The sequence below is a fragment of the Enterobacter sp. A8 genome (genome assembly GCF_004296595.1).
Lineage (GTDB): Bacteria > Pseudomonadota > Gammaproteobacteria > Enterobacterales > Enterobacteriaceae > Enterobacter > Enterobacter cloacae.
The window spans coordinates 112,260-342,945 of record NZ_SCMF01000001.1 but is presented as its reverse complement, the minus strand read 5'-3'; the positions used below and the strand labels follow the sequence as shown (position 1 = coordinate 342,945).

The window sequence follows — 230,686 nt, the reverse complement described above, 5'->3', positions numbered from 1 at the left end:
CATGCAGGCTTCAAACCCCTGACGCTGGTGGAAGCTCTCTTCTTTACAGATTTTCACCATCGCGCGGGCGTATGGCCCGTAAGAGGTCCGGCACAGCGCCACCTGATTGACGATGGCGGCACCGTCCACCAGCCAGCCGATTACACCGATATCGGCCCAGCTCAGCGTCGGATAGTTAAAGATGGAGGAGTATTTCATCTTGCCGTCGAGCATTTTCTGGTAGATGTCTTCCCGCGCGCAGCCAAGCGTTTCAGCCGCGCTGTAGAGATAGAGCCCGTGCCCGGCTTCGTCCTGCACTTTCGCCAGCAGGATCGCTTTGCGGCGTAGCGTCGGGGCGCGGGTGATCCAGTTCCCTTCCGGCAGCATGCCGACAATTTCAGAGTGGGCGTGCTGACCAATCTGGCGGATCAACGTCTTGCGATAGGCTTCTGGCATCCAGTCCTGAGGCTCAATCGCCGTCTCCTGCGCTATGCGCTGCTCAAAGCGTTGTTCTTGCGTCACGTCATCACCTTTATGATTCGTTAATTTGCAACTTAAAGCGTAATTGTGAATCACTTTGTTTTTTAAAAGTTACACAAAGGTTAAATACACCCCCAAGAAATGTTTACTGATTTTGTGATGTCGCTCGCAGGGCTTTTGCGCAAAGGCCGCCACATCAGGGCTACAACCGCCACACATCTTCCCCTGAGATCACATTGTTAACAATTCATTAAAACTCAGCTTGATTTTTATGATTCATGATCAAACTATTGATAGTGAAATAACGAAACATGTGGAGATAAGAGATGCAGCAGTTAGCCAGTTTCTTGTCCGGTGTCTGGCAGTCTGGCCGGGGCCGCGAACGTACTATTCATCACGCCATCAGCGGTGAAGCGCTCTGGAGCGTGACCAGCGAAGGGCTGGACATGGCGGCGGCACGTCGCTATGCCATTACGCATGGCGGTGAAGCGCTCCACGCCATGACCTTTATCGAACGCGCGGCGATGCTGAAAGCGGTGGCGAAGCACCTGCTCAGCCTGAAAGAGACGTTTTATGCTCTTTCAGCCCAGACCGGCGCGACAAAGGCCGACAGCTGGGTAGATATTGAAGGTGGGATTGGCACGCTGTTCACCTATGCCAGTCTGGGGAGCCGTGAATTACCGGACGACACGCTGTGGCCCGAGGACGAACTGATCCCGCTGTCGAAAGAAGGCGGCTTTGCGGCGCGCCATGTGCTGACGTCAAAATCGGGCGTGGCGGTGCATATTAACGCCTTCAACTTCCCCTGCTGGGGAATGCTGGAAAAACTCGCCCCCACGTGGCTTGCCGGGATACCGGCGATCATCAAACCCGCTACCGCCACCGCGCAGGTGACGCAGGCGATGGTGAAAGCGATCGTGGAGAGCGGTCTGGTGCCGGACGGCGCCATCAGCCTGATCTGCGGCGGCGCGGGCGATCTGCTGGACCATCTCGACAGCCAGGATGTGGTGACGTTTACCGGCTCCGCCAGCACCGGCCAGACCCTGCGTGTTCACCCGAATATTGTGGCAAACGCGATCCCGTTCACCATGGAAGCCGACTCCCTGAACTGCTGCGTGCTGGGAGAAGACGTGACGCCGGAACAGCCCGAGTTCGCCCTGTTCATTCGCGAGGTTGTACGTGAGATGACCGCCAAGGCCGGACAGAAATGTACCGCCATCCGCCGCATTATCGTGCCGCAACACCAGATTGACGCGGTAAGTCAGGCGCTGATCGCCCGGCTGGAAAAGGTGGTGGTGGGCGACCCGGCGCAGGAAGGCGTAAAAATGGGTTCCCTGGTCAACAGCGAACAGCGTGCGGACGTGCAGGAGAAAGTGGATCAGCTTGTGGCCGCAGGCTGCCAGGTTCGCCTGGGCGGAAAAGCCGATCTGCAGGCCGCCGGAGCGTTTTACCCGCCAACCCTGCTCTTTTGCCCGCAGCCGGATGAGACCCCGGCGGTGCACGCCACCGAAGCGTTCGGCCCGGTGGCGACTCTCATGCCATATCGCCACGCAGACCATGCGATGCAGCTTGCCCGCGCGGGCGGCGGTAGCCTGGCCGGGACGCTGGTCACGGCGGATCCCGCGCTCGCCCGCCAGTTTATTTCTGGTGCAGCGCGGGCACACGGTCGCATTCAGATCCTTAATGAAGAGTCAGCAAAAGAGTCTACCGGCCACGGTTCTCCGCTTCCGCAGCTCGTGCATGGCGGTCCCGGAAGTGCAGGCGGCGGCGAGGAGCTGGGTGGCCTGCGTGCGGTCAAACACTATATGCAGCGCACCGCCATTCAGGGCAGCCCGACCATGCTGGCCGCCATCGGCAAACAGTGGGTACGCGGCGCGACGGTGCAGGAAGATCGCGTCCATCCGTTCCGCAAATACTTCGAGGAATTGCAGCCGGGCGACAGCCTGCTGACGCCGCGCCGAACCCTGACGGAAGCCGATATCGTTAACTTTGCCTGCCTGAGCGGAGATCATTTCTATGCTCACATGGACAAAATTGGCGCAGCGGAGTCGATCTTTGGCGAGCGGGTGGTACACGGTTACTTCCTGATTTCCGCTGCCGCCGGGCTGTTTGTTGATGCAGGTGTGGGGCCGGTAATTGCCAACTACGGCATGGAAAACCTGCGCTTTATCGAGCCGGTGAAACCGGGCGATACCATCCAGGTGCGCCTGACCTGCAAACGTAAAACCCTGAAGAAACAGCGTACGGCGGATGAAAAACCCACCGGCGTGGTCGAATGGGCGGTTGAGATTTTCAATCAGCACCAGCAGGCGGTAGCGCTGTACTCCATTCTGACGCTGGTGGCTCGCCAGCAGGGTGATTTCAGCTAACGTCCCCTCACCCTCTCGACAATGGCTGAGGGCTCCCCGGTAATTTGTAAGCAGAAGCAATAACGCTGCTTTCAGAAAGACTGAGGGCTCTCAGCGATACCCTGGTCCGGCTGTAAATCGCTGAGGCGTTTCCTGCAGGCCGGGGCGAGGCGCAGGGATGCGCCGAGAGGGCGGCTTTACAGGGACGTTACATCCGCCCGTCCCCGATAAGCCGGAAGGAATAAGCCGAGGGCACCGCGAAGCGGCGATTTACCGCCGGGAGCCCGGGTCGCCAGGGCGGCGGCGACTGAGCCACCCTGGCACGTTCACAAGTCATGCCGTTACAGAGTAGCAAGGAACATAAAGTGAACGGAATGACCTCCACAGCCGTATGTTCCCCCTCACCCCAACCCTCTCCCTCAAGGGAGAGGGGGTCCTCCGTGCAGGCATTATTTTATGGGGATCCCCCAACCCGATGGGAGAGGGAATTGTTCACTGCGCGTATCAATTTGTGGAGCCTCATCAGTGCGCCTGGATAGATGAAAAGGCTCGGCATGTGATTTATTCCCGGTCTTTTTTTAACCTGGCAAGACTGACAAATAACCTGGCAGATGCAGGCAAACGCTTTTTTCACGCTCCTGTCAGGATAAGACTCACAACACAATAAACACAACAAGATGAGGTCTACGATGAGAAGCAATTCTTCATTTTCTGCCCGTAGAACGGCACTGGCTCTGGCCGTTGCGCTCTGCTGTGCCTGGCAATCTCCCGTTTTCGCTCACGGCAGTGAGGCGCATATGGTCCCTATGGACAAAACGCTGGCAGATTTTGGCGCAGAGGTACAATGGGATGATTACGCACAGATGTTCACCATTGCGAAAGACGGTGCGTTCGTAAAGGTGAAGCCAGGCGCTAACACCGCCATCGTTAACGGCAAACCCCTTGCGCTGTCGGTGCCGGTAGTGATGAAAGACAACAAGGCCTTTATCTCGGACACATTTATCAATGACATCTTCCAGTCCGGCCTCGACCAGACGTTCCAGGTTGAGAAAAGCCCCCATCCGCTTAATGCATTAACGGCGGATGAGATTAAGCAAGCCGTGGCGATCGTCAAAGCCTCAAAGGATTTTAAACCGAACACCCGCTTCACCCAGATTGCCCTGGCCGAGCCCGAGAAAGCCAAAGTGTGGGACTTTGTGCTGAACGGAACGGCGGTGGATGCCCCGCGTCAGGCGAATATCACCATGCTGGACGGCAAACACGTCATCGAAAGTCGTGTGGATCTGAAGGATAAGAAAATCCTGCGCTGGGAGGCCGTAAAGGATGCGCACGGCATGGTGCTGCTGGATGATTTCGCCACCGTGCAGCAAATCATCAACGAGAGCCCGGAATTTGCTGAGGTGCTGAAAAAACGCGGCATCAGCGATACGAAGAACGTGATCACGACCCCGCTGACCGTCGGCTATTTTGACGGCAAAGACGGCCTGAAGCAGGAAGACCGTCTGCTGAAGGTGGTGAGCTATCTGGATGTGGGCGACGGTAACTATTGGGCACACCCGATTGAGAATCTGGTGGCGGTGGTTGATCTCGAACAGAAGAAGATCCAGAAAATTGAAGAAGGCGCGGTTGTTCCGGTGCCCATGACTCCGCGTCCGTATGATGGCCGTGACCGCATCGAAACGCCGAAAAAACCGCTTGAGATCATCGAACCGGAAGGCAAGAACTACACCATTACCGGCGACATGGTGCACTGGCAGAACTGGGATTTCCACCTGAGTCTGGACTCCCGCGTGGGGCCGATGATCTCGACCGTCACGTACAACGACAACGGTAAGAAACGCCAGGTCATGTATCAGGGCTCCCTGGGCGGGATGATCGTCCCTTACGGCGATCCGGATGTGGGCTGGTACTTTAAAGCCTATCTCGATTCGGGCGACTATGGCATGGGCACCCTGACCTCCCCGCTGGTGCGCGGCAAAGATGTGCCGTCCAACGCCGTGATGCTTAATGAAACCATCCCGGATTACACCGGTACGCCGATGGAGATCCCACGTGCCATCGCCATTTTCGAGCGCTACGCCGGGCCTGAATATAAGCATCAGGAGATGGGCAAGCCAAACGTCAGCACCGAACGCCGTGAACTGGTGGTGCGCTGGGTAAGCACCGTTGGCAACTACGATTACATCTTCGACTGGGTATTCCACGAAAACGGCACCATCGGCATTGATGCCGGAGCCACCGGGATTGAAGCCGTGAAAGGCGTGCAGGCCAAAACGATGCATGACGCCACTGCCAAAGACGACACCCGATACGGCACCTTAATCGATCACAACATCGTCGGTACCACCCACCAGCACATCTATAACTTCCGTCTCGATATGGATGTGGATGGCATCGACAATAAACTGGTGGCGATGGATCCGCAGGTGAAACCGAACACGGCTGGCGGCCCGCGTACCAGTACCATGCAGGTCAATCAGTACGATATCGATACCGAACAGCAGGCGGCGCAGAAATTCGATCCGGGTACCATTCGCCTGCTGAGCAACACCCGCAAAGAGAACCGTATGGGGAACCCGGTCTCGTACCAGATCATCCCTTATGCGGGCGGCACGCACCCGGTAGCCACGGGCGCGAAGTTTGCACCGGACGAGTGGATCTACCATCGCCTGAGCTTTATGGATAAACAGCTGTGGGTGACGCGTTACCATCCTGACGAAATGTACCCGGAAGGGAAATTCCCGAACCGCTCCACGCACGATACGGGGCTGGGTCAGTACAGCAAAGACAATGAGTCACTCACTAATCAGGACGATGTGGTCTGGATGACCACCGGAACCACGCACGTTGCCCGCGCGGAAGAGTGGCCCATCATGCCAACGGAATGGGTGCATACATTGCTTAAGCCGTGGAACTTCTTTGACGAAACGCCAACGCTTGGCAGAAAAAAAGACGAACAGAAATAATCACCGACCGGGCGTAATGCCCGGTTTTTTATTCATTTATTTGCCGAATCTCCCAGCCTGATTATAGTTATTTAACCACTCATTCTAATGACATCTTTTCAAACATTTTCAGCCAGGACACGACGTTTAATCACCGTAACGTAGTACTTTCTCTGAGAGGTTTTAGATGAAATTGAATTTGATTGTCAGAAGTCTTGCTCTGGCTGGGCTTCTCGTTTCCGTCAGTCCCTCTTATTCCGCCGAAGCCCCAAAGGACGCGACCGCGGCGACGCAACAGGCGAATAATGCCCTTTTCAACCAACTCCCTTTCTCCGATAACACCGACTTCACCAATGCACATAAAGGGTTTATTGCCCCACTGCCGCAGGAGATTATCAAAGGGGAGCAAGGGAATGTTATCTGGGATCCGCAACAGTACGCCTTTATTAAAGAGGGTGATAAAGCACCGGATTCCGTTAATCCCAGTTTATGGCGTCAATCTCAGCTGATTAATATCAGTGGTCTGTTCGAAGTGACCGACGGGGTATATCAGATCCGCAACCTCGATCTGTCGAATATGACGATTATCGAAGGTAAAGAAGGAATTACCGTGGTCGATCCGCTGGTATCAGCAGAAACCGCAAAAGTCGGCATGGATCTGTATTACAAAAACCGGGGTAAAAAGCCGGTGGTCGCCATCATTTATACCCACAGCCATGTGGATCATTACGGCGGCGTTCGCGGCGTGGTGGATGAAGCTGACGTGAAATCCGGGAAAGTGAAAGTCTATGCCCCGTCCGGGTTTATGGAAGCCGCGGTGGCTGAAAATATCATGGCGGGCAATGTCATGAGCCGTCGCGCCAGTTACATGTATGGCAACCTGCTGAAACCCGATGCCAAAGGACAGGTGGGTGCAGGGCTGGGTACCACGACCTCTGCCGGTACCGTTACCCTGATCGCACCGACCAACATCATTGAGAAAGATGGTCAGAAAGAGGTTATCGACGGGCTGACCTATGATTTTATGCTGGCACCGGGCTCAGAAGCACCTTCAGAGATGCTCTGGTATATCGAAGAGAAAAAGGTCATTGAATCTGCCGAGGATGTCACTCACACGCTGCATAATACCTATTCGCTGCGCGGCGCAAAAATCCGTGAGCCGCTGCCCTGGTCGAAGTATATCAACCAGGCAATTGTCCGCTGGGGTGACAAAGCAGAGATCATCATGGCACAGCACCACTGGCCAACCTGGGGCAACGATAATGTGGTCAAGCTGCTGAAGAGCCAGCGCGATCTTTACCGTTACATTAACGATCAGACGCTGCGCATGGCGAACGAAGGTCTGACGCGCGATGAAATCGCCGCGAATTTCACCCTTCCTGACTCGCTGGCCCATACCTGGGCTAACCGGGGCTATTATGGTTCAGTCAGTCACGACGTAAAAGCCACCTATGTCCTTTATCTGGGCTGGTTTGACGGCAACCCGGCAACGCTTGATGAGCTTCCTCCTGTTGATGCCGCGAAGAAATTCGTGGAGTACATGGGGGGCGCTGACGCCATTCTGAGCAAAGCTAAAACCGACTACGACCAGGGCAACTACCGCTGGGTGGCACAGGTGGTCAGTAAAGTGGTCTTTGCCGATCCGAACAACCAGGCCGCACGTAACCTGGAAGCGGATGCGCTGGAGCAGCTCGGCTATCAGGCTGAATCCGGGCCGTGGCGTAACTTCTACCTCACCGGTGCGCAGGAGCTGCGTAACGGCGTCGTGAAAGGCCCAACGCCAAACACGGCAAGCCCTGATACCGTTCGGGCGATGACGCCGGAAATGTTCTTCGACTATCTGGCCGTGCATATTAATGGTCAAAAAGCCGGGGACGCAAAATCGGTATTTAATATCGATCTTGGCAGCGATGGCGGTAAATATAAGCTTGAGCTGGAAAACGGCGTGTTGAATCACACGGCCAATGCCGAAGCGAAAGACGCCGATGCGACGCTCACGCTGAACCGGGACACGCTTAACAAAATCATCCTCAAAGAGATCACGCTGAAACAGGCGCAGGACAGTGGCGATGTCAAAATCAGCGGTGACAGTGCCAAACTTGATGCCATGCTTGGCTACATGGATAAGTTTGATTTCTGGTTTAATATTGTGACGCCGTAACATCACGGATTTACGGGCGGTTTACCCGCCCGCTTTTATTTCTCTTTCTCCCTGGACGGGGTAAACATCATCAATGGAAAAAAGAAAAAACCTCCCCCCCGAACGAGCCACCTGGCCTACACGTCAGGCCATGGTGCATCACGGGCTGGCGATGAACCTGCCCTGGCTGGCCTTTGTAAACGTCAGCTTTGCCCTGATGATCCTGCTGCGCCACATCCTGCTGGAAAACAGCGCGGTGCTGTACCCCGGTTCACAACACCTGACCCGGATTGTCGATGCCTCAATGCTGGGCATTATTATACTGTCCGCTGCATTAATCCTGATGGCCTGGCGCCGCATCGCCGGGATAAGCGTAGTGCTGTTTGTCTGCAGTGCCTTCTGGTCGATGTGCAGTTACTGGTTCATTACCGCCCTGCACCTTCCCCACGTCTGGCCGCTGTGCGTGATTTTATTGCTCTCCGGTTTGACGGCGCTCTATTTTTACCCGGAGGGATTACTCTCGTTTGTGCTCCCGCTCTGGCTCACCTTGCCGGTCGCCAGCTGGGTGCTGAATGATGGCCTTAATCTTCGCTTTGTCACCATCTGGAGCGTATTCACGCTGATTATGCTTTGCGGGCGGTTTATCCTGTTAAGCTGGTTTGACGAGGCCTGGCGGCGGAATCAGCAAAACCAGCTGTTAATCTCCAGGCTCGATGCGCTGGCGCACCAGGATCCCCTCACCAAAACCGCCAATCGCCGGATGATGGAAGTGGTGCTGGAGAATGCCGTTGAGCAGAATAAAGCCTTCTCGCTGATCATGCTGGATATCGATTATTTCAAGCGTTATAACGATACCTATGGACATCAGGCCGGTGACGACTGTCTGACACGCGTGGCGCAGGTGCTAAAGCAGGCCGTGCGCACCCCGGACGATGTGGTGTCACGCTACGGCGGAGAAGAATTTGTGGTGATCCTGTTTAATTGCCCGGAGAACGTTGCACAGCAGGTTGCCCGCCGCATTCAGGACGGCCTGCGCGCGGCGGCGATACCGCACGGTGCGTCCAAAGTCAGTGAGCATGTGACCGTCAGCATGGGGATTGCAGGAATTGCACCGGGCCTGGCGGGCCCGGAACTGATCGCCCGCGCCGATGCGGCGCTGTACCGCGCGAAAGAGGCCGGGCGGGATCGGTGGTCGCTGTAAATGTCGGGTGGCGGCTACGCCTTACCCGACCTACAAAACCGACCTGTTCCTCGATCCCGTAGGCCGGGTAAGCGCAGCGCCACCCGGCTTGTTTTTAATAGCGCACGCACACCGATTTGGTTTCACACCAGCCGTCCAGCCAGTCCGGGCCGAAGTCGCGTCCGGTGCCGGACTGCTTCATGCCGCCGAACGGCAGGTTGGCGTCAATCAGCGTATGGCTGTTCACCCAGACGGTACCCGCCTGCAATCTGTCGGTATACTCCAGCGCCTTACTGATATTCTGCGTCCAGACGCTGGCGGTCAGGCCATATTCGGTATCGTTGGCAAGGGTTAACGCCTCTTCGCCGTCGGCTACGCGTACCAGGTTGACCACCGGGCCGAACACCTCTTCGCGGGTCAGCCGGAGTCCCGGATCCGGGTTGACCACCAGCGTCGGCGAGATGTAATACCCTTTGCCGTCCGGGCCACGGTTACCGGTGATCAGCTCTGCATTGCGCGATTTTGCTTCATCCAGGAAGGTCTGCACCTTGTCGCAGTGAGCGCGGGACACCAGCGGGTTGATAAACGCCTCCGGCGACATGCCCGGCCCCACGCTCAGGGATTTCACCGCCTGCTCAAACCCGCTGACCAGCGTGTCAAAAAGCGGCGCTTCTATATAGATACGCGAGCTCGCGGCGCAGACCTGACCCTGATTAAGGAAGCTGCCGGTCATCAACCCCTCAATTACCCACGCCGGATCGGCGTCTTTCAGCACGATAGCCGGGTTTTTGCCGCCAAGCTCCAGCGTCACGCCGGTTAGCGTGTCCGCCGCCGCGCGGGCAATCTGTTTCCCCGTCGCCGTGGAGCCGGTGAAGCTCACTTTGGCAATATGCGGATGCGAGGTCAGCGCGGCACCGCACACCGCGCCGCTTCCGGTCACCACGTTAAACACACCGTCAGGGATACCGGCTTCGCTCGCCAGTTCCGCCACCCGCAGCATGGTCAACGGCGTGGTTTCTGACGGCTTAATGACGATAGAGCAACCCGCTGCCAGCGCAGGCATCACTTTCCACATGCCGATCATCAGCGGGAAGTTCCACGGCACAATCCCGGCCACCACGCCCACCGGCTCTTTACGCGTCCACGCCTGATAGCGTGCACCTTGCGGCAAGGGAATGGAGAGATCGAGGGTTTTGCCGGTTATTTTGGTGGTCAGCCCGGCGGTATAGCGCATCCAGTTCAGGGTGCAACCCACTTCAAAGAGACGGGAAATATTGATGGATTTGCCCTGCTCCAGCGTTTCAAGCTGGGCCAGCTCCTCGCTGTGCTGCTCCACCAGGTCGGCAAAGCGCAGCAGGATGCGCTCGCGCTCTGCCGGTAATTTCCCGGCCCAGGTGCGGGCGACAAAGGCTCGCCAGCCGGACATCACCGCGCGGTCGACATCATCGACGCTGGCATCTGCCGTAGAGGCGATAACCTCCCCGGTGGCCGGGTTATAAATATTCAACCGTTTTTCACTCTCCGACGCGGCCTGCCGCCCCTCAATCCACAGCCCGTGATGTCGGTCCAGAAACTGCTGTACGCCTGGCTGGATGGCGACCTGTGATTCAGACATAGGGTACTCCTTCGTTATTATTCGCAGGGTGTTACTGCAGTCTAAGAGGCCTTTCGCATTCCCGCTTTTGTCTGTGTGACATTCGCTTTGCCACCTGTGACAGGTGCCGCAATTCGTGATAATTCCGCCTTATAACGCTGTTACCGGTGAGTGTTCTTTCCTATAGTCAGCCTCATGACTCTGACAAAACGCAACACAAATGCAACAATGCGAAAACATTGATGGCGCAGCGAGATAAACGATGGCATGTGTAAGCGAACAGGAACGGTATCAGCAGTGGCTGGCGCAAATTAACCATGTCTGCGGGCGCTTTAACGCGCGTCCTTTAGAGGGGGAATTCTTCGGCGAGCTGGAAACCAGCTACGCCCGAAGCCTGAAGTTAAGCACCGTCACCGCAGGCGGGGTTAACCTGTTCCGCTCCCGTCAGGAGATCGCTCAGAGCAATGATGCCTGGTTTTATACCGTGTTCCAGCTTGAAGGCAGCGCGCAGATTGAGCAGGACGATCGCCGCGCGGTGCTGAACACCGGCGACATTACGCTTCTTGATGCCGCTCGTCCCTGCTCCATCAACTGGCAGCAAAAATCCCGTCAGATTTCCCTGCTGGTTCCCCGTCAGATTATTGAGCAGCAGTGTCGTTTTCAGGAGGTAAGCTGCGCCCTCGCGCTCTCCCGCTCGTTGCCAACCGTACAGCTAAGCCATCGCCTGCTACTGGAGAGCATGGGAAATGCCAACCTGAGTGACCGGGAGAGCGAAGCCGCGCTGGAAGCGATGATCTGCCTGCTCCGCCCGGCGTTTCAGCAGCGTGACGCGGTGCAGCCGCGTAAGGAGCGCCAGTTCAGGAACGTTCTGTCACTGATTGATGACCATATTCAGTCGGAATCCCTGCGTCCGGAATGGATTGCCGCAGAGAGCGGCATGTCGGTGCGCAGCCTGTACCGCATGTTTGCCGATAAGGGGCTGGTGGTAGCGCAGTACATCAAAAATCGTCGGCTGGATCTGTGCGCGCAGGTGCTGCGCTCCGCCAGCGACGAGGAAAAGCTGGCGGGAATTGGCTACAGCTGGGGGTTTGCCGACCATAGCCATTTTTCAACGGCGTTTAAGCAGCGTTTTGGCGTCTCACCGGGCGAGTACCGCAAGCGCTTTCGCTGATTACTTCTTCAGCCATTTTCCGTTAATGCCCTTCACGTATTCTCCCGGCTGCGCGCGGGCCACCAGCTTTTGCCCGGCCATCTTCGCCACTTCATCAACCGGCAGGTTATTGCTGTCCGCCAGCTTCTGGTAGCTTTCCGTACGCGCCGCGTTGATGCGGCTCACCAGCGCCAGCGTTTCGGGGTCTTGTTTCACCGGGGCAAGATACCCGCTCAGGGTTTCCCCGACACGCCCCTGCGCCCGGGCCTCGTTTAAGGTCAGGGTTGCCGCCTGCACGTTCATGCCCAGCGCCAGTAACATCAGAGCTAATCGTTTCATGGCGTCCTCAGAACAGATCGCTGCGCGATTTCAGCAGGGTTTCAACGTCTTTATCGACTTTAATGTGGATCTCATGTTCGATTTTGACGTTCATATTGATGGTGATCGGCTCCTTCGGCGCAGCGACTTCAATGCGCGGCGTACAGCCGGTCAAGAGCGCGGCAACGGCGACGGTGAGTACACCAGCCCTCATTTTCATTGTTGTTCCTCACTTTCCTTGCCAGTCGAATTGCGGATACCAGGTAGCGCCGCGTGTTGCTCAAACCAGGTTTGTAGATTGTCTCCAAAGCGCAGGCTACGCCAGAGAGTAAAGACGTTCTCGTCATGGGTGTAGTTAAGATTTACGGAACTGCTTTTGCCATCAATCCGGCTGGTGCCTTTGAGGGTCGCCTGCATGGTTAATTCACCCAGATTATCTAAATTGAGTCTTGTCCACGACTGTGAAATTTCCATATAGCGGAGCCAGTTAATCGCTGCCCCTGCAACCATATTATCGTTAACGATGGCATCAGCGGTGTCTTTATCAATACGCAGCGTCATCGGCCCCGGGTTGGTTAGCCAGCCATCTTTAATGATCCATTTTTCATTGTCCAGCCAGAACGGTAGCGCCCCGCTTATCGGGCCAGACAGGGCAAACTGCTTAGGATTAATGGCGCTGATCAGCTCGCTGGAGGAGATATTGTCCACGCGCAGCAGCGCCGGGTCATGCTGCGGCATTCTGAGCTGCTGCATGGTGATTTTCCCGCCGAGGGTCTCCACCTTGACGTTGGTCAGCAGCAGCGGGTTTTCCTCGCTCCACGGGTAGTCACCCTGCAGGTCTGCGGTGATGTTGCGCGCGGTCACCAGGTTTTCCACTTCACCAATGCGCAGCGTAACGGGGCCGCGCGTGCCCAGCGACCATGTACCCTCGCTAAAACGGAACGGCAGCACAAAATCCACACCGTTGATCTGGTTGTCTGGCATCCAGGCGCTACCGGATTTCAGTACACCGTGGCCGCCAGCCTCAAAGCCCTGATCGGCAGCGGCAGAGAAGGCCACCTGCGCATAGAGCTCACCGTCGCGCAGCGTCATTTTCCAGTCTGGCGGGATCAGTGGCTGGAACACGGTAAGGGATTGTTTTGGCCACCAGGCCTGACCGCGAAGGCGTTCCCCGTCCCAGCGACCGTTGACCTGCACCGGGCCGATGGCCTCGGCATGCAGATCGCCTTTAAACTGGAATATCGTCGGGTCTGTTCCGTCAACGCTGAAGGTCAGCACCGACGGGGGCAACACGCTGCCGCCCGCAAAACGGGTCTCTCCGGCATTGAGCGACAGCTCACCGCTAAATGTCGGCGTGACAGGGTCACGAACCCAGCGTACCGGTTTATCCAGTACCAGACGCGGTTTACTGACTTCCATGGTGCCGTACTGCAGCTTGTCAAAGCCGGTTGAGAGCGCGGTCAGCTCGATGAGTTTGTCGCGCCATTCGCCTTTTCCGGCCACATCCCAGCGCGCGTTCATTGGCGTAAAGCCACCTTTGCCCCAGTAACGCCACTGCCAGAGGCCGTTATCGGGTAAAAAGTCGTTGGCCTGGCCGTCCAGGTGGAGTTCAAAATCCCCCATCTCGTTCTCATGGGCGCGCAGAATCGCCTGCAGACGACCATCCACGCCCTTTTGCGTGAGCTTCACGCCCGCCAGCGGCCAGCGAATTTCGTCGATATCCAGCGAATCAATAATGCGTCCGCGCGAACGCAGCAGCGCACCAGGCTCAAAGGCAAGCTGCGGATCGTTCAGGCTGCCGGTCAGTCTGGCCGGGAGTCTGGCGTAAAGCACCAGATCGTCCTGTTTGGCCTCGCCGCTCAGGTGAAGCGGCATGTCGCTGTTTTCCAGGCTGAGCCTACCCGGCCCGAGATTCAGCACGGCGTTACCCTTCCCGGCATCGCCCTGAGTCAGAACATTGAGGCGTCCGGTAAAGGTGGCTTTTTCCAGCCCCTGCTGCCAGTTATCCACCCGGAGACCCACGCGGCCGCTCATCGGCATGCCGGACAGGTTCCAGTTCCAGCGCCCGTCGCTGATATTCAGCTGTTGTGCCGTGATCTGCCACGGTAAATCGAGCAGCGGATCGGGGTTGTCCCGCGCCATCACCAGCAGTTGCCCCTGATTCTCCTCCCAGTCCAGATCGGCATCGACCAGCGAGGTGAGCTGTGGCACGTTAAAAGTCGCGACCGCATGGCCTTTCACCGGCACGCCATCCGGCACCAGCGGCAGGGTAAACTCACCCACCAGCTTTACGGGCGGCACCTGGCCGGGGAGTTGTACATCAAGCTGACTAACCGAGAGAGTCTGGCCGCGTAACTGCCCTTTGAAACTGACCTGCTCACCGTTGTAGGTCACCGCCTGTACCGCAGGCGTCAGTGAGGCATGCAGTTCCCCTTCCCACTGTTGCCAGGGAGACAGGGTAAGACGGCGGATAGTGAGCCAGGTATTAGGCAGCACCGACTGCCATTGTGCCAGGGTTTTTGGCGCAACGGTTGAGGGGGCAGACTGGGGAATTTTACTGAGGCACACCGTGTTAAGTTCAAGCGCACCAATATCCAGATTCCAGCGGCTGGGGTGCGACAGCGTGGCGTTTTCAACCCTGGCAATCTCGCAATCCTCAACCAGATAGCGCAGATTGGGGATCACCAGCGCGTGACGGGTCAGTTTGGGGCTTTCCTCAAAGGCGATACGTGTACCGACAGGCAACCAGATACCGGCGAGGGTCGGTACCCACTGGGCGAGCGTCATCAGCAGCGTCAGCGGCAATAAAATCAACAGCAATAAGAGCGCAATCGCGGCTTTGTATTTACCCTTCATGGGCAGTTAATATCCTGATTTAGCGAGAGAATTAAGCCGACAGTGCCGATCATTGTCGCATGTTTAGTCAATCAGTTGAAGTAAATGCCAGTTTTAAGAATAGATGCTCTAAAATAATTGATAGAACTTATTGATTTAAATAATATTTTAGAAATTGTAAGATTATTTTAATCATGCTAACGTGGATGTAAAATCACTGGAGAAAGTCTTATGAAACTCGCGGTATATAGCACAAAGCAGTACGACAAAAAGTATCTGCAACATGTTAACGAGGCTTACGGGTTCGATCTTGAATTTTTCGACTTTCTGCTGACCGAAAAAACCGCTAAAACGGCGCACGGCTGTGAAGGCGTCTGCATCTTCGTGAACGATGACGGTAGTCGTCCGGTACTGGAAGAGCTGAAAAAGCACGGCGTAAAGTATATCGCCCTGCGCTGCGCGGGCTTCAATAACGTCGATCTTGATGCGGCGAAAGAGCTGGGGCTGAAGGTGGTTCGCGTTCCGGCCTACTCCCCGGAAGCGGTCGCGGAACATGCTGTGGGTATGATGATGTCCCTGAACCGTCGTATTCACCGCGCTTATCAGCGTACCCGAGATGCGAACTTCTCTCTGGAAGGACTGACCGGCTTTACCATGTACGGTAAAACCGCAGGCGTGATCGGTACCGGTAAAATCGGCGTGGCCGCCCTGCGCATTCTGAAAGGCTTTGGTATGCGCCTGCTGGCGTTTGACCCGTACCCAAGCGCCGCCGCGCTGGAGCTGGGCGTGGAATATGTCGATCTCCCGACCCTGTTCTCCCAGTCTGACGTGATCTCCCTGCACTGCCCGCTCACACCGGAAAACTACCACCTGTTGAATCAGACCGCGTTTGAGCAGATGAAAGACGGCGTGATGATCATCAACACCAGCCGCGGCGGGTTAATTGACTCTCAGGCGGCAATTGAAGCACTGAAAACCCAGAAAATTGGCGCGCTGGGTATGGACGTGTATGAGAACGAACGCGATCTGTTCTTTGAAGACAAGTCTAACGACGTCATTCAGGACGACGTGTTCCGTCGCCTGTCAGCCTGCCATAACGTACTGTTTACCGGGCACCAGGCGTTCCTGACCGCTGAGGCGCTGATCAGCATTTCCGAAACCACGCTGGGGAATTTACAGCAACTGGAAAACGGCGAAGCGTGTCCTAACGAGATAGTCTAAGCCTGACATGCCGGGTGGCGGTTGCGCCCGGCACATACGCTACGCCCCGTCCGGGGCGTTATCGGTCTGCCAGGTCCGGTTCGGGAAACGCCACCAGAGCAGGACCGCCGCCAGGGCAATAGCGCTCAGCACACTGAAGGCCGTCGCAAAAGAGTAGTGTCCGGCGATCGTCCCGGTTAAGGCAGGGCTCATCGATGCGCCAACCCCCTGCATCAGCATGACCACGCTCTGCCCGGCATTAACGTGCCCGCTCCCACGCAAAAGCACTACGATAAATGACGGCACCACCACGCCCAGTATCCCGGCGGCAAGACCATCAAGAATTTGTACCGGGATCATCATAAACGGTGCATCGGTAGACGCAGCCAGCGCCGCGCGTACCGGCATGATTAACAGCGCCAGCATAATTAAACGCCAGTAACCATCGCGTTCGATTCTCCTGGAGGCCAGGATAGCCACCGGGATCATCACCGCCTGCGAAATAATCACCGTCGCCGCAGCAAACACGCCGGGATTAACGCTGGCCGGTGCGGCAGCGACCCGCATGCTGAGCATCGGCAACAGGGCCGCATTCGCCAGATGGAACAACAGCAGCGTCAGCCCGGTCACTAACAGGGCTCTGTTTTTCATCAGTACCGCAAAACCCGGCACCGGCTGATGTTCTGACGCGTTCAGGCCACGCGCCGCCTCGTTGTCGATATCCTTGTTGCGTATCGCCAGCAGCGAACAGAGCGTTAACAGCGTTGTACAGGTCATCAGCAGGAAGATGCCCCCAATGCCCCAGTACCACGCAATGCACCCGGCGATCAGTGCCGTGAGGAAATTCCCACCGTGATTGAACGCCTCATTTTTGCCCATCTGCGCGCTAAACCCGCTCTGCCCCGTCAGCCCCAGAGTGATCCCGGTGATAATTGGCCCCACGAACGCCGCGCAGATCCCGGTGACAATTTGCGAGAGCGCGACAACGCCACTCTGCTGGCTAAACCAGAGCAGCAGCGTACTCAGGGTGATCAGCAAACAGAGCAGCGCCAGAACGGAACGTTTGTTTTTGGTGGTGTCGGTGATGAACCCCGCCGGCAGCGTGGCCAGAAGTCCTGCCAGACCTCCGGCGGTCATCAGCAAACCGATGTCATCCGGCGTCCAGTGCCGCTGCGTCAGGAAGATACCGAGAAAAGGACCGAGACCGTCACGGACGTCAGCGATAAAAAAACTCGTCAGGCACAACGCCCGCAGTGAACGAAGAGACATACTTCCTGCCTTTTGTCGGGATGGCTGGCTCGGTTAGCGGCGGCCTGAATCTCAAGTTCGCCGGGAAATCAAAACGTTGAGCCGAGTTTATCAGCCAGACGTCAGAGCGAAAACTACGCGATTTGATTACAGGCACGCCGGGTAACGCTGCGCTTACCCGTCCTACCGGATCAGCAGGCCCAGGCAAGCAGCATGTACCCTTAATAGATTACGTGGTTGGTTTTTAGATTTAAATCTGCAATCGCCGCCGGTTTGCCGAGTAAATATCCCTGGACTTCGTCACACTTATTTTTCTTCAGGAACGACAATTGTTCTACGGTTTCGACACCTTCTGCGGTGACCTCCATGGAATAGGCTTTACCCAGATCGATGATCTTCTCGACCACCGACTGGTTCTGTGTCGAATCCCCTAAAGAAAAAATAAAGCTTTTATCGAGCTTTAAGCCATCAAACTGGAACTTCCGCAGATAGCTCAGAGAGGCATAGCCGGTACCGAAATCATCAATCAGAATACGCACCCCCATTTTTTTCAGGGCCATCATGGTCTGCAACGTTTTCTCTGGATTAGAGAGCGTGACATTTTCAGTCACCTCTATTTCCAGCCGGGTAGGCTCAAGCCCGGTTTCATCAAGAATAGCTTTTATTCTTTCGGCGAGATCGCTTGCCTGGAATTCAATGGCTGAAATATTGACTGAAACCGAAAGCCCCGGCAGTTTTTCATGCGTCTCTGTACAGGCCTTACGAATGACCCAGTTGCTGAGGTTGATGATGAGCCCCGTTTCTTCAGCGAGTGGAATAAACTGATCGGGCATCATGTTTCCGCGTTCAGGATGCTGCCAGCGAACCAGGGCTTCTACGGCGTCGATGCGTGAATGTCTGAGGTTATAACGCGGCTGATAAACCAGATAGAGCTGGTCTTCCCGAATTGCGGTCTTCAGCGCTAATTCCAGCTTTCTGCGCTCGGTGAGCTTTTCCGACATATCCTGACGATAATAGACCCATCGGTTTCGACCGGATTGTTTAGCCTGATAAAGCGCAATATCAGCATAGCGTAAAAGGTCGTTTGCACTGGTACTGTCCTGGGGAGCCAGAGCAATGCCCATGCTGACGCCGATGGTCACATCATTGCCATCAATGGTGAACGGACGGTTGAGTTCTTGCACGATGCGATGACACACTTCTTCTATGTGGTCCAGGTGCCGGGTGTTGTCGAGAAGCAGCATAAATTCGTCCCCGCCCTGTCGTGCGACAAAATCACCGCGACGAACACATTGTTTAAGCCGTAAGGCAACCTCGCCAAGCAGGGCATCGCCCGTTGAGTGGCCGAAAATATCATTCACGGGTTTAAACTTGTCCAAATCAAGGCAAATCATGGCAAAGGGAGAATTGTGGATATCCTCTTTAGCCAACTGTCCTGTGAGGAACTCCTTAATATGATACCGGTTGGGAAGGCCCGTTAATTCGTCATGGCGTGACAGGAATTCAACACGTTTGGTGGCTTCCACTTCCAGAGAAACATCCGATGCCGCACCCCGTAAAACCACCGTGCCATCAGGCTGTGCAGAGAATTTTGCCAGAAGTGTGCAGTACGAAGTTGACCGTTGAGCGTTAGTGTACGGGCAGTTCTTAAATTCAAAGCGCCCCGATAACTCACGCCGCCTGACGCACGTATTTAATAAACCGTTTGTCGAAGGAAAAAGCGCATCCAGCTTGCGTCCCAGCCACTGACTCTCGTCATAGCCCGTGACAGTCGTAAAACGCCCTGATAGCCAGGTGATCGTTAACGATAAATCCGTTTCCCAGAACCAGTCACTGGTTGTTTCACTGACATCCCTGAAGCGTTTTTCACTGGTAATCAGATTTAACCGAGCCTGCTCAAGGAGAAAGATATTTTCGTCATGAATTTTTGCCTTATGCAAAATATGACGCATCAGGATCACCGTCAGCACGAGGGTCAGAAGGACAGACAGAATGAGCAAGGGTAAAAAATAAATGATCAATGCCTGGCCAGGGTTTTCTGTGTCCCAGACAATGTGGACTGGGCCATTCTGGGTACGTAACGTTAATGCTGTCAGACTGTCTGTCTCAGCAAGGGCGTCAGAAGAGACCGCGCGGACGTTTTCGATCCCTGCATCGTGCCCAATCGCAAGCAGTTTCTTAGCCGTTAAGGTGTCGATAAACAACATGGTTGATGGCTTACCGGGCAACGGCTGCACGCTGGTATCATCTCCCGTCGTTATCCATGCCGCAGAAACTATGGCGGGGACGGAATGGATAAGCGTGAGCATGGAGACCGGCAGTCCATTTTTACTGCCCGTCTCACTGAGTAAATGGTCTATGGTGGATTGATCTAACCAGCGTTCCAGCTCTTCGTGCTTCAGTTTCCCGTCAAGCACGCTGTAACGGGTGGTTTCCTCCGGGGACAGCACAAACACGCCTTCGTAGCCAAAGTTATCATACAGAGACTTGCCCAGATTCTGCTTATCCCATGCCCAGTTCAGGTCAGTTTTTTGATGAAGATGTTTGTAAGCATCTCCCCACTCAGCATTGTCTTTCAAATGGCTGCGCATGTTTTCCTGGCGGGCGTCTAATGCTTGCCTTAACAAAAACTCGTCATGTTTATCGCTGATTTTATTAACATTGTTTTTAATGATCAGCAATGACACTATCGCTGCGATAAAAATACCTATCAACAAGGTAACAATATAGGTAAACGTTTTATTTATCAGTCCTTTAGAATGCTCGCTATCCGTAAAGCCAGGGGTCTTCTGAGGTATGGTCATTCTTCGCCTTCTTAACTGCTATTACGTCATTTTTGTGCTATCCACAGTTATCGGCAAAAAAACACAAATTTTTATAGCGAAGCCTCCTTAAGCAAAACATTGTTTATTTTTTTAACTCAGATCAAATTATTCCGCATTAACGCGCATAAAAAACCGGACTGTCCGCCCGGTTCTGTTTTCAGCTAATAATGAACAACAGGTCTAAACCCATTATATTCTGTTAAGCAAAATATTAAGCATGCGGCGTAATGGTTCCGCTGCCCCCCATAATAGTTGATCCCCCACGGTCAATACCGAATAAACAGGTTCATTATTTAGCGCCATTTTTTTATAACGCCCTACGCCAACCTTAAGCGTGCCGCTAATATGTGTGGGAGTAAGCTGGCTGACGCTGGCTTCTTTATTATTAGGGACGTATTTTACCCAAGGGTGAGCGTCGCTTACCCTTTTAGCAAATTCAGCTTCATCCACTTCGCGTTTGAGTTTCATTGTAATGGCCGCACTATGGCACCTGATTACACCAACACGAATGCACAGACCATTAACCGGGATGGTGCCTTTTTTCAGGCCAAGGATTTTATTTGTTTCTGCTTCTCCCTTCCACTCTTCGCGGCTATTGCCATCCCCCAGGTCGCTATCAATCCAGGGAATGATGCTCCCCATCAGCGGCGCGCCAAAATTCTCAACAGGCAAGTCACTGCTGTTAATCAGTTCGCTGACTTTATTGACCAGAGGAAGCACCGAGCCTGCGTTTTCCAGCTCATCGGGGGTTAAATTTCGGGTGACAAATGCACTTTGGGCGATCAACTCGCGGACATGCTTTGCACCCGCCCCCGAAGCTGACTGATAGGTCATCACGCTCATCCATTCAATGAGATCGGCCTTGATCAAACCGGCGAGCCCCATCAGGCTTAAGGTGATTGAACAGTTTCCGCCTACAAAAAGTTTACCGCCCTTTTTGATGGAATCATCGATATTTTCACGGTTCACAGGATCCAGGATGATACAGGCTCTTTCGTCCATTCGCAGCGCTGATGCGGCATCGATCCAGTAACCTTCCCAACCATGATCAATTAATGATTGATACATCGATTTTGTATATTCACCGCCCTGGCAGGTAATGATGATATCCATTTCCGCCAGCGCATCCAGGGAATACGCATCTTTAAGTACCGAACGGACACCATTAATGACAGGCCCAGGAGCCCCAACAGAAGACGTACTAAAAAAACTGGCTGCAATATCATTAAAATCATTTTCTTCGACCATGCGTTGCAGCAATACTGACCCAACCATACCGCGCCAACCAACAATGCCAACCTGCTTCACGGGTTTACCTCAATGACGTTACAAAAGTGTTAAGAGAGGTAAAGTTTATAACCCGTTAAATCCCGCGCGTCATTCTTTATTTTACTCGTTTTTGCAATAATAAGAATGTTTAATAAGGGGTTAGCGAAACTGATGAATATTGTGTTTGTGTTCAAGTCAAAAAAAATAGATATCTTTAATTAGGCTGTTTAAAACGATTTTATGCCCCTCGGAAACATAAAGTCATAGTTATCAGCGAAGCCGATGCCCACACCGATGCGCCGTTTGCAACGCCACCTTTCCTCAACGCATAAAAAACCCGCCGGTTGGCGGGTCGGTTAGTCTTTAAAGATCAGAGATTTTTCTCTTCAACTCTTCAAGCCTGCTGTTATCTTCCTCAGTGAAAATTGTTGCATCATACAACATCTGATTATCAGTACCGTCCACTCTTACGAGTGTCACAGTCAAAACAGCGTCTTTTGGGGCATAAAGTACACCCCATTCAGAATTCTTAGGGGGGGCAATAGCCCATGTGGCTTCTTCATTTGGCTTAAGCCCCTCAGGAATATCATAGAAAAAATTACTTACCAGCCATGGTACTGAGTATCCCTCGCTTGCCATCACTCCGTGCAGGTACGCTCTGGAGATAACGGTATCACTATTATTTTTAACAACCAGTCTAATTACGGGTTGTGGCTTACCGTCTTGCTCAGGCTCCATGGTAAATCTGGATGATAAAACCTGGATTTTCATCAACTCTTTTTTAGCCACGTCAGCGTCAGCTTTTTTCTCTTCCAGCGCTTTGATTTCCTGAGTCATCTTTTCTTTTAACTTCATCTCTCTCTCAGCAGTGACTTGCTGTGCGTAAGAGATTATTTCTTCACCCGTCTTACCAGACAGGCTTTCGCGCATCTTTTTGCTTATCTCTTCGTTATCATTATTTGAAGTGGAACGCATCAGGTCAGCCATATTGATGTTACTGAATGCCACAACCTTTAAGGCGTTATCGAATTCCTCCCGTTTATTTTCCGGAAGTGAATCTCTGACTTTGGCTATCGAGGATTTCATTGCAGCATCAGTTGAAGAATCAATTTTGGGTTTATCGCACCCGACGAGTAAGCAAGAAAGTAATAACACACCAACAATTTTCTTCATGTTCCTGTTCCATCAGTAAAAAATTAAGATTAATCCTACCAGAGTTTGACCATACGACAAAATCTACTTGTGCATGTTATTGGAAATTTGTTGCATACCAGACGAAACCCTTAGCTTTAACTGCTTCGCCAGTGCGGAGCAAAATTAGAGGCGTTTTAGAGAAGAGAAACTGGACAAAAAAACCGGGCTTCCGCCCGGTCCTGTTTAAGCCAAAATTGACGCTACTCGCTCAGCCCGCGATTCTCCAGCATCGGCTCAATCTTCGGAGCGTGCCCGCGCCAGGTTCGGTACAGTTCAGCTAAATCCGTGCTGTTCCCGCGCGACAGAATCGCCTCACGGAATTTTTGCCCATTCTCGCGGGTTAAACCGCCCTGCTCGACAAACCACTGATAGCCATCGTCCGCCAGCATCTGCGTCCACAGGTAGGCGTAATAACCTGCCGCATAGCCGCCGCCGAAGATATGCGCGAAGTAGCTGCTGCGATAACGTGGCGGTACGGCGGGCAGATCCAGCCCCTCTTTTTCCAACGCTGCTTTTTCAAATTCCTCTACGCTCGAAACGGCCTCACGAATGCCGTGCCAGTTCATGTCCAGCAGCGCGGCGCTGAGCGTTTCCGTCATGTCATAGCCTTTATTGAAATGCGTTGCGTTGAGCATGCTTTCGCGCAGCGCGTCCGGCATCGGTTCGCCGGTCTCGAAATGGCGGGCATAGTGGGTAAATACCTGCGGGTGGCTGGCCCAGTGCTCATTGATTTGCGACGGGAACTCAACAAAATCACGCGGGGTATTGGTCCCGGACATCGTGGCGTAGCGCTGACTGGCAAACAGGCCGTGCAGCGTATGACCAAATTCGTGGAACAGGGTTATTACATCATCCCAGGAGAGCAGCGCGGCGCCTCCGTGGCTGGGTTTTTGATAGTTACACACGTTGTAGATAACTGGACGGGAGGCAAATTCATATGATTGCTCGACGAAATTCCCCATCCACGCTCCGCCCTGTTTCGAATCGCGGGCGAAGAAATCGCCGTAGAACAGCGCCATGCCTTCTCCGGTGTGGTCGAAAATTTCCCACACGCGGACGTCCGGGTGATACACCGGAATATCGAAGCGCTCGACGAAGCGGATGCCAAACAGCTGGCTGGCCGTCCAGAATACGCCATCATGCAGTACGTTATTGAGCGCAAAATACGGCTTAATTTGCGACTCATCCAGGGCATATTTCGCCTGACGCACACGTTCGGCATAAAAGGCCCAGTCCCAGGCCTGCACGGTGAAGCCGCCCTGCTCATCATCAATGACTTTCTGGATATCGGCCTGCTCCTGCACCGCACGGGCGCGCGCCGCAGGGACAATTCCACGCATAAAGGTCAGTGCGGCAACCGGCGTTTTTGCCATCTGGTCGGCGATGCTCCAGCTCGCAAAGTCGTCAAAGCCCAAAAGCTGCGCCTGGCGCGCACGCAATGCCGTGAGACGAAGGATCAGCTCGCGGGTATCATTTTCATCGCCTTTTTGCGTACGCAGCCAGCCTGCGTTGAACAGGTTTTCACGGGTCTGTCGATTGCGAAGCAGTGAAAGCGCAGGTTGTTGGGTGGTGTTCAGGAGGGGGATTAGCCAGCGATCCTTCAGCCCTTTATCGGCGGCGGCCTGAGCAGCCGTGGCGATCTCCTCTGCGCTTAACCCCTCAAGCTGGTGAACATAATCCACCACCAGCCCGCCCGCCTTATCTGCGGCCAGCAGTCGCTGGTTGAACTGGCTGATCAGTGAGGCGACTTGTGTGTTCAGGTCTTTCAGTTCAGCTTTTTCAGCGTCGTTCAGTCGCGCCCCGGCCAGCACGAAGCGCTGGTGCGTCACCTCGACCAGTCGGCGGGACTCAGCATCCAGCGCCTCACGATCCTGCCAGACGCTCTCCACGCGGGAAAACAACGTGTCGTTGAGCCAGATATCATTGGCCAGCGCGGCCAGCTCGGTTGAGAGCTGTTCTTCCAGCTCCTGTAAGCGGGCATTGGTGTGCGCCGACGTCATGGCAAAGAAAATACTGCTGACGCGCGCGAGCATGGCACCGCTTTTCTCCAGCGCCAGTACCGTATTATCGAAATCGGGTGCTGCCGTTTGCGCGACGATGGCGTCAATATCTGCCCGCTTCTGGCGTATGGCCTCATCAAATGCCGGGCGATAGTGGCTGTCGTTGATTTCATCAAAACGCGGGGCCTGATAAGGCAGCAGGCTAATGTCAAAAAAAGGGTTACGGGTTGACATCTTTTACTCCTGATAACGGTTAACTTTCCCAGAGTAGGCCAGGCCGCCATTGACCGCAATGCGGTCATACAAATGATGCCTTAACGCACCCTCTCAGGGCGTGCTATGTTAGTACAACACAAAAAGCGTTGAGGAACAGTGAGATGATTATTTTAGTTACCGGGGCAACGGCAGGTTTTGGTGAATGCATCACGCGTCGCTTCGTCGCCAACGGCCATAAGGTGATTGCCACCGGCCGCCGTCAGGAGCGTCTGCAGGAGCTGAAAGAAGAGTTGGGTGACAATATCCTGACCGCGCAGCTTGATGTGCGCAACCGCGCCGCCATTGAAGAGATGATTGCCAACCTCCCCGCGCAGTGGCGTGCCATTGACGTGCTGGTCAACAACGCCGGTCTGGCGCTGGGTATGGAGCCCGCGCACAAAGCCAGCGTGGAAGACTGGGAAAACATGATCGACACCAACAACAAAGGGCTGGTGTATATGACCCGCGCCGTGCTGCCAGGCATGGTGGAGCGCAATCGCGGCCACATTATCAATATCGGCTCGACCGCCGGAAGCTGGCCGTATGCGGGCGGCAACGTCTATGGTGCGACAAAAGCGTTCGTGCGTCAGTTCAGCCTGAACCTGCGTACCGATCTGCACGGCACCGCCATTCGCGTCACGGATATCGAGCCGGGCCTGGTGGGCGGTACCGAGTTCTCCAACGTGCGTTTCAAAGGCGATGACGCGAAAGCAGATAAAACCTACGAAAATGCCAACGCGCTGACGCCGGAAGATGTCACCGAAGCAGTCTGGTGGGTCGCGACGTTGCCAAACCACGTCAATATCAACACCGTAGAGATGATGCCTGTCAGCCAGAGCTTTGCCGGACTTAACGTCCATCGAGGCTAACTCTGCCCTTCCCGGCCTGCGGGCCGGGTCTGTATCAGGGTATAAAAGAATGGTAGTATGTTCAGGCTAACTCTCTGAGAAATGACAACTCATGGCCGCTGAATCGCAACTCAATCCCACCCAGCCCGTTAACCAGCAAATCTATCGCATATTACGACGTGATATTGTGCATTGCCTGATCCCGCCTGGTACCCCGCTTTCAGAAAAAGAGGTATCCGTGCGTTTTGACGTTTCCCGTCAGCCCGTACGTGAGGCGTTTATCAAGCTTGCTGAAAACGGCCTGATTCAGATCCGCCCGCAGCGCGGCAGCTATGTGAATAAAATATCGCTTTCTCAGGTCCGTAACGGCTGTTTTGTCCGTCAGGCCATTGAGTGCGCGGTGGCCCGGCGTGCGGCCACGCTGATGAATGACAACCAGTGTTACTGGCTGGAGCAAAACCTGCATCAGCAGCGTATTGCCATCGACCGCAAACAGCTTAACGACTTCTTTCAGCTCGATGATGAGTTTCACCAGAAGCTGGCGCAAATTGCCGATTGTCAGCTGGCCTGGGATACCATTGAAAACATTAAAGCCACGATTGACCGTGTGCGGTATATGAGCCTCGACCACGTCTCGCCACCGGAAATGTTGCTTCGACAGCATTATGATATTTTCAGCGCGCTGGAAAAACGCGACCCTGACGGTGTGGAAAAAGCGATGACCGTCCATCTGCAGGAGATCAGCGAATCCGTGCAGCTTATTCGGCAGGAAAACAGCGAGTGGTTTAGCGAAGATTAAATTCGCCGCCCCCTTTCGGCGCGGCGGAGAGATTAGCGTACAACCAGGACCGGAATAGTGGCGTAGCGCAGGATAGATTCCGCATTTGAACCCAGCAGATGCGTGGTGATAGTCGGGTTTTTTGAACCGATAACAATCACGTCATATTCCCCTTCTTTGCTCATCCTGATAATTTCATCGCGCACGTTGCCGAAACGCACCTCACAATGAATGTCCTCCGGGGAGAGATCGAAGAGACGCGTTAACTCCTTCATCTTTTTGCTGGATTCCGCGGTCATATACTCTTCAAACTTCCTGATATCTGCATTGAATCCGCGCAGTAACGAGCGGCTGCTGTTGGGCAGAATGTTGACCAGGGTTATCGATGCACCTTCAGCCTTCGCCAGGTTAGCCGCGTGCCGCACCGCTTTATCGCTTAAATTCATTTCAAACACATCAACAGGCATCAAGATTTTCTTATACATAAGCCTGACTCCTTATTTCCAGGAAACGTTATTTACTGCATCCAGAGTGCCATCAGGAATATAAACCAGACTTAAACGCTCACCCGTTGAAATTATCAATTAAAGAAAATAACTGTCCGCTTTGTAAATTACCGTCGTGAACCGTCATCGCCCTGCCGAAATGAAGAAAAAAGTGTGAGTTTGATCAAAAACAAAAAAATGATGTCCAGAGAGGTGTATTTATAGTGCCCCGTGAACGGCACAACCTGAAATAGCGCCGTAACGGATGTGTTAGCGAGGAGAAAATACCATGATGACTTACGACCGTAACCGTAATGCAATTACCACCGGCAGCCGCGTAATGATTAACGGCACCGGGCATACCGGGGTAATTAAAGCGATCCACAGCGAGGGACTGGATGCCGCGCAGGTACGTCGCAGCAAAACGGTGGAAGTGGAAGGATGCGAAGGTAAGTTCGAACCGATTGAACTGATTCGCCTGGGTATGCACTAACCGGTGCGACATCATGCCGCCGCGAACGGCGGCATGACTGAATTACAGCTGTGCCGCGTACTGCGCAACTGTGGCTTTCGCGCCCTTTTGCAGAAGGGTCTGATACGCCGTCATGACCGCCTCCACAAAGCACGTGTCGTGCGGCAGTTCCTTACCGAAGATGGCTTCAATGCCCAGCAGGGCTTTCACCCGACTTTCCCCTTCCGCGCTCCCGTTGACCGCTGCCTGAATCACCGCCAGTTGAGGATCGCTCACGTCGATGGCGTTCCCCTGTTCATCCACCCCGCCGACATAGCGCATCCAGCCCGCCACACCCAGCGCCAGCAGTGGGAAAGGTTTCTGATGCACCAGGTGCCAGCGCACGGAATCGAGCATACGCTGCGGAAGTTTCTGGCTGCCGTCCATCGCGATTTGCCAGGTCCGGTGGCGCAGGGCCGGGTTGCTGTAGCGCGCTATCAGCAGATCGGCATAGTGGCCTAAATCAACCTCTTTTACTTTCAGCGTCGGCGCCTGCTCTTTCAGCATCAGCGCGTGGGCGGCACGACGGTAGTGTTCATCTTCCATACAGTCGTTAATGTGCTGATAACCCGCCAGATAGCCAAGGTACGCCAGGAAAGAATGGCTGCCGTTGAGCATCCGCAGCTTCATCTCTTCAAACGGAATAACGTCGGCCACCAGCTCCGCCCCCGCCTTTTCCCACTGCGGACGTCCGGCGACAAAGTTATCTTCAATCACCCACTGACGGAACGGCTCGCAGGCCACGCCCGCCGGATCGCGTACACCGGTCAGCTGTTCGATTTTATCCAGCGTTTCCGGCGTCACCGCAGGCACAATACGATCCACCATGGTTGACGGGAAGGTGACGTTGGCCTCAATCCACGCGGCCAGCTCCGCGTCGACCGCGCGGGCATAGGCGCAGGTGACATTGCGCATAACGTGGCCGTTCTCCGGCATGTTGTCACAGGACATAACGCTAAAGGCAGGCAGCCCCGCCGCTTTGCGTCGCGCCAGCGCTTCAACCACTACACCCGGCGCAGATTTGGGCTGATGCGGGTTTTGCAGGTCGGCCGCAATCAATGGGTGATCGAGCATCAGTTTGCCCGTGGCCGGTGAGTGGCAGTAGCCTTTTTCGGTGATGGTGAGCGACACAATCGCCACCTGCGGCTCACATATCGCCGCCAGTACGGCCTCCAGCCCGTCAACCTGCGCGTGCAGCGCATTTTTGACCACACCGATGACCCGTGATGTCCACGCGTCCGCCGACATTTCGGCCACGGTATAGAGGTTATCCTGCGCGTTCAGATCGGCAATCTGCTGTTCGCCACCAATCAGGTTCACTTCTGTGTAACCCCAGTCGCTGCCGTGTTCAGCGGCCAGAATATCGGCGTACACCGCCTGGTGTGCACGGTGGAACGCGCCAAACCCTAAATGAACAATGCGTGCCTGGAGTCTGCCGCGATCGTACTGAGGCAGCGTCGCTTTCGCCTGTAATAATCGGTTTTCCATGGTTGAGACTCGTTTAATTAATGAAGCTGAGTTCTGCGACCGCACGTTGGCGCGCGGTCGCGCATGTTGACTACACCAGCCAGAATGGCAGTAACCCCCTGGGGCCTTGCCCACCACCATACGGGTTATGTTTAGCGGAACATTGATTTACATTAACTTTGCGCTAACTGGTGTGATATCAAAATTAAGTTGTGTGACATCTTTCAAAAAGATATATACCAAGGTCACACAAGATTACGCGCCGGTTCTGCGCCTGAACGGCCTGCGGGCTCACGGCACAGCCTGTCGTAGGAATACCCCGTCAAATCTTCCACCACACGGCGTGCTTCGGCGGACACCAGCTGGGGAGAACCGTTAGCTTTCAGGCGGTCCAGTTCATCCACGAAGATCTTGTGCGTACGCTTGTTCAGATGGAACGTTAATGCCTGCCACAACGCCAGGATGAGTAATCCCGCAGTCCCGATGAACATCAGCATTGCGATGGTATGAATGGCCTCCTCCGGCTGTGTCTGGCTGCCCTTCACAAAGCCGCCATTCTGTAACAGCAGCCCCACAATAAAGGTGGCGATGGCCACGGTCGTTTTGCGGGAGAAGGTCATCACCGCCGCGAACAACCCCTCGCGACGCTGGCGGCTAACCATCTCGTCAATATCGGGGATGAACGGGAAGACGTTCCATGGCGTAAACTCCAGCACACAGCGACCGACCTGATATAACCCGGCCAGAACAACCAGCGTCGCGACGGTATTAAGTGCCGGAATTTGATACACAGCGAAAAAGCCGCCCAGGCAGAGCATCATCAGCGAGTAGGCAAACACATACAGCTTCGACGGCCCGAATTTAATGATCCCCACTCCCGCAATCAGCGTGACAGGCAGGCCGACGATACTCATCGACAGCAGTGTGCCGGCAAGCGACGAAGAGACATTCAGGCAGTAAACACAGAAGAAGACAAATACGGTGTTGTAGACATCTTTCCCGGTAAACGACAGCAGGTAGATGGCAAGGTGTTTTCTGAAGGCCCGGATTTTCAGCGTTGAACCATACTCTTTAAAGAGACGACCAAAGGCAGCCAGCTTTTGCGTCAGCGTTCGGGGCGCCGTGCTTGTTTCAAGCTCGGCCAGCATTTCCGGGGTTAACTCGCGTTCCCAGGTCACCTTCCACGAGATAAAGACGCAAACCATAAACAGGACGGCAAAAATAACGCCGTTAATCAGATAAGCATGGGCGCTGTTTTCCCCAAAATAGCCAATCAGCAGCCCCGGAATGAACGTCGCCAGGAAGGTACCGGACGCAGAAAGGAACATGCGACAGGTAGAAAGTTTGGTGCGCTGGTTGAAGTCTTTTGTCATTTCCGATGGCAGCGTTTCCCAGGGGATCAATACCATCGCGGCGATAATTTCAAACGCCAGATAGACCGCGAGATAAAAACCGTAGGTCATGCCATCAAGCCACAGTAACGCATAGACCAGCATTAACGGCGCGCCGATCAGCAAAAAAAAGCGTCGACGACCAAATTTTTTACCAAAATAATTTTTGTAAAAATGATCGGTGAAACTTCCCATAAACAGACTGACAATGGCATCGACAATACGCGCGATGGCGACAATGGAGGCTGCCTCAACCGGCGATAGCCCAACGAATGTCGTATAGAAAAATAACAGCCAGGCGCCGATCACGGTAAATGCACCGCCACCCATAATATCCGTTAGTCCGTAGCCGATACTAACCGGAATGGTAATTTTTTTAGCCGCACGAGACATATTTCATCCCCACTTGATGAAGCGAATTTAAAATTTGAAATAATTCTTAGCGTTGTCGTGGCAAATATTTTTAATCATCCGCGTGAGAATATCGTTATTATCCGGAACTTCTCCCCGCTCCACCCAACCGCCGATCATATTGCATAGAATGCGGCGAAAATAATCGTGACGGGTATAGGAGACCAGGCTGCGCGAGTCGGTCAGCATGCCGACAAAATTCATTAACAGCCCCTGATCTGCCAGGCTGTTGAGCTGGTTTTCCATCCCGCGACGGGTGTCGTTAAACCACCAGCCGGAGCCGAATTGCATCGGTGATTTCACTCCCAGTTCTGCACTCTGAAAATTGGCGATCGTCGTCGCGACAATATCGTTGTAGCTGGGGTTGAGGTTATACAGGATGGTTTTTGGCAGCGCGTCTGCAAGGGCCATGGCATCCAGCAGCTGATTAATATTCGCAGCAAGATTGACCTGATCCGTCAGTGAATCAAACCCGGTATTTATGCCCAGGGCACGGTACATGCGGGTATTATTATTGCGTATCGCACCGAAGTGTATCTGCATGGCCCAGTCATGCTGTCGGTAATAACGCGCCAGCATGATAAAAATAGCACTGTCAAGAATCGCGCTATCCCGCGCGTTGAGATGTTCACCCTGCCGTTTACGGACAAATATCGATTCCACGATACGGTCATCCGCAGCCTGATAATGGATCTCCACAGGGCCATGATCCGAAATACGGCACCCCATTTCGTGAAACCAGGCAATACGCTCGCCGAGCGCAGCAGCGAAATCGCTAAAGGCGTGAATGGACCGCCCCGTCAGCTCCGCTAATCGATCGGTAAAGTCGGCGAACTGATGCGCATCCGGCGTAAAAACGTCATCCGGGCGGAATGTCGGTAATACCTTGACGTTGAATGTTGCGTCATCGCGCAATAACTGATGGTAACGCAGGTCATCCAGCGGTGCATCTGTGGTACAGATGACCTCCACCTTTGAGCGTTTAATCAGTTCGCGGGGCGTAAAATCAGGCTGTTGTAATAAACGATTACAGCGCTCCATTATTTCACGCCAGTTATGGCTGCCCAGCGGTTCATCACAGGAAAAATAGTGATGCAGTTCTAAATGCGTCCAGTGATAGAGCGGATTGCCATAACTGGCGTCGACCGTTTCAGCCCACGCCGCAAATTTTTCTTCCGCGGTGGCGCTGCCCGTAATGTATTTTTCATCTATACCGTTGGCGCGCATAGCGCGCCATTTGTAGTGATCGCCTGCAAGCCAAAGCTCGGTAATATTCTCCAGCGGTTTATTTTCGAAAATATCTTTCGCAACCAGATGACAGTGATAGTCAATTATTGGCAATTCTTTCGCGACGTCGCGATATAACGCAACGCCCCTGGCGTTGCTAATCATAAAGTTATCATTAATGAAACTCATAGCAGCGCTCCATATTTGCGTGACTCACCAGCCTTATCGTTCAGCGCCTGTGGTTCAGCCGCGTCTTGTGCCGCACTCAAATCACGGTCGCGCACTTCAGGCATGAAAATGGCTGAAACCAGACCAATCACGGAATAGGCAATCAGCATCGCGACAATCGGCCACCAGGAGCCGGTCATGTTGCAGAAGATCCCCGCCAGCACCGGACCAAAGCCCACCGCCACCAGACCGCCCGCCTCTTTGGAGATGGCCATGCGGGTAAAGCGATTACGCGAGCCAAACATCTCCGCCATGGTGATGTTTTCCAGCGCGAACAGCCCCAGCACCGCGAAGTTATGAATGACAATAATCGAGAGCATAATGACGCCCGGCGCATAGCTTTTATCGACGATAATCGACAGCATCGGGTACGCCAGAATGATGGCGGAAACGTTGAGCAGGATATACGGCAGACGGCGACCGACTTTGTCCGACAGCCAGCCCAGCAGCGGGATAGAGATAAACCCGAGGATTGAACTTATCATCAGCGCATCGGTGGGGATCGCTTTATCAAACAGCAGCGTCTGTACCAGATACCCGGCAAGGAACGTCTGGATCAGACCGGAGTTACCCGCCTGACCAAAACGCAGCCCGGTGGCCAGCCAGAAGGATTTGCTTTTCACCATCGCCCCAAGGGAGGTATCCGGCTTCGCCACCGGTACGGCAGCTTCAGCGTCGTTCACTTTTTCGAAGACCGGGCTCTCTTTCAGGTTCATACGCAGCCAGATGGCAAAGATCATCACGACGACGCTGGCCAGGAACGGCACGCGCCACCCCCATGCCACCAGTTCTTCACGATCGAGAGCAAAGAACATCACCGCCCAGATCGCCGTGGCACTCAGGGTTCCGCAGTTGGTCCCCATCGCCACCAGCGAGGAGATGATCCCGCGTTTGCCCTTTGGCGCATACTCGGCCAGCATGGTTCCCGCACCGGAGATTTCTGCCCCGGCACCCAGCCCCTGAATAATGCGCAGCGTCACCAGCAGAACCGGCGCAAAAATGCCAATCTGGCCGTAGGTCGGCAACACGCCAATCAGGGTGGTACAGATCCCCATCATGGTGATGGTAATAAACAGCACCTTTTTACGACCAATCCGATCGCCCATTCTGCCGAAGATAAAGGCGCCGACAATGCGCGCAATATAGCCTGCGCCGTAGGTCCCCATCGCCAGGATCAGCGCCATGGCCGCGGACTGTTCCGGGAAAAAGATCTCATGGAAGACCAGCGCGGCCCCCAGCGAGTAGAGCTGAAAATCCATAAACTCCAGCGCGGTACCCAGCCAGCCGGATACGGCAGCTTTCACCAGATCTGAAGTCGTTCTTTGAGGTTGTGCTTGAGTCATAATGGCTATCTCTGCAAGGTAAGATGCGTACCACTCAGAGCCTGTCTGCGCAGGCTCTTAACCGCGTAAATTGTTATTGGTCGAAGGTGAGCAAGACTTTGCAGCACTGCCGCTGGTCTTTCTCAAACAGTTCGATGGCGTCTGTCACGTGGTGGTAGTCAAAGGTGTGGGTAATCAGTTTTTCAGGATCGATCAGCCCCTTTTCCAGCCAGTCGATCACGACCGGGAATTTGTTGGCATTCAGGCGCGAGGAGAATATCGACAGCTCTTTGCCGGTGATCCCCTGCTGAACAATCTGGCTCGGATCGCTGGAAAAGCCCATCAGCACGATGCGTGCCGCCGGGGAAGCCAGGGTTATCGCTTCCTGCAGAATCGACGGATGACAGGCGGCATCAATGATTAACGTCGGTTTGATGCCTTTTTCTTCCAGCGCCTTATGCAAATCAAGATTACCGTTGTTCAGGACCCAGTCCGCGCCGCTGCATTGCGCCATCGCCAGCCGTTCATCAATGCGGTCGACGACAATCACCTGCCTGACGTTGTAGACACCTTTCAGCGCCTGCACGGTAACCAGCCCCATCGGGCCCGCGCCATACACCAGGGCGATATCCTGTTCCGTCGGTTTTGCCTGCCCGGTGACGTTGGCGGCAATGGTAAAGGGCTCGACCATCACGGCGTGTTTATCGGGAATGGCGTCCGGGATGGGCCACGCATTTTTCGCCGGTACCACGGCGTATTCCGCAAAACCGCCGTCGCGATGCACGCCGAGCACGACAAGGGAGGTACACACGTTCGGTTTACCCACCGAGCACGGATAGCAGTGCCCGCAGCTGATCACCGGATCAACGGAAACCCGCTGCCCCAGGCGTCCGGGGTCAACGCCCTCGCCCGTGGCGTCAATCACACCAAAGAATTCGTGGCCGATAACGCGCGGATATTTCGCGAAGGGGTTATGTCCGCGATAGATATGGCTGTCGGAGCCGCAGATCCCGGCAAGTTTAATGCTGACGCGCACTTCCCCTGCCCCCGGTTGCGGGAGTGGACGCTCTTCAATCACCAGTTGGTTGGGCTGTTGGATCACTACGCTTTTCATCGTTCGCTCCTCGTTTACCAGTTCCACAGCGTGCCGTCTTCCAGACGAGCCACAGGCAGGTAGGCCGGATCGTACGGGTATTTCGCGGCCAGCTTTTCGTCGAACTCAATACCCAGACCCGGCTTGTCGCCCGGGTGCATATAGCCGTTGTCGAAGCGCCAGTTGTGCGGGAAGACTTCAAGCATCTGTTCGGAATAGCCCATATATTCCTGCACGCCGAAGTTCGGCACCCACAGGTCGAAGTGCAGCGCGGCAGCATGGCAAATCGGCGACAGATCGGACGGGCCGTGTGACCCGGTCCGCACCTGGTAGAGCGAGGCAAAGTCTGCAATACGACGCATGCCGGTGATCCCGCCAGCATGGGTAATGGTGGCGCGAATGTAGTCGATAAGCTGCTCTTCAATCAGCTGTTTGCAATCCCAGATGCTGTTAAAGACTTCACCCACGGCAATCGGCGTGACGGTGTGCTGGCGGATCAGGCGGAAGCACGCCTGGTTTTCAGCAGGCGTAGGATCTTCCATCCAGAACATGCGGAATTCTTCGATGCTCTTACCGAAACGCGCCGCTTCAATTGGCGTCAGGCGGTGGTGCATGTCATGCAGCAGATGTTCGTTGAAGCCAAATTTACTGCGCACCGCGTCGAACAGCTTCGGCGTGAAGTCGAGGTATTTCTCGGTGGACCACAGCTGCTCTTCCGGCCAGTCCCCTTTGGTGGCAGGCTCATACGCCAGCCCTTTCCCCTTGGACATGCCGTAGGTGGTTTTCATTCCCGGCACGCCGCACTGGACGCGGATCGCCTTAAAGCCCATCTCTTTGTGACGGGCGTAATCTTCCAGCACGTCGTCAATGGTATGCCCGGTGGTGTGGCAGTAGACCATTACCCCTTCACGGGAAGCGCCCCCCAGTAGCTGGTAAAGCGGCATATTGGCGGCTTTGGCTTTGATATCCCACAGCGCCATATCCACGGCAGAGATTGCCGACATGGTGACCGGGCCGCGACGCCAGTACGCGCCTTTATAGAAAAACTGCCAGATATCTTCGATGCGGTGCGCATCGCGGCCAATCAGCTGCGGGCAGAGGTGGTCTTTCAGGTAAGAGGCGACGGAGAGTTCGCGTCCGTTTAGTGTGGCATCGCCAAGACCGACGATGCCTTCATCGGTCGTAATTTTAAGGGTGACAAAGTTACGCCCCGGGCAGGTGACAAATACTTCAGCCCCGACAATCTTCATAATTCCTTTCCTTACATCGCATGTTGTGATGCAGGAAATTTACGCAACTGAGCTACTACCATACAAGTATAATGATCAAAATATCCGCGAGCGATCACAAAATCAGGGCGCTCAGGCGCGCCCCCAGCCCGCCACGATGATCAGCATGCCGCACAGGGCAATCAGGGCCCCGGCCCAATCGTAGGCGCTGAGTTTTACCCCATCGACCACGCGTAACCATAGCAGCGCGGTGCAGACATAAACCCCGCCGTAGGCGGCATAGACGCGACCACTGGCCGCCGGATGGAGCGTTAACAGCCAGACAAACAGCGCCAGCGCGATGCCCGCCGGGATCAGCAGTAACACGGTTGCCCCTTTCTTCAGCCAGAGCCAGGGAAGGAAGCAGCCGATAATTTCACAGAGCGCGGTGGCAAAAAATAACAGCGTTGTTTTGATCATATTTCATTTCAGGTGAGGATTTATTTAACCATCATACCTGATGATACGGTTTACTTTTCCATACCCGCGCCGCGGGTATGCCGTCATTTCTGTTTGGTGTAGAATCTGAACAGGGTAACGTGATTATCTGCACCGATTCAAAAAGGAAACGCTATGAGTACATTAAGCAAACGCCTTTGTCTGACCGCCGCACTGGCGCTGTCAACGCTCGCCTTCGCTGCAACGGCTACCGCCGAAACCAGCAAACTCATTATTGAGTCTGGCGATAGCGCGCAGAGCCGCCAGAATGCCGCAATGGACAAAGAACAATGGAATGACACCCGCAGCCTTCGTCAGAAGGTGAACAAGCGTGCTGAGAAAGAGTGGGACAAAGAAGATGTCGCCTTTGACGCACGTGATAAGTGTCAGCAAAGCGCGAACGTTAATGCCTACTGGGAGCCAAACACCCTGCGCTGCCTGGATCGTCGCACGGGTCGTACGGTAGCACCGTAATGCCGGGTCTTGAGGTTAAACTGCGTCCGCTGGAGCGCGAAGATTTGCGCTTCGTCCACCAGCTCGACAACAACGCCAGCGTGATGCGCTACTGGTTTGAAGAGCCGTACGAGGCGTTTGTCGAGCTGTCCGATCTGTACGATAAACACATTCACGATCAAAGCGAACGCCGCTTTGTGGTAGAGTGTGAAGGCGAAAAAGCCGGGCTGGTTGAGCTGGTGGAGATCAACCACGTGCATCGCCGGGCGGAATTCCAGATCATTATCTCCCCGGAGCATCAGGGTAAAGGCCTGGCCTCACGGGCGGCGAAGCTGGCGATGGACTACGGATTCAACGTTCTGAATCTGTATAAGCTCTATCTCATCGTCGATAAAGAGAACGAAAAAGCGATCCATATCTACCGTAAGCTGGGCTTTATGGTGGAAGGCGAGCTAATCCACGAGTTCTTTATCAACGGGGAATACCGTAACACCATTCGCATGTGCATTTTCCAGCACCAGCATCTGGCCGGACACAAACCGTCTGGTGCCAGCCTGCTGAAACCTACCGCGCAGTAACCTGCGCGGCTTTACTCTCAGTAGTATTCAATGGTGTTTTTTATGCTGTACTTGCGCTCAACCGCGGGTTTCACGCTGTCGTCGGTGATGGTCAGGTCGCAGCTCACCGGGTTATTGTGCCGGTCGTAATCGCAGCTCTGCTTCACATTCCCCAGCGGTTTGTCATTCAGTAAACTCACGGCCGAGTAATCCATTCTTTTGCGCAGATCCTTCGAGGGTATCGACTGTACGGATAAGTGCTGATCCCCGGAAACGGTGGTTTTACCCAGCGGGTAGCCGTCCGCGTCATAGCGATATTTCACTTCCATATCTTTACCGTGCGCCGCGACCACAAATCCATTGTCATCGGTATCCCACGTCACACCGGCTGACGGCAGCTCGGCCAGCTGGCATTTGCCCTGCAGTTTCACTTTTCGCTGCTGGGTTTCTGCATCGATGTAGTAGTTGGCATCCAGCACCAGCGCGACGCCGGTATTCGCTTCAAGATCGTGCAGCTCAAGCGTATCAAAGCACCCTTCTGTCGACATCGTCCCGGTCACCCGTTTGGAGACCTCGCCCTTGTCGTTAAACAGCGTCTGGGTAAAGTCTTTGACCGGGCCGCGCAGCGGGTCAAAATCAAACTCATTCGAAAAACTCGCCATCTCAGGCGTGAACGACAGCGGCGCGGAATTGTTGTCGCACCCCACCAGTGTCGCGGCCAGTAGCGTTATCGCTGCGTATTTCTTCACATCATTTACCGATTCAGGGAGATTATTCCCAATCATATTAGCAAATACAGAGAGTTAACGAATAGTGATTCGTTTTTCTTCGTTTCACACCAGACGGTGATGTGACTTATAGCAAATTCCAATAGCACGTCAGAAATGTATAACCTCCTGAAATATATGTAATTTCAATAACATTTTTCGCCTACTACAACTGTAATTCAGGATATTAACTGACCCTTCTTTTTAACAACGAGAATGGGGTTTCAAAATGGCAATTCCTGCATACCTTTGGCTAAAGGACGATGGCGGAGCAGATATTAAGGGCGCTGTTGATGTACAGGATCGTGAAGGAAGTATCGAAATTTTAGGCTTCGGACATGGCCTGCATCTACCCACCGACAGCTTAACGGGAAAGATAACAGGCACGCGCGTGCATAGCGCTCTGGTTTTTGAGAAGGAATTCGACAGCTCAAGCCCTTACCTCTATAAAGCCGTAGCAAAGGGGCAGACGTTTAAAAGTGCGGAGTTCAAATGGTACAAGATTAACGACGCTGGCCAGGAAGTCGAATACTTCAACATGTTACTGGAAAACGTCAAAGTTGTCGCAATATGCCCTCTTATGCATGACATAAAAAACCCGGCTACTGAAAAGCATAATCATCTCGAAAGTATCTCATTGCGTTATGAAAAAATAACATGGAGACACTGTGACGGTAACATTATTTTCTCAGATGAGTGGAAAGACAGATGATTCGATGCACTTTTCATTTAAATGGAGGACAATTGTCAACATTAAGTTGTCCAGGTCTGGGATTTTTTCCTGCATATTCCGGAAATGCTGGTCCGAACAGAAATAATCCCGACGCAGTTGCGATTCCGAAAGTCGGTCCATTACCACCGGGGTTGTATTACATCGTTACCCGGCCGCGAGGGGGATTAAAAGCACGCTGGAAAGACACCATCAAAGAGCTTGAAAGTGGTTCCAACCGTGACTTTTGGTTTGCTCTTTATCGTGCCGATGAACATATTGATGACATTACATTTATTGATAACGTAGAGCGTGGTTCTTTCCGCTTGCACCCCGCTGGGCAGTCTGGGATCAGTAACGGATGCATTACATTGCCAAACCATGCGCACTACACAATCTTAATGCATGCTTTGTTAGCTTCGGGAGCGATGATGATCACATCTGAATTAAAAGCCCTTGGTACAATACAGGTATATTAATGAGCGCAAAAAAAAGAGCATTCACCTGGATAGTCGAAACCATGATGTTGTTTGTCATATATTCCGCGTTGTGCTATTTCCTTCCAGACATTGAACTTTACCATTTCTACACAAGTCATTTTGGTTTTGTTACTGAACTGACGTGGAATGAAAACTATACGCTAATACTGTTTATTCTCTCGTTTTTCTTTAACGCCCTGTTGATATATCTGTGGGCTTTAAAAAAGGAAATATAATTATTGGGCGGTGATAATGCCGCCTTTTTTTGTCGCACGAATATTATTTTCTTCCATCGGCATGAAGCCATAAATTTAAACAAATTATAAGAAAATTCAGAATGTGCAGCCAAAAACAAATACTTACATAAACTCTGCTAACATTAATCTACACACAGAGAAAAGGAGCTACAGATGAAACGGTTACCCTGGATTACCGCCCTGCTGTTAATGAGTGCCTCTACCGCCGCGCTGGCGGCACCGGATTCCTGCGAACGTGTAAAAAGCGACATTCAGCAGAAAATCATCAACAACGGCGTGCCGGAATCTGGCTTTACGCTGAACATCGTACCCAACGATCAGGCCGATCGTCCGGATGCGCAGGTTGTTGGGCATTGTGCCAATGATACCTTCAAAATTTTGTACACTCGCACAGGCAGCGGCGCTGCTGCTGGCGCGCAGGAGAGTCCGCAAGGCGAACCGCAGTGATTTTTAACCACTTTCCTTGCACCAATCCCCCTTGAATTGATGAGGATTAATATTTAATACCTCCAAATAAGTAACACTCACCCCATCATTAGCCCGGTTGTAATCACGGGCGAAAATAATAGTCAATTAAAATGATGGGGTGAGTCATGTCCGATGTCGAACATCACGGTGGAATCAGCCGCCGAACACTCGTTAAGTCCACCGCGATAGGTTCTCTGGCGCTTGCCGCCGGTGGTATTTCGTTGCCGTTTGGATTGAAAAGCGCTGCTGCTGCAGTGCAAAACGCCGTACAGCCTGCTGAAGATAAAGTGGTCTGGGGAGCCTGCTCGGTCAACTGCGGCAGCCGCTGCGCGCTGCGCCTGCATGTCCGTGACGACGAAGTTTACTGGGTGGAAACGGATAATACCGGGGAGGATATCTACGGCAATCATCAGGTGCGCGCCTGTCTTCGCGGACGCTCCATCCGCCGTCGCATTAATCACCCTGACCGCCTTAACTACCCGATGAAGCGCGTGGGCAAACGCGGTGAAGGTAAATTTGAGCGCATCTCCTGGGATGAAGCGCTGGATACCCTGACCCGCAGCCTGAAAAATGTAGTGGAAAAATACGGCAACGAAGCGGTGTACATTAGCTACTCCTCCGGCATTGTCGGCGGCAATATCACCCGCTCTTCCCCTTACGCCTCGCTGGTGGCGCGCCTGATGAACTGTTACGGCGGCTTCCTGAGCCACTATGGCACCTACAGTACCGCGCAAATTTCCTGCGCGATGCCGTACACCTACGGCAGCAATGATGGCAACAGCACCTCCGACATTGAAAACACTAAACTGGTGGTGATGTTCGGCAATAATCCGGCGGAAACGCGTATGAGCGGCGGCGGGATCACCTACTACCTCGAACAGGCGCGTGAACGCTCAAATGCGCGGATGATCGTCATCGACCCGCGTTATACCGACACCGCTGCCGGACGTGAAGATGAATGGATCCCGATTCGCCCGGGTACCGATGCCGCGCTGGTAGCCGGACTTGCATGGGTATTAATCAACGAAAATCTGGTTGACCAGCCGTTCCTCGATAAATACTGCGTTGGCTATGACGAAAAAACGCTGCCGGAAGGCGCGCCTGCTAATGGGCACTACAAAGCGTATATTCTCGGCCAGGGCGACGATAATACGCCAAAAACCCCGGAGTGGGCTTCGCGCATCACCGGTATTCCGGCGGATCGCATCGTCAAGCTGGCGCGCGAGATTGGCTCGGCAAAACCCGCCTATATCTGCCAGGGCTGGGGACCGCAGCGCCAGGCCAACGGTGAACTGACGTCGCGCGCCATCGCCATGCTGCCGATCTTAACCGGCAACGTGGGTATCAACGGCGGTAACAGCGGCGCGCGCGAATCGACCTATACCATCACCATCGAACGGATGCCGCTGCCGGAAAACCCGGTAAAAACGCAGATCTCCTGCTTTAGCTGGACAGATGCCATCGCCCGCGGCCCGGAAATGACCGCCCTGCGCGACGGCGTGCGCGGCAAGGATAAGCTGGATGTGCCGATCAAGTTCATCTGGAACTACAAGGACTTGAAGCGGTTACTCGTAGAGTCACGAGCGACCCTTAGTAGGCCCGAGGTCCTGCATTGAGTCAAGGACTTTGTGTCAGGCTTTGTGTCATCTTTGTGGCAGGGACTGGACGTCTGGACGTCTAGTGGTGGCCTCTTTGTCAGGACCCCCGGTGGCCTTGGTAATGACTCAGGGTCAGGCTACGGGGTAAATCGTCAGGCTCATTGTATTAGATAGGGTCTCACATTTTTCAGTCAAAACTCATCGACCCTAAGTCCCTACCCCTAAGTCCCTACCAACAATCTAATCTAATCTAAGAGCCTAGGAGTCCACCTACGGCCTTAGACAGAGTGTCGAATACCTCAGCATTGAGACGACCAGTCAGGACCATGTAGAGGCCTACAGAGAGGAATACGAGTTTATAGACCAGAGTCAGGAGAGACTTCAGGTCTGCGGAAGTCATAGGCATAAAGCCCTCCTTATCTGTTATGTTATATTATCACAGTAATAACAGGTCCAGACCATTGGTCCAGACCATAGTTAGTTAGTTAATCAAAGTGACAAGCCACCACCTGAAGTCCTGCTGATATTCAGACCTGCCTTACCTCTGCTCATGGTCTTACCTCCCTCGGTCTCCTGACCTTGGGTATCGACAACGGGTTGGTCCTCAGGCAGGGCAGCAGGAGGAGGCACCACAGGAGGCGGGACCGAAGCCCCGACCTGTATACCACCACTGGCTGTTAGACTCTTAGCGATGGACCTGAATCCCTTGCTGATGCTCTTACCCATTGGTCTTACGCTTCGGTCTTAGTAAAGCTCAGGCGTTTGACTACAGGCAGGACAGCAGCGGCGCTACCAGTACCCATCTTGATTGTCGTAGCAGCCTCAGCGACCACGAATACCTTACCGAGAATCTCAAGGTCATGGGACTGAGAGTCGCCATCACGAGACAGGACCACAGTAATATTCTCACCATCATGACGGAAGCAACCGAAGCTCAGAGCCGTGAAGCGCTTAGCCATCATGAAGACGCCACGGTCTTCACCGTTGTAATAGGCGATGTCTGTCCCCAGCATATCGACGATAGCGTCCTCACCACCAAAGCCCTGCTTAGCAGCCAGACGGGAGAGAGCCTTGAGGTGTGACTCATGGGCGATGATACCGTAATCAGTAACCTCAGAACCGAAAGAAGACTCGGTGTTCTCATACAGCGCGTCCATGATAGTGTCTGCCTTAGCGGTCAGGCTACCAGTCAGGACCGGAAGCTCTACTGTCTTCAGCAGCTTAGAGGACTCCAGAACGTCAACCATCTTAGAGTTAATGGTACGGACCACATTCTCGCAAATGTTAAGAGCGTCCTGCTGGAGCGTCCCCTGAGTGAAACCAGTAGAGGACTTAGCGTCCCACAGTTTAGTCTGCTCAGAGATGAGAATAGCCTGTTCAATCGGTTCGACCACAATCTCCTGACCGGACGGAACGGTAACGACTTCAGGTCGCTTACCACCACGGACAGGGACCAGCACAGAGCGGTCAGCCAGAGTGTGAGCAATGATTGGAGTTGGTAAGCTGTTACGGGTCGGCAGGACCTCTACAGGGAACGGGATGTTCTCCTGAGCGGACTTCAGCACACCGTTCAGCATGGTCTTGACCAGCTTAGCCAGCTCAAGGGCATAGACCTGTGGGTCAGCGTTGGTTGGCAGACCTTCATTGACCTGAATGTTGTCGGTGTCGGTGATACGAACAGGCTCAATGCCGAACTGATAGCTGTCTTTAGTCATAGTCATAATAATCAATCTCCTTAATGAAATCTTGGGGTCCCCAACTTGATGTCAGGGACTGTGTGTGTGTGTCTTAGTTCTTACAAGCTGTCCATCCAGTTTCCGCTGGACTCAATGTCAGCGACCATAGCAGCACGGGAGCGACCAGCGGAATGAGTAGCACTGCGGAGGTTCTCACCATAGGTCCGGCGTTCAGCTTTGACTTGTTCGCGGCGCTGTAGCTCTTTCTGCCACTCTGCATCAGTCATGTTCTCTTCACGCATACGCTCAGCCTGAAGTCGCTGCTCTTTGGCGATACGCTCAGCCTCAGCACGCTTATTCATCTGTCGGCGCTGGTAGGCGGTCATCAGGTCATTACTGAAGAAGTTACCAATGGTCACACCAGCTTCAGCCAGAGCTTCCAGTAACTCCATTGCCTCGCGGCTGGTAGACGGCAGGCCGGACAGGTAGCCCGGAATGAGGGTCTTGATAGCGAGTGACAACGGATAGGACTGACCGTCTAAGGACACCGTGTTTTCATAGGGATTGATGTCTGTGACTGACAGTTTCCAGTCATTGTTGTTGAATAGCATAGGTTGGTACTCCTCTTGAGAAGGTGAGAATTATCGGTCTCGCAGACACAGCTATGCCTACGGTCTCCCCGCATCGGTCATTCTCAAAAGGTTTAAAATTAGGGTTGGGTATTGGCGTCCAGTTTCGCAAAGGCTCGACGTAACTGATTGTTCAGGTCACGGTCCACCAGCATGGCTATCAGCTCGTCACGACTGTAGAAGGGACGCTCTGAGTCATTGACTCCAAGTCTCAGCAGAGACAGGAGGTGACGTGTAGGAAGACCACGGTAACGGAGGGTCGCTCTGCCAATAGGTGTGCGCGGGTCAATCATAGCCATGACTTAGAGTCCCTCCACTCGTGCGGCCCAGACGCTGCCAGCAGGGAGTAGACTCAAGGCCTTGTCCTTGGTCAGGTGACCAGTTTTGACAGCCTTATACAGGCGCTCAGGCTTGCGTCCGTCCGCTTTACTGAACAGGGTAGACATCTGGTGATGGGCGTAGTCTCGGTCAGCGTTTGAGTGTCTCTCCAGTAGCTCAGCTTCGGCGTGATAGCCCAACTCAACCATCTTGTTAACGACAACGGTCTGGACTTCAGGCATTGCCAGAACAGCTTCAAAGGCAGCGTAGACCATGCGGCTAAATTCAAAAGACACCCAGCCAGCGTATTGAAGGGTCGCAAACTTGGAGCCGTAGACCTTTGACTGGTTGCCCTTCCCTTGAACCGAAATTTCGGCGCAAGAGCGGAGAGACTTGGCCTCCTTGTTGTCCCATTTAGATGGAAGTTTCTTAGGAGCCAGCTTCAGGGTCTTCCAGATTTCGGTCAGGTTCCACATCCCGTCCTCATTCGCTTTGAATGGTTGACCGTCGATGTAGATGATGTGGTTAGCGTTAAGGTTTGGCATATCGTTGTACTCCTTTTGTTTGCACCCTGAAGTCGCACCCTGAGAGCCTACTCAAGCCCCCAACGATAGGGAGACTCACAGGCAGCAGGATGCAAACAGAATGACTTGAGGTAATTGTGATTTGATGGTCTGCGATGACCATGGTTTGTTAATAAAGGAAAGTTTCCTCTTTGAGTCTACCAATCCAGAGACGACCACGCCTGTAGGTGTAATTAGAACGGTCGGAAAAGTTTTCCGTTCGTCGTCCAGATATGACTGCTCAGTCCACAGCCAACGCCCTCAGTTTTAAGGACGTTAAGTTCTTCGACCATATTACGAAACTTTCGTAGGTCGACACGATGTTGAACCCATAGTCAGACTGAAGTTTGGACATCGTGTCTGACTGAAGTCTAATATTAATTTTCATATGAAAATAATAATAAACTATGGGTCTTCCCTAACAGGCTGGTCTGGAGTGACCGGGTGTCTCTACATGTACGTATGAAGGTGAGACCGCATGTCAGGCGAGCTGTAAGGACTACCAGATGGTGAGCGGTGATAGACTTAAGCCAATGAGCAGTGAGTAGGCGAGCTACTAACAGATGACTGAAGAACGCTAACGAGCTGGAGGTCATACAGGAGGTCTGACAGAGGCGGTCACGGACCTTAATTAATTCAGGAGAGGACTTAATGTTGGTTGACCAGCGGTCCGCATGTTCTGACGCATCAGACCTAGAGGCGGAGGCTGCTCTTCCTATAGTGAGGGTTAATTCATATCCCTATACCTGCTGCGGCTAAGAACCTTAAGTCTCAAGCACTTACAGCCAGCATCTCGTCCTTGTTAGTGTCCCACATCTCAAAGTCTTCTCGACCCTGAAGGACCTTAGCCAGACTCACAGAGGTAGCCTGAAGGACCGAGTTAACGTGTCGAATGAAGCGAGGAGACGGAGAGCGACCCGTGATTGCCGTGTAGGAGATGTCAGTATTGCGGGAGAAGATATCATTGGTGCCATATAAGGCAGCGAACAGGTAGGCCTTGGAGACCGGAAGTCCCCCGCTGTTAGAGAGACCTGAAGGACGTGACAGTCCTGTAAACACATCGTCTGCCCATGGGTATGCCTCAGCAAGCTGTGAATAGGATAGACATCCTGTTTCAATCAGCCACAGCCTCACAGCCCGATTGTCGATGACCACGGGTGGCTTACCTGTACGGGCCTTAGGTTCATCATAGGTTGGCTCTGGTAGCTGCCCATGGTCGAGGTCTCCACCGAAGAAGGCCGCATTGTCGGACTCTGAGTAGCATTGAATTGTAATAGCCATGGATGGGCCTCCTTGGTGAATAAGGTGGATGATTGGATAGAGGGAGGAAGGACTCGTAGCTTCCTAAAGTGAGGGTTAATTCATATCCCTATAAGCGGACGTGGTTAGACTGGATGGATGACCAGTGTTTATGGACTGGAGTTTAGGACGCAGTTTAAATAAAGACACCAAGCTGGAGGGACTGGAGTTTAGGACGCAGTTTAAATAAAGACACCAGACAGACTTAGAGTCGGACAGCCAAAGGCGAACCAGTGGCCTATAGTCAGGAGGGATTATGATTATTATCACCCTCCATAACTCCAGTCCTGACTTCAGTAACCCAAGGTTCAACCATCTGGAACAATCATGGTCTCCACCTTGGGTCTCCCTACTTAAAGAAGCCCAACCTCGTTAGCTGCTCGCAAGCTCACAGCCAGTGCATCTGCCAGTCTCTGAACAGCGTGTCCTTTCCCGTACAGGTCATAGGTGATTGACTGACTGCTGTGACCTAAGATGCCCTGAGCGTCCACCAGATTGACTCCACGCTCTTTCATTCGAGTGGCCAGCCAATGTCTCAGACTATGCAAGGAGACGTCCTGAGCGTCTGGCAGAGCCTCTGTGATGACCCTTGAGTTAAACCAGCTTGAGTATGCGCTTGGAGTCATACCAAAGAGAGGACCTTCGTCTGGCTGGTCGTCCACCCATGAGAGGAAGGACTCAAGGTGGAAACCGTAGACACCATCTGTCAGAGGTACCAGTCGGACTGAATGCTTGTTCTTCACAGACTTCCCTTCGCCGTTCTCGTTGATGTCGATACAGACCAGACCATTGTCGAGAGTGATGATGTCGTCCTTGGTAAGGTGGCAGACCTCAGCAGACCGAGCGCCAGTAATCACAGACACCATAGATGCCCACCTGCGAGCCTCAGAGGACGTCTGGGCAGTGTGTCGTGTGAACTGATACTCAGACTCTACTCTTCCGAGAAGTCTCCCCATCTCCTCGTCTGTGAACGCTCTGCGCTTGGAGTCAACATCCTTGGTCAACTTCATTCGTTCGATAGGGTTGCGGCCCTCAAGATGTCCATTCATCAGACCATAATCAAGACACATCTTAGCCTTGGTCAGCAACTTGTTAATCGTCGATGGTCTCACCTCAGCCGCCAGCATGGAGTCTCTGACAGCCAGCCACTCAGAGCGGGACATCAGGTCCATACCTTCAGAGCTAGATTCTCTAGCGGTCAGGAACCGGGAGACGGTATTCAGTGAGGACGACAGGTCCTTGTAGCTGGATGTCTTCAGGGTCTGGACCTTCTCAGCCAGCAGTGAGGACACAAGCTCAGAAAAACTACAGATAGCAGGTTGACCACCAGCGATGTAGACCTCACTCGTGACTCTGGAACGAGTAACAGGTTGGCGCTCTCTCGTCAATACTTCTGGTCTATCCCCCTGCTCATTCCTCAGAATTCGCGTAGAGTCGCCTATAGTTGAGTAATCAGTGTGGTTATTATCACCTCCATCATCAATCAGCTTAATCAGACCAGAGGTATCACCAGTGTCTACCCTCTGCTGTGCTGCGGTCAGGACTTCAAGCGCTAACCTTATGCCCTTCTGCTGGTCCAGACTCAAGGCTTGCGTAGCGGCTAACTCCTTCAGGTTGGACTTCTCGTCGACCAGAGTAGCGACCTCCAGACCATTCCAGTAATCGTCACTAGCGTCTGTCAGGAACTGCTCAGCCATAGACCGTAGATGCGCTGTAAGCTCCTGTAGCGAGACTTCAGGCTTGTCTAACATGAATGCCTTAGCTGTGGCTGCGAGCTCTCTCTGACGCATTGTGGCTACTCTCCTGTCTGTGCTGCGGGTTGAGACTGAAAGAAACGGTGTGGTCTGCCCCTTGAGTCTGAAGCGGATAGTATATCGACCATTGGCTCTACGGACTAACTGTGGTACTGCTAGGTCCTTGATTTGTGTCAGCCTTATGTCAGCCTCAGGTGTTGACTGGTGGTTATACAGATAGGGAGACCCAGAGAAAGAACTGGATGGATATACAGTGTTATCATGATTAATGTCATTCATATCAGGACCTTAAGTAGCAGTGAGTCAACTACTTCAAGTCCATCCATCCGTCTGACAGTGGAGTCCATCTGGAACTATGCCGGTAATACCATCATCAACCAGCACTCCGACATCAACAAAACCCACGATATTCTGCAGGACGAAAGCAAGTGCGAAACCATCGTAGTGATCGACAACTTTATGACCTCTTCGGCGAAATACGCCGACATCCTGCTGCCGGACCTCATGACCGTCGAGCAGGAAGACATCATCCCGAACGATTATGCGGGCAATATGGGCTATCTGATTTTCCTGCAGCCCGTCACCGCGCCGAAGTTTGAGCGTAAGCCCATCTACTGGATCATGAGCGAAGTGGCGAAACGCCTCGGGCCGGATATCCATCAGAAATTCACCGAAGGCCGGACACAGTCGCAGTGGCTGCAGTATTTGTACGCCAAAATGCTGGCGAAAGATCCGCAGCTTCCGTCCTATGACGAACTGAAAAAAATGGGCATTTATAAGCGCAAAGATCCCAACGGACACTTCGTGGCGTATAAAAAATTCCGCGATGATCCGGATGCCCATCCGCTCAAAACCCCGTCAGGCAAGATTGAAATCTACTCCAGCAAGCTGGCAGAGATTGCCGCCACCTGGGAGCTGGAAAAAGATGAAACCATCAGCCCACTGCCGGTGTACGCCTCAACGTTTGACGGCTGGGATGCCCCGGAACGTAAAACATACCCGCTGCAGCTGTTTGGCTTCCACTTCAAGGCGCGCACCCACTCCAGCTACGGCAACGTGGACGTGCTGAAAGCTGCCTGTCGTCAGGAGGTGTGGCTCAATCCGGTTGATGCGGCACAACGCGGTATTCAAAACGGCGATATGGTGCGCGTGTTTAACGACCGCGGTGAAGTGCGCATTGCCGCAAAAGTCACCCCGCGCATCATGCCCGGCGTCAGCGCGATGGGCCAGGGGGCCTGGCACGACGCCAACATGAACGGCGATCGGATCGACCACGGCTCATGCATCAACACGTTGACCACCCATCGCCCGTCACCGCTGGCGAAAGGCAACCCGCAGCACACCAATCTGGTGCAGATCGAGAAGGCGTAAGGAGTAACCGATGACAACCCAGTATGGATTTTTTATTGACTCCAGCCGTTGCACCGGGTGCAAAACCTGCGAGCTGGCCTGCAAGGATTACAAAGACCTGACCCCGGACGTCAGCTTCCGCCGGATCTACGAATACGCGGGCGGCGACTGGCAGGAGGATAACGGCGTCTGGCATCAGAATGTCTTTGCCTATTACCTGTCGATTGCCTGTAACCACTGTGAAGACCCTGCCTGCACCAAAGTGTGCCCGAGCGGGGCGATGCACAAGCGTGACGACGGGTTTGTGGTGGTGAATGAGGATGTCTGCATCGGCTGCCGCTACTGCCATATGGCCTGTCCGTACGGTGCGCCGCAGTACAACGCCGCCAAAGGCCACATGACCAAGTGCGACGGCTGCCATGACCGCGTCGCAGAGGGCAAAAAGCCGATTTGCGTGGAGTCCTGTCCGCTGCGCGCGCTGGACTTCGGCCCGATTGACGAGCTGCGTAAAAAACACAGCCAGCTTGCGGCCGTCGCGCCGCTGCCGTCCGCGCACTTCACGAAGCCAAGCATTGTGATTAAACCTAACGCCAACAGCCGCCCGACGGGAGATACCTCCGGCTATCTGGCAAACCCGAAGGAGGTGTGAGATGGGAAGTGGATGGCATGAATGGCCGCTGGTGATCTTCACCGTTTTTGGGCAGTGCGTGGCCGGGGCGTTGCTCGTCAGCGGTCTGGCATGGATGAGGGAGAGTGACGAGGCGGTCAAAGCCCGCATCGTGCGCAGCATGTTCTTTTTATGGCTGGTCATGGGCGTTGGCTTTATCGCATCGGTGATGCACCTGGGCTCCCCGCTCAGGGCGTTTAACTCCCTGAACCGTGTTGGCGCGTCGGCGCTCAGCAACGAGATCGCGGCAGGCTCGGTCTTCTTTGCCGTCGGTGGCTTCTGGTGGCTGGTGTCGGTTATCGGTAAAATGCCGCCCGCATTGGGTAAAGTATGGATGGTGGTGAGCCAGATCCTGGGGATTGTGTTTGTCTGGGCCATGACCCGCGTGTATCAGATCGATACGGTTCCGACCTGGTACACCGGCTACACCACGCTGGCCTTTTTCCTGACGATGGCGCTGGGCGGCCCGCTGTTTGCCGCCCTGCTGCTTCGCGCTGCTGGCACCGCCTTCAGAGGCACGTGTGCCGCATCGGTGAGCGTACTGGCGCTGCTGCTGAGCGTGGCGGTGATTGTGCTGCAGAGTAACGAACTGGCGACGCTACACAGCTCCGTACAACAGGCCAGCGCCCTGCTGCCGGACTATGGCGCATGGCAAGTTGGCCGTATCATACTGGTCGCCGCCGGATTAGGCTGCTGGCTGTGCCCGCTCATCCGGCGCCAGGAGCCGAAAACCCTTGCGCTCTTTGCAGGCCTGGCGCTGGTTGTCGTGGGTGAACTGATCGGCCGCGGTCTGTTCTATGGTCTGCACATGACGGTAGGTATGGCAATTGCCGGTTAACACAGGCGCGCGGGTTCGCCCGCGCGAGCAAGGAAGGTTGTAATGATAGATGTCTCACAGCGTGAAGCGTTCGCGTTCAGCGCCCGGGTACTGGGCGCACTGTTTTATTATTCACCCGACAGCGAGCACGTTGCGCCGCTGGTCAACGCCCTGACCGCTGGCGACTGGGTTACGGACTGGCCGCTGCCGCAGGCGGCGCTGCAGCCCATCGCCGACACCTTTACGGTATCTGCCGATGAGCCCGTCACTGACGCCTGGCAACGGCTGTTTATTGGCCCCTATGCGCTGCCCGCACCGCCGTGGGGTTCCGTATGGCTGGATCGTGAATCCGTGCTGTTTGGGGATTCAACCCTCGCCCTGCGTCAGTGGATGCGGGAAAACCAGATTGCCTTTGAGATGCAGCAGAACGAACCGGAAGATCATTTTGGTACGTTGCTGCTGCTGGCCGCGTGGCTCACTGAGAACGGACGCGAGACGGAACGCGACCAGCTTCTGGCGTGGCACCTGCTGCCGTGGAGCACCCGTTTTCTCTCCGTGTTTGTTGAAAACGCCGGGCACCCGTTCTATAGCGCACTGGGAAAACTCGCGCAGCTGACGCTTGCGGACTGGCAATCTACCTTACTGATCCCGGTCGCAGAAAAACCGCTCTACCGTTAACCGCGCCGGCTTGCTCACGCATGATGAGCAAGCCAGGCTCGCCAGCCACCGAATCGCGTAATCTCCTGTGCTCCCTCTAATCCTGCCTCCTCGCAGATAAACCCGGTCAGCCAGCGCCCGTCCTGAAGTTCGACTTTTCCCAGCCCCAGCGGTGCGGGGATCCCGGCCAGAAACGATCCCACTTCGCTGTGCGGTAGCGCCCACACCTCTACGGCTATTGCGGAACCCTGTTCTGTTGCCCGCACCATGCCTGGCCGTTTGCCGTCTGCCAGGGCAAAGAGCCGATAATGCGGGGCGCTGGTGGTGGCTTCTACATACGTCGCCCCGCGCTGGCGCAGTTGATGATTCAGCGCCAGCCCGTCCAGGTGCGCGCCGCACACCACCAGATACATCCGGTCATCGGTGGCGGTCGAAACAGGTGCATCCCCTTGCATCTCGCGCCCGCCGGGCAGGGTTAACATTTGGTGACGTTGTAACGCATCGGCCAGGCTGAGCAGATACTGGTCGGTAAACGCGCGGCCAAACAGCGTTATGCCGGAAGGCAAGCCGTTGGCCATAAACCCTGCCGGGACCGCCACGGCAGCATAATCAAGCAGGTTCATAAAGTTGGTGTAAAGCCCAAGCTCAGAGTTGCGTTTGACCGGTTCCTCCGCCAGCTCGGCCAGACTCACCGGGCGCGGATAAGTGGGGGTTAACACGCACTCAAGCCCCGCCAGTATGGCATCGCACTCGCTTTTATAGGCCTGAAGCTGGTACTGCGCTTCAAACGCCGCTACCGCACTCATGGCAGGCGCTTTTTGCAGTACATTGCGGATCACCGGCAGCACCGCGTCCGGCTGTTGCTCAATCAACGCGCCCGCCACGTGGTAGCGCTCGGCCACCCACGGGCCGTCATAGAGCAGTTTTGCTGCCGCCAGGAACGGCGAAAAGTCGATGGTCACCGGCACGCCGCCAAGGGCGATCAGCCTCTCCTTTGCGGTGTGATACAGCGCCTCGCTCTCTGCGCAGCCGAGAAACTCCAGCGTGTCCGGCACGCCAAAGCGAAAACCGGCTGCCGGTACGCCAAATGCCTGCGCTCCGTTCCAGGACGGGTTAACACGGCTGTAGTCATCACGCGCGTCTTTCGTCGCCGTCAGCGCCAGCAGTTGGCTGGCCTCCGCTGCCGTGCTGGTGAAGAACGTTACGCAGTCCAGCGTGCGGCAGGCGGGCACCACGCCCGCTGTCGAGATCAGCCCTTTGGTCGCCTTCAGCCCGACCAGATTATTGAGAGAGGCCGGAACGCGCCCGCTCCCGGCGGTATCGGTGCCCAGGGCAAAGCTCGCCAGCCCCAGCGCCACAGCCAGCGACGAGCCCGCGCTTGAGCCACCGGACGGATACTCCGGATGCACACTGTTGCGACACTCACCAAATGGTGAGCGCGTGCCGTTTAAGCCGGTCGCGAACTGGTCGAGATTGGTTTTCCCCAGCGGGACCGCCCCCAGCGCGATCAGCTGCGACACTATCGTCGCATCCTGCTCTGCCCGGTACGCAAAGGCCGGACAGGCGGCGGTGGTCTCAATACCCGCCAGATCGATATTGTCTTTAATGGCAAACGGCACGCCATAGAGCGGCAACGACGCCGGATCCACGCCGTCCAGCGCGGCCAGATACGGCTCCAGCTCGTCGGGCTTGAGAAGATAAATAAAGGCGTTAAATTCCGGGTTCAGCGCCAGCGCGCGCTCGCGCAGGGCAAGGATAACCGCGCGAGGACGGAGCTGACCGGAACGGTATGCCTGCGCCAGAACATCAAGGCGTAAATCAAAAAGGTGCTTCATGCTGTTTTCTCCAGGACCACCACACACTGACCCGCGCGCACCGATGAACCCGGCTGCACGCGCACCTGGCTGACCACCCCGCCCTGGGTTGCGACCAGCGGGATCTCCATCTTCATGGACTCCAGAACCACCAGCACATCGCCTTCGCGCACGGTGTTGCCGACTTCAACGTTTACCTGCCACAGGTTGCCTGACACCGGGCTGTCAATCCCGGCCTGTCCGGGTGCCAGCGGCGCGTCTTCGCCATCCGTTACCAGCACCTCGCTGCTGTCAAAATGGGCCTGACCGTTGGCGGCCCAGCGCTCACGCTCGGCGTCAAACGCGGCCTGCTGATGCGCGCGGAACGCCTCAATCTCCGGCGCCTCGTCGGCCAGGAATTGCTGATACTCCGCCAGCTTCAGCGTGGTGTGTTCGATGCGCAGCGGATAACGCCCCAGCGGGAAATCCCGGCGGATGGTGAGCAACTCTTCGGCAGAGACCGGATAAAAGCGGATCTGGTCGAAGAAGCGCAGTAGCCAGGGCTTGCCGTCAAAATCCTCCACGGCGTGATAGCGATTCCACATCTGCAGCGTGCGTCCGACAAACTGATACCCGCCCGGCCCCTCCATGCCGTAGACGCAAAGGTAGGCCCCGCCAATACCCACCGAGTTTTCCGCCGTCCAGGTGCGTGCCGGGTTGTATTTGGTGGTTACCAGACGATGGCGTGGATCGAGCGGTGTCGCGACCGGCGCGCCCAGGTAGACATCTCCCAGCCCCATTACCAGATAGCGAGCGTCGAACACCGTTTTATAGACCTCATCGATATTCGCCAGATCGTTGATACGACGGATAAACTCCAGGTTGCTCGGACACCATGACGCATCCCGGCGCACGGTGGTCATGTATTTATCGATGGCCTTCTGGCACGCGGGATCGTCCCAGGAGAGCGGCAGCCAGACCACGCGCGACGGCACGTCCAGCGACGCCTGCCCGCATACGTCCTGCCACAGCCCGGCCACCGTCTCCAGCAGCGCTTCCAGACTCAGCGTTTCCGGCTGATAGTGAACCTGAAGCGAGCGGATCCCCGGCGTGAGGTCGATAATCCCCGTCAGCGCGCGCGTTTCCAGCGCCTGCATCAGCGCGTGGGCGCGAAAACGCAACACCAGATCCAGTTCGGGGTCGCCTATCTCCAGCAGCAGATGGGTATCGCCGGATAACCTCGCCACCAGCCGTTTATCGTCCTCCCCCACCTCCAGCACCACCGGCGAACTCAGCCCGACAGGTTGCCACGGCATGACCTGCGGCGTCAGGCTGGCGATTTGCGCTGCCTGCCCCTGCGCCAGCCGTCGGGCGGTGGAAACGTCCACCGGCATAAAGCGCACTTTATCGCCCGCTTTCAGCTGGCCAACCGCGTGTAAATCCGCCTCAATGACGGTGACCGGGCAGACAAATCCCCCCAGGCTTGGGCCGTCGGGGCCGAGGATCACCGGCATATCGCCGGTGAAATCCACCGCGCCAATGGCGTACGGGTTGTCGTGGATGTTCGACGGGTGCAGCCCCGCTTCGCCGCCGCTGTCGCGTACCCATTCCGGTTTCGGGCCGATCAGACGCACGCCCGTGCGGCTGGAGTTAAAATGTACCTCCCACTCGGTGGCAAAAAAGGTCGCCATATAGCCCGGCGTAAAATACTCCGGCGCACCATGCGGACCGTAAATCACCCGCAGCTCACGCACCCCATCCAGGCTGGTGCGCAGGGCCTGCGGCAGCTCCCCGTCCGCGACAGGTTCGGTCAATGGGGACAGATGCAGCACGTCACCTGTGCGCAGTGCCCGTCCGGCGTGACCGCCAAACTGCCCGAGGGTGAAGGTGCTTTTGCTGCCCAGATAATCCGGTACCTCAAACCCGCCGCGCAGGCAGAGATAGCTGCGCACGCCGTCACCCTGAATATCGCCCATACGCAGCGTGCTTCCCGCCCGGACGCGGAAAACGCGGTTGTTTGCCAGCGGCACGCCGTCCAGCGTCAGCGCGATGGCTGCGCCGGTCACCGCCAGCTGCGCGTCGCAGTTGAATTTCAGCGTCGGGCCGCTGAGGGTGATCTCCAGCGCGGCGGCCCCCTCCTCATTGCCCAGCAGACGGTTGCCGAGACGCAGCGCCAGGCTGTCCATCGGCCCGGAGGGCGGCACCCCGACGGCCCAGTAGCCCGTCCGCCCCGGATAATCCTGCACCGTGGTTTGCGTCCCGGCGCTGAGCACCTCCAGCGTGAAGGCCTGATAGTCCAGCGTCTCTAAACAGCGGGTCCACGGCTCGCCGTGGGCGAACGGCGGGAAGGTTAAAATCTGCTGCAAATAGCTGCGGTTGGTTTCCACGCCGTAGAGACGCGTCTCTCCCAGCGCGGTGTGCAGGACGCGGATCGCCGCCTCGCGCGTGGGCTGCCAGGCGATGATTTTTGCCAGCATCGGGTCAAAAAACGGCGGTACGTCGCAGCCGGACTCCACCCAGCTGTCGATGCGCAATGTGCGACGGTCGTTTTCCGGGAACACCACTTCGGTGAGTAGCCCTGGCGACGGCTGGAACTGACGGCCCGGATCTTCGGCGTAGACCCGCGCCTGAATGGCGTGTCCTTGTGGTTGCAGGCTGGTACGCAGCTCCGCCAGCGGCGGCAGCGTTCCGGCCGCCAGGTCAATCATCCAGCGAACCAGGTCAACACCCCACACCTGCTCGGTGACGCCGTGCTCTACCTGCAGACGGGTGTTCACTTCAAGGAAGTAAAAGCGGGCCGTGTCGCTGTCGTAGACAAACTCCACGGTACCCGCGCTGCGGTAGTTGACCGCCTGGCCGAGTTTTATCGCCGCCTCGCACAGCGCTGTCTCCATACCGTCCGGCAGGTTAGGCGCGGGCGTCTCTTCCAGCACCTTCTGGTTACGCCGCTGTACCGAGCAGTCGCGCACGCCGAGGGCAATCACCTCGCCTTTGCCGTCACCAAACAGCTGGACTTCCAGGTGACGCGCCCGCTCAATGTATTTTTCGATAAACACGCCCGCGTCGCTAAAGTTATTCTTGCCCAGGCGCACCACGGCATCGAAGGCGTCGCGCAGCTCTTCCGCGTGGTAACAGACGCGCATGCCGATCCCGCCGCCGCCCGCGGTGCTTTTCAGTATTACCGGGTAGCCCACTACCGCCGCAGCGTGAACGGCCTCATCGACGTTAGCCAGCAGCCCGGTGCCTTCGAGCATCGGCACGCCGTGCGCTTTCGCCAGCGCACGGGCAGTATGTTTCAGGCCAAACAGGCGCAATTGTTCCGGCGTGGGGCCGACAAACGCAATGCCTGCGGCTTCGCAGGCTTCGGCAAATGCGGCGTTTTCCGACAGAAAACCGTAGCCAGGATGAATGGCCTGCGCACCGCTGGCTCTGGCGGCCGCGATGATCTTTTCGCTCACCAGATAGGTGTTCGCCGCCGGGCCCTCGCCCAGGCTCAGCGCCTCATCCGCTTCCCGGATATGCAGGCTGCTGAGATCGGCTTCGGAGTAGACCGCCACGCCGCGGATGTTCATGGCGCGCAGGGTGCGCAGAATGCGGCAGGCAATCGCCCCGCGGTTTGCAATCAGGAGTGTCGTCAACATAGGTCAGACTCAATCGTGGCGGGTCGTCCCGCCGAAAATCGGCTCACCCATGGTCGTCCATGGGGAAAAAGCGGTTACGGCAGAATGCGTCCGGCGCGGACTGCAAACAGGCGATAAATGGCCTGGCGCAGGCGCTGCCAGCGGGTGGGTGTCAGTTCCATACCAGCACCTCTGCTGGCGTTGGATTCCAGCCGTTGCACGGGTTGTTAAGCTGCGGACAGTTGGAGATCAGCACGATGACGTTGCACTCGGCGCGCAGCTCGACATATTTCCCCGGCGCGGAGATACCGTCCTCAAAGGTCAGCCCGCCCTGCGGAGTCACCGGCACGTTCATGAAGAAGTTAATATTGGCGGCAATATCGCGCTTTTGCAGGCGGCCATCGTGCAGGCAGGCGCAGAGAAAGTTATCCCGGCAGCTGTGCATATGGCGTTTGTCGAGAGCATAGCGCACGGTGTTGCTCTCCTGCGCGCAGGCGCCGCCGAGGGTATCGTGACGCCCGCAGGTATCTGCCACGATGGTCAGCAGCGGGTTACCGAGGTTGGAGTACAGCACGCTGCCGTGGGTGAGATAAGCGTTGTTCTGGCGGCGCAGCGTGCGCTGTGCGTCGTAGCGCTCACGCGGGTTGTCCGCATTGTAAAACAGGGTGTCCACCGCCTGGTTGCCCTCCAGGTCGAGCAGGCGTAGCGTCTGGCCTTTCTTCACTTCAAACAGATACGGTTCCCCCGCCGGAATAACGTGGCGGAAGCTGGCATGCTGGGGATGTTTTTCGCTGGCAACGGTCATACACGGCTCCTTACAGGGCGAAACGTTGAGTGTTAGTGATGGCGCGTTCGTTTTCCGGGCGCGTCAGGAGGGCGTTAATCGCCCCCTCTTCATCCTCCGCCTGCCGCCAGCTCAGCTGTACCGGGCGCGGGGCGTACTCCCGGGAGGGATCCATCGGGTGCGGTAGCGCGGTCATGACAATCAGCGTGTCCATCGGCGCGAACAGCTCAACGTAGCTGCCCGGCTGCGAATGTCCGCTGTGGAAGCGGAACTGGCCGTTGTCCTCCACGGTGACCTTGCTGAAGAAATTAACCACCATCAGCAGATCTTCCAGGTTGAGATCCCACTTGCCCATCTCCACCAGCAGGTTGTCCGTACCGTTACGGTAGAAACCGTTGCGCAGTTCCTGGTAACGCCCCTGACCGTATTTTTCCGCCACTTCGGCGGCATTCAGCACTCCGCCAAACGGGTCGTGCCAGCCGCAGGTGTCGGCGGTAATGCCCGCCAGTACGCGGCCCATGTCGGAGTAAAAGCAGTGTCCGGCGGTGAGGCGCGCGGTGTGCTGGCCTTTCAGCGTGTCGGGCAGGTTCAGCCGCTCGCTTTTCTCGTGCGGGTTGAGCATCAGCAGGCTGACGTTGGCACTGCCTTGCGTATCTGTCATGCGCAGGATCTGCCCGCGCTTCAGGACAAACGAGAGGTGTCCCCCGCCGGGAAGCGTCTCTTCACGTAAAATCGTCATGGTATTCACTGTTACCCCCTTAAGGCATAAACGTTGTCGGGCGTGGTTCCGCTCAGGGCGGAGAGCCGCGTCTCGTTGAGCGGAATGTCGTAGGTAATGCGCGCGCCGTAGGCATTCGGTGCCTGCGGGTCGAGGCGCACTTTGTCGAACACCAGTAGCCGGGTGCCGAGGTTGAAGCCTTCAGACAGATCGTGGGTGACCATAAAGACGGTCATGCGGGTTTCGCCCCACAGCTGCAGCAACAGGGCGTGCATGTCTTTTCTGATCCCCGGATCCAGCGCACCAAACGGCTCATCGAGCAGCAGCACGCGCGGCTGCATGATGAATGCCTGAGCAATGGCCAGGCGCTGCTGCATGCCGCCAGAGAGCTGGTCGGGATATTTATCCAGCGCGTGCCCGAGGCCGACTTTTTCCAGCATCTCCGCCGACCGTTCACGCACGGCGCGCTTTTTGGCCCCAAACAGCCGCCCGAACAGCGGCGATTGCGGCAGTTCAAGACCGATGGCGACGTTATCCAGCACGCTGAGGTGCGGGAAAACGGAGTAGCGCTGAAACACCACACCGCGGCTGCTGTCCGGCTCGGCGCGCAGCGGTTTGCCATCGAGGGTGATCACTCCCCGGCTGGGCGCTTCCTGACCAAGCAGCAGGCGCAGGAAGGTGGATTTTCCGCAGCCGGACGCCCCCACCATTGAGCAGAACTCGCCCTCTTTTACCTGCAGATTCAGGCGTTCCAGCACCACATGGTCGCCGTACTCCTGCCAGATATTGTTGATGGTGATAAAGCTCATGCCTTCCCTCCTTCCGCCCAGGGAAAACAGGTTTTATGCAGCTGCCGCAGGGCGAGATCCATCAGCCACGCCAGCAGGGTGATCCACAGGACGTACGGGATAATCACATCCATCGCCATGTAGCGCCGTACGAGGAAAATGCGGTATCCCAGCCCGGCGGTAGAGGAGATAGCCTCCGCCGAGATAAGAAACAGCCATGCCGACCCGAGCAGCAGACGCAGCGAGGTCAGCAGCCTGGAGAGTAATTGCGGAAGCACCACGCGCAGCACCAGCGTCCAGCTACTGGCCCCCAGCGTCTGGGCTTTGATGAGGATCTCCGGTGGGATTTCACAGGCGCGGTGCTCCAGATCGCGCGCCAGCATCGGGGTGATGCCGATGACAATCAGCATCACCTTCGACAGCTCATCCAGCCCGAAAACGATAAACAGCACCGGGAGTATTGCCAGCGGCGGGATCATGGACAGCACCGTCATCAGCGGCGAGAGCGACGCACGCCACAGCGGAAACACGCCCGAGGTAACGCCAATGCACAGGCCGATCAGTGAGGCGATCGCCAGCCCCGCCAGCAGACGCGCGAGGCTCACCAGGGTATCGACCCAGAACAGGTATTCACCGCTGCGTTTATCCGGGGTCAACGCCATCCGGGATAGCGCGTCCAGCATTTGCTGCAGGCCGGGCAGCAGCTTGTCCTGCGGGTTGGCCTCCAGCCTGACCGCCGAGCCAAAAAAGTAGGCGGCCAGCAACAGGACAAAAGGCAGCATCACGAGCATCAGCCGCATGCCGGGTGTGGGATGGCGATTAATTTGTCGCATGGAGACTCCGTCCGTTATCACAGCGTGCCGGCAGCGGCCATTTTCACGAAGCTGTCGTCAAAGCGCAGTTTCACGTTGCTGGCATCGCCCACCGTGACATTGCCCGGGAAGCGCATACCGATAAAATCGGCGCTCTGCGCGCCCTCGCCCAGCAGCCCTTTGTCGAAAGAGAACGACGCCACGCGCTGCATGGTTTTCGCCAGATCCGGTGACGTGACAAACGCCATGTTGTCCTGCGGGGTATAGAACAGATGGGTGGTTTTGAGCTGCGCCTGATACCCGGCGAGATCGGTCCCGGAGGCGGCGGCCATCGCATTCAGCGCGCCGGCATCCTGCGCTTTCATCAGCCCCATCATCTCGTACCAGGCGCCGGTGAGCGCTTTGCCCAGCGCCGGGTTGTCTTTCAGGGTCTCGGTGTTGACCACCATCATGTCGATAAGCTCACCCGGTACCTGCGAGGAGCTGAACACTTCGGTGGTGTTTGGCGTGCCTTTGATGACGGAAAGCTGCGGGTTCCACGCCACCGCAGCCTGCACACTGGCGGTCCCGAACGCAGAGACGATATCTGCGTCCGAGGTATTCACCACGGTGACGTCTTTCTCCGCGAGCCCGGCTTTTTCCAGACCGCGCACCAGCAGATAGTGGGACACGGAGAGCTCAGGCAGGTAGACCTTCATCCCTTTCAGATCTTTCAGGGTTTTGCCCTTACCTTTCATCACTACTCCGTCGTTGCCTTCCGAGTAGCTACCGAGGATCAGCGCCGTGGTGTCTACCCCGCCTGCGGCCGGTATGGTCAGCGCATCCATATTGGTCATGGTGCAGCCGTCAAACTGCCCTGCGGTGTACTGGTTGATGGATTCGATATAGTCGTTGAGCTGCACAACGTTGATTTTGATGCCGTATTTGCTGGCCCATTTATCGATGATTTTGCTACTGCTGATGGTGCCCCAGGGCATCCACCCGGCGTAGATGGTCCAGCAGACGTTGAACTCTTTTTTCACAGCGGCGAACGTGGGGAGACTAACCAGCATTGCCAGCGACAGTACAAGAGAGCGGAGTAATGGCGTTTTTTTCATGCTTGACCTCTGAGTGGCACAAAATTAGGGGGCAGCGCGACACCGTCTGGTGCTGCTGTCTCCCGGGCTTTTGTCCCGCCGTGTAACCTCTCAGAGGTCGCCAGCTCTTGGACCAGCCATTCACCGTGGTGAACCGGAACCCTAGCCAGCTATTGTTCAAATTGTGGTGTGCTGCCCTTTCACGGTTGATTAAGCAAGGGGTGTGCCAGGATGGTTTTGCTTTGTTTTTTAGTAGGTTGTGGATTACTGCGGGTTGGGTTTCACTGTTTTGGGGAGCGGGTTTGGGGGGTGTGCACTGCGGTGGGGCGTTTTGGGGCGGCGATTTGAATTGCCGGATAAATTAATGCATTAATAATATTTCTGCGGTGACGAAGGAAAAACGATGGAGATGGACGACTGGTGGTTTGGCTGGAAGGGTTTCACTCCCGAACGCCCCTGTCCTGGCAAAGTTGTGTTGATGGTTGGCGCGGGGATCTCCATTGATTCCCCTTCACGGCTCCCAGGAGGATACGAACTCACGGAAGCCCTGCTTGACCACTTGCTTGACAGCAACGCGGCTGACGAAATTAAAACGGTATTTGGTCAATGTGAGCAGTGGATGGGGCGAAGCCTGCCACGTCTGGAGCATGTTCTTGATAAAGCGTTTGAACCTTCAACCATTGAAGGCGTCGAGCGTAGCGGTGCCGCCCGGGAACTGCTGCGTATCTTTTCCCAACGTCCCCCAAATGCGAATCATCATCTGATTGCCGATTACCTGATTAAGCACCGTGGCTGGTGTATCACCACTAATTTTGATGACTGTATCGAGCAGGCTGGTTGTCATCAGATCCCTGTGCATGTGATTGACCCCGCGACCAAAACCCTGGACATCCTGCACCGGGAATACGGTGAAGACTGGGGTATCATCAAAGTGCACGGCACAATTGAACACGGCTGTACAGGACTTGGCGCAACACTTGCCGACCTGGAGCACGGGCTACCCGAAGCCTTCAAAATACGCCTCGAACAGGTAACAAATCAGGCCGATTTAATGGTTGTCGCAGGCTACAGTGGTACCGACCATTTCGACATTAATCACTGGATCCGCGATCGCTGGAATGGGAAGCGCTCGACGCGATTAGTCTGGATTGACCACCGCCCCAGCGTTGAAGAAGAGTTCTGGCGACTCAAAGAACATGAAAATCGCGAGCCGAGAGTCTACTGGCAATACGCTTTCGGCGGTATGAAGATTCAGCACGGACCCACGTTAGCATTACTGTCATCCCTGCTGGGGACCCCTCGTAAAACGGTTAAAGATACCGAAGAGAATGGCGACTGGTGGCGTACGGCCCTGGCAGATTATTACTCCCCTACCAAGAAAGAAAAGTACCTTACCGGCACTCGTCTGGCCAGCTCTATCGGTCTTGGCCAACTAGCCGAGGAACAGCTCCGTTATTTGAAACGCCAACTGGAAGACGACGATATGTTGGTGCCTTTCGAAGCAGAGATTTACTACTCCCGTGGGTTTATTGCCGGGGCGTTATGGTTACAAAACTATCTAAAATCATCGCACGAAAAAAACAGAAAAGTGAACAGCACCGCCCTGATCCGAGCTGAAGGAAAACCTGTAAAAGCGCTTCTGTTTTATTTTGTGCGGTGGTTAAAACGCTCACGCAGACTCTCACTTGATGAGCAAATAGACGCGTTTGCCTGTCTGCTTGATATCCACGAGCGGAGGCAACAATGGCGACTCTGGCAAAGTAAACCGTTTCGACGTCTGGGCGAAAAGGGATGTAGCGTATTCCGGCGGTATTTCATGAAGCTTGAGAACAATAAATTGCCGCTGTATCTGCATGGAAGGATGCAAATGCAGTCCATTCGCCTGGGCACGCTGTTTTACGATGAAGAGGCGTTTTCCTTTGGCGATGTCTGGAATTTACTCTACCGCGAGAATAGTCCGCCGAGTTTTTTTACCCCGTACGGCCCTGCAATCCCAGGTTTCTATCTGATTGAACGCAGCACTGCGCGTGAAGAAGACCGCATTGCCGACCTGGTGCTGGCAAATATTAATTACGTCAATACCCTCCTTTCCGCTCTGCGGCGTCGCTGGCCTAAGGGTAGCGAAAGTGTATTTAAGGAAAGACAGCGAAGAGATGGATATGTTGATTCAGGAGACTATGCGGTGACGTATATCGTGCAACTGTTAAACGACAGCTCACAGATGGTTAGTGCTTTGAATGCACCGCATTTACACATCCTGATTGCCAGAGCCTGGATCAGGGCGGACAGTATTTTAGGCGGTATCGAATACTGGAAACAGCAGCGGCTTTATCTCGGCAGTCCGCGTTCGCTAACGACATAAAGAGGCGGTATTACACCTGACCTCTTTTGCTGCAAAGCGGACAGAGGGTTCCCAGCCCCCCATCACTCAAGGATGTTGCAACGTTAAAATTGATAGCTGTAATTGACACTCGCAAACCACAGGTGCGGATCGTCATAGCTTCCTTTTAGGTATTCTGGCGACTGGACGCGGGAAGACTGCATGTGTAAGTACGATAAGGCGAACCCAATATTGCTTTGCGGTGTTATTTGATACTGCGCACCGGTCGCAAAACGCCACTCATCGCCGGTAGGTAATGAAAGCGCAACATCATTTTGTGACTCATAGACCGTACTGTCGAACGCCACCCCGGAATTGATTCGCCACTGTTCTGTCGGACGATATTGCAACCCAAGCGCGGCATGCCAGGAGTCTTTGAGACGATTTTTGTGAGAGGTTTGCTGTCCGGCAACCGTAATCTGTGGACTCCCAAATTGACTCCAGTCCTGCCATCCAAGATCTCCCATTATTGACCACGTTTGGGATATATCATGCACCAGGCTAAACATGATTTGTTGAGGCGCCCTGACCTGCGCAGAAATCGGGAGTTCATATTCCACGTTGGGTAAATTCGGGAAACGGGCTTTCGCATCAATATTAAAATCATAGTCCGCTTTACTGTTCCAGGTGATACCCGCACGCGTTTGATCGGTAAGCGCCATTAATAACCCCAGACGGTAGCTCATTACCCAGTCATGATCTTTCTCTTTTACGTCGGTATCGTCGACATTACGCGTTAGCGAAAGGAATCCATAATTTACGTTAACGGATCCCCCCACAGAAACACGGTCGCTGAGCTTATAAGCCAGGGACGGACTTAATGTCATTGCAACCATTGTACTTTTTTTAATAAGGCGATCGCCGGCCCAGTTACCAAAATCAATTCCCAGACCATAATTGCCATATAAACCTACACCGGCATATAGTCTGTCATTGACTTTTTGCGAATAAAAGGCGCTTGCATTGGGGAATAAATTCATCACATTACCTGGACTTTTGCGACCAGACGCATTATCCAGGTCATAGGAAATATCACCATCCATGGCCTGTAAACCCCCTGTAAACATATGATCGGGAAGCCGCGTCATGCCCGCCGGGTTGGTCACGATTGTGGACGCGTCCTGAGCACGTGCAGCCTGGCCCGCACCGGCAAGCGCGGCATCTTCGGTTCCAATCTCATAGAAATAGAGTGCGCTGGCCTGCGTTGCGGGTGAAAGAAACGTTATCAAATAAAACAACGCCGTTTTTCTCATATGCTATTTTCCTGTTATCGAATGATAATTTTACTTCCGCGTTCTTTTTGCCATCACCCTGCTACCGTCAGGCTGTATTACCCTTTTTAACGACGTGGTATATACATTAAATACACAGCAACGTTCCGCACTCTCATTATTTTTCAGGCAGACGCAATCCTGTTGAGCATAGACCAGCCTTCCCGTTCCGCAATGTCGCATAACGTTACCCTGCCTCGAGAAAAAAAGAAAACCCGATCGTTGCGTAAATTTATTATTAAACAACTCTTAAGGTTACATTTTTGAAAAGTTAACTATTCTTAAATGGCATTTGACATGTATCAGTGCCAGACGAGGATGTGCTTAAGCGTTTCAAAGGCATATGCTGCTGGTTTCTTCTGCTCACTCAATCAGGAAACGCTTATGAAGGTTCATGTGATAGCCTCTGCAGTTTTGCTGGCATTGACTTTTTCCCACCACGCTGTTGCTGCCGATGCCCCGCTCTCCCCATTGATGAAACAACTGAATAACGGCAACTGGCTGGCTCAGGACGAGGCACAATCGCTCAGCGATGAACTGTATTATCAGGACGCTATCCAGGCCTACATTCAAACCCTGCCCCTTCTGAACACCATTGGGCTACGTGACGGTTCTGAAGCGGCGTTTGGTAAAGGCTATAACGTTCTCCCTATCTGGAAAGAGCGCATGGATAGCCGGGCGGTGGTTCCAACGCCAAACGGGGATGTCATCTATTCGATGAGTTACCTTGATCTGAAAGAAACGGGCCCATTGGTGATTAAAGCTCCGGCGAACGTCATCGGTATGTTTACCGATTTCTTCCAGAAAACCATTACCGATGTGGGTGCCATCGGTCCGGATCGGGCTCGCGGTGGGCTGTATCTGTTATTACCCCCTGATTATGAGGGCCCTGTGCCGCAGGGTTATTACGCCTTTAAATCATCGACTTACAATGTGTTTCTCTTCTTCAGAACCATCATGGGCAAAGGCGACGGTAAACCTGACCCCATCCCGGCGGTTAAAAATGCCGAAACGACGCGCATTTATCCCCTCTGGGATGTTGAGAAAGACGTGAAGCCGATGCAGTTCCCGGATGCCAGTGGTAAACGCGTCAATATGATGTATCCAACCGATGCCAGTTATTGGCAAAAGCTGAAAGCCTTCGTGGATTATGAGCCGTTAACAGCGATCCCTGAGGAAACGCGTAGCGCGTTGTTAAGCATCGGGATTGTTAAAGGAAAGCCATTCGCCCCAACGGCGAAGCAGCAGGAAATGCTCAACAAAGCGGTTACGACTGCGCCGCGAATGATACTGGCTCGCCGACAGGTGGGGCGTGACGATCAGCGTCAGCTCTACTACAAAGACCGCCAGTGGGAGAACTCCTGGGCGGGGGCAACCGCAGAGTGGATGCAGTACGGAACGCTGGATGCCAACCAACGTGCGGCTTTCTTCCAGATCGCCTATTCCAGCGCCGCAGCTATGGTCATGCATACAACCGGTGCCGGCTCAAAATATCCCTATGCGGTAAAAGATAATACCGGCAAGTTCCTTGATGGAAGCAACACCTATAAGTTGCATTTACCACCGAATCCACCCGCTGCGCTGTTCTGGGCGGTCACCGCCTACAATATTACCGACGGTACCATGCCTGAAACGGACCAGTTATTACCTTCTACAAACGGCTACTACAACATCCCGAAAAACAGCGACGGTTCCATTGATCTCTGGTTCGGCCCGAACAAGCCGGATGGCGTAGAGGATGCCGCTTTTATCAAAACCGTGCCTAATCGTAATTTCCTTGTGGCGTTGCGTCTCTACGGCACAGAAGACGGTTTTTACGATCAAACCTGGGTACCAGACGATCTGGTTCAGACAAACAAATAAGGACCTTACGATGAGTAAATTAAAAACACTGGCACTTTTTACTGCCCTGGCCCTGAGTGCCAACGTTTTTGCTGAGAGCGCACCACTCACTATTCAGCTTCCCACGCGTTTCGATCAGCTTAATCAACCCTCTTTAGACGTGCAGATGCCAGAAGCCTACGTGAAGGCAATAGCGCAGCAGGCTTATATCTGGGGCTGGCCGATGGTCAATCAGTTCAACCGACGCGAGACAATTACGAAGGCGCCCGAGCCCGCATTGAATGGCGGTATGGTGCCGGCTGCACCAATGGGGCAGCTCAGTATGCTGACGGATTACATCAAGCCTGAAGAAACCTTCGTAACCTGTCCGAATCAGGACGTGGCTTACGGTCTGGGCTTCTTTGAGTTGGATAAAGAACCGGTTGTGCTACAGGTGCCAGACTTTGGCGACCGCTTCTGGGTTTACGCCATTTATGATGCACGAACCGATCAAATTGGTAAAGTCGGTAAGCCCTATGGCACTAAACCTGGCTTTTATTTGTTAGTCGGACCTGACTGGAAAGGCGAAACGCCGAAAGGCATTAACGGCATCATCCGCTCTTCAACGGAAATGGCAAACGTGATACCGCGTATCCAGATGGATGACACGGCCGAAGACAGAGCGGCGATTCAGGCACCGATCAAAGAGGTCATGACTTATCCGTTAAGTCAGTTTGACGGCAAAATGAAAACCTACGACTATTCGAAATTACCGTCTATCGGTGAAAAAGCCGATCCCAACGCAGGTGAAACGAAGTGGGTTATACCCGAAAAATTCTTCGATCAGTTTGAGAATGTGTTGAATAAAGTTCCACCGTTGCCGGGTGAAGAAGCCATGTATGCCCAATACCGTCACCTTGTCGAAATGGGTAAGAAAAACCCTGAAATCCGCAAGTGGATGGATGAAACAGCAGTCGAGACGGATAAAACGGTTATCGCCGAGTTTTTCAAATGGAAACATAACGGTGTACCGGCGGGTAATGGCTGGAACCGCTCAAAAAATAACGCTGAATTTGGGGTCGATTATTACAACCGGACCGGCACTTCAAAATCGAATATGTTCGATAATAAGCCGAACGAAACGCAATATTTCTACACGGATAATGACGCTGCCGGTGCCCAGCTCTCTGGTGCACATAACTACACCGTCACCTTCCCGAAAGGTCAGCTTCCGCCGGTGAAAGGCTTCTGGTCTTTAACCCTCTATAACAGTAAACACCTTTTCAGCCCTAACGAACTGAATCGCTACTCGCTGGGGACAAAAAATAAAAATCTGAAATTTAATGATGACGGCTCCCTGACGCTGTATGTGAGCAAAACCCGGCCTTCAGAGGATAAACTCAATAACTGGTTACCCGCACCAGACGGTACATTCTCACTGTACATTCGAGCGTACTGGGGCGAACAAGCCATTCTGGATGGCACCTGGCAACCGCCTAAAATAGAAACCACGAATTGATCGCAATGACATCTACAAAGGGGCTCATCGGAGCCCCTTTATCCTTTCTTTAAGCGGCTAATGACCTTTTGCTGTACACAACGAGCTGGCATCTTCAGGCTGCGCAGCGGAGAATTGTGGTTGTTTGTGGCTTAGCTGAGTTTAATGGCAAAGATTCCGGATAACGGTGGTTCGTTTCAGATAGACAGAAACCGTTTTGGCTGGAATGCGTGAATGTTGATCAGTATGATTGCGGGCAGCATCGCCAGTTAAGATTTGCTGAGAGGACAATATGGATGTTACTGAAGAGGCTTTGTTGAGTTCTGGCTTTACGCGATCTGACTTGCAGAAGATTAAGAACAACGTTGAAAGCTATGGTGGAACATTGGGGGAAGCAATTCAGGATCTGGCTAATCGATTCAGGGTTGTTTTATGGATAACATCATCTTGCCTGATGGTTTTTATCCTACTTATGTTGTTTGCTGCGAAAGAAACCGTTGTGGGTGGTGGAATATCAATACTCATCGCTATCATCATCGTTGTATTTATTCAGCCGCCAGTCCTGTCTTACAAATCCTGGCATTTCTGGAGAAAACATAAAGTTTAACACTCTGCGTCCTGGACGACCCATCGTATCCATCTTGCTCCTTTTCTACGACCTGTTTTATCTCCTCGACAAATTCGATACGCGTCAGGGCATCATGCAAATAAAATGCTGACAACCGATTTGCTGTTTCGAACAGTTTTCGGGCTTCCAGATTCACCATCGTATCTGACCATTTTCTGTTACAGCCCCTGTTAAGCAGAGCAATATCCATAATGCATCTCTTTCCATAAGTGTCTAATTATTTTACGTGCAGGATGATCAGGGGCAATAGTAAAAGCCTTGTCAGAATCTGATTTTACCCGAGTGAATCTGGTTAGAGGGTGAAGTCGCATGCACTCAATGTCGATTTTATCATGCTTGATGGTAGATCTCCGAACGGAGGACGGTCTATACCTCGACGAGGAACTTGTCCGCTTTGTGCCAAAAACATACGTTACTAAGATAATTTTTGAATGGATTTTTTATAAAATATGATAGTGCAAGTAGCCAATAAGAAACGCATTAGATACATTTCTTATTGGTAGTTTTCCGCCTGTTAATGATATTATTCTTCTAAGTAACGTTTGACCCACTTGTCTTCTAGTTCTTTAAGTCGGACGGCATCAATACCTCTTGAATACTTATTAACCTTATACTCAGAATGTTGCAAGAAATAAGATAATGACAATGCTCTGATTATGGAAAAATATCCATTCAATCGAATCACTTCTTCCTTGAGCCTTTTTTTTCTCTCTTTTCCTGTATGTATTTTAGCATTCGCTGCACTTCTAATATCGTCAGGCGGGAGATCTTCGAGTCTTACTGCCTCAGCCCATAACATATCAATTAATATCAGACATCTTCGTCTAATTCCATCATGGCAAACAAGCCAAGTGCGAATAGAACGTTGCACATCCACATGTTCTTTATCACCCCAATTGCCTTGACGTGATGAATATTCATAATCTAGTAAATTTCTCATCGCAGCACTTTGTCTAAGAAATTCAGTGCCTAGGATCGGATAAGTATCACCAATTCGAAGATGCCCTTGCATAATTCGTAAACAAATATCATTTAATTCAGTAAAAACACGTATCGTCGGTTCTAAAGCCCAAATTTCTCGGGTTGTGTTTTTTCTCTCGGTTTTCATCCTATCTATTTCAGAAATAACCTCTGCTGTGGCAATCTGATAATAGTCACCAGAAGAATGGCCGAAATAAATAACTTTACTCCAATCAATTCTTATTTCCCCCCATCGCTTTCTATAAGTTTCTGCCCAATCAAGCCTGAGCTGAGTTCGTTGACTTATTAGGATAAAAATTTGGCACAATCCAATTAGTGCTAATATTCCCGTTGCATATGCTGTAAAGATAACTGACGGGGAGTCACTCATACTCTATTCCTATACTTTCAAGTTGTTTGATAAACTTATTTACAGAATTAAGTTATAGTACACCTTGTAAATATCTTTTTCCTATAGTTTATTATTTCAAGATCTATTTTTTTGATGTCCGCTCCTCGCTCATAGCAGCCATTTCCCAGCCCCAATCGCGAAAGCAATAACAACATAACCCTCAAAAACCTCAAAGGGGCTCATCATAGCCCCTTTCCCTCACCACCCTCTAAGCAGCTAACAAAGCCTGCCCGCACTCAGTGCGACACAATTCGCGGCTCCTTCACAAACTCCGCCAGAAGCCAAATCATATCGTGCAGCAGCCCCGTAAGCTCTTTCGCAACGTTCGCGGGCAATGTCCCCCCTTTAACGGCTTGGGTAAGTGCCAGCGCATAGTCTATCTGGGTAGCGGTGTCGTGCCAGCAGTCTGGGACGCAGGAGGTCATTTTCTCTCCCATAATCAATTGTTCAATAAGGTTCGGCGGGAGATCGGCATCGCAGAGTTCGCGCAGTCGATGAAGCGCTTGCAGCAGGCGCTCGCAGAGTGCAGAGCTAATGACGCTATCATCGCTTTCGACCAGCACGGTCACCAGCGCGGCGCAGTTGTCCGCAACGTCAAAGAGGTCGGCGTCAACCGGAAGGGGTCGGGTAATAAGTTGCTGAATAATGTTTTCGTCAGATTGCAGGTAAGACAGGGTTGGGATAGTAGCCATAAGGCATCCTCAGTGTATGAAATTGAATTAACCACCCGATGAGTTCCTACGCTCGAGGGGGCAGCGCTGACGGAGGTAGGAATACCGCCCACAGAGAAAACGGCCAGTCTTGACGACTGCTCCGCCAGCGCCACCGTGATTTTAACGGCATATGCACTGTTGCGACAAAATAAAGTCGCACTGTGAGATCCGGGTTCCTACACCCGATTGCGGATGTGCCGCAACGCCGTCACTTTACGGCCCAGGTAACCGGAATAAAAGCATTAACCCTCATTTTCACCGGGTTACTTTTAGGTTTGCGAGGCTCCTTCCAGAAAGACGGTATCGCTCCCCCAATCCAGCGCACTCACCACCTAATTTTGCCCCGACCTCTTTCACAAAACTGATGTATTGTTTTTAAACCATTCATTCCAGTGCAGGACACCTGACCCATGATCACCATCCTTGGCAAAACCACCTCCATCAATGTGCGTAAAGTCCTCTGGACCTGCGAAGAAGCTGGAATTGCGTACCAGCAGGAAGATTACGGCAGCGGATTTGCCTCGACGGAAACGGACGCCTTCCGCGCCCTGAACCCCAACGCCATGGTGCCGGTGCTGATCGACAGCGATTTTGTGCTGTGGGAATCGAATTCAATCTGCCGCTACCTGGTGCGCAAAGCCGATCGCAATGACCTGCTGCCGTCTCACCCGCAGGCCTGCGCTAACGTCGAGCGCTGGATGGACTGGCAGGCAACCGAATTCAACAACGCCTGGCGCTATGTATTCCCGGCGCTGGGGCGCAAAAACCCGGACTATAACGATCCCGTGCGGATTGCCGCCGGGATAAAAGAGTGGAACCACTGCATCGGCATTCTGGAGCAGCAGTTGCAGCGCACTGGCGCCTTTACTGGGGGCGAAACGTTTACGCTTGCAGATGTGGTGCTGGGGCTGTCGGTGAACCGCTGGAAGATGACGCCTTTTGACAAACCCGCGGTGCCTGCCATTGATGCCTGGTTTGAACGTCTTAATCAGCGTCCGGCATTTTTGCGACACGGAAATAACGGCATGGTCTGAATTCCCCACGGCCCTATATTCAGCAAGGATATTTTATTTAATTACAAAACCCTGCATGTCATCAGAGGGAATAATAATTAAGCCATATCCTGGACTGTCCGTTGTATCGCTTTGCTAGCCTGACGTTTCAGGCAAAGCTCACCCCGGAGGTATTCTTGCTGATTAAACTCAAAAAAGAACGAACGCATCAGGAGGATCGCCGGTTAGCCCTCTGGCTGGCGACATCCGCCGGCTTGCTCAACGCCATCGCCCTTGGGGCATTTGGCTTTTTCCCCTCTCACATGACCGGCAATACCTCACAATTATCCAGCGAAGTCTCTTCCACCGATCTGAACGATATTATTTTCTTTGGCTCCATTATTCTGGCGTTTGTCACGGGTGCCATTCTTGCGCGCATTATTGTTATCTGGGGCATTATCCATAATATCCGCCTGGTTTTTTGCCAGATCCTGTTTGTCGAAGGGTTATTACTGACCGGTATTTCGGTTTACGAGATGTATTTCCATGCCCTCACCAGCAACCGCACAATTATTATCTTTCTCTGTGGTCTGATGGGGATCCACAATTCCACCTCCACCCAGCTCTCCAGCGGCCGGGTGAGATCAACGCACATCACCGGCACGCTGACGGACGCGGGAATATCGCTGGCCTCGGTAGTCGTGGCGATGCTACGCCGGGACTACTCCAAAGACACGGCGGCGCAGAAAAGCCAGCTTAAAACCCACTTAACCACCCTGTTCTCGTTTATTACGGGCGGTATCGCAGGGTTACTCCTGTTCCGGTGGATTGGCTTTAATGCGATGCTGGCGCTGGGTGTCATACTGGCGCTGGTATCCGTTTGTTCCATGATTACCATCGCGGTGCGCGTGCGCAAAGTTCGCGCAGCCCTCGGCCGATAGTCAAAACGCAGAGGGCAGAATGTCGCGACAGTTGTGACACCGTCACTTTCATGAAGTCGCTTTAGGACTATTCTGCCCTCACTCAGCCAGCCCTTACCTCATAAGGCTTAATCAAGGTTGTCACTAGTTTCATAGGGTTACTGATTTTTCCCCTTCGCTGGAACCCTTCCCAAACGCTTGCTATAGGTCAACTACCCCTGCCGAAACATGGCATAACAACAGGCAACCTCTGGTTGCGATAACGCATGCGCACAGGGAGACACACCGCAATGCATCCATTACTCAAACGCTCGCTGCTGTTTGTCGGCGCCATTATCTTGGTTCTGGCCCTCCTCACCTGGGGCATTGGGCTGGAGACGATCAAGGCGCGTCAGGTTGACCTGATCTACCTCGGGCAACAGCATTTAATCCTCGTATTTTCCTCGATGTTCTTCGCACTGCTGGTTGGCATTCCGGCGGGTATCCTGCTCAGCCGCCCGGCGGCGCGTGGGGTAGCCGAATACGTGATGCAAATCTTCAACGTCGGCAACACCCTGCCGCCGCTGGCCGTTCTGGCACTGGCGATGGTGGTGATTGGCATTGGCGATACGCCAGCCATCATCGCCCTGTTTCTTGCCTCGCTGCTGCCGATTGTGCGCAATACCTACGCCGGGCTGTGCTCGGTGCCGTCGTCGTTACTGGAAGCGGCCAACGGGATTGGGATGACCAAATGGCAGCGTCTGCGCCAGGTGGAGTTACCTAACGCCTGGCCGGTGATGCTCTCGGGCATCCGCATCGCCACCGCCATTAATGTGGGTACAGCTCCGCTGGCCTTCCTGATTGGCGCCAGCAGCTACGGCGAGCTGATTTTCCCCGGCATCTACCTGAACGACTTCCCGACGCTGATCCTGGGCGCGGCGGCCACCGCGCTGTTTGCCCTGATCCTGGATACCCTGCTGGCTGCGCTGGGTCGCGTAATGAGTCCCCATCTCGCTCGATAACAATAATAAGGAGCTTTCATGAGACTAATATCCAGCCTGACGGCGCTGTGTGCCGCGGCGCTCTTCACCAGCCAGGCAATAGCCGCCCCGCTGATTCTGGCGACCAAGAGCTTTACCGAGCAGCATATTCTCTCGGCCATGACCGTGCAGTACCTGCAAAAGAAAGGGTTCCAGGTGCAGCCGCAAACCAATATTGCGACCGTTATCTCCCGAAACGCGATGATCAACAAACAGATTGATATGACCTGGGAGTACACCGGTACGTCGTTGATCATCTTTAACCACATCAACAAACGCATGTCGCCGCAGGAGTCTTACGAGACGGTTAAGCGTCTGGACGCGAAGCACGGTCTGGTCTGGCTCAAACCCGCCGATATGAACAACACCTATGCCTTCGCCATGCAGCGTAAACGCGCCGAAGCGGAACATATCAACACCATGTCTGAGATGGTGGCGAAGATTGAGCAGGTCCGTAAAACCAACCCGGACAAAAACTGGCTGCTGGGACTGGATCTTGAGTTTGCCGGGCGCAGCGATGGGATGAAGCCGCTGCAGAAGGCCTACAACATGGAGCTGGACCGTCCGCAGATCCGCCAGATGGATCCCGGCCTGGTGTATAACGCGGTGCGCGACGGTTTTGTTGATGCCGGGCTGATCTACACCACCGACGGCCGCGTGAAAGGTTTCGACCTCAAAGTACTGGAAGATGATAAAGGCTTCTTCCCGAGCTATGCCGTCACCCCGGTGGTGCGTAAAGACACGCTGGAGGCGAACCCGGGGCTGGAAGAGGCGCTTAACACCCTCTCCGCCCAGCTCAACAACGACGTTATCACCGAGCTGAACAAGAAGGTGGATATCGATCATCAGTCACCGCAGCAGGTCGCCCGTGATTTCCTGCGTAGCAAAAAGCTGTTGTAGGAGGCGCTATGGAGACGATTCACTACATTCTGGATAACTGGGATTACCTGTTAACCCTGACGCTGCAGCATCTGTGGCTGGTGGCGCTGGCGGTTGGCCTGGCCATTATTATCGGCGTTCCGCTCGGCATTCTAATTGTCCGTCACAAATGGCTGGCGACACCGGTGCTGGGCATCGCAACCATCGTGCTGACCATTCCGTCCATCGCCCTGTTTGGCCTGATGATCCCGCTGTTTTCGCTGATCGGTCAGGGCATTGGCGCCCTGCCCGCCATTACCGCGGTGTTTCTCTACTCGTTGCTGCCGATTGTACGCAACACCCATACCGCGCTGGACAGCCTGCCGCCGGGTCTGCGTGAGGCCGGACGCGGCATCGGCATGACCTTCTGGCAGCGGCTGCGCTGGGTTGAAATTCCCATGGCGCTACCGGTGATTTTCGGCGGCATCCGCACCGCCGTGGTGATGAACATCGGCGTAATGGCGATTGCCGCCGTGATTGGCGCGGGCGGCCTGGGCCTGCTGCTGCTTAACGGCATCGGCGGGAGCGATATCCGCATGTTGATTGCGGGGGCGCTGATGATTTGTCTTTTAGCGATTGTGCTCGACTGGCTGCTGCACCGTCTGCAGGTGGTACTGACTCCGAAGGGGATTCGATAATGATAAAACTGGAAAACCTCACCAAACATTTTTCACAGAAGCATGGCCAGACCTTTAAGGCCGTGGACAACGTCAACCTGAACGTGCCCGAAGGGGAAATGTGCGTCCTGCTCGGCCCGTCCGGCTGCGGGAAAACCACCACCCTGAAGATGATCAACCGCCTGATTACGCCAAGCAGCGGCACGATCCTGATTAACGGTGAAGACACCAGCGGGATGGATACGGTGACGCTGCGCCGCAACATCGGCTACGTGATTCAGCAAATTGGCCTGTTCCCGAACATGACCATCGAAGAGAACATTACCGTGGTGCCGCGCATGCTGGGCTGGGATAAAGCCCGGTGTAAAACCCGTGCCGAAGAGCTGATGGATATGGTGGCGCTGGATCCACGTAAGTTTCTTCACCGCTATCCGCGCGAGATGTCCGGCGGCCAGCAGCAACGTATCGGCGTGATCCGCGCGCTGGCGGCCGATCCGCCGGTACTGCTGATGGATGAGCCCTTCGGCGCGGTGGACCCCATCAACCGTGAAGTGATCCAGAACCAGTTTCTGGAGATGCAGCGCAAGCTGAAGAAAACGGTGATGCTGGTCAGCCACGATATCGATGAAGCCCTGAAGCTGGGCGATCGTATCGCCGTTTTCCGTCAGGGGAAGATTGTCCAGTGCGCCAGCCCGGACGAGCTGCTGGCGAAGCCGGCGAACGAGTTTGTCGGCTCGTTTGTGGGTCAGGACCGCACCCTGAAGCGCCTGCTGCTGGTGTCGGCAGGCGACGTCACCGACCAGCAGCCTACTATCACGGTACGCGGCTCTACCCCGCTTCCAGAGGCCTTTGCCACCATGGATGATAACGATATCCGCGCCATCACCGTGGTGGACGAGCACGGTAAACCGCTGGGATTTGTGAAACGCCGGGAAGCGCGCAACGCCAGCGGCACCTGTGCCGATATCCTGCATCCATTCCGTATGACCGGCAAAGCGGAAGATAACCTGCGCGTGGTGCTCTCCCGCCTGTATGAAAGCAACACCAGCTGGATGCCGATTGTGGATGAAGAGGGTCGCTATAACGGTGAGATTTCGCAGGACTATATCGCGGAGTACCTCAGCTCAGGGCGTACGCGCAGGGCGCTGAATATCCACAGTGAAAGTTAATTCTTCCGGCCGGGCTTGCCCGGCTTTTTTTCGCACGCAGACCTTTTGCTAACCCCGTCATTTCCCGCCACAATATTGCATCGACCCCGTTTACTCGCGACCCATGCAACGTCTTCATACTTACCCCGATATCCGCGCGATGTTTCGCCGGCTTCTGATTGCCACCGTCACGGGCGTACTGGCCGCGCTGGCTGTTGCCGTGTTTCGCCACAGCATGTATCTGCTGGAGTGGCTGTTTCTCAGTAACGACAGCGGCAGCCTGGAGAATGCCGCGGCGGCGTTGTCCCCCTGGCGTCGCATGCTCACGCCTGCTCTTGGCGGCCTGGCAGCCGGATTGTTGCTATGGGGGTGGCAGCGGCTGACAGCGCAACGCCCGCATGCGCCAACGGATTATATGGAAGCGCTGGAAACGGGTGATGGGCAGTTCGATTACGGTGCCAGCCTGGTCAAATCCCTGGCATCACTGCTGGTGGTTTCCAGCGGAAGCGCCATCGGGCGTGAAGGGGCGATGATCCTGCTTGCCGCCCTCGCCGCCTCCTTGTTTGCGCAGCGCTTTACGCCGAAGTCCGAATGGAAATTATGGATCGCCTGCGGGGCGGCGGCGGGAATGGCCAGCGCCTACCACGCGCCGCTAGCCGGAAGCCTGTTTATTGCGGAAATCCTGTTCGGCACGCTGATGCTCGCCTCGCTCGGCCCGGTAGTCATTGCGGCCGTCGTAGCGCTGCTGACGACGCGTCTGTTAAGCCCTGGCGCTACCACGCTGTATGAGGTGCATCTCAGCGAAACGCTCACTGCGGGCGATTACGGGTTGATCGTTATCATCGGTCTGCTGGCGGGCGTCTGCGGCCCGCTGCTGATGTGGCTGATGACGGTTAGCCACGCCCTGTTTCTGCGTCTCAAACTCTCACCCCCCTGGCAGTTGGCGCTCGGGGGGGTGATCGTCGGGCTGTTGTCGCTTCTTACGCCCAAAGTGTGGGGCAACGGCTATAGCGTGGTGCAGGCCTTTCTGCTCTCACCGCCGCTGCTGTCCGTTATTGCGGGCGTGTTTATCTGTAAGCTGCTGGCGGTCCTGGCAAGCAGCGGTTCGGGCGCGCCGGGCGGGGTCTTCACGCCGACGCTGTTTGTCGGGCTGGCGACAGGAATGCTGTTTGCGCAGCTTTTTGCGCTGTGGCTACCGGGTTCTGAAACGGCGATTTTGCTGGGACTGGCGGGGATGGCGACGTTGCTCGCTGCCACGACGCATGCGCCTATTATGTCGGCGCTGATGGTGTGTGAAATGACCGGGCAGTATTTTCTGCTACCCGGCCTGCTGATTGCCTGCGTTGTTGCGTCCGTACTCTCGCGAACGTTACGCCACGACTCGATCTACGGCCAGCACACTGCCGAGAGCAGAGAGATCGATGTACTGCGCTAGTTCGCGCTGCTCGGCGCGCGGCAAATAAGGCAGTTCGCCCACCAGAGGGCCGGGCAGTTTTTTGCTCAGCACGTCGATGATTTCTGCATAGTGCGCAAGGCCTGGGTTGATGCGGTTTGCCACCCAGCCCACTAACGGCAGGCCGTCATTGGCGATCGCCTGCGCCGTCAGCAGCGCATGGTTGATACATCCTTCCTGGATGCCCACCACCATCACCACCGGCAGTTGCTCCTGCACCACCCACTCGGAAAGCGGACGCAAATCGTTCATCAGGCTGCGCCAGCCGCCCGTGCCTTCAACCACAACGTGATCAACCTTCTCGCTCAGGTTCGCCAGCCCATCCGACAGCAGGGTGTAATTGATCAGCCCGCTGTGCGCCACGCTGCTCTCCTCTTCGCTCAGGGCAATAGGATTGACCGCGTCATAAGGCAGCTCCAGGGATGAGACGCTTTGCAAAACCAGGGCATCTTTATTGCGCAGCCCCTCTGGCGTCTCTTTACTGCCTTTTGCGACCGGTTTGTACCCTGCAACACGTTTACCGCTTGCTGCCAGCGCCTGTAGCAACGCGCGCGATACAACAGTCTTGCCGACAGAGGTATCTGTACCAGTAACAAAGAAACGCTTAAGCATGACTCATTCCACCTCTTGGGTATGCTTCGAAAATATAAACCAGGTAAATAATTCAGTGGGGGAAGTCTACGGGAAGCGTGCGCTATCCGGCTTGAGATAGCGCAATTTTTAGTAAGTCTGTGGAAAAGAGTTAGCCCTGCAGCAAGCGGATCAGTAAGGAGCCGTTATACATTGCATCTTTCACCAGCGCGGCGCCGGCCATGGTGCCCTGGTTCGAAAATTGCGTGCTTTCGACCACAATGTTTTTGCTGTAAGCGGGCAGCGCCTGCTGACTAATGCAGGCCGAGATCGCCGGGAAGAGGATATCCGCCGCCTGGCTGAGCGGGGAGCCGATCAGGATTTTTTGCGGGTTAAACAGATTCACCATAATGGCGAGAATGCGCCCGACGTTATTCCCTACGCCAGTAATGATGTCCTTAGCCAGCAGATCGCCCTGCCGCGCCGCTGTGCACAAGGAATCTACCGTCAGGGGTTGCCCGTGCAACGAGGAGCTCATGGACTGGCTGAGCCTCACCTGCGCCAGTTCCAGCACGCTTTCCACGCTGGCAATGGTCTCCAGGCAGCCGTGGTTGCCGCAGTAGCAGCGTTTCCCGTAGGGATCGACCTGCGTGTGGCCGATCTCCACCAGGCTACTGCTGCCCGCATGCAACAGGCGTCCGTCGGTGATGACGCCCGCCCCGACGTTATGGTCGATCACCACCTGAATGACATCCCGCGCCCCGCGTGACGCGCCAAACAGCGCCTCCGCCATAGTCCAGGCGCTGATGTCATGCTGAATGTAGACCGGTACGCCGGTATGGTTTTTCAGGACCTCACCCAGCGGCATCTCTTTGACGTCTTCATAAAACGGCATGCGGTGCACAATGCCGTTCTCGGTATCAATAATGCCCGGCATGGTGATGGCAATCGCCGTTAAGCGTTCAAGCTTCTGCTGGTGACGAATAAAGAAATGATCGATATGCGTGACAATCGCCTCAAGAAGCGGTTGATCAGCGTTAAGCGGCAGCTCCAGCCGGTCTTCCACCACCAGCTTGCTGCTGAGATCGCGCAGCGCAAGAAAGATCTCGCCCCGGCTGATGCGCAGCGACAGGTAATGCCACGCTTCCGTCTCCACCACCAGCCCGACCGCCGGACGACCCCGGCTCCCCGGCTCCTGAATCTCCGTCTCCTGAACCAGGTGGGCTTCCAGCATTTCGCGAACAATCTTGGTAATACTGGCGGGAGCCAGTTGGGCCAGGCGCGACAAATCGATACGCGAAACCGGACCAAGCTGATCAATCAGGCGATATACCGCGCCTGCGTTGGTCTGCTTAATCTGATCAATATGCCCTGGCTGACTATCAGCAACCACCTCGTACTCCCTTATTTTCGAGCTTCGAAATAAACTTTGGGCTATGGTGAAGCACTTGCATGGCCGTCGTCAAATATTTACTTAGCCATGTGATTTACTGCACATTTTTGCCCATTTTTCCCTATAAATATCGCCCGGCAGAGGCGGTGATAAGCTGCTTTTTAAAACGCTGTGCCGCATTGCTCTGTTCATGATGTCTGGACCACACCAGCCACATCTCCGATACCGCATCGTCTTCGGCAAGCGGAACCCAGCACATTTCACGCAATTGTACCCGTTTAAAAGAGGCCGGGAGAATAGAAACCCCCAGCCCGGCGGCGACCAGGCCTATTATTGTCATCGCCTCTCCTACCTCCTGGGTAATGACCGGGGCGAGATCGTAGCGGCGCATCAGGCCCAGAATATCGTCATACAGACCGGTTCCCACCTGCGGGTCGAAAAAGACAAACGGCTCTTTCGCCAGCTCCGCCAGCGTGACGGCAGGTTTCGACGCCAGGGGGTGATCGCGCGGGATCATCGCCATCAGCGGCTCGCGCAGGATCACCTGCCACGCCAGCGAGTCCGGCAGTTGAGTGTTGCGCATCAACCCTAAATCCAGCGCCCCTTCATTCAGCGGAGCAATTTGTTCCCGGGTATTAATTTCGCGCGTCTGAATATGCACGTCCGGGAAGTCACGGCGAAACGACGACAGGGTTTGCGAGACGGCGCTGATAAACGGGGCAGACGAGGTAAACCCGATGCGCAATTCACCGGCTTCCCCCAGGTAGAGCCGCTCTGCGCGGGCGGCGGCGTCGTCAACCATGCTCAAAATTTGTCGGCTGTCGGCCAGAAATTGCCTGCCTGCCGCCGTCAGGCTCACGCTACGGTTGGTGCGGGCGAGAAGACGGGCGCCAATCTGCTGCTCCAGGATCTGAATTTGCTGGCTGAGCGGCGGCTGCGAAATGTTCAGGCGCGCGGCGGCGCGGCCAAAATGGAGTTCTTCTGCCACCGCGACAAAGTAGCGTAAATGACGCAGTTCGATATTCATATTTTATATGTATCATTTGAGATTATTAATATATTAGACAGAATATTTACATTTTCCTACCCTGAAGAGGTGGTCATACCCGTCACCAGAAACCACGGGGATGTTTAAGCAAGGAACATGTGTGAGTCGTACATCTACCGTTGATATCGAACCGGCACGCGATATCGATGATTTACCCGCAGCTTCTCAGCCGGCGCAGTTTATTAAACGTGGTACCTCCCAATTTATGCGCGTCACGCTGGCGCTGTTCTCAGCCGGTCTGGCAACCTTTGCCCTGCTCTACTGCGTTCAGCCTATCCTTCCCGTGCTGTCACATGAGTTTGGCGTCTCACCGGCCAGCAGCAGTATTTCTCTCTCTATTTCAACCGGGATGCTGGCTGTCGGCCTGCTTTTTACCGGCCCTCTCTCTGATGCCATTGGGCGTAAACAGGTGATGGTGACCGCGCTGATGCTGGCGTCGGTTTGTACGTTGCTCTCCACCATGATGACCAGCTGGCACGGGATCCTGATGATGCGCGCGCTCATCGGGTTATCCCTGAGCGGCGTGGCAGCGGTTGGGATGACTTATCTCAGTGAAGAGATCCACCCGAGCTTTGTCGCGTTCTCCATGGGGCTGTACATCAGCGGGAACTCCATTGGCGGTATGAGCGGACGCCTGCTGAGCGGCGTGTTTACAGACTTCTTTAACTGGCGCATTGCGCTGGCGGTGATTGGCTGCTTTGCACTGGCCTCTGCGCTGATGTTCTGGAAAATTCTGCCGGAATCACGCCACTTCCGCCCCACCTCCCTGCGTCCGAAAACGCTGTTTATCAACTTCCGCCTGCACTGGCGGGATAAAGGGCTGCCGCGGCTGTTCCTGACCGGCTTCCTGCTGATGGGATCGTTCGTCACGCTGTTTAACTATATTGGCTATCGTCTGATGCTTTCGCCGTGGCATCTGAGCCAGGCGGTGGTGGGCCTGCTCTCCGTGGCGTATCTGACCGGGACCTGGAGCTCGCCAAAAGCCGGAGCGATGACCGCCCGCTATGGCCGTGGGCCGGTGATGCTGGTCTCAACCGCCGTGATGTTGCTGGGCCTGTTGCTGACGCTCTTCTCGTCCCTGTGGCTGATTTTCACCGGAATGCTGCTCTTCTCTGCCGGTTTCTTCGCCGCGCATTCCGTTGCCAGCAGCTGGATTGGCCCGCGCGCCCGTCGTGCCAAAGGCCAGGCATCCTCTTTGTATCTGTTTAGCTATTATCTTGGCTCCAGCTTCGCCGGGACGCTGGGCGGCGTATTCTGGCACAACTACGGCTGGAACGGCGTGGGCGGGTTTATCGCGCTGATGCTCTGCGGGGCACTGCTGGTAGGCGCCAGTCTTCATAAACGTCTGAGATAATCCGCCTGCGGGCTGATATCCGGTAAGACGAGCGATCCAGATAAACGGCACCAGCGTACTGGTGCCGTTTTTACATTCAGGAATCCCAGGCCTGCTCTATCTTAGCGGCTTCAAACTGCGGAGGCGGTTTTCGGAAACGGCGCGTCAGCCATGTCAGATAAAGGACCCCCAGTGCCGCCCAGATGAGGCCAAGCGTCAGGGACGTCGCTTCGAGGTTTATCCACAGCACGCCGACCGTTACGGCACCAATGAGTGGCAGCAGGAGATAGTGGAACCGATCTTTCCACGTTTTGTTCAGCCCCTTACGCCGCCAGAAATGGTTGTACACCGAGAGATTAACAAACGTAAACGCCACCAGCGCGCCAAAGTTGATCAGCGCCGTCGCGGTCACGAGGTCAAAGTACAGGGCCGACAGCGCCACTATCCCTACCATAATGACGTTCAGGGCCGGAGTACGCCATTTCGGATGCACGTAGCCAAACACCCGCTCCGGAAAGACGTTGTCACGCCCCATCACATACAATAAGCGTGAGACGCTGGCGTGTGAGGCCAGGCCTGAAGCGAGCGTATTCACAAACGTGGTACACAGAAACACCGACTGGAAGAGCTTGCCGCCCACGTACAGCGCAATTTCCGGCAGCGCGGCGTCCGGGTTCTTGAAGCGCGCAATCGTCGGGAAGAAGAGTTGCATGAAAAACGAGGCAACAATGAATATCAGCCCGCCATACAGTGCGGTCAGGAAAATGGCTTTGGGAATAACCCGCGCCGCGTTTGGCGTCTCTTCCGACAGCGTGGTGACCGCGTCAAACCCGAGGAAAGAGAAGCAGACGATAGTCGCGCCGGTAATAATCGGGATCAGATGTGCGTTCTCGCTGATAAACGGCTGCAACGACCAGACGGTGCCCACGCCCTCCCCCTTGTGCAGGCCATGCACCACGAGTATGACAAACACCACCATGATGGCGATCTGCACCAGCACAAACAGGGTGTTAAAGTTGGCGACCAAATTAACACTCTTCAGGTTCGCCAGCGTCAGGATGGTCACAAACCCCACCACCCAGACCCACGGCGGGACTTCCGGGAACAATGCGGAAAGGTAGATCTTCGCCAGCAGCACGTTGATCATCGGCAGGAAGAGATAGTCCAGCAGCGAGGACCAGCCGACCATAAACCCCAGATGGGGTCCGATCGATTTCTGCGTGTAGGTGTACGCAGAGCCCGCTTCCGGGAACTGTCGTACCAGTTTGCCGTAGCTGATGGCGGTAAACATGACGCCCGCCAGCGCCAGGAGATACGAGGCGGGCACGTGCCCATTGCTGATACCGGACACAATGCCGAAGGTATCAAACACGGTCATGGGGGTGAGGTAAGCCAGCCCCATCATCACCACCTGCCAGAGTTTGAGGGAACTGCGCAGCCGGGTTCTTCCGGCCATGCCCGGCGAATCAAGAGATGTATTAGTCGCCATAAACCATCCCCCCCATGCTTACCGTGGTTTGCAATCGCGTTGACCTTAACGCAAACCTGCTTAGCAAAGGGGGAAGTTGTAAAGAACATACGCGATCGTACCAGCGCAGCGTCTCTCGCTCGCACTCACAGCAGGCGCCTGACTGGCCCCCTTCGCCCTGCGGATAGTTGAACATCTGCATCATTTCCTACCTCGTCACACAGTGTCGTTAAGAAAGTCCCTGTGCCGCCTGCGCTCCATAACGCGACTCCCGGGAGATAGCTGGCGTGCCAGCGAACAGTTCGGCCAGGCTCCGCGCAGGCCGTTTGGTGATACGTATGCGATGAAACAAAGCGGCCCCTGACCGGGGCACGTCATCAGGCGTTTTTCAGCATCCACTCGATTTCAGTTTCGGTAATCAGGCGTTCGAACTGCAGTAATTCATCATTTTTGCAGGCGTGATAGACGTGGCAGAAACGTTCGCCCAGTCGCTCGCGAAGGTGATCATTTTGCATAAACTCCCACAGCGCATCGCTCTGACGAATCGGGAACGGCAATCCGTCCTGCTCCAGACCATTGCCTTCAACTTCTTCCTGCAGGGGTAAATCGTTATCCAGCCCGTGTAAAATGCCGGCAAAAATCGCCGCCATCACCAGATACGGATTCGCGTCTGCTCCCGCCACCCGGTATTCGACCCGATGGTTATGGCGATCGCCGCAGGGGATACGCAGGGCAACCGTGCGATTATTGTGTCCCCATGACGCCTGCGTCGGCACGTACATTCCCGGCTGGAAACGGCGGTAGGAGTTGACGTTCGGCGCCAGCAGCGCCATGGACGCTGGCATCAGATCGATCATCCCGGCCAGCGCGCGTTTCAGCAGCGCGGAATCCTCACCGCTGGCGTCTGCGAACACGTTTTCGCCTCTGTTGTTTTGCATGCTGATGTGGATATGCATCCCGCTGCCCGCATGTTCTTCATACGGCTTTGCCATAAACGTGGCGTGCATCTTGTGTTTTTCCGCCATCTGCCTGACGAGACGTTTTAGCGCCAGCGCATCATCGCAGGCATCCAGCACGTTTTCCGTATGGTGCAGGTTAATCTCAAACTGTCCCGGGGAGGCTTCAGCCACTGCCCCGTCGGCGGGGATCAACTGCAGTTGCGCCAGTTCGTCAATGTCATTCAGCACGTCAGCAAAGTGGTTGAGATTATCAACCGAGTAGACCTGACTCTGCGTGTTACGCACGTCGGTGCCCGGCGCGCAGGGTGGCTGCAGATAGCCGTCGGCATCGCGTTTACGGTCAAGTAAATAGAACTCCAGCTCTACCGCTACCACGGGGAACAGACCGCGCTGGCGCAGCTGCTGCCAGAGTCGGTTGAGTACGTTCCGCGGCTCAACGTCAAAGGGAGCGCCATCTTCATCGACCATGGTGAGCTGCACCTGACCAATGTACTCCGGGTCGGCGGCGGAGGGTGTCAGGGTGCCCGGCACCGGCACACAGATACAGTCCGGCTCGCCCAGCTCCTGCCCCAGCCCTGCCTCTTCCACAACGTTACCCAGAATGTCCATGGCGAAAACCGATGCCGGGAAATAGCAGCCTTTTTCAAGTTTGCTCAGTCCGGCAACCGGGATGCGTTTGCCGCGAAAACAGCCGTTCAGGTCGGTCAGGAGGACATCAATAAACTGGGTGTCAGGATACTTTTCTAAATAGCGCTTCACTTCCTGCGTAAAGGCGCTGCCCCGCCTCTCATCCGTGTGCTGCACAAAGTTCTCAACTTCTACGATATTGGTTTCCATGATTTACCACCGTTTTTGGGATTTGCGTTCGCTGCTCTGGACTGTCAAATATAATGTCCACACTATCGAATCTGTATGCAAACAAATTGTTTGTCAAATGTTAAATTAGGTTTGCAAAAGGCAGATCTCGTTGCTAGATTGAGAAAATATTGAACGAAAAGGCCGTTTCACAGGCGAGAATGGCCTAAATTTAGTCCACTTTGTGAGGGCGATCATGGAAAATATAATGAACAAGCCAGTTATTGGCGTGGTGATGTGCAGAAACAGGCTTAAGGGTCACGAGACCCAGACCCTGCAAGAAAAGTACCTGAATGCCATTATTAACGCGAGGGGCTTACCTGTTGCCTTACCGCATGCGCTGGCAGAGCCAGAGCTTATTACCGCTCTGCTGCCAACCCTGGACGGAATTTACCTGCCGGGCAGCCCAAGTAACGTGCAGCCGCACCTTTATGGTGAAAACGGCGATGAGCCTGACGCCGATCCCGGGCGAGATCTTCTGAGTATGGCGCTGATTGCTGCCGCGCTCGAAAGGCGCATCCCCATTTTCGCCATCTGCCGGGGGCTGCAGGAAATGGTTGTTGCCACGGGAGGGACGCTGTATCGCCGCCTGTTCGAGCAGAACGACCTGCTTGAGCACCGGGAAGATCCTGAACTGCCGGTTGAGCTACAATACGCCCCTTCTCATGAAGTTCAGGTCCAGGAGGGAGGACTGCTGTCTCAATTAATACCAGGCTGTAACACATTTTGGGTAAACTCGTTACACGGGCAAGGTGCACGGACGTTAGGACCACGGCTCCGCGTGGAGGCCCGCTCGACGGACGGGCTCGTCGAAGCGGTCAGCGTTCATGACCACCCTTTTGCCCTCGGCGTGCAATGGCACCCCGAATGGAACAGCAGCGAGTACGCCCTGTCACGCATGTTGTTTGAAGGTTTTATCACCGCCTGTCAAAGCCACATTGCCGAGAAGCAACGGCTTTGACCACTACCGTAAAGGAAATGCAACTATGAGCGATGACGGACTGGCGCCAGGGAAACGTCTGTCTGAGATCCGCCAGCAATTGGGTCTCTCGCAGCGGCGTGCCGCCGAACTGTCTGGGTTAACACACAGTGCCATCAGCACCATTGAGCAGGACAAAGTCAGTCCTGCCATCAGTACGCTGCAAAAGCTGCTGAAAGTTTATGGGCTGTCGCTCTCGGAATTCTTTTCGGAACCGGAAAAACCTGATGAACCGCAGGTGGTTATTAATCAGGAAGACCTTATCGAAATAGGCAGTCAGGGGGTTTCGATGAAGCTGGTTCATAACGGAAATCCGAACCGTACGCTGGCGATGATTTTTGAAACTTACCAGCCAGGAACCACGACCGGAGAGAGGATCAAACACCAGGGTGAGGAGATCGGTACGATACTGGAAGGTGAAATAGTGCTGACCATTAATGGCCAGCCTTATCACCTGGTTGCGGGGCAAAGCTATGCCATTAATACCGGCATACCGCACAGCTTCAGCAACACCTCGGCAGGCATCTGCCGCATTATCAGTGCCCACACCCCCACCACGTTCTAATTACCACTCAGTCCCGGCGTAAGTGCGCTTACGCCGGGACAAATAAAAACGATCAATGTCGGCATTCAGCGGGTTAATTCCCGGGATGCCTCACGGCTTCGTATTGCCTGAAACGGCCATGACCTTATTTATCTGATTGCGAAAGAAAGGAGTGAATATGCATTTTCAGCACCTGACTTACTGGCAGGATAAAGCAAAAAACAGCGCCATTGAGACCCGGTTATTTATTAACGGTGCCTATTGTGACGCCGCCGATAATGCCACGTTTGAAACCGTCAATCCCGCGACACAACAGACGCTGGCGAACGTGGCCCGGGGCAAGCAGGCGGACGTGGACCGTGCAGTCCAGGCGGCGCGTGAGGTATTTGAACGCGGTGACTGGTCGCAGGCGTCTCCGGCGCAGCGCAAGGCCGTGCTCAATAAGCTCGCCGATTTGATGGAACGCCACGGCGAAGAGCTGGCCTTACTGGAAACACTGGACACCGGTAAACCCATCCGCCACAGCCTGCGCGACGATATTCCCGGCGCGGCGCGCGCCATTCGCTGGTACGCCGAAGCGGCGGATAAAGTCTACGGCGAAGTGGCACCTACGGGGCCGGGCGAACTGGCGATGATCGTGCGCGAGCCGATCGGGGTGGTTGCGGCCATCGTTCCCTGGAACTTCCCGCTGCTGCTGGCCTGCTGGAAGCTGGGCCCGGCACTGATCGCGGGCAACAGCGTGGTATTGAAACCGTCGGAGAAATCGCCACTCACCGCCCTGCGTTTGGTCGGGCTGGCGAAAGAGGCAGGCCTGCCGGACGGCGTACTGAATGTGATAAGCGGTTACGGCCACGAAGCGGGCCAGGCGCTGGCACTGCATCCAGAAGTCGAGGTGCTGACGTTTACCGGCTCTACCCGTACCGGCAAGCAGCTGTTGAAGGACGCGGGAGAAAGCAACATGAAGCGCGTCTGGCTGGAGGCGGGCGGCAAGAGCGCCAACATTATATTTGCCGACTGTCCGGACCTCGACAAAGCCGTGAGCGCGACCGCCGCCGGGATTTTTTATAACCAGGGGCAAGTCTGTATCGCCGGTACCCGCCTGCTACTCGAAGACAGCATCGCCGACGACTTTCTGGCAAAGCTAAAAGCGCAGGCCCGTCACTGGCAGCCGGGCGATCCGCTCAACCCTGACAGCACGATGGGCATGCTCATCGACGCTGCACATGCCGATACCGTCCACACGTTTATTCGCGAGGGAACCCGAAAAGGTACGCTGCTGCTTGACGGGCGGGAACAAGCATGGCCTTGTGCAGTCGGTCCCACCATTTTTGTCGACATCGATCCTGCCTCCCCGCTGTGCCGGGAAGAGATTTTCGGGCCGGTGCTGGTCGTCACCCGTTTTAAAACCGAAGAAGAAGCCTTAACGCTGGCCAACGACAGTGAATATGGGCTTGGCGCGGCGGTATGGACCCGCGATCTTTCCCGCGCGCACCGCATGAGCCGCCGCCTGAAAGCAGGCTCGGTCTTCGTCAATAACTATAACGACGGCGATATGACCGTACCCTTTGGCGGCTATAAGCAGAGCGGCAACGGTCGCGATAAGTCCCTGCACGCGCTGGAAAAATTTACCGAACTGAAAACCATCTGGATTGCCCTGGAGTCTCAATCATGACCGAACATACCACCAGCTACTACGCGGCCAGCGCGAACGCTTACGAACCTTTCCCGACGCTTAACGAGTCGATCAGCTGTGACGTGTGCGTAGTGGGCGGCGGCTATACCGGCCTCTCCTCCGCGCTGCATCTCACCGAAATGGGCTACGACGTGGTGCTCCTTGAAGGGGCGCGCATCGGCTTCGGCGCCAGCGGACGCAACGGCGGCCAGCTGGTTAACTCTTACAGCCGCGATATCGACGTGATTGAGAAAAACTACGGACCCGATGCCGCCAGAGTCCTCGGGAGCATGATGTTTGAAGGCGGGGAGATCATCCGGGAGCGTATCCAGCGCTATCAGATCCAGTGCGACTATCGTCCGGGCGGGCTGTTTGTGGCGCTAAACCATAAGCAACTTGAGACGCTGGAGGAGCAAAAAGCCAACTGGGAACGCTACGGCAACACGCAGCTGGAGTTGTTGGACGCCAGTGCCATCCGCCGGGAGGTCGACAGCGAACGCTATACCGGCGCGCTGCTGGACCGCAGCGGGGGGCATATTCATCCACTGAACCTGGCGATCGGCGAAGCAGACGCCATTCGCCTGAACGGCGGGCGGGTGTATGAACAGTCCCCGGTGACCGCCATTCAGCACACCAGCCCGGCGGTGGTAAGCACGCAGCATGGCCAGGTGACGGCCCGCTACGTGATCGTCGCCGGGAATGCCTATCTGGGCGATAAGATAGAACCGGAACTGGCAAAACGCAGCATGCCCTGCGGCACTCAGGTTGTGACCACCGCCCCGCTGCCGGAATCGGTCGTCCGCACGCTGATCCCCAATAACTACTGCGTGGAAGATTGTAACTACCTGCTGGATTACTACCGCCTTACCGCCGACAACCGCCTGCTGTACGGCGGTGGTGTCGTCTATGGCGCGCGCGATCCGGACGATGTCGAGCGCCTGGTGATGCCAAAGCTGCTGAAAACCTTCCCACAGCTGGCCGGCGTCAAAATCGACTACCGCTGGACGGGCAACTTCCTGCTGACCCTGTCGCGCATGCCGCAGTTTGGTCGTCTGGATAAAAACATCTATTACATGCAGGGCTACAGCGGCCACGGCGTGACCTGCACCCACCTGGCCGGACGGCTGATTTCGGAACTGTTGCGCGGTGACGCTGAGCGCTTTGATGCGTTTGCCAACCTTCCGCACTACCCCTTCCCGGGCGGTCGCAGCCTGCGGATTCCATTCACGGCGATGGGTGCGGCGTATTACAGCCTGCGCGATCGTCTTGGCGTATGAGCGTTTCGACAAAAGGGTATCTGACATGAGTAACCAGGAATTTCATCAGCGTAGACTTTCTGCCACCCCGCGCGGCGTAGGCGTAATGTGTGATTTCTTTGCCCGCTCGGCGGAGAATGCCACGCTTACCGACGTGGAAGGCAACGACTATATTGATTTCGCCGCCGGGATCGCGGTACTGAATACCGGCCATCGTCATCCTGCACTGGTGGCCGCAGTGGAAAAACAGCTTCACCAGTTCACCCACACGGCCTACCAGATTGTGCCGTATGAAAGCTACGTTTCATTAGCCGAAAAACTTAACGAGCTGGCTCCGGTGCAGAGCCCGGCCAAAACGGCATTCTTCACAACGGGCGCGGAAGCGGTGGAAAATGCCATTAAAATCGCCCGGGCCCACACCGGCAGACCGGGCGTGATTGCCTTCGGAGGAGGCTTTCACGGTCGAACCTATATGACCATGGCATTAACCGGCAAGGTCGCGCCTTATAAGCTGGGATTTGGCCCCTTCCCGGGGTCGGTTTATCACGTGCCCTATCCCTCGGAGCTGCACGGCATCACGACGCAGGATGCCATCACGGCGATAGAACGTCTGTTCAAAGCAGACATTGAGGCGAAACAGGTAGCGGCGATTATTTTTGAACCCATTCAGGGTGAAGGCGGCTTCAACGTCGCCCCGCCAGAGCTGGTGGCCGCCATCCGCCGTATCTGTGATGAACACGGGATCGTGATGATTGCCGACGAAGTACAGAGCGGCTTCGCCCGTACGGGGAAACTGTTTGCCATGGAACACTACGCCGACAAGCCCGACCTGATGACGATGGCGAAAAGCCTGGCAGGCGGAATGCCGCTGTCCGGCGTGGTGGGTCGCGCCGAAATCATGGACGCGCCGGCGCCCGGCGGTCTGGGGGGGACCTATGCAGGCAACCCGCTGGCGGTGGCCGCCGCGCACGCGGTGCTGAATATTATCGACAACGAGTCACTGTGCGCCCGCGCCCGGCATCTGGGCGATCGACTGAAAGCCACCCTGGAAGAGATTCAGGGCACCTTCCCTGCGCTCGTGGCGATAAGGGGAAGAGGATCGATGATTGCGGCGGAGTTTTTTGATCCCGAGAGCCGTGCACCTTCGGCCGCCATCGCGCAGGCGATCCAGCAAAAAGCACTCGCCCAGGGCCTGCTGTTATTGATCTGCGGCCAGTACGGCAACGTGATCCGCTTCCTTTATCCGCTGACCATTCCGGATGCCCAGTTCACCCAGGCGCTGGCGATCTTGCAACAGGTTATGCGTGATAAAACCTAAGTAACCACCGAAAACCGTCTCCCGGCATTCCGGAGACGGTTTCAACGGAGGAGATCGGCTGAGATTTCCTCCGTGTGGGAAATGCTGGGGAATTTGGTCTGTTTCATTGTATGCTCCCTGAAACACATCCCTGGCAAGAGGAAATAAGAATTGCAAAAAACATCCGCCTATCAGTCACTTGTGAAAACCTTCCAGCGTCTCTCCCGCTTCTCGCATCTCTCCTCCATCGCCAGTTGGGACATGTTCACCATGATGCCGCCCGGCGGCAGCGCCGCGCGCGGTGAAGCGCTGGCGGAGATGAGCGTCCTGCAACATCAGATCCTGACCGACAAAAAAGTGGGTGAATGGCTGGCTGCAGCGGCAGGTGAAGATTTGAATGACGTCGAACAGGCCAACCTGCGTGAAATGACGCGTCAATATCAGCAGGCCTCGCTGCTGCCGGAATCGCTGGTGGAAGCCAAATCGCTGGCGGGCAGCAAATGTGAGCACGCCTGGCGTACCCAGCGTCCGGCCAATGACTGGCAAGGCTTTTCCGCCAATCTGAAAGAGGTGGTAAAACTCAGCCGTGAAGAGGCGCGTCTGCGCGCGGAGGCAAAAGGTTGCTCACCTTACGATGCGCTGCTGGATATTTTTGAGCCAGACATGACCAGCGCGCGTCTGGACGTGCTCTTTGCCGACATGAAGTCGTGGCTGCCGGATCTGCTGGCAAACGTGGTCGACAAGCAGGCCAGGCAGACCTTCGTTCCGCCTCAGGGCCCCTTCCCGACGGCAACGCAGCGTGAGCTGGGGCTGGAAGCCATGAAGATGCTCGGCTTCGATTTCAACGGCGGTCGTCTGGACGTGAGCGCGCACCCGTTCTGCGGCGGCGTGCCGGAAGATGTGCGCATTACCACGCGGTATGACGAAGATGAACTCCTCAGCGCCCTGTTTGGCGTGATCCACGAAACCGGACACGCGCGCTACGAACAGAACCTGCCGCGCGCGTGGGCCGGTCAGCCCGTTGCCCTGGCGCGTTCAACGGCAATCCACGAATCCCAGAGTTTGTTCTTTGAGATGCAGCTTGGCCGCAGCGAGGCGTTCCTGAAACATCTCCTCCCTGCCGTTCATGCCCGTTTTGGCAGCCAGGCGGCGTTTAGCGAAGAGAACTTTATCGCCTGGAACCAGCGCGTGAAGCCGGGCTATATCCGCGTCGATGCCGACGAAGTGAGCTACCCGGCACACGTGGTGCTGCGCTATGAGATTGAGCGGGCGCTGATCAATGGCGATATCGAGGTGGAGGACATCCCGGCCCTGTGGGATGAGAAAATGCAGGCCTGGCTCGGGTTATCCACCAAAGACAACTACCGCAACGGCTGTATGCAGGATATCCACTGGACCGACGGCGGATTCGGTTACTTCCCGTCTTATACGCTGGGGGCGATGTACGCCGCGCAGCTGTTCCATGCCGCGAAAACGGCACTGCCAGGTCTGCAGGCCTCTATCGCTGACGGGGATCTGTCGGCCCTGTTTGACTGGCTGCGCCAGAACGTCTGGCAACACGGCAGCCGGTTTACCACATCACAGCTGATCACCCAGGCGACGGGAGAAGATCTGAATATCCGCTACTTCCGTGAACACCTGACCTCGCGTTACCTGTAATGACCCACGCCGGGGAAAGCCCCCGGCGTTGTACAAACGGTTACACGCCGATACCAATCACTCACGGAAACCCCGAATTTACAGGGATATAGTTATTTCAACGGCCCCGCAGTGGGGTTAAATGAAAAACCAAATTCGAGGGTATGAACATGAATAAAGTATTAGCTCTGGTTGTTGCCGCTGCTATGGGTCTGTCTTCTGCTGCGTTCGCTGCTGAGACTACTGCAACTGCTCCAGCTGCCGCTGCACCTGCTGCAACCACCGCTGCACCGGCAAAAACGGTACACCACAAGAAACATCACAAAGCCGCTAAACCTGCTGCTGAGCAAAAAGCGCAGGCGGCTAAAAAGCACCACAAAAAAGCCGTAAAACAAGACGCCGCTAAACCTGCTGTTGAGCAGAAAGCACAGGCCGCCAAAAAGCACCACAAAAAAGCGACTAAACCCGCTGTAGAGCAGAAAGCTCAGGCCGCTAAAAAGCATCACAAAAAAGCAGTAAAACACGAAGCTGCTAAACCAGCTGCTCAGCCAGCTGCGTAAGAGTACAAGCTAAACCGTGCCCTTCGGGGCACGTTGGTAAACCGGCGCTGAACCTTTCAATACAGCGCCGTTTTTTTATCCGGAGGGCGTATGCTGCGACGCTATCGGTTTGAGTTGATCCTTATCCTGCTTATTTTATGCGCGCTCATCGCAAGCCAGTTTTATCTTTCCTGATCGTAGCACGCTGATTTTACTCCCACTTTAGCGCTGTCCCGTCTATAGTATTTTCATAGGGTTCACTTTTAATAATCATAATTACCCCCACCAGAGTGTGATATGCGTAAATCTGTTGTGTTATTACTGGGAACGTTTGCTCTTTTTTCTGGATTCGCGCATGCGGATGATGGCGATGATGACACCATTAGCGCGAAAGAGCTTAAAACGCTGTTTTTCGGTCATGATGATCGTACGCGTGTCGCCGATCCTACCCAGGCCCCGTGGGATGCCATCGGGCAACTGGAAACCGCCAGCGGTAACTTATGCACCGCCACGTTGATTACCCCTCAGCTTGCCCTGACCGCAGGCCATTGCCTGTTGACACCGCCGGACGGCAAACCCGACAAAGCCGTGGTACTGCGATTTGTGTCTCAGAAAGGGATGTGGCGCTATGAAATTCACGGGATTGAAGGCCGGGTTGACCCTTCGCTGGGTAAGCGCCTGAAACCGGACGGCGACGGCTGGATAGTCCCGCCCGCTGCGGCCTCCTGGGATTTCGGTCTCATCATTTTGCGCTACCCGCCTTCTGGTATCACTCCTCTGCCCCTGTTTGATGGCGATAAAGCCGCGCTGACCGCCGCGCTGAAAGCCGTCGATCGCAAGGTGACGCAATCCGGTTATCCGGTCGATCATCTGGATACGCTGTACACCCACACCGACTGCATTGTGACCGGCTGGGCGCAAAACAGCGTACTCTCTCACCAGTGCGATACGTTACCGGGCGACAGTGGCTCACCGCTGATGCTGAAAACGGATAACGGCTGGCAGTTGATTGGTGTGCAGAGTTCAGCCCCGGCGGCCAAAGACCGATGGCGCGCGGATAACCGTGCTCTCTCGGTGACCGGTTTTCGCGACAAGCTGGAAGCGCTGGCACAATAACAGGCCAGCGCCGCCTCGCCTGACGTCATCAGGCGAGTTTTATCATAATCATACCGGCCAGCAGCAATACCAGGCCGATCCAGCCTTTATTATTTAACCGTTGGCCGAAGAGCACCCACCCTGCTGCCAGGGTCGCGGCAATACCAAACCCGCCCCACAGAGCATAGGCCACTGACAGATCGATACCTTTGACCGCCTGAGACAGGGCGCTAAACGCCCCCAGCACAGCGGCAATCGACATCAGACCGTAAACTTTACGGCGAAAACCATCAGAGAATTTCAGAAACACGTTCGCCAGAATTTCCAGAACAATGGCGAACCCCAGCCAGGCCGCGTGGATCCATTCAAACTGCTGCATGGGTCTGCTCCTTCTGCGGTTTTGTCGGTTTACGTGTACCCGATTTAATCAGCACAATCCCGACTACCAGCGTCGTCAATCCGGCGATCTTCATTGTTGATAAGGTTTCGTCAAATAACAAAACGCTGAACAGCGTAATCAACAAAATACCGATACCTTCCCAGAGGGCATAAGCCACCCCCAGCGCGATTTTCTTCACCGCAAACGATAGGAAAATATAGGAAAGCGAAATCATCACCAGCATTAAAATAAAACCGGTATTGCCATCGCTGACGCTTGCCCATTTCATAGACAGCGTGCCGGTAATTTCAGCGAGAATAGCCAGGGCTAATAAAATCCAGTAAAACATGTTTTTCTCCTGCTTGAGAATATAATCCATCGCGGCTCGCTGCGAACAGCAAACCCAAAAAAGGAAATTAAATCAGATAGCTAAGCGCATGGCGCCAGCTCAGGCAGAAGACGTGACTATAGCGCGTTGCGCCAGTGTTGCTCACCGGACAGAAGGAAGAAAGAGGTGGAGAATACAGCAGTATGGTTTGAAGAATACGTCCTGAACAAATTGTCCATAAAATTACAATTATCCGCGGTGTTGCTTCTCGTCTTTGCGGATCAAAATTGTCCTCGGTAGTTAAACACGCTAAATTTGTACCATAAGCCAGGATTTTACTCAAAGTCTTTTCAATTCTTTACCGAGGCCGTTTGATTTTGGTTAGTTTATTAAACGCCTTTCGCCTTTATTATAAATAAAAAAATACGCAGGAATTGCCATGGCTAAACCCATCATTACCCTGAACGGCCTCAAGATTGTCATCATGCTCGGTATGCTGGTGATCATCCTGACGGGCGTTCGTTTTGCCGCCGATATTATCGTGCCTTTTATTCTGGCGCTGTTTATTGCAGTGATCCTTAACCCGCTGGTTCAGCGCATGGTGCGGATACGCATACCGCGTGTGCTGGCGATCACCCTGCTCATCAGCATCATTATTATCGCGATGGTGCTGCTGGTCGCTTATCTGGGCACATCCCTGAATGAACTGGCGCGCACGCTGCCGAAATACCGCTCGTCGCTGGTGATACCCCTGTTGCAGATTGAACCCTGGCTGCAGCGCGCGGGCATTGAGGTCTCCGTTGAGGAACTGCTGAAGTATATCGACCCCAACGCAGCCATGACCCTCGTCACCAGCCTGCTGGCGCAGCTCTCCAACGCCATGACCTCTATTTTCCTGCTGTTTTTAACCGTGGTGTTTATGCTGCTGGAGGTGCCGCAACTGCCTGCCAAACTACAGCATATAATGGTTCGGCCGGTGGAAGGCATGGGCGCGATTCAGCGTGCACTGGACAGTGTTTCCCGCTATCTGGTGCTGAAAACGGCGATCAGTCTCGTCACCGGGTGTGTTGTCTGGGGCATGCTGGTTGCGCTGGATGTGCGGTTTGCGTTCGTCTGGGGACTGCTCGCCTTTGCGCTTAACTATATTCCCAACATCGGTTCCGTGCTGGCGGCCATCCCGCCTATTCTGCAGGTGCTGGTTTTCAGTGGTTTGTATGATGCCCTGATTCTGCTGGCCGGTTATCTGGTGATTAACCTGGTCTTCGGAAACATTCTTGAACCGCGCATGATGGGACGCGGGCTCGGGCTTTCGACCCTGGTGGTGTTTTTATCCCTGATATTCTGGGGTTGGCTGCTCGGCCCCGTTGGCATGCTGCTCTCCGTTCCGCTGACCATCATCGTCAAGATAGCGCTTGAGCAGACGGCGGGCGGGCAAAGTATCGCCGTACTGCTGAGCGATATGAGTCACAGAGGCTGAGCAACCCGTCAGTTAACCTACTCGCGCCAGCCCATTGCTGGCGCCACATGTTTGAGGATCGACTCAATCACATGCGCGTTGTAGTCCACGCCAAGCTGATTCGGTACGGTCAGTAACAGGGTATCCGCTTCGGCTATCGCGTCGTCCTGCTTCAATTGTTCAACCAGCTTGTCGGGCTCTGCCGCATAGCTGCGCCCGAAAATCGCCCGCGTTTTTTCATCCAGATAGCCCACGCTATCGCTGTCGTTGCGGCTGGCCCCGAAATACATCCGGTCACGATCGTCCATCAGGGCAAAGATACTGCGGCTCACCGACACGCGCGGCTGACGGGTATGGCCCGCCTCAGCCCAGGCCTGACGATACGCGCGGATCTGTTTTGCCTGCTGAATATGGAACGGCTCGCCGGTTTCATCGTCTTTCAGCGTTGAGCTTTGCAGGTTCATGCCCAGTTTTGCGGCCCAGACCGCCGTTGCATTTGAACCGGCACCCCACCAGATGCGGTCGCGTAAACCTTCGGAATGAGGCTCCAGGCGCAGCAGACCCGGCGGGTTCGGGAACATCGGTTGCGGGTTTGGTTTCGCAAACCCTTCTCCGCGCAGCACCTCAAGCAGCACCTCGGTATGACGACGCGCCATATCCGATTCGTTTTCCCCTTCCTGCGGGACATAGCCAAAGTGACGCCAGCCATCAATCACCTGCTCCGGCGAGCCGCGGCTAATTCCCAGCTGCAAACGCCCGCCAGAGATCAGATCCGCTGCCCCGGCATCCTCCGCCATGTACATTGGGTTTTCATACCGCATGTCGATCACGCCGGTACCGATCTCGATGGTTTTGGTTTTTGCGCCTATCGCCGCCAGCAAGGGGAACGGCGAGCTGAGCTGCCGGGCAAAGTGGTGCACTCGGAAATAAGCGCCATCGGCACCCAGCTCTTCAGCGGCCACGGCCAGGTCGATGGACTGCAGCAGCGTGTCCGCTGCGGTTCGGGTACCGGACTGTGGCGACGGCGTCCAGTGACCAAATGATAAAAATCCGATCTTTTTCATAAGGGGTAATCCTGAGAATGTGTTGCGTGTCTTCTACTCTACGCATTACCCGGCAACAATAAATGCCGTTTATTTAACGGAAAGCGTCAAATAAATTGACTGACCTGAGCAGATCGCTATTGCGTTCCATAATGGGATATAATTTCGCTCACTCTTTTCCTGGAAGGTAAAACCGGCAATGGCTCTGATCCCTAAAAACTACGCGCGGCTGGAAAGCGGCTACCGTGAAAAAGCATTAAAAATTTATCCATGGGTCTGTGGGCGCTGCTCACGGGAATTTGTCTATTCCAACCTTCGGGAACTGACGGTTCACCATATCGATCACGACCATACCAATAACCCGGAAGATGGCAGTAACTGGGAGCTGTTATGCCTGTTTTGCCACGATCATGAACACTCGAAGTACACCGAAGCGGATCAGTACGGCACCACCGTTGTCGCGGGAGAAGACGCGCAAAAAGATGTGGGTGTCGCCACCTTTAATCCGTTTGCTGATTTGAAAACGATGATGAACAAGAAGAAATAATCTTCCAGGAATTTTCTCGCTCCGGCCAGCTCTGTTCACCCGTATACATAGACGTACCAGGTAATGACATAGATGGCCGTAATGATTACCCCGGCTACGCCGAGGGAGATCGCGTCTCTCACCACTACACTAGAATGTCCAGGTGATGGCGGCGGTGACAGCGCCTTCGTTACGTCGCGATACGATCGGGCTGTTATTTGCATGCTCCCCAAGCCAGGTGTAGTCGGCACTCAGTACCGTGCCCCAATGGGTATCGAACTGATGACTCCATGTCAGGCTGCTGTCTATACCGTAGAATCCACCGGGCGCTGAATAACGGCTATAACCGGAGCGCTGACTCTGCTGCTGACTGACCCCATACCAGATATTGAGGTAACGGCTGTCGCCAAACAGGGATGCAGACTGAAAAGCAATCGTGTCCTGACTGGTTTGTAGAGGGAGCAGCGTAACAGAGGCCTGGTAGTTTACCCCCTGACTGTCCGTTACAGGCAGGGTCGCTTTGCCTTCCACACTCAGCCAGGAAGTGATTTGCCAGCCGACCGCCAGTCCGGTATTCAGGCTGGTATCGATCTCTCCCATCCCTTTCAGATTATTCGCTCCCTCGCGCCAGCTGGCGTTTTCGTCCGCCCTCCCCAGGTCGTAACCCAGCGTATGTTCAAGGTACACGCCGCTGTCATTTTGCAGGTCATATCCAATGCCTTTCTGCGCATCAATAAAGAATGCACCTTTGCGCCCCTGTAAAACAGGCACCCCTTGCCATACCTGCTTGTCAGAGCCTGAATAACGAGGCGCATAGCGTCCTCCTGCCCCAATCGTCAAATAGTCGGAAGACGTTTGTGCCTCATCGGCGTGTACGCCGGATGCTGCCGTCATCAGAAAAGGAACAGTCATATACAGGGCTTTTTTTCTCGCTATCATACTGGTCTCCACTTCTTCGTTGTGCGCAGTATGATTTGGCTAAATCAATGAATAGTCGGGATAGTGTTAAGAAACGGTCAAGGTGAACAGATGTTGTCCAGAAGAGTGCTGATTATTGAAGATGATGCCGATGCGGCTGGCGTTCTTGAAGCCTATTTACGCCGTGAAAATTACGATGTGACCGTCACGGGGGACGGGCTGGCCGGGCTGGAGATGGCGCAACGCTGGAAACCCGATCTTGTCTTGCTGGATGTCATGCTTCCAGGACTCAACGGAACTGAGGTGCTGGCCAGCCTGCGTCGCAAAAGCGATGTGCCCGTTATCATGGTGACGGCTATGGGCGATACGCCCGATCGCATCGGCGCGTTGAGATACGGGGCTGATGACTATGTCGTTAAACCCTATCATCCAGGTGAAGTCGTGGCACGGGTGCAGGCGGTGCTGCGCCGGAGCAATAAAAACACGCGCGAAGAAGAGATCCTTCGCTGGCAGACGCTGGAGGTGGATGTCACGGCCATCGTGGCGAGCATCATCAATGATGACAACACGCCGCGGGTTCTGGATCTGACCCCAACGGAATTTTCGCTACTGACCACGCTGATGCGTTCACCTTCGCGTCCTTTTTCCCGTCAATATTTACTGGAGCACTGTTTGCCGGAAAGCGAGGCCCTGGAGCGGGTGGTGGATACCCATATTTATAACCTGCGTAAAAAACTCGAAGCCGCGGGTCTTTCCGGCGTGCTGGTTAACGTTCGCGGCGTGGGTTACAGGTTCAGACAGCCATGATAAAGACCCGTCATTCCTCCCTCTGGCGCTGGCGATTGGCAGCGTGATCGTTATAGCAGCCTGTATGTGGCTGCGTTACGCCGTGCAGAACTACTGGATAATGGGCAAAATGCCCGCAGCGGTCCGGCAGGAATTTCTCACGCTCAGCCAGAATCCGCAGTCAAACCCGGCCCGCTTTCACGATATTGTAGACAGCTGGTGGGGGCTCAGTTATTCCACCCCATCTATCGCCTCGGCTGACTGGGTCACCGTGGCTCTGCTGGTGCTGGTGATGATCCCCTTCATTGTGGTAATGGGACTTAAGCACGCGCGCCCTCTGGCGCTGCAGTTCAGCTGTCTTCGTGATGCGGCCAAAGATGTGGCCGATGGGCAGTTTGGCCGACAGGCAGAGCTGGTGAAAGATGCGCCCGCAGAAATGATCAGCTTTGCGGCTGACTTTAATACCATGACCGGACAACTGGCTCGCTATGAAAAGGAGCTTCGCGCCTCGCACGTTGCCATGGCACATGAGCTGCGCTCTCCCCTGACGGCAGCCATTGGACGTCTGCAGGGTATGATGGACGGCGTGTTTGACGCCACCCCGGAGCAGTTGGGGATGGTGATGAAACAGCTCCAGCACCTCAACCGGCTGACCGATGAATTGCACCTTCTCTCTTTGGCTGATGCGGGAAATCTTGTGCTTGAAGACAGGCCATTCCGTCTGGATGAGCTGATTCAGGAGCGGGCAGACTGGATAACCCCGCAGGCCGATGCGCAAAATTTTACGATAACGTTGCGTAACCCGCGCGCATGCCCCTTCAGAGGCGATGCGTTCCGTATGGGACAGGTATTTACGATCCTCATGGAGAATTCACTCCGCTATGGACGCGAGGGAGGCCATCTGGAGGTGGCCCTGCATTATGCCCAGGGGCAGTACACCCTCGAATTCGCCGATGACGGTCCGGGTGTATCAAAGCACTTTTTACCGGACATGTTTAAGCGATTTAGCCGCGAGGAACAATCACGCGCCCGGCACTCCGGTGGCAGCGGCCTCGGTTTATCAATTGCGCAGGCGATTTGTCAGGCGCATGGGGGAAGTATTAGCGCGTCATTACCAGAAACCGGAGGGCTTCTGGTGCGCATCCAGCTGCCCTGGCGCGCTTGTGACGAGGAAAATTCCCGCTCTTGATAAACCCTTGACACAACATCGAATCTTTCTCGATGAACAGCCGATTAAATAACGCCATCCCTTTTCTGGAGCGGCGTTATGTCAGACGAATTCATTCTCTCCCTCCGCCACAGCCTGCATCATGTATACAGCGTGGCGCGCACCCTTTCCTGGCTACACTTTATTCCCCTGGTGATACTTGCCCTGGCTATCTTCCCGCTAACCGGTTGCGGCGATAAACACGAAAACACGCCGCCCCCCGTGCGGGCGGTACGCTACAGTGTGGTGGGTTCAGCGAAAACGCTGCCAGCACTGGAAAGAACCGGTGAGATCCATGCCCATGATGAGACGACGCTGAGTTTCCGTACCGGGGGCAGGATCCTCACGCGCGTCGTCGATATTGGCGATCGGGTTACCGCCGGGCAACTGCTGGCGACCCTCGACAATACCACCGGACAAAATCAGCTCGACGCGGCCACCGCTGACTATGAGGGTGCCAAAGCCTCAGCGCAGATTGCCGCGCTCAACGTCAACAGAATGCAAACGCTGATGTCCACCGGCGCTATAGCCCGCACACAACTCGACACAGCCCGTGCAGACTGGCTTGTCGCCAGCGCGCGTCTGAAAAGTAGCGAGGCGGCACTGCGCAACGCCCGGGAAAGCCTGGGCTGGACCCGCCTTCTCTCGCCGAAGGAAGGCATCATTACCGCGGTTAGCGCCTCTGCGGGCCAGATTGTCAGCGCAGGCCAGTCGGTGCTGACGCTGGCGACCGGTGAAGCCCGCGATGTGGTGTTCGATATTGCCGCGCCTGATGATATCCCCTCACCGGATAAGGCTGATTTCCGCGTCGCCTTGCTCAGCGACCCGACGGTCAATGCTTCAGCGGTGTTACGCGATATCACGCCTCAGGCCGATCCCCTGACCCGTACCTGGCGGGTCAGAGCCACCCTGAACAACCCGCCCGCCGCCATGGCACTGGGTGCCAGCGTCACCGTAACCCTGCCCTCCAGTGCCGCGTGCGGTTACGTCCTTCCTGCGTCGGCACTGAGTCGTTACGCAGACAAGCCCGCTGTGTTTGTAATCAACCGGCAATCTCAGGCGCAACTGCGCGTGGTTGTGCCTGCACGTTACACGGCCTCCTCCGTCATCATCGCCTCCGGTCTTGCGCCCGGTGACAGGGTGATTACGGCTGGCGTGAGCAAATTACGCTCAGGAGAACAGGTGATTGCCGGGGAGGAGCAGCCATGAACATGAGAAGCACAAAAGAGACATTTAACCTCTCCGCCTGGGCGCTTAAAAATCAGCAGATGGTCAGTTTCTTTATGCTGCTGGTGATGGCGATGGGCGTGTTCTGTTACGAGCGCCTGCCGCGCAACGAAGATCCGGCGTTTACCATCAAAACGGCCGTGGTCTCCGCGCAGTGGCCGGGGGCATCGGTAGCGGACACGACTCGTCTGCTGACGGATACGCTTGAGAAAAAGTTACAGGAGATCCCCTGGCTTGATTATATCGAAAGCGAAACCCGGGCAGGACGCACCGTTATTCATGTCAACCTGCGCGATGATACGCCGCCGCAAACGGTGCCGGATATCTGGTACCAGGTGCGGAAGAAAATGCAGGATATCGCTCCGTCTCTGCCAGAAGGCGTTCAGGGCCCTGATGTCAACGACGAATTTGACGACACGTTCGGCACAATTTATGGCTTCATCCCCGAAGGCTATACCCTGCGGGAGGTTCGGGATCGGGTGGAGACACTGCGTCGGGAGCTGATGTCCCTGCCGGATATCGGCAAAACCACCCTGCTGGGTGAACAGCAGGAACAGATGGTTCTGGCCTTTTCCCCGGCCCGTCTGGCGGGGATGGGTCTGGATATTCAGCAGGTGGCGGAGGCGCTCAGGGCGCAGAATGCAGTCGTCCCGGCGGGCATCATACGCACGGGGCAGGAGAACATCTCACTCCACGTCAGCGGTGCGCTCACCTCAGAGGAGAGTTTACGCGCGGTCACGCTGCATATTAACAATCGTTATATCCCCCTGACTGACATTGCCACCCTCACCCGGAAAAGCGCCGAACCGCCCTCACCGGCGTTCCGGGTTAACGGAAAACCGGCTATCGGGCTGGCGATTTCAATGGCGCCGACAGGCAATATGCTGCGCTTTGGCGCCGCGTTGAATCAAAGAGTGGCCGCCCTCAGCGCCGGGCTGCCGCACGGTATCGAGATGGTGAAGGTCGCCGATCAATCCGCGGTAGTCAGTGACGCGGTGAGTGGTTTTATCAGGGTTCTTATTGAAGCGGTGGTTATCGTCCTGGCCGTTTCATTTGTCTCTCTGGGGCTACGAGCGGGGCTGGTTGTGGCTGCGGCAATCCCGCTGGTTCTGGCCATGACCTTCGCCGGAATGATGCTGGCCGGGATTGGCCTGCAGCGCATCTCGCTCGGGGCACTGATTATTGCGCTGGGTCTGCTGGTGGATGACGCCATGATCACCGTGGAAACCATGGTTTCTCGTCTGGAGGCTGGCGATTCCCGTCGGCAAGCGGCAACCCGGGCGTTCACAACGACGGCATTCCCGATGCTCACCGGCACACTGGTGATGATCGCCGGATTTATTCCGGTCGGCTTTGCGGCATCCAGCGCGGGTGAATACTGCTTTTCTCTGTTTGCGGTCGTGCTGATTGCCCTGCTGTGTTCATGGGTGGTCGCGATCCTGTTTTCACCGCTGACCGGAACATGGCTGCTGCCGGAGAACGTCAGGCATCATGCCTCCGGCCCGGGGCGGCTCGCACGCGGGTATCACTGGCTGCTGCGTAAGGTATTGCGCCACCGACTCACCACCGTGCTTTGCGCCCTTGCCGCACTGGTTTTGTCCATATACGGGACGACATTTATGCAGGGTGAGTTTTTTCCCGCTTCCGACAGACCAGAGCTGCTGGTGAGCCTGACGCTTCCGGCCAACGCCTCACAGCCGGAAACGCAAAGAGAGGCTGAAAAGCTGGAGAAGGCGCTGGCAGGCAATAGCAATATCGATCATTACTCAACATACGTAGGATCGGGCGCTATCCGTTTTTATCTGCCAATGGATGTGCTGCTGGAGAATGAAAACAGTGCCCAGTTGGTGGTGGTCGCGAAAAACCTCGCCGCCCGCGACCGTCTGCACGCACAGCTGAATAAGATACTGGCGACGCAATTTAGCGACATCATCACACGCGTATCGCCCCTGGAGCTCGGCCCCCCGGTCGGCTGGCCAATCAAATACCGGGTTAGCGGGCCGGACTATGTGAAGGTTCGGGCGCTGGCGAATCACCTGACGGAAGTGATTGGCCAGTCACCGCTCTCACGTGAAGTCAACCAGACCGCCGGTGAACCGGAGAGAGTGATTACCCTTGAGGTGAATCAGACGGCAGCCCGGGCTGCGGGCGTGTCGTCAGAAAGTCTGGCCCGGACGCTGAATACGGTCTGGTCCGGCAGCGTCGTGACCTCAATACGGGATAATGACCGGCTGGTGGATGTGGTGCTCCGCGCCAGAGACAGTGAACGTCTTAATCTGGCCACACTGTCGTCACTGACCGTTGAGGGGAACGATGGCAAAAAAATTCCGCTCAGTGCTGTCGCAACGCCGGTCTGGGGTGTGGACGATCCGGTTGTCTGGCGTCGTCAGCGCCTGCCGTTTATCACCGTGCAAACTGACCTTGCGCCGGGACTCAGAGCCGAGGTCGTCTCCGCCGCGCTGCGCCCGGCAGTGGATAAACTGCGTGCCCGTTTGTCTGCGGGCTACAGTATTGAGGAAGGCGGCGCGGTTGCGGAATCCGATAAAGGAAACCGCTCTGTCTTTACCGTTCTTCCGGTGACGCTGGTCATTATGTTGTTATTGCTGATGCTTCAGCTACGACGCTATTCCCGGATGTTTCTGGCCCTGTTCATGGCCCCGTTTGGCTTACCGGGCATCGTTCTGGCGATGCTGCCGGGTGGAACACCGATGGGGTTCGTCGCCCTGCTGGGCGTGATCGCGCTGGCGGGCATGATCATTCGTAACGCGGTGATCCTGATCGGCGAAGCTGACAGCAATCTGGCTCAGGGGATGACGAACGTTGCCGCCATTATCGCAGCCGCAGAGCACCGGGCCAGACCTATCTGTCTGACCGCCTGTGCCGCCATTCTGGGCATGATCCCCATCTCGCACCAGGTATTCTGGGGACCTATGGCGTATGCCATTATCGGGGGGGTGCTGGTCGCGACGCTGGTCACACTCACGGTACTGCCCGCGTCGTTCAGTCTGTTATTACAGTGGGGGGACGGTTTACGCAACCGGCACAGCGTATAAAACCCGGTCTGTGCTGAAAGCGAAATTGTCCCCCGATCCGTTACGCGGCCGTCAGCGCAAAACGGGTTCTCAGTACCTCAGCAATATCCTCTTCCACCAGTTGCTGTGTCTTTGTGCCATTTGCGGTGATGGTCTTCAGCTTATTGCCCAGCAGGATCTGGCGTCCTCCTTCGTTGCCAGGAGGCCGAAGGTCTGATCAATGCGCTGGAGGTGCATCGTCGCGATTTGTGACGGGCTGGCGGGTACCGCGTTCAGAGCGTCGATGCGGTAATGGTTAGTGACTGGCTGGATCGTCTCTGAATGCCGCATGGTGGCATTCAGAAATTGAAAACGGAAAGATCTTTAATATCGGCGTGTGGATTGGCGTTTTTTACCGCTATCAAAAAAGCAGAGAAATTATGATTAAACATCGTTACGTTCGGGTAAAACTGCACCTGTTTTTCCCTTCCGTTTTCAACATAGCTTACTGACCAGATCCGACGATTATTGACCATCGTCGATCCCGGCTTAATGTTTACTATCCTGGCCAGTTCAACCTGAGTGGTTCTATCCTTCTGAATTTCATAAAAATATCGCTCATCATAAAAATAAACCTTGCGGGAAAAACAATCAAAAAACCACGGGTTAGTGGATATTTTCTTCTTGCCCTGGGCATCTGAAACGATGCGTTTTGGCTGGCGAAATGACCTCACTCCATTCCTTATCACCAGATATAACCCAATAACCGGCAGAGCCATTAATAAAACGCTGATTGCTTCCCGCATATTCACCAATCCCGTTGATCACAGTCATGAGCGAGTATAACGGGTTCGTTCCTGAGAACAACATCCCCCCTGTCAGGGAATAATGCGTGCCGCCCTGAGCTGTGCGAACAGGCTGAAAAACATCTCGTCGGTGGCCCGCATGGCGGTGAACCCGGCCCGACGCAGCTTGCTGCCATCGCCAAACATATCGTAATCCCAGCTAAACACGAAGTCGGCAAACTGGCCGTCATTCAGCTGCAAAATATCGCTTTCCACCAGCCCGCGAGCTGCGGCGAGTTCGCGCCATACCGCGCGGTAGTCCGTAAACAGCTGCTGAAATGAGAGCCGGACCGGGGGGGCAGACTCCAGTTCAAACCAGTGTGCAATGCGTGGCCACAGCTCGCTCCAGCGCCAGATGTCACCGTTATTCACATTGAATGCCTGGTTCTCTGCTACCGGCGACGTGGCGGCCCACACGGTCGCCTCTGCCAGCAATTCACCGTCTGTATGATCAACAATGCTGTGCCAGGTCTGTTCGGCGCCGGGAAAACGCAGCGGTAAATTCAGCGCCTTACACAGCGATGCGTACAGCGCGATGCTCAGGGCAAGATTCATGGCGTTACCCGGCACCGTGCTGCCCACCACGCCCGGCCGGATGGCGCTCCAGTGCCACGCTTTTCCCCGTTGAAAATCGCTAAGCCACCTGAGCTGGGCCGCGTTAAACTCCGCGCCCGGTACGCCGGGATCGCTTTCACGTGCCGGGGTTTTGAACGGGCCAAGATGCGCGCCGTAGACTTTGTAGCCCTGCATCAGGCTGACCGTCTCAAGGGGCGCCGTGTTTTCGAGGTTACTGACCAGATGGCGCAGCATGGTGACGTTCGGTTCAACCATCTCTGTCCAGTTCGCGGCATTGACCCAGGCGCTGTAAAACACATGAGTGATCCCGCTGAGCGATGACAGTGCCCGCGCGCTGTCCTGCTCATCCAGTAAATCAACATTAACCATCGCAATGCCTTCAGGGTGAGATACCGCCTGGCGGCTCAGGCCAATAACCTCCCACTGATTACGCAAAAGCGTTTTGACTAGCTGGTTGCCAACAATCCCGCTGGCGCCAGCGACCAGCGCGACCCTGTGTTGCTGCGTCGTATTCATGGTGTTTCTCCGAAAGGGGTGACAGACACAGTGTGATCTATTATTTTTTTCTGATATATCCCCCGAATCCGATGGCATTTATAAGCAGAATCACGAAATGAATAATAAGCTCAACGCCATTTCCACCTTTCTGCGCGTCGCCGAAGCGGGCTCCTTTTCCGCTGCCGCTCGCCTGGCCGGGATCAAGCAGTCCGCCGTCAGCCAGCAGATCGCCGCCCTTGAGGAAGAGCTCGGTGTGGTATTGCTGCATCGTACAACGCGCAGGATGAAGCTCACCGCGCAGGGTGAGCGTTACCGGCGGGATATGCAGCTTGTGCTGGAGGCCATGCAGGAAGCAGAGCGACGCCTGAACCCGGTTGAGCATCAATATCAGGGAGCCGTACATGTGCAGTTGCCGAGCGGCCTGGGCCAGATCGTGTTGCCGCGCCTGCTGACGCTACAGCGCATGAATCCTGAATTACATCTGCAGGTTTCGCTTGATGACCGCATCGCCGATCTGGTCACCGAAGGGGTGGATGTGGCGCTTCGGCTGAGCGCGGAGCCTCCGCAAACCCATGCCGCACGCGTACTGGCACGCATTGAAACGCCGCTCTTTGCCGCCCCGTCATTCCCGCCGGTCGAGTCCGTGTACGCGCTGGCGGCGCTTCCCCACGTGCGATTCAGCGGCATCCCGCCGGACGCCCCTTTGCGCCTGGTTTCTGATGACGAAACGATTGATATTGCAGTGAATACCGTTTTCCGCGCCAATACCAGCAACGCCCTGTTACAGGCGCTGGAGGCAGGCATGGGTATTGGCGGTATGCAACTACCGCTCGCGGCACGGGCGTTGCAAACCGGCACGCTGGTGCAGGTACTCCCCGCGTGGCGGTTACCCGACCGCTTTCTCTATGCGGTTTATCCGGACGCTCGCTTTATTCCACACAGGGTCAGAAGCGTTGTGGGGGTTATAGAACAGCTACTGCCTGAAATAATTAAGAAAAATTAAACATTCCAGAATGCATACTCGCCAGCGCGCCTTGTTGAACTAAAAATTTTCGACTTTCAACGAGTTCCGGAAAATTCCCCTCCCGTCTCTTGATCGTTCTGGTTAATCATGAATACTGTATATAAACACAGTAATATGAGTTAACCATTATGCAGTTGATCTCTCCTTTGGGGCCTGATGCCACGTTATTGCTTCCGTTGTTTATGGAGCGGGTGCCCTGTGGCTTCCCCAGCCCTGCTCAGGATTATGTCGAGGATAGCCTTGATCTGAACAAGCTGGTGATCAAACACCCCAGCGCGACCTATTTTGTCAGGGTGAGCGGTGATTCGATGATCGGCGCAGGCATCAGCCATGGTGACCTGCTGGTGGTTGACCGTTCGTTAAACGCCGTTCATGGCGATATTGTGATTGCGGCGGTCGCGGGCGAATTTACCGTGAAGGAGCTGCAAACGCATCCGCGTCTTCAGCTCATCCCCCATAATCCTGACTACGCACCGGTCGTTTTTGCCGCAGAAGACGAGCTGGAGATCTTCGGCGTTGTGACGTTTACCCTGAAAGCTAACCGCCATGTTCGCGCTCGTTGACGTAAACAGTTTTTACACCTCCTGCGAGACGGCGTTTCGGCCCGACCTTAAGGGGAAACCCGTGGTGGTCGTTTCAAACAACGACGGCTGTATCATTTCACGTTCAGCAGAAGCAAAAGCATTGGGGATCGGCATGGCCGGTCCCTACTTCAAGCTGAAGGATGAGCTGAGACGCCAGAAGGTACACGTCTTTAGCTCCAATTATGCGCTGTATGCGGATATGAGCCGCCGGGTGATGACCATTCTCGAAGAGATGGCCCCGAGAGTGGAGATCTACTCGATTGATGAAGCCTTTCTGGATCTGACGGGCGTCAGCCAGTGTATGTCTCTGGAGGCGTTCGGTCAGGCTATCCGCCAGCGCCTGTACAAAGAGACCGGCCTGCTGGTCGGGGTCGGTATCGCGCCCACCAAAACCTTAGCCAAGCTGGCTAACCATGCCGCCAAAACCTGGAAGAAAACCAACGGTGTGGTGGATTTATCGAATATCGATCGTCAGCGTAAATTGCTGTCACTGGTACCGGTCAGCGAAGTGTGGGGCGTCGGGCGCAGGATCAGTAAAAAACTGAATCTGATGGGGATCGAGACTGCCCTGCATCTGGCGGAATGTTCAAGCTGGGTGATCCGTAAACACTTTAATGTCGTGCTGGAAAGAACCGCCCGCGAGTTACGCGGTGAACCGTGTCTGGCGCTGGAAGAGTTTTCGCCAACAAAGCAACAAATCATCTGTAGCCGCTCCTTCGGCAGCCGTATCACCCGGTATGACGATATGCACCAGGCGATCTGCGCCTATGCCGAACGCGCCGCCGAGAAGCTGCGCGAAGAGAAACAGTTTTGCTGTTATATCAGCGTCTTTATTCGCACCAGCCCGCATGCAGAGGACGAGGTTTTTTATGGTAACCAGGCCTCCGGCAAGCTGACGATCCCCACCAACGATACGCGGGATATTATCAGGGTAGCTATCGAGTCATTGAACCGAATCTGGAAAGAGGGACATCGCTATATGAAAGCGGGCGTCATGCTCAGTGACTTTTTCAGTCAGGGCGTGGCGCAACTTAGCCTGTTCGATGAACACCCACCGCGGCCAGACAGTACAGCCCTGATGCAGGTTATCGACCGCCTTAACCGTTCAGGCCGGGGGTCTGTGTGGTTTGCGGGCCAGGGGGCGGTGAAATCCTGGGCGATGAAGCGGGATATGCTGTCGCCCTGCTACACCACGCGCTATTCCGATCTGCCGATCGTTAAATAACAAAGCCCGGATCCCTCCGGGCTCTGTTTATACGTGATTACACCAGCGCATTCAGCGTAGCCAGCGCGTCAGGCGGTAACACCAGCTCCCCTGCCGCGAGGTTTTGCCGCAGATGCGCCACGGAAGAGGTGCCCGGGATCAGCAGAATGTTCGGAGAACGTTGCAGCAGCCAGGCCAGCGCAACCTGCATCGGTGTCGCCCCCAGGTCGTCCGCCACCGCCTGCAGCCCGGAAGATTGCAGCGGCGTAAAACCGCCCAGCGGGAAGAACGGCACATAAGCAATCCCCTGCTGCGCAAGCGAATCCACCAGCGCATCGTCACTACGGTTCACGATGTTGTACATGTTTTGCACACACACCACGGGCACCATCTTCTGCGCCTCGGCAACCTGCGTGGCGGTGACATTGCTCAGACCAATATGTCGCACCAGCCCTTGCTGCTGTAGCTCTGCCAGGGTGGACAGCGGTTCAGCGATCGAGCCTTCCGCCGGTCCGTGTGCGCTAAACATAATCCGCAGGTTCACCACGTCCAGCACATCCAGCTGCAGATTGCGCAGGTTGTCGTGTACCGCCTGGGTCAGCTCCTGGGCGGAAAAGGCCGGTAACCAGGCGCCTTTATCGTCGCGGCGCGCACCAATTTTGGTGACGAGGGTAAGATCGTCCCGGTACGGATGCAGCGCCTCGCGGATCAGCTGGTTAGTCACATGCGGACCATAAAAATCGCTGGTATCGATATGATTCACGCCCGCCGCCACGGCTTCCCGGAGCACTTCCAGCGCGGCATTTTTGTCCTTCGGTGGCCCAAAAACGCCCGGCCCGGCCAGCTGCATTGCGCCGTAACCCAGCCGTTTAACCGTGCGTGTGCCCAGCGCGTATGTCCCGCTTTTATCGATGCTGCTCATGTTCACCTTCCTCATAAAAAAGATCCGGATTTACAACAGGTTCCCGACCAGAACCCATAGTTAAGTGCGAGTTAAATTAAAGTTTAAATTTTAGACGACGATAGTATTTGTGTACCCCTGCACTTTCTTACGGACGACCGCTATGCTGAAAAATCTGCACGTGATTACCGGTATTATCTTTGCTCTCACCATATTCTGCCTGCTACAAGTTGTCACGGGAGGGTTGTTCTACTCTGCCGTCAGCAACGATCGCCATAACTTCCAGAACTCCGGGGTGCTTAATGCCCAGCAGGAGAGCCTGAGCGACAGCGTTAACACCCTCATCAAAACGCGCGTTACCGTGACGCGCGTGGCCATCCGCTATCTGAAAAATCAGCGCGATCCGGCGTCCCTTGAGGCGATCAACAAACTGCTTGGCACCGCGGGTAACTCTCTGGGTAAAGCAGAAGCCTATAACAAACAGTGGCAGGCCCTGCCGCAGGTTAACGGCCAGAGTGCGGCACTAACCGACGAGATGCTGAAATCCTGGAACCAGATGCACGAAGTGATGCGTCTGTCGATTGAGTATCTGCGTGCCGACAACTATCAGGCCTATGGCGATCTGGATGCGCAGCAGGCACAGGACGATATGGAAGCGGTCTATAACCGCTGGCGCGCCGAAAACAACACGCTGCTGAAAGCCGCGGCCGAAGAGAACCAGAGCAGCTTTACCCAGATGCAATGGACGCTGGCGGCTATATTCCTGGCCGTTATCGCCGTGCTGGTGGTGATCTGGCAGGGGTTACAGCACCTGCTGTTAAAACCGCTGCAAACCATTATGAACCATATTCGTACCATTGCGGCGGGCGACCTGACGCAGGATATTACCCTCTCTGGCCGCAATGAGATGGGCCAGCTGGCGGCCGGTCTGCATGAGATGCAGCAATCTCTGGTCACCACGGTCAGCGCCGTACGCGGCAGTACCGACTCCATCTACACCGGCGCAGGCGAAATTGCCGCCGGGAGCAACGATCTTTCCGCCCGTACGGAAGAACAGGCCGCCTCGCTGGAAGAGACCGCAGCCAGCATGGAAGAGCTGACCGCCACGGTGAAACAGAACTCCGACAACGCCCGTCAGGCGACCCTGCTGGCGAAGAACGCGTCTGAGACCGCGGCGCGCGGCGGTCATGTGGTGGATAACGTTGTCCGCACGATGACGGAAATTGCCGACAGTTCGCAGCAAATTGCCCACATCACCGGCGTGATTGACAGCATTGCCTTCCAGACCAACATTCTGGCGCTGAATGCCGCGGTAGAAGCCGCACGCGCCGGGGAACAGGGCCGTGGCTTTGCGGTGGTCGCCGGGGAAGTACGTACCCTGGCGAGCCGCAGCGCGCAGGCGGCAAAAGAGATCAAGGGCCTTATCGAGAACTCTGTCAGCCGCGTGAATACCGGCTCTGAACAGGTCAGCGAAGCCGGTGCAACGATGAAGGAAATTGTGGCGGCGGTCACCCGCGTGACCGATATCATGGGCGAGATTTCATCTGCGTCCGATGAGCAGAGTCGCGGTATTGAACAGGTGAGCCTGGCCGTTTCGCAGATGGACAGCGTCACCCAGCAAAACGCCGCGCTGGTGCAGCAGTCCGCCACGGCGGCAGCGGCGCTGGAAGATCAGTCCGAACAGCTGCGCCAGGCGGTAGCGGCATTTCGTCTGAACGGTAAACAACAGGCCACCGCGCCCCGTACAACGCATGTGAAAACACCACAGCTGTTGCGCCCGGCCACGGCAGGCACCGCCACCGACAGCAACTGGGAAACCTTCTGAGTTCAGCGCGGGCGAGCACCTCGCCCGCGCTAATCCCGTTAACGGCTGCGCTTGGCGTGCCGTTCCCAGTTCTCCTGTTTCGCGTCGTTGGATTTTCGCAGTGAAACATAACAGGCCCCGCTGCCGCCGTGATGCGGCAGCGCCACGCAGAAGGCCTGCACTTCCTCAAACTCTGTTAACCAGCGCGCCAGATAGCTACGTATCACGTTGGGATGAGCATTCTGTTCGCGCCCTTTTCCATGAATGATAATCAGATTGCGTAATCCGTCGCGTCCGGCCTGGCGAATAAAGGCGTACAGCATCTGGCGGCAACGCTCGGCGGGCTGACGTAACAGGTTCAGGCTGGCCTCGCGGGAGTATTTCCCCGAGCGCAGCTTATCCATTACGCCCTGTTGTATCCCTTCACGCTGAAATGCCAGCGGCTCATCCAGGGGCAGAAGTTCCAGAAAGCCCAGGGTGAGGAAGTTATCCAGCTGCTCGGTATCAATCTCCTGGCGCGCCCGCGTGTTGCGGCTCGGCTGCCAGTGAATATCTGCGCAGCGCTTCAGGGGCTGGACATCCTCCATGGCGTCAAGAAACAGTGATTTGTCGTCAGGGTTCATGGAAATCCTCCGGCTACATCTGAGCCTGTACTATACCTTCGCGGGGGGTGTGCCTCAACAGCCGTTCCCCCGGGTAGGGTGGCGCTGAAAGCAAGCTGATGAATATCAATCGACAGCCGGGGAAAAATTAAACATCACTTAACTCAAACTTCAGCGTAAATAAAACACGCAATTTGGCTTAAATATCCATAAAATCAAACACTCAACCGCCTTTCATTTTGAGAGAAAGCTGTTATAACTTAATTAACCTGCCTCATGGATATAACATCCAGGATATGCGAAGGGATGCACTGCTGTGTGTACTGAAGGGTCTGTCTGATGTCGGACAGGCCCTGTTTTTTTATGGATGATGTTTCACGCAGAGACGATTGCCCGCGCCTCTCGTCTGAATTGCGTAATTAACGACTCCGTAAGCGGGGTCTGGCGCGAATCCCGACGCTGAATTAAATAATACGTCGCTTTTGGAAGTGATTCGACAACCGGCAGCATAACCAGACGCCCCGCCAACAGGGGGTCACAACCCAGCTCCTGCGGCAATATGCTTAAAAAATCGCTTTGTGCGACAAGGCTGATACACGACGAAAATGTTTCGCAGACCACGCCAATGCGGGGTATTTGCGAGCGATGGCTAAATACATCCTCTAACTGCTTATAATAACTTCCCCGGGGCGTTGGCATGGTCCAGTTATAATGCAGCAGATCGTTAATGGAGGTTGCTCCCGTCGCCGGATGTCCCTCCCGGCAAAATACGGCAAACGGTTTTTCTAATAGCTTTTCAAACGTAAATTCATGATCGTAAGGCCCCTGATAATAGGTATTGATGGTGAAGTCCAGTTCGCCCTGGCGTAATTCATTGATCATCGATACCAGCTGCCCTTCCATAATTCGCACCTTAACCTGCGGATGCTGCGCATGAAAGCGGGTGATAACCGCAGGCATAAGGCTTCGCGAAATACTCGCTCCCATCCCGATATTGATCTGCCCGGCCAGCTCGCCCTGCCGCTGGCGAATGTCATCCTGCGCCGCGCGCAGCTCTTCCAGAATCAGCCTGGCGCGCTGATAGAAGCCTTCGCCACACTCGGTTAACGCCACGCCTTTGCTTCGGCGCACAAAGAGCTGCGCCGCCATGCCCTCTTCCAGCTCTTTGATCGATTTGGTCAACGCCGGTTGCGAAAGATTCAGCGTCCTGCTGGCGCCGCGAATGCTGCCCTGACGCGCCACTTCAACGAACGCCCGAATTTGATGAAATTTAATCTGAAATGACATAGCCCGACCGATAACCGTTGTTTATCAGAGTAAAGAAACTGTCATCTACTTTAATGGAAAGGGATGTGCGAGGGTAATTCCTGAACGGTTAAAACTGTGAAAAATCGGTTAGTGATAAGTAAAAACTATCACAGCGTGAAGCAGTTCACATATTTTAATGATGACAGGAACAGATATGGACTCACTGGCACAGTACATCCAAACCTTAGCCCCGCAACTGAGCGCATGGCGTCGCGATTTTCACCATTTTGCCGAATCCGGCTGGGTGGAATTTCGGACTGCCGCGAAGGTCGCGGAGATCCTGGATAGCCTGGGTTATGACCTGGCGATGGGCCGCGACGTGGTGGATGCCGAAAGCCGTATGGGGTTGCCGGATAACGCAACCCTGACGCGAGAATTTGCCCGCGCCCGTGCGCAGGGCGCGCCCGAAAAATGGCTCGCGCCGTTTGAAGGCGGCTTCACCGGCCTGGTTGCCACGCTTAACACCGGCCGTCCCGGCCCGACGCTGGCGTTTCGCGTGGACATGGACGCTCTCGACCTGAGCGAAGCGCTCGACGACAGCCACCGCCCGTTCCGCGACGGCTTTGCCTCCTGCAATCCGGGCATGATGCACGCCTGCGCGCACGACGGCCATACCACGATTGGCCTTGGGCTGGCGCACGTGCTCATGCACAACAAAGCGCAGCTGAACGGCACCATCAGGCTGATCTTCCAGCCTGCCGAAGAAGGCACTCGCGGCGCACGCGCCATGGTGGCCGCCGGGGCACTGGACGGGGTGGACTATTTCACCGCCATTCACATTGGTACCGGGGTGCCTGCCGGGACGGTGATCTGCGGCAGCGATAACTTTATGGCGACAACCAAGTTTGACGCGACGTTTACCGGCGTTGCCGCACACGCAGGCGGTAAACCGGAAGAAGGCCGTAACGCCCTGCTCGCCGCCGCCCAGGCCGCGCTCGCGCTGCACAGCATTGCGCCACACAGCGAAGGGGCTTCCCGGGTGAATGTGGGAGTGATGCAGGCCGGCAGCGGACGCAACGTGGTACCCGCCCATGCCCTGCTTAAGGTCGAAACCCGCGGCGAGAGCGAGGCGATCAATCAGTATGTGTTCGAACGTGCGCAATCCGTCATTACCGGTGCCGCCGCGCTGTACGGCGTGACGGCTGAGATGCGCCTGATGGGGGCTGCCACCGCCAGCGCTCCGACACCTGCCTGGGTGGATTATCTGCGCCAGCAGGCAAGCCAGGTGCCCGGTGTGGAACAGGCCATTGATAAGGTTAAAGCCCCGGCCGGTTCCGAAGACGCCACGCTGATGATGGCCCGGGTGCAAGAAAACGGCGGCATGGCCTCCTATATGGTGTTTGGCACCGATTTGAGCGCCGGACATCACAATGAAAAATTCGACTTTGATGAGCGCGTCATGACCGTCGCTATCGAAACGCTGGCGCGCACTGCGCTGAATTTCCCCTGGACGCGAGGTGTGTAATGCAGGAGAACTACGCTTTTATTGCCGATGCAATCGACACGCGATGTCAGACGTTCACCGACATTGCCGACGAAATCTGGGATCACCCGGAAACCCGCTTTGAAGAGTTCTGGTCCGCAGAGCGGCTGGCCAGCGCGCTGGAAGCGGAAGGCTTCACCCTGACCCGTGAGGCTGGCGGCATTCCGAATGCCTTTATCGCCAGCTTCGGTAGCGGTAAACCGGTGATTGCCCTGCTCGGCGAATATGACGCGCTGGCCGGATTAAGCCAGCAGGCACACTGCGCGACGGCATACGCCACCACGCCCGGTGCTAACGGCCACGGCTGCGGGCATAACCTGCTCGGCACCGCGGCGTTTGCAGGTGCCGTTGCGGTGAAAAGCTGGCTGGAGCAGCACGGTGGGAATGGAACCGTGCGTTTTTACGGTTGTCCCGGCGAAGAAGGCGGTTCCGGTAAAACGTTTATGGTCCGTGAGGGCTTGTTTGACGACGTTGACGCCGCGGTCACCTGGCACCCGGAAGCGTTTGCCGGCATGTTTAACGTCAGTACGCTGGCCAATATCCAGGCCGCCTGGCGCTTTAAGGGCGTGGCGGCGCATGCGGCAAACTCGCCGCATCTGGGGCGCAGCGCGCTGGATGCGGTGACGCTGATGACCACCGGCACCAACTTCCTCAACGAACATATCATCGAGAAAGCACGCGTCCATTACGCCATAACCGATACCGGCGGCATCTCCCCCAACGTGGTGCAGGCGCAGGCCGAAGTGCTGTACCTGATCCGCGCCCCGGAAATGGCCGACGCGCAGCAAATCTATGCGCGCATTGAGAAGATCGCGCAGGGTGCGGCGTTGATGACCGAAACCACCGTCGAGTGTCGCTTTGATAAAGCCTGCTCCAGCTACCTGCCAAACCGCACGCTCGAAGCGGCGATGTATCGCGCCCTGCAACATTACGGCACGCCAGCCTGGACGGAGGAAGAACGCGCCTTTGCCCGGGAGATCCGTGCCACCCTGACGGCAAACGATCTGCAAAACAGCCTCAGAAACATTGCTGCAACCGGGGGGAACGAAGGTAAAGCCTTTGCCCGCCGCCACCAGGAGACCCTGCTGGTGGACGAGGTCGCGCCTTACGCCATCACCGATAACGTGCTGGCAGGCTCCACGGACGTGGGTGACGTTAGCTGGAAAATGCCCGTCGCCCAGTGTTTCAGCCCCTGCTTTACCGTCGGCACGCCGCTGCACACCTGGCAACTGGTGGCTCAGGGGCGAACATCCATTGCCCATAAAGGCATGCTGCTGGCCGGGAAAGTGATGGGTGCCACCGCGCTACATCTGCTGCAGGACGCAGACCTGCTGAAAAAATGTCGTGAAGAGTTCGAACAACAAACACAAGAAAAACCGTACGTGTGTCCGATCCCTGCGGGCGTGACACCGTCACCTTTAAAATAAAAAACACAACACAACACAACAACACAACAGTCCCGAGGAACGCCCATGAGTATGTCATCCATACCTTCGCATTCCCCATCCGGTAAGCTCTATGGCTGGGTTGAAAGGATCGGCAATAAAGTGCCACACCCTTTCCTGCTTTTTATCTGGTTAATCGTGGTTTTGATGGTGGCGACAGCCGTGCTGTCTGCCTTAGGGGTGAGCGTGCGCAGCCCGGCCGATGGCAGCATGGTAAGCGTAAAGAACCTGCTGAGCATTGAAGGGTTGCACTGGTTTTTACCGAATGTGATTAAAAACTTCAGCGGTTTTGCGCCGCTGGGCGCCATTCTGGCGCTGGTGCTGGGGGCCGGACTGGCTGAGCGCGTTGGCCTGCTCCCCGCGCTGATGGTGAAAATGGCTTCTCACGTCAGCGCACGCTACGCCAGCTATATGGTGCTGTTTATTGCGTTTTTCAGCCACATCTCTTCTGATGCCGCGCTGGTAATCATGCCGCCGATGGGGGCGCTGATCTTCCTTGCCGTCGGGCGTCACCCCGTGGCGGGTCTGTTGTCGGCAATTGCCGGTGTGGGATGCGGTTTCACTGCCAATCTGCTGATCGTCACCACCGATGTCCTGCTTTCGGGGATTAGCACCGAGGCGGCGAAAACAATCGATGCGGCCATGCACGTCAGCGTGATCGACAACTGGTACTTTATGGCCAGTTCGGTCATCGTCCTGACGCTTGTTGGCGGGCTGATTACCGATAAGATCATCGAGCCGCGGTTAGGGAAATGGGAAGGCCGTAGTGACGAAAAGCTGGAAACGCTGAGCAAAGAGCAACGCTTTGGCCTGCGCGTCGCCGGGATAGTCTCGCTGGTATTTATCGCGATGGTGGCGCTGATGGTAGTGCCGGAGAACGGTATCCTGCGCGACCCGGTGAAACATACCGTCCTGCCCTCGCCGTTTATTCAGGGCATTGTGCCGCTGATCATTCTGTTTTTCTTTGTCGTGTCGCTCGCGTATGGCATCGCCACTGGCAAAATCCGCCGCCAGGCCGATCTGCCGCAGCTGATGATTGAGCCGATGAAGGAGATGGCGGGCTTTATCGTGATGGTCTTCCCGCTGGCCCAGTTCGTCGCCATGTTTAACTGGAGCAACATGGGCAAATTTATGGCCGTTGGCCTGACCGATGCGCTGGAAGCCGCCGGGTTAAGCGGCGTCCCGGCGTTTGTGGGTCTGGCGCTGCTGTCGTCACTGCTGTGCATGTTTATCGCCAGCGGATCCGCCATCTGGTCGATTCTGGCCCCCATTTTCGTGCCGATGTTTATGATGCTGGGCTTCCATCCGGCCTTTGCGCAGATCCTGTTCCGTATCGCCGACTCCTCGGTGATCCCGCTGGCGCCGGTTTCGCCATTCGTACCGCTGTTTTTGGGCTTCCTGCAGCGCTATAAACCGGAGGCGAAGCTGGGTACCTACTATTCGCTGGTTTTACCCTATCCGCTTATCTTTTTAGGGGTATGGCTGGTGATGCTGGTGGCATGGTATCTTGTCGGCCTGCCGATAGGACCGGGTATCTACCCGAGGCTGAATTAAAGGAAAGAGGATGCTGAGATTACTCGAAGATAAAATTGCAACGCCGCTTGGGCCGCTGTGGGTTATCGCCGACGAGCAGTTCCATCTGCGTGCCGTGGAATGGGAAGAGCACAGCGATCGCATGGAAGAGCTGCTCAACATCCATTACCGCGCCCAGGGTTTTGAGCGTATCAGTGCCACCAATCCAGGTGGGCTGAGCGACAAGCTGGCGGCGTACTTCGAGGGCGATCTCAGCATCATCAATGACCTGCCAACCGCCACGGCCGGTACGCCATTCCAGCGTGAAGTCTGGCAGGCGCTACGCGATATTCCGTGTGGTCAGGTTATGCACTACGGCCAGCTCGCAGAACAGTTAGGCCGCGCGGGCGCGGCGCGGGCGGTGGGTGCCGCGAACGGTTCTAACCCCGTGAGTATCGTGGTGCCCTGCCATCGTGTGATCGGCCGCAACGGCACCATGACCGGCTATGCCGGCGGCGTGCAGCGCAAGGAGTGGTTACTGCGTCACGAAGGGTATCTTTTGCTGTAGTTCCCAGGCTTTTTGTGCTTAATTTTCTACCGGTTAGGCTAAAAATCCATAATCAAGCTGTGGAATTTCAAGAAGATGGCAACACGTGGCCGTCTCTTGTCCTTATTGATGGTTTGCCAGGCTTACGTACTTACCAAAAAGATGTTAAAATTGACCAATATCAATTAAGGCTTGAGCAAACCTATGATCCCAGAAAAGCGAATTATACGACGCATTCAGTCTGGCGGTTGTGCTATCCATTGCCAGGATTGCAGCATCAGCCAGCTCTGTATCCCGTTTACCCTGAATGAGCATGAGCTTGACCAGCTTGATAACATCATCGAGCGCAAAAAGCCTATTCAGAAAGGGCAGACGCTGTTTAAAGCGGGAGACGAACTGAAATCGCTCTATGCTATCCGTTCTGGCACCATCAAAAGCTATACCATCACCGAACAGGGTGATGAGCAGATCACCGGCTTCCATCTGGCAGGCGATCTGGTCGGCTTTGACGCCATCGGTACTGGCCATCACCCGAGCTTTGCGCAGGCGCTGGAAACCTCAATGGTCTGCGAAATCCCGTTTGAAACGCTGGACGATCTGTCAGGCAAAATGCCAAACCTGCGTCAGCAGATGATGCGTCTGATGAGCGGTGAGATCAAAGGCGATCAGGACATGATCCTGCTACTGTCCAAAAAGAATGCGGAAGAGCGCCTGGCTGCATTTATCTATAACCTCTCCCGCCGTTTCGCCGAACGTGGTTTCTCTCCACGTGAGTTCCGTCTCACCATGACCCGTGGCGATATTGGTAACTACCTGGGCCTGACCGTGGAAACCATCAGCCGTCTGCTGGGCCGTTTCCAGAAAAGCGGCATGCTGGCTGTTAAAGGTAAATACATCACCATCGAAAACGGTGAAGCGCTGGCTGTTCTTGCCGGCCACGCCCGCAACGTGGCATAAACCCCACGAATGATTGATGCCAGGCCGATAAATTTTTATGATTTATTGGTCTGGCAGGTAAGCACACCACTTCCCGCCCCTGCGACAGACATCCCCCGCTCCTGAAAGGTTCTCGTTGAGGTTAAATTGAGAGAAAGTTTATTTTTCGTTTCAGTTGTTATTGCCTCCGTGACCTTCCTCTTCATCTGGATCATGCTTGTTGGCCCAATGAAGGGAGAGGAAAAAACCTACGTTCAGGACTCCACCACGTTTGCCATCGTGGTGATGGTGCTGTTGTTGATTGCGTTTATCGCGGTGACAACGACGGTGCTATTCTTCTGAGATATTTTCATGAATTATTGATCTGGCAAAACCTTACCTCTGTTTCATTCAGGATATATAGGTTACTCTTTTAATTACAGACTGTGGTGACAGTAGTAAGGAGACCTGTATGGCAAAGTATCAAAACATGCTGGTAGCTATCGATCCTAATCAGGACGATCAGCCGGCATTACGACGTGCTGTGTATTTACATCAACGGATTGGTGGCAAAATCAAAGCGTTTTTGCCGATCTATGACTTCTCGTATGAGATGACCACCCTTCTGTCGCCTGACGAGCGTACTGCTATGCGTCAGGGAGTGATCAGCCAACGTACCGCGTGGATCCGCGAACAGGCGAAGTACTACCTGGAAGCGGGTGTGCCTATCGATATTAAAGTGGTCTGGCATAACCGCCCCTTTGAAGCGATTATCCAGGAGGTGGTCGCCGGTGGGCACGATCTGCTGCTGAAAATGGCGCACCAGCACGACAAGCTGGAATCCGTGATCTTCACGCCGACAGACTGGCACTTACTGCGTAAATGCCCGTGCCCGGTCTGGATGGTGAAAGATCAGCCGTGGCCTGAAGGCGGCAAAGCCGTCGTGGCAGTAAACCTGGCAAGCGAAGAGGATTATCACAATTCGCTGAACGAAAAGCTGGTCAAAGAGACGCTGCTGCTTGCCGAGCAGGTTAACCACACCGAAGTGCATCTGGTCGGCGCTTACCCGGTTACCCCTATCAATATCGCCATCGAACTGCCTGAATTTGATCCGAGCGTATATAACGACGCGATCCGCGGACAGCACCTGCTGGCCATGAAAGCGTTGCGCCAGAAGTTCAGCATTGATGAGAACATGACGCATGTCGAGAAAGGGTTGCCTGAAGAGGTGATCCCGGATTTAGCCGAACATCTGCAGGCAGGGATTGTGGTGCTGGGCACCATTGGACGGACCGGTATTTCTGCCGCGTTCCTGGGCAATACCGCGGAACAGGTGATTGACCATCTGCGCTGCGACCTGCTGGTCATTAAGCCGGATGAGTACCAGACACCGGTTGAACTGGATGACCCGGAAGACGATTAACGTCAGTCTATTCGCCCGCCTCCCCGGCGGGCTTTTCTTATCAGCTTTCGATCGCTGTCTGTGTCTCTTCAGTTGATCGATCCTGCATCCACGGTGCGTGCAACACCATGCTGGGCAGCGCCAGCTTAATCTCCTGGGCGTTCAGCCCTTCGAGAATACGGATATTAATCTCCTGCTGGATATCCATGTATTTGTTGTAATCCGCCGTATTGACAATATGAACCACTTCAAACGTCAGGCGGTCACGGTCAAACCCGAGGAAATGGGCGCGATCGAACTTTGTCTCACCCACATCGGTGATGATCTGCCTGACCATATCCCCCACATAGCGCAGCTTTTCAGGTGGCGTGTCGCTGGCGACGCCAAACGTGAAGACGATGCGACGGGTCTGCATACGTTTATAGTTGTGGAGCGTCTGCTGAAGCAAAATGGCGTTACCGCAAACGATCTGCTCCCCGCTCAGGCTACGAATACGGGTCGTTTTTAAGCCTATGTGTTCCACCGTTCCCGCCACGTCGTTGAACACCACGAAGTCACCAATTTCAAACGGTTTATCAAAGCCGATAGAAAGCGAAGCGAAGACGTCGCTCAGAATGGTTTGTACGGCGAGGGCGATAGCAATCCCCCCTACCCCCAGGCTTGCCACCAGCGCGGTGATGTTGACGCCCGCGTTAGCGAGAATCGACAGCAGCATCACAGACCAGACGATAGCGCGAAGGATAAGACCGGTGATCACCAGGGTAACCGGATTTTTATGACTGCCGGGGGCCAGCATGACGTGTCGCAGCCACGACACCACGCCCTGATCCAGCCAGAGCGCCACCTGTATCGCGAAGACAAGGAACCAGGCGTGGCTTACGGTGCTAAAGAGCCGGTCGGGTAAGTCAACAAAACGCAAGCTGATGAGCAGCGCCACGACAAAAAGCAGGAAGCGACTGGTGCGGTTAAGCATATCGGTCAGGATAAAACGCATCCTGTTTGTGGTTGGGTGCTTATCTCCCCAGGTTGTGATTCCTCTCTTAACGAATGCGATCAGGCGCGTCAGAAGCCAGTAGACCAGCAGCGTCACGACGATAACCGTGGCGACGCTTACCCAGAATGTCGGCGTCATCATCAGCTCCAGGATGTCGAAGCGGGACAAAAATTGCATTTCACCTCCTCGTAGTACACAAAGGGTAAAGTATAGACAGAGGAGAAACGCTGACCGCAGAAATAAGAAAACCGCCCCGAAGAGCGGTTTTTGAGGAGAACGCGAATTACAGTGCTTTCAGGATTGCATCCACGCTGGCTTTGGCATCGCCAAACAGCATGTGGGTGTTCTCTTTGAAGAACAGCGGGTTCTGAACGCCAGCGTAGCCGGTGTTCATGGAACGTTTGAAGACAATCACGTTTTGCGCCTTCCACACTTCCAGAACCGGCATCCCGGCGATTGGGCTGCGAGGATCGTCCTGCGCCGCCGGGTTAACGGTGTCGTTGGCGCCAATGACCAGCACGGTGTCGGTGTCGGCGAAATCATCGTTGATCTCGTCCATCTCCAGCACGATGTCGTAAGGCACTTTCGCTTCTGCCAGCAGCACGTTCATGTGGCCTGGCAGACGCCCCGCTACCGGGTGGATGCCAAAGCGCACCTTAATGCCGCGCGCGCGCAGCTTCTCGGTGATTTCAGCGACCGGATACTGCGCCTGCGCCACCGCCATGCCATAGCCTGGGGTGATGATGACCGAGTGCGAGTTTTTCAGCATCTCTGCCGTATCTTCCGCGCTGATCTCACGGTGCTCGCCCACTTCTTCGTCAGAACCGGTCGAGGAGCCGTCAGAGCCAAAACCACCGGCGATAACGCTGATGAATGAGCGGTTCATCGCCTTACACATGATGTAGGACAGAATCGCACCGGAAGAGCCCACCAGCGCACCGGTGACAATCAACAGGTCGTTGCTCAGCATAAAGCCAGCCGCTGCCGCCGCCCAACCGGAGTAGGAGTTCAGCATCGACACCACAACCGGCATATCTGCCCCACCGATGGAGGCCACCAGGTGCCAACCGAACGCCAGCGCAATGATGGTCATCACCAGTAACGCCAGCACCTGCAGACCTACGCTTTCGGTACGCACAAAGACCACCAGCAGCACAAAGGAGACCACCAGCGCCGCCAGATTCAGCTTATGACGATTTGGCAGCATCAGCGGTTTGGAGGAGATCTTACCGCGCAGCTTACCGAACGCCACAATCGAGCCGGTGAAGGTTACTGCACCGATGAAGATGCCCAGGAATACTTCGGTCAGATGAATGTTGACCAGAATCGGCTCCATGCCCGGTTCGTGGTACAGATAGCTGTTGAAGCCCACCAGCACCGCCGCCAGACCGACGAAGCTGTGCAGGATCGCCACCAGCTCCGGCATTTCGGTCATTTCAACGCGTTTTGCCAGACGAATACCGATCGCCCCGCCGATGATCATCGCCACCAGGATCCAGGCAACGTTGCCGGTATCGGGTCCGAAAATAGTGGCAATCAGCGCAATCGCCATCCCGGCGATACCAAAGTTATTACCCTGCTGAGACGTTTCGTGTTTGGAAAGTCCCGCCAGACTGAAAATAAACAGGATTGCAGCAACAATGTATGCGGCTGTCACTAATCCTCCAGACATATGCTACCCCTTAGCCTTTACGAAACATTTTCAGCATGCGCTGAGTCACGGTGAAACCACCGAAAATATTGATACTGGCGATCAGCACCGCGATAAAGCTCAGGAAGCTAATCCAGCCGCCGTGACCAATCTGCAGTAACGCCCCGACCACGATGATCCCGGAGATGGCGTTAGTGACCGACATCAATGGCGTGTGTAGTGCATGGGAGACATTCCAGACCACGTAGTAACCCACCACGCAGGAGAGAGCGAAGACGGTAAAGTGGCCGAGGAACTCTTTTGGCGCGACATCGGCCAGCCAGCCAAACAGAATAATCGCCAGCGCCATGAGCGCATATTTACGCCACGGAGACGCCGGTTTAGCAGGCTCTGTGGGTTCTGGCGCCGCTTTCGGTGCAGCCTGAGGCTGGGCGGAAACCTGAATTGGTGGCGCAGGCCAGGTGATTTCGCCTTCACGCACCACGGTCACGCCGCGCACAACCACATCGTCAAAATCAACGATGATGTTGCCATCTTTCTCTTTGCAGAGCAGTTTCAGCAGGTTAACGAGGTTAGTACCGTACAGCTGGGACGACTGCGTGGGCAGACGGCCCGGCAGATCCGTATAACCAATCACCTTCACCCCGTTGGCGGTCGTGGATACCTGGTTCGGCACGGTATATTCACAGTTACCGCCGTTTTGCGCGGCCAGGTCGACAATCACGCTGCCCGGCTTCATGGCGTCCACCATCTCACGGGTGATCAGCTTCGGTGCCGGTTTACCCGGGATCAGCGCGGTGGTGACAATAATGTCCACCTCTTTTGCCTGCGCGGCAAAGAGTTCCATTTCCGCTTTGATAAAGGCTTCGGACATGACCTTCGCATAACCATCACCGCTGCCCGCTTCTTCCTTGAAGTCCAGCTCAAGGAACTCGGCGCCCATACTCTGCACCTGCTCCTTCACTTCCGGGCGGGTGTCAAACGCGCGGACGATAGCGCCCAGGCTGTTTGCCGCACCGATAGCCGCCAGGCCTGCCACACCGGCACCAATCACCATCACTTTTGCCGGCGGCACTTTGCCTGCCGCCGTGATCTGACCGGTAAAGAAACGGCCGAATTCGTGGGCGGCTTCGACGATTGCACGGTAACCGGCGATGTTCGCCATTGAACTCAGGGCATCCAGAGACTGCGCGCGCGAAATACGCGGCACGGAGTCCATCGCCATTACCGTCACGCCACGTGCCGCCAGCTTCTCCATCAGCTCTGGGTTTTGGGCAGGCCAGATAAAACTCACCAGCGTGGTGCCCGGGTTCAGCAGCTCAATCTCGCTCTCTTGCGGCGCATTCACCTTCAGAATAACGGGTGATTGCCAGACTTCAGCACCGTCCACCACGTCCGCACCAGCCTGAATAAAGGCCTCGTCATCGAAACTCGCCAGTTTGCCCGCGCCGCTTTCAATGGCGACGGTAAAACCCAGTTTAAGCAGTTGCTCCACCGTTTTTGGTGTCGCCGCTACGCGGGTTTCATTGGCAAACCGTTCTTTTGGTACCCCAATACGCATAGTTTTCCCTTCCATCGGTTTTTGATGATGGTTTATCGATAAATGCCCGCAGTTGCATCAAATTTCGCCATCCTTAGAGCGGCGGCAAATGAGTAACCCCGGAAAATAAAACAGTAACAAACTTTCTATAACCTACTGAAAATAGCGCCTGCGATCTACCGCCTGAAAACACTATTTCTTACATTATCTGTGAAAAATAAGCGATCGGCCTCGCTGACAGAGATATTTACCTTAAATTCATCCTCAGAACCGATAAATCGCGCAAGCGAAGCGGTAAAAACATGATATAGCGCCATATGAGATCAACTTATTAACATTAAATTAACTTGTAAAAGTCATATGCTTTATCACTTTTGCTTGTCAAACGTCTGTTTTTTCAACATATCACTAAATGTTATCGAATCAGATCCTTCGGTGAGCACAGGCTGTGAAAAATGGCGCAGACAGCAACAGGTTTTAAATGCCATAATCGGGACCGTCTCAAATTAACAACAATACCAGTACATGGTTTGCGCAAGGCGAAGGATTATTTTTATGAAGCTTAAGAACACACTCCTGGCGTCCGCACTTCTTTCCGCGACCGCCCTGTCTGCGAATGCCGCGACAGAGTTAACGCCGGAGCAAGCGGCAGCGTTAAAACCTTTTGACCATACGGTCATTGTGGGTCGTTACAACTCTATTGGCGATGCCGTTACCGCCGCATCAAAAGCCGCTGATAAAAACGGCGCAGCGTCGTTTTACGTGCTTGACCAATCCGATCAAGGCAATAGCGGCAACCAGCGCGTGACCATTGCGCTGTACAAAGAGAATGCGCCAAAAGCTGACGCGCCGAAAAACCGCGTGATCAACGGCGTCGTTGAACTGCCTAAAGATCAGGCGATTGAGCTGGAACCGTATGACACCGTTACCGTTCAGGGCTTCTACCGCAGCCAGCCAGAAGTGAACGATGCCATCACCAAAGCCGCGAAACAGAAAGGGGCTTACTCGTTCTACATCGTGCGTCAGGTAGATGCTAACCAGGGTGGCAACCAGCGTATTACCGCATTCATCTATAAAGAAGATGCGAAAAAACGCGTTCTGCAAAGCCCGGATGCCATCCCTGCTGATTCAGAAGCCGGTCGCGCGGCGTTAGCGAAAGGCGGCGAAGAAGCGAAGAAAGTCGAAATTCCAGGCGTAGCAACCTCCGCAGCGCCAAGCGCTGAAGTGGGCCGTTTCTTTGAGACGCAATCCACGAAAGGTGGCCGTTACTCCGTTACCCTGCCAGACGGCACCAAAGTTGAAGAGCTGAACAACGCCACGGCTGCGCAGATGGTGCCGTTCGACAGCATCAAGTTTACCGGCAACTATGGCAACGGTACGGAAGTCTCTTATCAGGTCGCGAAGCGTGCGGCGAAGAAAGGGGCGAAGTACTACCACATCACCCGCCAGTGGCAGGAACGTGGTAACAACATGACCATCAGCGCCGATCTGTACAAGTAACAAAACCCTTCATTAAAGGCGGCTCAATGCCGCCTTTTTTTGTTACTTTTTTTGAATTTCTGCTACACATCATTGCATGCGTTCGTGACACTCCGTAAAATCCCGCGCCTTAGTGTGATCCACCATTTTTATGCGCCTGTGCGAAATAATTATTCTGGATTTGGACCTTTCATAACAGGAAGCCAATGGAAAAGAAACTTGGCCTGAGTGCTTTAACTGCACTCGTTTTAAGCTCAATGCTGGGTGCGGGGGTATTCAGTTTACCGCAGAATATGGCGGCCGTCGCAAGCCCTGCCGCACTGCTGATTGGCTGGGGGATTACCGGCGTTGGCATTTTGCTGCTGGCCTTCGCCATGCTGCTGCTGACCCGTATTCGTCCCGATCTCGATGGCGGTATTTTCACCTACGCGCGGGCCGGTTTTGGGGAACTGATTGGCTTCTGTTCCGCGTGGGGTTACTGGCTGTGTGCGGTGATCGCTAACGTCTCCTATCTGGTTATTGTCTTCTCGGCGCTCAGTTTCTTTACCGATACGCCCGAGCTGCGTCTCTTTGGTGACGGCAACACCTGGCAGTCGATTGTCGGGGCGTCGGTGCTGCTGTGGGTCGTACACTGGCTCATTTTGCGCGGCGTCCAGACAGCGGCAAGCATTAACCTGGTGGCGACGCTGGCCAAACTGGTTCCGCTCGGGCTGTTTATTGTGCTGGCGTTTATGGCATTCCGTCTGGATGTATTTAAACTCGATTTCACTGGCCTTGCGCTGGGCGTCCCCGTCTGGGAGCAGGTGAAAAACACCATGCTGATCACCCTGTGGGTTTTCATTGGTGTTGAAGGTGCGGTGGTGGTCTCTGCCCGCGCGCGCAACAAGCGCGACGTCGGACGCGCCACGCTGCTGGCGGTGCTGGCGGCCCTCGGTGTCTATCTGCTGGTGACGCTGCTGTCGCTGGGTGTGGTGGCTCGTCCTGAACTGGCCGAAATGCGTAACCCATCCATGGCCGGTCTGATGGTGAAAATGCTCGGTAGCTGGGGCGATGTGGTCATTGCCGCGGGGCTGATTATCTCCGTCTGCGGGGCTTATCTGAGCTGGACCATCATGGCGGCAGAAGTGCCTTTCCTGGCTGCCACGCACAAAGCGTTTCCGCGTCTGTTTGCCCGTCAGAATAAAAACAGTGCGCCGTCAGCGTCACTCTGGCTGACGAATATCAGCGTTCAGGTCTGCCTGGTGCTGATCTGGCTCACAGGTTCGGACTATAACACCCTGCTGACCATCGCCTCGGAGATGATTCTGGTACCCTATTTCTTAGTGGGTGCGTATCTGTTAAAAATCGCCACCCGCCCGGCGCACTATGCGGTGGGGATCGGCGCCTGTATTTACGGCTTGTGGTTGTTGTATGCTTCCGGGCCTATGCACCTGCTGCTGTCGGTGGTGTTGTATGCGCCGGGCCTGCTGGTGTTTATCTATGCCCGCCGTACTCATCAGCTGGAGAACGCGCTTAAACGCCGTGAAATGGCCCTCATCGGGCTGTTACTGGTTGCTGCCGTACCGGCAACCTGGATGTTAATGGGATAACCCTGCGTTTCCCATTGTTGAACTGAAAAGGAGAATACGATGGGAACTGCGCAGCATCGCCCAATACTGATCACCGGTGGAGGCCGTCGTATCGGCCTCGCCCTCGCCCATCACTTTCTCAACCTTCGCCACCCGGTCATTGTCAGTTACCGCACGGAATACCCCTCGATAGACGGGCTACGAAAAGCAGGTGCAACCTGTATTCAGGCTGATTTCTCCACCGACGACGGCATACTTGCCTTTGCGGATAAGGTCAAATCAACGACCCACGGTCTGCGGGCGATTATCCATAACGCCAGCGCATGGCTTGCAGAAAAACCCGGTACGTCGCTCAGCGAAACGCTCGCCTGTATGCTGCAGATCCACGTCAATGCCCCCTATTTGCTTAACCATGCCCTGCTGGATCTGCTGCGCGGCCACGGCCATGCCGCGGGTGACATTATTCATTTCACCGATTATGTGGTGGAGCGCGGGAGCGACAAACACATCGCTTATGCGGCGAGTAAAGCCGCACTGGATAACATGACGCGTTCATTTGCCCGCAAGCTGGCACCAGAGGTCAAGGTGAACGCCATCGCCCCGGCGATGATTTTATTCAATGAGGGCGATGATGCCGAGTATCGTCAGCAGGCGCTGAATAAATCCCTGATGAAAATCGCCCCTGGCGAGAAAGAGGTGATCGACCTTATCGATTATCTGCTCACCAGCTGTTACGTCACCGGCAGAACCTTTGCCGTGGACGGCGGGCGACCGCTGCGCTAGTGATAGCGGCTCCAGAAGAAAATCAGCACCCAGGCGCTGAGCCCCCAGCAGACCACCGCCCCGCCCAGCGCCAGGGGAAGCCGCAGAAAGCCCGTGAAATACCACAAGGACAACAGGTAGAGAAAGTAAGGGATGATTGACCACATGCCAAACACAATGGTGGTGCGCAGCGCCTCAGTGCCGCGTTCCGAGGCGACAATGTAGTGTGCAATGAGCGCAAACGTCGGGAAGAGCGGAATCAGCCCGGCAATGTAGTAATTTTTGGTTTTTGCCAGTACGCCAATCAATAACACCACCAGCGCGCCCAGCGCGGCTTTTATCGCCAGCCCCATGCTTTTTCCTATAACAATCAAGTAACAATATGAGCCAGAATAACGGAACTGACGTTAATTTTGAAAGATTAATGGAAGGTTAAGGTTACGCGGTGTATGTTGGCATTTTTCGCGATAACAGACGTTGTATGAATAAGATTGTTTATGTAGAAGATGAGCCCGAAGTGGGGCAATTGATCGCCGCTTATCTGGGTAAACATGATATGGACGTTATTGTTGAGCCACGTGGCGATCGCGCCGAAGAGGTCGTGGTGCGTGAAAACCCGGATCTGGTGCTGCTGGATATCATGTTGCCCGGCAAAGACGGGATGACGCTGTGCCGCGACCTGCGGGCTCAGTGGGATGGCCCTATCGTGCTGCTGACCTCACTGGACAGCGACATGAACCATATTCTGTCGCTGGAGATGGGGGCCAATGACTACATTCTTAAAACCACGCCGCCTGCCGTTCTGCTCGCCCGTCTGCGCCTGCATTTGCGCCAGCATGCCAGCAGTGAACGCGAGGTGCCGGCGCAGTCCCTGATGCCGCATAAAGCGATGCGGTTTGGCACGTTATCCATCGATCCGGTTAACCGCCAGGTCCTGCTTTCCGGTGAGCTTATCGCGCTCTCTACCGCCGATTTTGACCTGCTCTGGGAGCTGGCCACCCATGCGGGGCAGATTATGGACCGTGACGCGTTGCTGAAAAACCTGCGCGGCGTAAGTTACGATGGAATGGATCGCAGTGTTGACGTGGCTATTTCGCGACTGCGTAAGAAACTGCAGGACAACGCCACCGAGCCGTACCGCATCAAAACCGTGCGTAACAAGGGTTATCTGTTCGCCCCGCACGCCTGGGAAACCTGATCGCGTTGGCAAAATAGCATAGCCTGCGCGAAATGAAGGCATTACATGACAATGCCCTTTCTTTCGCGCGTTAATTTGCCCGTTGGCGCAACAATTAACTTGCTAAGCCAGCGAACTAATCCATAATTACTTTTCCTGCATTCCTTCTTGAGCTCGCACCGGGCCCGCCACATAAACGTTTTTATCGCGACGCTTTCGCTACCTCTCTCCCATAAAATCTTGAAATGAGGATTTAAGCCTATGACATATGTATAGCTACCATGACGTAGAAGCCATCAAAACCAATCTTGAATGGATTGTTAATCAGGCAACGCTTAACCAAGCCTCCCCCACGCGTGCCGACCAAAAAGCCCTCTTTGATCTTCTGGAACTGATTCAGTCTTACGAAATATTGTTGGATTTAATTAACGAATTCGGAAGCGCCGTGATTGATGCGGAGATCGCGGAAGGCCTGAGCGTGATAGAAAAACTCATCGCCAAAATCAAAAGAAGTACTCACGCCATGTAACAAACCTCGGCACGGCTCAGATAATACGTTTGTCGTGCATGATGGTGGTGAAAACACCGGAAGGTTTTTCATGTATATTCTGCATGTATCGTTTTTTCGGTGAGATTTAATGAAAAAGCTTTTTGTGCAGTTTTATCTTTTGCTGTTTGTCTGCTTCCTGGTGATGACCATGCTGGTCGGGCTGGTCTATAAGTTCACTGCCGAACGAGCGGGCAGGCAGTCGCTGGACGATCTGATGAAAAGCTCTCTTTATCTGATGCGCAGCGAACTGCGTGAAATTCCGCCACATGACTGGGCGAGAACCTTAAAAGAGCTGGATTTGAACCTGTCGTTCGATCTGCGCATTGAACCGCTGAAGGATTTCGATTTAGATCCGCCTGCCATGCAGCGCCTGCGTGACGGGGATATCGTGGCACTGGATGAGAAATACACCTTTATCCAGCGCATTCCGCGCAGTCATTATGTGCTGGCTGTAGGGCCGGTGCCTTATCTCTATTATCTGCACCAGATGCGCCTGCTGGATATGGCCCTGATGGCCTTTATCGCCATTTCACTCGCCTTCCCGGTCTTTATCTGGATGCGCCCACACTGGCAGGACATGCTCAAACTGGAATCCGCCGCACAGCGCTTTGGCGAGGGGCATCTTACCGAGCGTATTCACTTTGACAGCGGGTCCAGCTTTGAACGTCTGGGGGTTGCATTTAACCAGATGGCCGATAACATCAACGCCCTGATTGCCAGTAAAAAACAACTGATCGACGGGATTGCTCATGAGCTGCGCACGCCGCTGGTGCGCCTGCGCTACCGGCTGGAGATGAGCGAAAACCTTACGGCGGCAGAGTCTCAGGCGTTAAACCGCGACATCGGCCAGCTTGAAGCGCTCATTGAGGAGCTGCTTACCTACGCTCGCCTTGACCGTCCACAAAATGAACTGCACCTCAGTACCCCGGATCTGCCGACGTGGATCCAAACCCATATTGATGACGTCCAGAGCGTCAATCCGCAACGCACCCTGTTAACGCGCGTCACACCGGGTGATTACGGCGCGCTGGACATGCGCCTGATGGAACGCGTGCTGGATAATCTGATGAACAACGCCATGCGCTACAGCGAGAGCACGCTGCGGATTGGCCTGGACTTGCAGGACAATCAGGCCCGTCTGACGGTGGAAGACGATGGCCCCGGCATCGCCCCGGATGCGCGTGAAACCGTGTTCGAGCCGTTTGTGCGTCTCGACCCGAGCCGCGACCGTGCCACGGGAGGGTGTGGTCTGGGACTGGCGATTGTCCACTCTATCGCGCAGGCGATGGGCGGCACGGTGCAGTGCGGGGAGAGTGAACTCGGCGGCGCATGCTTCTGCTTTAGCTGGCCGGTGTACCATAACATCGCCCTTCCCGTTCCTGCCTGACCTTAACCGCACGCTGGCCTGACCCGGCGTGCTGTGCTATACCATGAGTATGTTGTAACTAATGGGGATTCACATGGCGACATACGATCTTATCGAAAGGCTGAACAGCACCTTTCGGGAGATGGAGCATGAGCTGTTAACGCTGACCGAGCGCCTGCAGGCCTGCCGCCTGTTGGCTGCGCGGGTCTTTACCCTGCCGGAGGTGGCAAAAGGCGCAGAGCACGATCCGCTGCAAACCATCGACGTCAAACAGCATATCGGCCAATCCGCGCGGGATCTGGCGCTACAGCACTATCGTCGCCTGTTTATTCAGCAGCAGTCAGAAAACCGCAGCAGCAAGGCGGCCGTTCGCCTGCCGGGGGTGATCTGTCTGCAAACGGACGCCGAAACCCGTGAGGCGCTGGAAACCCAGATTACGCACATCAATACCCTGAAAGCGGCATTTGAAAAGATCATTACCGAAGAGTCAGGCCTGGCGCCAGCCGCCCGCTTTGAGTGGGTGCACCGCCAGCTTCCGGGTTTAATCACCCTGAATGCCTACCGTACGCTGACGGTACTGCGTCAGCCCGCCACGCTGCGCTTCGGCTGGGCCAACAAGCACATTATCAAAAACTTTACCCGGGATGAGATCCTGGCCCAGCTGGAAAAGAGCCTGAAAACGCCGCGCACCGTGGCTCCGTGGTCGCGCGAGCAGTGGATTGAGCGCCTGGAGCAGGAGTATCACAGCATCGCGTCATTGCCCGTTGAAACGCGCCTGAAGATTAAACGCCCGGTGAAGGTGCAGCCTATCGCCCGCGTCTGGTATTCAGGCCAGCAAAAGCAGATCCAGTACGCCTGCCCAACGCCGCTGATTGCGCTCTATGATGCCGATCAGGGCGCCGTGGTACCGGACATTGGCGAACTGCTGAATTACGATGCGGAAAACGTTCAGCATCGCTATAAGCCTCAGGCGCAGCCGCTGCAGCTGATTATTCCCCGGCTGCACCTGTATGTGGCGACGTGACTATTTCAGGCTGCCGACCATCGCTTCAGGGCGGACCCAGGCATCAAACTCGGCTTCCGTGAGATAGCCGAGCGCCAGCGCAGAGGCTTTCAGCGTCAGCCCCTCTTTATGCGCCTTTTTGGCGATCTCAGCGGCTTTGTCGTAGCCGATATGGGTATTGAGGGCGGTCACCAGCATCAGCGACTCATTGAGCAACTGGCTGATTCGCTCGCGGTTCGGCTCAATGCCGGAGGCGCAATGCGCGTTGAAACTCTCCATGCCGTCCGCCAGCAGACGTACAGACTGAAGCACATTGTGGATAACCATCGGACGATAGACGTTCAGCTCGAAATTGCCTGACGCACCGCCCATGTTGACGGCCACGTCATTTCCCAGCACCTGACAGCAGAGCATGGTCATGGCTTCACACTGCGTCGGGTTCACTTTGCCCGGCATAATGGAGCTACCCGGTTCATTTTCCGGGATGCTGATTTCACCAATGCCGCAGCGCGGGCCAGAGGCCAGCCAGCGCACGTCGTTGGCGATTTTCATCAGTGATGCCGCCAGCCCTTTCAGCGCACCATGCGTATGAACCAGCGCGTCGCAGGTTGCCAGCGCCTCAAACTTATTGGGCGCGGTAACAAACGGTTGCCCGGTAATCGCGGCCAGCTCTTCCGCCACGCGCACCGCGTACTCCGGATGGGTATTTAACCCCGTCCCCACCGCCGTGCCGCCCAGCGCCAGCTCAGAGAGATGCGGCAGGCTGTGCTCAATGTGTTTGAGATTGTGTTCCAGCATCGCCACCCAGCCGGATATCTCCTGTCCAAGGGTCAGCGGCGTGGCATCCTGCAGGTGGGTACGCCCGATTTTGACGATATCACTGAAGGCCTGGGCTTTCTCGTTAAGGGTGCTTTTAAGCACATTTAGCTGCGGGATAAGCTGTTCACGGATGGCAATCACCGCCGCCACGTGCATTGCCGTCGGGAAGACATCGTTGGAGCTCTGGCTCTTGTTAACGTCATCGTTCGGGTGAACCTTACGCTCCATACCGCGCACGCCGCCCAGCAACTCGCTTGCCCGGTTGGCCAGCACTTCATTCATGTTCATGTTGCTCTGCGTGCCAGAGCCGGTCTGCCAGATGGCCAGGGGGAATTCGTCGGGATGCTTGCCCGCCAGCACTTCGTCGGCGGCACTGATGATGGCGTTGGCTTTGTCAGCCGCCAGCAGGCCCAGATCCAGATTCACTTTGGCGGCGGCACGTTTGGTCAGCGCCAGCGCCTGAATCAGCGAAACGGGCATTTTCTCTGTCGAAATACGGAAATGTTCCAGCGAGCGCTGGGTTTGCGCCCCCCAGAGTTTGTCGGCCGGAACGTCGATCGCGCCCATCGAATCTTTCTCACGGCGATGCGTTGTCATTACTTTCTCCTTGATAATTAAAGATGGGATTGCTCACATGCTTAAGAGATAAGTATTGATGACTTCTGAGAAACGTTATGGCGCTTTGTGCGCTCTTTTTGTTGTCGGGTGGCGTAGCCGCCACCCGGCTTTTTAGCTTACTTCACACATGCCGAACACTGAGAGGACTGGATCTGCTTGAAGAAGTCATTGCCTTTGTCATCCACCAGGATAAACGCCGGGAAATCTTCCACTTCAATTTTCCAGATCGCTTCCATACCCAGTTCCGGGTATTCCACGCACTCCAGGCTCTTGATGCTGCCCTGCGCCAGTACGGCCGCCGGACCACCGATACTGCCCAGGTAGAACCCACCGTGCTTGTGGCACGCGTCCGTCACCTGCTGGCTGCGGTTGCCTTTCGCCAGCATGATCATGCTGCCGCCGTTGGCCTGGAGCTGGTCAACATAGGAGTCCATGCGGCCTGCGGTGGTTGGGCCTAATGAGCCGGAGGCATAACCCTCTGGCGTTTTCGCCGGGCCCGCGTAGTAGATCGGATGATCTTTGATGTACTGCGGCAACCCTTCGCCGTTGTCCAGGCGCTCTTTCAGCTTCGCATGGGCGATGTCGCGGCCGACGATGATCGTGCCGTTCAGGGAGAGACGCGTCGAGACCGGGTACTGAGACAGCTGCGCCAGAATCTCTTTCATCGGACGGTTCAGATCAACGCGAACCGCTTCACCTTCACCGGCTTTACGCAGCGCTTCCGGAATGTATTTACCCGGGTTGTTCTCCAGTTTTTCGATCCACACGCCTTCACGGTTGATCTTCGCTTTGATATTACGATCCGCCGAGCATGAGACGCCCATACCCACCGGGCAGGATGCGCCGTGGCGCGGCAGACGGATCACACGCACGTCGTGAGCAAAGTATTTACCGCCGAACTGTGCGCCGAACCCCAGATTACGCGCTTCTTCCAGCAGCTCCTGCTCAAGCTGAACATCGCGGAACGCCTGGCCGTGTTCGTTCCCTTCGGTTGGCAGGCCGTCGTAGTATTTGGTCGATGCCAGCTTCACGGTTTTCAGCGTCGCTTCCGCCGACGTGCCGCCAATGACAAAGGCGATATGGTATGGCGGGCAGGCTGCAGTCCCGAGGGTACGCATTTTTTCCACCAGGTAGTTCTTCAGCTTGCCCGGTGTGAGCAACGCTTTCGTTTCCTGGTAGAGGTAAGTTTTGTTGGCTGAACCGCCGCCTTTCGCGATGCAAAGGAATTTGTACTCATCGCCGTCCACGCTGTAGAGGTCAATTTGCGCAGGCAGGTTGGTGCCGGTGTTGACCTCTTTATACATATCCAGCGCCGCGTTTTGCGAGTAGCGCAGGTTGTCTTCGGTGTAAGTGTTGTAGACACCGTGCGCCAGCGCGGCTTCATCGCCGCCACCGGTCCAAACACGCTGGCCTTTTTTACCCACGATGATGGCCGTACCGGTGTCCTGGCAGGTCGGCAGAATGCCTTTTGCCGCGATATCGGAGTTACGCAGGAACTGCAGCGCGACATACTTATCGTTTTCGCTGGCCTCCGGGTCGCTGAGAATATCGGCCACCTGCTGCTGATGCGCAGGACGGAGCATAAACGAGGCGTCGTGGAAGGCGTGCTGCGCCAGTAAGGTCAGCGCCTGCGGATCGACTTTGAGGATCTCCTGCCCTTCAAACTCAGAGACAGAGACGTGATCGCGGGTTAACAGGTAATATTCGGTCTGATCCTTACCGAGCGGGAAAGGATCCTGGTAATGAAAGGGTTTGTTCGACATTGTTCTCTCACTTACTGCGTCGGTCTGATTATTCAGGGCAGATGTTCCGCTGCCCGGCTTAAAAGCGAGTCAGCTTATCCTACACAATTTTTTAACAAAAACTGAGACTAGTACGACTTTTTACATCCGCAGGTTACTTCCAGGTGGTTTATTGCTTTAATACCCGGAGTTTATTCCACATTTGAATCAGGGCTTGATAATGCAAAAACTCATCAACTCAGTGCAAAACTACGCCTGGGGAAGTAAAACTGCGTTAACGGAACTCTACGGTATCGCGAACCCGGACAACCTGCCGATAGCAGAACTGTGGATGGGCGCCCACCCGAAGAGCAGCTCAAAAGTTGAAGATGCCAGCGGCCAGGTGCGCGCGCTGCGCGACGTAATTGATGCCGATAAAGCCACGCTGCTGGGCAACAGCGTGGCCAGCCGTTTTGGCGAGCTGCCGTTCCTGTTTAAGGTGCTGTGTGCCGATCAACCTCTCTCCATCCAGGTTCACCCGAACAAGAAAGCCTCTGAAATTGGCTTTGCAAAAGAGAATGCGGCCGGTATCCCATTAGATGCCGCCGAGCGTAACTATAAAGATCCGAACCACAAGCCGGAGCTGGTCTTTGCGCTGACCCCTTTCCTGGCGATGAACGCGTTTCGCAAGTTCTCCGAGATCATCTCTCTGCTGCAGCCGGTCGCAGGAGCGCATAACGCTATCGCGCATTTCCTGGCAAATCCGAACGCGGAAAGCCTGAGCCAGCTGTTCGCCAGCCTGCTCAACATGCAGGGCGACGAGAAATCCCACGCCCTGGCGGTGCTGAAAGCGGCGCTGGACGGCCAGCAGGGCGAACCATGGGACACCATCCGTCTGATTTCTGCGTTTTACCCGGACGACAGCGGCCTGTTCTCCCCGCTGCTGCTGAACGTGGTGAAGCTAAACCCGGGCGAAGCCATGTTCCTGTTCGCGGAAACGCCGCATGCCTATCTGCAGGGTGTGGCGCTGGAGGTAATGGCCAACTCCGACAACGTGCTGCGCGCGGGTCTGACGCCGAAATATATCGACATCCCTGAACTGGTGGCTAACGTGAAGTTTGTGGCAAAACCTGCTGCCGAGCTGCTTACTCAGCCCGTCAAAAATGGCGCAGAGCTGGACTTCCCTATTCCGGTTGACGATTTTGCTTTCTCCCTGCACGACCTCAGCCAGACCGAAACGACCATCGCGCAGGAGAGCGCGGCGATCCTGTTCTGCGTTGAGGGTGAAGCGACACTGCATAAAGGCGAACAGCGTCTGGTGCTTAAGCCGGGTGAGTCAGCATTCGTTGCTGCTAATGAGTCCCCGGTAAGCGTGAGCGGTACCGGTCGCCTGGCGCGCGTATTTAATAAGCTTTAGACAATACTGAATTTTTTAACAACTCTTGCTAAGCTAGTGGCAGGCTTTATATCTCCGGGCGGTTTCTACCGCCTGGTTTCATTTTAGGGATAGTCGCAATGAAAAAATCGGTCGTAGCGGTAGGCGTGATTGTAGCGTTAGGCGTAGTCTGGACGGGAGCATCCTGGTTTACCGGGAAGCAGCTGGAGAGCCGTCTGGCTGAGATGGTGGCACAGGCTAACAGCCAAATTAAGCGTGGCGCACCGGAAGCGGGTGTAGAGCTGAGCTATCAGAATTATGAGCGCGGGGTATTCACCAGCCATATGCAGCTTGTGGTGAAGCCCGTTGCCGGAAATGAAAATGGCTGGCTGAAGCCGGGCCAGACGGTGGTGCTGGATGAGGTGGTAAGTCACGGTCCGTTCCCGCTGGCGCAGCTGAAGTCCTTTAACCTGATTCCATCAATGGCGTCCGTTCACACCGTGCTGGTGAATAACGACTTAACTAAGCCGCTGTTCGATCTGGCAAAAAATGAATCACCTTTCGCGGTTGATACCCGCATCAGCTATGCCGGTGACACCCGCTCGAATATCGCGCTGAAGGCGCTGAACTACGAGAAAGAGAACGAGAAAGTCACCTTCAGCGGTGGCAACTTCACCGTAGATGCTGACCGCGAAGGGAACGTGCTCTCCCTGACAGGGGAAGCGCAAAGCGGTCTGGTCAACGCAGTTAACGAATACGATCAGAATGTACAGATTACCTTCAACAATTTGAAAGCAGACGGCAACAGCCGCATGACCGACTTCAAAGAGCGTATCGGCGATCAGAAACTCTCGATTGATAAGATTGCCATTGCGATTGAAGGTAAAGAGATGGCCGTGCTGGAAGGCATGGACGTTGATGGTAAATCGGATGTCTCCAAAGACGGTAAGAGCATCAATACTCAGCTGGATTACACCCTGAAGAGCCTGAAAGTGCAGAATCAGGACCTGGGTACCGGCAAGCTTTCGCTGAAGATCGGCAATATTGACGGTCAGGCGTGGCATGAATTCAGCCAGAAATACAGCAAAGAGAGCCAGGCGCTGCTGACCGATGCCGCGCTGCAGCAGAACCCGGAAGTGTATCAGCAGCAGGCGATGGCCGTGCTGTTCAACAACCTGCCTATTCTGCTCAAAGGTGAACCGGTGATCACCGTCGCTCCGCTGAGCTGGAAAAACAGCAAAGGCGAAACCAGCTTTAACCTGTCTCTGTTCCTGAAAGATCCGGCAACCGCAACGGGCGAACCGCAAACGCTGGCCCAGGAAGTGGATCGCAGCGTGAAGTCTCTGGACAGCAAGCTGACGATCCCAATGGATATGGCAACCGAATTTATGACTCAGATTGCGAAGCTTGAAGGGTACGGCGATGACGATGCCGGCAAGCTGGCAAACCAGCAGGTGAAAGGCCTGGCGGCGATGGGCCAGATGTTCCGCATCACAAAGGTGGACGACAACACGATTTCCACCAGCCTGCAGTATGCCAACGGCCAGGTGACGCTCAACGGTGACAAAATGCCGCTGGAGGACTTTGTCGGCATGTTTGGTATGCCTGCCCTGGGCATGCCGGAACCGGCTGAACCAGCAGCGCCAGCCGAACCTGCGGCGCCGCAGCAGTAAACGACAAAACCCCTCGCATGAGGGGTTTTTTATTGCCGGGGGGCGGCGATGCCTTATCTGGCCTACACTCCGCAACGTGCTCTGGATTATTTCACCGTTACCAAACGCGCCGCCACAATCTGGTGCCCGGCCTGCACGTCTGTTTTTTCGATGCGCTGCATGATCCTGTCCGCCAGCGTGTAACCCATCTCCCGTGCGGGCGTGGTGGCCCAGACGATGGGCAGATCGTCCAGCGCATTTTCGCCAACGTCGGCAAATGCCCCTAACGCCACCTGATGGCCGAAGAAGGTTTCAACCCCCCCCTCACCGCTCTGACGCCCGGCGCGGATCAGACCAAACCAGGCCCCCATCGCAATCACATCGTTATAGCAAATCACGGCGCTTATTGTCGGACTGCTGCTTAACAGCGCACCGATCGCTTCTGCGGCTTTTTTCTGACTGGATTCACACTCTACCACCCACTCGCTGTGGAACGGTAAACCGTATTTAATCAGCGTCGCGCAATAACCGCCCACCCGTTCGGCGCGGGTCAGCGACGAGCTTTTTCCGCCGAGCCAGGAAATCCGCTGATGTCCGCGACGAATAAGATGCTCGGTCAACATTTGAGCCGCCTGCATGTTGTCTGGCCGCAGGGTATCGGCTTCATCCAGATAACTGGCGCGCGACGCAAAGACCAGCGGCACCCCTTTAGCGGCCGCGCGCTCGCATAATTCACTGCTCACGCCCGACGCTCCGGCAACAATCACACCGTCAACGCCCTGGGTGAGCAGCATGTCGAGCCGGGAAAGAAGCTGGTCCGGCTCGCGTCCACCGTGGAGCAGAAACACCATTCGTCCCTGCGCCTCCAGCGCTTCGGTCAACCCGGCGGTCAGTTCGGCGTAAAAGGGTGAAGTCAGGTCACGCACAATCAGGCCAATCACGCCGCTTTGTCCCCCGCGCAGGGCCGACGCCTGACGGTTACGCACAAAACCCAGTTGTTCAACGGCGTCGTTAACCCGCTGACCGGTCGCGGGAGAGATGCGCCCTTTTCCACTCAGGACCAGTGAAACGGTGCTGACGGAAACGCCCGCCGCCAGCGCGACATCGTTGATGGTGATCTTTTTCGCTACAGCCATGTGTTGGCGTGACTCCCTGATAATGAGATCGGTAAAACGTTTTATCAATACGTTATCTTTATACTACCAGTGAAAGGCTGAGAATGTGATTCAGCGCGCACTAAACTTTGATAAAACGTTTTATCTTCTCGCAGCATTGAAGCAGACAAACTGATTTTAACAATAAAGGAGTCGTTTTATGACGGCGAAAACAGCACAAAAAATATCGCTGTGGGAATTTTTCCAGCAACTGGGTAAAACCTTTATGCTGCCCGTGGCGCTTCTCTCGTTCTGCGGGATCATGCTCGGGATCGGCAGCTCGCTCAGCAGTAAGGACGTCATTACGCTGATCCCGATCCTCGGTACCCCTGTGCTGCAGGCGATCTTTATCTGGATGAGTAAGGTCGGCTCCTTTGCCTTCAGTTTCCTGCCCGTGATGTTCTGTATCGCCATCCCGCTGGGCCTGGCGCGTGAGAATAAAGGCGTGGCGGCGTTCGCCGGTTTTGTGGGCTACGCGGTGATGAACCTTGCGGTGAACTTCTGGCTGACCGCCAAAGGCATCCTGCCCACTACCGATGCTGTGGTGCTGAAAGCCAACAACATTCAGAGCGTGATTGGTATTCAGTCCATCGACACTGGGATCCTCGGCGCGGTGATCGCGGGGGTCATTATCTGGATGCTGCATGAGCGCTTCCACAATATCCGCCTCCCCGATGCCCTGGCTTTCTTCGGCGGCACCCGCTTCGTGCCAATTATTACTCTCGTGGTCATGGGGCTGTTTGGTCTGGTCATCCCGCTGATCTGGCCGGTCTTTGCGCTCGGTATCAACGGTATTGGCCGTATCATTAACGGCGCGGGCGATTTCGGCCCGATGATCTTCGGTACCGGCGAACGTCTGCTGCTGCCGTTTGGCCTGCAACATATCCTGGTGGCGCTGATTCGCTTCACCGAAGCAGGCGGCACCATGGAAGTGTGCGGTCATGATGTAAGCGGTGCGCTGACCATCTTCCAGGCGCAGCTGAGCTGCCCAACCACTCATGGCTTCTCTGAGAGTGCGACCCGCTTCCTGTCACAGGGTAAAATGCCGGCCTTCCTCGGCGGTCTGCCAGGCGCGGCGCTGGCGATGTACCACTGCGCCCGACCGGAAAATCGTCACAAAATTAAAGGGCTGTTGATTTCCGGGGTAATCGCCTGCGTTGTAGGCGGTACGACTGAGCCTATCGAATTCCTGTTCCTGTTTGTCGCGCCGGTGCTGTATCTCATCCACGCGGTGCTGACCGGTCTGGGCTTTACCGTGATGGCGGTGCTGGGTGTCACCATCGGTAACACCGACGGCAACGTAATTGATTTCGTGGTGTTCGGCATCCTGCATGGTTTGTCCACCAAGTGGTATCTGGTGCCGGTCGTGGCGGCGATCTGGTTCGTGGTGTACTACGGTATCTTCCGCTTCGCCATCACCCGCTTTAACCTGAAAACGCCAGGCCGCGATGCCGAAACCGCCACCAGCGTGGAACAGGCCGTTGCCGGTACAGTGGGTAAATCGGGTTATAACACGCCGGCAATTCTGGCGGCGCTGGGCGGTGCGGATAACATTACCTCTCTGGATAACTGCATTACCCGTCTGCGTCTGTCGGTGGCGGATATGTCGAAAGTGGATACCAATGCCCTGAAAGCCAACCGGGCAATCGGCGTGGTACAGTTGAATCAGCACAATTTGCAGGTGGTTATCGGCCCGCAGGTGCAGTCGGTCAAAGATGAGCTGGCCACCCTGATGCGCACAGTCGAAGCCTGATGCCTCACCCCCTCACGCAGAGGGGGTTTTACTTTAAGGACATACGTCATGTTTGATTTCTCGACCGTTGTCGATCGCCACGGCACCTGGTGTACACAGTGGGATTATGTTGCCGACCGTTTTGGTGCCGCCGACCTGCTGCCCTTTACGATCTCTGATATGGATTTCGCCACCGCCCCCTGCATTATCGATGCGCTACATCAACGTATTGATCACCGCGTGTTTGGCTACAGCCGCTGGAAAAACGAAGAATTCCTGGCCGCGGTGACGCACTGGTTCCAGCAACGTTTTAACAGCCGGATTGATACTGAAACCGTTGTTTATGGCCCTTCCGTGATCTATATGGTCTCTGAGCTGATTCGCCTGTGGTCGATGTCGGGAGACGGTGTGGTGGTGCATACCCCGGCTTATGATGCGTTTTATAAAGCCATTGAAGGCAATGCGCGCCACGTAGTGCCAGTGGCGATGGAGAAACAGGCGACGGGCTGGCAGGGAAATATGGCCGCGCTTGAGGCCGCCCTGGCGAAACCGGAAAACAAAATATTGCTGCTGTGCAGCCCGCAAAACCCGACCGGCAAGGTCTGGACGCAGGAGGAGCTGGCGCAGATGGCTGAACTGTGCGCGCGCTATGACGTGGCGGTGATAAGCGATGAAATTCATATGGACATGGTATGGGGAGAACATCGCCACACGCCATGGAACAGGGTCGCGCGCGGTAAATGGGCACTGCTGACCTCAGGCTCCAAGAGCTTTAATATCCCGGCACTGACCGGCGCATATGGGTTAATAGGCGATGAGGAGAGCCGTAATGCGTATCTGAGCGCGCTAAAAGGCCGTGACGGCCTCTCCTCTCCCTCCGTGCTGGCACTGACGGCGCATATTGCCGCCTATCAGCAGGGTGAGCCGTGGCTTGCCGCGCTGCGCGACTATCTGGAAGAGAACCTGAAATTTATCGCACGTGAAATGAACAGCGCTTTTCCGGTACTAAACTGGACGCCACCCGAGGCGACCTATCTCGCCTGGATTGACCTGCGCCCGTTAAATATTGACGATCGCGCCCTGCAAAACGTACTGATTGAGCAGCAAAAAGTCGCCATCATGCCGGGATATACCTATGGAAACGAAGGCATCGGTTTTATCCGCCTGAATGCCGGCTGCCCGCGCAGCAAGCTGGAACAAGGGGTGCAGCGGCTGATTGCGGGTATCAACACGCTCCTGTAGTTTGTTTGCGCAACGGAATATTCCCTTGCGCAAATAGCTTTTTACCTCGTTTTGTTTTTATAATGTGGCGCACTTTAACCAGAAAAGAGTGCGACCATGATTGATACACGCCTGCCTTTAACAGATATTCATCGTCACCTTGACGGTAACATTCGTGCCCAAACCATCCTCGATCTTGGCCGCCAGTACAATTTAACGCTCCCTGCTCAATCGCTTGAAACCCTGATCCCGCACGTTCAGGTCACCTCTAATGAACCGGATCTGGTCAGTTTTTTGAGCAAACTCGACTGGGGCGTAAAGATGCTGGCCTCACTGGATGCCTGTCGCCGTGTCGCTTTTGAGAATATCGAAGATGCCGCCCGTAACGGCCTGCATTATGTCGAACTGCGCTTTTCGCCAGGCTATATGGCGATGACCCACAGCCTGCCCGTTGCAGGCGTGGTTGAAGCCGTTATTGAAGGTGTCCGTGAAGGGTGCAAAGCCTTCGATGTGCAGGCCCGTTTGATTGGCATCATGAGCCGTACCTTCGGCGAAGCGGCCTGTCTGCAGGAACTGGAAGCGCTGCTGGCGCATCGTGACGCGATCACCGCAGTCGACCTGGCCGGGGATGAACTGGGCTTCCCGGGCAGCCTGTTCCTGTCACATTTCAACCGCGCACGTGATGCCGGCTGGCATGTAACCGTTCACGCCGGTGAAGCGGCGGGGCCGGAGAGCATCTGGCAGGCCATCCGTGAACTGGGTGCCGAGCGTATCGGTCACGGTGTAAAAGCGGTGGAAGATCGCGCCCTGATGGACTTCCTGGCCGAGCAACGTATCGGGATCGAATCCTGCCTAACCTCCAATATTCAGACCAGCACCGTGCCCGCGCTGGATAAGCACCCGCTGAAAACCTTCCTTGAGCACGGCGTGCTGGCCTCGCTGAATACCGATGACCCGGCGGTACAGGGCGTGGACATTATCCACGAGTATACTGTCGCCGCACCGCAGGCGGGCCTGAGCCGCGAACAGATCCGCCAGGCGCAGATTAATGGGCTGGAGATGGCCTTCCTCACGCCGGAAGAGAAGCAGGCGCTTCGGGATAAGGTGGCAAACGCGTAACCCCTTTGCCGGGTGGCGGCTACGCCCTACCCGGCCAACAACACTTATGCCAGACAGAGCGTGGCGCGATGTTTGGCAGATTCAATGCCCAGTTCGATCAACTCCATAATCTGAATCGCCTGACTGGCTGGTACCGGGTTTTCCCCCGTGCCGTTCAGCGCATCACGCACGGCCGCATAATATGCCGGGTAGTTCCCCGGGCTCGTCAGCAAGGTTTCTTCCACCAGCGTCTCCCCCTCCACTTTAGTCACCACCCCGTCTCGCATATCATATCCCCAGTCTTCCTGAGGCAAACGCTCGCCGTTTTTCAGCCTGTCTTCCTGCGGATCCAGACCAAATTTCACGTAGCTCCCCCGCGTACCATGGATGATATAACGCGCAGATTCCGCAGCCGCAACCATCGTTCCGTGCAGCACTATCCGCCGTTGCGGGTAGCTCAGGATGGCATGAAAATAATCGGTCGTTTGCGCGCCGGGTCTGAGCTGGGCCAGATCAACCGTCATACTCACCGGCAGGCCAAACAGATTCACGGCCTGGTCGAGCAGGTGTGGGGCTAAATCGTACCAGATGCCGCTGCCTGGCCCGGCTTGCTCACGCCAGCGATTTCGCACCTGCGGCCGGAAACGATCAAAATGCGATTCAAAGAAGGTTATCTCCCCGAGCGTTCCCTCGCTGAGCAGCGCTTTTACCGTGAGAAAATCGCTGTCCCAGCGGCGGTTATGAAACACCGACAGCAGTCTGCCAAGGCTTTTCGCCAGCGCATCCAGCTCGCGTGCCTGAGACAACGTCACGGTAAAGGGTTTATCGACGACGACATGCTTACCGGCTTCCAGCGCCGCCTTCGCCAGCGGGAAATGGGTATCATTCGGCGTGGGGATCACAATTAAATCGATATTCGGATCATTGAAAAGGTGCTTAGGCTCAGAGACAACCGGAACGGTGGGCCAGTCGGCATGCACCTTGGTGGCATCGCTGCTCGACACCGCCGCCAGCGCCATTCCCGGCGTACCGGCAATTAACGGCGCATGGAATGTTTTGCTCGCATACCCGTAACCAATAAGCCCGACACGGATGCTATCACTCATAGTGTTGCCCTCTCCTGTGATGTTCTTATTTCACACTGGCTAACCTGGCCACATGACAGATTAAGCATGTGCCATATGACTTAAAATAGCATCCTGCTCCGGTTGTTTTTGTTATATGGGGTTAACCCGCTGATTGTGCTTAAGGGAACCGTTCCCAAAGCACTTGCTGTCTCCCCCCTGGCGCTGTAACATTTGCAACCAGTATTTATGGATAAATTACAAACACGAATTATGACGTCAATTATTAATCGAATCATTGAATTAGCGGGATGGATTGTTCTTGGGGTATCGGTCATTTTGCTTGGCGTTGCCAGCCACATCGATAACTACCAACCGCCGGAGCCTGTCACTGTCGCCCAACCTAAGTAACCGGTTACGGTAATAAAGAGTGACATAATATGTCAGTTACTTATTGCCACTCCTGGTGAACACGGTTAACCTTCTCTTCCAGGCATCATCAGATGCCTGAATCTTTCGCAAAGAAAACTCCTAATTTAGTCGCGTTACCTGAGTGGGCAGTTTACGTCTTTATTAATCCGTTTATTATTCAAACGAATTACCTTAACGGGTATGACTCACTTTTATATGGAAACTTATTAATATGACAGTTCAGGACTATTTATTAAAATTTCGCAAGATCAATTCCCTTGAGAGCCTGGAAAAACTGTTTGACCACCTGAACTACACGCTGTCGGATAATCAGGACATCATCAATATGTATCGTGCAGCGGATCATCGCCGTGCGGAGCTGGTCTCCGGTGGCCGTTTGTTTAACGTCGGCGAAGTGCCTAAGTCCGTATGGCGTTACGTTTTATAAGAAAGTAGCCATCCGCGCGAAATGTTATATACTCTCCGCCCTGCAAACTGGCTGTACAACATTTCGCGCAGATTTATGGGAGAGTTCATGACCGCAACGCCTGGAGAAAGAATTGGAGGCTGGTTAATCGCCCCACTGGCATGGCTGCTGGTTGCCTTATTAAGCGCATCACTTGCGCTGCTGCTTTATACCACCGCGCTGGTTACCCCTCATGCAATCCAGACCCTGATGTCGCAAAGTGTGCTGAATATTACGCTGTGGTTCGTGTCGTTCGTCTTCGCCATAGGCATGTGGTACTACACGCTGTGGCTAACCATTGCGTTCTTTAAACGCCGCAAAAATGTGCCTAAGCACTACATCATCTGGCTGCTCGTTTCCGTACTGCTGGCGGTGAAAGCCTTTGCTTTTTCACCGGTTTCGGACGCGCTGGCCGTTCGTCAGCTGCTTTTCCCGTTACTGGCGGCGGCGCTTCTGGTGCCCTATTTCAAGCGTTCGACGCGGGTGAAGAACACCTTCGTGAATCCGTAATAACCTTACAGATAACCTGTTGTCGCCTGTTGTGGTTTATCCGATAATAGGCGGCTTTTTTATTTCAGGCTGAATAATGACCGATTACTTACTGCTCTTTGTCGGCACAGTGCTGGTTAACAACTTCGTTCTGGTGAAGTTCCTTGGCCTGTGTCCGTTTATGGGCGTGTCCAAAAAGCTGGAAACGGCAATGGGCATGGGGCTGGCAACCACCTTCGTGATGACGATGGCGTCCATCTGCGCCTGGTTGATTGATACCTGGATCCTCATCCCGCTGGGTTTAGTCTATCTCCGTACGCTGGCCTTTATTCTGGTCATTGCCGTAGTGGTGCAATTTACCGAAATGGTGGTGCGTAAAACCAGCCCGGCGCTCTATCGCCTGCTGGGTATCTTTTTGCCGTTGATCACCACCAACTGCGCCGTTCTTGGCGTAGCGCTGTTGAACATTAATCTCGGGCATAATTTCATGCAGTCGGCGCTGTACGGTTTTTCTGCCGCCGTCGGTTTCTCGCTGGTGATGGTGCTGTTTGCCTCTATTCGTGAGCGCCTCGCCGCAGCGGATATCCCTGCGCCCTTTCGCGGAAACGCGATTGCGCTGGTGACCGCAGGTTTAATGTCTCTGGCCTTTATGGGCTTTAGTGGTCTGGTGAAGTTGTAATGAATACCATCTGGATTGCCATCGCCTCCATCAGCGTGCTGGGGTTGGTGTTTGGCCTGATTCTGGGTTACGCCTCCCGCCGATTCGCGGTAGAGGACGATCCTGTTGTTGAAAAAATCGATGAGCTTTTGCCGCAAAGCCAGTGTGGGCAGTGCGGCTATCCTGGCTGTCGTCCCTATGCAGAAGCCGTGGGTATTCAGGGTGAGAAAATCAACCGCTGTGCGCCAGGTGGCGAAGCGGTAATGCTGAAAATTGCAGCGCTGCTAAACGTCGACCCGCAACCCATTGATGGCGATGCGCAGGTGCAGGAGCCCGTGCGTGCCCTCGCGGTGATTGACGAAGCGAACTGCATTGGCTGCACCAAGTGTATTCAGGCATGCCCTGTCGACGCCATTGTTGGCGCCACCCGCGCCATTCACACCGTTGTGGCGGATCTGTGCACCGGCTGTAACCTCTGCGTGGCACCCTGCCCGACGCAATGTATTGAGTTGCGCCCGGTTGAAACGACTACCGAAAGCTGGAAGTGGGATCTTCAAACCATTCCGGTTCGCAATATTCCTGTGGAACAACATGCTTAAGTTATTTTCTGCTTTCAGAAAAGAGAAGATTTGGGACTTTGACGGCGGGATCCATCCACCAGAGATGAAAACCCAGTCCAGCGGCACGCCGCTGCGTCAAATTCCGCTGGCGACCCGTTTCGTCATGCCGCTGAAGCAGCACATTGGCGCTGAGGGTGAGTTGTGCGTTAAAGAAGGCGATACCGTCCTTCGCGGCCAGCCATTGACCTTTGGTCGTGGGCGTATGCTGCCGATCCACGCCCCGACATCCGGTAAAGTGGTGGCGATTACCCCTCACACCGTTGCACATCCGTCAGCCCTCTCCGAACTGAGCGTCATTATTGAAGCCGACGGCGAAGACCGCTGGATCGAGCGTGATGGCTGGAGCGACTACCGCGCCCGCAGCCGGGAAGCGCTTATCGACCGTATTCATCAGTTCGGCGTTGCCGGGCTGGGTGGCGCAGGGTTCCCGACCGGCGTCAAACTGCGCGGTGGCGGCGATAAAATTCAGACCCTGATTATCAACGCCGCCGAATGCGAACCCTATATCACCGCCGATGACCGCCTGATGCAGGACTGCGCCGCGCAGGTCGTGGAGGGGATCCGTATCCTCGCCCATGTGCTGCAGCCCCGTGAAGTGCTGATTGGCATTGAGGATAACAAACCGCAGGCCATTTCCATGCTGCGCGCGGTGCTCGCCGGTAGCCACGATATCAGCCTGCGCGTCATTCCGACCAAGTACCCGTCGGGCGGGGCAAAACAGCTGACGCAAATACTCACCGGAAAGCAGGTTCCCCACGGCGGCCGCTCATCGGATATTGGCGTGCTGATGCAAAACGTGGGTACCGCCTACGCAGTGAAACGCGCGGTGATTGACGGTGAACCCCTGACCGAACGCGTGGTGACGATGACGGGCGAGTCAGTGTCTCGTCCGGGGAACGTCTGGGCGCGTCTGGGCACGCCGGTTCGTCATCTTCTGGAGCAGGCCGGATTCTGTCCCGGCAGCGATCAGATGGTGATCATGGGCGGTCCATTGATGGGCTTTACCCTGCCGTGGCTGGACGTTCCGGTCGTAAAAATCACTAACTGCCTGCTCGCCCCCTCCCCCACCGAAATGGGTGAAGAGCAGGAAGAGAAAGGCTGCATCCGCTGCAGCGCCTGCGCCGATGCCTGCCCGGCCGATCTGCTTCCACAGCAGTTGTACTGGTACAGCAAAGGTCAGCTGCACGATAAAGCGCAAGCGCATAATCTGGCTGACTGCATCGAATGCGGCGCGTGCGCCTGGGTCTGCCCTAGCAACATTCCGCTGGTGCAGTACTTCCGTCAGGAGAAGGCCGAGATTTATGCCATCTCGATGGAAGAAAAACGCGCTGCCGAAGCGAAAGCCCGCTTTGAAGCCCGCCAGGCTCGTCTGGAGCGTGAAAAACTGGCCCGTCAGGAGCGTCATAAGCAGGCTGCCGTTCAGCCAGGCGAGAAAGATCAGGATGCCATTAACGCGGCGCTGGCTCGCGTGCGCGAGAAAAAAGCGACCGCAGCGCAACCTGTGGTGATCTCCGCCGGTGAGAAGCCAGATAACAGCGAAGCCATTGCCGCACGTGAAGCGCGTAAGGCCGCGGCGCGCGCGCGTCAGGCGGAAAAAGCGCAAACTGGGCAACCGGAAGAAACCCGTGTCGATCCGCGTAAAGCGGCCGTTGAAGCGGCCATCGCCCGCGCCAAAGCACGGAAAGCGGGAGAGCAGCAGGTAGTCGTTGAGCAAGAGGCCACAGACCCGCGCAAAGCCGCCGTTGAAGCCGCGATAGCCCGCGCTAAAGCGCGTAAAGCGGCGCAGCAACCGCAACCGGCCACAGAAGAGGCGCCGGTCGATCCGCGTAAAGCGGCTGTCGAAGCGGCCATCGCCCGCGCCAAAGCGCGGAAAGCAGCGCAGCAACAACAACCAGCTGCAGAAGAGGCACCAGTCGATCCGCGCAAAGCCGCTGTCGAAGCGGCCATCGCCCGCGCCAAAGCACGGAAAGCGGCTCAGCAGGAAGTACAACAGCCTGCCGCGAACGACGATCCACGCAAAGCCGCCGTCGCCGCCGCGATTGCACGCGTTCAGGCGAAGAAAGCCGCACAGCAAGCAGTTAACGAGGATTAAATGGTTTTCAGAATCGCAAGTTCCCCTTACACCCATAACCAGCGCCAGACGTCGCGCATTATGATGCTGGTCTGCCTGGCTGCACTGCCGGGTATTGCCGTTCAGTTCTGGTTTTTCGGCTGGGGAACCCTGTTCCAGTTAGCACTGGGCTGTGCCAGCGCCGTAGCGGCCGAAGCGCTGGTGCTGAAGCTGCGTAAGATGAACATCTCCCGTATTCTCAGCGATAACTCCGCTCTGCTGACGGGCCTGCTGCTGGCCATCAGTATTCCGCCGTTTGCGCCGTGGTGGATGATCGTGCTCGGTACGGTGTTTGCGGTGATTATTGCCAAACAGCTGTACGGTGGGCTGGGCCACAATCCCTTTAACCCGGCGATGGTCGGCTACGTGGTACTGCTTATCTCCTTCCCGGTACAAATGACCAGTTGGCTGCCGCCGCACGATATCGCCGCCACGGTGCCGGGTTTTATGGATGCCCTTCAGGTGATCTTTACCGGCCATACGGCGTCCGGTGCCGATATGAATGCGTTGCGTATGGGCGTGGATGGTGTCAGCCAGGCCACACCGCTCGATACGTTTAAAACGTCCCTGCGTGCCGGGCACAGCGTTGAGCAGATCATGCAATCAGCCATCTACAGCGGCGTGCTGGCCGGTGCAGGCTGGCAGTGGGTTAACCTGGCATATCTGTTGGGCGGCCTGTTTCTGCTGCAGCAGAAAGCGATCCGCTGGCATATTCCGGTGAGCTTCCTGGTCACGCTCGCGGTCTGCTCCACGCTGGGCTGGTTCTTCTCTCCTGAATCCCTGGCGAGCCCGCAGATGCATCTGCTCTCTGGTGCCACCATGCTGGGCGCGTTCTTTATTCTGACCGATCCGGTAACCGCCTCGACCACCAATCGCGGTCGTCTGATCTTCGGTGCGCTGGCCGGTCTGCTGGTGTGGCTGATCCGCAGTTTCGGCGGATACCCGGATGGCGTAGCGTTCGCCGTCCTGCTTGCCAACATCACCGTTCCGCTCATTGACTACTACACGCGCCCACGCGTGTACGGCCATCGTTAAGGGTTTCGCGATGCTGAAAACAATGCAAAAACATGGCGTCACGCTGGCCATTTTCGCTGCTGTCCTCACCGGGATGACGGCACTGGTGAACGAACTGACCAAAACGACCATTGATGAACAGGCCGCGAAGCAGCAACGCGCGCTGTTCGATCAGGTGATGCCGTCTGATTTCTACGATAATGACCTGCAGAAAAGCTGTTTCGTGGTACAGGCGCCGCAGTTAGGTAAAGGCCCGCATCGTCTCTATATCGCCCGTAAAGGCGATAACGCGGTGGGCGTGGTGATGGAGGCCACGGCACCAGACGGATATTCCGGTGCCATTCAGCTACTTGTGGGTACCGATTTTTCCGGTACCGTGTTGGGTACCCGCGTGACTCAACACCACGAAACGCCGGGCCTTGGGGATAAAATTGAGACACGCCTGAGCGACTGGATTTTGCATTTTGCCGGTAAGGTGATCCACGGCGAAGCGGACACGGCATTTGCCGTCAAGAAAGATGGCGGCGAGTTTGACCAGTTCACCGGGGCCACCATTACGCCGCGTGCCGTCGTGAATGCCGTAAAACGTGCCGGGTTGTATGCAGAAACGCTGCCTGCACAGATTAACAATCTTCCGGCCTGTGAGGAGTGAGCATGAGCCAGGTTAAAGAGGTCATTGTCCAGGGGTTGTGGAAGAACAACTCCGCACTGGTACAGCTGCTGGGATTGTGCCCGCTGCTGGCGGTGACATCCACCGCTACCAACGCATTGGGGCTGGGGCTTGCCACCACGCTGGTGCTGACCCTGACCAACCTCTCCATTTCCACCCTGCGCCGCTGGACGCCGTCGGAAATCCGTATTCCGATTTACGTCATGATCATCGCGTCAGTGGTGAGCGTCGTTCAGATGCTGATTAATGCCTACGCGTTCGGTCTGTATCAGTCACTGGGGATTTTTATTCCGCTGATCGTTACCAACTGTATCGTGGTGGGGCGTGCAGAAGCCTTTGCCGTGAAGAACACCCCGGCGATGTCGGCCCTGGATGGTTTCTCCATCGGAATGGGAGCCACCTGCGCGATGTTCGTTCTGGGCTCACTGCGTGAAATTCTTGGCAACGGTACCCTCTTCGACGGCGCAGACGCGCTGCTGGGAAGCTGGGCTAAAGTTTTACGCATCGAGGTGTTTCATACGGATACGCCGTTCCTGCTGGCTATGCTGCCACCGGGTGCGTTTATTGGCCTTGGCATGATGCTGGCGATAAAATACCTGATTGATGAAAAACGTAAGCGCCGCGCGGCTGAGCGCAGCGTGCAGGAAGGGATACCCGGGAAAGCCTCATGAACAAAGAAAAGCGCATTGCGATCCTCACCCGTCTTCGGGACGCAAACCCGCACCCGACGACTGAGCTGAATTTCACTTCGCCGTTTGAGCTGCTGATCGCAGTGCTGCTTTCGGCTCAGGCCACTGACGTGAGCGTGAATAAGGCCACCGCCCTGCTCTATCCGGTGGCCAATACCCCGAAAGCCATGCTGGAGCTGGGCGTGGAAGGGGTGAAGTCTTATATCAAAACCATCGGGCTGTTTAACAGCAAAGCGGAGAACGTCATTAAGACCTGCCGCATTTTGCTGGAGCGTCATGGTGGTGAAGTGCCGGAAGATCGCGAGGCGCTGGAAGCGTTGCCGGGTGTGGGACGTAAAACGGCGAATGTGGTACTTAACACCGCGTTTGGCTGGCCGACCATCGCGGTTGATACCCATATTTTCCGTGTCGCTAACCGAACCAACTTCGCTCCGGGTAAAAATGTCGAACAGGTGGAGGAGAAACTGTTAAAAGTGGTTCCCGCTGAATTCAAAGTCGACTGTCATCACTGGCTTATCCTGCATGGCCGTTATACCTGCATTGCCAGAAAGCCTCGCTGCGGCTCATGTATCATTGAAGATCTCTGCGAATATAAAGAAAAAGTGTATCCCTGAGCGGCGTTATTCCTTTTTACTTTCGCATCATCAAGACCTTACTAAAGGAAGGCTTAACTAAAAACCTTCCTTTAGGCCGCAAGTTGTCCGCTTATGTTCTCTTACGCCCTGTCAATTGTTCGGTTATTTAACGCTCAAACAGGTTAATAGTTTTTTCACTACCGAAAATTTCTATACATTTGTGATCGCGATCACTCTGATAACTTCATGTTGATTTTTTGTTGTCAGATCCCACCTAAACCCTTTGCCAGACAAGATGTAATCCTTCAATGGCCGCAGATAAGACCACTCATTTTTCAGAATATGGGCTATATGACTGCATTTAACGGTAAATAGCAGAACATATCGCCACACAACCCTCTCCGCCGGTTTTTCGCAGTCAAAAAAACCAACAAAACCCATTGTGTGAAATTTAACGCTGAATAACATTTGCAGAAACCGAGGATTATAGCGGCTCAGTTATATGTAACAGATTATTACAAACGTATTGCCAGACGGGTCAGGATAGTGAACATTACCCGCCGTTTCTCCTCCCAATATAACTATAAAGCGGATGGACTCCGACCATCACGCTATGAACACCCCCGTTAATATGGGATGTAAAAAAAGAGGTATATGTGTCAACTGCAAACAATAAACCAACAGATGAAAGCGTGAGTTTGAACGCTTTTAAACAGCCAAAAGCGTTCTATCTCATCTTCTCTATCGAGTTATGGGAGCGTTTTGGTTATTACGGCCTGCAAGGGATCATGGCGGTTTACCTGGTAAAACAGCTGGGTATGTCCGAAGCCGATTCCATCACGCTGTTCTCTTCATTCAGTGCCCTCGTTTACGGTCTGGTCGCGATTGGCGGCTGGCTTGGTGATAAAGTTCTGGGTACGAAGCGTGTCATTATGCTGGGCGCCATTGTTCTGGCAATCGGCTATGGTCTGGTTGCCTGGTCTGGTCATGACGCAGCCGTAGTCTATATGGGTATGGCAACCATCGCCGTTGGTAACGGATTGTTCAAAGCGAACCCGTCATCCCTGCTCTCTACCTGCTACAGCAAAGATGACCCACGTCTGGACGGTGCATTCACCATGTACTACATGTCCATCAACATTGGTTCATTCTTCTCCATGCTGGCAACCCCATGGCTCGCCGCGAAATTCGGCTGGAGCGTGGCGTTTGCGCTGAGCTTTGTCGGTATGCTGATTACCGTTGTGAACTTCCTGTTCTGCCGTAGCTGGGTTAAGGACTACGGTTCAAAACCTGATTTCGAACCGGTGCACATGGGCAAACTGCTGGCCACCATCGTGGGTGTTGTTATCCTCGCGGCCATCGCCACCTGGTTGCTGCATAACCAGGGTGTTGCACGTGCCGTTCTGGGCGTGGTGGCACTGGGTATCGTCATCATCTTCGCGAAAGAAGCCTTCGCGATGCAAGGTGCGGCCCGTCGCAAGATGATTGTGGCCTTCATCCTGATGCTGGAAGCGATTATCTTCTTCGTGCTCTACAGCCAGATGCCAACCTCGCTGAACTTCTTCGCTATTCGCAACGTTGAGCACTCCATCCTGGGTATCGCGTTCGAGCCGGAGCAGTATCAGGCGCTGAACCCGTTCTGGATCATGATTGGTAGCCCAATTCTGGCGGCTATCTATAACAAGATGGGTGACCGTCTGCCAATGCCGCACAAGTTCGCCATCGGTATGGTGCTGTGCTCTGGTGCTTTCCTCGTGCTGCCACTGGGTACCAAATTTGCGACTGACGCCGGTATCGTCTCCGTTAACTGGCTGATCCTGAGCTATGCCCTGCAGTCTATCGGTGAACTGATGATCTCCGGTCTGGGTCTGGCGATGGTTGCACAGCTGGTGCCACAGCGTCTGATGGGCTTCATCATGGGTAGCTGGTTCCTGACCACTGCCGGTGCAGCCATCATCGCAGGTAAGATCGCAAACCTGATGGCGGTGCCTGAGAACGTGACTGACCCGCTGGTTTCACTGAATGTGTACGGCACCGTCTTCCTGCAGATTGGTATCGCAACGGCGGTTATCGCGGCTTTGATGCTGCTGACGGCACCGAAGCTGAACCGTATGACTCAGGACGACGACAAAGCGACGAAAGCGACCGAAACCGCTACCGCGTAACGTTATTGAGAAACGATGAGCCGCTAATTTATTAGCGGCTTTTTTTTTGTTTGCTTGCGCACTAACATAGCTGAAACCTCAGCAAAAAGGAGTTACCGATGAAACTGTTCTACAAACCGGGCGCGTGCTCTCTTGCTTCCCATATTACCCTGCGCGAGAGCGGCAAAGATTTCACGCTGGACGGCGTTGACCTGATGAAAAAGCGCCTGGAAAACGGCGACGATTTTTTTGCGATTAACCCGAAGGGACAAGTTCCGGCCCTGCTTCTGGATGACGGTACCCTGCTGACAGAAGGCGTCGCCATTATGCAGTACCTGGCAGACAGCGTGCCCGATCGCCAGCTGCTGGCTCCGGTAAGTACGGTTTCACGCTATAAAACGCTCGAGTGGCTGAACTACATTGCAACCGAACTGCATAAAGGATTTACGCCGTTGTTCCGCCCGGATACACCGGAAGAGTACAAACCGACCGTTCGCGCCCTGCTGGAGAAAAAGCTGCAGTACGTCAATGAGTCATTGAAGGACGACCAGTATATCTGCGGGGCACGCTTCACCATTGCCGATGCGTATCTCTTTACCGTGCTGCGCTGGGCGCGTGCGGTTAAGCTGAATCTGGACGGGTTAGACCATATCGCAGCATATATGACGCGTATGGCGGAGCGCCCTGCGGTGGCCGCGGCGCTGAAAGCGGAAGGATTGAATTAACCGGGTCGTTATTGCCCGGCGGCGCTTCGCTTGCACGGGCCTACGGGATTTGTAGGCCGGGTAAGCGCAGCGCCACCCGGCATAGTTTAGAGCTGTGTTGCGCTGAAATAGTGCTCCGGCTGCGCAATACGATCCTGTGCCGCGACCACCTGCAGTTCGTATTCCTGCATCTCTTTCGTCGCAATCATAATTTCGTACACCGCTGCAGTCACATGCTCAAGCGCTTCGCGCAGCGTCGCCCCCTGTAGCAGTTTCACCAGCAACAATCCGCTGGTCACATCTCCCACGCCCACTGGCTGACGCAGGCCAAAATCTACCAGCGGACGGCTGATGTGCCAGGCTTCGTCTTTGGTCACCAGCAGCATCTCAAAGCGGTCTCTGCTCAGCCCTGCACGGGCGAGATGTTTCACCAGCACAATCTCAGGCCCCTGGGCTATCAGTTCACGAGACGCGCTTACCGCCTCTGCTACGCTGTTAACCGGATGCTCGCAAAGGATCTCCAGCTCAATCAGGTTGGGCGCGATGATATCGCTGGCAGGTAACGCATGGCGAACATGGAATTCAGCCACGCCAGGCGCCACAATGCAGCCTTTTTCCGGATGCCCCATCACCGGATCGCAGAAGTATTTTGCTGCGGGATTGGCTGCTTTAGCCTGGCGAACGATGCCGAGGATATGCTCCCCCTGCTCTGCGGAGCCCAGGTAACCACTCAGAACCGCGTCACAGCGTTTGAGCTGGTCGATATCGGCAATGCCCTGCACGATCTCCGTGAGATGCGAAGGCGGCATCACGCAGCCGGTCCATTTGCCGTATTGTGTATGGTTTGAGAACTGTACGGTATTGAGGGGCCAGACGTTAGCCCCGAGGCGGCGCATCGGGAATTCCGCCGCGCTATTGCCAGCATGTCCAAAAACAACGTGGGACTGAATGGCGAGGATGTTCTTCATTTTATGCTTACCAAACCCTGAAAAAACAAAAAGGGCGTGGTTTCCCACGCCCCTGGAGATTTTTATTTATTTCCAGCAGACCAGACAGTAATTTTTCTTGCCGCGACGCAGCAGCGTGTAGCGGCCATACAGGCGATCGCTATCGGCGAAGGTGTATTCCGGGTCAGCCTGTTTTTCACCGTTGATGGTGATGGCGTTAGACGCAATGGTTTTACGCGCCTGCCCGCGAGACGGCTGCAGCTCTGAGTCCACCAGCGCCTGCATCAGGTCAGCCCCTTTCTCCATCTCAACCATCGGTACGCCATCCTGCGCCAGCTGCTCGAAGTCAGCTTCGCTCAAATCGCTCAGCGTACCGTTGAACAGGCTTGCGGTAATGCGTTTCGCCGCAGCCAGACCTTCTTCACCGTGAACCAGTTTGGTCACTTCATCCGCCAGCACATACTGCGCGCGTGGTGCTTTACCGCTGTTTTTATCTTCTTCTTCCAGGGCGTTGATGGTTTCAATGTCCATGAAGGTGAAGAACTTCAGGAAGCGGTAAACATCGGCATCCGCGGTGTTGATCCAGAATTGATAGAATTTGTACGGGCTGGTTTTCTTCGGATCGAGCCATACCGCACCGCCTTCGGTTTTACCGAATTTAGTCCCGTCGGCTTTGGTGATCAGCGGAACGGTCAGACCAAACACCTGGTTTTGATGCAGGCGACGGGTCAGATCGATACCGGAAGTAATGTTACCCCACTGGTCAGAACCGCCAATCTGCAGGCAGACGCCGTGCAGTTTGTTCAGACAGGCGAAGTCGTAGCCCTGCAGCAGGTTATAAGAGAATTCAGTAAAGGAGATACCCTGATCGTCACGGTTCAGGCGCTGTTTTACCGCTTCTTTGTTAATCATCTGGTTAACAGAGAAGTGTTTGCCGATGTCACGCAGGAAGGTCAGCACGTTCATGCTGCCAAACCAGTCGTAGTTATTGGCGGCAATCGCGGCGTTATCACCACAGTTGAAGTCGAGGAACGGTGCAACCTGTTTGCGGATCTTATCCACCCACTCCTGCACGGTGTCTTCGGTGTTCAGTTTACGCTCAGCGGCTTTAAAGCTTGGGTCGCCGATCAGACCGGTCGCGCCGCCCACCAGGGCCACAGGCTTATGGCCTGCCATCTGGAAGCGTTTCAGGCATAACAATGGAACAAGATGCCCCAAATGCAAGCTGTCAGCGGTGGGATCAAAGCCGCAATAGAGCGCGATCGGGCCTTGCGCCAGTCGCTCTGCTAACGCTTCCTCGTCCGTCACCTGGGCCACGAGGCCCCGCTCTTGCAATTGTTTAATCAAGTTACTGCTTGCCATCAAATTCTCCATGTATAAACGACTGCACCTTTGCCGGTACACGACTTTTCGCCTGATGCGAAAGGACCATAGAATAAAGCGCTAGCGCGGCGTGCGCTAGCGCTTAAATCAACAAATTTCGGGGATTACGGTGCCAGCCTGTCGATTTTCCAGCCGCCGTTGTCGCGCTGGTATAAAAAGCGGTCGTGCAGGCGATGTTCGCCCCCCTGCCAGAACTCAATCTGCTCGATCGGGATGCGGAAACCGCCCCAGAAGCTGGGCAGTGGAATTTCGCCCTGCTGGAATTTCTGCTTCAGTTCAAGAAATTTGCTTTCCAGCACGCCGCGGGCAGAAATTCGGCTGGACTGTTTTGAGACCCAGGCGCCAATCTGGCTGTCACGCGGGCGGCTGTGGAAGTACTTCACCACTTCCAGTGTGGAAAGGCGCTCCGCTTTGCCTGTGACCATGACCTGGCGTTCCAGCATATGCCAGGGGAACAGGAGACTGATTCGGGGATTGTTCTCTAAATGGTGTGCTTTGCGGCTGCCCAGGTTGGTGTAAAACACCAGCCCTTTCTCGTCATAATGCTTAAGCAGCACGATACGTTGATACGGTTGACCATTTTCATCCACCGTAGCAACCACCATGGCCGTTGGGTCGGCCAGTTTTGCTTCACAGGCCTGTTTCAGCCAGCGTTCAAAAAGCACCAGAGGTTCAGCGGGAAGATCCTGGCGACGCAGGCCGCCTTTGGTGTATTCACGGCGCAGATGCGCAATTTGCTGCAGTTCGTCGTTATCAGACATGGCATTAGGTGACGTTGAGATTGGGTGGCGCTATTGTGCGCCGCCCCTGTGAAAATCTCAACGCTTCGGATTTTCGAGCTGGCAATTGTTCAGCACGATGCGGTCGCGTTTGTAGACGGTGGCGCTGTCACCTTTCGACCAGAAGACGTAAATACCGTCGCTGTAGCGCGCGCCGGAGGCGGAGATCCCCTGCTTGAGCGTCAGCAATTTATTGTCATAGACAAAGCTGGCTTCCTGGCGGGGGTTATTAAGCTTGACGGTCAGCGGCTTTTCATCACAGCGATATTCCAGCGTGTCGGTCTGCATGCGCTCAACGAGCTGGTTATAGACGCTGCAGCCTGACAGCAAGACAGGTACAGCAATAAGAAGAAGTTTTTTCATGAGCGTATTCCGAAGACTATCCTGGTCCTGGAGGGCTAACGGGCCCTCCTGTTCCCTTTTATTTTACCGGCGACGCGCTGCGCTGAATTTCAGTTAACTCTGATTATGACGGGGATTGGCCGGGAAAATGGCACCGAGAACGCTGGCTTCGCGTGCGCCGGTGACTGAGGGCAAATTCCCCGGTAGCCCGGCAACGGTACGCCAGGCAAGCCAGGCGAAGGCCAGCGCTTCCATGTCGTCTCCGCTGATGCCGGCTTCATCGGTGGTTGTCACTTCGGTGCCCGGCAACAACCCGGCAAGGCGCGCCATCACCAGCGGGTTACGGCTTCCCCCCCCGCAGACCAGCAGACGTTCGCAGCCACCGCTCAAAAGTACCTGTTCTGATATGGAGACCGCCGTGAGCTCGGCCAGCGTCGCCTGAACATCCTGCGGTGCCAGCGCCGGGAACCGAGCCAGCTGACGTTCAAGCCAGCCATAGTTAAAATACTCGCGTCCCGTGCTTTTTGGTGCCGGCAGGGCAAACCAGGGATCGCTAAGCATGGACTGCAGCAGCGGGATAATGACTTTGCCTTCGCTCGCCCACTCCGCGTCTTTATCATACGGTTTACCGCACTGACGCCAGATCCAGGCATCCATCAGCATGTTACCCGGGCCGGTATCATATCCCCGTACCGGCTGGCCCGGGATCAGCATCGACAGGTTGGCAATACCGCCAATGTTAAGCACCATACGGCGCTCTGACGAGTGCCCCAGCAACGCCTGGTGGAAGGCCGGCACCAGCGGCGCACCCTGCCCGCCCAGCGCGATGTCGCGACGCCGGAAATCACCCACGACCGTGACGCCCGTTTTTGCCACAATCTGATTATTATCGCCAATTTGCATGGTATGCGGCGCATCGCCAGTGGGTTCGTGCCAGACGGTCTGCCCGTGACAGCCAATCGCGACCACATCCTGCGGCCGGAGATTCTCTTTATGCATCAGCGCCAGCACCGCATCGGCAAACAGCGCCCCCAGCCTGACATCAAGCTGTCCAAGCTGCGAAAGCGTCAGCTGTTGCCCCTGGCAGATGCTCAGGATCTCCTCTTTCAGCGAAACAGGGATAGGCCAGGTCAGACTTGCCTGTTGTGCCACCATGTTTTCGTCTATGGCGGCCAGAACGACATCTACCCCATCCAGACTGGTGCCAGACATCACACCAATATAGCGACCCGATTTCATGCGCTTTCCTTACGTTGCGTGGGCTAAGGATAACCACTCAACCATAAACAGCCCCGCTTTGCCATCAGGCGATAATATTTTTTAACACTCTCAGTGAGGTAACGCGTCGAAATTTTGTTTATCTCTCGTTAAGTCAAATTCAAGTACAATTTTCCGATTGTTAGTGCAAAGATATGAACGATGGCCCTTTATGCCATATAATTTAGCCATAACGGATGCCCGGATTGGGCGTTTTTGGTGAACAGGAGATTCAAATGATTTTACGTGTACTGGGCGTTTCGCTGATTGGTTTAACTCTGGCTGGCTGTGTGAATGACAGTTCACTTTCTGGCGACGTTTATAGCGCTTCTGAAGCGAAACAGGTTCAGAACGTGACTTACGGTACGATTGTTAACGCACGTCCTGTTCAAATTCAGGGTGGTGACGAGAACAACGTCATGGGTGCCATCGGCGGTGCGGTTCTGGGTGGCTTCCTGGGCAACACCGTAGGCGGTGGTACAGGCCGTTCTCTGGCGACTGCGGCAGGTGCCGTTGCGGGTGGCGTAGCAGGCCAGGGCGTTCAGGGTGCGATGAATAAAACCCAGGGCGTAGAGCTGGAAATCCGTAAAGACGACGGCAGCACCATTATGGTTGTGCAGAAACAGGGCAGCACCCGCTTCTCTGCAGGTCAGCGCGTCGTGCTGGCAAGCAACGGTAGCCAGGTTACCGTTTCTCCGCGTTAATTCATAAAAAGGATGTGGCTGCCAGGCCGCATCCTTTTACAAATAGCATCATTATAATAAATAGTTTTACAAAATTTATTCAGGCAATGAATAATTAACCACGCCGTATCTTGTTCCTGCGCAAAGTATTCCCCTCTCTTTTGCATTAGGCTAATCTCAATTAACTTTTTTATTTATTATTTTCGTTGAAACATACTTATGCTTGCGATCTCCCGGTACGTGAAAAAGCCCTATATTCCATTCTGTTTAGGGTGCATTGTCGTCATTGGAATATTACAAATTTTATTTTTAAAACTGGTCGAATGGGTTCCCTCTTTCTCACCGCTTTTATTCCCTACACTCACCATTTTTTTACTGGTATTCCATCTGTTTATTGCCTGCTTTATGGCCATGAAATACTGGTGTGACAGAAGACGGTTGTACCTGATTGCTATCGCTTTCGCCTTTGCCGGTTCAGCCATGCTGATGGTGGGTACGCTTACCAGTTTCCCGGCCTGGCTTGATCTCTACCAGCTCAACGTCGTGGACTATAACGATACGATGATCTTCTTTATGTACCGCCATCTGTTAATGGCGGTACTGATGATTGCGTCGGCCCTGCTATATATCGTCAGGGATAATCCGCTTTCACGTGCGGCGCATATCGCCATTGTTGCCGGTACATTTCTGTTTATGGTGGGCATGGTGCTGTTGGCCTGGCTTAGCTCCAGCCACTCATCATTAATGTCGTTAGACCTGGTGGATAATGAAACCCATCAATTTATGGTTCTCTGGAGCCATGCAATAAATATCGTCTTGATTATTCTTTGGGTGGTGACATTAGCAACGCTAATGGTTATTACCCGCGTACGCAATATTTTTTGGGTGGGCGGTAATTTTTTATGTGTCTGTTATATCGTGACGCTCGCGATGCTATTAGCAGGCGGACACGCGGAGGATATTTCCTGGTATCGAGCGCGCTTATTTGAAACTGTTGCGACGTTATTGATTATTTTTGTTCTGCTTTATGATGTCTTTAGACTCTATCGCGACTCGCATTTGAAATATCAACAGTCGTATCAAAACTCGATTCGCGATCCTCTGACCCGCCTCTACAATCGCAGCTATTTTTACGACTCGCTAAACCAGGCACTCGGTGCCTGTAAAGCCAGCCGTCCGGTTTCGGTTATCGTCAGCGATCTCGACCGCTTCAAGCGCATCAACGACTGCTACGGCCATCTGCAGGGCGACAAAGTGTTGCAGTTTGTGGCGCATCTGCTGATGGATTCCGTACGGCCTCAGGATATTGCCGCACGTATTGGCGGTGAGGAATTTGTGTTGATGTTAACCAACACCTCTTCAGAAGCCGCGTACCAGGTGGCGGAACGCATCCGCCTGAAGCTGAGCAGCTTTGATAAGACCAGCAGCGGGGGACAGCTTCCGGAGCCCATTACCATCAGCATGGGCGTCTTTACGGCAACGTCCGTGGAGACGACGGCTGAAGAGTGTGTGGAAAAGGCTGATAAAGCGATGTATGAGGCGAAAGAGACGGGTCGCAACCGGGTGATCGTCTCCAGATGATAAAAGGCCTTGCGAATGCAAGGCCTGATAAGGTCAGGCGTCGCGTGCCTGCAGGTCGTGAATGTTCTGCTCGAGGCGTCCAATCAGACTGATGAGCATTTCAAGCTCCGCAGGGGAAACCCCGGACAGGATCTCACCGCGCGTTTTGGTAATCACTGCTTCCATTTCAGTGATAATGGGAGCCGCTTTCTCAGTGAGTTTAATTCGCTTGGCGCGACGGTCGCTGGCACAGGTTTGTCGGGAGATCAGCCCCTTCTCTTCCAGTTGGTCAAGCGTACGCACCAGCGACGGCTGCTCAATACCAATCGCCTTTGCCAGTTGAATTTGTGACTGGTCGGGCGGCAGCTGATGAATGTTGTGCAGCGTGACCCAATGCGTCTGTGTCAATTCCAGAGGTTTCAGGCGATGGTCAATCAGAGCACGCCAGACGCGTACCAACCTTGCCAGATCAGAACCTAATGGCGATTCCAATTTCATCTCCTTATAATTAGCTTGCTAAGTTATTATACTGATTTTAGAATAGTGTGCAGCATTTGTATTGCCAAAACAAATGCATTACGACATTCATCAAATTTAAAAGTATGACTTACACTGAAAAGTGATGTTCCATCTCATTAAGACAAGCCATCCCGGCATTCTGTTCACTGCAAAGGATCTCTGCTCGTGACGTTTTTTCATCGCTCAGAGGGGCTGCCCCTTCAGGACCTGATCTTCGGTGCATCAGTCTACTTTCCTCCCCTGTTTAAAGCCGTTCTGGTGGGCTTTGTGATCTGGCTTGTCGCACATCGTCTGCTCCGCGACTGGATGTATTCTGGCGAGATCTGGCACCCCATGCTGATGGATCTCTCCCTGTTCGCCCTCTCCGTGTCTCTTGGCCTTGCTGTGCTGATTGTGTGGTGATTATGCCCCTGAAAACGCTGAAGTACTTTTCCACCCTCTTTGTCCTGGCTCTGGCCCTGGTTGCCGGCTGGTGGCTGTGGAATTTTTATATGCAGTCACCCTGGACACGCGACGGTAAAATTCGCGCTGAGCAGGTGAGTATCACCCCGCAGGTATCTGGCAGTATCACGGCGCTTCTGGTTAAGGATAACCAGTTCGTTAAAAAGGGAGATGTTTTATTCCGCATTGACGACACCCCTTACCATATCGCGATCCTAAACGCCCAGGCCCAGCTGGCTAAGGCCCAGACTGAACTGGCGAAAGCGAACAACGAAGCCACGCGTCGTCGGCATTTATCACAAAACTATATCTCTGCCGAAGACCTGGATACCGCCAACATCAACGTCAAGGCGATGCAGGCCAACGTCAATGTGGCAGAGGCAACGCTCAAACAGGCGCAATGGGAACTGACGCAAACCGTGGTACAGGCCCCTGTCGATGGCTGGGTGACGAACCTCTCTGCCCGCGTGGGTAATTATGCCACCACCGGCCAACCGATTTTCGCGCTGGTCGACAGCCACTCGTTTTACGTCGTGGGCTATTTTGAAGAGACCAAACTTCGCCACATTCGGGAAGGTGCCCCTGCCACGATAACGCTTTATAGCGGCTCGCAAAGGTTACAGGGTCACGTTTCCAGCATTGGCCGTGCCATTTACGATCAGAGCGTTGAAACCGATTCAGGCCTGGTTCCCGACATCAAACCTAATGTCCCCTGGGTGCGTCTGGCCCAGCGCGTGCCGGTTCGGGTTGAATTTGACCGCTTACCGCAGGGGTTAACGCTGGTCTCCGGCACAACCTGTACTGTCTCGATCGGAACACCCTGATGAATGCCTTCTCCTGGCGAAATCTGCCGTGGATGAAAGCAACGCGCCCTCAGTGGCGCTACGCCCTGCGCAATGGCATTGCCATGTGCCTTGCGCTGACCGTCGCCTACTATCTGAACCTTGACGAGCCTTACTGGGCCATGACCTCCGCGGCGGTCGTGAGCTTCCCGACCGTTGGCGGAGTGATCAGTAAAAGCCTTGGGCGCATCGCGGGCAGCCTGCTCGGTGCCACTGCGGCGCTGATCATTGCAGGCCATACCCTGAACGATCCGTGGCTTTTTTTACTGAGCATGGCGGCATGGCTGGGATGCTGTACCTGGGCCTGCGCCCACTTTACCAACAACGTCGCCTACGCCTTCCAGCTGGCGGGCTATACCGCCGCAATTATTGCCTTTCCGGTAGTTAACGTTCTCGATACCACCGAGTTATGGGATATCGCCCAGGCGCGCGTCTGTGAAGTTATTGTCGGTATTCTGAGCGGCGGGTTTATGATGATGATCCTGCCCAGCACCTCCGACGGCACCGCGCTTATCACGGCGCTGAAGACCATGCATACCCGCTTGCTGGAACATGCGAGCCTGCTCTGGCAGCCGGATACTAACGATGAGATTCGCCTGGCGCATGAAAAGGTGATTGGTCAGATCCTGACCATGAATCTGTTACGCATTCAGGCCTTCTGGAGCCATTATCGTTTTCGCCGCCAGAATACCCTGCTGAACTACCTGCTTCACCAGCAGCTACGGATGACCAGTGCGATCTCCAGCCTGCGCCGGATGTTACTCAACTGGTCAACGCCACCGGAAAACACCCGCGCCATCATTGAAACGCTGCTCGCAGCCCTTGCCCGCCCGGATGCCGACATCTACACGGTGGCCCGCATTATCGCCCCGCTTGCGCCGAAAGATGAGTACGATTATCGCCACCGCGCCTTCTGGCAGCGTCTGAACTACTTTTGCCGCCTGTATCTGCGCAGCAGTCGCTGGATCAAGGCCGTTGAAAATGCCACGCCGATAACGGAATTCGCCGTTCCCAGTAGCCCGGCGCTGGCGCGGCACACTGACTATCTGGAAGCGCTGTGGAGCGGTTTTCGAACCTTTTGCGCCCTGACGCTGGTGGGGGCATGGAGCATCACCACGCAGTGGGAATCTGGCTCCGCCGCGCTCACGCTGGCCGCCATCAGTTGCGTGCTCTACTCCGTCGCCGCCTCGCCGTTCAACTCGCTTACGCTGCTGCTGCGCACGCTGGTGTTGTTATCGCTGTTCAGCTTTGTGGTCAAGTTCGGCCTGATGGTGCAGATAAGCGACCTGTGGCAGTTCCTGCTGTTTCTGTTTCCGCTATTAACCACGATGCAGCTTCTGAAGCTGCAAATGCCCAAACTTGCGGGGCTCTGGGGTCAGTTGATTGTCTTTATGGGCTCGTTTATCTCAGTCACAAACCCGCCGGTTTATGATTACGCCGATTTTCTCAATGACAATCTGGCAAAAATCCTGGGCGTAGGTCTGGCGTGGCTGGCTTTTGCCGTATTACGCCCCGGCTCAGACGCGCGTAAAAGCCGACGCCATATCCGCGAGCTTCGTCGGGGGTTTGTCGATCAGCTCAGCCGTAAACCGCATCTGCGTGAAAGTGAGTATGAATCCCTGGTGTACCACCATGTCAGCCAGCTCAATAACAGCCAGGACTCGCTTTCCCGCCGCTGGCTGCTGCGCTGGGGAGTGGTCCTGCTGAACTGTTCCCACGTGGTCTGGCAACTTCGCGCATGGGAGACACGCTCCGATCCGCTGTCGCAGGTGCGCGACGTGTGCATCTCTCTGCTACGCGATGTGATGAGTGAACGCGGCGTTCAGCAACGCCCGCTGGAAGCGACGCTGACTGAACTGCAGCGGATCTGCGACAGTCTTGCTCACCACCATCAGCCCGCCGCGCGTGATTTAGCGTCGATAATCTGGCGGCTGCACTGTTCCCTCTCGCAGCTGGAACAAGCGCCGCCGCCGGGGACGATTGGGGATCAGATCACCCCGCAGGCATAGCGTGCCCCACCACCACCAAGCGGTTTCGGCTGATCGGACATATTGTCGCCGCCGACGTGGATCATTAGCGCCTTGCCTTTCACCTCATCCAGCTTTTTGAGGCGTGGCGCAACAACCGGATCCGTGGCTTTGCCGTCATTATTTACCACCAGCACGGGCAGATCGCCCAGATGGCCCATTCCGTTCGGGCCCTCATGCTTACCGGAATGTTGTGGGTCAAGGTGGCCGCCTGCCGCCTCTGCTGCCGAGGGTTTACCCTCTTTTAACGCGGGCTGACAACTCCCCTTAGCATGAACATGAAAACCATGTTCGCCGGGAGGCAGGGCCTTGAGATCGGGCGCAAATTCCAGTCCTTTGTCGGTTTCAGTGATTTTCACTGTGCCGATGGACTGACCTACGCCCTGCGAGGTGACGAGATTCATTTCTACTTCATCGCTGGCTGCCTGCGCCCCTGCGCAAACAACCAGCGTGACCAGTGCCAGAGCAAAACGCTTCATATGACCTCCGCTGGTTATTTTTTGCCTCTTAAGTGTATACCAGAGGCAAAGATTTCACCGGAAAGTCACATTTTTACCGGTTTACGGAACGTCGTAACCGAGCGCAGCTTTGCGGATGCGGAACCACTGCTGACGGCTCATCTGCAGCTCTTCAGCCGCCAGGGCAGAACGGACGCGTTCAATTTTACCGGAACCAATGATCGGTAGCGGTTTCGACGGCAGACGCAGGATCCACGCGTAAACCACCTGTTCGATGTTCTCAGCGTTCAGTTCACGGGCAATGGTTTCCAGCTCATTGCGCAGCGGCTGGAATTCATCGTCATTGAACAGACGACCGCCCCCGAGGCAGGACCACGCCATAGGACGGATGCGCAGCTGTTGCAGCTGATCGAGCGTACCATCCAGCAACAATGGCTGATGCACCGGGGAGATTTCCACCTGGTTGGTGGCCAGGGTAAAGGGCAGACGAGACTGCAGCAGCGCAAACTGCGCCGGGGTAAAGTTTGAGACGCCAAAATGACGCACTTTGCCGCTTTGATGCAGCGTCAGGAAGGCTTCAGCGACCTCATCGGCATCCATTAACGGGTCGGGACGGTGGATCAGCAGCAGGTCGATATGATCCGTTGCCAGGTTCACCAGCGACTGCTCGGCGCTTTTGATGATGTGTGCGCTGTCGGTAATGTAATGACCAAGGGTATGTTCAGGTTTTGCCGTTGTGGCAATACCGCATTTGGTGACAATTTCCATCCGCTCACGCAGCGCCGGAACCAGCTTGAGGGCTTCTCCGAACGCCGCTTCACACGCATAGCCGCCATAAATATCAGCATGATCGACAGTGGTAATCCCTAAATCGAGGTGCTCCTCAATGAAGCTCGCCAGCTGCAGGGGGGACATATTCCAGTCCATCAGGCGCCAGTAACCCATCACAAAGCGGGAGAATTCTGGCCCCTGGGGGGCAAGGGTAATACGCTGAACCATAACATTTTCCTCAAGGAAGTGATGTCATGAGTATACGCAATAAGCGTGTTAAAACAGTGAAGGTTGCTGGGGTTCTTCGGTTTCACCGGGCTTGTTTGCACGTATTTTGCGCAGAAACCGCTGGCGGCAGAGGCGAAGCACTTCCTGCTTTTGCGTGTCGCTGAAATTTTGCCAGTTAAACCGCTCGTCGCGGGTACGCATACACCCACGGCAATAACCGCGTTCATCCACCTGACAAATCCCCCGGCACGGGCTCTGGATGGGGAAAAACTCCAGCTGCTCTGCCACGTTCACCTCCGAATACCGACACTCACCTACAGTGAAGACGTTAAACGCCCCACGTGCAAGGGCTTTACCACAGTTTTGTGGCATTAAGGTTTCACTAATCTTCCCTCTCTATACTCGCCTCATCAATATGATGACAGGTTTCTTTTCGATGTGGTTAACGAAGAAGTTACAGTGTAACGATATAAAATTCACTCTGGGTTGTGCGCTTTTCTTTACGCTGATAAACGCACTGTTTATTCAACGTAGCTGGGCCATTATTGCCCCGGCAAGGCTTCACGATATCCTTTTTGCCGCGTCCGTGCCGCTGGTGCTGTTCTGCGGCTGGGTGATTGTCTTCAGCCTGCTCAATATCCCCTTTATCCGTAAGCCGCTGCTGATCGTCTTAACCGTCGGCTGTGCCGCGGCAACGTACTTTATGTATACCTATGGCGCGGTTATCGATCAGAACATGATTGTTAACGTGTTCGAAACCAACTCCCAGGAAGCCACAGCGCTGGTCACGCCGCAGATGATTCTGTGGATTGTCATAGCAGGACTGGTTCCTTCCGTGGTGTTGGCGATGACGCGTATTCAGACCGGAAAATGGTGGTATGCGCTGCTGATGCGCGTTGCCGCCATGCTTGGCGCCCTGCTGGTGATCATCCTCGTTGCCGCCGTGTTTTATAAAGATTATGCGTCGCTGTTTCGCAACAATAAGAGCATCGTTAAGATGGTCACCCCAGCTAACTACATCAGCGCCATGATGAAATACAGCAAAATGCGCTGGTTCGAAGGTGACCAAACGCTGGTGCGTATAGGTGAAGATGCGCATAAAGGCCCGCTGATTGCAGGACAGAACAAGAAAACAGTTCTGGTGCTGGTTGTCGGTGAGGCCTCACGTGCCGCGAACTACTCGCTGAATGGTTACGGCCGTGAAACGAACCCGGAACTGAAAAAACAGGATGTCATCAACTTCCCGCAGGCCACGTCATGCGGTACCGAAACGGCCGTTTCCGTTCCCTGCATGTTCTCCGGGATGACGCGCAGCAAATACGATGCCGACCTGGCGCATCACCAGGAAGGGTTGCTCGATGTGCTCAAACACGCGGGAATCAACCTGCTGTGGCGCGACAATGACGGCGGCTGTAAAGGTGCCTGCGACCGCGTACCCCATACCGATATGACCCAGTGGAACCTGGATCAGTTCTGCAAAGACAAGTCCTGTATTGATGATGTGAACTTCTACCGTCTCGACAACGTGCTGGACGGCCTGAAACAGGACACCGTACTGGTTATCCACCTGATGGGCAGCCACGGCCCGGCTTACTATCACCGTTACCCGGACAATTTCCGCAAATTCACCCCAACCTGCGACACCAATGAAATTCAGGATTGCGATCACCAGGCGCTGATGAATACCTATGACAACACCATTCTGTATACCGACAGCGTGGTCAGCAAAACTATCGATGCGCTGAAGGCACGTCAGGCGAATATGAACACCGCGCTGATTTACCTTTCCGACCACGGCGAATCGCTGGGCGAAAGCGGAATTTATCTGCACGGCACGCCGTACATGCTGGCGCCAGAGCAACAAACGCACATTCCGTTTATGTTCTGGTTATCACCGGACTACGCGAAAAACTTTGGTATCAACACGCAGTGCCTGCGCGACTATGCAGCAAAAAATGCGGTTTCGCAGGATAATCTGTTCTCTACCGTACTGGGTATGATGGATGTGAAATCAACGGTTTATCAGCAGCAACTGGATATTCTGAACGCATGTCGTCAGTAAACGCCCTTGCAATAGACCGAACGGTCTATTAGAGTTTGGCCATGAGCAGAAATACTGAACACGATACACGCGAACATTTACTGGCGACCGGCGAGCGGCTTTGCATGCATCGCGGGTTTACCGGTATGGGGTTAAGCGAGTTACTTAAAACCGCTGAAGTGCCAAAGGGGTCGTTTTATCACTACTTCCGATCCAAAGAGGCGTTTGGCGTGGCGATGCTGGAGAGGCACTATGCCAGCTACCATCAACGCCTGGCCACCCATTTCGCCAGTGGTGAAGGAAACTATCGGGATCGTGTTCTCAACTACTATCAGGAAACGCTGAACCAGTTCTGTCAGCAGGGCATTATCAGCGGTTGCCTGACGGTAAAACTCTCTGCAGAAGTGTGCGATCTCTCCGAAGATATGCGTGCGGCAATGGATAAAGGTGCCAGCGGCGTGATCGCCCTGCTGGCGCAGGCGCTTGAGAATGGCCGCCGTGAAAAAACGCTGGCCTTCGCCGGTGAGGCGTTAACGCAGGCGCAGGTTTTATATTCCCTCTGGTTAGGGGCGAACCTGCAGGCCAAAATTTCCCGCAGTGCCGTGCCGCTGGAAAGCGCACTGGCACATGTTAATAGCAGCATTACTGCGCCTGGCGTGTAGCAGGCGTTTTTATTTACTTAATTACTAGTCGACTGGTCTACTCAGGAGTCGTTATGTCAGCTGAAAAACTTTTCACCCCACTGAAAGTGGGCGCCGTCACCGCACCAAACCGCGTGTTTATGGCCCCACTCACCCGTCTGCGCAGCATTGAGCCGGGTGATATCCCAACCCCACTGATGGGTGAATACTATCGTCAGCGCGCCAGCTCTGGCCTCATCATCACTGAAGCCACGCAGATTTCCGCACAGGCGAAGGGATATGCCGGCGCACCAGGCCTGCACAGCCCGGAGCAGATTGCCGCCTGGAAGAAAATCACCGCTGGCGTTCACGCCGAAGAGGGTCGCATTGCGGTTCAGCTGTGGCACACCGGTCGTATCTCTCATAGCAGCATTCAGCCTGGCGGACAGGCACCGGTTTCCGCGTCAGCCCTGAATGCGAATACCCGCACTTCCCTGCGCGATGAAAACGGTAACGCGATCCGCGTCGACACCTCAACGCCACGCGCCCTTGAGCTGGATGAGATCCCGGGTATCGTGAACGATTTCCGTCAGGCCGTAGCTAACGCCCGCGAAGCCGGTTTTGATCTGGTTGAACTGCACTCCGCGCACGGTTACCTCCTGCACCAGTTCCTTTCACCGTCGTCCAACCACCGCACCGACCAGTACGGCGGCAGCGTCGAAAACCGCGCCCGTCTGGTGCTGGAAGTGGTTGATGCCGTTTGTCAGGAGTGGAGCCCGGACCGTATTGGTATTCGCGTCTCCCCAATCGGTACCTTCCAGAACGTCGACAACGGTCCGAACGAAGAAGCGGACGCGCTGTATCTGATTGAAGAGCTGGCGAAACGCGGTATCGCGTATCTGCACATGTCCGAGCCGGACTGGGCCGGTGGTCAGCCTTACTCTGAGGCTTTCCGCCAGAAAGTGCGCGAGCGTTTCCACGGGGTGATCATCGGTGCGGGGGCCTATACGCCTGAGAAAGCCGAAGATCTGATTAATAAAGGGTTGATCGACGCCGTGGCCTTTGGTCGTGATTACATTGCCAACCCGGACCTGGTTGCCCGTCTGCAGCAGAAAGCAGCGCTGAACCCACAGCGCCCGGAAAGCTTCTACGGCGGCGGCGCGGAAGGCTATACCGACTACCCTACGCTGTAATCTCTCCGTTGTGCATTGATAGCGGCGGCCTTTCGCCGCTATACTAAAACATCGTTTCTGTTCAAAAAGATACTCTACTCCATTGGTTAATGAGGAAATTATGCGCCTACTTCACACCATGCTGCGCGTTGGCGATCTGCAACGTTCCATCGATTTCTACACTAACGTACTGGGTATGAAGCTGCTGCGCACCAGCGAAAACCCGGAATACAAATACTCGCTGGCATTCGTGGGTTACGGCCCGGAAACGGATGAAGCGGTTATCGAACTGACCTATAACTGGGGCGTCGACAGCTATGAGCTGGGCACGGCCTATGGCCACATCGCGCTGGAAGTGGACAACGCGGCAGAAGCCTGTGAACGCATTCGCAGCAACGGTGGCAACGTCACGCGTGAAGCGGGCCCGGTAAAAGGCGGCACCACCGTGATTGCGTTTGTTGAAGATCCAGACGGTTATAAAATCGAGCTGATTGAAGCCAAAGACGCCGGTCGCGGTCTGGGCAACTGATCCCTCAGGGCGCACTATGCGCCCGTTGTTTTACTGCATCCCACGCCAAAATTTGCCATAATGCGCTCTGCTTTTTTCCCCTTGTAAGAGACCCTGATGTCCGATAACGCTCAACTTACCGGTCTGTGCGACCGTTTTCGTGGTTTTTATCCTGTTGTCATTGATGTCGAAACAGCCGGATTTAACGCTAAAACCGATGCGCTGCTTGAAATTGCCGCCATCACGCTGAAGATGGATGAAGAGGGCTGGCTTACACCGGACACCACGCTGCATTTCCACGTTGAGCCCTTTGAAGGCGCAAACCTGCAGCCAGAGGCGCTGGCGTTTAATGGCATCGATCCGCATAACCCGCTGCGCGGTGCGGTGAGCGAATATGACGCGCTGCACGCCATTTTCAAAATGGTGCGTAAAGGCATGAAAGAGAGCAACTGCAGCCGCGCCATTATGGTGGCGCATAACGCCACGTTCGATCACAGCTTTACGATGGCCGCCGCCGAGCGAGCCTCTCTTAAGCGTAACCCCTTCCACCCGTTTGTGACCTTTGACACCGCCGCACTGAGTGGCCTGGCACTGGGACAAACGGTCTTGTCAAAAGCCTGTATTACGGCCGGGATTGAGTTTGACGGCACGCAGGCGCACTCCGCGCTGTATGATACGGAGCGCACCGCAGAGCTGTTCTGTGAAATAGTCAACCGCTGGAAGCGTCTGGGCGGCTGGCCGCTGGCGATGGGCGACAGCGAAGAATAAAAAAAGCGACCTCTTAAGGTCGCTTTTTTATTTGCGCAGAAAATTACTCTGCGTCCGGCTCTTCGGTTTTGTACTTCGCAGCCGTCTCTTTGATCAGCTGCTGCAGTTCGCCGCGCTGATACATTTCAATCAGGATATCGCAACCGCCAACCAGTTCACCGTCGACCCACAGCTGCGGGAACGTCGGCCAGTTCGCGTATTTTGGCAGCTCAGCGCGGATGTCCGGGTTTTGCAGGATATCAACGTAAGCAAAACGTTCACCACAGGCAGACAGCGCCTGAACCGCTTGCGCGGAGAAGCCACAGCTTGGCAGCTTCGGAGAACCTTTCATATACAGCAGAATCGGGTTTTCAGCGATCTGGCGCTGGATTTTTTCAATAGTGGTGCTCATGTCTTGCTTCCTTTAACTTCTGTTACGGCATTAGTCTGACATTGTAGCGGTTCAGACTGGCATCGGAAAATAACATTTTTGTCACGTATAGCTATTTTATCGCGAGTGGCGAAAAGTTGCATTGTAAATGGTGCTTAACCCTGCGGCAGGCAGGGTTTTGCTTAGGGCGTGAACAATTGTGCGACAAATCGATGAATTTTTTTGCACTTGCTAACGAAACAGGTTTTTAGATTGAAAAATGCTATTAACTTCTCGGGTTTTTATGGATTAGAATCGACGGGCTTTGTAAATCACACGCGGGTATTATTGATGACCTGCATTTATCAGGGGACTGCCCAGTGGCGCGGATAAATAAAATCTCGATCACGCTCTGTGCTTTACTGTTTACATCACTCTCTTTCACGCCAGCGGCAAACGCCTCTCAACAGGCGCGGCACTCTGCTGTGCAAAAAACGCATCTGGCAAAAACTACAGAACGTAAAAAAAAGACTACCAGTAAGAACGAAAAGAAAAAAACAACCGCTCAAACGAAAAAGACCGCCTCCAGCAAATCGAAATCAACATCTTCCCGCACTGCCCTCGCATCGAAACGTAAAGCCTCAAAAACTGCTGCCAACCTCGTAACGGAAAAATGCACCACGCGCAAAGGGCATAAAGCCAAATGCACAAAAGTGACAAAAATTGCCGACGCGCATAAGGTTCGGGTACAGAAAGCGCAAAAAACGGCGATGAATAAGCTGATGGGGCAAATTGGCAAACCGTATCGCTGGGGTGGCACCTCTCCCCGCACCGGTTTTGACTGCAGCGGGCTGGTGTATTACGCCTATAAAGATCTGGTGAAATTCCGCATTCCGCGCACCGCCAATGAAATGTACCACCTGCGCGACGCAGCCCCTGTTAACCGTGGCGAGCTGCAAAATGGCGATCTGGTCTTCTTCCGCACCCAGGGTCGCGGTACGGCTGATCACGTCGGCGTGTATGTGGGTAACGGGAAGTTTATTCAGTCCCCACGAAGCGGTCAGGACATTCAGATCACCTCGCTTAGCGAAGACTACTGGGTGCGTCACTACGTCGGCGCACGCCGCGTCATGACGCCGAAAACCATCCGCTAAACCCTGCCCTGCCGTCACCACGGCAGGGTAAGTTCCTCTTTTGCATACCCTTTCAATTTGCTATCCTGTCCTTGTTGTCTGTGTGGTTATTGGCAACGCAAAATACAATAAGGAGAGAAGCAATGTCGTTCGAATTACCTGCACTACCGTATGCAAAAGACGCCCTGGCACCGCACATTTCTGCGGAAACCCTGGAATATCATTACGGCAAACATCACCAGACCTATGTCACCAACCTGAACAACCTGATCAAGGGCACCGATTTTGAAGGCAAAACGCTGGAAGAGATCGTCCGCAGTTCAGACGGTGGCGTATTCAACAACGCTGCTCAGGTGTGGAACCACACCTTCTACTGGCACTGCCTGGCACCAAATGCTGGCGGCGAGCCGACCGGCGAACTGGCTACTGCGATTAACGCCGCCTTTGGCAGCTTTGCGGAGTTCAAAGCGAAATTTACCGATGCCGCAATCAAAAACTTCGGTTCTGGCTGGACATGGCTGGTAAAAGAGGCCGATGGCAAACTGGCTATCGTCTCCACGTCTAACGCGGGTACACCACTGACCACCAGCGCGACACCGCTGATGACCGTGGATGTCTGGGAACACGCGTACTACATTGATTACCGTAACGCGCGTCCTAACTACCTGGAGCACTTCTGGGCACTGGTTAACTGGGACTTTGTGGCGAAGAACTTCGCCGCGTAAGAGAGACGCAGAAGGGTTTCCCCTTCTGCGTTTTTTTATTCGGCAGCACAGGCCGCTTCAGGCTGTTTACGACCCGACATCATCACTAACAGCAGGCCAAGCGCGGCAATAATGGCCCCCATCACCGGCACAAAGCTGTATCCCAGACCACCTGAAATAACAGCACCGCCCGCTGCGGCACCGAGCGCATTGCCCAGATTGAACGCGCCAATATTCACCGACGATGAAAGACCCGGCGCCTCATGCGCGACGCGCATTACGCGCATCTGCAGCGGCGGAACCACGGCAAAGGTGGCCGCACCCCAGACGACCATCGCAATGGCCGCGCCATACTCATTACGCGCCAGCCAGGGAATGGCAATCATGATGACAATCAGCAGGGTCAGAAAACCCTTCAGCGTTCCGCTTACGGAGCGGTCAGCAAATTTCCCACCCAGATAGTTACCCATCGAGAAGCCCACGCCAATCAGCACCAGCATCGCGGTGATAAAGATCGGCGTCGCGTGAGTGATGTCATGCAGCACCGGCGAAATATAGGTGTAAAGGGTAAACATCGCCCCGGCACCCAGTACGGTGGTGAGCAACGCCGAGAGCACCTGCGGGCGCATCAGTACCGACAGCTCTTTACGTACCTCAGGCCGCTCACCAGCACTGCCTTTCGGCAGAGAGAAGAACAAGGCCACCATCGCGACAACGCCCAGTACGGCGGTTGCGAGGAACGACATACGCCAGCCAATGACCTCACCCAGCCAGGTGGCCGCAGGAACGCCGCCAATGTTGGCGATGGTCAGGCCCATAAACATGGTTGCCACGGCACTCGCCTGCTTGTGTTTGGGCACCACGCTTGCCGCCACCACCGACCCCAGCCCAAAGAAAGCGCCGTGGTTAAGGCTTGTCAGGATACGTGACAGCATCAGCGTGGTGTAATCAGGCGAAATGGCGGAGAGCACGTTGCCAAGGGTAAAGATAGCCATCAGGAAAATCAGCGCATTGCGGCGCGCTCGGTGGGAAAGCAACAGCGTCATCAGCGGTGCCCCTACCATCACACCAATGGCATAGGCGCTGATTAACATCCCGGCTGCAGGGATAGAGACGTCCACACCGCGGGCGATAACCGGTAAGAGTCCCATAGGGGAAAATTCAGTGGTGCCAATCCCAAAAGCGCCAATCGCCAGGGCCAGCAGGGGAAAATTGATTTTCATGCGTCAACTCCGGATGCCGTGTCATGTGGTGACACAGAACAAAGAAGCCGAAAGCATGACATCAATCACAAAAAATGAGAAGTTAACAAATTGGCAAAAGATTTTTGCCGGAGATGTAACAATCAGGGCGAGCGGGAGAGAGCGAACGCCCCCTCCGCGTAAATCAGTGCAGTGCAGCCGTCAGACCTGCAGCAACAATCAGCGCCAGCACAATAACGGTGGTGAACAGCGAAAACTTCAGATCGGAACTCATCAATTTTTCTCCTTTTAATCCCCCCACGAAAAGTGAGCTTGCTCATTTTTACACAATTTACGTCAAAAATCTTCCAGGATTTAAACGGATAACCACTTTAGCTCTTCCCCTTTTCATCAAGATAGGACAAAATTCCACGCTAAATTTATTAGCGTACCGGCCATTGACCCCCTCCTGACGTCCCGTGTCGTTTTCCTGGCGTGCCGCAATTCAAGATTGCGTGATAAGGGTGAGAGAAGGCAAACGTTTACCTTCAAGGTTTTCAGGAGTTTAGGATATGGTCTGGAGTGACATTTAATGGCAACAATTAAAGACGTAGCAAAACGCGCAAACGTTTCCACTACAACCGTATCACATGTAATTAACAAAACCCGCTTCGTGGCGGAAGAGACGCGCAACGCCGTCTGGGCGGCAATCAAAGAGCTGCACTACTCGCCGAGTGCCGTTGCGCGTAGCCTTAAAGTTAATCACACCAAGTCCATTGGTTTGCTGGCGACCAGCAGTGAAGCGGCCTATTTTGCCGAAATCATCGAAGCGGTTGAGAAAAACTGCTTCCAGAAAGGCTATACCCTTATCCTCGGCAACGCGTGGAACAATATTGAAAAACAGCGCGCCTATCTGTCGATGATGGCGCAAAAGCGTGTGGATGGCCTGCTGGTGATGTGTTCCGAATACCCGGAATCTGTCCTGTCCATGCTGGAAGAGTATCGCCATATCCCGATGGTGGTGATGGACTGGGGCGAAGCGCGCGCCGACTTTACCGACTCCGTCATCGATAACGCCTTCGAAGGCGGTTATATGGCGGGCCGCTATCTGATTGAACGCGGTCACCGTGAAATAGGCGTGATCCCGGGGCCGCTTGAGCGCAACACCGGTGCTGGCCGTCTGGCCGGGTTTATGAAGGCGATGGAAGAAGCGCTGATCACCGTGCCGGAAAACTGGATCGTGCAGGGCGACTTTGAGCCGGAGTCTGGCTACCGCGCCATGCAGCAGATCGTTTCTCAGCCGCATCGTCCAACGGCGGTGTTCTGCGGCGGGGACATCATGGCGATGGGGGCCCTGTGTGCAGCCGATGAGCTGGGCCTGCGCGTGCCGCAGGATATTTCCGTGATCGGCTATGACAACGTGCGCAACGCGCGCTTCTTCACGCCTGCGCTGACCACCATCCACCAGCCGAAGGACTCCCTCGGTGAAACGGCCTTCAATATGCTGATGGACAGGATCGTCAACAAACGTGAAGAGTCGCAGTCCATTGAAGTTCACCCGCGCCTTATCGAACGCCGTTCCGTTGCGGATGGTCCATTCCGCGACTACCGTCGTTAATCTCGTGTGGAGCCAGCTAAGCTGGCTCCCGTAGCCATTCCCGGTTAAGCGTTTCGCTGTCTCCCAGATAATCCAGTAGCCATGCCATGGCGGGCGACACATCATTTTGTTGCCACGTCAGGCAGCAGGCCGCATCCGGGAACGGATTCTCCAGCGTCAGCTCGACCCATTCACCGGTATCGATTCTCGGCTTAGCGAAATGGACGGGAACCATCGCGACGCACAGCCCGGCGCTGAGGCAGGTCGCGGAGGATTCCCAGTCCGGCGCCACCACCCGCCGCTGGTTATCAAGAAGCCAGGTGATACGTTTTGGCAACGAGCGCGAGGTATCCTCCAGCACCAGCGACGGCCAGTTGCGCAGCGTGTCGTCACTCAGCGGTCCCTCCAGGGCAGCCAGCGGATGATCGTGTGCCACGACGCATTTCCAGCTCAACATGCCCATATCGCGAAACGCATAGCGCCCCCCGACGGGGATCGCCTGGGTTGCGCCAATCGCCATCTCTGCCCTGCCGTCCGCCAGCGCGTCCCAGACCCCGTTGAATACCTCCTGCGAGACGCGAAGTTCAACGTCTGAAAAATGGCGATAGAAATCCACGATCATCTGCCGGGTACGCTCCGGCTTAACGATATTGTCCACGGCGATGGAAAGATGTCCGCGCCAGCCGTTGGCGATCTGCTGGCACTGTTCGCGGGTGATCTGCATTTTTTTGATAACAGAACGCCCTTCTTTCAAAAACCACGCGCCAGCAGGCGTTAATTCCACATCGCGATGCCGCCGTTCGAACAGCGGAACCGCCAGCCACTCTTCAAGCTGCCGCACCGTGTAGCTGATAGCCGAAGGGACGCGGTGCAACTCCTGTGCCGCACCGCTAAAGCTGCCGTTACGCGCGACAGCATCCACCACTTCAAGAGAATAATCTGACCACATTTTCTGCCTGCAAAAAATTTGAATGCAACCGCCAAATATTAGCGTTTCACAACCCGCTTTGCACTCCCTACACTCTGCGCCAGTGTCTACCTGCCTCCTCAAGGAGAATAAAACAATGCAACCCAGGAATGGATTTTTAGTCTGGCTCGGCGGTTTGAGCGTGCTGGGCTTTTTGGCCACCGATATGTACCTGCCCGCGTTTGCGGCGATGCAGGAAGATCTGCAAACGCCAGCCGCGGCCATCAGCGCCAGCCTGAGTTTGTTCCTCGCCGGTTTTGCCATCGCACAGCTGCTCTGGGGCCCGCTCTCCGATCGCTTCGGGCGTAAACCGGTGTTGTTGCTGGGCCTGGCCATTTTTGCCGCAGGCTGTCTGGGAATGTTGTGGGTACGCGATGCGACCTGGCTGCTGGTGCTGCGCTTTGTGCAGGCCGTCGGCGTCTGTGCCGCGGCGGTAACCTGGCAGGCTCTCGTGACCGACTACTACCCGGCCAACCGTACCAACCGCATTTTCGCCACCATTATGCCGCTGGTTGGCCTGTCACCCGCCCTCGCTCCCCTGCTGGGCAGCTGGATCCTCGCGCACTTTGACTGGCAGGCCATTTTTGCCACGCTGTTTGCCATCACACTGGTACTGATGCTCCCGGCGTTTGCCCTCAAGCCCGCGCATAAAAAAGAGGCGCATGCTGACGCCAAACCGATCACGTTCCTCTCCCTGCTGAGCGCCAAAGCGTATCGTGGTAACGTCCTGGTCTATGCCGCCTGCTCGGCGAGCTTCTTCGCCTGGCTCACCGGCTCGCCGTTTATTCTGCACGATATGGGGTACAGCCCGGCCGCCATTGGTCTGAGCTATGTCCCACAGACCATCGCCTTCCTGCTGGGCGGATACGGCTGCCGTGCGGCGCTGCAGAAATGGGAAGGCCAGCAGATGCTGCCCTGGCTGCTGGCGCTGTTTGCCTTGAGCGTGGGCGCCACCTGGGCCGTTGGGTTTATTCCAGGCGTCGGTCTGGCGGAGATTTTGATTCCGTTCTGCGTGATGGCGGTGGCTAACGGTGCCATTTACCCTATCGTGGTCGCACAGGCGTTACGTCCTTTCCCGCAGGCGACAGGACGCGCCGCGGCGCTGCAAAATACCCTGCAGCTCGGCCTGTGCTTCCTGGCAAGCCTGGTGGTGTCAGCGCTGATTGCCACCCCGCTGTTAACTACCACCAGCGTGATGCTGGTCACCGTTGCGCTGGCAGTAATGGGTTATCGCATGCAATCCGCCGCACAGCGCGAGCTTGAGAACCACGCACAGGCGGAGACGTCGCACGCGTAATCACTGGGGAAAATATGTAACATTTCAGTGATTAGGTTGCTAAGAATTTTCTATTGAATCACCAAATTTTGAGGCCTATACTAAATTTGGTTCGATTAAATACGATAAATATTAAGTGTTAACGGGAGCCGGAGTGCTCCCGTTTTACCATGGAAGGCATTTCGGCAAGGGTTATCTCCCTTCCTCTGTTCTACGTCGGATACTAGCCTCGCGGTATTTACCGTGAGATTTCTCACAAACCATAAAAAGCGTCTACGCTGTTTGAAGGTTCTGATCACAGTAAGGTGATGGAGAAGCTATGAGTTCATCGTGTATAGAAGAAGTCAGCGTTCCGGACGATAACTGGTCCCGGATCGTCAGTGAACTGTTAGGTCGTGCAGGCATCACTATCAACGGATCTTCACCCTCCGATCCGCAGGTCAAACATCCCGATTTTTTTAAACGCGTACTTCGCGAGGGATCGTTAGGGCTGGGCGAAAGCTATATGGATGGCTGGTGGGATTGCGAGCGGCTGGATATTTTCTTTGCCAGCGTGTTGCGCGCCGGTCTGGAGAACCAGCTCCCCCGCAATATAAAAGATACGTTGCGCGTCGCCTCCGCCCGTTTGTTCAATCTGCAAAGCAAAAAGCGGGCGTGGATCGTGGGCAAAGAGCACTACGACCTCGGTAACGATTTGTTCAGCCGCATGCTGGATCCCTTCATGCAATACTCCTGCGCCTACTGGAAAAAGGCGACAACCCTCGAAGAAGCCCAGCAGGATAAACTGCGTCTGATTAGCGAGAAACTGCAGCTGCAGCCCGGCATGCGTGTGCTGGATATCGGCTGTGGCTGGGGCGGTCTGGCGTATTTTATGGCGAAGCACTACGGCGTCAGCGTGGTCGGCGTAACCATTTCAGCCGAACAGCAAAAAATGGCCCGGGAGCGCTGCCAGGGTCTCGACGTTGATATCCGTCTGCAGGATTACCGCGACCTCAACGAGCAGTTTGATCGCATTGTTTCCGTGGGCATGTTTGAGCACGTGGGGCCGAAAAATTACGACACCTATTTTGAGGTGGTGGATCGTAATTTAAAACCCGACGGCATTTTCCTGCTGCACACCATAGGCTCTAAGCGCACGGACAATAACGTTGACCCGTGGATCAATAAATACATCTTTCCGAATGGCTGTTTGCCTTCCGTTCGCCAGATTGCCAACGCCAGCGAAAGCCACTTCATCATGGAAGACTGGCATAACTTTGGCGCGGATTACGACACCACGCTTATGGCGTGGCATGAACGTTTCCAGCAAGCGTGGCCTGAGATTGCAGACAACTATTCTGAACGATTTAAACGGATGTTCAGCTATTATCTGAATGCCTGCGCAGGTGCGTTCCGCGCGCGTGATATTCAACTCTGGCAGGTGGTCTTTAGTCGCGGGATTGAACACGGCTTACGTGTGCCGCGCTAAAAAATAACCCCGGATATCCGGGGTTATTTTTTTATTCTTCTTCGGTGGCCTTTATTATGGCCGCCTCTTTCGCCGCCAGCACACGCTCGACGGTATCCACGACCGCCTGGGTTTGCGGATCGATTTCGATATTCACACGCTGCCCCAGTTTTTTCGCCCCCAGCGTCGTACGCTGCAGCGTTTCCGGAATTAAATGCACGCAAAAACGCGTCGGCGTCACTTCTCCGACCGTCAGGCTAATCCCATCAATACCAATAAATCCTTTATACAGGATGTATTTCATTAATGACGGATCCTGCACTTTAAACCAGATTTGACGGTTATTTTCAGAGGTGACAATTTTCGCCACTTCGGCGGTGGTCATGATATGGCCCGACATCAGATGGCCGCCAATTTCATCGCTGAACTTCGCCGCACGCTCTACGTTTACGGTATCGCCCACCACCAGTTCGCCCAGGTTGGTGATACGCAGCGTTTCTTTCATTAAATCAAAGCTAATCTGGTTGCCGTTAATTTCGGTCACCGTCAGGCAGCAGCCGTTATGCGCAACCGAGGCACCGGTTTCGATGCCATCCAGCATATATTCTGGCAGCTCAACGACGTGGGTACGGAAATTAGGTTTTTCATCAATGGACACCACTTTAGCGGTGCCCTGCACAATACCAGTAAACATGCTTACAACTCCTGTATTTTCCGGACGGTGGTGACACCGTTTAATCCCACCACAATAACAGTTGGAAATACAGGTTGCCAGAGCAGCGCATTTTCTGGCGATTTTTTCACTAGATTAATAGCTAAAGCCCGCTACAATAGCTGGCACCCCCTCTGCTTTTTCTTCTTGCTGCCAGTTACGGCGGCTTTTTTAGTCTCTCATATAACTACAAAATAAAGGTGTTCACGTGCAGAAGTACATGAATGAAGCGCGGCAGTTATTGGCACTGGCTATCCCGGTGATCATCGCGCAGGTGGCCCAGACCGCAATGGGATTTGTGGATACGGTGATGGCCGGTGGCTACAGCGCCACCGATATGGCCGCCGTGGCAATCGGAACCTCTATCTGGCTTCCGGCCATTCTCTTCGGTCACGGCCTGCTGCTGGCACTCACGCCGGTTATCGCCCAGCTGAATGGTTCCGGCCGACGTGAACGTATCGCCCATCAGGTGCGCCAGGGCTTTTGGCTAGCTGGATTTGTCTCCGTGCTGATTATGATCGTGCTCTGGAACGCCGGGCATATCATTCGCGCCATGCATAATATCGACCCGGCTCTGGCAGACAAGGCCGTGGGGTATCTGCGCGCCCTGCTCTGGGGTGTCCCGGGTTATCTCTTCTTCCAGGTGGCGCGTAACCAGTGCGAAGGCCTGGCAAAAACCAAGCCGGGGATGGTCATGGGCTTTATCGGTTTACTGGTCAACATTCCGGTGAACTATATCTTTATTTACGGCCATTTTGGTATGCCGGAACTTGGCGGCGTAGGCTGCGGCGTGGCAACAGCGGCGGTATACTGGGTGATGTTCTTTAGCATACTTACCTTTGTTAAACACGCCCGCTCCCTGCGTGATATCCGTAATGAGCGTTCATTCAGCACGCCGGACTGGCACATTATGATGCGTCTGGTACAGCTGGGGCTGCCCATTGCACTGGCACTGTTCTTCGAAGTGACTCTGTTTGCCGTGGTCGCCCTGCTGGTCTCGCCGTTGGGCATTGTGAACGTGGCCGGACACCAGATTGCGCTGAACTTCAGCTCGCTGATGTTCGTCCTGCCGATGTCGCTGGCGGCCGCGGTCACCATCCGCGTCGGCTTCCGTCTGGGGCAAGGTTCAACTCTTGATGCACAAACGGCTGCGCGCACCGGGCTGGGCGTGGGTGTCTGTATGGCGGTCTGCACCGCGCTTTTCACCGTCGCACTGCGGGAGCAAATTGCCCTGCTCTATAATGACAACCCGGAAGTGGTGATGCTGGCATCGCATCTGATGCTGCTGGCAGCGGTATACCAGATCTCCGACTCCATCCAGGTGATCGGCAGCGGCGTACTGCGTGGTTATAAAGATACCCGCTCCATCTTCTTTATTACCTTCATCGCCTACTGGGTGTTGGGTCTGCCGAGCGGTTACATTCTCGCGCTCACCGATCTGGTGGTGGATCGTATGGGGCCCGCGGGGTTCTGGATCGGCTTTATCATCGGTCTGACCTCTGCGGCTATCATGATGATGCTGCGTATGCGCTTCCTGCAGCGTCAGCCATCCACGGTAATTTTGCAACGCGCCGCACGTTAAATACACAGTAGCCGCCTGCTGGCGGCTACTTTCTCTTCACTTTGCGCGGTAATGAAGCAATCGCGTGAAATCAGAGAGAAAAATGCATTTTGCCTCTTGCCACTGCGGTGCTGTGCCGCTAATATTCGTCCCCGTTGTCACCGACAACACGTTGCGTTCATAGCTCAGTTGGTTAGAGCACCACCTTGACATGGTGGGGGTCGTTGGTTCGAGTCCAATTGAACGCACCATTCTGCGTCCGTAGCTCAGTTGGTTAGAGCACCACCTTGACATGGTGGGGGTCGGTGGTTCGAGTCCACTCGGACGCACCATTTCAGTCCTGAAATGGTGCAAATCCTCTTCTTGTAGTCTGAATAATCCCAATCGCCTGATTTTTTACGCTTTCTCCTGCTACGCTTTTCATATGACAAAAAAAAAGCAGGAACAGTGTCGATGAAAAAAATCGCCATTATCGGCTCCGGCCCCACAGGGATTTACACCTTTTACGCGCTCCTGAAGCATAAAACGCCACTGGCCGTTTCCATTTTCGAAAAAGCCGAGGAAGCGGGCGTGGGCATGCCCTATCGAATTGATGAAAACTCGCGTCTGATGCTGGCGAATATTGCCAGCATTGAAATCCCACCCGTTTTTATGACCTATCTCGACTGGTTAAAAGAGCAGAGTGCAGCCCATCTCGCCCGCTATCACGTCGATAAAGCTTCCCTGCACGACCGGCAGTTTCTGCCCCGAATCCTGCTGGGGGAATATTTTCGTGACAGTTTTCTGAGGGTGGTCAAAGAGGCCCGCAGGCTGGGATTTCATGTCGATATCCATGAATCCGCCGAGGTGACGGATATCGCCACCGACAAAGACGGCGTTACGCTTTCGGTAAATAACAGCCGCTTACCTGAACGCTTCAATCTTGCCGTCATCGCCACCGGCCACGTCTGGCCTGATGAGGATGAGGCCACGCGCACCTTCTTCCCAAGCCCCTGGTCCGGGTTGATGGACGCCGATATCCCAGCCTGTCGGGTGGGGATTATGGGGACCTCATTAAGCGGACTGGACGCCGCCATGGCGGTTGTTATGCAGCATGGCGCCTTTGTTGATGACAAATTCGTTCTGGATAAAGGCAGCGAGGCGTTAAAAATAGTTCTCATGTCCCGGACAGGCATTCTGCCTGAGGCCGATTTTTACTGCCCTATTCCTTACGAGCCGCTGTCGGTATTAACTGAATTTGTCGTTGAGAATGAAATCGCCAAAGGGTCTGACGGCCTGCTGGATCGTATTTTTGCCCTGATGGTGAAAGAGCTGGAACTCGCCGACCCGGCATGGTGTGAGAAAATCGGGCTGCGCGCCCTGGATGCGGACACCCTTCGCGATGCCTGGTTTGAGGACCGCAAACAGCACGGTCCGTTTAGCTGGGCAGAAGCCAATCTTAATGAGGTCGAACGCAACAAACGTGAGCGGCGAACGGTGCCCTGGCGCTACACCGTGCTTCGGTTGCACGAGGTGGTTCAGGAGATCGTGCCGCATCTTAATGAGCCGGACCGGGAACGTTTCAAGCAGGGACTGGCGCGGGTGTTTATCGACAACTACGCCGCCATTCCACCGCAGTCTATCCGTCGGCTGCTTGCGCTGCGCGAGGCCGGGATCATCAGCGTTGTCGCATTAGGTGATGATTACACGCTGGATGTCGGTCGCGCCCAGACGGCGATCGCGACTGAAGACAACACCTATCTCTTTGACGTGTTTATTGATGCCCGTGGGCAAAAACCGCTGAAAACAGAGGATCTGCCTTTCCCGACACTGCGCAAACAGCTGCAGGCGACAGGCGACGAGATCCCTGATATTGGCGAGGATTACACGCTTAAAGCACCAGAAACGGTGCGCGGGAGAATCGCGTTTGGCGCGATACCGTGGCTAATGCACGATCATCCCTTCGTTCAGGGACTGGCCGAGTGTGCGGAGATTGCCGGGTCGATGGCGAAAGCGGCGGAAAAACCCGCTTCTGGGTTACGCAGGAGATTGCCGTATTTCGATAGCTGACAGGGCTTCCATGCCCTGACCGTCATTATTCGAAGAACACTTCCGGGTTCTCTGACAGAGAAACGAAGGTTTTCGTCGCTTTATCCAGCGCACGAATTTCACCGCTCTCAATGTCATACACCCAGCCGTGCAGGCGAAGGGCGTTATTGCGCAGACCCACAGCAACGGATGGATGGGTTTTGATGTTGCTCAGCTGCGCAAAGACGTTCTCCTGCACCATTGCATTCACTTTGTCGATCGGCTGATCCCAGCTTTTCTTCTCCACCACCGCTTTAGCGGCATCAGAATAACGCAGCCAGTGGGAGACGGCAGGCATCGGCTCGAGGTTCGCGTTATCCGCAATCGCCTTCATCGCCCCACAGTTGGAGTGACCGCAAATCACGATATCCGTCACGCCCAGCGCCACAACGGCATATTCGATGGTTGCGGAGACACCGCCCGGCTCTGGCCCGAACGGTGGCACAATGTTGCCAGCATTTCGAATGACAAAGAGCTGTCCTGGCTCTTGCTGAGTGACCAGTTCTGGTACCAGACGGCTGTCGGAGCATGAGATGAACAGCGCTTTGGGATTCTGGCTGGACGCTAAACTGCGGAAGAGCTCTTTACGTTGCGGGAAAATCTCTTTTTGAAAGTTGAGGAAACCTTCAATGATATGTTGCATAGCAATTTCTCTTTTATCTGTTGTTGTTTAGGTATGATCGGGATCACACTCCTGAAGTTTACCCATCGTGCTTTACCTGAGACAAGCAATATATTTCTGGCCCGACCGCTGCACAATCTCGTCCGCGTTTGCCGGGATGTTTTGTCCCTCAAAGGCACCGTACAGGCGGGCAAATTTTTTGCCTTCCAGAAGTCCGGTAATCTGCTCAACGGTGCGGGCTGGCAGCGGCAGCATATTCGGGTAGCTCCACATAAACGAAACGGCGTCTTTTCCGGGCGTGACCTGAAGAATATCCCCCGCCAGCAATACGCCTTCGCCCTCCTGCCAGTGCAGCACCGTACCGCCTGCAAAATGCCCACCCAGACGCAACAAGGTGACCGACGGAAATAGTTCCAGCGTATCCCCTTCCCAGAACTGAATGGCAGGACTGCCGCGCATGACCCACTCTCTGTCGCTGGCGTGCAGGTACACCGGTGCATTAAATGCCGCAGCCCATGTCTGCATGGTGGTGTAATAGTGTGGGTGCGAGATCGCAATCGCGCTGATGCCGCCGAGCGCGGTAATGAGCGTTTTGGTTGCCGGGTCGAGGTTGGCAATACAGTCCCAGAGAATATTGCCGTGTGGGGTACGCAAAAGCAGCGCGCGCTGGTTAATCGCAAAGGCAGGCACCGTTTTGATACTCAACAGCTGTGGCTCCAGCTGCTGCCATTTGTTGCTGTGGGTGGAAGTCACGGTAGCAAAGTCAATCCACGCCTGGCCGCTGTGCGGAACATACTGGCGTTCATCCTCGCAAATCGGGCATGTTTCCGGCGTGGTGTCATACGCAGTACCGCAGGTTTTGCAGAGTGTCATCATATGCATTCCTCAGCCATAAAGCAGAGAGTATGGCAGGGATTATCCATATGTGCTGCGAGGTACATTGCTGGCCTTTTTTGCCCTATACTGTGCCAGTATCAAAAACTGAATAAAGCAGGTGCCACATGGAAATTGATCTCGAAAACCTGGTCTTTAACGGACTGGATGAAGCAGAAGAGCGTAATGCGGAACGTCTGGACGACGCAGATAAAAAAGCCCAGGCGATTGTTGCGGATGACGACTGCGGCGATGCCTGCAAGATCTGATGAAAAAGCACCGGTTAACCCGGTGCTTTTTTTTATGTTACTTTTTCAGCCCGTCAATGGCCGCCTGCGCACAGGCTTCATCAAGATGACCACCCGGCGCACCGCCGATGCCAATCGCCCCGATCACCTCATCGCCCTCTTTCACCGGCAGGCCGCCCGCCAGCAGCAGGAAGCCCGGAATATCACGCATGTTTTGCGCACCGGCGTTGCTCTGCGCCGCTTCCATCACTTTGCCTGAGGCATTCTTTGCGCTGAGCGCCGTCCAGGCTTTCATTTCGCTGGCTTTAACCGTATGAGGACCGGCATTGTCCGTACGCTGCACGGCTTTCACCACGCCCGCACGGTCAACCACGGTGACCGTCACCTGATAATTCTTTGCCGTACACGCCTGAATGGCGGACGTGGCCAGCGCATTCGCCTGCGCCAGCGAGAGACTCTTTTGGTTTAACGTATCGGCCTGTGCCGACAGACTTACGCTACCTGCGGCCAGTGCCGCAACCATCATTAATTTTTTCATCGCACTTCCTCGCGTGTTGGGATACGTGGCAGAGCGTACCCCACCGGGCGATGAAACATAATTCGGTTGAATACGCACTCAACCTGGTAGTTATACGGATTGCAATTTATCGTATTCGCGTATTGCCTGAACCAGACTGCCGACGCCAAGCTTGGTAAACGCCGCCGCGCGGTGCGCTTCCACCGTCCGTGGCGAGAGATTCAGCCGGGCGGCCACCTCTTTGTTGCTGAGCCCTTTCATCAACTCCCCCAGCACCTCATGCTCCCGCGCGGTTAATTGTGCGAAGCGCGCTTTCACCCGGGAGGTTTCCTGCCAGCCGGCAAACCGGCGCTGACTCTCCTCAAAGGCTAACCCTACCGTTTCGATAAGCTTATCGGCATCCAGCGGCTTGGTGAAAAACTCAAACACGCCGTTACGAAATGCCCGACGACAGGCATCTACGGTCCCGTGCCCGGTCATGATGATCACCGGCAGCAGGGGCCAGGGCCATTTTCCCTCCTCAAGCCAGGTGAGCCCGCCTTTGCCCGGCATCCGCATATCCAGCAGCAAGCAGCCTACCAGCTCGGTGTCCCGTGCATGGGCCGCGGTAAAGGCATCAACGCTTTCAAACGTCCTGACCGGCCACCCCATGCCCGAAAGCAAAAACGCCATCGACTCTCTGATGGATTCATCATCATCAATCAGCCAGATTGTGTTATCCAACCGTAGCCTCCTTTCCGTTTGCCAGTTGTAGCCGGATCTCTGCCCCGCCCTGCGGCGCATTGCCCAGCGTAATCGATCCATTCATACGCGTCATTAATGATTCCGTTAAGGTCATTCCCAGTCCAATGCCCTCTTCCCGGCCGCTGTAAAACGGCATAAAGGCATTTTGTAACGCCTCCGGGCTAAAGCCTGGCCCGCCGTCCGTCACGGTAATCTGAATGCCGCTCTCGGTTTTGTGGCTTTCAATCTTTACCCAGCCAGCAGGACTCGCCTGTTGGGCCTGAATCGCATTGCTGAGCAGATTATGCAGCACCTGCTCCAGCCAGAGCGGGTCGGCCAGCACGGTGGTGGCCCCGGGGGCAAACGCATGACTGACCGAGATATGTTCAGCCCTGCGCTCATGCTCAAGTAAGTTCACCACCTGCAGCCAGCATGCTGCCAGATCGGTTTCCCGCAGGGTGACTTTCTCCTTCACAACGTGCTCGCGAAAACGGGTTAATAATGCGCTAATACGCTGCGTTTGCGTCAGCGCAGCCGACAGCGCCTGCGACACGGCCTGGCCGTTTTCCTGCTGTAACTGACGCTGTGCGCCCTGGATCCACGTCTGGACGGCGGTCAGCGGCTGGTTTATCTCATGCACAATACCGGCGGTGATCTCCCCCAGGGTATTGAGCCTGGCGTGCTGGTAATAGCGCGCCCTTTGCTCGGCGTCTTTACGTGCTTTACGCTGCCAGAGCACCACGCTTACCAGCGCAATCACTATCCCCCAGCCGATAAACAACAAGGGGTAAACAGACCAGCGGACGCCAAACCAGTCCGGCCGGGAATCCGCTTCGAGCGTAAAAGGTTGCGTATGTTGCGGGAAGGTGCGTTGCCAGTGCCAGAATGCGTCAGAGGGCCGTTCTTCCCCGGTCGGTATAAAGCGGATCCCCAGATGGGTAAACGGATGATGCGCATTCAGAATCGGGCCGAGATCCACCCGCACGCGGATCTGACGCCAGGGGTTATAAAGCCAGTACTGCATCTCGTGGGCAGGCTCCACCCGCGCCGCATCCAGTGGGCGTCCCGTCGTTTTTTCCAGCGCGAGCAGATGGGGGAATTTTTTGCGCAGGGCGGCAATGTCTTCATCGCCATTCAGAAGCGGTAAGACCGATTCATTTTGCGTCAGGACCGCGCTTAATTCGGAAAATAACGCCGAGAACTCACGGTCTCGTTCCCAGAACTGACGGCGAATTTGTTCGGCGTAGAGCAGTACGCCGCTGAGTGTGCACGCTATCGCCCAAAGAACGATAGCGCGTTTCATCATGCTGTTGGTGGTCATTGCGTTAACAGGGACAGTGGCGAATGCCGAGACCTTACCAGCTAACCCTGTTAAGAACAAAAAAACGTAGGGTCAGACCTCCGGCGTATGTTTAAAGCCAGTCAGCATGAGCATTAACCCGTCTGGTGATGAGGCAGGTTCAAACTGATAATGATTCCCCTGGCGATCGCCACCGATATACCACGAGATCTCGGTTTTCCCTTCCGCCAGCGCCTTACGCACGGCTTTATCCACGTCGACCATCCGGTATTCACGAACATGGTTCAGATAAAGCACGGCATCGGAACGGTAATTACAGGCCGGACGCGACGACCACTTCACGGTCGCAGGATCCCAGTCATTACTGGCCGGATAAAAGAAAATCTGATCGGCCCCATTGTTTTCTACCTTCCCACCGAAAATACGGACGCGGTATTTAAACAAGGACGGATCCTGCCCGGCGGGCAGCGGCGGGATATGGAATTTTACCAGGCTTAGCGTCTCGCTGTTTTTTGTGCGTCCACCGTTCTGCCAGTTATCCTCTACCAGTAACACCTGCGGTGAAGGCTGAGTGATGTTCGGTTCAAGACTGCTGAGCCAGACATTGGCCTTCGCCATAGAATAACCATAGGGCACGGTTGAACCACAATCCATACCGCGGTTCATGCAGCGTTCGGTCATAAAGCGGGCGGCATCGTCCGTCCAGCCGTTCATAAAATCGGCATGCGCCGTATAGAGGCTACCCCAGCGTTCTTCACGTTCAGCCCCCTGCATCACCGGATCGAGCGACAGTTGCGCCTGACGGGTGTCCAGGCGGGTAATACCATGCAGCACGTAAGCCACATTCATATTAACCGTTGGAATTTTTACCGGGAACGCGCTCGGGCACTGGCCGTTAACGTCATACGCCGCATTGGCCAGACCGTGGTCGGGCTTCAGATTCACACCGTCCCAGCAGTTCGGAAATTGAATGCCAATATTAAACTGGACGGCATCGTTAGCTTTACGCAGCCCGCACACCTCCCCGATTTTGCTGCTGTAGCCATTCCCGTTCGCGCATAAAAAGCTGATATGGGTGTTGGGCGTGCTGCCGTGATGATCCCCGGCGAGCAGCGACAGCCCGGCCGGGAACGGGTGCAAGGGATAGGCATCAACCTTCGAGGCCTGATAATAGGTTTTTTGATAGGCCGGTTTGACCACCGTTCCGTCAGGTAATCTCAGAGAAGGCGCCCAGTAGGCAGAGCCGTCGGCCTTGTTATCACAGGTCGTCTCTTCGTGCTGGCGCAAGGTTTCCCGGGTTGAAAAGGCATCGGTATGGGTATTGCCAAAGAAATCGTGCCACATGGCCTGGTTGGGCATACCAAACATCATGATGGCGTCATCGCCGAGGGTGTGGGAGTAACTGCAGACCACATGCGCCTGTGGCCCGGCATGGGCCGCCTGCATGGCAATCAGTAACGCGGTGGCTAAAAGGGCGGGCGTGAATACAGTCCGTTTCATCTTCATCTCCATCTGTGAAAGGAGATATTGGTAACAAAACGGCCTGCGTTAACCGAGGATTTCCCAGCGTATTTTTCCGCTCATCCACGCTTTACAGCGTCGAGGCACAGCTCATTCCAGTACATTTCGCGCGTGCGGCGCAGTTCAGCGTGACGTTTTATCATGGAACCACTCCGGGTCAATGTTGGCCACGTCCACGCCATACAGACTGGCGACAGGCAGTATCGACTCAAGAACACGTTGCGCGCTGTTCTCCGCATTCGCGGGACGGGCCGCAAAAAACCGCCGTAACGTGCTTATCCACTTTTTCATCGTCTTTACCCCTCTCGCTTTACCTGACTTCAGTAAAACACGCCTCCATCAGGAAGGGGAAATAACAATAACGACTGTTGATATACAGGATTTGAGTAACTCGCGAAACGCTGGTGCCTTACCCGGCCAGCGCCTTCACCACTGTCTCCAATGCCTGGGTGGTTAACTCGCTCCGTTTTACGCGCTGGTTCGCCAGCGCCGTACGCAGTACCCCGGCAATCACGATATGCTTGGGCTCCTGTCCTAAGTCACGCATCTCCAGAACGACCTTCCCTACCACCCGACACATCTCCTGGTACAGCTCTTCGTCTTTGGTCACATTGCCCATGGCGATCCACTCCGTTGCCCTAAACCGTCAGCTTAAATGATCCCTCGCCCGGATACAAAAAAGAAGCCCGGCGAGAAACTCACCGGGCTTCCTAAGCTAAATCAATTAATTAGTTATTTACCGGGATCACCGCACCTTTGTACTTGGTGCGGATCCAGTCCTGAATCTCTTTGGAGTGCAGCACGTTCACCAGCGCAACGATATCTTTCTTCTTCTCGTCACCGCGATGCACGGTAATGATATTGGCATACGGGTTGTTTTCACCGCTCTCAACTGCAATCGGGTCGTGAACCGGATCCAGACCGGCGTCAATCGCGTAGTTGGCGTTGATCACGACCGCCGCGCCTTCATCGTTGTTATACATCTGCGGCAGCAGAGACGCTTCCACGTTAGGAGTGAACTGCAGCTTTTTCGGGTTCTCCACGATGTCGCTGATGCGCGCGGTCACTTTGTCGATGCCAGGCTTCAGCTTGATCACCCCTTCTTTTTCGAAGATAGAGAGAATACGCCCCTCTTCAGAAACGGCATCACGCATGATGATTTTGCCGCCTTCCGGCAGGTCTTTCAGCGACTTGTATTTTTTGGAGTAAATGCCGATGGGCTCGATGTGGATCGCGCCTGCGCTGACAAAATCATAATCCTTATCGCCTTCGTGATCTTTCAGCACGCTGTTCAGATAAGGGATGTGCTGGAAGTAGTTCGCGTCAATGTCGTGGCCCGCCAGGGCAGTGTTGGGCAGAATGTAGTCCTGGAACGGTTTGATCTCCAGGTCGATACCCTGCTTCGCCAGAATCGGCTTCGCCTGCTCAAGAATTTCAGCATGTGGCGTATTTGACGCGCCCACGGTGAGGGTGTCAGCCCAGGAGGCAAAGCTCAGGGCGCTGAGGGTTGCTGCGGCGATCAGTGTCAGTGTCTTTTTCATGATGATGGTTCCTGTGTGTATTTATTAGCGTTTATCTAACAGTGAGGTAATGATGTCGCCGCAGAACTGGATAACGAAAACGATGATCAAAATGGTCACCGTTGCCACCAGCGTGACGTCACCATGGTTGCGCTGGAATCCTTCCAGATAAGCCAGATTTCCCAACCCACCGGCGCCAATCACTCCGGCCATTGCGCTGTAGCTCACCAGCGCAATCAGCGTCACCGTAATACCTGAAACCAGTGCGGGTGATGATTCCGGCAGTAAAACCCGAAACACTAAGGTGCTCAGTCGTGCCCCCATTGAGCGCGTTGCTTCTATGACCCCTTTGTCAACTTCACGCAGGGCGAGCTCCACCAGACGGGCGTAGAACGGTGCGGCGCCCACAATCAGGGCAGGCAGTGCCGCGTTAGCTCCCAGGATGGTGCCAATAACGGTCTTGGTGAACGGGATCAGCAAAACAATCAGAATGATGAACGGGATAGAGCGGAAAACGTTCACCACAATTGAAATGACGCTATAGACCGTGCGGTTGTGGAACAATCCGCCGCGGGCGGTTAAAAACAGCGCCAGACCCAGTACGATCCCCAGCACAAAGGTCGCCACACCGGAGAGCGCGGTCATGTACAGCGTCTCAAGCGTTGCCGCCCAGAGCTGATCCCACTTCAGATGCGGAAAGAGATTCTCAGCCATGTTTAATCACCTCGCCTTCAATATCGCTGTGCTTCAGGTCGGCGAGGATATTGTTCAGTTGTTCATCGGATGCCACCACGTGTACCCACAGCTGGCCAAACACGCCGTGCGCCGTCTGGGTCATTTTTCCGTGCAGAATGTTAAACGGCAGGCCGTAGCGCAGCGTCAATTCACCCACAATCGGTTTATGGGTGCTGTGCCCGGTGAAGGTCAGACGGATGACCGTCCCTTCCAGATCGTTTGCCAGCTCGGTATTAAAGGTCTCTTCCTCGGCGTACTGGCTCACCTGGCGGACAAACTGCTGCGTAATCGGCTGCTGCGGATGGGTAAAAACGCTCAGCACGTCGCCCTCTTCCACCACTTTACCGTTCTCCATCACCGCCACCCGGTCACAGATTTTGCGCACCACGTGCATCTCGTGGGTGATGAGGACGATGGTCAGCCTGAAACGACGGTTTATGTCCAGCAGCAGATCGAGGATCTGATCGGTGGTCTGTGGATCGAGCGCAGAGGTGGCTTCGTCACAGAGCAATACATCCGGGTTGTTCGCCAGCGCACGCGCAATGCCCACGCGCTGCTTTTGCCCGCCGCTCAGCTGCGACGGATACGCATTTTCACGGCCTTTCAGCCCGACCAGTTCCACCAGCTCGGCCACGCGGGCCTGAATCCTGGCCTTTGGCACCCCGGCGATCTGCATCGAAAAGGCAATGTTTTCCGCTACCGTTCGCGACCACAGCAGGTTGAAATGCTGGAACACCATGCTGATCTTCAGACGCGCCTGTCGCAGCGCTTCCCCCTTTGCGGCAGAAATGTCCTGACCGTTAATGGTCACGCTGCCGCTGCTCGGTTTTTCCAGGCCATTTAACAGGCGGATAAGCGTACTTTTCCCCGCGCCGCTGTAGCCAATAATGCCGTATATCTGCCCCTGCTCAATCGTCAGATTGACGTTATCAACGGCCGTGAGCGCCACCTTGCCGTTGTCAAAGACCTTCGAAATATTGCTGAGAACAATCATTCTTATTCGTTATCCGTCCGCCCTGGCGGTTTAGAAGTATGGATGTCCAAACGATAGTAATCAGCCGTTACTTGCTTTTAAATGAACAAAAAAGCATGTGTTATAACCAGCGGGAATAAACACTGCCTGTCGCGGGCGGGACCCGTTTAGACCAATTTCAGCAATGTTTATCTGCACGATGCATATGTCAGAGGCGACCCACGCCAAAAACGCGCATTTTTTCAACATATTCTGTTAATATAGCCATCCTCACATCCGGAGCACTTTACGTCTTGCTATCCTGACATCCAAAAACACCATTTATATTCTTTTCTGTTCTAAAAAGCAGAGATTCGTTCTTTCTTGCGAAATTTTCACCGCCCTATCATCCCGTCATGACCTCCTGAAAGGAAAAACCCATGACGATTTACCACTCCGTCACTGAACTGATTGGCCAAACACCGGTTATCCAGCTGCATAAACTGGACACCGGCCTCTGCTCGCTGTTTCTGAAACTGGAGAACCAGAACCCGGGGGGCTCTATAAAGGACCGCGTGGCGCTGTCGATGATTAATGAAGCGGAGCGCACCGGCCAGCTGCAGCCGGGCGGCACGATTATTGAGGCCACGGCGGGAAATACCGGCCTGGGTCTGGCCCTGATCGCCGCCCAGAAAGGCTATTCGCTGATCCTGGTGGTACCGGACAAAATGAGCCGCGAGAAAATCTTCCACCTTCGCGCGCTGGGTGCCCAGGTGGTACTGACGCGTTCGGACGTCAATAAGGGCCATCCCGCCTATTACCAGGATTACGCCCGGCGTCTGGCGAGTGAACTGCCCGGCGCGTTTTACATCGACCAGTTCAACAACGAAGCCAATCCGCTGGCGCACCGTACCACCACCGCGCCGGAGCTGTTTGAACAGCTTAACGGCAGGATCGACGCCATCGTGGTGGGCGTGGGGTCAGGCGGCACGCTGGGTGGCCTGCAGGCGTGGTTCGCCGAACACTCGCCGCACACGGAGTTTGTCCTCGCAGACCCGGCAGGATCGGTTCTGGCCGACCAGGTGGAAACCGGACGCTACCGCGACGCGGGCTCCTGGCTGGTTGAGGGAATTGGCGAAGACTTTATTCCGCCACTGGCCCACATTGACCGGGTGAATCGCGCCTGGCGCATCACCGACCGCGACGCGTTCGCCACCGCGCGCGAGCTGCTGAAAACGGAAGGCATTCTGGCTGGCTCCTCCAGCGGAACTCTGCTGGCAGCCGCGCTGAAGTATTGCCAGGCACAGACCACGCCGAAACGCGTGGTGACCTTCGCCTGCGACAGCGGCAACAAATACCTCTCAAAGATGTTCAACGATGACTGGATGCGCCAGCAGGGGCTGATGTCCCGCCCGCAGGCAGGCGATCTCTCTGACTACATTGCACTGCGCCACGACGAGGGCGCCACCGTCACCGCCGCCCCGGACGACACGCTTTCCACCGTACTGGCACGCATGCGCCTGTATGACATCTCGCAGTTGCCGGTGCTGGAGAACGGCAAGGTGGTGGGCATTATTGATGAGTGGGATCTGCTGCGCCACATTGGCGGCGACGGGGCTCGCTTTGCCCTCCCCGTCACGGCGGCCATGACGCAACAGGTGGAGATTCTCGATAAGCACGCGCCGGAAAGTGCCCTGCACGCCATCTTCGACCGCGGTCTGGTGGCGGTGATTAATGACAATGACCGTTTTCTGGGTCTGATCACCCGCAGCGACCTCCTCACCGCCTGGCGCAACCGTCTACAGCAATAAGGAAACAAGAATGAAAAATCTCGCCACGCTCAGCGTACACAGCGGCCAGGTTAACGATCAACACGGCGCGGTCATGCCGCCCATTTACGCCACCTCGACGTTTGCGCAACCGTCGCCGGGGGAGCATACCGGCTACGAATATTCCCGAAGCGGCAATCCTACCCGCCATGCGCTGGAAACCGCCATCGCCGAACTGGAAGGCGGCACGCGCGGCTATGCTTTTGCTTCCGGTCTGGCCGCCATTTCCACCGTACTGGAGCTGCTGGATAAAGACAGCCATATCGTCGCCATTGATGACGTGTATGGCGGCACCTACCGTCTGATTGAAAACGTGCGTAAGCGCAGCACCGGGCTGCGGGTCAGCTGGGTAAAGCCCGACGATCTGGCTGCGCTGGAAGCCGCCATTGGTCCCCAAACGCGCATGATCTGGGTGGAGACGCCGACTAACCCGCTGCTGAAACTGGCCGACCTGGCAGCCATCGGGGCCATTGCCCGCCGCCATAACGTGATAAGCGTGGCGGATAACACCTTCGCCTCCCCGGTCATTCACCGTCCGCTGGAGCTGGGTTTTGATATCGTAGTGCACTCCGCCACTAAATACCTGAACGGCCATTCCGACGTGGTAGCCGGGCTGGCTGTGGTGGGCGATAACCCGGCGCTGGCGGAACGGTTGGGGTATCTGCAAAACGCCATCGGCGGCGTGCTCGATCCCTTCAGCAGTTTTCTGACGCTGCGCGGAATGCGTACCCTGGCTCTGCGGATGGAAAAGCACAGCAGCAACGCGCTGGCGATTGCGCAATGGCTTGCGCAGCAGCCGCAGGTTGAAAAGGTCTTCTATCCGGGGCTGGATTCGCACCCGCACTATCAGCTCGCCCGCAGGCAAATGGCGCTGCCGGGCGGGATGATTTCCGTCGTGGTGAAAGGCGATGCGCAACGTGCGACGGAGGTGATCCGCAAGCTGAAGCTGTTCACCCTCGCAGAAAGTCTCGGCGGTGTGGAAAGCCTGGTGAGTCAGCCCTACAGCATGACTCACGCCTCTATTCCGCGCGAGCAGCGTCTGGCTAACGGCATTGTGCCGCAGTTGATCCGCCTGTCCGTGGGGATCGAAGAGGCAGACGATCTGATTGCCGATCTGAGTCAGGCGCTGGAAAAATAAGCAAACGGCGGCAGGCCCCTCGCCTGTCGCCATAAGATGTCATTATGCCTTAACGCATTGATAACAATATTATGTGAAACTGCACAGATTATTTCTGAAACACCGTTTCCATTTTCCTTTTATCTTAAAATCAGCGTATAATGCGCGCCAAATCCCTGGTGAATGGTTTCAGCGCTTGGAATACAAAAAACAACGTACAACTTCTCCTCTCCTTCGTTGGGCTGTCACTCAGGCACACTTTCTTCTGCACGCTCATTTGATGTCTCCTATCCTTAGTGCGTGTCATATACTCTTTTGCAACACAGGTTTGACTCCGCGGCGGTGCGCCCCCGGAGCGAGATTTCCATATCCTTCCCAACTTAAAGACTAAGACTGTCATGAAAAAGACGAAAATTGTTTGTACCATCGGCCCGAAAACCGAATCTGAAGAGATGCTGACCAAAATGCTGGACGCCGGCATGAACGTTATGCGTCTGAACTTCTCTCACGGTGACTACGCTGAACATGGTCAGCGTATCCAGAACTTGCGCAACGTCATGAGCAAGACCGGTAAAAAAGCCGCCATCCTGCTGGATACCAAAGGTCCTGAAATCCGCACCATCAAACTGGAAGGCGGTAACGACGTCTCCCTGAAAGCGGGCCAGACCTTCACCTTCACCACTGACAAGTCTGTGGTCGGTAACAGCGAAATCGTTGCGGTAACCTATGAAGGCTTCACCAGCGATCTGTCTGTGGGTAACACCGTGCTGGTAGACGATGGTCTGATCGGAATGGAAGTCACCGCCATCGAAGGCAACAAAGTCATCTGTAAAGTGCTGAACAACGGCGACCTGGGCGAAAACAAAGGCGTTAACCTGCCAGGCGTTTCCATCGCGCTGCCAGCACTGGCTGAAAAAGACAAGCAAGACCTGATCTTCGGCTGCGAGCAAGGCGTTGATTTCGTTGCTGCCTCCTTCATCCGTAAACGTTCCGACGTGGTTGAAATCCGTGAGCACCTGAAAGCGCACGGCGGCGAGAAGATCCAGATCATCTCCAAAATCGAAAACCAGGAAGGCCTGAATAACTTCGACGAAATCCTCGAAGCGTCTGACGGTATCATGGTTGCGCGTGGCGACCTGGGTGTTGAAATCCCGGTAGAAGAGGTGATCTTCGCGCAGAAAATGATGATCGAGAAATGTGTCCGCGCACGTAAAGTGGTTATCACTGCTACCCAGATGCTGGACTCCATGATCAAAAACCCACGTCCAACCCGCGCAGAAGCAGGCGACGTGGCGAACGCCATCCTCGACGGTACTGATGCCGTCATGCTGTCTGGCGAATCCGCAAAAGGTAAATATCCGCTGGAAGCGGTGTCCATTATGGCCACCATCTGCGAACGTACTGACCGCGTAATGACCAGCCGTCTGGACTTCAACAACGACAGCCGCAAACTGCGCATCACTGAAGCGGTCTGCCGCGGTGCGGTAGAAACGGCTGAGAAGCTGGAAGCGCCACTGATCGTGGTTGCAACGCAGGGCGGTAAATCTGCGCGTGCCGTACGTAAATACTTCCCGGATGCTACCATCCTGGCGCTGACCACCAATGAAACCACTGCGCGTCAGCTGGTGCTGAGCAAAGGTGTTGTTGCGCATCTGGTGAAAGAGATCGCCTCTACTGACGATTTCTACATTCAGGGTAAAGAACTGGCGCTGGAAAGCGGCCTGGCACAGAAAGGCGACGTGGTGGTAATGGTATCGGGTGCACTGGTACCGAGTGGTACAACCAATACCGCCTCTGTTCACGTGCTGTAATAATGTTCAAACGAATTAGTTTTTGATAAAAAGCGTCCTTCGGGGCGCTTTTTTTATTCGTGGTATTAGCCAACTCTATTCAAAAAGCAAATCGGGTTTTTCTATTTAATCGCGATTTATGTAAGACGAATCCGATGAAAAATGCCTTTTTTAACATAGCTTTTTCGACAAAAATGCCGAATTCGTTGCTTCTTTGAGCGAACGATCAAAAATAGGCGTATTCCCATCAAAAAAATATTCTCAACCCAAAAAAGTTTGTGTAATACTTGTAACGCTACATGGAGATTAACTCAATCTAGAGGGTATTAATAATGAATCGTACTAAACTGGTACTGGGCGCGGTAATCCTGGGTTCTACTCTGCTGGCAGGTTGCTCCAGCAACGCTAAAATCGATCAGCTGTCTTCTGACGTTCAGACTCTGAACGCTAAAGTTGACCAGCTGAGCAACGACGTGAACGCAATGCGTTCCGACGTTCAGGCTGCTAAAGACGACGCAGCTCGCGCTAACCAGCGTCTGGACAACCAGGCTACTAAATACCGTAAGTAATAGTACCTGTTAATAAAATGGCGCACATTGTGCGCCATTTTTTTTGCCTGCGTCAAACCCCCTACTGCGTCACCTTCTCGCCATCCTCTTCCGTTACCGCAGCAGAGACACGGCTGTTCTGTACGGACTGCACGTTATTGCTGGCCGACGGGCCGTTAGCCGCCGATACGGCGACCGGGATCCCCGCCCGGCGCGACAAGGCTTTATCAATAAGCGCTTTATCACTTCCCGCCTGAGAAACAAACGAGGCAAAGTCAGCGGAATGGGTAATAGGTGTAATCTGCGGGTTTTCTCCCTCCACCTGCGCCAGCGGACGATGCACTTCAATATAGCGTTTGCCATCCGGCTCGACGGAGAACTTCACCGGCTCATTAATAATCTGCACCCGTGTGCCGACCCGCACCTGTTCGAACAGGGCTTTAATGTCCGGGGCATTCATGCGCATACAGCCTGAACTCACCCGCAGACCAACGCTGTCCGGCGCACTGGTACCGTGGATGAGATATTCCCCATTGCCCACGCCTAAACGCAGTGCAAAGCGTCCCAGCGGGTTATTTGGCCCGGCGGGTACGACCGGCGGCAATTTAATGCCCTGCTCCAGAGAGCGCGCTCTGATGCCCGGCGTCGGGGTCCAGGTTGGATTAGGGATCTTCTGACTCACGCGGGTCGTCGTGACCGGCGTCTCCAGCCCCAGCTGTCCAATCCCCAGCGGGAAAACCTGAACAATATTTCCCCCCGGTGGATAGTAGTAAAGCCGTAACTCGGCCAGGTTCACCACAATACCTTCGCGTGGCGTATCTGGAAGCAGCATCTGGGATGGAATGGTAATCACCGTTCCCGGCGCAGGGTTTACCGGCGCAATGGTATTATTGGTTTCAAGGATGAGCTGTGCCGCAGTATTAAACCGACGTGCGATGGTCTGAAGTTTGGTATCCCCTTCCTGTATTGTGTAGGTTTGATTTTGCCCAATCAGACGGCTGCCTGCGGGCGGTAACGGATAATCCATCGCACTGGCCGAATTAAGAGCGCCGAGCGAACCAAGGAGTAAGAGTGTTATTAGAGACGCGCGCTTCATGCTGAGATTCCTTATTCACTGACAGAACGCCAGAAAGCTGAAAAACCAGCGAGGCGGGAACCACCTCGCGAAACAGAATGAATGCTGTCCTGTAAGTCTAGCTAATGATTGCAGCTTTGGCGCGGATGGCGCGAATCATCGCTTCCAGCCCCTGGGAGCGGGACGGGGTGAGGTGTTGGGTCAGGGCCATTTTTTCAAACCACGGGCGCACATCAAAGGCGACAATATCCTGCGCGGACATCTGGTGGTAGAGAATAAAGACCACGGCGATAAGCCCTTTCACAATCGCGGCATCGCTGTCGCCGTGCAATTCAATCGTACCGTCGCCCTTTTGCTCCATCACGATCCACACCTGGCTCTGGCAGCCCTGAATAATATTATCCGGGTTATGCGCCGCTTCACTGAGCGGCGGCAAACGCTGCCCCAGCTCAATAATATAGAGATACTTTTCTTCCCAGTTTGCGCAACGTCCGAAGTTACGCAGTAATTTATCTTTGTCCGGCAACTCTGCCATTGTTCGCTTCTCCGTTAGCCCAGCAACTGGTGAATGCGTTTTAGCCCCGCCACCAGCCTGTCGACCTCTTCCGTTGTGTTGTACATCACCAGCGACGCGCGGCACATTGCCGGGACCTGATAAAATGCCATCAGCGGCATGGCACAGTGGTGCCCCGTACGCACGGCCACGCCATAGTTATCGAGGAAACTGCCCACGTCATAGGCATGGTGTTTTCCCAGATTGAACGCAATCACGCCCTGCCGGTTGGCCGGGCCATACAGGGTCAACTCGGGCACGCTGGCAAGCTCCTGCAGCGCGTAGTGCATCAGCATCTGCTCATACTCCTGGATGGCCTCAAGGCCAATGGAGGAGACATAAGAGAGAGCAGCCCCAAGACCGATAATCCCGCCGGTATTGGGCGTACCAGCCTCAAAACGCCACGGCGCGCGCGCGTAGGTGGTCCCTTCCGACAGGCTGACGGTGGCGATCATCGAGCCGCCCCCTTCCCACGGCGGCATGGCCTGCAAAATATCGTCTTTCACATACAACACGCCGATCCCGGTTGGGCCATAAAGCTTATGCCCGGAGAAGACGTAAAAATCGCAGTCCAGCGCCTGAACATCCACCGCGTGATGCATCACCGCCTGAGCGCCGTCAATCAGGACCTTCGCGCCCGCCCGGTGGGCTTTTTCGACGATCTCTGCTACCGGGTTTTCGGTGCCCAGCACGTTAGAAACCTGGGTTATCGCCACCAGCCGCGTGCGGTCGTCCAGCAGGGCATCAAGGTGCTCAAGCTGAAGCGTGCCGTCCTGATTCAACGGGATCACCCGTAGCGCAGCACCCACACGCTCACAGAGCATCTGCCACGGCACGATATTGGCGTGGTGTTCCATCTCGGTGATGATGATGTTATCGCCCGCGTGGACCTGCGCACTGCCCCAGCTGTTGGCGACAAGGTTGATCCCTTCCGTCGTGCCGCGCACAAACACCAGCTCTTCCGGCGATCGCGCATTCAGAAAAGCGGCCACCTGGGTGCGGACGTTCTCCATACGCTGGGTCGCCTCTGCGCTCAGCGTATGAATACCGCGATGCACGGCGGCGTAACCGTGGCGGTAGAATTCGGCTTCTGCATCCACCACCTGATTCGGTTTTTGCGCGCTGGCAGCGCTGTCGAGATAGGCCAGCGGCAGTCCATTCACTTCACGGGTCAGAACCGGGAAATCGGCCCGTACTTTCTCTACGGGAAAACTCATGCTTCGCCTCCAGGCAGACGCTGACCAATACGGGCCAGCACCTGCTGTTTTAACAGGCCATCATCCAGCGCCTCCGTCAGCTCTGCGGCAAAGGCGTAGATAATCATTTTCTGCGCCGCCTGCTGGTCAATACCGCGCGAACGCAGATAGAACATCTGTTCATCGTCAATGCGCCCGACCGTGGCGCCGTGGCTGCATTTGACGTCGTCGGCATAGATCTCCAGCTGCGGCTTGGTGTCCACTTCTGCCAGGCGCCCCAGCAGCAGGTTGTTGTTGGTCATCTGCCCGTCGGTCTTAATGGCGTGTTGCGCCACATTGATCAGACCGTTAAACACCGCGCGGCCTTTGTCGCTGACAATGGTTTTGTGCAGCTGGCGGCTGTTGCAGTAGCCTTTGTTGTGCTCAAGCCAGGTCCGCGTATCACACACTTCCGATTTGACCGGCATCGCCAGGCTGTTGATGCGCAGGGTGGTGTTCTCGCCGTTAAGCTGCGTGCTGGTATTGTGACGCAGTACCGCGCCCCCCAGCAGGAAGCTGTGGCTGTATGCCGCTGCATCTTGTCCAAGCAGGATATCGTTATGCGCAAAGTGGTGACTCTGCGGGTTCTCGAATGCCAGCTTGATATGGTGCAGCTGAGCGTTGGCGGCGACATTCATCGTCAGGCGCGCCCCGGTAAAGTGGCGGGTATCGTTGAGGCTGACGTAATGTTCAATAATCGTGGCTTCCGCCCCCTCCGCCAGCTCCAGATGGTGGCGATAGTGCGCAGTATTGATTTCATCGCCGTCCAGGCCCTGGGTGATGTGCATCAGCAGCAGCGGTTTCGCCGGGCGCTGGTTTCGCTTCACGTGAATCTGCGTCACACTCTGCGCCAGGCTCTCGGTAAGGTGCAGAAAGACCTCCGGCTGCACGGGTGCCGTCAGGCCCTGGCGCTCATCATTAATAGTGATCGTATAACCGCTCTCGTCGGTGCTGTCGCTCAGATCAGGACGGAACTGGCCGTCGACAAACACCAGGCGCAGGGCATCCACATTCAGCGCCAGTGCATCGCGCTGCGTCGGTGTGATATCCGCCCGTTGCGAGACAAATTCAGCGTTCAGCAGGCCCTCAAGCGGCGTGTACTTCCAGTTCTCATGTTTACGCGTGGGTAAACCGAGGCGCAGCATCTGTTGCAGGTGCTGTTGTGCCTGCTCAGAACGCCTTCCGCCCTGCGCTTCAAACAGGCGGTGCCACTGCTGGAGCGCATTACTGCTGTTCGGTAAGCCAGCCATAACCCTGCTCCTCCAGTTGTTTGACCAGCGTGAAATCACCGGATTTCACAATGCGCCCCTGGTAAAGCACGTGGACGTAATCCGGTTTGATGTAGTCAAGAATACGCTGATAGTGGGTAACGATAATGAATGACCGTTTGCCGTCGCGCAGAGAATTCACCCCGTCGGCGACAATCTTGAGGGCATCGATATCCAGACCGGAATCGGTCTCATCCAGAATGCACAGTTCAGGTTCAAGCACCGCCATCTGCAGAATGTCGTTGCGCTTCTTCTCGCCGCCGGAGAAGCCGACGTTCACCGAGCGGGTCAGCAGATCTTCCGGCATTTTCAGCAGCTTGATCTTCTCTTCCATCAGGTCCTGAAAATCAAAACGATCCAGCGCCTCCAGGCCACGGTATTTGCGTACCGCGTTGAGCGCCGTTTGCAGGAAGAACTGATTACTGACGCCCGGAATTTCGACCGGATACTGGAAAGCCATAAAAATGCCCTCCCCCGCGCGCTCTTCCGGCGACATCTCCAGCAAATCTTTGCCGTTAAACTCAACCGAGCCGTTGGTCACTTCGTAATCTTCGCGTCCCGCCAGCGTCGCTGAAAGCGTACTTTTCCCGGAGCCATTCGGCCCCATAATGGCGTGGACTTCACCCGGCTTGACGTCAAAATTGAGGCCACGCAGGATGGCTTTGTCTTCCACGCTAACCTGTAAATCTTTAATACTTAACATGTGCTTTCCTTAACCGACGCTGTGTTCAAGACTAATGGCGAGGAGTTTCTGGGCTTCAACGGCAAATTCCAGCGGCAGTTCAGAGAACACGTCCTTACAGAAGCCGTTGACAATCATCGAGATGGCATCTTCTTCACTGATCCCGCGCTGCAGGCAGTAGAAGAGCTGATCTTCCCCGATACGCGACGTTGTCGCCTCATGCTCAAGCTGGGCGCTGTTGTTGCGACACTCCACGTACGGGAAGGTATGCGCGCCGCAGTCTGCGCCAATCAGCATGGAGTCACACTGGGTAAAGTTTCGCGCGTTGGTAGCTGTTGGCATGATTTTCACCAGCCCGCGATAGCTGTTCTGGCTGTGTCCGGCGGAGATACCTTTTGAGATGATGGTCGATTTGGTGTTTTTACCAATGTGGATCATCTTGGTGCCGGTATCCGCCTGCTGATGGCCGCTGGTCAGCGCAACGGAATAAAACTCGCCGATGGAGTTATCCCCGCGCAAAATACAGCTCGGATACTTCCAGGTAATGGCCGAGCCGGTTTCAGACTGGGTCCAGGACATCTTGCTGTTTTCGCCTTCGCACAGCGCACGCTTGGTGACGAAGTTGAGGATACCGCCGGTATTACCGTCGCCCGGGAACCAGTTCTGCACCGTGGAGTATTTCACTTCGGCGTCTTTATGGATGATGACTTCAACCACCGCGGCGTGGAGCTGATAGCTGTCGCGCACCGGCGCGGAACACCCTTCGATGTAGCTGACGTAGCTGCCTTCGTCCGCCACCAGAATGGTGCGCTCGAACTGGCCGGTCTTTTCCGCGTTGATGCGGAAATAGGTCGACAGCTCCATTGGACAACGTACCCCTTTCGGCACGTAGATGAAGGTGCCGTCTGAGGCGACCGCTGCGTTGAGCGCCGCGAAGAAGTTGTCGTTAGACGGTACCACGGTGCCAATGTACTTTTTCACCAGTTCCGGGTGATCGTGGATCGCTTCGCCGAAAGAGCAGAAAATGATCCCCTGTTCCGCCAGCTTCTCACGGTAGGTGGTTGCCACCGAGACAGAGTCAAAAATGGCGTCCACCGCCACCTCTTTCCCTTCGCGAACCGGCACGCCAAGCTGGTTAAACGCCTCTTCCACCTCTTTACTCAGGAAGCTATTATCCGCCCCGGTTTGCTGTACCGCGCCGGGCTGCGAGGCGCAGGTGTCGTCACAGCTGCCGCAGGAAGGTGCAGAGTAGTAGCTGTAATCCTGATAATTCAACTTATCGTAGTGGGCTTTCAGCCAGTGCGGCTCTTCCATCTCCAGCCAGGCCCGGTAAGCGCTCAGGCGGAATTCGAGCATCCACTCCGGCTCGTTACGTTTGGCTGAAATTGCGCGCACGACATCTTCATTGATGCCCTTTGCCAGTTCATCAGTTTGCAGCTGGGTGAAGAACCCCTCTTTATAGTTGAGGTGTCCGCCGCTCCAGGTATTTACTTCACTCGTTGCTTCAGTATTACGAGACATAGTACCGCCTATACCCCAAAGCTTTCGCCGCAGCCACATTCGTTCTGGGCTTTCGGGTTATGAAATTTGAATAACTGGTTTAAACCTTCACGCACGTAGTCCACTTCGGTGCCGTCGATAAACGGCATCGCCTGAAGCGCGACATACAGTTTTGCGCCATCCGTTTCAAACACCAGATCATCTTTTTCGGGTTCGGTGACGGTGTCGAGCACATAACCAAACCCCGCGCAGCCGGTCTGCTTGACCCCTAAACGCACACCGAGGATCTCTGGCTTTTTCGCCACCAGCTCATGAATATGTGCCGCCGCCGCTGGCGTGAGCGTTAAACCGCGCCAGGCGAAATCGGCAGGGTTAAAGGTTTCTGAATGCAGTTCCATAGGTCCACCTCATCTGATAAGCCATCAGGCATAACACCATGTTAGTGATAACGATTCTCACTTCAACCCTCTGACAGCAGGGGCATTAGGCTTAATCGCCCTTTTTGCCTGGTTTTATTAAGCATAGACCCTGTGAGAGGATGCTGGCGGGATGGATTTAATTGTTCAATGCATTGATTAATAATGCATTTCGCTGCGTCGCTCGTCTGATTAAAAGGAAAAGCAAAATATGCATCGGAAATGCCTATTTTTGAGATAGCTTTTGCGCAGGACAGGACAGAAAGAAAAAAAGGCCCTCAAGGCCTCTGATGATTAATGATGAAAGGCGACGGAAAAACCCTGTTCACGCCAGTGATCGAGCTGTTCCTGCTGACGGGGCGTGGGCGATTTTCCCGTCCAGACAAAGAGTTTCTGCCCGGGGAAGAGTTCGGGACGCGGTGAATCAATCGGCTCTGCAAGCACGTCGATATGCCAGCCCTTATTGGCTAAGCGCGCGGCTTCAAGCCACAGATGAGTGCGGTCGTCGCACTCCCAACCGATGAGCAACGCATCTTTACCGGCTTTTTTACGCGATTCTGCCAGGCTTGCCACGGCGAATTCGATCAGCACACCATCAAACAGGCTCGCCATGTGGCGCACCGTATTTTGATCCTGATTCATGCGCTGCCTTACGGGGGTAATAATGTTGTCGATCAGCGCATCCATGGCGTGATCGCGGCGAAACTCGCCAATTTTTGCGCGCAGTTTTGCCGGGCTGGCATAGCGCAAAACGGTCATCATCTCTTCCTGGAAAGCGGCCCAGTTACCCTGGGTCATCACTTCCTTGTTCTCCAGCAAGGCTTTTACTTTCCCCACCGAAACGCCTGATTTCATCAGACGTTTGATCTCTTCAATACGCAGGATATCCTCGTCGTCGAACTGACGATGACCCCCTTCACTGCGCTGCGGCTTCAACAAACCATAACGGCGCTGCCAGGCACGCAGCGTAACGGGGTTGATACCGCATCGTTCGGCGACTTCGCCGATACTGTAATAGGCCATTAACTCCCTCACGCTCAATACTTCCATACCCAACCACAGCAACCTTATCAGATTGTACAAGCTATTTGTATAACTAAGACCTCAGTTTGAAACAGGTGAATGGTGAGGACACCATCCACGCCGTTAACTCTATTGTTGTCTAAATTCCGCCTTACGTACAGTTAACTCTGCCAAAGGTTGTACAGCTTTATCACAATCCAGACTTTTTCTCGGGCCACGAAATTGCCGGAATGCCGCCATGTCGGGGGCTGGCAAACAGATGCCCCTGGAACTGGGAAATTCCCGCAGATTCCAGCCACATCCACTCCTCAGCCTTCTCCACGCCGACGGCGCAGAATTGAATTTCCAGCGAGGAACAGCACTTGATAATCGCCTGAATGATGGCCTGACGCGGACCGCTTTTATGCACATCCAGCACCAGATCGCGATTAATCTTAATTCTGTCCGGCTGGAACTGGGCCAGCAACTGCAGCCCGGCAAAACCGGCCCCGAAGTGATCGATCGTCACGCTGATACCGGCACTTTTTAACTGTCGGACCGAATGGGTAAACTCATCGAAGCGCGAGATGGCTTCACTTTCGGTGAATTCCACCACAATTTGCTCCGGCACAAAGCCGTTCGCGTCGATAGCGGTGAGCAGGAAATCGACGGCATGCGGGACATTGACCAGCGTCATGGGCAACAGGTTAATCGACAGCGTCTGATTCTGTAGCCCCAGCGCACTGGCCATGGAGAGCGCAACCTGTTTGCTGTGCAAATCTGCTGCGTAGACCTCTTCACGCGGAAGCGCCGCAAAATAGGCCCGTGGCGAGTCGCCGGATGGCGTGCGCAGCAGTGCCTCCCAGGAGACCACCTCCTGCATAAAGGGATCCACAATCGGCTGAAACGCAAAGCTGCAGTCTGCCCCTTTTGCTACCACCGGCGGTTGCGCGGATAACGGCGTCTCCTCGGGGATAAAATCCCAGGCATCGGCGGGCGGCAATTCAAAATAGTTGGCCTTCTCGGTTGCCTCAACGAACGTGCGGAAGAATTGCAGCGGACGATCGTTATAGGTCAGCTGATAGCGGGTCGTGCCCTTATTAAGCACCTGCTGAAGAACATCTTCCCGGTCGAAGTGGCGCAAATCAAAGAGTTCCATCCCAACATTGCCAAAACGCCGGGAAGGTCCGTGATCGCGCATCAGTTCCACCACATTGTGGTGACGCGGATCGCGGCAGATCTGCTCATAAATGGCGGTCACGTTTTCGACTGGCCCTTCGAGCAACTGAAAAAAGTGCGTGCCGTTAAACAACAGGATCCCCGTGACGTCGGATTGTCGGTTTTTACTATCTGCAGCAGCGACCATGGTTTCCAGCGCTTTCACCGGAACGTCATCGCAGATATGGCTGCGGTATATGATGGTTGTCAGCATGCTTTTCCTGGAGGGGTTAGGGGTTTGGCCACGAAAACGCGTGGATAGAGTTCTGTTATAGCATATTAATTGTCAGGCAAATAATTTACGTCTCAATGATTTAGGACGTTTATGACCCGAATTTTCGATGTTGTACAATTTAACCACGACGCTTCAAGTTGTACAATATATTCTGTTACGATACCGTTACAAACCCCATCAACAACCCACTGAAATGTAAAAAGATTATAAAATACATCATAAAAAATTTAAAAATCTGTACATTTTTAATGTACAGATTTGGGATTTGTGTATACCTTAAATGTAACGTTAGTGATTACTAAATTTTACAGGAGCGAAACATGCAACAGAACGGTTACGTCGCAGATTCTGCCGCCGCTATTGCGCAGTACTTCGAAAAAGCCGCGCTTCCAACGCAACAGGAAACGCTGGGTGAAGTCGTGGTTGAAATTCTTAGCGACGGGCGAAACCTCAACCGCAAGTCGCTCTGCACCAAACTCTTAAGTCGCCTCGAAAAGGCCGAAGGGCCGGAAGAGGAACAGCATTACCACATGCTGCTTGGTTTGCTCTTCGAACGGTAACGTTATGAATCGCAGTGACGCTGAAAGACTCACAGACCAGCTTATCGGTGAAGCCGTGCTTTCCCTCCTGAAAGAACGGGGGCCACTGACAACCGATTCTCTGGTACAGCGTCTGCGTAAAATGCAAATACATGAAAAGGATCCCCGGCGGCGGGAGACACTGGCGAGGGTGATAGCCGACATCGGCTCAAAAAACAGCGCCTTTATACGTCGCAGAACCGCGCAAGGACGACCAATCAGAGAGGGATCTCTCAAGGATAACAGAGACAATGTAGTGCCGTTATTTGGTGATGGAAAACCGTCCAATCCCAGGAAAATACATTGACTGCAATTTAACAGCTACGGTGAGAACAAATGAGACAGAATATTCAGCCACAACCCGAATACCATTCGGCTTTTCTGGACAGCGCTTTGTCGGAGTATTTCCGCCACGCTGGCGATCGCTTTGCTGAAGAATCCGCGATTTTTTCTACTGCAGTACGTTGTGTCCTGGCCACGGAAGGTCACCTTACCAACAAAGCGATCATTCTCTGGCTGATCCAGACGCTGGAAGCGACGGATGACGTGGTTCAGGCCGACGTCATTCGTAAAACGCTGGAAATTGTTGTGGGTTACACAATGGACGACCTTTAAAATTAGCTAACGTGTCATCGTCATAACTGTCGACCAGCCTGACGATGACACCCCTCCCCCCCTCATAACACCCTGTGAAACACGCATCGTAAAGATGGCACACTTCCTGCTTACTCCTCTTTACGGGATCGGGCTCTCCGGTCATCTTGCTTCATTTCTTAACAGGTCTGTTATTGATGAAAAAAATCGCCAGCGTCTGCCCTTACTGTGGTGCAGGCTGTAAATTAAACCTCGTTGTTGAAAATAACCGTATTATCCGTGCCGAAGCCGCAGACGGCGTAACCAATCAGGGCACCTTGTGCCTGAAAGGCTTTTACGGCTGGGACTTCCTTAACGATACCCGCTTGCTCACCCCTCGCCTGACGCAACCGATGATCCGCTACCACAAAGGCGACCCCTTTACCCCGGTCACCTGGGACGAGGCCATTCGTTATACCGCCAACAAGCTTAAAAACATTAAAGCGCAGTTCGGCCCGCGGTCCATCATGACCACCGGCTCTTCCCGGGGGACGGGCAATGAAACCAACTATGTGATGCAGAAATTCGCCCGTGCGGTACTCCATACCAACAACGTGGACTGCTGCGCACGCGTCTGCCACGGGCCTTCCGTGGCGGGTTTGCAGGAAACGCTGGGCAACGGCGCGATGAGTAATTCCATTAACGACATTGAACACTCAAAATGCCTGCTGGTTTTCGGATACAACTGCGCCGATTCCCATCCTATTGTCGCCCGCCGCGTGCTGAAAGCCCGTGAGAACGGTGCGAAAATTATCGTCTGCGATCCGCGTCGGATTGAAACAGCCCGCATTGCCGACCAACATCTGCAACTGAAAAACGGCAGCAATATGGCACTGGTTAACGCCTTTGGCTATGTGCTGCTGGAAGAGGAGTTGTACGACAAAAACTACGTCGCACGCTTCACGGAGGGGCTTGAGGCCTACCGGCAGACGGTGAAAGAGTACGCGCCAGAGAAGGTCGAACATCTGACCGGCATACCCGCCCACAATGTCCGCCAGGCGATGCGCACTTTCGCAGCGGCCCCCTCCGCGACCGTGATGTGGGGAATGGGCGTCACACAGTTTGGTCAGGCCGTAGATGTGGTAAAAGGCCTTTCGAGTCTGGCGCTGTTAACCGGTAACCTTGGTCGCCCTGCCGTCGGCGTCGGTCCCGTTCGCGGACAAAATAACGTGCAGGGAGCGTGTGACATGGGCGTTTTGCCCAATATGTTCCCCGGCTATCAGGACGTGACGGACCCGGCTGTCAGGCAGAAGTTCGCCGATGCCTGGGGAATTGACGTTACGGTAATGGACGATCGCGTCGGCACGCGCATTACCGAGGTGCCGCATCTCGCCCTGGAAGGTAAAGTCAAAGCCTATTACATCATGGGGAAAGATCCGCTGCAGACCGAGGCCGACCTGGGCCTGGTGCGCAGCGGCTTTGAGGCGCTCGACTTTGTGGTGGTACAGGACATCTTCATGACCAAAACGGCGGAAGTGGCGGATGTTCTGTTACCCGCCACCTCCTGGGGCGAACACGGGGGCGTCTTTACCTGTGCCGATCGTGGCTTCCAGCGTTTCGGCAAGGCCATTGAGGCCAGCGGCAACGTAAAACGCGACTGGGAGATCATCAGCCTGCTGGCGACAGAAATGGGCTATCCGATGCACTACACCTCAAACCAGCAGATCTGGGATGAGATGCGCGCGCTGTGTCCGCTGTTCTACGGCGTAACATACGAAAAAATGGGCGAAATGGGCCATGTTCAGTGGCCGTGCCCAACGCTCGATCACCCCGGCACACCGTACCTGTACAAAGATAATCACTTCGACACGCCAACCGGCAAAGGGCAACTGTTTGCCGCGCCCTGGCGAGCGCCCGCTGAAACACCTGACGAAGACTATCCTCTGGTACTCTGCACGGTGCGCGAAGTGGGGCATTACTCCTGTCGTTCCATGACCGGGAACTGCGCCGCGCTGCAAAGCCTGGCCGACGAACCGGGTCGGGTACAACTGAACCCGGCGGATGCGGAACAACGCGGTATCACTGACGGGCAACTGGTCTGGGTGCGTTCGCGCCGCGGTAAAGTGATTACCCGCGCCAGCCTCAGCGAACGCATCAACCCCGGGGCTGTATATATGACCTATCAGTGGTGGATTGGTGCCTGCAACGAACTGACGCAGGATAATCTTGATCCGATCTCCAAAACGCCGGAAACGAAGTATTGTGCGGTTCAGCTGGACGCCATTGAGGATCAACGCTGGGCTGAGGACTTTGCAGCATCTGCGTACCAGTCCATGAAGTCTCGGCTGATCAGTGCGGTGAATGTCTGAGAAAATGCCGGGTGGCGCTGCGCTTACCCGGCCTACGTTACGGGCGTTTATCCAATCAACAGCAGGCAGGATAAATCATCGCCGCCATTGATTTTATCAATCGCAGCGTCCATGCGGGCATCAATGGTGTTATTGTGCATGGTCTTTTCGGAGAGGCTGGCGATGGTTTTCATTACCACCTGTTGGTCGATTTCGCCCTGCATCGATCTCACGCTGAGGATGAATTTGATATAGAAAAAGTCCAGCACGATACGATAAAACTGACGCATCATCGTCGCCATGTTTTTGCCGGGGAAATAGCTGCTGTAGAGTTTGTACAGCAGGTAATTGCGTAACACGTAAGGTTCTGACAAACAGGAATCCTCACATAATTTGTGCCACTGCTGATTAATCGCGTCGAATTTTGTCTCCAGTTCCGCCGCGTCGCTAATACCGGCAACATCCAGGTATGCGGCAATTTGCTGATGCCCTTCAAGAATAAAACCGTCCCGGGCTGAATCTTTTGCAACATGCGTTCCCATGACGGACAACGCCAGATATTTCATTGCGTTTGACTTCGCCAGATGTCCGGAATCCATCAGCGATTTTCCGCTTTGCAACTCATTGAGAAGCGCTTCGTAGAAATTTTCCACTTCAGCAAATTTATTATGCAGATCAAAGTTAACGTGCTGGAGACAAAGAATAAACTGCGCCAGCGCCATCAAATTTTCTTCTATATTACGGGATGGCGACTGGATTAAATTCCAGGCGAAAAGATGGATCACCTGCTGTGTCTGCGAGACAGACTGGCGCTGCCCAATCAAATTGGTTTTATAGCCCGCCACGAGCTCATCCTGCTCCTGAAGCAGCATCGCATCCGGGTCAAACAGCACCCGCCGCACCACTTCCGGGCAGGAGAGCGTCATCGTATGCCGTGTCTCATCCTGGTAGCGAGTTGAACTCCGGGGGTAAGTGCTGCAGGTACGCGAGAGCGCCTCTTCCCCCAGATCGCGGTGGACCATGCAGAGCTTGTTTTCATCGATAAAAGGACAGTCCCCTTTTTCGTTTAACTTCACTCTTGAGTAGCTATTCTTACCCTTTCGCTGAAGGATAAGGTTCTTTTTGGCAATGGCGGCAATCTCTGTGTGCGAGGAGAGAACGTATTTCTGATGGGTTTTCTTGTCGATAGCGATTGTCCAGCCACGACAACATGACATTAAGCATTCTGGCCCAACACACTTAAACTTACAGACAAAAATCGGCTTGATGGTTTTATGAATTTGCATAGCGAAGGCGTCATTATATAAAGCATAAAAAGTACCATGACGCGCGCGCTATGCTAAAGGCGCATAACGGCGCACAAATTCAGGTAATTTACAGTATCAAAGAGAATGCGAGATAGTCACCGAGCCGGTTAGGATAACTGTTCCTCTGCACCATTCGGCGAATAAGGGCAATCAGTTCAAAATCGGTTCGCAGATTAAATTTCTGCATCATTACATACTTTTGTGTAAAAACGGTTTTATCGCTGATCTTCAGCGCATGCGCGATCTGCACTACCGATAATCCCCGGTAAAAATTGGCCATAATGCGTTTTTGCTGGGGTGATAATATTTTATGCTGACACTCTGCGCAGCTTTTTTGCTTCCAGCTGTTCCCCGCCAGCTCTGCGCGGTACCAGGCGATGAACAGCACCTGGCTTATCCGATCAAGCGAAGCACGACGCGAAATAAAAATAATATCGTTAAAGCAGGAGGGTAAGGCAGAAAAATGATATTCATCTTCCACCAATCCGATCACAATCCCTTTCTGGCGCGCCTGTAATTCGGGAAAACAGACCAGCGCCTCCCCCATACAAAACGAGAGAACGATAATATCGGCGGCACTGACGTTATCACGGCTAAGCTCCGCCTCGAAATGAATCTGCTGTTTAAAATTACGCAAAAAGAATTCCACAAAGAAACACTGCAGCCCATGGTGAAAAAATTGGTCTGTCTCTTGAATCAGAATATTCAACATAGCAAATACCGATGTGGGTCAGTCAATAAGCGTTATTAACGCGCGGGATTGTTAATTGTATTGCATGGTCATCACAACAACGGCGCTGACACTGCCCGGCGTCGCGCCACCGGTTACAGATTTTACCGAAGCCTGCATGGCCATGGTCGCCGTTCTGTCCGGCGCAATATTTTGCGTTATGCTGGACCCGGTCCCCTTCAGCGTTCCCGTTGCGGCCTCACGCATGGCTATCGCCACGTTTGTCGCCGAGCCGCTGTTCATGTAGTAGTCCGCACCGGCCGCCGGATCGGGGGTGCCGGTGAACGAGACCGTGACGCTTCGGGTCCCCGCCGGGCACTGGGTAAATTGCAAATTAAACGGCACCGGATCGGATGTCGATCCCGGCGTCGCCATATTAGTCGCCTGTATATTTCCAAGATTAATATCCAGGTTTGCGCTCCCGCCATTAAATACGCAGGGCGAGGCGATGATATTTCCCGTCACGCCCAGATTAACGCTATCAGCTGCAATGACGTTCCAGCTGAATGCAAGGAGGAACATCCCTCTCCTGAAGGGTAATTTCATCATTTCACCTGTTACTGGTAGGTCAAATTAAGGGTGGCGGAGGCGTTTGCCGAGCCGGACTCAACGGATGTTAATGTCTGGAAATAGCGTGCCGTTAACGGAAGCGTCTCCTGCCCGCCTGCAGACTGTTTTAATAAAAGACGGCTGTTTAACGTCAGCGGCGAGCCGTTATAGAGAAGCTGCACGCCAACGCCTTTTGCGGTGCCGCTGTTTCCCTGCCCTGTTAATGCCATTACGCTGGTATTCGCACTGTCCGGGTTCTGTATTCCGCTCAGGGAAACCGAAATATTGGTGCCAACGCTGCAGTTCAACCCGAGGTTTTGCGTATTCTGCGCAACTGCTGGCGTGGTGCCCACCACTGAGCCAAATGCTGCGGCCGAAATATCACCAATCGGGAACGTCAGCTGCGGCGTGGTGATGGTGCAGGCCAGCGCGTTGATTGTGCCGCCGGTCAGCTGCACGGTTAACCCGTCACGGTAAATACCGTCGCTGCCCTGCAGCGTCACCGCCCCTATGGGGCCTGGCGTTAAGGCGCCGGACGATACCGGGCCAGTCACCACCAACTCGACCCAGCCCCCGTACCAGACCACATACGAGGTCTGCGCACTATACGAGAACGTATTGCTCGGGTTCTCAAAATAGGCATTTGATGAAAGCCGAATGCCAATCCCGCTAACGTTGGTGTTGTAAACATGATTGCCGTAGCTGCTCAGCGCGGCATTGTTGTATCGCATGCTAAAACCCAGCATAAGCGGATTAGTACACCCGCTAAGGTAGGTGCCGGTACTGCTCGCCGCGCCGGAAAAAATCACCGTGCCGACAGGCGCATCGCGCTGAACATTGATTGTGCCCACCGACAGCGTAGAAAGCTGAGGGGTAATGGTGGTGGAGGTCCCGGCCCGGGCGATATGCCATGCGCAAAGACAGCACAGCAGTAATAACATGTTGATCCATTTCATCTTAATGCTCCTGGCGACACGAGACGCTGATGTCCGTGATGCCGCCGTATTGCGCTCCCTTCGGCAGGCTAAAATCTGCCCGACACTGCTGGTGAGGTTGATGTCCCCATGTTGCCAGGACCGTGCCCTGGTCGCGCAGGCCGGTTAAATAGACCTGGCCGCGATCGCCCACGATAAAGCTGCTCTTGTCATCATCCGCCAGGGTAACAACCGCGCCAAACGGCACGAACTGCTCAGGCGTCGTCAACGTCATCAGCACCCGGCGTCCGACTTTGGACAAATAATCGGCTTTTACCACCGCGCCGCGCGTAGGCGTGACCGTGCGGGTGTTGATCTCCAGTTCCACATCGTCAGGCATATTTTCCGGATCGAGAGTGAGATCGTTTTTGCGGTATACGGAGAGGTTATTCACCACCGTATAGCCCCGGAAATCCGTTCGCACGCCGAACTGATTACGAATATTCACGCCGTGCGCGCCCGGGGCTTTGATTAACGCGTTGGTTTCCCCCAGCGGCTGAGACAGCGTCACGCCATCAGCATGCGCGAGGATCCCCCCCTGCAAACCATAGCTAAGGCGCTCGCTATGTTTGTCGTACCCATAGCCCGCCGTAACTTCCCCGTACGTGCCTTTATAGTCGCCGTTGAGCGTACCGGTATAGCCCACGCCATCCGTACCGTAACCCTGCTGGATATTCCAGCTCAGGGCGCTATTGTCGAGGGCCACCCCGTTCATGCCGATACTGTGCGTCGTGCCACTGTTCTTGCTGGCGTTCAGGCCATAGTTAGCCCACGTCTGCGGCAGAAATTTATCCAGCGGTACGCTAACGGTCAGCGCCAGAAGCTGGTCGTTAGCGTAGGTCTTTGTACTTCCACTGCCGGACGACGGGCTGCCATTTTTGCTGTATGTCCAGCTCACGCCATAGCTGATGTTGTGCCAGTCATTGTTGTAGCCGACACTCCACGACGCCATGGGTCTGTCAGCGTTCCAGTAATCTTCCCGCGCGGCGCTGAGCGTCAGCGCGCCCCGGTCACCGCCCAGCGTCTGGCTCATGGTGAGCTCCAGGCGGTTACGCCGTCTGTCCTGAAGTGCGCCGCTGTTCCCCCAGGAGTCCAGCACGTCCTGGAGTCCGTAATAGCCGCGCGTTGAATAACGGTACCCCGCAATCGAAAAGTTGGTGCCGGTATTAATGACGTTCTTGCTGTAACGCGCTCGCCAGGACTGCCCCTGCGTTTTTGCAGTATTGGCCGGCGTTGACCAGGCCTGGGTGACATCGACAGAAAGCGCGCCGAAGTCCCCCATGTTTTTACCGGCTCCGACCGCAAGCGACTGATATTTGCTGGCACCCTGCCCCCCGCCATAGAACGTGATGCCTTTCTGAAGCCCATAAATCGCGGCGATCTGCCCGAACGGGGTTTTCTCCACGCTGCTGTTGTAGGCGCGATACTGTCCACCGGTGAGGGCATATTTCAGTCGCCCTTCGCGCTGCAATACCGGTACCGAGGCATACGGCAGCGTGAAATGCTGCTCGCTGCCATCGGCCTCTTTGATGGTCACGTCTAAATCGCCCGCGCCACCGGTGGGATACATATCGGTAATTTCAAACGCGCCCGGTGCCACGTAGCTTTGGTAGATCTGATAGCCATTCTGGCGAATCACCACCTGAGCATTGGTGCGCGCGATCCCGCGGACCACTGGGGCATAGCCTTTCAGGGAATCCGGTAACATGTCATCATCCGAGGCCAGCTGAACCCCGCGAAAAGGCACGCTGTCAAAGACATCCGCCGGGGCGGAACTGTCCCCAAGAGTAAGCTGCGCTTTCAGGGGAATAACGGCACGTTGCAGATAGCTGTAGACCGTGTCCCATCGATCTTTCCCCGCGCCATCCCGTGACCAGGTGGTGTAGTTGCGTAGACGCCACGGGCCAATATTTATCCCCGGACGCAGGTTCGCATACTGGCTGTTGCTGCTGGCCCCCTCACCCGCTTTCGCCCGGCTGTTCGCGCCGCTGAGGCTGTAATTGAGCATGGCTGCCGTTATCCCCTCATCCCACATCTCCGGCGGCACATAGCCTCTTGCCGGCAGATCGATGGCGGCCTGCGGAATACTCAACACCAGACGCTGGGCACCAAACTGGAAATCGGCACTTGCATGGGGAATCGCCTGAAGATTGACGCATTCACCGTGTCCTGCACTGAGCGCAGGAAATAATGCCGTTTTCACCCCCCAGCGTTTTAATTGCGCAAGACTCAGACAAGGCTGCAATGACGCATCGCCGTTGTCGGCTTTGCTCGCGGTAAACTGAATATCCCCCGTCTCCAGAAACGCGTCGTCGACAATAATATCGACATGGTAGATCCCCGCTGCCTGCGAGCCTGATTCAAAGGCCGACAAATCGGCTTTATCCATGCCTGGATTATCCAGCTCAATTAATTCGGTGTTAAAGGCAACACTGGCGTAGAGCGAGGTTGAGGATCCGCCAAACGCTAAGGCGATAAACATCGCCAGGCGTGCGGGTTTCATTGTGTTATTTACCGTCATTGCGAATTACCGGGTTAATGCAGGCGTTGCCGTTTGTGAAAGGATCACAAACTGGCTTGATGTAATACGCCGGGACTGCCATAGTCGTTAATAATTTTAAACGTGAGTGAATTTCCCCTTGCCTCATTGGGTAATACAAACCGGGCTGAGGCGCCGGGTAACACGTAGGTCACATCGTCCAGCTTTTTCCCCCCCAGCGTAATTTCATTAAAATTGACGACATATTGCGTGGGGTTGTTGACCTGAATTTCATTCCCGGCTCGTTGCCAGGTTAATTTATTAGCCTGTTCTTCTGGCGTAGACGCCCGCAAACTTTCTGGCCGGTAGATCAGTTTGATGCGCGTTTTCACTGCTATTTGCAGGGCGTTCGTCTGTTTTGATGCCGAAGGGATCGCTTTAATATTCAGCCAAAATAAACTTTCCTGCTGCTGAGGCAGTGCACCCGCCATCACAATTCGCTCGACGTTTTTTTGCCCGCCATCCAGTCGGTATAACGGTGGTGTAATAATAAAAGGCGCTTTACCTGAATTACCTTCCGGCAGATCTATCCATGACTGAATTAAATAAGGCGTCGCGTCAGGATTATTAATGCTTATTGACGCCTCTTTTTTTGTCCCATCGAAAATGATACGGGTGCCGCCAATAATCACTCCGGCCTGCGCTGTGCTCAGCGTCAGTGCTGACAGCGCTACGGCCAGTCCGGTTGTGTTGATAAAACGCATTGTAAACCTCATACCACAAAGGGGCCGGGATGGCCCCCTGCACATTGCTGCAAACGATTAGTTGTAAACCACGGAGAAGTTAGCGACAGAATTCGCCGGACCGGCGGTGACAGTCGCTGCGGTGGAAATATACTGAGCGTAGAAACTCAGGGTATTATCCGCGGTGCTGCTCAGCACATAGCTATAGCTGTTGCTGCCGTGAAGCGGCAGATCCGCCTTATCCGCACTCATCAGGTTGATTGCCACTCCGGTCGCCGCTCCCGCCGCAGACGAATCAATCGCCAGCAGGCTGGAATTGGTGGCATCTGGCGTACCATCAAAGCGAACCTTCGCGTTGGTCACCGTCACCGGGCAATTTTTCAACACGATATTAAATTGCGTGGCTGCGGTTCTGGCCCCGGTGGTTGGAAACTCGGTCTTATAATAATCACCTAATACCACCACCTGGTTCTGCGAAGCCACATCAACGTCACAGGCGGAATCCAGAATATTTCCGTTAAAATTAACGGTACCTGCTGCGGCGAAAGCGTGGGTTGCTGTCAGGGCGGAACCCACTGCCAGCAGGGTTATCATCATTTTATTTTTCATCATCAAATCCTGTATCACTTTATTTATTACTGAAATCCAGATTACATAATTCGGGCTTCATCAGCCGATGACCGAAATTTATACAACTCTTTTTCGGTACACAATCTATTTTGAGGTCTAGCTGTAGACTTCTCTTTAACAAAATAAATACATTTCAGTTTTGAAATTTCTTAAGCCTTTCTATTTCGAGTCTACTTTTAGACCCCTAATTTACGTCCTTAAAATTCATATAATTAGGCTCGTCATTTACTGCGGTCTATTTTTGGACCCGTCTTAAATATTCCACGACTCGCTGTTTTTTAAGATAATTCTCTATATCGATCAAATAATGATCGCGTCCGTGAGTGAGGTCTCTAATGAACACCCGAATGGCTCCCAGTCTCGATAATGAAAAAGCCACCGTGCTTACGGCTAAACCCTATAAGCACATCGAGAAATTAATTGATCATCTTCTTCCGTTGGCAAAGAGGCGCATACTGTCCCGGGGGGAAGTGCTCCACTATTATGCAAACGACGTGCGTCAGTGTTTTTTATTGCTCCAGGGCAGCGTGGCGTTGCACCGTCGGGGAGATGGCATCGTCTTAAATTCTGAATCCGCGCCGTTTATTCTTGGCGTGAGTAGCCAGTTCTCCTCAGAGCACCTGTATGTCAGGGCGCTGGAGACCTCCGAACTCGCCGGGGTTTCGCTGGAGCGTTTTAACGGCGTGATTGCGCAACACAATTTGTGGGAGCCGTTTTCGCATCTGCTGATCTATACCGCCTCCCGGGTCTATGAGCACTGCTCCCGGATCTCGCAGATGTCGGCCTATGACATCATCCGTTTTCAGCTGGTTGAATTGATGCAGGAGCCCGAAGCAATACGGCTGAACACCACGGCGGCCGCCTATATACAAAGTCGCACCTGGCTTTCGCGTAGCGGGATAATGCGGATCCTGGCCGAACTGCGCACCGGGAAGTACATTACGATGGAGCGCGGCGTGCTGCTTGATGTCCACCATCTGCCGCGGAAATACTGATTCAGGTGATGTCGGTAATAAGGAGTAACGCTATAATCAGAAAGACGATTCTTTCAGGTTCAGGTTATGTCCTCCACAGAAAAACCCCATCGTGGTTCTCCCTATGCGCAAGCGCTGATTACGCACTTACAACCTTATTCTTCTGTCCGTCATCTCGATCGCGGGGAGCAGCTGGATCTGGTGGTTAATGGCCGGGGAATGAGTTATTTGATTCTGGAAGGGACCGTTGCCATTTACCGACGCAGCGACAATCTGATGCTGTCGACCGCGAAAAGCCCGGCGTTATTTGGAGTGGCCAATATTAATGACATCTTTTTTGACGACTACCTGAAAACGGTGACCCCCTGCAAGATTGGAACGCTGACCGCAGAACAGCTCCACGTCATTATTCAGGAGAAGGCGCTGTGGGGGTTGATATCAAACCACCTGATGTTTATGTACAACCGGCTCTATAACACCGTCATGCCAAAGGGTGCCCCGACGGCCTATGAGATGATCCGCCAGCAGCTGATGTTATTAATGAATGAAGATGAATCTTATCGCCGGGAGATAACCGCAGAACGCTACATTCGCGATAAAACCCAGCTTTCCCGCAGCGGCGTGATGCGTATCCTGGCCGATCTCAAAACAGGGGGCTTTATTGAAATGGAAGATGGCAGGCTGATTAAAATCAATAAACTTCCCGCCCGGTACTGAATTGCAGACACAAAAAAGGCCGCACTCGCGGCCTTTTCATTCTCTCAATGGACGTGAACGCCCAAGCGCCAGGCAAAATAGATCTCTTCTTTCAGTTCATTCGAAGAGAGCGCCAGCAAATCTGTAAACTCCAGTTCAAGCTGTTTCAGCTTTTTCAGGTACTGCGCCGGAGACAGGTTGCTGTTATCGCGACGTAAATATTCAATTGCCAGTTGCGTTGGGGTTATTTCAGTATCCATGATGTCCTCACTTGTGTACAAATCCTGACCAGTATATCACAACACCCTGGCGAGATTTTGACCAAATGCAAAAACATCAGGAAATTTACACCACCGCCGTCGTCAGCCTGGATGAGCAGCACAGCCGATCCTGCTCATCGAGAATATCAATCTGCCACACCTGATGACGGCTACCGGCGTGCAGCGCGCGGCAAATACCGCGCACGCGCCCGCTGCGCACCGAGCGAATATGGTTGGCGTTCACCTCAAGCCCGACGACCTTCTGCTCCCCTTCGGTGCAGAGATACCCCGCCACCGAGCCCAGGGTTTCGGCCAGCACCACGGACGCACCGCCGTGCAGTAAACCAAACGGCTGGTGCGTACGATGATCGACAGGCATGGTGGCCTCCAGATCGTCTTCCCCAATGCGGATAAACTGGATATCCAGCAACCCGACCATATTCCCCTCGCCCATGGCGTTTAACGCCTGTAGCGTGACGGCACGTTTCCAGATCATCCGATAATCTCCAGTAAAGCCTGTAACGGATGGCGTACCCCGTTACCTTCAACACGTTTCACCTGGCTACGACAGGAGTAGCCCGTTGCCAGGCAGCGGTTTCGCGGCAAGCGCTGCATCGCCTGATGCCATGACAACTCGTAGATACCGAGCGAGTTGGCGTGATTCTTCACTTCATGCCCGTAAGTGCCTGCCATGCCGCAGCAACCGACGCTGACGCTCTCAAGCTTCGCGCCAAAGCGGGCAAAAATAGAGGCCCATTGCGCAGGTGCGCCCGGCAGCGCGGTGACTTCGGTACAGTGGCCAAACAGGTACCACGGCTCACCGCTGACCTCCATGGCGCTGGTCTGCTCGAGAGCCGCCGGCAGCCACTCGTGCACCAGCATAACGTGGAACGCCCCGCGTTTATCACCCAGCGTCTGCTTATATTCATCGCGATAGCAGAGCACCAGCGCCGGATCGACACCCACCATCGGCATGCCCAGCCCGGCGACCCGGTTAAGGAGATCAGACGTTTTTTGCGCCGTTTTCGCGAAGCGGTTGAGGAAGCCTTTAATGTGTTGCGCCTTACCGTTAGGTGAGAACGGCAGAACCACCGGCTGATACCCCAGTTTTTCCGCCAGACGGACAAAATCGGCCACCACCTGCGCGTCGTAATAGCTGGTAAACGGATCCTGCACCACCAGCACCACCTTCGCTTTTTGCTCAGGACTTAACGCCTCAAGCTGCTCCAGGGTCATGTTTGCCGAGCGATGCCCCACCAGCTGACGCTGCAGCGACGGCACCGAGAGCAGCGGCAGATCCACCATCCCGATATGTTTTTCGGAAAGCTTGCGCACCAGCGGCTGATTGATAAAGAAGTTGAACGTCTTTGGCGCCCGGGCCATCAGCGGGGCATAGCTCTCCACCGTTGCCACCAGATGGTCGCGCATCGGGCGCAGATAGCGCGTGTGGTAGAGCTGCAGGAAGCGCGAGCGGAACTCCGGTACGTCTATCTTAATCGGGCACTGGGTCGAACAGGCTTTACAGGCCAGGCAGCCGGACATGGCCTCTTTCACCTCATGGGAGAAATCATACTCGCCCTTATTCGCATGCCAGCTGTTGCGGGTGCGCTCAATCAGGGAACGCAGGCTGGCCCGTTTTTCCGGCAACTCCTGCTCCAGCTTGAGCGGGTCGATACCGCGATCGGCCAGCAAACGCAGCCATTCGCGTACCAGCGTCGCCCGCCCTTTTGGCGAGTGGATGCGGTTGCTGGTGATTTTCATCGACGGGCACATCGGGCTTTTCACGTCGAAGTTAAAGCACAGGCCGTTGCCGTTACACTCCAGCGCCCCGCGCCAGGACGCGCGCACGGCAATGGGGATTTGTCTATCGTACGTGCCGCGCTTGACGGCATCCACCTGCAGCATGGGCGCGTCCACGCCTTCCGGCGGGCAAATTTTCCCCGGGTTGAGACGGTTATTGGGATCGAACGCCGCTTTGACCTTGCGCAGCTCGCCGAAGAGCTGTTCACCGAAGAACGCCGGGCTGTACTCGGCGCGGAACCCTTTTCCGTGTTCCCCCCACAGCAGGCCGCCATATTTCGCGGTTAAGGCCACCACCTCATCGGAGATCTGTTTCATCAGGATCTCCTGCTGCGGATCGCACATGTCCAGGGCCGGACGCACATGCAGCACCCCGGCATCAACGTGGCCGAACATGCCATAGCTCAGGCCGTGGCTGTCCAGCAGCGCACGGAATTCAACGATATAATCCGCCAGATGCTCAGGAGGGACGCAGGTATCTTCGGCAAACGGAATCGGCTTCGCGGCGCCTTTGGCATTGCCGAGCAGCCCCACCGCTTTTTTACGCATCGCGTAGATACGCTCAATGCCGGCCAGGTCGTTACAGAGCTGCCAGCCAATGACCCCGCCTTCGCCGTGGGCGATCAGTTCATCAAGCCGCTGACAGAGCGTGGTTACCTGGCTATCGATAAGTTCTGCATCGTCTCCGGCAAATTCAACGATGTTAAGCCCAAGCATCTCTTTGTCCGGCACATCGGTAATCAGCTCCCGCACCGAGTGCCAGACGATATCTTCCCGCGCCAGATTAAGCACCTTCGAGTCAACGGTTTCCACCGACAGCGCCTGCGCCTCCACCATAAACGGGGCATTACGCAGCGCGGAATCAAAGGAGTCATATTTGACGTTCACCAGGCGGCGCACTTTGGGCAGCCGGGTGATATCCAGCCGCGCCTCGGTAATAAACGCCAGCGTTCCTTCGGAGCCGGTCAGCACACGGGTCAAATCAAACTGGGTCAGTTCGTCGTTAAAGACGTGACGCAGGTCGTAACCGGTCAGGAAACGGTTCAGTTTGGGGAATTTGTCGAGGATCAGCTGGCGGTTATCGCGACAGCGTTCCAGCACGGTGCGATAGATGCGCCCGCTTGCGGTGTTCTCTTTACCCAGCGTTTCCGCCAGCTCGACCGGCACAGGCTGGGTATCCAGGATATCGCCGCCCAGCAGCACCGCTCGTACGCCCAGAACGTGATCGGAGGTTTTTCCGTAGACCAGCGAACCCTGCCCGGAGGCATCGGTGTTGATCATCCCGCCGATGGTTGCCCGGTTGCTGGTAGAAAGCTCGGGCGCAAAAAAGTAGCCGTAGGGCTTCAGATACTGGTTGAGCTGATCCTTAATCACGCCCGCTTCAACGCGAACCCATCCCTCTTCAGGATTGATCTCGATGATGCGATTCATATAGCGCGACATATCAATGATGATGCCCTGGTTCAGGGCCTGGCCATTTGTTCCGGTGCCGCCGCCGCGCGGGGTGAACACCAGAGCGCTAAAACGCTCTTGCGTCGCCAGCCGGGCAATCAGCGCCACATCGGCCGTTGAACGTGGAAAGACGACTGCATCGGGAAGAAGCTGGTAAATACTGTTATCGGTCGCCATCGTCAGCCTGTCGGCATAGTTCGTGGCGGTATCACCTGTAAAACCCTGTTGCTCCAGTGCCTGCAAAAAATTAAGCACCAGCTGAACAACGCCAGGTGCTTGAGAAATCTGTGGGATCATGACTGTCGACCCTAATTAGAGTAGTGTGAAATCGTTTGCGTTGTGTCTGGAAAGTTTTATCACATTTTTTTCTTATGTGCTTCGCTGAATTACGGGCAAAATCCGCCTGTCAAAAATCGCTGATATCATTAATGATTAGAGTGACGCGATTATCCGTTCCCGCCAGCCTCGCTGGTGTTTATTAAGGAAAGTTTCATTTATGGTCAATCTTCGCCAGCCCAGGGATGTTGCGCAAATTTTGCTGTCGGTGCTGTTTCTGGCCCTCATGATTATTGCGTGTCTGTGGATTGTTCAACCTTTCATACTTGGCTTCGCCTGGGCCGCAACGGTGGTCGTGGCGACCTGGCCGGTGCTGTTACGTTTGCAGAAACTGCTGTTTGGCCGCCGCGGTCTGGCGGTACTGGTCATGACGCTGCTGCTGTTCCTGCTGTTTATTATTCCGATTGCGCTGCTGGTGAACAGCCTTGTCGATTCCAGTGGCCCGGTTATTCGCGCCGTCACCAGCGGTGATTTAACGCTGCCGGATCTCGCCTGGCTGAACAGCATTCCGGTGGTAGGTGCCAAACTTTACAGCGGCTGGCATAGCCTGCTGGAGATGGGCGGCAGCGCGTTGATGGCGAAAGTGCGTCCGTATATTGGCACCACCACCACCTGGTTTGTGGGTCAGGCGGCACATATTGGTCGCTTTATGATGCACTGTGCGCTGATGCTGGTCTTCAGCGCCCTGCTCTACTGGCGCGGTGAGCAGGTAGCGTTGGGCGTACGCCATTTCGCTACCCGACTGGCCGGTAAACGCGGCGATGCCGCAGTTCTGCTGGCGGCGCAGGCCGTGCGGGCGGTTGCGCTTGGGGTGGTCGTCACGGCGCTGGTGCAGGCGGTGCTGGGCGGTATTGGCCTTGCCATTTCTGGCGTGCCGTACGCCACCGTCTTTACGGTGGTGATGCTGATGACCTGTCTTGCACAACTGGGGCCGTTGCTGGTGCTGGTCCCCAGCATCATCTGGCTTTACTGGACGGGGGATACCACGTGGGGAACCGTTCTGCTGGTCTGGAGCTGCGTGGTTGGCACCATGGATAACGTGATTCGTCCCATCCTCATCCGCATGGGCGCGGACCTGCCGCTGATCCTGATCCTCTCCGGCGTCATTGGCGGGTTAATCGCCTTTGGGATGATCGGTCTGTTTATTGGACCGGTGCTGCTTGCCGTCACCTGGCGTCTCTTCTCCGCCTGGGTACACGAAGTGCCGCCGCCGGGCACCGACCCGGATGTGATTTTGAGCGAGCTCGAAGAGCTGGAAGAGAAGAATACGCAGTAAAAGGGGTTGCCGGGTGGCGTGACGCTTACCCGGCCTACATTCTCCCCGGCAATACTTAAACGTTGCTAAACTATTTATTCATTGCGCACTGGTCCGACCCGCCTTTTTTGCTCTAAGTCCGCTATTCACCTCAAGAAATCTTTACTTCTCTTTAACTATTGAGACGAATCTGATCGACGCTCAAGGTTGGCATGCCTACTATTAGCTCACGGTTATAAATCAACACCTTGATTTATAAGCATGGAAATCCCCTGAGTGAAACAACGAATTGCTGTGTGTAGTCTTTGCCCATCTCCCACGATGGGCTTTTTTTTATCCTGGCTACGCGTGCTGAACCTGACAGGTGCTTAGCATGCGCCATTCAGCAGGCAGCACCCGCGTCTCTCCCGTCACATTGACCGTCACCACGTCGCGAATATCCGCCGACGATGCTCCCACCTGTAGCTCAAACTCGCCCGGCTCGACAATGCGTTTGCCGTCCCGACGGGTAAAGTTGAACATCTCCACGGGCAGCGTAAAGGTGAGCGTGGCCGTTTCGCCCGGCGCGAGCGCCACGCGCTGGAACGCTTTCAGCTCCTGAAGCGGCCGCACCTGCGTGGCAACCTTATCCCGGACGTACACCTGCACCACCTCGCTGCCGCTGCGTTCACCGCGGTTGGTGACGTCAATACTCAACACAACTTCGCCGTCCACCGGTACGCTGTTTTGCGCGAGGCGTGCTGCGCCCCAGTTAAATTGCGTCCAGCCAAGGCCGAAACCAAAGGGATAGCGGGAGCCAAAGTGGAACGCGAATGGCGTGCCGCCGCTTTTCAGCTTGTGGTTGTAGTAGTACGGCATGGCGCCCGCACTTTTCGGCACGCTCACCACCAGACGTCCCTGCGGCTCCGCGCGGCCGGTTAACACATCGGCAATTGCCCAGCCCCCTTCCTGCCCAGGCGCCCAGGCCATCATCAGCGCCGCGACCTTATCTTCCAGCCCCTGAAGATTGTACGGCCGCCCACCGGTCATCACGACAATCACCGGTTTGCCCGTGGCGACCAGGGCTTCCAGCAGTTGTTGCTGAACGCCAGGCAGGTTCAGGGAATCGGTATCAGATCCTTCCCCTACCGTGCCGCTCTGGAACAAACCGGCGAGGTCGCCGACGCAGGCCACCACCACGTCGCTCTCCTGCGCGGCGTTCACGGCTTCGGGGATCAGCGCGGTACTTTGCGACACCGGCGACTGCTGCATCGGTTTGCCCCCGCTGTCACCCGGGAAGACCGGCGCGCCCGCCATTCGTTTTTCGATGATGTGACACCCTTTGGCATAACGCACGTTCGACGCGCCCAGATAGTGCTCCAGCGCCGCGCGCGGAGTCGTCACCTGTGACGTTTCGTCAACCATATCGCTGATAATCAAATGCACCGGGAAGCTGTAGCCGCTGAGCAACGCCAGCGGATCGTCCGCCGTGGGTCCCACCACCGCCACGCGGGGTTTGCCGCCGAGAGGCAAAATGCCGTTATTCTCCAGCAGCGTCAGCGAGCGGGTCGCCACCTCACGTGCAACCTGCCGGGTGGTCTCATTTTGCAAATCAATGCCGCTTTCATCGGCATACGGGTTTTCAAACAGGCCGAGACGGAATTTTTCGGTCAGCACGCGTCCTACAATCTCGTCCACTTTCGCCATGGAGATCAGACCACGCTCAACGGCCTCGGCCAGATGGCGGGCGCAGTCATCTTTCGGCAGCTCAACATCAAGCCCGGCGTTAAAGGCCAGCGCGGCGGATTCGGTCGCATCATGCGAGACCCCGTGATGCTGATGTAGCAGGCTGACGCCGCCATAGTCCGCCACAACGATCCCGTCAAAGCCCCACTGTTCGCGCAGGACGGTGGTCAGCAGGAAGTGGTCACTGTGCCCCGGCTGATTGTCGATATCGTGGTAGGCAGGCATCACCGACCCGGCATTGGCCAGCTTCACCGCCATTTCAAACGGCAGCAGGAAGGTATCATTCAGTTCGCTAAAGCCCAGATGAACCGGGGCATGGTTGCGCGCTCCCTCGCTGAACGAGTGGCCCACATAGTGCTTAAGCGTGGCCAGCAGATCGCGTTTATCGCCCTGCAGCCCTT

209 protein-coding genes, 2 tRNA genes, 1 other RNA gene, 4 pseudogenes and 1 riboswitch (2 of these 217 only partly in view) are annotated in these 230,686 nt (G+C 55.1%); of the genes and pseudogenes, 112 read left to right on the top strand and 104 right to left on the bottom strand.

The window, feature by feature from the left end; all coding sequences use genetic code 11:
• Positions 1–501 carry the 5' portion of a 1,2-phenylacetyl-CoA epoxidase subunit PaaA gene (gene paaA / locus EQV24_RS01665; RefSeq protein ID WP_013096761.1) on the bottom strand. It extends 429 nt beyond the left edge of the window, so only the first 501 of its 930 coding nucleotides appear in the window; it begins with the start codon at positions 499–501; its stop codon lies off the left edge, out of view.
• Positions 502–785: 284 nt separating this feature from the next.
• On the opposite strand from paaA, the gene paaZ reads away from it, so the two are divergent.
• The 4 genes from paaZ to EQV24_RS01645 all read left to right on the top strand — a co-directional run bounded on the left by paaZ (position 786) and on the right by EQV24_RS01645 (position 9,093).
• The gene (paaZ, locus tag EQV24_RS01660) at positions 786–2,828 is read left to right on the top strand and encodes a phenylacetic acid degradation bifunctional protein PaaZ (RefSeq protein WP_130626072.1); all 2,043 of its coding nucleotides are present in this window, start codon (positions 786–788) and stop codon (positions 2,826–2,828) included.
• Positions 2,829–3,496: 668 nt separating this feature from the next.
• On the top strand, positions 3,497–5,773 hold the full coding sequence (gene tynA / locus EQV24_RS01655) for a primary-amine oxidase (protein WP_130626071.1): 2,277 nt from the start codon (positions 3,497–3,499) through the stop codon (positions 5,771–5,773).
• A 166-nt stretch (positions 5,774–5,939) separates the two neighbouring features.
• The gene (locus EQV24_RS01650; protein WP_029882838.1) at positions 5,940–7,913 is read left to right on the top strand and encodes an alkyl sulfatase dimerization domain-containing protein; all 1,974 of its coding nucleotides are present in this window, start codon (positions 5,940–5,942) and stop codon (positions 7,911–7,913) included.
• Between the two features lie 73 nt (positions 7,914–7,986).
• The gene (locus EQV24_RS01645) at positions 7,987–9,093 is read left to right on the top strand and encodes a GGDEF domain-containing protein (RefSeq protein ID WP_130626070.1); all 1,107 of its coding nucleotides are present in this window, start codon (positions 7,987–7,989) and stop codon (positions 9,091–9,093) included.
• Between the two features lie 94 nt (positions 9,094–9,187).
• Here EQV24_RS01645 and EQV24_RS01640 read toward each other — a convergent pair whose 3' ends face one another.
• A complete protein-coding gene (locus tag EQV24_RS01640; protein ID WP_047023970.1) occupies positions 9,188–10,687 on the bottom strand; it encodes an aldehyde dehydrogenase family protein in 1,500 nt (499 codons plus the stop codon).
• 241 nt (positions 10,688–10,928) lie between these two features.
• On the opposite strand from EQV24_RS01640, the gene feaR reads away from it, so the two are divergent.
• Positions 10,929–11,837: a transcriptional regulator FeaR gene (feaR, locus tag EQV24_RS01635; RefSeq protein ID WP_100168501.1), complete on the top strand. Its 909-nt coding sequence runs from the start codon at positions 10,929–10,931 to the stop codon at positions 11,835–11,837.
• Here feaR and EQV24_RS01630 read toward each other — a convergent pair whose 3' ends face one another.
• Genes EQV24_RS01630 through EQV24_RS01620 form a run of 3 tightly spaced genes read right to left on the bottom strand, consistent with a single transcriptional unit; the run spans position 11,838 to position 14,990 of the window.
• Positions 11,838–12,155, bottom strand: a complete 318-nt coding sequence (locus EQV24_RS01630; protein WP_028028066.1) for a YdbL family protein — start codon at positions 12,153–12,155, stop codon at positions 11,838–11,840.
• Between the two features lie 7 nt (positions 12,156–12,162).
• Positions 12,163–12,354 (bottom strand): YnbE family lipoprotein, encoded by a 192-nt coding sequence (locus EQV24_RS01625; RefSeq protein WP_020688201.1) that lies wholly within the window; start codon positions 12,352–12,354, stop codon positions 12,163–12,165.
• Entirely contained in the window at positions 12,351–14,990 is a 2,640-nt protein-coding gene (locus EQV24_RS01620) for a YdbH family protein (protein ID WP_130626069.1), read from the bottom strand. Before EQV24_RS01620 ends, EQV24_RS01625 begins: the two co-directional genes overlap by 4 nt.
• A gap of 210 nt (positions 14,991–15,200) precedes the next feature.
• Between EQV24_RS01620 and EQV24_RS01615 the strand changes: the two genes are divergently transcribed.
• Positions 15,201–16,190 (top strand): 2-hydroxyacid dehydrogenase, encoded by a 990-nt coding sequence (locus EQV24_RS01615; protein ID WP_013096773.1) that lies wholly within the window; start codon positions 15,201–15,203, stop codon positions 16,188–16,190.
• 39 nt (positions 16,191–16,229) lie between these two features.
• On the opposite strand, the gene EQV24_RS01610 is transcribed toward EQV24_RS01615, so the two are convergent.
• From EQV24_RS01610 to dcp, 5 genes are all read right to left on the bottom strand, one after another.
• Positions 16,230–17,438, bottom strand: a complete 1,209-nt coding sequence (locus EQV24_RS01610) for an MFS transporter (protein ID WP_130626068.1) — start codon at positions 17,436–17,438, stop codon at positions 16,230–16,232.
• 200 nt (positions 17,439–17,638) lie between these two features.
• Positions 17,639–20,221, bottom strand: coding sequence for an EAL domain-containing protein (locus tag EQV24_RS01605; protein ID WP_130626067.1), 2,583 nt, complete (start codon positions 20,219–20,221; stop codon positions 17,639–17,641).
• A gap of 210 nt (positions 20,222–20,431) precedes the next feature.
• Positions 20,432–21,550, bottom strand: coding sequence for an aspartate-semialdehyde dehydrogenase (asd, locus tag EQV24_RS01600; RefSeq protein ID WP_130626066.1), 1,119 nt, complete (start codon positions 21,548–21,550; stop codon positions 20,432–20,434).
• 324 nt (positions 21,551–21,874) lie between these two features.
• On the bottom strand, positions 21,875–22,684 hold the full coding sequence (locus tag EQV24_RS01595) for a DUF6694 family lipoprotein (RefSeq protein WP_130626065.1): 810 nt from the start codon (positions 22,682–22,684) through the stop codon (positions 21,875–21,877).
• A gap of 221 nt (positions 22,685–22,905) precedes the next feature.
• Complete coding sequence (gene dcp / locus EQV24_RS01590; RefSeq protein ID WP_130626064.1) at positions 22,906–24,939, bottom strand: peptidyl-dipeptidase Dcp; 2,034 nt, start codon at positions 24,937–24,939, stop codon at positions 22,906–22,908.
• A 143-nt stretch (positions 24,940–25,082) separates the two neighbouring features.
• Here dcp and ydfG point away from each other — a divergent pair, with 143 nt between their 5' ends.
• The gene (ydfG, locus tag EQV24_RS01585) at positions 25,083–25,829 is read left to right on the top strand and encodes a bifunctional NADP-dependent 3-hydroxy acid dehydrogenase/3-hydroxypropionate dehydrogenase YdfG (RefSeq protein ID WP_020688209.1); all 747 of its coding nucleotides are present in this window, start codon (positions 25,083–25,085) and stop codon (positions 25,827–25,829) included.
• A gap of 91 nt (positions 25,830–25,920) precedes the next feature.
• Positions 25,921–26,607: a GntR family transcriptional regulator gene (locus EQV24_RS01580; RefSeq protein ID WP_013096780.1), complete on the top strand. Its 687-nt coding sequence runs from the start codon at positions 25,921–25,923 to the stop codon at positions 26,605–26,607.
• A 32-nt stretch (positions 26,608–26,639) separates the two neighbouring features.
• Here the strand turns inward: EQV24_RS01580 and EQV24_RS01575 are convergent, their stop codons facing one another.
• The gene (locus EQV24_RS01575) at positions 26,640–27,071 is read right to left on the bottom strand and encodes a universal stress protein (RefSeq protein WP_038419309.1); all 432 of its coding nucleotides are present in this window, start codon (positions 27,069–27,071) and stop codon (positions 26,640–26,642) included.
• A gap of 289 nt (positions 27,072–27,360) precedes the next feature.
• Between EQV24_RS01575 and ydfZ the strand changes: the two genes are divergently transcribed.
• A complete protein-coding gene (ydfZ, locus tag EQV24_RS01570; RefSeq protein WP_013096785.1) occupies positions 27,361–27,564 on the top strand; it encodes a putative selenium delivery protein YdfZ in 204 nt (67 codons plus the stop codon).
• 42 nt (positions 27,565–27,606) lie between these two features.
• Here ydfZ and EQV24_RS01565 read toward each other — a convergent pair whose 3' ends face one another.
• The 7 genes from EQV24_RS01565 to EQV24_RS01535 all read right to left on the bottom strand — a co-directional run bounded on the left by EQV24_RS01565 (position 27,607) and on the right by EQV24_RS01535 (position 36,409).
• The gene (locus EQV24_RS01565) at positions 27,607–29,070 is read right to left on the bottom strand and encodes a fructuronate reductase (RefSeq protein ID WP_130626063.1); all 1,464 of its coding nucleotides are present in this window, start codon (positions 29,068–29,070) and stop codon (positions 27,607–27,609) included.
• Positions 29,071–29,294: 224 nt separating this feature from the next.
• Complete coding sequence (locus EQV24_RS01560; protein WP_038419307.1) at positions 29,295–30,833, bottom strand: MFS transporter; 1,539 nt, start codon at positions 30,831–30,833, stop codon at positions 29,295–29,297.
• A 27-nt stretch (positions 30,834–30,860) separates the two neighbouring features.
• Positions 30,861–32,267, bottom strand: coding sequence for a glucuronate isomerase (gene uxaC / locus EQV24_RS01555; protein WP_130626062.1), 1,407 nt, complete (start codon positions 32,265–32,267; stop codon positions 30,861–30,863).
• On the bottom strand, positions 32,264–33,649 hold the full coding sequence (locus EQV24_RS01550) for an MFS transporter (RefSeq protein ID WP_038980483.1): 1,386 nt from the start codon (positions 33,647–33,649) through the stop codon (positions 32,264–32,266). Before EQV24_RS01550 ends, uxaC begins: the two co-directional genes overlap by 4 nt.
• Positions 33,650–33,722: 73 nt before the next feature.
• Complete coding sequence (locus EQV24_RS01545; protein WP_130626061.1) at positions 33,723–34,742, bottom strand: Zn-dependent oxidoreductase; 1,020 nt, start codon at positions 34,740–34,742, stop codon at positions 33,723–33,725.
• 14 nt (positions 34,743–34,756) lie between these two features.
• Entirely contained in the window at positions 34,757–35,971 is a 1,215-nt protein-coding gene (gene rspA, locus EQV24_RS01540) for a starvation-sensing protein RspA (protein WP_013096791.1), read from the bottom strand.
• Between the two features lie 111 nt (positions 35,972–36,082).
• Positions 36,083–36,409 (bottom strand): YnfA family protein, encoded by a 327-nt coding sequence (locus EQV24_RS01535; protein ID WP_029882821.1) that lies wholly within the window; start codon positions 36,407–36,409, stop codon positions 36,083–36,085.
• 153 nt (positions 36,410–36,562) lie between these two features.
• Here EQV24_RS01535 and EQV24_RS01530 point away from each other — a divergent pair, with 153 nt between their 5' ends.
• Complete coding sequence (locus tag EQV24_RS01530; protein WP_013096793.1) at positions 36,563–36,901, top strand: DUF1283 family protein; 339 nt, start codon at positions 36,563–36,565, stop codon at positions 36,899–36,901.
• A complete protein-coding gene (speG, locus tag EQV24_RS01525) occupies positions 36,901–37,458 on the top strand; it encodes a spermidine N1-acetyltransferase (RefSeq protein ID WP_013096794.1) in 558 nt (185 codons plus the stop codon). Before EQV24_RS01530 ends, speG begins: the two co-directional genes overlap by 1 nt.
• Before the next feature lie 17 nt (positions 37,459–37,475).
• Here the strand turns inward: speG and EQV24_RS01520 are convergent, their stop codons facing one another.
• Complete coding sequence (locus EQV24_RS01520; protein ID WP_130626060.1) at positions 37,476–38,186, bottom strand: YnfC family lipoprotein; 711 nt, start codon at positions 38,184–38,186, stop codon at positions 37,476–37,478.
• A 247-nt stretch (positions 38,187–38,433) separates the two neighbouring features.
• Here EQV24_RS01520 and EQV24_RS01515 point away from each other — a divergent pair, with 247 nt between their 5' ends.
• The 4 genes and pseudogenes from EQV24_RS01515 to EQV24_RS01500 all read left to right on the top strand — a co-directional run.
• Complete coding sequence (locus tag EQV24_RS01515; protein WP_038419302.1) at positions 38,434–38,916, top strand: Hcp family type VI secretion system effector; 483 nt, start codon at positions 38,434–38,436, stop codon at positions 38,914–38,916.
• The gene (locus tag EQV24_RS01510; protein ID WP_071843268.1) at positions 38,913–39,392 is read left to right on the top strand and encodes a DUF2778 domain-containing protein; all 480 of its coding nucleotides are present in this window, start codon (positions 38,913–38,915) and stop codon (positions 39,390–39,392) included. The genes EQV24_RS01515 and EQV24_RS01510 overlap by 4 nt, the downstream gene beginning before the upstream one ends.
• Before the next feature lie 410 nt (positions 39,393–39,802).
• Complete coding sequence (locus tag EQV24_RS01505) at positions 39,803–40,096, top strand: DUF1161 domain-containing protein (RefSeq protein ID WP_013096796.1); 294 nt, start codon at positions 39,803–39,805, stop codon at positions 40,094–40,096.
• A gap of 146 nt (positions 40,097–40,242) precedes the next feature.
• Positions 40,243–41,667: pseudogene (locus tag EQV24_RS01500) on the top strand (molybdopterin-dependent oxidoreductase); the annotation flags it as partial.
• Between the two features lie 779 nt (positions 41,668–42,446).
• Here EQV24_RS01500 and EQV24_RS01495 read toward each other — a convergent pair.
• The 6 genes from EQV24_RS01495 to EQV24_RS01470 all read right to left on the bottom strand — a co-directional run bounded on the left by EQV24_RS01495 (position 42,447) and on the right by EQV24_RS01470 (position 47,990).
• Positions 42,447–43,436, bottom strand: coding sequence for a hypothetical protein (locus EQV24_RS01495; protein WP_130626058.1), 990 nt, complete (start codon positions 43,434–43,436; stop codon positions 42,447–42,449).
• A 74-nt stretch (positions 43,437–43,510) separates the two neighbouring features.
• Positions 43,511–44,002 carry a hypothetical protein gene (locus EQV24_RS01490; protein WP_130626057.1) on the bottom strand — a complete coding sequence of 164 codons (492 nt, stop codon included), beginning with the start codon at positions 44,000–44,002 and terminating at the stop codon, positions 43,511–43,513.
• Between the two features lie 98 nt (positions 44,003–44,100).
• Positions 44,101–44,319 (bottom strand): hypothetical protein, encoded by a 219-nt coding sequence (locus EQV24_RS23760; RefSeq protein WP_130626056.1) that lies wholly within the window; start codon positions 44,317–44,319, stop codon positions 44,101–44,103.
• A gap of 3 nt (positions 44,320–44,322) precedes the next feature.
• Positions 44,323–44,883, bottom strand: a complete 561-nt coding sequence (locus EQV24_RS01480; protein WP_130626055.1) for a hypothetical protein — start codon at positions 44,881–44,883, stop codon at positions 44,323–44,325.
• 789 nt (positions 44,884–45,672) lie between these two features.
• Positions 45,673–46,182 (bottom strand): hypothetical protein, encoded by a 510-nt coding sequence (locus EQV24_RS01475; protein WP_130626054.1) that lies wholly within the window; start codon positions 46,180–46,182, stop codon positions 45,673–45,675.
• 371 nt (positions 46,183–46,553) lie between these two features.
• A complete protein-coding gene (locus EQV24_RS01470; protein ID WP_130626053.1) occupies positions 46,554–47,990 on the bottom strand; it encodes a site-specific integrase in 1,437 nt (478 codons plus the stop codon).
• Positions 47,991–48,290: 300 nt separating this feature from the next.
• On the opposite strand from EQV24_RS01470, the pseudogene EQV24_RS01465 reads away from it, so the two are divergent.
• From EQV24_RS01465 to dmsD, 4 genes and pseudogenes are all read left to right on the top strand, one after another.
• Positions 48,291–49,325 (top strand): annotated as a pseudogene (locus EQV24_RS01465) (molybdopterin dinucleotide binding domain-containing protein); the annotation flags it as partial.
• A gap of 10 nt (positions 49,326–49,335) precedes the next feature.
• On the top strand, positions 49,336–49,953 hold the full coding sequence (locus EQV24_RS01460) for a DMSO/selenate family reductase complex B subunit (protein ID WP_130626051.1): 618 nt from the start codon (positions 49,336–49,338) through the stop codon (positions 49,951–49,953).
• Between the two features lies 1 nt (position 49,954).
• Positions 49,955–50,809, top strand: coding sequence for a dimethyl sulfoxide reductase anchor subunit family protein (locus tag EQV24_RS01455; protein ID WP_013096799.1), 855 nt, complete (start codon positions 49,955–49,957; stop codon positions 50,807–50,809).
• Positions 50,810–50,851: 42 nt separating this feature from the next.
• A complete protein-coding gene (gene dmsD / locus EQV24_RS01450) occupies positions 50,852–51,466 on the top strand; it encodes a Tat proofreading chaperone DmsD (RefSeq protein ID WP_013096800.1) in 615 nt (204 codons plus the stop codon).
• Between the two features lie 14 nt (positions 51,467–51,480).
• On the opposite strand, the gene atzF is transcribed toward dmsD, so the two are convergent.
• The 7 genes from atzF to EQV24_RS01415 all read right to left on the bottom strand — a co-directional run bounded on the left by atzF (position 51,481) and on the right by EQV24_RS01415 (position 61,057).
• On the bottom strand, positions 51,481–53,280 hold the full coding sequence (gene atzF, locus EQV24_RS01445; RefSeq protein WP_130626050.1) for an allophanate hydrolase: 1,800 nt from the start codon (positions 53,278–53,280) through the stop codon (positions 51,481–51,483).
• Positions 53,277–56,879: an urea carboxylase gene (gene uca, locus EQV24_RS01440; RefSeq protein WP_130626049.1), complete on the bottom strand. Its 3,603-nt coding sequence runs from the start codon at positions 56,877–56,879 to the stop codon at positions 53,277–53,279. The genes atzF and uca overlap by 4 nt, the downstream gene beginning before the upstream one ends.
• A 151-nt stretch (positions 56,880–57,030) precedes the next feature.
• Positions 57,031–57,663 carry an urea amidolyase associated protein UAAP2 gene (locus EQV24_RS01435; RefSeq protein ID WP_013096803.1) on the bottom strand — a complete coding sequence of 211 codons (633 nt, stop codon included), beginning with the start codon at positions 57,661–57,663 and terminating at the stop codon, positions 57,031–57,033.
• A 10-nt stretch (positions 57,664–57,673) separates the two neighbouring features.
• Positions 57,674–58,381 carry an urea amidolyase associated protein UAAP1 gene (locus tag EQV24_RS01430; protein ID WP_044159424.1) on the bottom strand — a complete coding sequence of 236 codons (708 nt, stop codon included), beginning with the start codon at positions 58,379–58,381 and terminating at the stop codon, positions 57,674–57,676.
• Positions 58,382–58,392: 11 nt separating this feature from the next.
• Entirely contained in the window at positions 58,393–59,169 is a 777-nt protein-coding gene (locus EQV24_RS01425) for an ABC transporter ATP-binding protein (RefSeq protein ID WP_130626048.1), read from the bottom strand.
• Positions 59,166–59,981 carry an ABC transporter permease subunit gene (locus EQV24_RS01420; RefSeq protein WP_013096806.1) on the bottom strand — a complete coding sequence of 272 codons (816 nt, stop codon included), beginning with the start codon at positions 59,979–59,981 and terminating at the stop codon, positions 59,166–59,168. The genes EQV24_RS01425 and EQV24_RS01420 overlap by 4 nt, the downstream gene beginning before the upstream one ends.
• A 17-nt stretch (positions 59,982–59,998) precedes the next feature.
• Positions 59,999–61,057 (bottom strand): putative urea ABC transporter substrate-binding protein, encoded by a 1,059-nt coding sequence (locus EQV24_RS01415; RefSeq protein WP_095453058.1) that lies wholly within the window; start codon positions 61,055–61,057, stop codon positions 59,999–60,001.
• A gap of 57 nt (positions 61,058–61,114) precedes the next feature.
• Positions 61,115–61,213: riboswitch (guanidine-I (ykkC/yxkD leader) on the bottom strand.
• 226 nt (positions 61,214–61,439) lie between these two features.
• Here EQV24_RS01415 and EQV24_RS01410 point away from each other — a divergent pair.
• Positions 61,440–63,398 (top strand): SIR2 family protein, encoded by a 1,959-nt coding sequence (locus EQV24_RS01410; protein ID WP_129327798.1) that lies wholly within the window; start codon positions 61,440–61,442, stop codon positions 63,396–63,398.
• An 83-nt stretch (positions 63,399–63,481) separates the two neighbouring features.
• Here EQV24_RS01410 and EQV24_RS01405 read toward each other — a convergent pair whose 3' ends face one another.
• Entirely contained in the window at positions 63,482–64,669 is a 1,188-nt protein-coding gene (locus EQV24_RS01405) for an outer membrane protein transport protein (RefSeq protein ID WP_045902919.1), read from the bottom strand.
• 402 nt (positions 64,670–65,071) lie between these two features.
• Here EQV24_RS01405 and EQV24_RS01400 point away from each other — a divergent pair, with 402 nt between their 5' ends.
• The 3 genes from EQV24_RS01400 (at position 65,072) to EQV24_RS01390 (ending at position 68,613) form a co-directional block, all read left to right on the top strand.
• Entirely contained in the window at positions 65,072–66,550 is a 1,479-nt protein-coding gene (locus tag EQV24_RS01400; RefSeq protein WP_130626047.1) for a DUF1254 domain-containing protein, read from the top strand.
• A 10-nt stretch (positions 66,551–66,560) separates the two neighbouring features.
• Entirely contained in the window at positions 66,561–68,027 is a 1,467-nt protein-coding gene (locus tag EQV24_RS01395; RefSeq protein ID WP_130626046.1) for a DUF1254 domain-containing protein, read from the top strand.
• A gap of 271 nt (positions 68,028–68,298) precedes the next feature.
• Complete coding sequence (locus EQV24_RS01390; protein WP_071843266.1) at positions 68,299–68,613, top strand: hypothetical protein; 315 nt, start codon at positions 68,299–68,301, stop codon at positions 68,611–68,613.
• Positions 68,614–69,157: 544 nt separating this feature from the next.
• Here the strand turns inward: EQV24_RS01390 and EQV24_RS01380 are convergent.
• Together EQV24_RS01380 and EQV24_RS01375 are read right to left on the bottom strand one after the other, a co-directional pair.
• Complete coding sequence (locus EQV24_RS01380) at positions 69,158–69,985, bottom strand: hypothetical protein (protein WP_130626045.1); 828 nt, start codon at positions 69,983–69,985, stop codon at positions 69,158–69,160.
• Positions 69,986–70,242: 257 nt separating this feature from the next.
• On the bottom strand, positions 70,243–70,698 hold the full coding sequence (locus EQV24_RS01375; protein WP_057072719.1) for a hypothetical protein: 456 nt from the start codon (positions 70,696–70,698) through the stop codon (positions 70,243–70,245).
• A gap of 431 nt (positions 70,699–71,129) precedes the next feature.
• On the opposite strand from EQV24_RS01375, the gene EQV24_RS01370 reads away from it, so the two are divergent.
• The 7 genes from EQV24_RS01370 (at position 71,130) to clcB (ending at position 77,768) form a co-directional block, all read left to right on the top strand.
• Positions 71,130–71,753 carry a glutathione S-transferase gene (locus tag EQV24_RS01370; protein WP_129327792.1) on the top strand — a complete coding sequence of 208 codons (624 nt, stop codon included), beginning with the start codon at positions 71,130–71,132 and terminating at the stop codon, positions 71,751–71,753.
• Positions 71,754–71,908: 155 nt separating this feature from the next.
• Positions 71,909–72,652, top strand: coding sequence for a YoaK family protein (locus EQV24_RS01365; RefSeq protein ID WP_014831711.1), 744 nt, complete (start codon positions 71,909–71,911; stop codon positions 72,650–72,652).
• A gap of 269 nt (positions 72,653–72,921) precedes the next feature.
• Positions 72,922–73,632 carry an osmoprotectant ABC transporter permease OsmY gene (gene osmY / locus EQV24_RS01360; RefSeq protein ID WP_040023134.1) on the top strand — a complete coding sequence of 237 codons (711 nt, stop codon included), beginning with the start codon at positions 72,922–72,924 and terminating at the stop codon, positions 73,630–73,632.
• 18 nt (positions 73,633–73,650) lie between these two features.
• Positions 73,651–74,550: an osmoprotectant ABC transporter substrate-binding protein OsmX gene (gene osmX / locus EQV24_RS01355; RefSeq protein WP_038980457.1), complete on the top strand. Its 900-nt coding sequence runs from the start codon at positions 73,651–73,653 to the stop codon at positions 74,548–74,550.
• Between the two features lie 8 nt (positions 74,551–74,558).
• Positions 74,559–75,206 (top strand): osmoprotectant ABC transporter permease OsmW, encoded by a 648-nt coding sequence (gene osmW / locus EQV24_RS01350; protein WP_006808875.1) that lies wholly within the window; start codon positions 74,559–74,561, stop codon positions 75,204–75,206.
• Entirely contained in the window at positions 75,206–76,354 is a 1,149-nt protein-coding gene (gene osmV, locus EQV24_RS01345) for an osmoprotectant ABC transporter ATP-binding protein OsmV (RefSeq protein WP_029882806.1), read from the top strand. Before osmW ends, osmV begins: the two co-directional genes overlap by 1 nt.
• A 103-nt stretch (positions 76,355–76,457) precedes the next feature.
• Entirely contained in the window at positions 76,458–77,768 is a 1,311-nt protein-coding gene (gene clcB, locus EQV24_RS01340; RefSeq protein WP_130626044.1) for a voltage-gated ClC-type chloride channel ClcB, read from the top strand.
• Here the strand turns inward: clcB and bioD are convergent.
• The 3 genes from bioD to EQV24_RS01325 all read right to left on the bottom strand — a co-directional run bounded on the left by bioD (position 77,703) and on the right by EQV24_RS01325 (position 80,776).
• The gene (bioD, locus tag EQV24_RS01335; protein ID WP_013096826.1) at positions 77,703–78,398 is read right to left on the bottom strand and encodes a dethiobiotin synthase; all 696 of its coding nucleotides are present in this window, start codon (positions 78,396–78,398) and stop codon (positions 77,703–77,705) included. The two genes, clcB and bioD, sit on opposite strands and share 66 nt — an antisense overlap.
• A 130-nt stretch (positions 78,399–78,528) precedes the next feature.
• A complete protein-coding gene (gene mlc / locus EQV24_RS01330; RefSeq protein WP_038419279.1) occupies positions 78,529–79,749 on the bottom strand; it encodes a sugar metabolism global transcriptional regulator Mlc in 1,221 nt (406 codons plus the stop codon).
• Between the two features lie 121 nt (positions 79,750–79,870).
• The gene (locus EQV24_RS01325) at positions 79,871–80,776 is read right to left on the bottom strand and encodes a LysR family transcriptional regulator (RefSeq protein ID WP_023620317.1); all 906 of its coding nucleotides are present in this window, start codon (positions 80,774–80,776) and stop codon (positions 79,871–79,873) included.
• A 121-nt stretch (positions 80,777–80,897) separates the two neighbouring features.
• Here EQV24_RS01325 and EQV24_RS01320 point away from each other — a divergent pair, with 121 nt between their 5' ends.
• Positions 80,898–82,151, top strand: coding sequence for an MFS transporter (locus EQV24_RS01320; protein WP_013096829.1), 1,254 nt, complete (start codon positions 80,898–80,900; stop codon positions 82,149–82,151).
• 76 nt (positions 82,152–82,227) lie between these two features.
• On the opposite strand, the gene EQV24_RS01315 is transcribed toward EQV24_RS01320, so the two are convergent.
• The gene (locus EQV24_RS01315; RefSeq protein ID WP_013096830.1) at positions 82,228–83,619 is read right to left on the bottom strand and encodes an APC family permease; all 1,392 of its coding nucleotides are present in this window, start codon (positions 83,617–83,619) and stop codon (positions 82,228–82,230) included.
• Positions 83,620–83,975: 356 nt separating this feature from the next.
• Positions 83,976–85,394, bottom strand: a complete 1,419-nt coding sequence (locus EQV24_RS01305) for a glutamine synthetase family protein (protein WP_013096832.1) — start codon at positions 85,392–85,394, stop codon at positions 83,976–83,978.
• A 214-nt stretch (positions 85,395–85,608) separates the two neighbouring features.
• On the opposite strand from EQV24_RS01305, the gene puuD reads away from it, so the two are divergent.
• The 8 genes from puuD to EQV24_RS01265 all read left to right on the top strand — a co-directional run bounded on the left by puuD (position 85,609) and on the right by EQV24_RS01265 (position 94,453).
• Complete coding sequence (gene puuD, locus EQV24_RS01300; protein ID WP_130626043.1) at positions 85,609–86,373, top strand: gamma-glutamyl-gamma-aminobutyrate hydrolase; 765 nt, start codon at positions 85,609–85,611, stop codon at positions 86,371–86,373.
• Between the two features lie 25 nt (positions 86,374–86,398).
• On the top strand, positions 86,399–86,956 hold the full coding sequence (gene puuR, locus EQV24_RS01295; protein ID WP_013096835.1) for an HTH-type transcriptional regulator PuuR: 558 nt from the start codon (positions 86,399–86,401) through the stop codon (positions 86,954–86,956).
• 157 nt (positions 86,957–87,113) lie between these two features.
• Positions 87,114–88,607, top strand: coding sequence for an aldehyde dehydrogenase PuuC (gene puuC, locus EQV24_RS01290; RefSeq protein WP_057072713.1), 1,494 nt, complete (start codon positions 87,114–87,116; stop codon positions 88,605–88,607).
• Positions 88,604–89,884, top strand: coding sequence for an FAD-binding oxidoreductase (locus EQV24_RS01285; protein ID WP_040023099.1), 1,281 nt, complete (start codon positions 88,604–88,606; stop codon positions 89,882–89,884). The genes puuC and EQV24_RS01285 overlap by 4 nt, the downstream gene beginning before the upstream one ends.
• A 25-nt stretch (positions 89,885–89,909) precedes the next feature.
• Positions 89,910–91,181, top strand: a complete 1,272-nt coding sequence (gene puuE / locus EQV24_RS01280) for a 4-aminobutyrate transaminase (RefSeq protein ID WP_130626042.1) — start codon at positions 89,910–89,912, stop codon at positions 91,179–91,181.
• Positions 91,182–91,331: 150 nt separating this feature from the next.
• Positions 91,332–92,819, top strand: coding sequence for a carboxypeptidase M32 (locus tag EQV24_RS01275; protein ID WP_038419273.1), 1,488 nt, complete (start codon positions 91,332–91,334; stop codon positions 92,817–92,819).
• Positions 92,820–92,968: 149 nt separating this feature from the next.
• Entirely contained in the window at positions 92,969–93,358 is a 390-nt protein-coding gene (gene asr / locus EQV24_RS01270) for an acid resistance repetitive basic protein Asr (protein WP_013096840.1), read from the top strand.
• A 276-nt stretch (positions 93,359–93,634) separates the two neighbouring features.
• Positions 93,635–94,453 (top strand): serine protease, encoded by an 819-nt coding sequence (locus tag EQV24_RS01265; RefSeq protein ID WP_013096841.1) that lies wholly within the window; start codon positions 93,635–93,637, stop codon positions 94,451–94,453.
• Positions 94,454–94,481: 28 nt separating this feature from the next.
• Here the strand turns inward: EQV24_RS01265 and mdtI are convergent, their stop codons facing one another.
• Both mdtI and mdtJ read right to left on the bottom strand, forming a co-directional pair.
• The gene (gene mdtI, locus EQV24_RS01260) at positions 94,482–94,811 is read right to left on the bottom strand and encodes a multidrug/spermidine efflux SMR transporter subunit MdtI (RefSeq protein ID WP_013096842.1); all 330 of its coding nucleotides are present in this window, start codon (positions 94,809–94,811) and stop codon (positions 94,482–94,484) included.
• Positions 94,798–95,160, bottom strand: a complete 363-nt coding sequence (gene mdtJ, locus EQV24_RS01255; RefSeq protein ID WP_029882799.1) for a multidrug/spermidine efflux SMR transporter subunit MdtJ — start codon at positions 95,158–95,160, stop codon at positions 94,798–94,800. The genes mdtI and mdtJ overlap by 14 nt, the downstream gene beginning before the upstream one ends.
• A 418-nt stretch (positions 95,161–95,578) precedes the next feature.
• Between mdtJ and EQV24_RS01250 the strand changes: the two genes are divergently transcribed.
• Complete coding sequence (locus tag EQV24_RS01250) at positions 95,579–96,616, top strand: AI-2E family transporter (RefSeq protein ID WP_020688252.1); 1,038 nt, start codon at positions 95,579–95,581, stop codon at positions 96,614–96,616.
• Positions 96,617–96,633: 17 nt separating this feature from the next.
• Here EQV24_RS01250 and EQV24_RS01245 read toward each other — a convergent pair whose 3' ends face one another.
• A complete protein-coding gene (locus EQV24_RS01245; RefSeq protein ID WP_038419270.1) occupies positions 96,634–97,659 on the bottom strand; it encodes an LLM class flavin-dependent oxidoreductase in 1,026 nt (341 codons plus the stop codon).
• Positions 97,660–97,837: 178 nt separating this feature from the next.
• On the opposite strand from EQV24_RS01245, the gene yajD reads away from it, so the two are divergent.
• A complete protein-coding gene (gene yajD, locus EQV24_RS01240; RefSeq protein WP_020688254.1) occupies positions 97,838–98,185 on the top strand; it encodes an HNH nuclease YajD in 348 nt (115 codons plus the stop codon).
• Between the two features lie 129 nt (positions 98,186–98,314).
• Here yajD and EQV24_RS01235 read toward each other — a convergent pair whose 3' ends face one another.
• Positions 98,315–99,103 carry a MipA/OmpV family protein gene (locus EQV24_RS01235; protein WP_130626041.1) on the bottom strand — a complete coding sequence of 263 codons (789 nt, stop codon included), beginning with the start codon at positions 99,101–99,103 and terminating at the stop codon, positions 98,315–98,317.
• A 90-nt stretch (positions 99,104–99,193) separates the two neighbouring features.
• Here EQV24_RS01235 and EQV24_RS01230 point away from each other — a divergent pair, with 90 nt between their 5' ends.
• From EQV24_RS01230 to EQV24_RS01215, 4 genes and pseudogenes are all read left to right on the top strand, one after another.
• Positions 99,194–99,889 (top strand): response regulator, encoded by a 696-nt coding sequence (locus EQV24_RS01230; protein WP_038419267.1) that lies wholly within the window; start codon positions 99,194–99,196, stop codon positions 99,887–99,889.
• Positions 99,886–101,057: pseudogene (locus EQV24_RS01225) on the top strand (ATP-binding protein). Before EQV24_RS01230 ends, EQV24_RS01225 begins: the two are co-directional and overlap by 4 nt.
• 78 nt (positions 101,058–101,135) lie before the next feature.
• Positions 101,136–102,284 carry an efflux RND transporter periplasmic adaptor subunit gene (locus EQV24_RS01220; protein ID WP_130626040.1) on the top strand — a complete coding sequence of 383 codons (1,149 nt, stop codon included), beginning with the start codon at positions 101,136–101,138 and terminating at the stop codon, positions 102,282–102,284.
• Positions 102,281–105,355, top strand: coding sequence for an efflux RND transporter permease subunit (locus EQV24_RS01215; RefSeq protein ID WP_130626039.1), 3,075 nt, complete (start codon positions 102,281–102,283; stop codon positions 105,353–105,355). Before EQV24_RS01220 ends, EQV24_RS01215 begins: the two co-directional genes overlap by 4 nt.
• A 40-nt stretch (positions 105,356–105,395) precedes the next feature.
• Here EQV24_RS01215 and EQV24_RS23755 read toward each other — a convergent pair.
• The 4 genes and pseudogenes from EQV24_RS23755 to EQV24_RS01200 form a co-directional block, all read right to left on the bottom strand.
• Positions 105,396–105,521, bottom strand: a pseudogene (locus EQV24_RS23755) (arylamine N-acetyltransferase); the annotation flags it as partial.
• Entirely contained in the window at positions 105,491–105,664 is a 174-nt protein-coding gene (locus tag EQV24_RS23700; protein WP_207905494.1) for a hypothetical protein, read from the bottom strand. The pseudogene EQV24_RS23755 and the gene EQV24_RS23700, both read right to left, overlap by 31 nt.
• Positions 105,665–105,672: 8 nt before the next feature.
• A complete protein-coding gene (locus tag EQV24_RS01205) occupies positions 105,673–106,119 on the bottom strand; it encodes a hypothetical protein (protein WP_045295893.1) in 447 nt (148 codons plus the stop codon).
• Positions 106,120–106,191: 72 nt separating this feature from the next.
• Positions 106,192–107,250, bottom strand: a complete 1,059-nt coding sequence (locus EQV24_RS01200) for an SDR family oxidoreductase (RefSeq protein WP_130626038.1) — start codon at positions 107,248–107,250, stop codon at positions 106,192–106,194.
• A gap of 97 nt (positions 107,251–107,347) precedes the next feature.
• Between EQV24_RS01200 and EQV24_RS01195 the strand changes: the two genes are divergently transcribed.
• The 3 genes from EQV24_RS01195 (at position 107,348) to umuC (ending at position 110,065) form a co-directional block, all read left to right on the top strand.
• On the top strand, positions 107,348–108,235 hold the full coding sequence (locus EQV24_RS01195) for a LysR family transcriptional regulator (RefSeq protein ID WP_130626037.1): 888 nt from the start codon (positions 107,348–107,350) through the stop codon (positions 108,233–108,235).
• Positions 108,236–108,384: 149 nt separating this feature from the next.
• Positions 108,385–108,819: a translesion error-prone DNA polymerase V autoproteolytic subunit gene (gene umuD, locus EQV24_RS01190; RefSeq protein WP_029882790.1), complete on the top strand. Its 435-nt coding sequence runs from the start codon at positions 108,385–108,387 to the stop codon at positions 108,817–108,819.
• A complete protein-coding gene (gene umuC, locus EQV24_RS01185) occupies positions 108,803–110,065 on the top strand; it encodes a translesion error-prone DNA polymerase V subunit UmuC (RefSeq protein WP_023620348.1) in 1,263 nt (420 codons plus the stop codon). Before umuD ends, umuC begins: the two co-directional genes overlap by 17 nt.
• Positions 110,066–110,102: 37 nt before the next feature.
• On the opposite strand, the gene EQV24_RS01180 is transcribed toward umuC, so the two are convergent.
• Positions 110,103–110,966, bottom strand: coding sequence for an aldo/keto reductase family oxidoreductase (locus EQV24_RS01180; protein WP_013096857.1), 864 nt, complete (start codon positions 110,964–110,966; stop codon positions 110,103–110,105).
• Between the two features lie 142 nt (positions 110,967–111,108).
• Here EQV24_RS01180 and EQV24_RS01175 point away from each other — a divergent pair, with 142 nt between their 5' ends.
• On the top strand, positions 111,109–112,770 hold the full coding sequence (locus EQV24_RS01175; RefSeq protein WP_130626036.1) for a methyl-accepting chemotaxis protein: 1,662 nt from the start codon (positions 111,109–111,111) through the stop codon (positions 112,768–112,770).
• Positions 112,771–112,808: 38 nt separating this feature from the next.
• Here the strand turns inward: EQV24_RS01175 and smrA are convergent, their stop codons facing one another.
• Together smrA and EQV24_RS01165 are read right to left on the bottom strand one after the other, a co-directional pair.
• Positions 112,809–113,372 carry a DNA endonuclease SmrA gene (smrA, locus tag EQV24_RS01170; protein ID WP_013096859.1) on the bottom strand — a complete coding sequence of 188 codons (564 nt, stop codon included), beginning with the start codon at positions 113,370–113,372 and terminating at the stop codon, positions 112,809–112,811.
• A 354-nt stretch (positions 113,373–113,726) separates the two neighbouring features.
• Positions 113,727–114,638, bottom strand: a complete 912-nt coding sequence (locus EQV24_RS01165) for a LysR family transcriptional regulator (RefSeq protein WP_020688268.1) — start codon at positions 114,636–114,638, stop codon at positions 113,727–113,729.
• 175 nt (positions 114,639–114,813) lie between these two features.
• Here EQV24_RS01165 and EQV24_RS01160 point away from each other — a divergent pair, with 175 nt between their 5' ends.
• The 7 genes from EQV24_RS01160 (at position 114,814) to uspE (ending at position 121,984) form a co-directional block, all read left to right on the top strand.
• Positions 114,814–116,124 carry a M20 family metallo-hydrolase gene (locus EQV24_RS01160; protein ID WP_013096861.1) on the top strand — a complete coding sequence of 437 codons (1,311 nt, stop codon included), beginning with the start codon at positions 114,814–114,816 and terminating at the stop codon, positions 116,122–116,124.
• Positions 116,124–117,569, top strand: coding sequence for a M20 family metallopeptidase (locus EQV24_RS01155; RefSeq protein WP_130626035.1), 1,446 nt, complete (start codon positions 116,124–116,126; stop codon positions 117,567–117,569). Before EQV24_RS01160 ends, EQV24_RS01155 begins: the two co-directional genes overlap by 1 nt.
• A gap of 45 nt (positions 117,570–117,614) precedes the next feature.
• Complete coding sequence (gene abgT, locus EQV24_RS01150) at positions 117,615–119,141, top strand: p-aminobenzoyl-glutamate transporter (RefSeq protein WP_020688271.1); 1,527 nt, start codon at positions 117,615–117,617, stop codon at positions 119,139–119,141.
• A 10-nt stretch (positions 119,142–119,151) separates the two neighbouring features.
• Positions 119,152–119,667: a methylated-DNA--[protein]-cysteine S-methyltransferase gene (gene ogt, locus EQV24_RS01145; protein ID WP_013096864.1), complete on the top strand. Its 516-nt coding sequence runs from the start codon at positions 119,152–119,154 to the stop codon at positions 119,665–119,667.
• 183 nt (positions 119,668–119,850) lie between these two features.
• Positions 119,851–120,603: a fumarate/nitrate reduction transcriptional regulator Fnr gene (gene fnr / locus EQV24_RS01140; RefSeq protein WP_006174991.1), complete on the top strand. Its 753-nt coding sequence runs from the start codon at positions 119,851–119,853 to the stop codon at positions 120,601–120,603.
• A 126-nt stretch (positions 120,604–120,729) separates the two neighbouring features.
• Positions 120,730–120,924, top strand: coding sequence for a hypothetical protein (locus EQV24_RS01135; RefSeq protein ID WP_013096865.1), 195 nt, complete (start codon positions 120,730–120,732; stop codon positions 120,922–120,924).
• Between the two features lie 109 nt (positions 120,925–121,033).
• Complete coding sequence (uspE, locus tag EQV24_RS01130; protein WP_013096866.1) at positions 121,034–121,984, top strand: universal stress protein UspE; 951 nt, start codon at positions 121,034–121,036, stop codon at positions 121,982–121,984.
• A 40-nt stretch (positions 121,985–122,024) separates the two neighbouring features.
• Here uspE and EQV24_RS01125 read toward each other — a convergent pair whose 3' ends face one another.
• The 3 genes from EQV24_RS01125 to pntA all read right to left on the bottom strand — a co-directional run bounded on the left by EQV24_RS01125 (position 122,025) and on the right by pntA (position 126,169).
• On the bottom strand, positions 122,025–123,134 hold the full coding sequence (locus EQV24_RS01125) for a mechanosensitive ion channel family protein (protein ID WP_013096867.1): 1,110 nt from the start codon (positions 123,132–123,134) through the stop codon (positions 122,025–122,027).
• 106 nt (positions 123,135–123,240) lie between these two features.
• The gene (pntB, locus tag EQV24_RS01120; protein WP_013096868.1) at positions 123,241–124,629 is read right to left on the bottom strand and encodes a Re/Si-specific NAD(P)(+) transhydrogenase subunit beta; all 1,389 of its coding nucleotides are present in this window, start codon (positions 124,627–124,629) and stop codon (positions 123,241–123,243) included.
• A 10-nt stretch (positions 124,630–124,639) separates the two neighbouring features.
• Positions 124,640–126,169: a Re/Si-specific NAD(P)(+) transhydrogenase subunit alpha gene (pntA, locus tag EQV24_RS01115; protein ID WP_058680630.1), complete on the bottom strand. Its 1,530-nt coding sequence runs from the start codon at positions 126,167–126,169 to the stop codon at positions 124,640–124,642.
• Between the two features lie 534 nt (positions 126,170–126,703).
• Between pntA and ydgH the strand changes: the two genes are divergently transcribed.
• The 3 genes from ydgH (at position 126,704) to folM (ending at position 129,978) form a co-directional block, all read left to right on the top strand.
• Positions 126,704–127,648 carry a DUF1471 family protein YdgH gene (gene ydgH, locus EQV24_RS01105; RefSeq protein WP_013096870.1) on the top strand — a complete coding sequence of 315 codons (945 nt, stop codon included), beginning with the start codon at positions 126,704–126,706 and terminating at the stop codon, positions 127,646–127,648.
• A gap of 185 nt (positions 127,649–127,833) precedes the next feature.
• Entirely contained in the window at positions 127,834–129,216 is a 1,383-nt protein-coding gene (locus EQV24_RS01100; protein WP_013096871.1) for an amino acid permease, read from the top strand.
• Positions 129,217–129,255: 39 nt separating this feature from the next.
• A complete protein-coding gene (folM, locus tag EQV24_RS01095) occupies positions 129,256–129,978 on the top strand; it encodes a dihydromonapterin reductase (RefSeq protein WP_029882786.1) in 723 nt (240 codons plus the stop codon).
• Here the strand turns inward: folM and EQV24_RS01090 are convergent.
• On the bottom strand, positions 129,975–130,310 hold the full coding sequence (locus tag EQV24_RS01090) for a GlpM family protein (RefSeq protein ID WP_013096873.1): 336 nt from the start codon (positions 130,308–130,310) through the stop codon (positions 129,975–129,977). The two genes, folM and EQV24_RS01090, sit on opposite strands and share 4 nt — an antisense overlap.
• A gap of 128 nt (positions 130,311–130,438) precedes the next feature.
• Between EQV24_RS01090 and rstA the strand changes: the two genes are divergently transcribed.
• The 4 genes from rstA to tus all read left to right on the top strand — a co-directional run bounded on the left by rstA (position 130,439) and on the right by tus (position 134,074).
• Positions 130,439–131,155 carry a two-component system response regulator RstA gene (gene rstA, locus EQV24_RS01085; protein ID WP_013096874.1) on the top strand — a complete coding sequence of 239 codons (717 nt, stop codon included), beginning with the start codon at positions 130,439–130,441 and terminating at the stop codon, positions 131,153–131,155.
• Between the two features lie 247 nt (positions 131,156–131,402).
• Positions 131,403–131,663, top strand: coding sequence for a hypothetical protein (locus EQV24_RS01080; protein ID WP_130626034.1), 261 nt, complete (start codon positions 131,403–131,405; stop codon positions 131,661–131,663).
• 109 nt (positions 131,664–131,772) lie between these two features.
• Positions 131,773–133,071, top strand: a complete 1,299-nt coding sequence (gene rstB / locus EQV24_RS01075; RefSeq protein ID WP_013096876.1) for a two-component system sensor histidine kinase RstB — start codon at positions 131,773–131,775, stop codon at positions 133,069–133,071.
• Between the two features lie 73 nt (positions 133,072–133,144).
• Positions 133,145–134,074, top strand: coding sequence for a DNA replication terminus site-binding protein (tus, locus tag EQV24_RS01070; RefSeq protein WP_058684447.1), 930 nt, complete (start codon positions 133,145–133,147; stop codon positions 134,072–134,074).
• Here tus and fumC read toward each other — a convergent pair whose 3' ends face one another.
• Both fumC and fumA read right to left on the bottom strand, forming a co-directional pair.
• Complete coding sequence (gene fumC, locus EQV24_RS01065; protein ID WP_020688279.1) at positions 134,075–135,469, bottom strand: class II fumarate hydratase; 1,395 nt, start codon at positions 135,467–135,469, stop codon at positions 134,075–134,077.
• 137 nt (positions 135,470–135,606) lie between these two features.
• Entirely contained in the window at positions 135,607–137,253 is a 1,647-nt protein-coding gene (gene fumA / locus EQV24_RS01060) for a class I fumarate hydratase FumA (protein WP_130626033.1), read from the bottom strand.
• Between the two features lie 199 nt (positions 137,254–137,452).
• Here fumA and manA point away from each other — a divergent pair, with 199 nt between their 5' ends.
• On the top strand, positions 137,453–138,628 hold the full coding sequence (manA, locus tag EQV24_RS01055) for a mannose-6-phosphate isomerase (protein ID WP_130626032.1): 1,176 nt from the start codon (positions 137,453–137,455) through the stop codon (positions 138,626–138,628).
• Between the two features lie 98 nt (positions 138,629–138,726).
• Positions 138,727–140,259, top strand: coding sequence for a YdgA family protein (locus tag EQV24_RS01050; protein WP_095454794.1), 1,533 nt, complete (start codon positions 138,727–138,729; stop codon positions 140,257–140,259).
• A gap of 86 nt (positions 140,260–140,345) precedes the next feature.
• Here the strand turns inward: EQV24_RS01050 and EQV24_RS01045 are convergent, their stop codons facing one another.
• Positions 140,346–141,374, bottom strand: a complete 1,029-nt coding sequence (locus tag EQV24_RS01045) for a Mal regulon transcriptional regulator MalI (protein WP_130626031.1) — start codon at positions 141,372–141,374, stop codon at positions 140,346–140,348.
• Between the two features lie 178 nt (positions 141,375–141,552).
• Between EQV24_RS01045 and malX the strand changes: the two genes are divergently transcribed.
• The 3 genes from malX (at position 141,553) to add (ending at position 145,464) form a co-directional block, all read left to right on the top strand.
• Positions 141,553–143,145 (top strand): maltose/glucose-specific PTS transporter subunit IIBC, encoded by a 1,593-nt coding sequence (malX, locus tag EQV24_RS01040; RefSeq protein WP_095454795.1) that lies wholly within the window; start codon positions 141,553–141,555, stop codon positions 143,143–143,145.
• A gap of 48 nt (positions 143,146–143,193) precedes the next feature.
• On the top strand, positions 143,194–144,366 hold the full coding sequence (locus tag EQV24_RS01035) for a MalY/PatB family protein (RefSeq protein WP_095454796.1): 1,173 nt from the start codon (positions 143,194–143,196) through the stop codon (positions 144,364–144,366).
• Positions 144,367–144,462: 96 nt separating this feature from the next.
• Complete coding sequence (gene add / locus EQV24_RS01030) at positions 144,463–145,464, top strand: adenosine deaminase (protein WP_013096893.1); 1,002 nt, start codon at positions 144,463–144,465, stop codon at positions 145,462–145,464.
• Between the two features lie 44 nt (positions 145,465–145,508).
• On the opposite strand, the gene EQV24_RS01025 is transcribed toward add, so the two are convergent.
• On the bottom strand, positions 145,509–146,549 hold the full coding sequence (locus EQV24_RS01025; RefSeq protein ID WP_013096894.1) for an oxidoreductase: 1,041 nt from the start codon (positions 146,547–146,549) through the stop codon (positions 145,509–145,511).
• A gap of 243 nt (positions 146,550–146,792) precedes the next feature.
• Here EQV24_RS01025 and blr point away from each other — a divergent pair, with 243 nt between their 5' ends.
• The 12 genes from blr (at position 146,793) to gstA (ending at position 157,078) form a co-directional block, all read left to right on the top strand.
• Positions 146,793–146,918, top strand: coding sequence for a division septum protein Blr (gene blr, locus EQV24_RS01020; protein WP_168112406.1), 126 nt, complete (start codon positions 146,793–146,795; stop codon positions 146,916–146,918).
• A 232-nt stretch (positions 146,919–147,150) separates the two neighbouring features.
• Entirely contained in the window at positions 147,151–147,366 is a 216-nt protein-coding gene (gene ydgT, locus EQV24_RS01015; RefSeq protein WP_013096896.1) for a transcription modulator YdgT, read from the top strand.
• An 87-nt stretch (positions 147,367–147,453) separates the two neighbouring features.
• Positions 147,454–147,894 (top strand): DUF2569 domain-containing protein, encoded by a 441-nt coding sequence (locus tag EQV24_RS01010; protein ID WP_013096897.1) that lies wholly within the window; start codon positions 147,454–147,456, stop codon positions 147,892–147,894.
• Positions 147,895–147,970: 76 nt separating this feature from the next.
• Positions 147,971–148,552, top strand: coding sequence for an electron transport complex subunit RsxA (rsxA, locus tag EQV24_RS01005; RefSeq protein WP_013096898.1), 582 nt, complete (start codon positions 147,971–147,973; stop codon positions 148,550–148,552).
• The gene (gene rsxB / locus EQV24_RS01000) at positions 148,552–149,130 is read left to right on the top strand and encodes an electron transport complex subunit RsxB (protein ID WP_130626030.1); all 579 of its coding nucleotides are present in this window, start codon (positions 148,552–148,554) and stop codon (positions 149,128–149,130) included. Before rsxA ends, rsxB begins: the two co-directional genes overlap by 1 nt.
• Positions 149,123–151,243, top strand: a complete 2,121-nt coding sequence (gene rsxC / locus EQV24_RS00995) for an electron transport complex subunit RsxC (protein WP_130626029.1) — start codon at positions 149,123–149,125, stop codon at positions 151,241–151,243. Before rsxB ends, rsxC begins: the two co-directional genes overlap by 8 nt.
• Positions 151,244–152,296: an electron transport complex subunit RsxD gene (rsxD, locus tag EQV24_RS00990; protein ID WP_048971242.1), complete on the top strand. Its 1,053-nt coding sequence runs from the start codon at positions 151,244–151,246 to the stop codon at positions 152,294–152,296.
• A gap of 10 nt (positions 152,297–152,306) precedes the next feature.
• Positions 152,307–152,927 (top strand): electron transport complex subunit RsxG, encoded by a 621-nt coding sequence (gene rsxG / locus EQV24_RS00985; RefSeq protein WP_048971240.1) that lies wholly within the window; start codon positions 152,307–152,309, stop codon positions 152,925–152,927.
• 2 nt (positions 152,928–152,929) lie between these two features.
• Positions 152,930–153,616 (top strand): electron transport complex subunit E, encoded by a 687-nt coding sequence (locus EQV24_RS00980; protein WP_023622212.1) that lies wholly within the window; start codon positions 152,930–152,932, stop codon positions 153,614–153,616.
• Entirely contained in the window at positions 153,613–154,248 is a 636-nt protein-coding gene (gene nth / locus EQV24_RS00975; protein ID WP_020688297.1) for an endonuclease III, read from the top strand. Before EQV24_RS00980 ends, nth begins: the two co-directional genes overlap by 4 nt.
• A gap of 617 nt (positions 154,249–154,865) precedes the next feature.
• Positions 154,866–156,374 (top strand): dipeptide/tripeptide permease DtpA, encoded by a 1,509-nt coding sequence (dtpA, locus tag EQV24_RS00970; protein ID WP_013096905.1) that lies wholly within the window; start codon positions 154,866–154,868, stop codon positions 156,372–156,374.
• Positions 156,375–156,472: 98 nt separating this feature from the next.
• Entirely contained in the window at positions 156,473–157,078 is a 606-nt protein-coding gene (gene gstA / locus EQV24_RS00965; protein WP_013096906.1) for a glutathione transferase GstA, read from the top strand.
• Between the two features lie 86 nt (positions 157,079–157,164).
• Here gstA and pdxY read toward each other — a convergent pair whose 3' ends face one another.
• The 5 genes from pdxY to anmK form a co-directional block, all read right to left on the bottom strand.
• Positions 157,165–158,025, bottom strand: coding sequence for a pyridoxal kinase PdxY (gene pdxY / locus EQV24_RS00960; protein ID WP_038420903.1), 861 nt, complete (start codon positions 158,023–158,025; stop codon positions 157,165–157,167).
• Positions 158,026–158,091: 66 nt separating this feature from the next.
• Positions 158,092–159,366, bottom strand: coding sequence for a tyrosine--tRNA ligase (gene tyrS / locus EQV24_RS00955; RefSeq protein ID WP_014831636.1), 1,275 nt, complete (start codon positions 159,364–159,366; stop codon positions 158,092–158,094).
• Between the two features lie 125 nt (positions 159,367–159,491).
• The gene (gene pdxH / locus EQV24_RS00950; protein WP_013096909.1) at positions 159,492–160,148 is read right to left on the bottom strand and encodes a pyridoxamine 5'-phosphate oxidase; all 657 of its coding nucleotides are present in this window, start codon (positions 160,146–160,148) and stop codon (positions 159,492–159,494) included.
• Positions 160,149–160,205: 57 nt separating this feature from the next.
• The gene (mliC, locus tag EQV24_RS00945) at positions 160,206–160,529 is read right to left on the bottom strand and encodes a C-type lysozyme inhibitor (RefSeq protein ID WP_013096910.1); all 324 of its coding nucleotides are present in this window, start codon (positions 160,527–160,529) and stop codon (positions 160,206–160,208) included.
• Between the two features lie 93 nt (positions 160,530–160,622).
• Positions 160,623–161,747, bottom strand: a complete 1,125-nt coding sequence (gene anmK, locus EQV24_RS00940) for an anhydro-N-acetylmuramic acid kinase (protein ID WP_020688301.1) — start codon at positions 161,745–161,747, stop codon at positions 160,623–160,625.
• 254 nt (positions 161,748–162,001) lie between these two features.
• Here anmK and slyB point away from each other — a divergent pair, with 254 nt between their 5' ends.
• Entirely contained in the window at positions 162,002–162,469 is a 468-nt protein-coding gene (gene slyB / locus EQV24_RS00935) for an outer membrane lipoprotein SlyB (RefSeq protein WP_013096912.1), read from the top strand.
• Positions 162,470–162,667: 198 nt separating this feature from the next.
• Positions 162,668–164,029, top strand: coding sequence for a GGDEF domain-containing protein (locus tag EQV24_RS00930; protein ID WP_045295876.1), 1,362 nt, complete (start codon positions 162,668–162,670; stop codon positions 164,027–164,029).
• A gap of 33 nt (positions 164,030–164,062) precedes the next feature.
• On the opposite strand, the gene slyA is transcribed toward EQV24_RS00930, so the two are convergent.
• The gene (gene slyA / locus EQV24_RS00925) at positions 164,063–164,506 is read right to left on the bottom strand and encodes a transcriptional regulator SlyA (RefSeq protein WP_020688303.1); all 444 of its coding nucleotides are present in this window, start codon (positions 164,504–164,506) and stop codon (positions 164,063–164,065) included.
• 186 nt (positions 164,507–164,692) lie between these two features.
• Here slyA and EQV24_RS00920 point away from each other — a divergent pair, with 186 nt between their 5' ends.
• From EQV24_RS00920 to EQV24_RS00910, 3 genes are read left to right on the top strand one after another with little or no spacing between them, the layout of a single operon-like run.
• The gene (locus EQV24_RS00920; RefSeq protein ID WP_013096914.1) at positions 164,693–164,929 is read left to right on the top strand and encodes a DUF1656 domain-containing protein; all 237 of its coding nucleotides are present in this window, start codon (positions 164,693–164,695) and stop codon (positions 164,927–164,929) included.
• A 2-nt stretch (positions 164,930–164,931) separates the two neighbouring features.
• Positions 164,932–165,792 carry an HlyD family secretion protein gene (locus EQV24_RS00915; RefSeq protein ID WP_013096915.1) on the top strand — a complete coding sequence of 287 codons (861 nt, stop codon included), beginning with the start codon at positions 164,932–164,934 and terminating at the stop codon, positions 165,790–165,792.
• Positions 165,792–167,819 (top strand): FUSC family protein, encoded by a 2,028-nt coding sequence (locus EQV24_RS00910; protein WP_130626028.1) that lies wholly within the window; start codon positions 165,792–165,794, stop codon positions 167,817–167,819. Before EQV24_RS00915 ends, EQV24_RS00910 begins: the two co-directional genes overlap by 1 nt.
• Here EQV24_RS00910 and sodC read toward each other — a convergent pair.
• The 3 genes from sodC to EQV24_RS00895 form a co-directional block, all read right to left on the bottom strand.
• Positions 167,798–168,316, bottom strand: a complete 519-nt coding sequence (gene sodC, locus EQV24_RS00905; protein WP_013096917.1) for a superoxide dismutase [Cu-Zn] SodC — start codon at positions 168,314–168,316, stop codon at positions 167,798–167,800. The genes EQV24_RS00910 and sodC overlap by 22 nt on opposite strands.
• Positions 168,317–168,397: 81 nt before the next feature.
• Entirely contained in the window at positions 168,398–169,294 is an 897-nt protein-coding gene (locus tag EQV24_RS00900; RefSeq protein ID WP_020688306.1) for an aldo/keto reductase family oxidoreductase, read from the bottom strand.
• 48 nt (positions 169,295–169,342) lie between these two features.
• Positions 169,343–169,582 (bottom strand): DUF1289 domain-containing protein, encoded by a 240-nt coding sequence (locus EQV24_RS00895; protein WP_013096919.1) that lies wholly within the window; start codon positions 169,580–169,582, stop codon positions 169,343–169,345.
• A gap of 148 nt (positions 169,583–169,730) precedes the next feature.
• Between EQV24_RS00895 and eptA the strand changes: the two genes are divergently transcribed.
• The 5 genes from eptA to rnt all read left to right on the top strand — a co-directional run bounded on the left by eptA (position 169,731) and on the right by rnt (position 174,403).
• Positions 169,731–171,356, top strand: a complete 1,626-nt coding sequence (gene eptA, locus EQV24_RS00890) for a phosphoethanolamine transferase EptA (protein WP_130626027.1) — start codon at positions 169,731–169,733, stop codon at positions 171,354–171,356.
• 41 nt (positions 171,357–171,397) lie between these two features.
• The gene (locus tag EQV24_RS00885; RefSeq protein ID WP_028028082.1) at positions 171,398–171,997 is read left to right on the top strand and encodes a TetR/AcrR family transcriptional regulator; all 600 of its coding nucleotides are present in this window, start codon (positions 171,398–171,400) and stop codon (positions 171,995–171,997) included.
• 53 nt (positions 171,998–172,050) lie between these two features.
• Entirely contained in the window at positions 172,051–173,148 is a 1,098-nt protein-coding gene (locus EQV24_RS00880) for an alkene reductase (RefSeq protein WP_029882773.1), read from the top strand.
• A 100-nt stretch (positions 173,149–173,248) separates the two neighbouring features.
• On the top strand, positions 173,249–173,656 hold the full coding sequence (gloA, locus tag EQV24_RS00875; RefSeq protein WP_013096923.1) for a lactoylglutathione lyase: 408 nt from the start codon (positions 173,249–173,251) through the stop codon (positions 173,654–173,656).
• Positions 173,657–173,752: 96 nt separating this feature from the next.
• Positions 173,753–174,403, top strand: a complete 651-nt coding sequence (gene rnt, locus EQV24_RS00870) for a ribonuclease T (RefSeq protein WP_013096924.1) — start codon at positions 173,753–173,755, stop codon at positions 174,401–174,403.
• A 43-nt stretch (positions 174,404–174,446) separates the two neighbouring features.
• On the opposite strand, the gene grxD is transcribed toward rnt, so the two are convergent.
• On the bottom strand, positions 174,447–174,794 hold the full coding sequence (gene grxD / locus EQV24_RS00865; protein ID WP_003832760.1) for a monothiol glutaredoxin 4: 348 nt from the start codon (positions 174,792–174,794) through the stop codon (positions 174,447–174,449).
• A gap of 338 nt (positions 174,795–175,132) precedes the next feature.
• On the opposite strand from grxD, the gene EQV24_RS00860 reads away from it, so the two are divergent.
• Entirely contained in the window at positions 175,133–175,906 is a 774-nt protein-coding gene (locus EQV24_RS00860; RefSeq protein ID WP_029882772.1) for a C40 family peptidase, read from the top strand.
• A gap of 122 nt (positions 175,907–176,028) precedes the next feature.
• Complete coding sequence (sodB, locus tag EQV24_RS00855; protein WP_013096926.1) at positions 176,029–176,610, top strand: superoxide dismutase [Fe]; 582 nt, start codon at positions 176,029–176,031, stop codon at positions 176,608–176,610.
• 35 nt (positions 176,611–176,645) lie between these two features.
• Here the strand turns inward: sodB and EQV24_RS00850 are convergent, their stop codons facing one another.
• Positions 176,646–177,812 (bottom strand): MFS transporter, encoded by a 1,167-nt coding sequence (locus EQV24_RS00850; RefSeq protein WP_020688312.1) that lies wholly within the window; start codon positions 177,810–177,812, stop codon positions 176,646–176,648.
• A gap of 163 nt (positions 177,813–177,975) precedes the next feature.
• Positions 177,976–178,065, bottom strand: coding sequence for a YnhF family membrane protein (locus tag EQV24_RS00845; RefSeq protein WP_020688313.1), 90 nt, complete (start codon positions 178,063–178,065; stop codon positions 177,976–177,978).
• 297 nt (positions 178,066–178,362) lie between these two features.
• Between EQV24_RS00845 and purR the strand changes: the two genes are divergently transcribed.
• Positions 178,363–179,388 carry an HTH-type transcriptional repressor PurR gene (gene purR, locus EQV24_RS00840; protein WP_013096929.1) on the top strand — a complete coding sequence of 342 codons (1,026 nt, stop codon included), beginning with the start codon at positions 178,363–178,365 and terminating at the stop codon, positions 179,386–179,388.
• A gap of 16 nt (positions 179,389–179,404) precedes the next feature.
• Here the strand turns inward: purR and punR are convergent, their stop codons facing one another.
• Positions 179,405–180,316 carry a DNA-binding transcriptional activator PunR gene (gene punR, locus EQV24_RS00835; protein WP_013096930.1) on the bottom strand — a complete coding sequence of 304 codons (912 nt, stop codon included), beginning with the start codon at positions 180,314–180,316 and terminating at the stop codon, positions 179,405–179,407.
• A 115-nt stretch (positions 180,317–180,431) separates the two neighbouring features.
• Between punR and punC the strand changes: the two genes are divergently transcribed.
• The gene (gene punC / locus EQV24_RS00830) at positions 180,432–181,631 is read left to right on the top strand and encodes a purine nucleoside transporter PunC (RefSeq protein ID WP_038980360.1); all 1,200 of its coding nucleotides are present in this window, start codon (positions 180,432–180,434) and stop codon (positions 181,629–181,631) included.
• A 298-nt stretch (positions 181,632–181,929) separates the two neighbouring features.
• The gene (gene cfa, locus EQV24_RS00825; RefSeq protein ID WP_013096932.1) at positions 181,930–183,078 is read left to right on the top strand and encodes a cyclopropane fatty acyl phospholipid synthase; all 1,149 of its coding nucleotides are present in this window, start codon (positions 181,930–181,932) and stop codon (positions 183,076–183,078) included.
• A gap of 31 nt (positions 183,079–183,109) precedes the next feature.
• On the opposite strand, the gene EQV24_RS00820 is transcribed toward cfa, so the two are convergent.
• Positions 183,110–183,751: a riboflavin synthase gene (locus EQV24_RS00820; protein WP_013096933.1), complete on the bottom strand. Its 642-nt coding sequence runs from the start codon at positions 183,749–183,751 to the stop codon at positions 183,110–183,112.
• 226 nt (positions 183,752–183,977) lie between these two features.
• On the opposite strand from EQV24_RS00820, the gene mdtK reads away from it, so the two are divergent.
• The 4 genes from mdtK (at position 183,978) to EQV24_RS00800 (ending at position 187,379) form a co-directional block, all read left to right on the top strand.
• Complete coding sequence (mdtK, locus tag EQV24_RS00815) at positions 183,978–185,351, top strand: MdtK family multidrug efflux MATE transporter (RefSeq protein WP_013096934.1); 1,374 nt, start codon at positions 183,978–183,980, stop codon at positions 185,349–185,351.
• Positions 185,352–185,504: 153 nt separating this feature from the next.
• Positions 185,505–185,581, top strand: a tRNA-Val gene (locus tag EQV24_RS00810).
• A gap of 4 nt (positions 185,582–185,585) precedes the next feature.
• A tRNA-Val gene (locus tag EQV24_RS00805) sits at positions 185,586–185,662 on the top strand.
• A gap of 121 nt (positions 185,663–185,783) precedes the next feature.
• A complete protein-coding gene (locus EQV24_RS00800) occupies positions 185,784–187,379 on the top strand; it encodes an FAD-NAD(P)-binding protein (protein WP_130626026.1) in 1,596 nt (531 codons plus the stop codon).
• A gap of 25 nt (positions 187,380–187,404) precedes the next feature.
• On the opposite strand, the gene EQV24_RS00795 is transcribed toward EQV24_RS00800, so the two are convergent.
• Together EQV24_RS00795 and EQV24_RS00790 are read right to left on the bottom strand one after the other, a co-directional pair.
• Positions 187,405–188,040, bottom strand: a complete 636-nt coding sequence (locus EQV24_RS00795; protein ID WP_013096936.1) for a carbonic anhydrase — start codon at positions 188,038–188,040, stop codon at positions 187,405–187,407.
• Between the two features lie 72 nt (positions 188,041–188,112).
• A complete protein-coding gene (locus tag EQV24_RS00790; protein ID WP_130626025.1) occupies positions 188,113–188,895 on the bottom strand; it encodes an MBL fold metallo-hydrolase in 783 nt (260 codons plus the stop codon).
• A 125-nt stretch (positions 188,896–189,020) separates the two neighbouring features.
• On the opposite strand from EQV24_RS00790, the gene EQV24_RS00785 reads away from it, so the two are divergent.
• Positions 189,021–189,161 carry a hypothetical protein gene (locus EQV24_RS00785; RefSeq protein WP_013096938.1) on the top strand — a complete coding sequence of 47 codons (141 nt, stop codon included), beginning with the start codon at positions 189,021–189,023 and terminating at the stop codon, positions 189,159–189,161.
• A 37-nt stretch (positions 189,162–189,198) separates the two neighbouring features.
• Here EQV24_RS00785 and EQV24_RS00780 read toward each other — a convergent pair whose 3' ends face one another.
• The 9 genes from EQV24_RS00780 to EQV24_RS00745 all read right to left on the bottom strand — a co-directional run bounded on the left by EQV24_RS00780 (position 189,199) and on the right by EQV24_RS00745 (position 196,450).
• On the bottom strand, positions 189,199–189,678 hold the full coding sequence (locus EQV24_RS00780) for a heme-binding protein (protein ID WP_020688318.1): 480 nt from the start codon (positions 189,676–189,678) through the stop codon (positions 189,199–189,201).
• 90 nt (positions 189,679–189,768) lie between these two features.
• Positions 189,769–190,380: a LuxR C-terminal-related transcriptional regulator gene (locus tag EQV24_RS00775; RefSeq protein ID WP_038980355.1), complete on the bottom strand. Its 612-nt coding sequence runs from the start codon at positions 190,378–190,380 to the stop codon at positions 189,769–189,771.
• Entirely contained in the window at positions 190,373–191,701 is a 1,329-nt protein-coding gene (locus EQV24_RS00770; protein ID WP_038980354.1) for an ATP-binding protein, read from the bottom strand. Before EQV24_RS00770 ends, EQV24_RS00775 begins: the two co-directional genes overlap by 8 nt.
• 72 nt (positions 191,702–191,773) lie before the next feature.
• Positions 191,774–193,180, bottom strand: coding sequence for a DUF1996 domain-containing protein (locus EQV24_RS00765; RefSeq protein ID WP_130626024.1), 1,407 nt, complete (start codon positions 193,178–193,180; stop codon positions 191,774–191,776).
• A 144-nt stretch (positions 193,181–193,324) separates the two neighbouring features.
• On the bottom strand, positions 193,325–193,492 hold the full coding sequence (locus EQV24_RS23635; protein ID WP_038419198.1) for a hypothetical protein: 168 nt from the start codon (positions 193,490–193,492) through the stop codon (positions 193,325–193,327).
• A 118-nt stretch (positions 193,493–193,610) separates the two neighbouring features.
• Positions 193,611–193,820, bottom strand: coding sequence for a fumarate hydratase FumD (gene fumD, locus EQV24_RS00760; protein WP_130626023.1), 210 nt, complete (start codon positions 193,818–193,820; stop codon positions 193,611–193,613).
• A 109-nt stretch (positions 193,821–193,929) separates the two neighbouring features.
• Positions 193,930–194,742, bottom strand: a complete 813-nt coding sequence (locus EQV24_RS00755) for a MetQ/NlpA family ABC transporter substrate-binding protein (RefSeq protein WP_013096945.1) — start codon at positions 194,740–194,742, stop codon at positions 193,930–193,932.
• 24 nt (positions 194,743–194,766) lie between these two features.
• The gene (locus EQV24_RS00750; protein WP_130626022.1) at positions 194,767–195,435 is read right to left on the bottom strand and encodes a methionine ABC transporter permease; all 669 of its coding nucleotides are present in this window, start codon (positions 195,433–195,435) and stop codon (positions 194,767–194,769) included.
• Positions 195,428–196,450, bottom strand: coding sequence for an ATP-binding cassette domain-containing protein (locus EQV24_RS00745; RefSeq protein ID WP_020688322.1), 1,023 nt, complete (start codon positions 196,448–196,450; stop codon positions 195,428–195,430). The genes EQV24_RS00750 and EQV24_RS00745 overlap by 8 nt, the downstream gene beginning before the upstream one ends.
• Positions 196,451–196,848: 398 nt before the next feature.
• Here EQV24_RS00745 and EQV24_RS00740 point away from each other — a divergent pair, with 398 nt between their 5' ends.
• From EQV24_RS00740 to lpp, 4 genes are all read left to right on the top strand, one after another.
• On the top strand, positions 196,849–198,219 hold the full coding sequence (locus EQV24_RS00740; RefSeq protein WP_130626021.1) for a pyridoxal-phosphate dependent enzyme: 1,371 nt from the start codon (positions 196,849–196,851) through the stop codon (positions 198,217–198,219).
• 10 nt (positions 198,220–198,229) lie between these two features.
• Complete coding sequence (locus EQV24_RS00735; protein WP_029883873.1) at positions 198,230–199,375, top strand: PLP-dependent aspartate aminotransferase family protein; 1,146 nt, start codon at positions 198,230–198,232, stop codon at positions 199,373–199,375.
• A 377-nt stretch (positions 199,376–199,752) separates the two neighbouring features.
• Positions 199,753–201,165 carry a pyruvate kinase PykF gene (gene pykF, locus EQV24_RS00730; RefSeq protein ID WP_013096950.1) on the top strand — a complete coding sequence of 471 codons (1,413 nt, stop codon included), beginning with the start codon at positions 199,753–199,755 and terminating at the stop codon, positions 201,163–201,165.
• 311 nt (positions 201,166–201,476) lie between these two features.
• Complete coding sequence (gene lpp, locus EQV24_RS00725; protein ID WP_001082307.1) at positions 201,477–201,713, top strand: murein lipoprotein Lpp; 237 nt, start codon at positions 201,477–201,479, stop codon at positions 201,711–201,713.
• A 61-nt stretch (positions 201,714–201,774) separates the two neighbouring features.
• Here the strand turns inward: lpp and EQV24_RS00720 are convergent, their stop codons facing one another.
• From EQV24_RS00720 to EQV24_RS00680, 9 genes are all read right to left on the bottom strand, one after another.
• Entirely contained in the window at positions 201,775–202,788 is a 1,014-nt protein-coding gene (locus tag EQV24_RS00720) for a L,D-transpeptidase family protein (RefSeq protein ID WP_023620680.1), read from the bottom strand.
• A gap of 97 nt (positions 202,789–202,885) precedes the next feature.
• Complete coding sequence (gene sufE / locus EQV24_RS00715; protein WP_013096952.1) at positions 202,886–203,302, bottom strand: cysteine desulfuration protein SufE; 417 nt, start codon at positions 203,300–203,302, stop codon at positions 202,886–202,888.
• 14 nt (positions 203,303–203,316) lie between these two features.
• Positions 203,317–204,537 carry a cysteine desulfurase SufS gene (sufS, locus tag EQV24_RS00710; protein WP_038419195.1) on the bottom strand — a complete coding sequence of 407 codons (1,221 nt, stop codon included), beginning with the start codon at positions 204,535–204,537 and terminating at the stop codon, positions 203,317–203,319.
• Positions 204,534–205,805, bottom strand: a complete 1,272-nt coding sequence (sufD, locus tag EQV24_RS00705; RefSeq protein ID WP_023620682.1) for a Fe-S cluster assembly protein SufD — start codon at positions 205,803–205,805, stop codon at positions 204,534–204,536. The genes sufS and sufD overlap by 4 nt, the downstream gene beginning before the upstream one ends.
• Positions 205,780–206,526: a Fe-S cluster assembly ATPase SufC gene (gene sufC, locus EQV24_RS00700; protein WP_013096955.1), complete on the bottom strand. Its 747-nt coding sequence runs from the start codon at positions 206,524–206,526 to the stop codon at positions 205,780–205,782. Before sufC ends, sufD begins: the two co-directional genes overlap by 26 nt.
• A 9-nt stretch (positions 206,527–206,535) precedes the next feature.
• Positions 206,536–208,026: a Fe-S cluster assembly protein SufB gene (gene sufB, locus EQV24_RS00695; protein ID WP_013096956.1), complete on the bottom strand. Its 1,491-nt coding sequence runs from the start codon at positions 208,024–208,026 to the stop codon at positions 206,536–206,538.
• Between the two features lie 8 nt (positions 208,027–208,034).
• Entirely contained in the window at positions 208,035–208,403 is a 369-nt protein-coding gene (sufA, locus tag EQV24_RS00690; protein ID WP_008500631.1) for a Fe-S cluster assembly scaffold SufA, read from the bottom strand.
• 312 nt (positions 208,404–208,715) lie between these two features.
• On the bottom strand, positions 208,716–209,444 hold the full coding sequence (locus EQV24_RS00685) for a MerR family transcriptional regulator (RefSeq protein ID WP_013096958.1): 729 nt from the start codon (positions 209,442–209,444) through the stop codon (positions 208,716–208,718).
• Between the two features lie 190 nt (positions 209,445–209,634).
• Positions 209,635–210,855, bottom strand: coding sequence for a diguanylate phosphodiesterase (locus EQV24_RS00680; RefSeq protein WP_013096959.1), 1,221 nt, complete (start codon positions 210,853–210,855; stop codon positions 209,635–209,637).
• Between the two features lie 341 nt (positions 210,856–211,196).
• On the opposite strand from EQV24_RS00680, the gene ycgZ reads away from it, so the two are divergent.
• From ycgZ to fdhF, 4 genes are all read left to right on the top strand, one after another.
• Positions 211,197–211,436, top strand: coding sequence for a regulatory protein YcgZ (gene ycgZ, locus EQV24_RS00675; RefSeq protein WP_013096960.1), 240 nt, complete (start codon positions 211,197–211,199; stop codon positions 211,434–211,436).
• Between the two features lie 4 nt (positions 211,437–211,440).
• A complete protein-coding gene (locus EQV24_RS23750) occupies positions 211,441–211,761 on the top strand; it encodes a hypothetical protein (protein ID WP_029883869.1) in 321 nt (106 codons plus the stop codon).
• A 29-nt stretch (positions 211,762–211,790) separates the two neighbouring features.
• The gene (locus EQV24_RS00665; RefSeq protein WP_013096961.1) at positions 211,791–212,069 is read left to right on the top strand and encodes a biofilm development regulator YmgB/AriR family protein; all 279 of its coding nucleotides are present in this window, start codon (positions 211,791–211,793) and stop codon (positions 212,067–212,069) included.
• A gap of 176 nt (positions 212,070–212,245) precedes the next feature.
• The gene (gene fdhF / locus EQV24_RS00660) at positions 212,246–214,396 is read left to right on the top strand and encodes a formate dehydrogenase subunit alpha (protein WP_130626020.1); all 2,151 of its coding nucleotides are present in this window, start codon (positions 212,246–212,248) and stop codon (positions 214,394–214,396) included.
• A gap of 47 nt (positions 214,397–214,443) precedes the next feature.
• Here fdhF and fliB read toward each other — a convergent pair whose 3' ends face one another.
• The 7 genes from fliB to EQV24_RS00625 all read right to left on the bottom strand — a co-directional run bounded on the left by fliB (position 214,444) and on the right by EQV24_RS00625 (position 221,766).
• Positions 214,444–215,661: a flagellin lysine-N-methylase gene (gene fliB / locus EQV24_RS00655; RefSeq protein WP_130626019.1), complete on the bottom strand. Its 1,218-nt coding sequence runs from the start codon at positions 215,659–215,661 to the stop codon at positions 214,444–214,446.
• Between the two features lie 88 nt (positions 215,662–215,749).
• Positions 215,750–216,394, bottom strand: coding sequence for a LuxR C-terminal-related transcriptional regulator (locus EQV24_RS00650; protein ID WP_013096964.1), 645 nt, complete (start codon positions 216,392–216,394; stop codon positions 215,750–215,752).
• Between the two features lie 51 nt (positions 216,395–216,445).
• The gene (locus EQV24_RS00645; RefSeq protein ID WP_072200398.1) at positions 216,446–216,934 is read right to left on the bottom strand and encodes a fimbrial protein; all 489 of its coding nucleotides are present in this window, start codon (positions 216,932–216,934) and stop codon (positions 216,446–216,448) included.
• 35 nt (positions 216,935–216,969) lie between these two features.
• On the bottom strand, positions 216,970–217,917 hold the full coding sequence (locus EQV24_RS00640; RefSeq protein ID WP_130626018.1) for a fimbrial protein: 948 nt from the start codon (positions 217,915–217,917) through the stop codon (positions 216,970–216,972).
• 1 nt (position 217,918) lies between these two features.
• Complete coding sequence (locus EQV24_RS00635; protein ID WP_130626017.1) at positions 217,919–220,456, bottom strand: fimbria/pilus outer membrane usher protein; 2,538 nt, start codon at positions 220,454–220,456, stop codon at positions 217,919–217,921.
• A gap of 44 nt (positions 220,457–220,500) precedes the next feature.
• Positions 220,501–221,178, bottom strand: a complete 678-nt coding sequence (locus tag EQV24_RS00630) for a fimbria/pilus periplasmic chaperone (protein ID WP_062934312.1) — start codon at positions 221,176–221,178, stop codon at positions 220,501–220,503.
• Between the two features lie 57 nt (positions 221,179–221,235).
• Positions 221,236–221,766: a fimbrial protein gene (locus EQV24_RS00625; protein ID WP_029882031.1), complete on the bottom strand. Its 531-nt coding sequence runs from the start codon at positions 221,764–221,766 to the stop codon at positions 221,236–221,238.
• A 356-nt stretch (positions 221,767–222,122) separates the two neighbouring features.
• Between EQV24_RS00625 and EQV24_RS00620 the strand changes: the two genes are divergently transcribed.
• Both EQV24_RS00620 and EQV24_RS00615 read left to right on the top strand, forming a co-directional pair.
• Positions 222,123–222,782, top strand: coding sequence for a helix-turn-helix domain-containing protein (locus tag EQV24_RS00620; RefSeq protein ID WP_130626016.1), 660 nt, complete (start codon positions 222,123–222,125; stop codon positions 222,780–222,782).
• Positions 222,783–222,848: 66 nt separating this feature from the next.
• Positions 222,849–223,478, top strand: coding sequence for a helix-turn-helix domain-containing protein (locus tag EQV24_RS00615; RefSeq protein WP_023620691.1), 630 nt, complete (start codon positions 222,849–222,851; stop codon positions 223,476–223,478).
• Positions 223,479–223,522: 44 nt separating this feature from the next.
• Here the strand turns inward: EQV24_RS00615 and EQV24_RS00610 are convergent, their stop codons facing one another.
• The 3 genes from EQV24_RS00610 to EQV24_RS00600 form a co-directional block, all read right to left on the bottom strand.
• A complete protein-coding gene (locus tag EQV24_RS00610; protein WP_013096972.1) occupies positions 223,523–223,717 on the bottom strand; it encodes a YdiH family protein in 195 nt (64 codons plus the stop codon).
• A gap of 85 nt (positions 223,718–223,802) precedes the next feature.
• Positions 223,803–224,213: a 1,4-dihydroxy-2-naphthoyl-CoA hydrolase gene (gene menI / locus EQV24_RS00605; RefSeq protein ID WP_023620692.1), complete on the bottom strand. Its 411-nt coding sequence runs from the start codon at positions 224,211–224,213 to the stop codon at positions 223,803–223,805.
• A complete protein-coding gene (locus EQV24_RS00600; RefSeq protein ID WP_130626015.1) occupies positions 224,210–227,266 on the bottom strand; it encodes an FAD-binding and (Fe-S)-binding domain-containing protein in 3,057 nt (1,018 codons plus the stop codon). Before EQV24_RS00600 ends, menI begins: the two co-directional genes overlap by 4 nt.
• Before the next feature lie 199 nt (positions 227,267–227,465).
• Between EQV24_RS00600 and ydiK the strand changes: the two genes are divergently transcribed.
• Both ydiK and rprA read left to right on the top strand, forming a co-directional pair.
• Entirely contained in the window at positions 227,466–228,581 is a 1,116-nt protein-coding gene (gene ydiK, locus EQV24_RS00595; protein WP_013096976.1) for an AI-2E family transporter YdiK, read from the top strand.
• A 208-nt stretch (positions 228,582–228,789) separates the two neighbouring features.
• Positions 228,790–228,897, top strand: an RNA gene (gene rprA / locus EQV24_RS00590) — antisense sRNA RprA.
• 5 nt (positions 228,898–228,902) lie between these two features.
• Here the strand turns inward: rprA and EQV24_RS00585 are convergent.
• Positions 228,903–230,686, bottom strand: partial view of a glycoside hydrolase family 3 N-terminal domain-containing protein gene (locus EQV24_RS00585; RefSeq protein ID WP_130626014.1) — the 3' portion only. 592 nt of this gene lie beyond the right edge of the window; only the last 1,784 of its 2,376 coding nucleotides appear in the window; its start codon lies off the right edge, out of view; it ends in the stop codon at positions 228,903–228,905.

Bases quoted from the DNA above. Each gene is read 5' to 3' on its own strand.
- paaZ (WP_130626072.1), top strand. From the start codon at position 786: ATGCAGCAGTTAGCCAGTTTCTTGTCCGGTGTCTGGCAGTCTGGCCGG.
- tynA (WP_130626071.1), top strand. From the start codon at position 3,497: ATGAGAAGCAATTCTTCATTTTCTGCCCGTAGAACGGCACTGGCTCTG.
- EQV24_RS01650 (WP_029882838.1), top strand. From the start codon at position 5,940: ATGAAATTGAATTTGATTGTCAGAAGTCTTGCTCTGGCTGGGCTTCTC.
- EQV24_RS01645 (WP_130626070.1), top strand. From the start codon at position 7,987: ATGGAAAAAAGAAAAAACCTCCCCCCCGAACGAGCCACCTGGCCTACA.
- EQV24_RS01640 (WP_047023970.1), bottom strand. From the start codon at position 10,687: ATGTCTGAATCACAGGTCGCCATCCAGCCAGGCGTACAGCAGTTTCTG.
- feaR (WP_100168501.1), top strand. From the start codon at position 10,929: ATGGCATGTGTAAGCGAACAGGAACGGTATCAGCAGTGGCTGGCGCAA.
- EQV24_RS01630 (WP_028028066.1), bottom strand. From the start codon at position 12,155: ATGAAACGATTAGCTCTGATGTTACTGGCGCTGGGCATGAACGTGCAG.
- EQV24_RS01625 (WP_020688201.1), bottom strand. From the start codon at position 12,354: ATGAAAATGAGGGCTGGTGTACTCACCGTCGCCGTTGCCGCGCTCTTG.
- EQV24_RS01620 (WP_130626069.1), bottom strand. From the start codon at position 14,990: ATGAAGGGTAAATACAAAGCCGCGATTGCGCTCTTATTGCTGTTGATT.
- EQV24_RS01615 (WP_013096773.1), top strand. From the start codon at position 15,201: ATGAAACTCGCGGTATATAGCACAAAGCAGTACGACAAAAAGTATCTG.
- EQV24_RS01610 (WP_130626068.1), bottom strand. From the start codon at position 17,438: ATGTCTCTTCGTTCACTGCGGGCGTTGTGCCTGACGAGTTTTTTTATC.
- EQV24_RS01605 (WP_130626067.1), bottom strand. From the start codon at position 20,221: ATGACCATACCTCAGAAGACCCCTGGCTTTACGGATAGCGAGCATTCT.
- EQV24_RS01595 (WP_130626065.1), bottom strand. From the start codon at position 22,684: ATGAAGAAAATTGTTGGTGTGTTATTACTTTCTTGCTTACTCGTCGGG.
- dcp (WP_130626064.1), bottom strand. From the start codon at position 24,939: ATGTCAACCCGTAACCCTTTTTTTGACATTAGCCTGCTGCCTTATCAG.
- ydfG (WP_020688209.1), top strand. From the start codon at position 25,083: ATGATTATTTTAGTTACCGGGGCAACGGCAGGTTTTGGTGAATGCATC.
- EQV24_RS01580 (WP_013096780.1), top strand. From the start codon at position 25,921: ATGGCCGCTGAATCGCAACTCAATCCCACCCAGCCCGTTAACCAGCAA.
- EQV24_RS01575 (WP_038419309.1), bottom strand. From the start codon at position 27,071: ATGTATAAGAAAATCTTGATGCCTGTTGATGTGTTTGAAATGAATTTA.
- ydfZ (WP_013096785.1), top strand. From the start codon at position 27,361: ATGATGACTTACGACCGTAACCGTAATGCAATTACCACCGGCAGCCGC.
- EQV24_RS01565 (WP_130626063.1), bottom strand. From the start codon at position 29,070: ATGGAAAACCGATTATTACAGGCGAAAGCGACGCTGCCTCAGTACGAT.
- EQV24_RS01560 (WP_038419307.1), bottom strand. From the start codon at position 30,833: ATGTCTCGTGCGGCTAAAAAAATTACCATTCCGGTTAGTATCGGCTAC.
- uxaC (WP_130626062.1), bottom strand. From the start codon at position 32,267: ATGAGTTTCATTAATGATAACTTTATGATTAGCAACGCCAGGGGCGTT.
- EQV24_RS01550 (WP_038980483.1), bottom strand. From the start codon at position 33,649: ATGACTCAAGCACAACCTCAAAGAACGACTTCAGATCTGGTGAAAGCT.
- EQV24_RS01545 (WP_130626061.1), bottom strand. From the start codon at position 34,742: ATGAAAAGCGTAGTGATCCAACAGCCCAACCAACTGGTGATTGAAGAG.
- rspA (WP_013096791.1), bottom strand. From the start codon at position 35,971: ATGAAGATTGTCGGGGCTGAAGTATTTGTCACCTGCCCGGGGCGTAAC.
- EQV24_RS01535 (WP_029882821.1), bottom strand. From the start codon at position 36,409: ATGATCAAAACAACGCTGTTATTTTTTGCCACCGCGCTCTGTGAAATT.
- EQV24_RS01530 (WP_013096793.1), top strand. From the start codon at position 36,563: ATGAGTACATTAAGCAAACGCCTTTGTCTGACCGCCGCACTGGCGCTG.
- speG (WP_013096794.1), top strand. From the start codon at position 36,901: ATGCCGGGTCTTGAGGTTAAACTGCGTCCGCTGGAGCGCGAAGATTTG.
- EQV24_RS01515 (WP_038419302.1), top strand. From the start codon at position 38,434: ATGGCAATTCCTGCATACCTTTGGCTAAAGGACGATGGCGGAGCAGAT.
- EQV24_RS01510 (WP_071843268.1), top strand. From the start codon at position 38,913: ATGATTCGATGCACTTTTCATTTAAATGGAGGACAATTGTCAACATTA.
- EQV24_RS01505 (WP_013096796.1), top strand. From the start codon at position 39,803: ATGAAACGGTTACCCTGGATTACCGCCCTGCTGTTAATGAGTGCCTCT.
- EQV24_RS01495 (WP_130626058.1), bottom strand. From the start codon at position 43,436: ATGACTATGACTAAAGACAGCTATCAGTTCGGCATTGAGCCTGTTCGT.
- EQV24_RS01490 (WP_130626057.1), bottom strand. From the start codon at position 44,002: ATGCTATTCAACAACAATGACTGGAAACTGTCAGTCACAGACATCAAT.
- EQV24_RS23760 (WP_130626056.1), bottom strand. From the start codon at position 44,319: ATGGCTATGATTGACCCGCGCACACCTATTGGCAGAGCGACCCTCCGT.
- EQV24_RS01480 (WP_130626055.1), bottom strand. From the start codon at position 44,883: ATGCCAAACCTTAACGCTAACCACATCATCTACATCGACGGTCAACCA.
- EQV24_RS01475 (WP_130626054.1), bottom strand. From the start codon at position 46,182: ATGGCTATTACAATTCAATGCTACTCAGAGTCCGACAATGCGGCCTTC.
- EQV24_RS01470 (WP_130626053.1), bottom strand. From the start codon at position 47,990: ATGCGTCAGAGAGAGCTCGCAGCCACAGCTAAGGCATTCATGTTAGAC.
- EQV24_RS01460 (WP_130626051.1), top strand. From the start codon at position 49,336: ATGACAACCCAGTATGGATTTTTTATTGACTCCAGCCGTTGCACCGGG.
- EQV24_RS01455 (WP_013096799.1), top strand. From the start codon at position 49,955: ATGGGAAGTGGATGGCATGAATGGCCGCTGGTGATCTTCACCGTTTTT.
- dmsD (WP_013096800.1), top strand. From the start codon at position 50,852: ATGATAGATGTCTCACAGCGTGAAGCGTTCGCGTTCAGCGCCCGGGTA.
- atzF (WP_130626050.1), bottom strand. From the start codon at position 53,280: ATGAAGCACCTTTTTGATTTACGCCTTGATGTTCTGGCGCAGGCATAC.
- uca (WP_130626049.1), bottom strand. From the start codon at position 56,879: ATGTTGACGACACTCCTGATTGCAAACCGCGGGGCGATTGCCTGCCGC.
- EQV24_RS01435 (WP_013096803.1), bottom strand. From the start codon at position 57,663: ATGACCGTTGCCAGCGAAAAACATCCCCAGCATGCCAGCTTCCGCCAC.
- EQV24_RS01430 (WP_044159424.1), bottom strand. From the start codon at position 58,381: ATGACGATTTTACGTGAAGAGACGCTTCCCGGCGGGGGACACCTCTCG.
- EQV24_RS01425 (WP_130626048.1), bottom strand. From the start codon at position 59,169: ATGAGCTTTATCACCATCAACAATATCTGGCAGGAGTACGGCGACCAT.
- EQV24_RS01420 (WP_013096806.1), bottom strand. From the start codon at position 59,981: ATGCGACAAATTAATCGCCATCCCACACCCGGCATGCGGCTGATGCTC.
- EQV24_RS01415 (WP_095453058.1), bottom strand. From the start codon at position 61,057: ATGAAAAAAACGCCATTACTCCGCTCTCTTGTACTGTCGCTGGCAATG.
- EQV24_RS01410 (WP_129327798.1), top strand. From the start codon at position 61,440: ATGGAGATGGACGACTGGTGGTTTGGCTGGAAGGGTTTCACTCCCGAA.
- EQV24_RS01405 (WP_045902919.1), bottom strand. From the start codon at position 64,669: ATGAGAAAAACGGCGTTGTTTTATTTGATAACGTTTCTTTCACCCGCA.
- EQV24_RS01400 (WP_130626047.1), top strand. From the start codon at position 65,072: ATGAAGGTTCATGTGATAGCCTCTGCAGTTTTGCTGGCATTGACTTTT.
- EQV24_RS01395 (WP_130626046.1), top strand. From the start codon at position 66,561: ATGAGTAAATTAAAAACACTGGCACTTTTTACTGCCCTGGCCCTGAGT.
- EQV24_RS01390 (WP_071843266.1), top strand. From the start codon at position 68,299: ATGGATGTTACTGAAGAGGCTTTGTTGAGTTCTGGCTTTACGCGATCT.
- EQV24_RS01380 (WP_130626045.1), bottom strand. From the start codon at position 69,985: ATGAGTGACTCCCCGTCAGTTATCTTTACAGCATATGCAACGGGAATA.
- EQV24_RS01375 (WP_057072719.1), bottom strand. From the start codon at position 70,698: ATGGCTACTATCCCAACCCTGTCTTACCTGCAATCTGACGAAAACATT.
- EQV24_RS01370 (WP_129327792.1), top strand. From the start codon at position 71,130: ATGATCACCATCCTTGGCAAAACCACCTCCATCAATGTGCGTAAAGTC.
- osmY (WP_040023134.1), top strand. From the start codon at position 72,922: ATGCATCCATTACTCAAACGCTCGCTGCTGTTTGTCGGCGCCATTATC.
- osmX (WP_038980457.1), top strand. From the start codon at position 73,651: ATGAGACTAATATCCAGCCTGACGGCGCTGTGTGCCGCGGCGCTCTTC.
- osmW (WP_006808875.1), top strand. From the start codon at position 74,559: ATGGAGACGATTCACTACATTCTGGATAACTGGGATTACCTGTTAACC.
- osmV (WP_029882806.1), top strand. From the start codon at position 75,206: ATGATAAAACTGGAAAACCTCACCAAACATTTTTCACAGAAGCATGGC.
- clcB (WP_130626044.1), top strand. From the start codon at position 76,458: ATGCAACGTCTTCATACTTACCCCGATATCCGCGCGATGTTTCGCCGG.
- bioD (WP_013096826.1), bottom strand. From the start codon at position 78,398: ATGCTTAAGCGTTTCTTTGTTACTGGTACAGATACCTCTGTCGGCAAG.
- EQV24_RS01325 (WP_023620317.1), bottom strand. From the start codon at position 80,776: ATGAATATCGAACTGCGTCATTTACGCTACTTTGTCGCGGTGGCAGAA.
- EQV24_RS01315 (WP_013096830.1), bottom strand. From the start codon at position 83,619: ATGGCGACTAATACATCTCTTGATTCGCCGGGCATGGCCGGAAGAACC.
- EQV24_RS01305 (WP_013096832.1), bottom strand. From the start codon at position 85,394: ATGGAAACCAATATCGTAGAAGTTGAGAACTTTGTGCAGCACACGGAT.
- puuD (WP_130626043.1), top strand. From the start codon at position 85,609: ATGGAAAATATAATGAACAAGCCAGTTATTGGCGTGGTGATGTGCAGA.
- puuR (WP_013096835.1), top strand. From the start codon at position 86,399: ATGAGCGATGACGGACTGGCGCCAGGGAAACGTCTGTCTGAGATCCGC.
- puuC (WP_057072713.1), top strand. From the start codon at position 87,114: ATGCATTTTCAGCACCTGACTTACTGGCAGGATAAAGCAAAAAACAGC.
- EQV24_RS01285 (WP_040023099.1), top strand. From the start codon at position 88,604: ATGACCGAACATACCACCAGCTACTACGCGGCCAGCGCGAACGCTTAC.
- puuE (WP_130626042.1), top strand. From the start codon at position 89,910: ATGAGTAACCAGGAATTTCATCAGCGTAGACTTTCTGCCACCCCGCGC.
- asr (WP_013096840.1), top strand. From the start codon at position 92,969: ATGAATAAAGTATTAGCTCTGGTTGTTGCCGCTGCTATGGGTCTGTCT.
- EQV24_RS01265 (WP_013096841.1), top strand. From the start codon at position 93,635: ATGCGTAAATCTGTTGTGTTATTACTGGGAACGTTTGCTCTTTTTTCT.
- mdtI (WP_013096842.1), bottom strand. From the start codon at position 94,811: ATGCAGCAGTTTGAATGGATCCACGCGGCCTGGCTGGGGTTCGCCATT.
- mdtJ (WP_029882799.1), bottom strand. From the start codon at position 95,160: ATGTTTTACTGGATTTTATTAGCCCTGGCTATTCTCGCTGAAATTACC.
- EQV24_RS01250 (WP_020688252.1), top strand. From the start codon at position 95,579: ATGGCTAAACCCATCATTACCCTGAACGGCCTCAAGATTGTCATCATG.
- EQV24_RS01245 (WP_038419270.1), bottom strand. From the start codon at position 97,659: ATGAAAAAGATCGGATTTTTATCATTTGGTCACTGGACGCCGTCGCCA.
- yajD (WP_020688254.1), top strand. From the start codon at position 97,838: ATGGCTCTGATCCCTAAAAACTACGCGCGGCTGGAAAGCGGCTACCGT.
- EQV24_RS01235 (WP_130626041.1), bottom strand. From the start codon at position 99,103: ATGATAGCGAGAAAAAAAGCCCTGTATATGACTGTTCCTTTTCTGATG.
- EQV24_RS01230 (WP_038419267.1), top strand. From the start codon at position 99,194: ATGTTGTCCAGAAGAGTGCTGATTATTGAAGATGATGCCGATGCGGCT.
- EQV24_RS01220 (WP_130626040.1), top strand. From the start codon at position 101,136: ATGTCAGACGAATTCATTCTCTCCCTCCGCCACAGCCTGCATCATGTA.
- EQV24_RS01215 (WP_130626039.1), top strand. From the start codon at position 102,281: ATGAACATGAGAAGCACAAAAGAGACATTTAACCTCTCCGCCTGGGCG.
- EQV24_RS23700 (WP_207905494.1), bottom strand. From the start codon at position 105,664: ATGCGGCATTCAGAGACGATCCAGCCAGTCACTAACCATTACCGCATC.
- EQV24_RS01205 (WP_045295893.1), bottom strand. From the start codon at position 106,119: ATGCGGGAAGCAATCAGCGTTTTATTAATGGCTCTGCCGGTTATTGGG.
- EQV24_RS01200 (WP_130626038.1), bottom strand. From the start codon at position 107,250: ATGAATACGACGCAGCAACACAGGGTCGCGCTGGTCGCTGGCGCCAGC.
- EQV24_RS01195 (WP_130626037.1), top strand. From the start codon at position 107,348: ATGAATAATAAGCTCAACGCCATTTCCACCTTTCTGCGCGTCGCCGAA.
- umuD (WP_029882790.1), top strand. From the start codon at position 108,385: ATGCAGTTGATCTCTCCTTTGGGGCCTGATGCCACGTTATTGCTTCCG.
- umuC (WP_023620348.1), top strand. From the start codon at position 108,803: ATGTTCGCGCTCGTTGACGTAAACAGTTTTTACACCTCCTGCGAGACG.
- EQV24_RS01180 (WP_013096857.1), bottom strand. From the start codon at position 110,966: ATGAGCAGCATCGATAAAAGCGGGACATACGCGCTGGGCACACGCACG.
- EQV24_RS01175 (WP_130626036.1), top strand. From the start codon at position 111,109: ATGCTGAAAAATCTGCACGTGATTACCGGTATTATCTTTGCTCTCACC.
- smrA (WP_013096859.1), bottom strand. From the start codon at position 113,372: ATGAACCCTGACGACAAATCACTGTTTCTTGACGCCATGGAGGATGTC.
- EQV24_RS01165 (WP_020688268.1), bottom strand. From the start codon at position 114,638: ATGTCATTTCAGATTAAATTTCATCAAATTCGGGCGTTCGTTGAAGTG.
- EQV24_RS01160 (WP_013096861.1), top strand. From the start codon at position 114,814: ATGGACTCACTGGCACAGTACATCCAAACCTTAGCCCCGCAACTGAGC.
- EQV24_RS01155 (WP_130626035.1), top strand. From the start codon at position 116,124: ATGCAGGAGAACTACGCTTTTATTGCCGATGCAATCGACACGCGATGT.
- abgT (WP_020688271.1), top strand. From the start codon at position 117,615: ATGAGTATGTCATCCATACCTTCGCATTCCCCATCCGGTAAGCTCTAT.
- ogt (WP_013096864.1), top strand. From the start codon at position 119,152: ATGCTGAGATTACTCGAAGATAAAATTGCAACGCCGCTTGGGCCGCTG.
- fnr (WP_006174991.1), top strand. From the start codon at position 119,851: ATGATCCCAGAAAAGCGAATTATACGACGCATTCAGTCTGGCGGTTGT.
- uspE (WP_013096866.1), top strand. From the start codon at position 121,034: ATGGCAAAGTATCAAAACATGCTGGTAGCTATCGATCCTAATCAGGAC.
- EQV24_RS01125 (WP_013096867.1), bottom strand. From the start codon at position 123,134: ATGCAATTTTTGTCCCGCTTCGACATCCTGGAGCTGATGATGACGCCG.
- pntB (WP_013096868.1), bottom strand. From the start codon at position 124,629: ATGTCTGGAGGATTAGTGACAGCCGCATACATTGTTGCTGCAATCCTG.
- pntA (WP_058680630.1), bottom strand. From the start codon at position 126,169: ATGCGTATTGGGGTACCAAAAGAACGGTTTGCCAATGAAACCCGCGTA.
- ydgH (WP_013096870.1), top strand. From the start codon at position 126,704: ATGAAGCTTAAGAACACACTCCTGGCGTCCGCACTTCTTTCCGCGACC.
- EQV24_RS01100 (WP_013096871.1), top strand. From the start codon at position 127,834: ATGGAAAAGAAACTTGGCCTGAGTGCTTTAACTGCACTCGTTTTAAGC.
- folM (WP_029882786.1), top strand. From the start codon at position 129,256: ATGGGAACTGCGCAGCATCGCCCAATACTGATCACCGGTGGAGGCCGT.
- EQV24_RS01090 (WP_013096873.1), bottom strand. From the start codon at position 130,310: ATGGGGCTGGCGATAAAAGCCGCGCTGGGCGCGCTGGTGGTGTTATTG.
- rstA (WP_013096874.1), top strand. From the start codon at position 130,439: ATGAATAAGATTGTTTATGTAGAAGATGAGCCCGAAGTGGGGCAATTG.
- EQV24_RS01080 (WP_130626034.1), top strand. From the start codon at position 131,403: ATGTATAGCTACCATGACGTAGAAGCCATCAAAACCAATCTTGAATGG.
- rstB (WP_013096876.1), top strand. From the start codon at position 131,773: ATGAAAAAGCTTTTTGTGCAGTTTTATCTTTTGCTGTTTGTCTGCTTC.
- tus (WP_058684447.1), top strand. From the start codon at position 133,145: ATGGCGACATACGATCTTATCGAAAGGCTGAACAGCACCTTTCGGGAG.
- fumC (WP_020688279.1), bottom strand. From the start codon at position 135,469: ATGACAACGCATCGCCGTGAGAAAGATTCGATGGGCGCGATCGACGTT.
- fumA (WP_130626033.1), bottom strand. From the start codon at position 137,253: ATGTCGAACAAACCCTTTCATTACCAGGATCCTTTCCCGCTCGGTAAG.
- manA (WP_130626032.1), top strand. From the start codon at position 137,453: ATGCAAAAACTCATCAACTCAGTGCAAAACTACGCCTGGGGAAGTAAA.
- EQV24_RS01050 (WP_095454794.1), top strand. From the start codon at position 138,727: ATGAAAAAATCGGTCGTAGCGGTAGGCGTGATTGTAGCGTTAGGCGTA.
- EQV24_RS01045 (WP_130626031.1), bottom strand. From the start codon at position 141,374: ATGGCTGTAGCGAAAAAGATCACCATCAACGATGTCGCGCTGGCGGCG.
- malX (WP_095454795.1), top strand. From the start codon at position 141,553: ATGACGGCGAAAACAGCACAAAAAATATCGCTGTGGGAATTTTTCCAG.
- EQV24_RS01035 (WP_095454796.1), top strand. From the start codon at position 143,194: ATGTTTGATTTCTCGACCGTTGTCGATCGCCACGGCACCTGGTGTACA.
- add (WP_013096893.1), top strand. From the start codon at position 144,463: ATGATTGATACACGCCTGCCTTTAACAGATATTCATCGTCACCTTGAC.
- EQV24_RS01025 (WP_013096894.1), bottom strand. From the start codon at position 146,549: ATGAGTGATAGCATCCGTGTCGGGCTTATTGGTTACGGGTATGCGAGC.
- ydgT (WP_013096896.1), top strand. From the start codon at position 147,151: ATGACAGTTCAGGACTATTTATTAAAATTTCGCAAGATCAATTCCCTT.
- EQV24_RS01010 (WP_013096897.1), top strand. From the start codon at position 147,454: ATGACCGCAACGCCTGGAGAAAGAATTGGAGGCTGGTTAATCGCCCCA.
- rsxA (WP_013096898.1), top strand. From the start codon at position 147,971: ATGACCGATTACTTACTGCTCTTTGTCGGCACAGTGCTGGTTAACAAC.
- rsxB (WP_130626030.1), top strand. From the start codon at position 148,552: ATGAATACCATCTGGATTGCCATCGCCTCCATCAGCGTGCTGGGGTTG.
- rsxC (WP_130626029.1), top strand. From the start codon at position 149,123: ATGCTTAAGTTATTTTCTGCTTTCAGAAAAGAGAAGATTTGGGACTTT.
- rsxD (WP_048971242.1), top strand. From the start codon at position 151,244: ATGGTTTTCAGAATCGCAAGTTCCCCTTACACCCATAACCAGCGCCAG.
- rsxG (WP_048971240.1), top strand. From the start codon at position 152,307: ATGCTGAAAACAATGCAAAAACATGGCGTCACGCTGGCCATTTTCGCT.
- EQV24_RS00980 (WP_023622212.1), top strand. From the start codon at position 152,930: ATGAGCCAGGTTAAAGAGGTCATTGTCCAGGGGTTGTGGAAGAACAAC.
- nth (WP_020688297.1), top strand. From the start codon at position 153,613: ATGAACAAAGAAAAGCGCATTGCGATCCTCACCCGTCTTCGGGACGCA.
- gstA (WP_013096906.1), top strand. From the start codon at position 156,473: ATGAAACTGTTCTACAAACCGGGCGCGTGCTCTCTTGCTTCCCATATT.
- pdxY (WP_038420903.1), bottom strand. From the start codon at position 158,025: ATGAAGAACATCCTCGCCATTCAGTCCCACGTTGTTTTTGGACATGCT.
- tyrS (WP_014831636.1), bottom strand. From the start codon at position 159,366: ATGGCAAGCAGTAACTTGATTAAACAATTGCAAGAGCGGGGCCTCGTG.
- pdxH (WP_013096909.1), bottom strand. From the start codon at position 160,148: ATGTCTGATAACGACGAACTGCAGCAAATTGCGCATCTGCGCCGTGAA.
- mliC (WP_013096910.1), bottom strand. From the start codon at position 160,529: ATGAAAAAACTTCTTCTTATTGCTGTACCTGTCTTGCTGTCAGGCTGC.
- anmK (WP_020688301.1), bottom strand. From the start codon at position 161,747: ATGAAATCGGGTCGCTATATTGGTGTGATGTCTGGCACCAGTCTGGAT.
- slyB (WP_013096912.1), top strand. From the start codon at position 162,002: ATGATTTTACGTGTACTGGGCGTTTCGCTGATTGGTTTAACTCTGGCT.
- EQV24_RS00930 (WP_045295876.1), top strand. From the start codon at position 162,668: ATGCTTGCGATCTCCCGGTACGTGAAAAAGCCCTATATTCCATTCTGT.
- slyA (WP_020688303.1), bottom strand. From the start codon at position 164,506: ATGAAATTGGAATCGCCATTAGGTTCTGATCTGGCAAGGTTGGTACGC.
- EQV24_RS00915 (WP_013096915.1), top strand. From the start codon at position 164,932: ATGCCCCTGAAAACGCTGAAGTACTTTTCCACCCTCTTTGTCCTGGCT.
- EQV24_RS00910 (WP_130626028.1), top strand. From the start codon at position 165,792: ATGAATGCCTTCTCCTGGCGAAATCTGCCGTGGATGAAAGCAACGCGC.
- sodC (WP_013096917.1), bottom strand. From the start codon at position 168,316: ATGAAGCGTTTTGCTCTGGCACTGGTCACGCTGGTTGTTTGCGCAGGG.
- EQV24_RS00900 (WP_020688306.1), bottom strand. From the start codon at position 169,294: ATGGTTCAGCGTATTACCCTTGCCCCCCAGGGGCCAGAATTCTCCCGC.
- eptA (WP_130626027.1), top strand. From the start codon at position 169,731: ATGTGGTTAACGAAGAAGTTACAGTGTAACGATATAAAATTCACTCTG.
- EQV24_RS00885 (WP_028028082.1), top strand. From the start codon at position 171,398: ATGAGCAGAAATACTGAACACGATACACGCGAACATTTACTGGCGACC.
- EQV24_RS00880 (WP_029882773.1), top strand. From the start codon at position 172,051: ATGTCAGCTGAAAAACTTTTCACCCCACTGAAAGTGGGCGCCGTCACC.
- gloA (WP_013096923.1), top strand. From the start codon at position 173,249: ATGCGCCTACTTCACACCATGCTGCGCGTTGGCGATCTGCAACGTTCC.
- rnt (WP_013096924.1), top strand. From the start codon at position 173,753: ATGTCCGATAACGCTCAACTTACCGGTCTGTGCGACCGTTTTCGTGGT.
- grxD (WP_003832760.1), bottom strand. From the start codon at position 174,794: ATGAGCACCACTATTGAAAAAATCCAGCGCCAGATCGCTGAAAACCCG.
- sodB (WP_013096926.1), top strand. From the start codon at position 176,029: ATGTCGTTCGAATTACCTGCACTACCGTATGCAAAAGACGCCCTGGCA.
- EQV24_RS00850 (WP_020688312.1), bottom strand. From the start codon at position 177,812: ATGAAAATCAATTTTCCCCTGCTGGCCCTGGCGATTGGCGCTTTTGGG.
- EQV24_RS00845 (WP_020688313.1), bottom strand. From the start codon at position 178,065: ATGAGTTCCGATCTGAAGTTTTCGCTGTTCACCACCGTTATTGTGCTG.
- purR (WP_013096929.1), top strand. From the start codon at position 178,363: ATGGCAACAATTAAAGACGTAGCAAAACGCGCAAACGTTTCCACTACA.
- punR (WP_013096930.1), bottom strand. From the start codon at position 180,316: ATGTGGTCAGATTATTCTCTTGAAGTGGTGGATGCTGTCGCGCGTAAC.
- punC (WP_038980360.1), top strand. From the start codon at position 180,432: ATGCAACCCAGGAATGGATTTTTAGTCTGGCTCGGCGGTTTGAGCGTG.
- cfa (WP_013096932.1), top strand. From the start codon at position 181,930: ATGAGTTCATCGTGTATAGAAGAAGTCAGCGTTCCGGACGATAACTGG.
- EQV24_RS00820 (WP_013096933.1), bottom strand. From the start codon at position 183,751: ATGTTTACTGGTATTGTGCAGGGCACCGCTAAAGTGGTGTCCATTGAT.
- EQV24_RS00800 (WP_130626026.1), top strand. From the start codon at position 185,784: ATGAAAAAAATCGCCATTATCGGCTCCGGCCCCACAGGGATTTACACC.
- EQV24_RS00795 (WP_013096936.1), bottom strand. From the start codon at position 188,040: ATGCAACATATCATTGAAGGTTTCCTCAACTTTCAAAAAGAGATTTTC.
- EQV24_RS00790 (WP_130626025.1), bottom strand. From the start codon at position 188,895: ATGATGACACTCTGCAAAACCTGCGGTACTGCGTATGACACCACGCCG.
- EQV24_RS00785 (WP_013096938.1), top strand. From the start codon at position 189,021: ATGGAAATTGATCTCGAAAACCTGGTCTTTAACGGACTGGATGAAGCA.
- EQV24_RS00780 (WP_020688318.1), bottom strand. From the start codon at position 189,678: ATGAAAAAATTAATGATGGTTGCGGCACTGGCCGCAGGTAGCGTAAGT.
- EQV24_RS00770 (WP_038980354.1), bottom strand. From the start codon at position 191,701: ATGACCACCAACAGCATGATGAAACGCGCTATCGTTCTTTGGGCGATA.
- EQV24_RS00765 (WP_130626024.1), bottom strand. From the start codon at position 193,180: ATGAAACGGACTGTATTCACGCCCGCCCTTTTAGCCACCGCGTTACTG.
- EQV24_RS23635 (WP_038419198.1), bottom strand. From the start codon at position 193,492: ATGAAAAAGTGGATAAGCACGTTACGGCGGTTTTTTGCGGCCCGTCCC.
- fumD (WP_130626023.1), bottom strand. From the start codon at position 193,820: ATGGGCAATGTGACCAAAGACGAAGAGCTGTACCAGGAGATGTGTCGG.
- EQV24_RS00755 (WP_013096945.1), bottom strand. From the start codon at position 194,742: ATGAAAAAGACACTGACACTGATCGCCGCAGCAACCCTCAGCGCCCTG.
- EQV24_RS00750 (WP_130626022.1), bottom strand. From the start codon at position 195,435: ATGGCTGAGAATCTCTTTCCGCATCTGAAGTGGGATCAGCTCTGGGCG.
- EQV24_RS00745 (WP_020688322.1), bottom strand. From the start codon at position 196,450: ATGATTGTTCTCAGCAATATTTCGAAGGTCTTTGACAACGGCAAGGTG.
- EQV24_RS00740 (WP_130626021.1), top strand. From the start codon at position 196,849: ATGACGATTTACCACTCCGTCACTGAACTGATTGGCCAAACACCGGTT.
- EQV24_RS00735 (WP_029883873.1), top strand. From the start codon at position 198,230: ATGAAAAATCTCGCCACGCTCAGCGTACACAGCGGCCAGGTTAACGAT.
- pykF (WP_013096950.1), top strand. From the start codon at position 199,753: ATGAAAAAGACGAAAATTGTTTGTACCATCGGCCCGAAAACCGAATCT.
- lpp (WP_001082307.1), top strand. From the start codon at position 201,477: ATGAATCGTACTAAACTGGTACTGGGCGCGGTAATCCTGGGTTCTACT.
- EQV24_RS00720 (WP_023620680.1), bottom strand. From the start codon at position 202,788: ATGAAGCGCGCGTCTCTAATAACACTCTTACTCCTTGGTTCGCTCGGC.
- sufE (WP_013096952.1), bottom strand. From the start codon at position 203,302: ATGGCAGAGTTGCCGGACAAAGATAAATTACTGCGTAACTTCGGACGT.
- sufS (WP_038419195.1), bottom strand. From the start codon at position 204,537: ATGAGTTTTCCCGTAGAGAAAGTACGGGCCGATTTCCCGGTTCTGACC.
- sufD (WP_023620682.1), bottom strand. From the start codon at position 205,805: ATGGCTGGCTTACCGAACAGCAGTAATGCGCTCCAGCAGTGGCACCGC.
- sufC (WP_013096955.1), bottom strand. From the start codon at position 206,526: ATGTTAAGTATTAAAGATTTACAGGTTAGCGTGGAAGACAAAGCCATC.
- sufB (WP_013096956.1), bottom strand. From the start codon at position 208,026: ATGTCTCGTAATACTGAAGCAACGAGTGAAGTAAATACCTGGAGCGGC.
- sufA (WP_008500631.1), bottom strand. From the start codon at position 208,403: ATGGAACTGCATTCAGAAACCTTTAACCCTGCCGATTTCGCCTGGCGC.
- EQV24_RS00685 (WP_013096958.1), bottom strand. From the start codon at position 209,444: ATGGCCTATTACAGTATCGGCGAAGTCGCCGAACGATGCGGTATCAAC.
- EQV24_RS00680 (WP_013096959.1), bottom strand. From the start codon at position 210,855: ATGCTGACAACCATCATATACCGCAGCCATATCTGCGATGACGTTCCG.
- ycgZ (WP_013096960.1), top strand. From the start codon at position 211,197: ATGCAACAGAACGGTTACGTCGCAGATTCTGCCGCCGCTATTGCGCAG.
- EQV24_RS23750 (WP_029883869.1), top strand. From the start codon at position 211,441: ATGAATCGCAGTGACGCTGAAAGACTCACAGACCAGCTTATCGGTGAA.
- EQV24_RS00665 (WP_013096961.1), top strand. From the start codon at position 211,791: ATGAGACAGAATATTCAGCCACAACCCGAATACCATTCGGCTTTTCTG.
- fdhF (WP_130626020.1), top strand. From the start codon at position 212,246: ATGAAAAAAATCGCCAGCGTCTGCCCTTACTGTGGTGCAGGCTGTAAA.
- fliB (WP_130626019.1), bottom strand. From the start codon at position 215,661: ATGCAAATTCATAAAACCATCAAGCCGATTTTTGTCTGTAAGTTTAAG.
- EQV24_RS00650 (WP_013096964.1), bottom strand. From the start codon at position 216,394: ATGTTGAATATTCTGATTCAAGAGACAGACCAATTTTTTCACCATGGG.
- EQV24_RS00645 (WP_072200398.1), bottom strand. From the start codon at position 216,934: ATGTTCCTCCTTGCATTCAGCTGGAACGTCATTGCAGCTGATAGCGTT.
- EQV24_RS00640 (WP_130626018.1), bottom strand. From the start codon at position 217,917: ATGAAATGGATCAACATGTTATTACTGCTGTGCTGTCTTTGCGCATGG.
- EQV24_RS00635 (WP_130626017.1), bottom strand. From the start codon at position 220,456: ATGACGGTAAATAACACAATGAAACCCGCACGCCTGGCGATGTTTATC.
- EQV24_RS00630 (WP_062934312.1), bottom strand. From the start codon at position 221,178: ATGCGTTTTATCAACACAACCGGACTGGCCGTAGCGCTGTCAGCACTG.
- EQV24_RS00625 (WP_029882031.1), bottom strand. From the start codon at position 221,766: ATGAAAAATAAAATGATGATAACCCTGCTGGCAGTGGGTTCCGCCCTG.
- EQV24_RS00620 (WP_130626016.1), top strand. From the start codon at position 222,123: ATGAACACCCGAATGGCTCCCAGTCTCGATAATGAAAAAGCCACCGTG.
- EQV24_RS00615 (WP_023620691.1), top strand. From the start codon at position 222,849: ATGTCCTCCACAGAAAAACCCCATCGTGGTTCTCCCTATGCGCAAGCG.
- EQV24_RS00610 (WP_013096972.1), bottom strand. From the start codon at position 223,717: ATGGATACTGAAATAACCCCAACGCAACTGGCAATTGAATATTTACGT.
- menI (WP_023620692.1), bottom strand. From the start codon at position 224,213: ATGATCTGGAAACGTGCCGTCACGCTACAGGCGTTAAACGCCATGGGC.
- EQV24_RS00600 (WP_130626015.1), bottom strand. From the start codon at position 227,266: ATGATCCCACAGATTTCTCAAGCACCTGGCGTTGTTCAGCTGGTGCTT.
- ydiK (WP_013096976.1), top strand. From the start codon at position 227,466: ATGGTCAATCTTCGCCAGCCCAGGGATGTTGCGCAAATTTTGCTGTCG.